General features: G+C 41.5%; 216 protein-coding genes, 9 tRNA genes, 1 pseudogene, 1 riboswitch and 1 other annotated feature (2 of these 228 cut by a window edge). Of the genes and pseudogenes, 204 read left to right on the forward strand and 22 right to left on the reverse strand.

Annotated elements, in window-relative coordinates; all coding sequences use genetic code 11:
- The 27 genes from ACZ47Z_RS05775 to ACZ47Z_RS05905 all read left to right on the forward strand — a co-directional run.
- Positions 1 to 305, forward strand: the end of a protein-coding gene (locus ACZ47Z_RS05775) for a CD1107 family mobile element protein (RefSeq protein ID WP_330576773.1). The gene continues 1,126 nt to the left of window position 1, outside the view; only the last 305 of its 1,431 coding nucleotides appear in the window; its start codon lies off the left edge, out of view; the stop codon is at positions 303 to 305.
- Positions 306 to 2,378, forward strand: coding sequence for a DNA topoisomerase 3 (locus tag ACZ47Z_RS05780; protein WP_464525962.1), 2,073 nt, complete (start codon positions 306 to 308; stop codon positions 2,376 to 2,378).
- A gap of 69 nt (positions 2,379 to 2,447) precedes the next feature.
- Positions 2,448 to 8,744, forward strand: coding sequence for a SpaA isopeptide-forming pilin-related protein (locus ACZ47Z_RS05785; protein WP_464525963.1), 6,297 nt, complete (start codon positions 2,448 to 2,450; stop codon positions 8,742 to 8,744).
- A gap of 88 nt (positions 8,745 to 8,832) precedes the next feature.
- Positions 8,833 to 8,973, forward strand: a complete 141-nt coding sequence (locus tag ACZ47Z_RS05790) for a hypothetical protein (RefSeq protein ID WP_005344203.1) — start codon at positions 8,833 to 8,835, stop codon at positions 8,971 to 8,973.
- 6 nt (positions 8,974 to 8,979) lie between these two features.
- Positions 8,980 to 10,056 (forward strand): DUF5688 family protein, encoded by a 1,077-nt coding sequence (locus tag ACZ47Z_RS05795; protein WP_044921502.1) that lies wholly within the window; start codon positions 8,980 to 8,982, stop codon positions 10,054 to 10,056.
- A 68-nt stretch (positions 10,057 to 10,124) separates the two neighbouring features.
- On the forward strand, positions 10,125 to 17,807 hold the full coding sequence (locus ACZ47Z_RS05800) for a DEAD/DEAH box helicase family protein (protein WP_464525964.1): 7,683 nt from the start codon (positions 10,125 to 10,127) through the stop codon (positions 17,805 to 17,807).
- Between the two features lie 81 nt (positions 17,808 to 17,888).
- Complete coding sequence (locus tag ACZ47Z_RS05805) at positions 17,889 to 20,627, forward strand: YodL domain-containing protein (protein WP_464525965.1); 2,739 nt, start codon at positions 17,889 to 17,891, stop codon at positions 20,625 to 20,627.
- A gap of 731 nt (positions 20,628 to 21,358) precedes the next feature.
- Positions 21,359 to 21,434, forward strand: a riboswitch (cyclic di-GMP riboswitch).
- Positions 21,435 to 21,827: 393 nt separating this feature from the next.
- Positions 21,828 to 22,067: a helix-turn-helix domain-containing protein gene (locus tag ACZ47Z_RS05810; RefSeq protein WP_008688092.1), complete on the forward strand. Its 240-nt coding sequence runs from the start codon at positions 21,828 to 21,830 to the stop codon at positions 22,065 to 22,067.
- Between the two features lie 88 nt (positions 22,068 to 22,155).
- Positions 22,156 to 22,893: a LytR/AlgR family response regulator transcription factor gene (locus ACZ47Z_RS05815; RefSeq protein ID WP_044921505.1), complete on the forward strand. Its 738-nt coding sequence runs from the start codon at positions 22,156 to 22,158 to the stop codon at positions 22,891 to 22,893.
- Positions 22,890 to 24,185 (forward strand): sensor histidine kinase, encoded by a 1,296-nt coding sequence (locus ACZ47Z_RS05820; RefSeq protein ID WP_005344219.1) that lies wholly within the window; start codon positions 22,890 to 22,892, stop codon positions 24,183 to 24,185. Before ACZ47Z_RS05815 ends, ACZ47Z_RS05820 begins: the two co-directional genes overlap by 4 nt.
- Before the next feature lie 101 nt (positions 24,186 to 24,286).
- Entirely contained in the window at positions 24,287 to 24,445 is a 159-nt protein-coding gene (locus ACZ47Z_RS05825; RefSeq protein WP_005344225.1) for a cyclic lactone autoinducer peptide, read from the forward strand.
- Positions 24,445 to 25,029 (forward strand): accessory gene regulator ArgB-like protein, encoded by a 585-nt coding sequence (locus ACZ47Z_RS05830; protein WP_005344227.1) that lies wholly within the window; start codon positions 24,445 to 24,447, stop codon positions 25,027 to 25,029. Before ACZ47Z_RS05825 ends, ACZ47Z_RS05830 begins: the two co-directional genes overlap by 1 nt.
- Positions 25,030 to 25,126: 97 nt before the next feature.
- Positions 25,127 to 25,873 (forward strand): thioesterase II family protein, encoded by a 747-nt coding sequence (locus ACZ47Z_RS05835; RefSeq protein ID WP_005344230.1) that lies wholly within the window; start codon positions 25,127 to 25,129, stop codon positions 25,871 to 25,873.
- Positions 25,863 to 26,561 (forward strand): 4'-phosphopantetheinyl transferase family protein, encoded by a 699-nt coding sequence (locus ACZ47Z_RS05840; RefSeq protein WP_005344231.1) that lies wholly within the window; start codon positions 25,863 to 25,865, stop codon positions 26,559 to 26,561. Before ACZ47Z_RS05835 ends, ACZ47Z_RS05840 begins: the two co-directional genes overlap by 11 nt.
- Positions 26,551 to 28,140: a (2,3-dihydroxybenzoyl)adenylate synthase gene (locus ACZ47Z_RS05845; RefSeq protein ID WP_005344232.1), complete on the forward strand. Its 1,590-nt coding sequence runs from the start codon at positions 26,551 to 26,553 to the stop codon at positions 28,138 to 28,140. Before ACZ47Z_RS05840 ends, ACZ47Z_RS05845 begins: the two co-directional genes overlap by 11 nt.
- A gap of 14 nt (positions 28,141 to 28,154) precedes the next feature.
- Positions 28,155 to 32,696, forward strand: coding sequence for a non-ribosomal peptide synthetase (locus ACZ47Z_RS05850; protein WP_242858380.1), 4,542 nt, complete (start codon positions 28,155 to 28,157; stop codon positions 32,694 to 32,696).
- A 124-nt stretch (positions 32,697 to 32,820) separates the two neighbouring features.
- Positions 32,821 to 35,031, forward strand: coding sequence for a bifunctional Gfo/Idh/MocA family oxidoreductase/class I SAM-dependent methyltransferase (locus ACZ47Z_RS05855; protein WP_219715607.1), 2,211 nt, complete (start codon positions 32,821 to 32,823; stop codon positions 35,029 to 35,031).
- A 6-nt stretch (positions 35,032 to 35,037) separates the two neighbouring features.
- Positions 35,038 to 39,309 (forward strand): amino acid adenylation domain-containing protein, encoded by a 4,272-nt coding sequence (locus tag ACZ47Z_RS05860; RefSeq protein WP_464525966.1) that lies wholly within the window; start codon positions 35,038 to 35,040, stop codon positions 39,307 to 39,309.
- A gap of 124 nt (positions 39,310 to 39,433) precedes the next feature.
- The gene (locus ACZ47Z_RS05865; RefSeq protein WP_227233629.1) at positions 39,434 to 39,652 is read left to right on the forward strand and encodes an IS66 family transposase; all 219 of its coding nucleotides are present in this window, start codon (positions 39,434 to 39,436) and stop codon (positions 39,650 to 39,652) included.
- A 184-nt stretch (positions 39,653 to 39,836) separates the two neighbouring features.
- A complete protein-coding gene (locus ACZ47Z_RS05870) occupies positions 39,837 to 40,808 on the forward strand; it encodes a helix-turn-helix domain-containing protein (RefSeq protein ID WP_044921512.1) in 972 nt (323 codons plus the stop codon).
- Between the two features lie 147 nt (positions 40,809 to 40,955).
- Positions 40,956 to 41,897 carry an ABC transporter permease gene (locus tag ACZ47Z_RS05875; RefSeq protein WP_294418101.1) on the forward strand — a complete coding sequence of 314 codons (942 nt, stop codon included), beginning with the start codon at positions 40,956 to 40,958 and terminating at the stop codon, positions 41,895 to 41,897.
- Positions 41,898 to 42,698 (forward strand): ABC transporter permease, encoded by an 801-nt coding sequence (locus ACZ47Z_RS05880; RefSeq protein WP_005344245.1) that lies wholly within the window; start codon positions 41,898 to 41,900, stop codon positions 42,696 to 42,698.
- Entirely contained in the window at positions 42,698 to 43,489 is a 792-nt protein-coding gene (locus tag ACZ47Z_RS05885) for an ATP-binding cassette domain-containing protein (protein ID WP_005344247.1), read from the forward strand. Before ACZ47Z_RS05880 ends, ACZ47Z_RS05885 begins: the two co-directional genes overlap by 1 nt.
- A complete protein-coding gene (locus ACZ47Z_RS05890; RefSeq protein WP_049940617.1) occupies positions 43,474 to 44,205 on the forward strand; it encodes an ATP-binding cassette domain-containing protein in 732 nt (243 codons plus the stop codon). Before ACZ47Z_RS05885 ends, ACZ47Z_RS05890 begins: the two co-directional genes overlap by 16 nt.
- A 1-nt stretch (position 44,206) precedes the next feature.
- Entirely contained in the window at positions 44,207 to 45,820 is a 1,614-nt protein-coding gene (locus ACZ47Z_RS05895) for a nickel ABC transporter substrate-binding protein (protein ID WP_005344256.1), read from the forward strand.
- Positions 45,821 to 45,951: 131 nt separating this feature from the next.
- A complete protein-coding gene (locus ACZ47Z_RS05900) occupies positions 45,952 to 47,691 on the forward strand; it encodes an ABC transporter ATP-binding protein (protein ID WP_055182646.1) in 1,740 nt (579 codons plus the stop codon).
- An 11-nt stretch (positions 47,692 to 47,702) separates the two neighbouring features.
- Positions 47,703 to 49,433, forward strand: a complete 1,731-nt coding sequence (locus ACZ47Z_RS05905; protein WP_005344260.1) for an ABC transporter ATP-binding protein — start codon at positions 47,703 to 47,705, stop codon at positions 49,431 to 49,433.
- A gap of 175 nt (positions 49,434 to 49,608) precedes the next feature.
- Here the strand turns inward: ACZ47Z_RS05905 and ACZ47Z_RS05910 are convergent, their stop codons facing one another.
- Positions 49,609 to 50,988: a relaxase/mobilization nuclease domain-containing protein gene (locus ACZ47Z_RS05910; RefSeq protein ID WP_055182644.1), complete on the reverse strand. Its 1,380-nt coding sequence runs from the start codon at positions 50,986 to 50,988 to the stop codon at positions 49,609 to 49,611.
- Entirely contained in the window at positions 50,955 to 51,278 is a 324-nt protein-coding gene (locus ACZ47Z_RS05915; protein ID WP_005344262.1) for a MobC family plasmid mobilization relaxosome protein, read from the reverse strand. The genes ACZ47Z_RS05910 and ACZ47Z_RS05915 overlap by 34 nt, the downstream gene beginning before the upstream one ends.
- Before the next feature lie 249 nt (positions 51,279 to 51,527).
- On the opposite strand from ACZ47Z_RS05915, the gene ACZ47Z_RS05920 reads away from it, so the two are divergent.
- Both ACZ47Z_RS05920 and ACZ47Z_RS05925 read left to right on the forward strand, forming a co-directional pair.
- Positions 51,528 to 51,902, forward strand: a complete 375-nt coding sequence (locus tag ACZ47Z_RS05920) for an MmcQ/YjbR family DNA-binding protein (RefSeq protein WP_054752903.1) — start codon at positions 51,528 to 51,530, stop codon at positions 51,900 to 51,902.
- The gene (locus ACZ47Z_RS05925) at positions 51,899 to 52,333 is read left to right on the forward strand and encodes a flavodoxin family protein (RefSeq protein WP_054752901.1); all 435 of its coding nucleotides are present in this window, start codon (positions 51,899 to 51,901) and stop codon (positions 52,331 to 52,333) included. The genes ACZ47Z_RS05920 and ACZ47Z_RS05925 overlap by 4 nt, the downstream gene beginning before the upstream one ends.
- Before the next feature lie 58 nt (positions 52,334 to 52,391).
- Here the strand turns inward: ACZ47Z_RS05925 and ACZ47Z_RS05930 are convergent, their stop codons facing one another.
- The gene (locus tag ACZ47Z_RS05930; RefSeq protein ID WP_005344265.1) at positions 52,392 to 52,592 is read right to left on the reverse strand and encodes a helix-turn-helix transcriptional regulator; all 201 of its coding nucleotides are present in this window, start codon (positions 52,590 to 52,592) and stop codon (positions 52,392 to 52,394) included.
- A 56-nt stretch (positions 52,593 to 52,648) separates the two neighbouring features.
- On the reverse strand, positions 52,649 to 53,380 hold the full coding sequence (locus ACZ47Z_RS05935; protein ID WP_055180588.1) for a helix-turn-helix domain-containing protein: 732 nt from the start codon (positions 53,378 to 53,380) through the stop codon (positions 52,649 to 52,651).
- Between the two features lie 194 nt (positions 53,381 to 53,574).
- On the opposite strand from ACZ47Z_RS05935, the gene dinB reads away from it, so the two are divergent.
- From dinB to ACZ47Z_RS05960, 5 genes are all read left to right on the forward strand, one after another.
- Complete coding sequence (gene dinB / locus ACZ47Z_RS05940) at positions 53,575 to 54,822, forward strand: DNA polymerase IV (protein ID WP_054752898.1); 1,248 nt, start codon at positions 53,575 to 53,577, stop codon at positions 54,820 to 54,822.
- Between the two features lie 14 nt (positions 54,823 to 54,836).
- Positions 54,837 to 55,049 (forward strand): LexA family protein, encoded by a 213-nt coding sequence (locus ACZ47Z_RS05945; protein WP_005344268.1) that lies wholly within the window; start codon positions 54,837 to 54,839, stop codon positions 55,047 to 55,049.
- Positions 55,050 to 55,061: 12 nt separating this feature from the next.
- On the forward strand, positions 55,062 to 55,301 hold the full coding sequence (locus ACZ47Z_RS05950; protein WP_005344271.1) for a hypothetical protein: 240 nt from the start codon (positions 55,062 to 55,064) through the stop codon (positions 55,299 to 55,301).
- A gap of 250 nt (positions 55,302 to 55,551) precedes the next feature.
- A complete protein-coding gene (locus tag ACZ47Z_RS05955; protein WP_008688147.1) occupies positions 55,552 to 56,124 on the forward strand; it encodes an ArpU family phage packaging/lysis transcriptional regulator in 573 nt (190 codons plus the stop codon).
- 9 nt (positions 56,125 to 56,133) lie between these two features.
- A complete protein-coding gene (locus tag ACZ47Z_RS05960; protein ID WP_008688148.1) occupies positions 56,134 to 56,505 on the forward strand; it encodes a hypothetical protein in 372 nt (123 codons plus the stop codon).
- Positions 56,506 to 56,581: 76 nt separating this feature from the next.
- Here the strand turns inward: ACZ47Z_RS05960 and ACZ47Z_RS05965 are convergent, their stop codons facing one another.
- On the reverse strand, positions 56,582 to 56,788 hold the full coding sequence (locus ACZ47Z_RS05965) for a DUF6219 family protein (RefSeq protein ID WP_054752894.1): 207 nt from the start codon (positions 56,786 to 56,788) through the stop codon (positions 56,582 to 56,584).
- Between the two features lie 179 nt (positions 56,789 to 56,967).
- Here ACZ47Z_RS05965 and ACZ47Z_RS05970 point away from each other — a divergent pair, with 179 nt between their 5' ends.
- The 10 genes and pseudogenes from ACZ47Z_RS05970 (at position 56,968) to ACZ47Z_RS06015 (ending at position 63,319) form a co-directional block, all read left to right on the forward strand.
- Positions 56,968 to 57,285 (forward strand): helix-turn-helix domain-containing protein, encoded by a 318-nt coding sequence (locus ACZ47Z_RS05970; RefSeq protein ID WP_008688152.1) that lies wholly within the window; start codon positions 56,968 to 56,970, stop codon positions 57,283 to 57,285.
- A 150-nt stretch (positions 57,286 to 57,435) separates the two neighbouring features.
- The gene (locus ACZ47Z_RS05975) at positions 57,436 to 57,648 is read left to right on the forward strand and encodes a sporulation initiation factor Spo0A C-terminal domain-containing protein (RefSeq protein ID WP_054335624.1); all 213 of its coding nucleotides are present in this window, start codon (positions 57,436 to 57,438) and stop codon (positions 57,646 to 57,648) included.
- A gap of 7 nt (positions 57,649 to 57,655) precedes the next feature.
- On the forward strand, positions 57,656 to 58,087 hold the full coding sequence (locus ACZ47Z_RS05980) for a hypothetical protein (protein WP_129699912.1): 432 nt from the start codon (positions 57,656 to 57,658) through the stop codon (positions 58,085 to 58,087).
- 326 nt (positions 58,088 to 58,413) lie between these two features.
- Complete coding sequence (locus ACZ47Z_RS05985; protein WP_207211646.1) at positions 58,414 to 58,887, forward strand: sigma factor-like helix-turn-helix DNA-binding protein; 474 nt, start codon at positions 58,414 to 58,416, stop codon at positions 58,885 to 58,887.
- A 572-nt stretch (positions 58,888 to 59,459) separates the two neighbouring features.
- Positions 59,460 to 59,825 carry a type II toxin-antitoxin system PemK/MazF family toxin gene (locus ACZ47Z_RS05990; protein ID WP_054752883.1) on the forward strand — a complete coding sequence of 122 codons (366 nt, stop codon included), beginning with the start codon at positions 59,460 to 59,462 and terminating at the stop codon, positions 59,823 to 59,825.
- 136 nt (positions 59,826 to 59,961) lie between these two features.
- Positions 59,962 to 60,141, forward strand: a complete 180-nt coding sequence (locus tag ACZ47Z_RS05995) for a hypothetical protein (RefSeq protein WP_129699908.1) — start codon at positions 59,962 to 59,964, stop codon at positions 60,139 to 60,141.
- Positions 60,142 to 60,218: 77 nt separating this feature from the next.
- A complete protein-coding gene (locus ACZ47Z_RS06000; protein WP_008688170.1) occupies positions 60,219 to 61,631 on the forward strand; it encodes a recombinase family protein in 1,413 nt (470 codons plus the stop codon).
- A gap of 121 nt (positions 61,632 to 61,752) precedes the next feature.
- Positions 61,753 to 62,259: pseudogene (locus tag ACZ47Z_RS06005) on the forward strand (sigma-70 family RNA polymerase sigma factor); the annotation flags it as partial.
- Between the two features lie 128 nt (positions 62,260 to 62,387).
- Positions 62,388 to 63,056 (forward strand): HAD family hydrolase, encoded by a 669-nt coding sequence (locus ACZ47Z_RS06010; RefSeq protein WP_464525967.1) that lies wholly within the window; start codon positions 62,388 to 62,390, stop codon positions 63,054 to 63,056.
- A complete protein-coding gene (locus ACZ47Z_RS06015; protein ID WP_015528870.1) occupies positions 63,056 to 63,319 on the forward strand; it encodes a hypothetical protein in 264 nt (87 codons plus the stop codon). Before ACZ47Z_RS06010 ends, ACZ47Z_RS06015 begins: the two co-directional genes overlap by 1 nt.
- Positions 63,320 to 63,426: 107 nt before the next feature.
- Here ACZ47Z_RS06015 and ACZ47Z_RS06020 read toward each other — a convergent pair whose 3' ends face one another.
- A complete protein-coding gene (locus ACZ47Z_RS06020; protein ID WP_155492217.1) occupies positions 63,427 to 63,603 on the reverse strand; it encodes a hypothetical protein in 177 nt (58 codons plus the stop codon).
- A 178-nt stretch (positions 63,604 to 63,781) separates the two neighbouring features.
- Here ACZ47Z_RS06020 and pth point away from each other — a divergent pair, with 178 nt between their 5' ends.
- The 3 genes from pth (at position 63,782) to ACZ47Z_RS06035 (ending at position 68,876) form a co-directional block, all read left to right on the forward strand.
- Positions 63,782 to 64,360, forward strand: a complete 579-nt coding sequence (pth, locus tag ACZ47Z_RS06025) for an aminoacyl-tRNA hydrolase (protein WP_226870933.1) — start codon at positions 63,782 to 63,784, stop codon at positions 64,358 to 64,360.
- 2 nt (positions 64,361 to 64,362) lie between these two features.
- A complete protein-coding gene (mfd, locus tag ACZ47Z_RS06030; protein WP_464525968.1) occupies positions 64,363 to 67,710 on the forward strand; it encodes a transcription-repair coupling factor in 3,348 nt (1,115 codons plus the stop codon).
- Between the two features lie 110 nt (positions 67,711 to 67,820).
- Complete coding sequence (locus tag ACZ47Z_RS06035; protein WP_054752875.1) at positions 67,821 to 68,876, forward strand: peptidyl-prolyl cis-trans isomerase; 1,056 nt, start codon at positions 67,821 to 67,823, stop codon at positions 68,874 to 68,876.
- Positions 68,877 to 68,971: 95 nt separating this feature from the next.
- On the opposite strand, the gene ACZ47Z_RS06040 is transcribed toward ACZ47Z_RS06035, so the two are convergent.
- On the reverse strand, positions 68,972 to 69,457 hold the full coding sequence (locus ACZ47Z_RS06040) for a cytidylate kinase-like family protein (protein WP_015528875.1): 486 nt from the start codon (positions 69,455 to 69,457) through the stop codon (positions 68,972 to 68,974).
- 292 nt (positions 69,458 to 69,749) lie between these two features.
- On the opposite strand from ACZ47Z_RS06040, the gene ACZ47Z_RS06045 reads away from it, so the two are divergent.
- From ACZ47Z_RS06045 to ACZ47Z_RS06095, 11 genes are all read left to right on the forward strand, one after another.
- Positions 69,750 to 73,043 (forward strand): DUF5717 family protein, encoded by a 3,294-nt coding sequence (locus tag ACZ47Z_RS06045; RefSeq protein WP_464525969.1) that lies wholly within the window; start codon positions 69,750 to 69,752, stop codon positions 73,041 to 73,043.
- Between the two features lie 15 nt (positions 73,044 to 73,058).
- The gene (locus ACZ47Z_RS06050; RefSeq protein ID WP_117825571.1) at positions 73,059 to 74,342 is read left to right on the forward strand and encodes a DUF5716 family protein; all 1,284 of its coding nucleotides are present in this window, start codon (positions 73,059 to 73,061) and stop codon (positions 74,340 to 74,342) included.
- Positions 74,317 to 75,084: a hypothetical protein gene (locus tag ACZ47Z_RS06055; protein ID WP_015528877.1), complete on the forward strand. Its 768-nt coding sequence runs from the start codon at positions 74,317 to 74,319 to the stop codon at positions 75,082 to 75,084. Before ACZ47Z_RS06050 ends, ACZ47Z_RS06055 begins: the two co-directional genes overlap by 26 nt.
- A gap of 171 nt (positions 75,085 to 75,255) precedes the next feature.
- Positions 75,256 to 76,071 carry a transporter substrate-binding domain-containing protein gene (locus ACZ47Z_RS06060; protein WP_015528878.1) on the forward strand — a complete coding sequence of 272 codons (816 nt, stop codon included), beginning with the start codon at positions 75,256 to 75,258 and terminating at the stop codon, positions 76,069 to 76,071.
- A 23-nt stretch (positions 76,072 to 76,094) separates the two neighbouring features.
- Positions 76,095 to 76,781, forward strand: coding sequence for an amino acid ABC transporter permease (locus ACZ47Z_RS06065; RefSeq protein WP_015528879.1), 687 nt, complete (start codon positions 76,095 to 76,097; stop codon positions 76,779 to 76,781).
- 18 nt (positions 76,782 to 76,799) lie between these two features.
- Positions 76,800 to 77,585 carry an amino acid ABC transporter ATP-binding protein gene (locus ACZ47Z_RS06070; protein WP_054752872.1) on the forward strand — a complete coding sequence of 262 codons (786 nt, stop codon included), beginning with the start codon at positions 76,800 to 76,802 and terminating at the stop codon, positions 77,583 to 77,585.
- A gap of 231 nt (positions 77,586 to 77,816) precedes the next feature.
- On the forward strand, positions 77,817 to 79,253 hold the full coding sequence (purF, locus tag ACZ47Z_RS06075) for an amidophosphoribosyltransferase (RefSeq protein WP_117825566.1): 1,437 nt from the start codon (positions 77,817 to 77,819) through the stop codon (positions 79,251 to 79,253).
- Between the two features lie 74 nt (positions 79,254 to 79,327).
- The gene (purB, locus tag ACZ47Z_RS06080) at positions 79,328 to 80,761 is read left to right on the forward strand and encodes an adenylosuccinate lyase (protein ID WP_015528882.1); all 1,434 of its coding nucleotides are present in this window, start codon (positions 79,328 to 79,330) and stop codon (positions 80,759 to 80,761) included.
- Positions 80,762 to 80,897: 136 nt separating this feature from the next.
- On the forward strand, positions 80,898 to 81,845 hold the full coding sequence (locus tag ACZ47Z_RS06085; protein WP_054752870.1) for a hypothetical protein: 948 nt from the start codon (positions 80,898 to 80,900) through the stop codon (positions 81,843 to 81,845).
- A gap of 96 nt (positions 81,846 to 81,941) precedes the next feature.
- Complete coding sequence (gene gltX / locus ACZ47Z_RS06090; protein ID WP_054752868.1) at positions 81,942 to 83,399, forward strand: glutamate--tRNA ligase; 1,458 nt, start codon at positions 81,942 to 81,944, stop codon at positions 83,397 to 83,399.
- Between the two features lie 20 nt (positions 83,400 to 83,419).
- A complete protein-coding gene (locus ACZ47Z_RS06095; RefSeq protein ID WP_464525970.1) occupies positions 83,420 to 85,249 on the forward strand; it encodes an ATP-dependent helicase in 1,830 nt (609 codons plus the stop codon).
- Between the two features lie 35 nt (positions 85,250 to 85,284).
- On the opposite strand, the gene ACZ47Z_RS06100 is transcribed toward ACZ47Z_RS06095, so the two are convergent.
- Positions 85,285 to 85,602, reverse strand: a complete 318-nt coding sequence (locus ACZ47Z_RS06100) for a DUF1292 domain-containing protein (protein ID WP_054752866.1) — start codon at positions 85,600 to 85,602, stop codon at positions 85,285 to 85,287.
- 185 nt (positions 85,603 to 85,787) lie between these two features.
- Between ACZ47Z_RS06100 and ACZ47Z_RS06105 the strand changes: the two genes are divergently transcribed.
- From ACZ47Z_RS06105 to ACZ47Z_RS06145, 9 genes are all read left to right on the forward strand, one after another.
- Positions 85,788 to 86,789, forward strand: coding sequence for a substrate-binding domain-containing protein (locus ACZ47Z_RS06105; protein WP_464525971.1), 1,002 nt, complete (start codon positions 85,788 to 85,790; stop codon positions 86,787 to 86,789).
- Positions 86,790 to 86,819: 30 nt separating this feature from the next.
- Positions 86,820 to 88,661 carry an alpha-amylase family glycosyl hydrolase gene (locus tag ACZ47Z_RS06110; RefSeq protein WP_117825555.1) on the forward strand — a complete coding sequence of 614 codons (1,842 nt, stop codon included), beginning with the start codon at positions 86,820 to 86,822 and terminating at the stop codon, positions 88,659 to 88,661.
- Positions 88,658 to 89,188, forward strand: coding sequence for a DUF5662 family protein (locus ACZ47Z_RS06115; protein ID WP_464525972.1), 531 nt, complete (start codon positions 88,658 to 88,660; stop codon positions 89,186 to 89,188). Before ACZ47Z_RS06110 ends, ACZ47Z_RS06115 begins: the two co-directional genes overlap by 4 nt.
- A 21-nt stretch (positions 89,189 to 89,209) precedes the next feature.
- Positions 89,210 to 89,851 (forward strand): histidine phosphatase family protein, encoded by a 642-nt coding sequence (locus ACZ47Z_RS06120; RefSeq protein WP_054752862.1) that lies wholly within the window; start codon positions 89,210 to 89,212, stop codon positions 89,849 to 89,851.
- Between the two features lie 292 nt (positions 89,852 to 90,143).
- Positions 90,144 to 91,283, forward strand: coding sequence for a recombinase RecA (recA, locus tag ACZ47Z_RS06125; protein WP_015528892.1), 1,140 nt, complete (start codon positions 90,144 to 90,146; stop codon positions 91,281 to 91,283).
- Complete coding sequence (locus ACZ47Z_RS06130) at positions 91,280 to 91,924, forward strand: regulatory protein RecX (RefSeq protein ID WP_020435792.1); 645 nt, start codon at positions 91,280 to 91,282, stop codon at positions 91,922 to 91,924. Before recA ends, ACZ47Z_RS06130 begins: the two co-directional genes overlap by 4 nt.
- A 238-nt stretch (positions 91,925 to 92,162) precedes the next feature.
- On the forward strand, positions 92,163 to 93,716 hold the full coding sequence (rny, locus tag ACZ47Z_RS06135) for a ribonuclease Y (protein WP_054752991.1): 1,554 nt from the start codon (positions 92,163 to 92,165) through the stop codon (positions 93,714 to 93,716).
- 292 nt (positions 93,717 to 94,008) lie between these two features.
- On the forward strand, positions 94,009 to 94,548 hold the full coding sequence (locus tag ACZ47Z_RS06140; RefSeq protein WP_015528893.1) for an NUDIX hydrolase: 540 nt from the start codon (positions 94,009 to 94,011) through the stop codon (positions 94,546 to 94,548).
- Between the two features lie 123 nt (positions 94,549 to 94,671).
- Positions 94,672 to 95,214 (forward strand): stage II sporulation protein M, encoded by a 543-nt coding sequence (locus ACZ47Z_RS06145; RefSeq protein WP_117890450.1) that lies wholly within the window; start codon positions 94,672 to 94,674, stop codon positions 95,212 to 95,214.
- On the opposite strand, the gene ACZ47Z_RS06150 is transcribed toward ACZ47Z_RS06145, so the two are convergent.
- Positions 95,171 to 96,520, reverse strand: coding sequence for a polysaccharide biosynthesis protein (locus ACZ47Z_RS06150; protein ID WP_117890451.1), 1,350 nt, complete (start codon positions 96,518 to 96,520; stop codon positions 95,171 to 95,173). The genes ACZ47Z_RS06145 and ACZ47Z_RS06150 overlap by 44 nt on opposite strands.
- Positions 96,521 to 96,699: 179 nt before the next feature.
- On the opposite strand from ACZ47Z_RS06150, the gene ACZ47Z_RS06155 reads away from it, so the two are divergent.
- The 13 genes from ACZ47Z_RS06155 to ACZ47Z_RS06215 all read left to right on the forward strand — a co-directional run bounded on the left by ACZ47Z_RS06155 (position 96,700) and on the right by ACZ47Z_RS06215 (position 108,798).
- Complete coding sequence (locus tag ACZ47Z_RS06155) at positions 96,700 to 97,161, forward strand: RrF2 family transcriptional regulator (RefSeq protein WP_054751024.1); 462 nt, start codon at positions 96,700 to 96,702, stop codon at positions 97,159 to 97,161.
- Positions 97,162 to 97,236: 75 nt separating this feature from the next.
- A complete protein-coding gene (gene nifS / locus ACZ47Z_RS06160; RefSeq protein WP_054751025.1) occupies positions 97,237 to 98,427 on the forward strand; it encodes a cysteine desulfurase NifS in 1,191 nt (396 codons plus the stop codon).
- A 73-nt stretch (positions 98,428 to 98,500) separates the two neighbouring features.
- Entirely contained in the window at positions 98,501 to 98,944 is a 444-nt protein-coding gene (nifU, locus tag ACZ47Z_RS06165) for a Fe-S cluster assembly scaffold protein NifU (protein ID WP_054751026.1), read from the forward strand.
- Positions 98,944 to 100,020 (forward strand): tRNA 2-thiouridine(34) synthase MnmA, encoded by a 1,077-nt coding sequence (mnmA, locus tag ACZ47Z_RS06170; RefSeq protein WP_054751027.1) that lies wholly within the window; start codon positions 98,944 to 98,946, stop codon positions 100,018 to 100,020. The genes nifU and mnmA overlap by 1 nt, the downstream gene beginning before the upstream one ends.
- Positions 100,017 to 100,838 (forward strand): histidinol-phosphatase HisJ family protein, encoded by an 822-nt coding sequence (locus tag ACZ47Z_RS06175; protein WP_117828191.1) that lies wholly within the window; start codon positions 100,017 to 100,019, stop codon positions 100,836 to 100,838. The genes mnmA and ACZ47Z_RS06175 overlap by 4 nt, the downstream gene beginning before the upstream one ends.
- 157 nt (positions 100,839 to 100,995) lie before the next feature.
- Positions 100,996 to 102,015: a type I glyceraldehyde-3-phosphate dehydrogenase gene (gene gap, locus ACZ47Z_RS06180; protein ID WP_015528899.1), complete on the forward strand. Its 1,020-nt coding sequence runs from the start codon at positions 100,996 to 100,998 to the stop codon at positions 102,013 to 102,015.
- Between the two features lie 155 nt (positions 102,016 to 102,170).
- Positions 102,171 to 103,370, forward strand: coding sequence for a phosphoglycerate kinase (locus tag ACZ47Z_RS06185; protein WP_054751028.1), 1,200 nt, complete (start codon positions 102,171 to 102,173; stop codon positions 103,368 to 103,370).
- 87 nt (positions 103,371 to 103,457) lie between these two features.
- A complete protein-coding gene (gene tpiA, locus ACZ47Z_RS06190; RefSeq protein WP_015528901.1) occupies positions 103,458 to 104,207 on the forward strand; it encodes a triose-phosphate isomerase in 750 nt (249 codons plus the stop codon).
- 255 nt (positions 104,208 to 104,462) lie between these two features.
- Positions 104,463 to 105,155 carry a 5'-methylthioadenosine/adenosylhomocysteine nucleosidase gene (locus ACZ47Z_RS06195; protein ID WP_015528902.1) on the forward strand — a complete coding sequence of 231 codons (693 nt, stop codon included), beginning with the start codon at positions 104,463 to 104,465 and terminating at the stop codon, positions 105,153 to 105,155.
- Between the two features lie 158 nt (positions 105,156 to 105,313).
- Positions 105,314 to 106,852 (forward strand): 2,3-bisphosphoglycerate-independent phosphoglycerate mutase, encoded by a 1,539-nt coding sequence (gene gpmI / locus ACZ47Z_RS06200; protein WP_020436539.1) that lies wholly within the window; start codon positions 105,314 to 105,316, stop codon positions 106,850 to 106,852.
- A 384-nt stretch (positions 106,853 to 107,236) separates the two neighbouring features.
- A complete protein-coding gene (locus ACZ47Z_RS06205) occupies positions 107,237 to 107,740 on the forward strand; it encodes a GreA/GreB family elongation factor (protein WP_015528904.1) in 504 nt (167 codons plus the stop codon).
- An 18-nt stretch (positions 107,741 to 107,758) separates the two neighbouring features.
- Positions 107,759 to 108,415 carry an HAD family hydrolase gene (locus ACZ47Z_RS06210; protein WP_117890453.1) on the forward strand — a complete coding sequence of 219 codons (657 nt, stop codon included), beginning with the start codon at positions 107,759 to 107,761 and terminating at the stop codon, positions 108,413 to 108,415.
- 143 nt (positions 108,416 to 108,558) lie between these two features.
- The gene (locus ACZ47Z_RS06215) at positions 108,559 to 108,798 is read left to right on the forward strand and encodes a hypothetical protein (protein ID WP_117824978.1); all 240 of its coding nucleotides are present in this window, start codon (positions 108,559 to 108,561) and stop codon (positions 108,796 to 108,798) included.
- Between the two features lie 774 nt (positions 108,799 to 109,572).
- Here ACZ47Z_RS06215 and ACZ47Z_RS06220 read toward each other — a convergent pair.
- Complete coding sequence (locus tag ACZ47Z_RS06220; RefSeq protein ID WP_117824977.1) at positions 109,573 to 113,814, reverse strand: 2-hydroxyacyl-CoA dehydratase; 4,242 nt, start codon at positions 113,812 to 113,814, stop codon at positions 109,573 to 109,575.
- Between the two features lie 329 nt (positions 113,815 to 114,143).
- Here ACZ47Z_RS06220 and ACZ47Z_RS06225 point away from each other — a divergent pair, with 329 nt between their 5' ends.
- The 5 genes from ACZ47Z_RS06225 to ACZ47Z_RS06245 all read left to right on the forward strand — a co-directional run bounded on the left by ACZ47Z_RS06225 (position 114,144) and on the right by ACZ47Z_RS06245 (position 118,928).
- Positions 114,144 to 115,013 carry a hypothetical protein gene (locus ACZ47Z_RS06225; RefSeq protein ID WP_330577936.1) on the forward strand — a complete coding sequence of 290 codons (870 nt, stop codon included), beginning with the start codon at positions 114,144 to 114,146 and terminating at the stop codon, positions 115,011 to 115,013.
- Between the two features lie 165 nt (positions 115,014 to 115,178).
- Positions 115,179 to 116,615: a pyruvate kinase gene (gene pyk / locus ACZ47Z_RS06230; RefSeq protein WP_117890454.1), complete on the forward strand. Its 1,437-nt coding sequence runs from the start codon at positions 115,179 to 115,181 to the stop codon at positions 116,613 to 116,615.
- Positions 116,616 to 116,762: 147 nt separating this feature from the next.
- The gene (locus ACZ47Z_RS06235; RefSeq protein ID WP_020436710.1) at positions 116,763 to 117,479 is read left to right on the forward strand and encodes a TrmB family transcriptional regulator; all 717 of its coding nucleotides are present in this window, start codon (positions 116,763 to 116,765) and stop codon (positions 117,477 to 117,479) included.
- Positions 117,472 to 118,743 (forward strand): diaminopimelate decarboxylase, encoded by a 1,272-nt coding sequence (locus ACZ47Z_RS06240; protein WP_015528911.1) that lies wholly within the window; start codon positions 117,472 to 117,474, stop codon positions 118,741 to 118,743. The genes ACZ47Z_RS06235 and ACZ47Z_RS06240 overlap by 8 nt, the downstream gene beginning before the upstream one ends.
- 102 nt (positions 118,744 to 118,845) lie before the next feature.
- Positions 118,846 to 118,928 (forward strand) — tRNA-Leu (locus ACZ47Z_RS06245).
- 72 nt (positions 118,929 to 119,000) lie between these two features.
- Here ACZ47Z_RS06245 and ACZ47Z_RS06250 read toward each other — a convergent pair.
- Positions 119,001 to 119,201: a helix-turn-helix domain-containing protein gene (locus tag ACZ47Z_RS06250; protein ID WP_020436712.1), complete on the reverse strand. Its 201-nt coding sequence runs from the start codon at positions 119,199 to 119,201 to the stop codon at positions 119,001 to 119,003.
- A 229-nt stretch (positions 119,202 to 119,430) separates the two neighbouring features.
- On the opposite strand from ACZ47Z_RS06250, the gene ACZ47Z_RS06255 reads away from it, so the two are divergent.
- Positions 119,431 to 119,649, forward strand: a complete 219-nt coding sequence (locus ACZ47Z_RS06255; RefSeq protein ID WP_054751034.1) for a hypothetical protein — start codon at positions 119,431 to 119,433, stop codon at positions 119,647 to 119,649.
- Here ACZ47Z_RS06255 and ACZ47Z_RS06260 read toward each other — a convergent pair.
- Complete coding sequence (locus ACZ47Z_RS06260) at positions 119,646 to 120,275, reverse strand: HAD family hydrolase (RefSeq protein WP_054751035.1); 630 nt, start codon at positions 120,273 to 120,275, stop codon at positions 119,646 to 119,648. The genes ACZ47Z_RS06255 and ACZ47Z_RS06260 overlap by 4 nt on opposite strands.
- A 186-nt stretch (positions 120,276 to 120,461) precedes the next feature.
- Between ACZ47Z_RS06260 and polA the strand changes: the two genes are divergently transcribed.
- From polA to ilvA, 17 genes are all read left to right on the forward strand, one after another.
- Positions 120,462 to 123,077 carry a DNA polymerase I gene (gene polA / locus ACZ47Z_RS06265; RefSeq protein WP_464525973.1) on the forward strand — a complete coding sequence of 872 codons (2,616 nt, stop codon included), beginning with the start codon at positions 120,462 to 120,464 and terminating at the stop codon, positions 123,075 to 123,077.
- Position 123,078: 1 nt separating this feature from the next.
- Positions 123,079 to 123,663, forward strand: a complete 585-nt coding sequence (gene coaE / locus ACZ47Z_RS06270) for a dephospho-CoA kinase (protein WP_015528916.1) — start codon at positions 123,079 to 123,081, stop codon at positions 123,661 to 123,663.
- Positions 123,660 to 124,457, forward strand: a complete 798-nt coding sequence (locus ACZ47Z_RS06275; protein ID WP_117824972.1) for an MBL fold metallo-hydrolase — start codon at positions 123,660 to 123,662, stop codon at positions 124,455 to 124,457. Before coaE ends, ACZ47Z_RS06275 begins: the two co-directional genes overlap by 4 nt.
- A 33-nt stretch (positions 124,458 to 124,490) precedes the next feature.
- Complete coding sequence (locus ACZ47Z_RS06280) at positions 124,491 to 124,763, forward strand: ACT domain-containing protein (RefSeq protein WP_054751036.1); 273 nt, start codon at positions 124,491 to 124,493, stop codon at positions 124,761 to 124,763.
- Positions 124,764 to 124,792: 29 nt separating this feature from the next.
- Positions 124,793 to 126,157 (forward strand): PFL family protein, encoded by a 1,365-nt coding sequence (locus tag ACZ47Z_RS06285; protein ID WP_054751037.1) that lies wholly within the window; start codon positions 124,793 to 124,795, stop codon positions 126,155 to 126,157.
- A 14-nt stretch (positions 126,158 to 126,171) separates the two neighbouring features.
- Complete coding sequence (locus ACZ47Z_RS06290; RefSeq protein WP_117568122.1) at positions 126,172 to 127,029, forward strand: DegV family protein; 858 nt, start codon at positions 126,172 to 126,174, stop codon at positions 127,027 to 127,029.
- A gap of 129 nt (positions 127,030 to 127,158) precedes the next feature.
- Entirely contained in the window at positions 127,159 to 128,445 is a 1,287-nt protein-coding gene (locus ACZ47Z_RS06295; protein ID WP_055144484.1) for a nucleotidyltransferase, read from the forward strand.
- Positions 128,446 to 128,664: 219 nt separating this feature from the next.
- Complete coding sequence (pta, locus tag ACZ47Z_RS06300; protein ID WP_015528922.1) at positions 128,665 to 129,660, forward strand: phosphate acetyltransferase; 996 nt, start codon at positions 128,665 to 128,667, stop codon at positions 129,658 to 129,660.
- A 116-nt stretch (positions 129,661 to 129,776) separates the two neighbouring features.
- Complete coding sequence (locus ACZ47Z_RS06305) at positions 129,777 to 130,973, forward strand: acetate kinase (RefSeq protein ID WP_054751039.1); 1,197 nt, start codon at positions 129,777 to 129,779, stop codon at positions 130,971 to 130,973.
- 241 nt (positions 130,974 to 131,214) lie between these two features.
- Complete coding sequence (locus tag ACZ47Z_RS06310) at positions 131,215 to 131,742, forward strand: YceD family protein (RefSeq protein WP_464525974.1); 528 nt, start codon at positions 131,215 to 131,217, stop codon at positions 131,740 to 131,742.
- A gap of 3 nt (positions 131,743 to 131,745) precedes the next feature.
- Positions 131,746 to 131,925, forward strand: coding sequence for a 50S ribosomal protein L32 (gene rpmF / locus ACZ47Z_RS06315; protein ID WP_015528925.1), 180 nt, complete (start codon positions 131,746 to 131,748; stop codon positions 131,923 to 131,925).
- Between the two features lie 134 nt (positions 131,926 to 132,059).
- The gene (gene plsX / locus ACZ47Z_RS06320) at positions 132,060 to 133,103 is read left to right on the forward strand and encodes a phosphate acyltransferase PlsX (protein WP_015528926.1); all 1,044 of its coding nucleotides are present in this window, start codon (positions 132,060 to 132,062) and stop codon (positions 133,101 to 133,103) included.
- 18 nt (positions 133,104 to 133,121) lie between these two features.
- On the forward strand, positions 133,122 to 133,361 hold the full coding sequence (gene acpP, locus ACZ47Z_RS06325; RefSeq protein WP_015528927.1) for an acyl carrier protein: 240 nt from the start codon (positions 133,122 to 133,124) through the stop codon (positions 133,359 to 133,361).
- A gap of 66 nt (positions 133,362 to 133,427) precedes the next feature.
- The gene (gene rnc, locus ACZ47Z_RS06330; protein WP_020436721.1) at positions 133,428 to 134,114 is read left to right on the forward strand and encodes a ribonuclease III; all 687 of its coding nucleotides are present in this window, start codon (positions 133,428 to 133,430) and stop codon (positions 134,112 to 134,114) included.
- A gap of 10 nt (positions 134,115 to 134,124) precedes the next feature.
- Positions 134,125 to 137,685, forward strand: a complete 3,561-nt coding sequence (smc, locus tag ACZ47Z_RS06335) for a chromosome segregation protein SMC (protein WP_464525975.1) — start codon at positions 134,125 to 134,127, stop codon at positions 137,683 to 137,685.
- A gap of 47 nt (positions 137,686 to 137,732) precedes the next feature.
- The gene (ftsY, locus tag ACZ47Z_RS06340; RefSeq protein WP_054751042.1) at positions 137,733 to 138,674 is read left to right on the forward strand and encodes a signal recognition particle-docking protein FtsY; all 942 of its coding nucleotides are present in this window, start codon (positions 137,733 to 137,735) and stop codon (positions 138,672 to 138,674) included.
- Positions 138,671 to 139,885 carry a threonine ammonia-lyase gene (ilvA, locus tag ACZ47Z_RS06345; protein WP_054751043.1) on the forward strand — a complete coding sequence of 405 codons (1,215 nt, stop codon included), beginning with the start codon at positions 138,671 to 138,673 and terminating at the stop codon, positions 139,883 to 139,885. The genes ftsY and ilvA overlap by 4 nt, the downstream gene beginning before the upstream one ends.
- A gap of 269 nt (positions 139,886 to 140,154) precedes the next feature.
- Here ilvA and galT read toward each other — a convergent pair whose 3' ends face one another.
- Both galT and ACZ47Z_RS06355 read right to left on the reverse strand, forming a co-directional pair.
- On the reverse strand, positions 140,155 to 141,645 hold the full coding sequence (galT, locus tag ACZ47Z_RS06350) for a UDP-glucose--hexose-1-phosphate uridylyltransferase (RefSeq protein ID WP_464525976.1): 1,491 nt from the start codon (positions 141,643 to 141,645) through the stop codon (positions 140,155 to 140,157).
- A 92-nt stretch (positions 141,646 to 141,737) separates the two neighbouring features.
- Positions 141,738 to 142,907, reverse strand: coding sequence for a galactokinase (locus tag ACZ47Z_RS06355; protein ID WP_020436725.1), 1,170 nt, complete (start codon positions 142,905 to 142,907; stop codon positions 141,738 to 141,740).
- A 262-nt stretch (positions 142,908 to 143,169) separates the two neighbouring features.
- On the opposite strand from ACZ47Z_RS06355, the gene ACZ47Z_RS06360 reads away from it, so the two are divergent.
- The 3 genes from ACZ47Z_RS06360 to ACZ47Z_RS06370 all read left to right on the forward strand — a co-directional run bounded on the left by ACZ47Z_RS06360 (position 143,170) and on the right by ACZ47Z_RS06370 (position 146,136).
- Complete coding sequence (locus ACZ47Z_RS06360; protein ID WP_020436726.1) at positions 143,170 to 144,015, forward strand: AraC family transcriptional regulator; 846 nt, start codon at positions 143,170 to 143,172, stop codon at positions 144,013 to 144,015.
- A gap of 157 nt (positions 144,016 to 144,172) precedes the next feature.
- Positions 144,173 to 144,784 (forward strand): polysaccharide deacetylase family protein, encoded by a 612-nt coding sequence (locus ACZ47Z_RS06365; protein WP_226865754.1) that lies wholly within the window; start codon positions 144,173 to 144,175, stop codon positions 144,782 to 144,784.
- Positions 144,785 to 144,819: 35 nt separating this feature from the next.
- The gene (locus ACZ47Z_RS06370) at positions 144,820 to 146,136 is read left to right on the forward strand and encodes a replication-associated recombination protein A (RefSeq protein ID WP_226865753.1); all 1,317 of its coding nucleotides are present in this window, start codon (positions 144,820 to 144,822) and stop codon (positions 146,134 to 146,136) included.
- Here ACZ47Z_RS06370 and ACZ47Z_RS06375 read toward each other — a convergent pair.
- Genes ACZ47Z_RS06375 through ACZ47Z_RS06385 form a run of 3 tightly spaced genes read right to left on the reverse strand, consistent with a single transcriptional unit; the run spans position 146,113 to position 148,715 of the window.
- On the reverse strand, positions 146,113 to 146,625 hold the full coding sequence (locus ACZ47Z_RS06375; protein ID WP_015528937.1) for a DUF4364 family protein: 513 nt from the start codon (positions 146,623 to 146,625) through the stop codon (positions 146,113 to 146,115). The genes ACZ47Z_RS06370 and ACZ47Z_RS06375 overlap by 24 nt on opposite strands.
- Positions 146,618 to 147,565, reverse strand: coding sequence for a tRNA modification radical SAM protein MnmL/YtqA (gene mnmL, locus ACZ47Z_RS06380; protein ID WP_464525977.1), 948 nt, complete (start codon positions 147,563 to 147,565; stop codon positions 146,618 to 146,620). The genes ACZ47Z_RS06375 and mnmL overlap by 8 nt, the downstream gene beginning before the upstream one ends.
- 1 nt (position 147,566) lies before the next feature.
- On the reverse strand, positions 147,567 to 148,715 hold the full coding sequence (locus ACZ47Z_RS06385) for an NAD(P)-dependent malic enzyme (RefSeq protein ID WP_015528939.1): 1,149 nt from the start codon (positions 148,713 to 148,715) through the stop codon (positions 147,567 to 147,569).
- A 264-nt stretch (positions 148,716 to 148,979) separates the two neighbouring features.
- Between ACZ47Z_RS06385 and rho the strand changes: the two genes are divergently transcribed.
- The 13 genes from rho to glyA all read left to right on the forward strand — a co-directional run bounded on the left by rho (position 148,980) and on the right by glyA (position 164,806).
- A complete protein-coding gene (gene rho / locus ACZ47Z_RS06390) occupies positions 148,980 to 150,320 on the forward strand; it encodes a transcription termination factor Rho (RefSeq protein ID WP_015528940.1) in 1,341 nt (446 codons plus the stop codon).
- Between the two features lie 91 nt (positions 150,321 to 150,411).
- Positions 150,412 to 150,612 (forward strand): 50S ribosomal protein L31, encoded by a 201-nt coding sequence (rpmE, locus tag ACZ47Z_RS06395; RefSeq protein ID WP_005609529.1) that lies wholly within the window; start codon positions 150,412 to 150,414, stop codon positions 150,610 to 150,612.
- A 63-nt stretch (positions 150,613 to 150,675) separates the two neighbouring features.
- Entirely contained in the window at positions 150,676 to 151,596 is a 921-nt protein-coding gene (locus ACZ47Z_RS06400) for a DUF1385 domain-containing protein (protein WP_015528941.1), read from the forward strand.
- Positions 151,593 to 152,531, forward strand: coding sequence for a peptide chain release factor N(5)-glutamine methyltransferase (gene prmC / locus ACZ47Z_RS06405; RefSeq protein WP_464525978.1), 939 nt, complete (start codon positions 151,593 to 151,595; stop codon positions 152,529 to 152,531). The genes ACZ47Z_RS06400 and prmC overlap by 4 nt, the downstream gene beginning before the upstream one ends.
- 40 nt (positions 152,532 to 152,571) lie before the next feature.
- Positions 152,572 to 153,642, forward strand: a complete 1,071-nt coding sequence (gene prfA, locus ACZ47Z_RS06410; protein WP_020436731.1) for a peptide chain release factor 1 — start codon at positions 152,572 to 152,574, stop codon at positions 153,640 to 153,642.
- 7 nt (positions 153,643 to 153,649) lie between these two features.
- A complete protein-coding gene (locus tag ACZ47Z_RS06415) occupies positions 153,650 to 154,555 on the forward strand; it encodes a DUF2156 domain-containing protein (RefSeq protein WP_464525979.1) in 906 nt (301 codons plus the stop codon).
- Positions 154,552 to 155,739, forward strand: a complete 1,188-nt coding sequence (locus ACZ47Z_RS06420) for a pyridoxal phosphate-dependent aminotransferase (protein WP_054751048.1) — start codon at positions 154,552 to 154,554, stop codon at positions 155,737 to 155,739. The genes ACZ47Z_RS06415 and ACZ47Z_RS06420 overlap by 4 nt, the downstream gene beginning before the upstream one ends.
- Positions 155,740 to 155,749: 10 nt before the next feature.
- Positions 155,750 to 156,817, forward strand: a complete 1,068-nt coding sequence (gene hisC, locus ACZ47Z_RS06425) for a histidinol-phosphate transaminase (protein WP_464525980.1) — start codon at positions 155,750 to 155,752, stop codon at positions 156,815 to 156,817.
- Positions 156,818 to 156,821: 4 nt separating this feature from the next.
- Positions 156,822 to 157,331 (forward strand): COG2426 family protein, encoded by a 510-nt coding sequence (locus tag ACZ47Z_RS06430; RefSeq protein ID WP_015528947.1) that lies wholly within the window; start codon positions 156,822 to 156,824, stop codon positions 157,329 to 157,331.
- Between the two features lie 27 nt (positions 157,332 to 157,358).
- Positions 157,359 to 157,814: a hypothetical protein gene (locus ACZ47Z_RS06435; RefSeq protein ID WP_054751049.1), complete on the forward strand. Its 456-nt coding sequence runs from the start codon at positions 157,359 to 157,361 to the stop codon at positions 157,812 to 157,814.
- Between the two features lie 69 nt (positions 157,815 to 157,883).
- A complete protein-coding gene (gene ispG / locus ACZ47Z_RS06440) occupies positions 157,884 to 158,939 on the forward strand; it encodes a flavodoxin-dependent (E)-4-hydroxy-3-methylbut-2-enyl-diphosphate synthase (protein ID WP_055145277.1) in 1,056 nt (351 codons plus the stop codon).
- A complete protein-coding gene (locus tag ACZ47Z_RS06445; protein ID WP_226875759.1) occupies positions 158,927 to 163,486 on the forward strand; it encodes a PolC-type DNA polymerase III in 4,560 nt (1,519 codons plus the stop codon). Before ispG ends, ACZ47Z_RS06445 begins: the two co-directional genes overlap by 13 nt.
- Positions 163,487 to 163,570: 84 nt before the next feature.
- Complete coding sequence (gene glyA / locus ACZ47Z_RS06450; protein WP_015528949.1) at positions 163,571 to 164,806, forward strand: serine hydroxymethyltransferase; 1,236 nt, start codon at positions 163,571 to 163,573, stop codon at positions 164,804 to 164,806.
- A gap of 174 nt (positions 164,807 to 164,980) precedes the next feature.
- Here the strand turns inward: glyA and ACZ47Z_RS06455 are convergent, their stop codons facing one another.
- A complete protein-coding gene (locus ACZ47Z_RS06455; protein ID WP_015528950.1) occupies positions 164,981 to 165,178 on the reverse strand; it encodes a cold-shock protein in 198 nt (65 codons plus the stop codon).
- Between the two features lie 384 nt (positions 165,179 to 165,562).
- On the opposite strand from ACZ47Z_RS06455, the gene ptsP reads away from it, so the two are divergent.
- The 4 genes from ptsP (at position 165,563) to ACZ47Z_RS06475 (ending at position 171,413) form a co-directional block, all read left to right on the forward strand.
- Entirely contained in the window at positions 165,563 to 167,185 is a 1,623-nt protein-coding gene (gene ptsP, locus ACZ47Z_RS06460) for a phosphoenolpyruvate--protein phosphotransferase (protein ID WP_015528951.1), read from the forward strand.
- A gap of 378 nt (positions 167,186 to 167,563) precedes the next feature.
- A complete protein-coding gene (locus ACZ47Z_RS06465) occupies positions 167,564 to 168,013 on the forward strand; it encodes an NfeD family protein (protein ID WP_464525981.1) in 450 nt (149 codons plus the stop codon).
- Entirely contained in the window at positions 168,010 to 168,969 is a 960-nt protein-coding gene (locus ACZ47Z_RS06470) for an SPFH domain-containing protein (protein ID WP_015528952.1), read from the forward strand. Before ACZ47Z_RS06465 ends, ACZ47Z_RS06470 begins: the two co-directional genes overlap by 4 nt.
- Positions 168,970 to 169,055: 86 nt before the next feature.
- Complete coding sequence (locus tag ACZ47Z_RS06475) at positions 169,056 to 171,413, forward strand: ATP-dependent DNA helicase (RefSeq protein WP_464525982.1); 2,358 nt, start codon at positions 169,056 to 169,058, stop codon at positions 171,411 to 171,413.
- A gap of 153 nt (positions 171,414 to 171,566) precedes the next feature.
- On the opposite strand, the gene ACZ47Z_RS06480 is transcribed toward ACZ47Z_RS06475, so the two are convergent.
- The gene (locus ACZ47Z_RS06480; RefSeq protein WP_054751053.1) at positions 171,567 to 172,451 is read right to left on the reverse strand and encodes a LysR family transcriptional regulator; all 885 of its coding nucleotides are present in this window, start codon (positions 172,449 to 172,451) and stop codon (positions 171,567 to 171,569) included.
- 217 nt (positions 172,452 to 172,668) lie between these two features.
- Here ACZ47Z_RS06480 and ACZ47Z_RS06485 point away from each other — a divergent pair, with 217 nt between their 5' ends.
- The 50 genes from ACZ47Z_RS06485 to ACZ47Z_RS06730 all read left to right on the forward strand — a co-directional run bounded on the left by ACZ47Z_RS06485 (position 172,669) and on the right by ACZ47Z_RS06730 (position 208,777).
- Positions 172,669 to 176,424: a phosphoribosylformylglycinamidine synthase gene (locus ACZ47Z_RS06485; protein WP_054751054.1), complete on the forward strand. Its 3,756-nt coding sequence runs from the start codon at positions 172,669 to 172,671 to the stop codon at positions 176,422 to 176,424.
- 162 nt (positions 176,425 to 176,586) lie between these two features.
- The gene (locus tag ACZ47Z_RS06490) at positions 176,587 to 176,778 is read left to right on the forward strand and encodes a helix-turn-helix domain-containing protein (RefSeq protein ID WP_022400551.1); all 192 of its coding nucleotides are present in this window, start codon (positions 176,587 to 176,589) and stop codon (positions 176,776 to 176,778) included.
- Between the two features lie 29 nt (positions 176,779 to 176,807).
- On the forward strand, positions 176,808 to 177,197 hold the full coding sequence (locus ACZ47Z_RS06495) for a hypothetical protein (RefSeq protein ID WP_118709193.1): 390 nt from the start codon (positions 176,808 to 176,810) through the stop codon (positions 177,195 to 177,197).
- 19 nt (positions 177,198 to 177,216) lie between these two features.
- Positions 177,217 to 177,290 (forward strand) — tRNA-Ile (locus ACZ47Z_RS06500).
- 189 nt (positions 177,291 to 177,479) lie between these two features.
- Entirely contained in the window at positions 177,480 to 177,851 is a 372-nt protein-coding gene (locus ACZ47Z_RS06505; RefSeq protein WP_054751056.1) for a hypothetical protein, read from the forward strand.
- Positions 177,814 to 178,137, forward strand: a complete 324-nt coding sequence (locus ACZ47Z_RS06510) for a long-chain fatty acid--CoA ligase (RefSeq protein WP_464526048.1) — start codon at positions 177,814 to 177,816, stop codon at positions 178,135 to 178,137. Before ACZ47Z_RS06505 ends, ACZ47Z_RS06510 begins: the two co-directional genes overlap by 38 nt.
- Before the next feature lie 11 nt (positions 178,138 to 178,148).
- Positions 178,149 to 178,343: a hypothetical protein gene (locus ACZ47Z_RS06515; RefSeq protein WP_464525983.1), complete on the forward strand. Its 195-nt coding sequence runs from the start codon at positions 178,149 to 178,151 to the stop codon at positions 178,341 to 178,343.
- A complete protein-coding gene (locus ACZ47Z_RS06520) occupies positions 178,340 to 178,651 on the forward strand; it encodes a hypothetical protein (RefSeq protein WP_156734503.1) in 312 nt (103 codons plus the stop codon). The genes ACZ47Z_RS06515 and ACZ47Z_RS06520 overlap by 4 nt, the downstream gene beginning before the upstream one ends.
- Before the next feature lie 18 nt (positions 178,652 to 178,669).
- A complete protein-coding gene (locus ACZ47Z_RS06525) occupies positions 178,670 to 179,842 on the forward strand; it encodes a hypothetical protein (RefSeq protein ID WP_464525984.1) in 1,173 nt (390 codons plus the stop codon).
- A gap of 51 nt (positions 179,843 to 179,893) precedes the next feature.
- A complete protein-coding gene (locus ACZ47Z_RS06530) occupies positions 179,894 to 180,562 on the forward strand; it encodes a single-stranded DNA-binding protein (RefSeq protein WP_464525985.1) in 669 nt (222 codons plus the stop codon).
- A gap of 5 nt (positions 180,563 to 180,567) precedes the next feature.
- Positions 180,568 to 180,885 carry a hypothetical protein gene (locus ACZ47Z_RS06535; RefSeq protein ID WP_118316665.1) on the forward strand — a complete coding sequence of 106 codons (318 nt, stop codon included), beginning with the start codon at positions 180,568 to 180,570 and terminating at the stop codon, positions 180,883 to 180,885.
- Positions 180,882 to 181,208: a hypothetical protein gene (locus ACZ47Z_RS06540; protein ID WP_054751062.1), complete on the forward strand. Its 327-nt coding sequence runs from the start codon at positions 180,882 to 180,884 to the stop codon at positions 181,206 to 181,208. The genes ACZ47Z_RS06535 and ACZ47Z_RS06540 overlap by 4 nt, the downstream gene beginning before the upstream one ends.
- Before the next feature lie 177 nt (positions 181,209 to 181,385).
- A complete protein-coding gene (locus ACZ47Z_RS06545) occupies positions 181,386 to 182,141 on the forward strand; it encodes a rolling circle replication-associated protein (RefSeq protein WP_118316666.1) in 756 nt (251 codons plus the stop codon).
- Positions 182,138 to 182,281: a hypothetical protein gene (locus tag ACZ47Z_RS06550; protein WP_157050355.1), complete on the forward strand. Its 144-nt coding sequence runs from the start codon at positions 182,138 to 182,140 to the stop codon at positions 182,279 to 182,281. The genes ACZ47Z_RS06545 and ACZ47Z_RS06550 overlap by 4 nt, the downstream gene beginning before the upstream one ends.
- A gap of 113 nt (positions 182,282 to 182,394) precedes the next feature.
- Complete coding sequence (locus tag ACZ47Z_RS06555) at positions 182,395 to 182,808, forward strand: VRR-NUC domain-containing protein (protein ID WP_118316667.1); 414 nt, start codon at positions 182,395 to 182,397, stop codon at positions 182,806 to 182,808.
- Between the two features lie 19 nt (positions 182,809 to 182,827).
- A complete protein-coding gene (locus ACZ47Z_RS06560) occupies positions 182,828 to 183,616 on the forward strand; it encodes a ParA family protein (protein WP_118316668.1) in 789 nt (262 codons plus the stop codon).
- 6 nt (positions 183,617 to 183,622) lie between these two features.
- The gene (locus ACZ47Z_RS06565) at positions 183,623 to 184,915 is read left to right on the forward strand and encodes a ParB/RepB/Spo0J family partition protein (protein WP_118316669.1); all 1,293 of its coding nucleotides are present in this window, start codon (positions 183,623 to 183,625) and stop codon (positions 184,913 to 184,915) included.
- Positions 184,902 to 185,285, forward strand: coding sequence for a hypothetical protein (locus tag ACZ47Z_RS06570; RefSeq protein ID WP_054751063.1), 384 nt, complete (start codon positions 184,902 to 184,904; stop codon positions 185,283 to 185,285). The genes ACZ47Z_RS06565 and ACZ47Z_RS06570 overlap by 14 nt, the downstream gene beginning before the upstream one ends.
- On the forward strand, positions 185,254 to 185,544 hold the full coding sequence (locus ACZ47Z_RS06575) for a hypothetical protein (RefSeq protein ID WP_464525986.1): 291 nt from the start codon (positions 185,254 to 185,256) through the stop codon (positions 185,542 to 185,544). Before ACZ47Z_RS06570 ends, ACZ47Z_RS06575 begins: the two co-directional genes overlap by 32 nt.
- Positions 185,534 to 185,878, forward strand: a complete 345-nt coding sequence (locus ACZ47Z_RS06580; RefSeq protein WP_464525987.1) for a hypothetical protein — start codon at positions 185,534 to 185,536, stop codon at positions 185,876 to 185,878. The genes ACZ47Z_RS06575 and ACZ47Z_RS06580 overlap by 11 nt, the downstream gene beginning before the upstream one ends.
- Positions 185,879 to 186,085: 207 nt before the next feature.
- Complete coding sequence (locus ACZ47Z_RS06585) at positions 186,086 to 186,400, forward strand: HNH endonuclease (RefSeq protein WP_118316671.1); 315 nt, start codon at positions 186,086 to 186,088, stop codon at positions 186,398 to 186,400.
- A gap of 85 nt (positions 186,401 to 186,485) precedes the next feature.
- A complete protein-coding gene (locus ACZ47Z_RS06590; protein ID WP_071144346.1) occupies positions 186,486 to 186,839 on the forward strand; it encodes a hypothetical protein in 354 nt (117 codons plus the stop codon).
- 5 nt (positions 186,840 to 186,844) lie between these two features.
- Positions 186,845 to 188,497, forward strand: a complete 1,653-nt coding sequence (locus tag ACZ47Z_RS06595) for a terminase large subunit (protein ID WP_118316672.1) — start codon at positions 186,845 to 186,847, stop codon at positions 188,495 to 188,497.
- A gap of 17 nt (positions 188,498 to 188,514) precedes the next feature.
- Positions 188,515 to 189,774 (forward strand): phage portal protein, encoded by a 1,260-nt coding sequence (locus ACZ47Z_RS06600; protein WP_464525988.1) that lies wholly within the window; start codon positions 188,515 to 188,517, stop codon positions 189,772 to 189,774.
- Entirely contained in the window at positions 189,764 to 190,363 is a 600-nt protein-coding gene (locus tag ACZ47Z_RS06605; protein ID WP_054751067.1) for an HK97 family phage prohead protease, read from the forward strand. The genes ACZ47Z_RS06600 and ACZ47Z_RS06605 overlap by 11 nt, the downstream gene beginning before the upstream one ends.
- 30 nt (positions 190,364 to 190,393) lie before the next feature.
- Positions 190,394 to 191,632, forward strand: coding sequence for a phage major capsid protein (locus ACZ47Z_RS06610; RefSeq protein WP_118316674.1), 1,239 nt, complete (start codon positions 190,394 to 190,396; stop codon positions 191,630 to 191,632).
- A gap of 17 nt (positions 191,633 to 191,649) precedes the next feature.
- On the forward strand, positions 191,650 to 192,036 hold the full coding sequence (locus ACZ47Z_RS06615) for an SAP domain-containing protein (protein WP_464525989.1): 387 nt from the start codon (positions 191,650 to 191,652) through the stop codon (positions 192,034 to 192,036).
- A 10-nt stretch (positions 192,037 to 192,046) separates the two neighbouring features.
- Positions 192,047 to 192,334, forward strand: coding sequence for a phage head-tail connector protein (locus ACZ47Z_RS06620; protein ID WP_054751069.1), 288 nt, complete (start codon positions 192,047 to 192,049; stop codon positions 192,332 to 192,334).
- A gap of 1 nt (position 192,335) precedes the next feature.
- Positions 192,336 to 192,614, forward strand: coding sequence for a phage head closure protein (locus ACZ47Z_RS06625; protein ID WP_071144339.1), 279 nt, complete (start codon positions 192,336 to 192,338; stop codon positions 192,612 to 192,614).
- The gene (locus ACZ47Z_RS06630; RefSeq protein ID WP_207741977.1) at positions 192,611 to 192,991 is read left to right on the forward strand and encodes an HK97 gp10 family phage protein; all 381 of its coding nucleotides are present in this window, start codon (positions 192,611 to 192,613) and stop codon (positions 192,989 to 192,991) included. Before ACZ47Z_RS06625 ends, ACZ47Z_RS06630 begins: the two co-directional genes overlap by 4 nt.
- Positions 192,988 to 193,338: a hypothetical protein gene (locus tag ACZ47Z_RS06635; RefSeq protein WP_054751072.1), complete on the forward strand. Its 351-nt coding sequence runs from the start codon at positions 192,988 to 192,990 to the stop codon at positions 193,336 to 193,338. Before ACZ47Z_RS06630 ends, ACZ47Z_RS06635 begins: the two co-directional genes overlap by 4 nt.
- 4 nt (positions 193,339 to 193,342) lie before the next feature.
- Positions 193,343 to 193,882 carry a hypothetical protein gene (locus ACZ47Z_RS06640; protein ID WP_118709189.1) on the forward strand — a complete coding sequence of 180 codons (540 nt, stop codon included), beginning with the start codon at positions 193,343 to 193,345 and terminating at the stop codon, positions 193,880 to 193,882.
- Positions 193,883 to 193,930: 48 nt separating this feature from the next.
- Positions 193,931 to 194,263, forward strand: a complete 333-nt coding sequence (locus ACZ47Z_RS06645) for a hypothetical protein (protein WP_054751073.1) — start codon at positions 193,931 to 193,933, stop codon at positions 194,261 to 194,263.
- A gap of 38 nt (positions 194,264 to 194,301) precedes the next feature.
- Positions 194,302 to 194,541 (forward strand): hypothetical protein, encoded by a 240-nt coding sequence (locus tag ACZ47Z_RS06650; protein WP_330587261.1) that lies wholly within the window; start codon positions 194,302 to 194,304, stop codon positions 194,539 to 194,541.
- Between the two features lies 1 nt (position 194,542).
- A complete protein-coding gene (locus tag ACZ47Z_RS06655) occupies positions 194,543 to 197,443 on the forward strand; it encodes a phage tail tape measure protein (protein ID WP_464525990.1) in 2,901 nt (966 codons plus the stop codon).
- Positions 197,436 to 198,200: a hypothetical protein gene (locus ACZ47Z_RS06660; RefSeq protein WP_118316680.1), complete on the forward strand. Its 765-nt coding sequence runs from the start codon at positions 197,436 to 197,438 to the stop codon at positions 198,198 to 198,200. The genes ACZ47Z_RS06655 and ACZ47Z_RS06660 overlap by 8 nt, the downstream gene beginning before the upstream one ends.
- The gene (locus tag ACZ47Z_RS06665; RefSeq protein ID WP_464525991.1) at positions 198,197 to 201,397 is read left to right on the forward strand and encodes a phage tail spike protein; all 3,201 of its coding nucleotides are present in this window, start codon (positions 198,197 to 198,199) and stop codon (positions 201,395 to 201,397) included. Before ACZ47Z_RS06660 ends, ACZ47Z_RS06665 begins: the two co-directional genes overlap by 4 nt.
- 11 nt (positions 201,398 to 201,408) lie before the next feature.
- Positions 201,409 to 201,564 (forward strand): hypothetical protein, encoded by a 156-nt coding sequence (locus ACZ47Z_RS06670; protein WP_022400544.1) that lies wholly within the window; start codon positions 201,409 to 201,411, stop codon positions 201,562 to 201,564.
- A gap of 13 nt (positions 201,565 to 201,577) precedes the next feature.
- The gene (locus ACZ47Z_RS06675; RefSeq protein WP_022400543.1) at positions 201,578 to 201,844 is read left to right on the forward strand and encodes a hypothetical protein; all 267 of its coding nucleotides are present in this window, start codon (positions 201,578 to 201,580) and stop codon (positions 201,842 to 201,844) included.
- Positions 201,845 to 201,847: 3 nt separating this feature from the next.
- On the forward strand, positions 201,848 to 202,849 hold the full coding sequence (locus ACZ47Z_RS06680; RefSeq protein ID WP_464525992.1) for a BppU family phage baseplate upper protein: 1,002 nt from the start codon (positions 201,848 to 201,850) through the stop codon (positions 202,847 to 202,849).
- Between the two features lie 10 nt (positions 202,850 to 202,859).
- Positions 202,860 to 204,137: a hypothetical protein gene (locus ACZ47Z_RS06685; RefSeq protein ID WP_464525993.1), complete on the forward strand. Its 1,278-nt coding sequence runs from the start codon at positions 202,860 to 202,862 to the stop codon at positions 204,135 to 204,137.
- 381 nt (positions 204,138 to 204,518) lie between these two features.
- Positions 204,519 to 205,682, forward strand: coding sequence for a reverse transcriptase domain-containing protein (locus tag ACZ47Z_RS06690; protein ID WP_464525994.1), 1,164 nt, complete (start codon positions 204,519 to 204,521; stop codon positions 205,680 to 205,682).
- A gap of 25 nt (positions 205,683 to 205,707) precedes the next feature.
- Entirely contained in the window at positions 205,708 to 205,905 is a 198-nt protein-coding gene (locus ACZ47Z_RS06695) for a hypothetical protein (protein WP_054751087.1), read from the forward strand.
- 15 nt (positions 205,906 to 205,920) lie between these two features.
- Complete coding sequence (locus ACZ47Z_RS06700) at positions 205,921 to 206,070, forward strand: XkdX family protein (RefSeq protein ID WP_083382825.1); 150 nt, start codon at positions 205,921 to 205,923, stop codon at positions 206,068 to 206,070.
- A gap of 16 nt (positions 206,071 to 206,086) precedes the next feature.
- Positions 206,087 to 206,443, forward strand: a complete 357-nt coding sequence (locus tag ACZ47Z_RS06705; protein WP_054751088.1) for a hypothetical protein — start codon at positions 206,087 to 206,089, stop codon at positions 206,441 to 206,443.
- Between the two features lie 6 nt (positions 206,444 to 206,449).
- Positions 206,450 to 206,773: a hypothetical protein gene (locus tag ACZ47Z_RS06710; RefSeq protein ID WP_022400539.1), complete on the forward strand. Its 324-nt coding sequence runs from the start codon at positions 206,450 to 206,452 to the stop codon at positions 206,771 to 206,773.
- A 21-nt stretch (positions 206,774 to 206,794) separates the two neighbouring features.
- The gene (locus ACZ47Z_RS06715) at positions 206,795 to 207,121 is read left to right on the forward strand and encodes a hypothetical protein (protein ID WP_464525995.1); all 327 of its coding nucleotides are present in this window, start codon (positions 206,795 to 206,797) and stop codon (positions 207,119 to 207,121) included.
- Between the two features lie 5 nt (positions 207,122 to 207,126).
- Positions 207,127 to 207,477 (forward strand): hypothetical protein, encoded by a 351-nt coding sequence (locus ACZ47Z_RS06720; protein ID WP_054751091.1) that lies wholly within the window; start codon positions 207,127 to 207,129, stop codon positions 207,475 to 207,477.
- 21 nt (positions 207,478 to 207,498) lie between these two features.
- On the forward strand, positions 207,499 to 208,593 hold the full coding sequence (locus ACZ47Z_RS06725; protein WP_464525996.1) for an endolysin-like domain-containing protein: 1,095 nt from the start codon (positions 207,499 to 207,501) through the stop codon (positions 208,591 to 208,593).
- 1 nt (position 208,594) lies between these two features.
- A complete protein-coding gene (locus ACZ47Z_RS06730; RefSeq protein ID WP_054751093.1) occupies positions 208,595 to 208,777 on the forward strand; it encodes a hypothetical protein in 183 nt (60 codons plus the stop codon).
- Positions 208,778 to 208,814: 37 nt separating this feature from the next.
- On the opposite strand, the gene ACZ47Z_RS06735 is transcribed toward ACZ47Z_RS06730, so the two are convergent.
- Complete coding sequence (locus tag ACZ47Z_RS06735) at positions 208,815 to 209,798, reverse strand: exonuclease domain-containing protein (RefSeq protein ID WP_158581136.1); 984 nt, start codon at positions 209,796 to 209,798, stop codon at positions 208,815 to 208,817.
- Positions 209,799 to 209,923: 125 nt separating this feature from the next.
- Between ACZ47Z_RS06735 and ACZ47Z_RS06740 the strand changes: the two genes are divergently transcribed.
- The 26 genes from ACZ47Z_RS06740 (at position 209,924) to pdxR (ending at position 225,989) form a co-directional block, all read left to right on the forward strand.
- A complete protein-coding gene (locus ACZ47Z_RS06740) occupies positions 209,924 to 210,175 on the forward strand; it encodes a helix-turn-helix domain-containing protein (RefSeq protein WP_464525997.1) in 252 nt (83 codons plus the stop codon).
- A gap of 124 nt (positions 210,176 to 210,299) precedes the next feature.
- Positions 210,300 to 210,431: a hypothetical protein gene (locus ACZ47Z_RS06745; protein ID WP_268874316.1), complete on the forward strand. Its 132-nt coding sequence runs from the start codon at positions 210,300 to 210,302 to the stop codon at positions 210,429 to 210,431.
- Positions 210,432 to 210,550: 119 nt separating this feature from the next.
- On the forward strand, positions 210,551 to 210,832 hold the full coding sequence (locus ACZ47Z_RS06750) for a hypothetical protein (protein WP_054751096.1): 282 nt from the start codon (positions 210,551 to 210,553) through the stop codon (positions 210,830 to 210,832).
- On the forward strand, positions 210,822 to 211,010 hold the full coding sequence (locus tag ACZ47Z_RS06755) for a helix-turn-helix domain-containing protein (RefSeq protein WP_243037918.1): 189 nt from the start codon (positions 210,822 to 210,824) through the stop codon (positions 211,008 to 211,010). The genes ACZ47Z_RS06750 and ACZ47Z_RS06755 overlap by 11 nt, the downstream gene beginning before the upstream one ends.
- 67 nt (positions 211,011 to 211,077) lie before the next feature.
- Positions 211,078 to 212,130, forward strand: coding sequence for an IS30 family transposase (locus tag ACZ47Z_RS06760; protein WP_464525998.1), 1,053 nt, complete (start codon positions 211,078 to 211,080; stop codon positions 212,128 to 212,130).
- A 267-nt stretch (positions 212,131 to 212,397) separates the two neighbouring features.
- Positions 212,398 to 212,470: transfer RNA gene (locus ACZ47Z_RS06765), tRNA-Val, on the forward strand.
- 15 nt (positions 212,471 to 212,485) lie between these two features.
- Positions 212,486 to 212,559 (forward strand) — tRNA-Met (locus tag ACZ47Z_RS06770).
- A 7-nt stretch (positions 212,560 to 212,566) separates the two neighbouring features.
- Positions 212,567 to 212,639, forward strand: a tRNA-Val gene (locus ACZ47Z_RS06775).
- 16 nt (positions 212,640 to 212,655) lie between these two features.
- Positions 212,656 to 212,729 (forward strand) — tRNA-Met (locus ACZ47Z_RS06780).
- A gap of 7 nt (positions 212,730 to 212,736) precedes the next feature.
- Positions 212,737 to 212,809, forward strand: a tRNA-Val gene (locus ACZ47Z_RS06785).
- A gap of 16 nt (positions 212,810 to 212,825) precedes the next feature.
- Positions 212,826 to 212,899 (forward strand) — tRNA-Met (locus ACZ47Z_RS06790).
- Positions 212,900 to 213,101: 202 nt separating this feature from the next.
- On the forward strand, positions 213,102 to 213,815 hold the full coding sequence (locus ACZ47Z_RS06795; RefSeq protein ID WP_054751099.1) for a hypothetical protein: 714 nt from the start codon (positions 213,102 to 213,104) through the stop codon (positions 213,813 to 213,815).
- Between the two features lie 2 nt (positions 213,816 to 213,817).
- Positions 213,818 to 214,357 carry a 2-C-methyl-D-erythritol 2,4-cyclodiphosphate synthase gene (ispF, locus tag ACZ47Z_RS06800; protein ID WP_015528957.1) on the forward strand — a complete coding sequence of 180 codons (540 nt, stop codon included), beginning with the start codon at positions 213,818 to 213,820 and terminating at the stop codon, positions 214,355 to 214,357.
- Between the two features lies 1 nt (position 214,358).
- Complete coding sequence (locus ACZ47Z_RS06805; protein ID WP_464525999.1) at positions 214,359 to 215,549, forward strand: GNAT family N-acetyltransferase; 1,191 nt, start codon at positions 214,359 to 214,361, stop codon at positions 215,547 to 215,549.
- A 109-nt stretch (positions 215,550 to 215,658) separates the two neighbouring features.
- Positions 215,659 to 215,880: a binding site (T-box leader), on the forward strand.
- Between the two features lie 120 nt (positions 215,881 to 216,000).
- Positions 216,001 to 216,696, forward strand: a complete 696-nt coding sequence (epsC, locus tag ACZ47Z_RS06810; protein WP_015528958.1) for a serine O-acetyltransferase EpsC — start codon at positions 216,001 to 216,003, stop codon at positions 216,694 to 216,696.
- The gene (gene cysS, locus ACZ47Z_RS06815) at positions 216,683 to 218,089 is read left to right on the forward strand and encodes a cysteine--tRNA ligase (protein WP_015528959.1); all 1,407 of its coding nucleotides are present in this window, start codon (positions 216,683 to 216,685) and stop codon (positions 218,087 to 218,089) included. Before epsC ends, cysS begins: the two co-directional genes overlap by 14 nt.
- Positions 218,074 to 218,550 carry a Mini-ribonuclease 3 gene (locus ACZ47Z_RS06820; RefSeq protein WP_015528960.1) on the forward strand — a complete coding sequence of 159 codons (477 nt, stop codon included), beginning with the start codon at positions 218,074 to 218,076 and terminating at the stop codon, positions 218,548 to 218,550. The genes cysS and ACZ47Z_RS06820 overlap by 16 nt, the downstream gene beginning before the upstream one ends.
- The gene (rlmB, locus tag ACZ47Z_RS06825) at positions 218,537 to 219,301 is read left to right on the forward strand and encodes a 23S rRNA (guanosine(2251)-2'-O)-methyltransferase RlmB (RefSeq protein ID WP_015528961.1); all 765 of its coding nucleotides are present in this window, start codon (positions 218,537 to 218,539) and stop codon (positions 219,299 to 219,301) included. The genes ACZ47Z_RS06820 and rlmB overlap by 14 nt, the downstream gene beginning before the upstream one ends.
- Positions 219,302 to 219,346: 45 nt before the next feature.
- A complete protein-coding gene (locus ACZ47Z_RS06830; protein WP_117891165.1) occupies positions 219,347 to 219,958 on the forward strand; it encodes a sigma-70 family RNA polymerase sigma factor in 612 nt (203 codons plus the stop codon).
- 13 nt (positions 219,959 to 219,971) lie between these two features.
- Positions 219,972 to 220,814 carry a lysostaphin resistance A-like protein gene (locus ACZ47Z_RS06835; RefSeq protein ID WP_464526000.1) on the forward strand — a complete coding sequence of 281 codons (843 nt, stop codon included), beginning with the start codon at positions 219,972 to 219,974 and terminating at the stop codon, positions 220,812 to 220,814.
- 4 nt (positions 220,815 to 220,818) lie between these two features.
- Complete coding sequence (gene dtd / locus ACZ47Z_RS06840; protein ID WP_015528964.1) at positions 220,819 to 221,265, forward strand: D-aminoacyl-tRNA deacylase; 447 nt, start codon at positions 220,819 to 220,821, stop codon at positions 221,263 to 221,265.
- 59 nt (positions 221,266 to 221,324) lie between these two features.
- Positions 221,325 to 221,397: transfer RNA gene (locus ACZ47Z_RS06845), tRNA-Thr, on the forward strand.
- Between the two features lie 225 nt (positions 221,398 to 221,622).
- The gene (locus ACZ47Z_RS06850; RefSeq protein ID WP_117539631.1) at positions 221,623 to 221,979 is read left to right on the forward strand and encodes a hypothetical protein; all 357 of its coding nucleotides are present in this window, start codon (positions 221,623 to 221,625) and stop codon (positions 221,977 to 221,979) included.
- 24 nt (positions 221,980 to 222,003) lie between these two features.
- Entirely contained in the window at positions 222,004 to 222,696 is a 693-nt protein-coding gene (locus ACZ47Z_RS06855; RefSeq protein WP_464526001.1) for an NUDIX domain-containing protein, read from the forward strand.
- A gap of 135 nt (positions 222,697 to 222,831) precedes the next feature.
- Positions 222,832 to 224,502, forward strand: coding sequence for a glutamine--tRNA ligase/YqeY domain fusion protein (locus ACZ47Z_RS06860; protein ID WP_117824945.1), 1,671 nt, complete (start codon positions 222,832 to 222,834; stop codon positions 224,500 to 224,502).
- An 83-nt stretch (positions 224,503 to 224,585) separates the two neighbouring features.
- A complete protein-coding gene (pdxR, locus tag ACZ47Z_RS06865) occupies positions 224,586 to 225,989 on the forward strand; it encodes a MocR-like pyridoxine biosynthesis transcription factor PdxR (RefSeq protein WP_464526002.1) in 1,404 nt (467 codons plus the stop codon).
- A 93-nt stretch (positions 225,990 to 226,082) separates the two neighbouring features.
- On the opposite strand, the gene ACZ47Z_RS06870 is transcribed toward pdxR, so the two are convergent.
- Positions 226,083 to 226,415 (reverse strand): hypothetical protein, encoded by a 333-nt coding sequence (locus ACZ47Z_RS06870; RefSeq protein WP_054751107.1) that lies wholly within the window; start codon positions 226,413 to 226,415, stop codon positions 226,083 to 226,085.
- Between the two features lie 253 nt (positions 226,416 to 226,668).
- Between ACZ47Z_RS06870 and ACZ47Z_RS06875 the strand changes: the two genes are divergently transcribed.
- Entirely contained in the window at positions 226,669 to 227,949 is a 1,281-nt protein-coding gene (locus tag ACZ47Z_RS06875) for an adenylosuccinate synthase (RefSeq protein ID WP_117891159.1), read from the forward strand.
- Between the two features lie 225 nt (positions 227,950 to 228,174).
- The gene (locus ACZ47Z_RS06880) at positions 228,175 to 228,330 is read left to right on the forward strand and encodes a hypothetical protein (protein WP_020436986.1); all 156 of its coding nucleotides are present in this window, start codon (positions 228,175 to 228,177) and stop codon (positions 228,328 to 228,330) included.
- On the opposite strand, the gene ACZ47Z_RS06885 is transcribed toward ACZ47Z_RS06880, so the two are convergent.
- A complete protein-coding gene (locus ACZ47Z_RS06885) occupies positions 228,321 to 228,542 on the reverse strand; it encodes a hypothetical protein (protein WP_020436987.1) in 222 nt (73 codons plus the stop codon). The two genes, ACZ47Z_RS06880 and ACZ47Z_RS06885, sit on opposite strands and share 10 nt — an antisense overlap.
- 134 nt (positions 228,543 to 228,676) lie before the next feature.
- Between ACZ47Z_RS06885 and ACZ47Z_RS06890 the strand changes: the two genes are divergently transcribed.
- From ACZ47Z_RS06890 to ACZ47Z_RS06900, 3 genes are all read left to right on the forward strand, one after another.
- On the forward strand, positions 228,677 to 229,192 hold the full coding sequence (locus ACZ47Z_RS06890) for an SEC-C metal-binding domain-containing protein (RefSeq protein WP_015529015.1): 516 nt from the start codon (positions 228,677 to 228,679) through the stop codon (positions 229,190 to 229,192).
- Between the two features lie 128 nt (positions 229,193 to 229,320).
- Positions 229,321 to 229,650 carry a DUF1540 domain-containing protein gene (locus ACZ47Z_RS06895; RefSeq protein ID WP_015529016.1) on the forward strand — a complete coding sequence of 110 codons (330 nt, stop codon included), beginning with the start codon at positions 229,321 to 229,323 and terminating at the stop codon, positions 229,648 to 229,650.
- A gap of 151 nt (positions 229,651 to 229,801) precedes the next feature.
- A protein-coding gene (locus tag ACZ47Z_RS06900; protein ID WP_055156173.1) for an AI-2E family transporter crosses the window boundary here: on the forward strand, positions 229,802 to 230,686 show its 5' portion. It continues 519 nt past the right edge of the window; only the first 885 of its 1,404 coding nucleotides appear in the window; the start codon lies at positions 229,802 to 229,804; the stop codon falls past the right edge of the window.

The raw sequence follows: 230,686 nt of genomic DNA on the forward strand, positions 1-230,686 counted from the left end.
ATAAGGTAGAGGATGATATTCAGATGCCTGAAGATAAAAGTCCATTTGGAACGTATCTTTTGATTGCACTGGTTGCAGTCGGAGCTGCGGCAGGAGGATATTACTTCAAAGTCTATAAACCAAAACATGAATATGATGACGAGGATGAGATGGAAGAGGATGAAGATGAATCCGAAGATTCAGAGTCAGAAAAACGGGAAGTAGATGATGCAGATGAGCAGGAAGAAAGTACAGAACCGGAAATCCTGAGAGATGAAGATTTTGACGATAATGTGCTGGAAGATGAAGAAGAGGAGCAGGAGTAAATGAAATTAGTGATTGCAGAAAAGCCATCGGTTGCGATGGCACTGGCTTCCGTTCTTGGAGCCAGAACAAGAAAAGATGGCTACGTGGAGGGAAACGGTTATATCGTTTCCTGGTGCGTAGGACATCTGGTGGGATTATGCGATGCATCGGAATACGATGAAAAATATAAAAAATGGAGATATGAGGATCTGCCGATTGTGCCGGAATGTTGGAAACACAAGATTTTGGAGGGCACAAAGAAGCAGTTCGGAATCTTAAAGAAACTGATGAGAGATTCCAAAGTAGATGAGGTAATCTGTGCTACTGATGCAGGACGTGAAGGTGAGTTAATCTTTCGTTTGGTATATGAGCAGGCAGGATGCAAAAAGCCGATGAAGCGGCTCTGGATCTCATCTATGGAAGAACAGGCAATTAAAGATGGATTTGCGTCATTAAAAGACGGTTCGTGTTATGACAGTCTCTATCAGTCAGCACTTTGCAGGGCAAAGGCAGACTGGTTGGTGGGAATCAATGCGAGCCGTCTTTTTTCCGTTCTGTATAACCAGAATCTGAAAGTCGGAAGAGTGCAGACACCAACACTTGCCATGATCGTGAATCGAAATCAGAAGATCAAGGAATTTACCAAAGAAAAATATTATATGGCTCATATCAAGTTTGATGATATGGATGCAGTTACAGAGCATTTTCAGAAAAAAGAGGATGCAGATAAAGTGGCTGCGGACTGCATGGAGCGGATGTGCGAAGTGGAAAAGGATGATGTGAAAGAGAAAACAGTCCGCCCTCCGAAGCTTTATGATCTGACCACCCTGCAGAGGGAAGCAAACAGAATATTTGGCTATACCGCTCAACAGACATTGGATGCCGTGCAAGAGATGTATGAGCAGAAGCTTGTCACTTATCCGAGAACAGACAGCCAGTATCTGACAGATGAGATGGGAGAAAGCACAGAAACTCTGATTCAGATGTTACTTGGGGAAATGCCTTATGCTGAAAGCCTGGAATATCAGCCGGACGTGAGTAAGGTATTAAATTCAAAGAAAGTATCTGATCACCATGCGATTATCCCGACCATGGAAGTAGCAAAGGCAGATATAGGTAAACTGAAAGAACGAAACTGCAAGATTTTGTACCTGATCAGTGCCAGGGTACTGACAGCAACCGCAGATCCTTATATTTATGAGAGTCATAAAAGCCAGATTACCTGTAATTATCATACGTTTTATCTCACGGCAAAGAAAACAAAGCAGGAAGGATTCAAGGCAATCGAAAATAAAATGAAACAGTTCTTTGGCGTAAAGAGTGAGAAAGAAGAGCCGGAGCTGGATATCTGGGCAGGCAAGCATTATGGTCCCTGTGATTCTTTTGTATCGGAGCATTTTACACAGCCACCGAAACAGTACACAGAAGATACCCTGCTTTCTGCGATGGAACGTGCAGGGAATGAAGAAATGACCGAAGATACAGAAAAGAAAGGACTAGGTACTCCAGCAACAAGGGCAGCAATCATTGAAAAACTGATTAAGTCTGGTTTTGTGAAAAGGGAAAAGAAAAATCTGGTGCCGACAGATGATGGCAATGTGCTGATTACGGTTCTGCCGGATGAGATTAAATCTCCGAAGATGACAGCAGAGTGGGAAATGGCATTGAATCACATTGCCCAGAATACAGAGACAGCAGATGAATTCCTAAATGGGATTACAGAGCTGATGCAGGAACTGGTTGCCAGATATCAGGGTATTTCAGAAGAAAAGAAAGAGCAGTTTCAGGGAAAAGCAAAAGGAGAAGTCATTGGCAAATGTCCCCGTTGTGGAGCTGATGTCAGGGAAGGAAAAGTAAACTTTTACTGTTCTGATCGGAACTGTGCTTTTACCTTGTGGAAGAATGATAAATTCCTTGCAAGCCAGGGAAAAAAGATGGATAAGGCGGCAGCAAAGAAGTTCCTGTCTAAAGGAAAAATCCATTATAAAGATCTGGTATCCAGAAAAACAGGGAGACAGTATGAAGCAACTGTGGAAATGGTTGATCCCGGCGAGGGGAATGTGCAGTTCAATCTGATTTTCCCACAACGATAAGTAGTGTATGGCAGGCAGTCTAAGGACTGTCTGTTTTCATACAAATATTATGAAAGAGAGGACCTTAGCATGAAGAAAAAAGGTAATTTTAGAAAAGTAGTATCTGGCTTGCTGGCAGGCATGACAATGCTTAGTACCGTGTTGTCTCCGATGACTGCATATGCAGCGGAGATTCAGCCAGAGGAAAAACCGCCACTTTATGAGGAAGTGAAAGACCTTCTGGATGAAGATGAGGTGGTGACTGCCAAAGATTATGAAATCGAAACAGGCAGTGTATTTGATGTGAAATCAGACTACACAGGACTGGAAATCAAGGATGCTGACAAGGTTAAAGTCACATTCGAGGAAGCAAAGAACGACAAGGATGAGGATTTTACGACAGATCATGCGGACACTTACAAAGCGGTCTATTATGTGGAACCGGTAAATCAGGAGCATCCGAAGTATCAGATCAGCCGAAAGCTGATTGTGCGTGAGAAAGAAACAGAAGTGCAGACAGAAACTGCAGGGAGTGAAGCGGTAACCGAATCCGAAACAGCTGGCAGTGAACAGCAGACAGAAGAAGCGGAGGATTCCGAAGCAGACTCGGAGATTACCGATATTGATGCTGATGAATTTGATGATTTAGTAGAGCAGGCACAGAATCAGGATACCTATGATGAAGAATCAGGGTTAGAGCTTCACGATGTTTTGGAACAGGCAGGAGACGAAGGGGTGGATCTTGATTCTATGGAAGAGGGAGAGATTGCAACATTTGAAGCAGTTTCGGCTTATTCAGCAAGAACTACACAGCAGGTAACGATTGAAAAAGGACCTCTGTATAGATATGCAGATTATAATCTTGGAACCTATCTGACAGAGCCGTACTATATCAGCTACGGAAGCGTCAGAGCAACTGCGTATTGTGTACAGCCAGCAAAACCAGGACCAGGATCTGGAAATTATACAATCACAAAGATCGGGGACAATCAGGCGTTAGCAAAAGTGTGTTATTACGGTACAGATGCCGCAGGGAGCGAAAGTTTTTTTGCGAATAAACACACGGATTTCTCAGAAGGAAAAAGATTCATCATTATTCACATGGCTGCATCGTATGCCAATGGAAGCAGTGATGCATTCTATGGAACAAATGCTACAGGCGAGGCTTTGGCAAAAGAACTCTATAATTATTGTGTGAATAAGCCGGAAATACCAGATGTAGCGATGTCATTTTCAAAACCGAATGTAAAAGCTTATGTAGATGGAAATGTTCAGAGAACGGAGAACATTAAGTTCAATGCATCTTCCCAGCAGAAAATTACAATGGACTTACCAAAGGGTGTAAAGCTCCATAATGTATCTACTGGAAATGTAAGTGCGGCAGGTGCAAGCGTAACAATTGGAGGAGGAACTACGTTTTATCTTTCAGCACCTCTGACACAGACAAAAGATGTAAGTGCTACTTTTTCTGCAAAAATGAAGGGTAGTATTACAAAAGATTATTCAGCATATAAACTGACTACGAATGCAAGTGTTCAGGATCTGGCATTTGTGTTTGGAGAAGGTGTCGCTGATGAAAAATATGTAAGCTTAAAGGTGTCCTGGATTGAACAGGCTACGATCGAAATCGTAAAGAAAGACGATACAGCGGATGTCAATCTTGCAGGTGCAGTATTCGGTGTATACAGCGATGAGGCTTGTACAAAGCTGATCACTCAGATGCCGGCAACAGATAAGAATGGAAAATCTTCTGTTACGATCATCAAGACACAGGATACCGTTTATCTGAAAGAGATCACAGCACCACAGGGATATGTAGTAAATGCAACGGCAACAAATGTAAAACTGGTAGCAAGTAAGACTTCCTCTGTGACTGTAGAAAATAAAGAACAGCTTGCAGAGCTTACCATTTACAAAGAAGGACAGGTTCTTACCGGAGCAGATGTCAGTGAAAATGGAACGGTATTCCAGTATGAAAACCGCAGACAGAAAAATGCAGTGTATAACGTGTATGCCGGGGCAGATATCGTAACTGCTTATGGCACAAAAGTGTACAGCAAAGGTGACCTGGTAAAAGATAATCTGACTACGGGAGAGAATGGTTCTGTTACACTGAAGAACCTGCATCTTGGAAGCTATGTGGTGAAAGAAGCAAAAGCACCGGACAATTTCTATAACGGCAGCGAAGAAAAGCCAGTGACTCTGACTTATGCCGGACAGAATAAAGAAGTTGTATTTGCAGATGTGACTTTTAACAACGAAAGACAGAAAGCAGATGTTTCCGTAGTAAAACAGGATAAAGATACAAAGAAACCACTGAATGGCGGTATTTTTGCTCTGTATGCATTCGATGATATTAGAAATGCAGACGGAACCGTTGTTGTGAAAAAAGGAACACTGATTGAGAAAGCAACTACTGGAGCAGATGGAACTGCAAAATTCACAGCAGATCTTCCGATTGGATATTCCTATTCCGTAAAAGAAGATCAGGCGCCGGAAGGCTATGTAAGAAATACAGAAGATGTGTATACGTTCAAGTTTTCTTACACCAATGATAAAGAAGCAACCGTATTATTTGCCCATACCTTCAGCAATGACCGTGTGACAGCAAAGATCAATTTATTCAAAGTTGATAAAGAAACAGGAAAAGCAGTATCACAGGGAGATGCCACACTGAAAGGTGCAGTTTATGGTCTGTATGCCCGTGAAGATATCGTGCATCCGGACGGAGCAACCGGAACTATTTATAAAGCAGGAGAACAGGTAGCATCTCTTACAACAGATGACAAAGGACAGTCTTCTGTAAAAGGTTTATATCTTGGCAAATATTATGTCAAAGAGATCACACCGCCGACCGGATACCTGGCAGATACAGAAGAGCATGATCTTGTGTGCAGTTATGAAGGAGATATGACAGCAGAAGTAAAAAGAGAGTGCACTTCCAGTGAGCAGGTCATCAAACAGCCATTTCAGATCATCAAAGCAGCCAACAATGGAAAGACCGATGCAGATCTGTTATTCGGAGCCGGATTTACAGTTTATCTGAAATCTTCTCTTACAAAGAAAGCAGATGGAAGCTATGATTTTGATTCTGCCAAACCAGTAGTGAGTGGAGAAAATGGAGCAACTGAGATTTTCACAGATGAAAAAGGGTATGCCTGCAGTATTCCATTACCATTTGGAAGCTATATCGTGCGTGAAACTACAACACCGCACAATTACAAGCCAGTCGATGATTTTGAAGTGAATATCACAGAACATCATCCAAACGAGCCACAGATCTGGCGAGTGCTTCTGGATGAAGAGTTTAAGGCAAAACTGAAAATCGTGAAAAAAGACGATGAAACAAAGAAATCTGTATTGATTGCCGGAACAGAATTTAAGGTATATGACCTGGACAACAAGAAGTATGTGGAGCAGGTAACAACTTACCCAGTGACAACTACTCACAAGTCTTATTTTACGGACAGCCAGGGATATCTGATCATGCCGAAGAATCTGAAGATCGGACATTACCGGATTGAGGAAGTCAACGCACCGGAAGGGTACACAATCAATAAGAACTATGTAGAGATTGCGGTGGATGCAAACACAGCATACCAGATGGATTCTGAGAGCGGAGATGCCATTATTACGGTAGACTACGAGAACCATCCGGTAAAAGGAAAGCTGACGATCTATAAAAAAGGTGAGATGCTGACCGGATTTAAAAAGGATTTTGTTTATGAAGAAAGATACCTGAAGGGTGCATCATTTCATGTCTATGCAGCTGAAAATATCTATACACCGGATTATCAGAAAGATGAAAACGGAAACAGACAGCTGATCTATGCAAAAGATGCACTGGTAACAACGGTAACGACCGGGGAAGACGGAAAAGCAGTTGCTGATAACCTGCCGCTTGGTTCTTACTATGTGGTAGAAAAGACTGCACCGGAAGGATTCGTCCTGAACCATGACAGATCGGATGTCTCATTTGTCTATGCGGATCAGGATACACCTGTGATCGAACAGGAAGTGACTGTTGGTGATGACCGACAGAAAATTGCGATCCAGGTAGAAAAACAGGATGCAGAAAATGGTGCAACCGTAGCAGGAGCTGTCTTTGGCATCTATAACACAGAAGATCTGAAGAATGAGAAAGGTGAGATCATTGTAAAGGCAGATACACTTCTGCAGGAAATGACTTCTGATAACGATGGTCTTGCAGCATGTACGCTGGATCTGCCACTTGGACAGTATTATGTGAAAGAGTTAAAAGCACCGGCGGGATTTGTATCCTCTGATGAAGTTCTGAATCTGGATGCTTCTTACCAGGGACAGGATGTGAAGACAGTAAAACTGAAAACAGTGAAAAAGAACCAGCCAACAACCGTAGAAGTCACAAAATCTGATGTAACAACAGGTGTGGAATTGGATGGGGCAAAACTCACCGTTCTCGATAAAGAAGGAAATGTTGTGGACCAGTGGACTTCTGTAAAAGATCAGCCACATGTGATCAAACGACTGACAGTTGGTGAGGAATACACCCTTCGTGAGGAAATGGCACCTTATGGATATCTGAAAGCAATGGATGTGAAGTTCACGCTGAAAGATACAGCCGAGATTCAGAAAGTAGAGATGAAAGATGAAGTTCCGACAGGACTTCTGATCATCAACAAAAATGGAGAGTTTTTGGATAAAGTGACACTTCTGGACCATGTAAAAGGTACTGTGGAGCATCTCTTTGAATATGTAACCGGAAGTCTTACAGATGTAACTTTCGATGTATTTGCTGCGGAAAATATCAAAGCGGCAGATGGTGTCAGCGAAGATTATTTCAAAGCAGATGAAAAAGTGGGAACTATTACTACAGATTCCAATGGCATTGCACAGATGGGAGATCTCCCGGCTGGAAAATACTATGTGAAGGAAGTAAAAACAGCCCATGGTTATGTGCTGGATAAAGAGCCGAAATATGTTGACCTTTCCTACCGTGATCAGGACACACCAGTCATCACTTATGATGAAAAATGGCAGAATGCCCGTCAGAAAGTAAAGGTTACGGTTGTGAAGAAAGAAAAAGATACAGACCGTGTCCTTGCAGGTGGTGTCTTCGGTCTTTATACCAGTGAAGATATCAAAAATGCAAAGGGCGAGGTACTCCTTGAGAAAGACAGTCTGATCGAGCAGCGAGTAACGGATGAAAAAGGACAGATTACTTTTACGGCAGATCTTCCGGTAGATGGAAAATACTATGTGAAAGAAATCTTTGCGCCGGACGGATTTGTTACAACAGAAGAAGTACAGGAATTTACCTTTGAATATGCCGGAGAAGACCAGGCAGAAGTAAGCTACGACTTTACTTTTGAAAATCAGCCAACCACAGTGGAGCTGTCCAAAACAGACCTGACAACAGGTAAAGAACTTCCAGGTGCACACCTGAAAGTAACGGATTCAGATGGCAATACAGTAGATGAATGGACTTCTACGGAAGAATCCCATGTGATCAAAGAACTGGTTGTTGGTAAGAAATACACCATGACAGAGACAAAACCGGCAGATGGATATGTCACTGCAGAAAGTATTGCTTTCACAGTAGAGAATACAGCAGAGGTTCAGAAGCATGAGATGAAAGACGATGTGACAAAAGTGCAGATCAGTAAGACTGATATCACAGGAGAAACTGAGATTCCAGGTGCGAAACTGACGATTCTCGATAAGGATGATCAGGTAGTAGAGAGCTGGACTTCCACAGAGGAAGCGCACTATATCGAAAAACTGCCAATCGGTAAATATACCTTACGTGAAGAGCAGGCACCGAAAGGATATCTTCTGACAGCCGATGTGACATTTGAGGTGAAAGATAACGGAGAAATCCAGAAAGTGGCTATGAAAGATGATACTGCCAAGGGAAAAGTGATTCTCAATAAGACAGATAAATCGTCAGGAGAACCACTGAAAGGGGTAGAATTTGAACTTCGTGACAGCAAAGGAAAAGTTCTGGAAACCTTAAAGACAGATGCTGCCGGTCATGCAGAAAGTAAGCTGTATGAGATTGCCACATTTAAGAACGGCAAATATGATACCGCTATCAAGTATTATCTGGTGGAAACAAAGACACTGGACGGATACACACTGGATCAGACCAAGCATGAAGTGACATTTGCCTATTCAGATGACAGTACACCGGTTGTGGAAGTTACCTTTAATCTGACAAATGAGAAACCGGAAGTTCCAGAAACACCGAACACACCGGATACACCACAGTCCCATGAAGAGACAAAGGTATCAAACGCACCGAAAACAGGTGACAGCACGAATATCTGGCTGCCAATCCTGCTTCTTGTAATCTCCACAGGAGGTATGGCAGGACTTTATATCAGCCGGAAAAGGAAAAGCAAATAAGGAAACTAAAACCAACGGTTATGATTGGGAGCTTCTATGTGAGGCTCCCTTTTTCATACAAAAAAATCACAGAAAGGAACAGAAAACTATGATGAAAGCAATGGAAAAAAGACAGGAAGCACGAAAAAACCAGGAGAAAACTTTAAAGAGAATGATGGCTTATCAGAAGAAAGCCGAGCAGATGGTCAGCAGAAAAAGAATGAACCATCACATGATCAGAAAGGGGTAAAAGCGTATGATGAACAGAAAAGAATTTTATGAATATGTCAAAGACAATGTAAAGGAGTATCTGCCAGAGTCTTATAAGGACGCAGAAATTAAACTTCAGGAAGTTGAAAAGAATAACGGATTGAAGTTGACTGGTATCACGATTCCAAACGGAGATCAGAGAATCGTACCGACAGTCTATCTGGATTCCCTCTACCAGGAATATATCCATGGAAAAGATGTAGATTCTTGTGTTGGTGATGTAGCTGATATGCGTATTGAGGCACAGGGAAAAGCAGAATTTTTTGATATGGGAGTTCCGGATATTCTGGATTATGAAAAGATGAAAGACAAATTACAGATGAGAATTTGTGATAAGGAATGGAATACCGATCTTCTTGCAGATAAAGTAGTCACAGAACACGGAGATTTTGCAGCTTATTATGCAGTAAATCTGGAGGAAAATGGAGAAGGGATCAGCAGTATTCCGGTAACTGTTTCTCTGATGAACGAGTGGGGAGTATCTGCCGAACAGATTCAAGCGGATGCGATGGTGGCAGACCGAAAACGTGGTGTCACACTTATGGATATGAATGAGATTATCAAATCTATGATTTTTGGTGAAGAACCAGAAAACCTGCTGAATGAAAAAATGGATATGGAAGCCATGGAAAACCCAATGTTCTGTCTGACAAACAAAGCTAAGATGAATGGAGCTTCCCTGTTACTGCAGGAAGATATTCGTAAACAGATTGGGGAATGCCTGGGAAGTGATTACTTTGTCATCCCATCTTCCGTTCATGAAGTGTTGATTCTCCCTGATAACGGAATTTTTCAGGTTCCAGAATTAAATGCGATGGTACAGGAAGTCAATGAGACACAGGTGGAAAGACAGGAACAGCTTTCTGATAAGGTTCAGTTCTGTGATAAAAAGACCGCAGTAATGGAAAATGCTGAGCGTAGGGAAGCACGTCTGGAAAAAGAAAAAGCAGAAGTAAAAGGTGGAATCCATGGAAGATTGGAGAAAGCCAAGGCAGAGATCAAGGCAAAAGAGGCAGACAAAGTGCCAAAGAATAAGTCAAAAGAGCTTGCCACAGCATTATAAAGAGAAACAACGATGATATTAAGGGGACTGTGCCAAGCAGTCCCTGATTTTATGAAAAGGAGTAGCACATGGCAAATAAATTATATGCAATGGAACAGCTAACGGAAGAGGTGGCAAAAGATGTAGCTGCCAGTCCGCAGGAATGGATGCGGTTCCTAAACACTGCATCCAGACTGTACAAATACACTTTTCCAGAACAGCTTTTAATTTATGCACAGCGACCGGAAGCAACTGCCGTAGCATCCATGGAAATCTGGAATCAGAAGATGTACCGCTGGATCAAAAAGGGATCCAAGGGGATTGCCTTGATTGACAATACTTCCGGATCGAAAACAAAACTTCGGTATGTATTTGATGTGCAGGACACTTATAAAGTGCGGAATCTGGGAAAAGATCCTCAGTTATGGAATCTTCCGGTGAAAGGAGAACAGCTGGTTGCAGATTATCTGCAGGAACAGTTATCACTGGAAGATACAGAAGGAGGACTTGCTGAAAGTCTGCATCAGGCAGCGAAGGAGAGTATGCAGGAATGGCTTCCAGATGCATTGGAAGAACTGAGACTGGACGTAACAGGGACATTTTTGGAAGAACTGGACGAACAGAATCAGGAAGTCGAATTTCGGGAACTGATGACCAATAGTGTCTGGTATGTATTACTAAACCGGTGTGGGCTGGATGTACAGGAATATCTGGATGCAGAGGATTTTCGGCATATTACGGACTTCAATCAGCTAAAAGTATTAGGACATCTGGGAAGTGCAGTCAACGAGATCAGCAGACCAGTTCTGATGCAGATCGGACGATATGTTCTGAATGATCTGGAAAATGACCTGAAAACGGTTGCAAAAGAAAAAGAAGTAGCTTATAATGAATTTAACACGTTAATTCGTGAAAGTAATACAGATAACACAGAAGATAGAGAAGAAAAAAAGGAGGAAACAGACTATGAGAGAGATCAGTTACAGCCAGAACGGAGAGTATCAGATTCCAGATATCAGCCTGGAAGAGACGAGAGGAACCATCGGCAAGTACGGAATGATGCGGAAAGAGTATCTGAGAAATCACAAGGTAGCCAGGTTCAACATTCTGACACTGCAGAACCGTCTGGACAGTCATCTGATGGAGATCGACAGTCAGGCAAGACAGAGAGTAGACAACCTGATGAACGAACTTCTGGAGAAAGATCCGGCACCGGACAAGATGGCAGACACAATGGCGTGGACCAGACACATGAACCAGATCAAAGCACAGGCAGAGGAACTGGTGATTCAGGAGATTATTTACAGTTAAGCCTGTTCCCAACAGAAGAGGAACAGTTAGGGGAAATAAGGAAAGCGGCAGCTGCATTAGAACAGCCAGCCGCTTTTCTTATTTCTGATGAAGTGGTAGACGATATTCTCCGAACAGGAAGCGGACAGAAAAATACGCTGTTTCACATTACTGCAAGATTGATTGAGGGTCTGGACAATGAAGAAATGCAAAGCTTCCTGAAAGATGAATATAGAACTGGAGGAAAAGGATTTACCATAGATGGTCAGAAAATCAGTATCTGGTACGACAACGATGGTATCCGTATCCGGAGAGGTGATTCTGCAAGAAGAAACTTTGACCGTATCGTTACGTGGGAAGAATCCGCTGACAGAATCCGAGATATGTATGAGGAGGGAAATTACGTTGATAATCTTATCTCCAATAATGCTATCGAGCAGGAACAGAAAGAAATGACAGATCTTCTGGCACTCCATTTCCGTGATACGAGCAGAAACAGAGAAGAGCAGTTGTCTTATTCTGATTGGCAGGACGTAGTGGGGGCGGCTTGGACAGATCCGGAGGAAGCAGCTGCGACAGCCTATCGTTTTGAATGGCTTCAGGAAGATATGGAAAAGAATCCAGAAGATTATCATCGCTGGGAAATACAGCATAATCCTGAATATTTCCAACGTTATAAAGATCTCCAGAGGGAGCGTTCCTGGGTGGATCAACAGTTTAAAGTAGAGCGACCGGCTCTATCCTTTATCACACAGGATGAAATTGATGCAGTGTTAAGAAGAGGCGGTATTACTGTTGGAGGACGGAATCGAATTTATGAGTATTTCATGGAACACCATGATATGAAAGATGCAGCTGAGTTCTTGAAAAATGAATATGGAACAGGTGGTTCTGCACCCGGAATACCAGGAGCAGATGCTTCTGATGCATCCCACGATGCAAAAGGATTAAAGCTTGCTAAAGGGAAGATTGGCAGTCCAGAGGTAGAAGTTTTATTAAAGTGGAATAAGGTTGCAGAACGTGTTCGCCAGTTAATCCGCACAGATGATTATTTGTCACCGGAAGAAATGGAAAAGTACGAAGAGCGTCAGGAAGCACAAAGACTGGCAGACCTGGAAGAAGCACAGCAGATGTTAGGAGAACAGCTGGAGCAGGATACTTTGACAGCAGAAGATATAACTGATTTGCGATTAGTTGATTCAGAATATATGTCCGGTACCAGAACAAAAATCTATGATTTTGATTGCAAAGTTAAGGGAGAAGAAAATCGACTTCAATACACATTAGAATATCATGATGATGGAGAAGGTTTCACGATTCATACGGAAAAAGATGATATTTGGGATCGAATGTCAACACAAGAATTGGAACGTCTGGATGTAAAACTCGGACAAGAAGTACTTTATTATCATTATCACAACAAAACAGTAAATGCGGATACCTTAGATAAATTACGGGAAATCAGGGAAGAAATCATGGAGGAAGAGTCTTCCTATTTTACTGCGATTTCTCAACGTGTCTGGACAGATTATGATAAAAAAGAAAAAGAACTGTCGGGAGAAGTTGAGGTATCGGAAGAAAAAGAATCATTGGAAGAGATTAACGGAATAGCAGAACTGATTCCAGCAACGAACTTCCATATCACAGATGATGAACTTGGACAGGGAACACCGAAGGAGAAATTCCGAGCCAATATTATGGCTATTCAGCTGTTAAAAAAATGTGAGGATGAGAACCGCAATGCGACACCAGAGGAACAGGAAATCTTATCCAGGTACGTCGGCTGGGGAGGTCTTGCAGATGCATTTGATGAGACAAAATCTGCATGGGAGACAGAATATCTGGAATTAAAGACCGTCCTTACACCGGAAGAATATGCTGCATCCAGAGCTTCCACATTAAATGCTCATTTTACACAGCCGATTGTGATTGAAAGTATGTATCAGGTGTTGGAGAATCTGGGATTTACAAAGGGAAATATCCTGGAGCCATCTATGGGAGTCGGGAACTTCTTTGGAAAGCTTCCGGAGAATCTAAACCAGTCCAAACTCTATGGAGTGGAACTGGACAGCATCAGTGGTAGAATTGCTAAACTTCTCTATCCAGATGCCAATATCCAGATCAAAGGCTTTGAGAAGACGGATTATCCAAATGATTTCTTTGACGTGGCAATCGGAAATGTGCCATTCGGTGCATATAAGGTCAATGACCGTCAGTATGACCGCTATAATTTCATGATTCATGATTATTTTCTTGCCAAAACGATAGATCAGTTACGTCCAGGTGGAGTGGCTGCGTTGATCACAACAAAGGGAACCATGGACAAGGCATCACCGGAAGTCCGGAAATATTTGGCAGAGCGTGCAGACTTGCTGGGGGCAATCCGACTGCCGAACACAGCTTTTAAGGCAAATGCAGGAACAGAAGTCAGTGCTGATATTTTGTTTTTCCAGAAGCGTGAGAGTTTCACAAAAGAGATGCCAGACTGGGTGAATTTGGAGAGTGATGCAAATGGGATTACCATTAACAAGTATTTTGTTCAGCATCCGGGAATGATTCTTGGTGAGATGAAAGAAGTGTCCGGTCCGTATGGTATGGAAACAACCTGTGCTCCAATGGAAGGAGCTGTTCTGGAATTACAGTTACAAGAAGCTGTAAAACACATCAAGGGAAGCATGGTACCGGCAGTAGATGTGGAGACAGAACTGGATGAGATGCCAGAGAGTATTCCGGCAGATCCAAATGTCCGAAATTACAGCTATACGGTGGTAGATGATCAGGTATATTACCGTGTCAATTCTTTGATGAATCAGGTGAAAATGCCAGCCGCCACTGCAGAACGTGTGAAAGGCATGGTTGTAATCCGTGATACTGTTCGTGAGCTGATCTCCATGCAGATGCAAGAATTTGTCACAGACGAAGAAATCCAGAAACAGCAGAAAAAACTGAATCAGGTGTATGATACCTACACAGCAAAGTATGGAGTTATTGGAAGTAATGCTAACAAACGTGCATTTTCTGATGACTCTTCTTATTGTCTGCTGTGTTCCCTGGAAGACTTGAATGAAGATGGAACATTGAAGCGGAAAGCGGACATGTTTACCAAACGAACCATTAAAAAGGCGGTCGCTGTGACAAGTGTGGAGACAGCCACAGAAGCACTTGCTCTGTCCCTAAATGAAAAGGCTAAAGTAGATCTCCCATATATGGCACAGTTGACCGGAAAGACCGAAGAGAAAATCACAGAAGAGCTGGTTGGAGTTATCTTCAAAAATCCACTGACAGACCAGTGGGAAAGTGGAGATGAATATCTGTCCGGAAATGTTAGGGATAAATTAAATACAGCGAGAACTTTTGCAGAGAATCATCCAGAATTCACACCGAATGTCCGTGCATTGGAGGCAGTTCAGCCGAGAGATCTGGAAGCATCGGAGATTGAAGTGCGTATTGGAGCCACCTGGATTGAACCTTCGGATTATCAGGAGTTTATGGTGGAACTGCTTCATACGCCGAGGTATCTTGCGCAGAAGGAAATACAGGTAAAATTCTCTGAGGTAAATGGTGAGTGGAGGATTACAGGAAAGAACGCCGACAGTCCAAGAAATGCGTTTGCCTATGCAACGTATGGAACGGAGAGAGCAAATGCCTACCGGATTCTGGAAGATACCTTGAATCTAAAAGATGTTAGAATCTATGATAAAGTCGTAAATGACAATGGGGATGAAGTGCGAGTTTTGAATAAAAAAGAAACTATATTGGCATCACAAAAGCAGGATGCTTTGAAGGCTGCATTCCAAGATTGGATTTTTAAGGATCAGCAGAGGAGAGAAAGACTGGTAAGCGTGTACAATGAACGTTTTAATAGTATCCGTCCCCGTGAATACGATGGAAGTCATCTGACTTTCCCAGGAATGAATCCGGAAATAGAACTTCGACCGCATCAGAAAAATGCAGTCGCACATCAGCTATATGGTGATAATGTGCTTCTTGCTCATGTGGTAGGTGCTGGGAAGACCTACGAAATGGTAGCGGCGGCAATGGAGAGCAAACGTCTGGGATTATCTCAGAAAAATCTTTTTGTAGTTCCGAACCATCTGACAGAGCAGTGGGGAGCTGAGTTCCTACAGCTATATCCAGGGGCGAACATTCTGGTAGCAACCAAAAAAGATTTTGAACCGGCAAACCGGAAAAAGTTCTGTGCCAGGATCGCTATGGGAAACTATGATGCCATTATTATCGGTCATTCTCAGTTTGAGCGTATTCCAATCTCTGATGAGAAACAAGAAGCCATGCTTCAGAGGCAGATTGATGATCTGGAAATGGCAATCCAGAGTGCAAGATATGAACAGGATGGTGGACGTTATACCGTCAAACAGATTGAAAAGACAAGAAAAACACTGCAGACAAGGCTGGAGAAACTGAATCAGAAAGAGAAAAAAGATCAGGTAGTTACTTTTGAAGAACTGGGAGTGGATCACTTGTATGTAGATGAAGCACACAGCTATAAAAATGCGTTTCTTTATACAAAAATGAGAAACGTAGCCGGGATTGCACAGAACGAAGCACAGAAATCCGCAGATATGTTCAATAAATGTCAGTATCTGGATGAGATTACCGGAGGAAAAGGCATTACCTTTGCTACGGGCACACCGATCAGCAATAGTATGACGGAATTATATGTTATGCAGCGGTATCTGCAGAACAGCAAATTACAAAATATGGGACTTGGACTGTTTGATTCCTGGGCCTCCACCTTTGGCGAGGTAGTCACGAGCATTGAGCTTGCACCGGAAGGAACAGGCTACCGTGCAAAATCAAGATTTGCAAGATTTTATAATATTCCGGAACTGATGAATATGTTTAAGGAGATTGCAGATATCAAGACTTCCGATCAGTTAAAACTTCCTGTGCCGGAAGCAGAATATGAAACAGTGGTGCTGAAACCAACTGAACAGCAGAAAGAAATCGTAGAAAGTCTGGGGGAACGTGCAGAAGTTGTCAGAAACGGAGGGGTAGATGCTTCGGTTGATAATATGCTGAAAATCACCAATGATGGAAGAAAATTAGCATTGGATCAGCGTTTGGTGAACGAATTATTGCCAGATAATCCAGAAAGCAAAATATCAGTCTGTGCAGAGAAAAGCTATGAGATCTGGAAAGACACAGCAGCACAGAAATCGGCACAGCTGATTTTTTGTGACTTGAGCACACCGAAAGGTGATGGCAGTTTCAATGTTTATGACGACTTGAAGCAGAAACTGATGGAAAAAGGTGTACCGGAAAAAGAGATTGCATTCATTCATGATGCAAATACAGAAGCAAAGAAGACGGAGTTGTTTGGAAAAGTGAAATCCGGGCAGGTTCGTTTTTTGATTGGTTCGACAGCAAAGATGGGTGCCGGGACCAACGTGCAGGATCGTCTGATTGCGTTGCACCATCTGGATATTGGCTGGAAACCATCTGACTTGGAACAGAGGGAAGGGCGTATTATCCGCCAGGGAAATCATAATAAAAAGGTTCATATCTTCCGATATGTAACAGAATCCACATTCGACAGCTACATGTGGCAGCTGATCGAGAATAAGCAGAAATTCATTTCTCAGATTATGACCAGCAAAGCACCTGTGCGAAGCTGTGAAGATGTGGACGAAGCGGCACTTTCCTATGCAGAGGTCAAAGCTCTTGCAACCGGAAATCCAGCAGTAAAAGAGAAGATGGCATTGGATGTTGATGTGGCAAAATTAAAACTTTTAAAAGCCAACCACATGAATAACCAGTACCGCCTGGAAGATGATATTGCAAGAAATTTTCCACAACAGATTGCAAAACTGACAGAAATCATTGACAGCTACAAGGCAGACATCGCTCATTACTCAGAGCATAAAATCACAGATCCAGAGCAGTTTACTATGGAGATTGGTGGCAAAGAGTTCACAGAAAAGAAAGAGGCAGGAGCAGCACTTCTGGCGGTATGTAAAGATATTAAAGCTGTAGATGCTGCGATGGATATCGGAAACTATCAGGGATTCAATATGAGGATTCAGTTTGATGGATGGAGTAAAGAATTTATTCTATCTGTCAAACATGAGTCTGTCTCGAAAGTTCATCTTGGAGCAGATGCACTTGGAAATATTACTCGTATCAACAATCTGTTGGACAGTTATCCAGAGAAGCTTTCAGAAGCACAACAAAGACTGGAAACAGTATATGAACAGCTTGCAAATGCAAAAGAAGAGGTTGGAAAGCCATTTCCAAAAGAAGAGGAGTTGAACCAGAAACTGGAGCGACTGTCAGAATTAAATGCATTGCTCAATATGGATGAACGGGAAGATGCAGAAGCAGAGGTGTTCGAATCAGATGAGAAAGAAGAAAGACCGACACGTGGTTCTATCCATGAAAAACTGCAGATTTATAAAGAAAAGAGTCAGCGGGAAAGTGAAACTGGCAAGGATAACAGAAAACGGGACTTCGGTCTGGAATAAGTAAACAGGAAAGATGGCATAATCTGGCAGAAAGAATGTTCTGTGGGTTATGCCATCTTTCAGAATACAGGAGGAACTTATATGGCGAGAAATATGATAACAGGAAAAGAGACGCAGAAAATGCAGGAATATACGCAGGAACGTATCGCCCAGGCAGAGCGTAGAGATATAGAATTTTCAACAGATGTAAAAGAACAGCTTTTTGAATATGCGAATCTGATCGGCGAGGAAGAAAAAGTTAGGATTCTGGTAAGAAATCTGGCAGATGCAGTGAGTCAGGCAGATCAAGAAGGTGTAGAGGATTTGCTAGATGACGCAAGAATGGATATTCAGGAACTTCCAGATCCAACCATAGGTAAGCTGGAATTACATGACTATGGATATATGGAAGAAGATATGGTGCCACTTAGAAAAGAAGCAGCTTTGGATTATCACAGAATGGGTTCTAAGATTTATTGTCTTGGCAGTGATGGCAGTAAAGGTGAATATGCGAGTAAAGAAATGATACAGGCACATGACGGTTTGTTTGGAATGGAATTGCAGATGTGGGAACGGATAAAGGATAACAACCTAGATTATGCAGAAGAAAATTTAGGAGCATTTCAGGAGCCTATGAGTGTCATTGAGCAGGAAGAAGCACTGAAATTATACGATGCCGGAGCAGATATCTATCTGATCACTAATTTTTCATCACCGATGTATGTCACAGAACGCATGGAAATTGAACGAGGACCGGAACATTATCAGATGTCTATGACAGAACTGGAGCGTTTCCGCAGTCTGGAATGGGAAATGCAGAAATATCCACAGATTCAGTCTTTGAAAGAAGCAAACCTGTTGTTAGGAACAAGAAGGACATTTGGAATTTATCAGATCCGGGATGATTCACCGGGCGAAAACTATGCATTTATGAATATGAGTTTTATTGAAAGTCATGGTATGCAGATAAAAAAAGAAGATTATAAACTGGTCTATGTTGGTGAATTATCAGGAAATATGTCACTGGATGATATTTTTGAAAGGTTCAACATTGACAGACCGGAAGACTTCCGTGGTCACTCCCTGTCTGTCAGTGATATCGTAGTTCTGAATGACGGGGAAAAGGTAACTGCCCATTTTGTAGACAGTATCAGTTTTGAACAGATGGATTCTTTCCTGAATCTGGAAGAACAGGTTCTTAATGAACTGGCATATGAGGTAGGAGAACGGTATTTTGCTATTCAGGGAACAGAAGAAGGATATGATTATTCCTTTTACGATGAAGATTTCCGCTTGATAGATGGTGGCGTTTATGAGAATGATGAAATTTCTATTGAAGAAGCGGCAGAGGAACTTCTGGAAGACGAAGGCTGGAATGGAGAACGCATCCGTGGAGATTATGATCGGTTGATGGAGAAAGTAGAAGAAATGGATGAGGTTGTAATGGCAGAGATTCAGAAAAGCCAGGGCGAATATAAGCCTTTGGCAAAGGTGGAGGAACTGGAAGAAGCAAATTATAACATGATTGATAACGTCCTTAACAATATGCCACCGAAGAAAGAACCATATCTGGAATACTTTGCGGCAGAATGCGATGAGTTCCATGATATGGGAGCGTATGAAAAAAGTACCGATGCTAATCAGATTGCTGCAGTCTATGAAAAATATAGGGAGAATCCAAAAACAGCGTATCTGGGATGCTCGATGGGAATTATTTATCATGATCCGGAAGACAGTTACTATGATGAAGCTGAATTTGCAATTGTAAAAGGAAATACTGTGTTTGGAAATCTGATGGATGATGTTCGGTTTTATGGGGAACTTGCATTGGTACGGGAAGGAATTGAGAAAATTCATGAAGCATTACCTGACTATAAGTACGTTCCGATGCGGGATGTTCGAGAAGCAATGTATCCAGAGAAGATGACCACAGAACAGTTAGTAGAGGCACTGGATGAGATTGCAGAAGCGTTTGATCCATATGAGTATCGGGATAATGTGGAGCCGGGAGAAAATACGGTACAGGAAGTAATGCTGGATTTGCGAAGTGGAAATATTCATTACTATGTTTCTTACTTGAAAGATATTGTAGACGAAGAATGCGACTTGTCTGTTCGTGCAGGTGTATTGATTGAAAGGCTAAAAGCCTATGAACCGGAACTTCCAAAAGATATGCAACCAATGGTGTATGTGAATTATTGTGAGAAAAGTGAACTGGGGAATCCAAGATGCCAGAAGTTATCTGATTTGGATTCCAAAACCATAGAACAGGACAAAGTCTGGTATGCTGATCGTGATCCAAAGACTAACGAACCAAAAACGACAGCACAGATGTTTTTTACAGTATATTATGCTGAGAAGGGCGACAAGATGCTGCATCATTTTCAAGGTAAGATAGATATTGGTACCGGAAACGGCGGTATCATCAGTCAGTTAAAGATGCAGAATGAAATGAAATTGACAGATGAAAGCTGGATCAGCTACCAGCAAGGAAAAGGCAATGAAGAGTATCAGAAGTATATGGAAGATCTGACAGATATGCAGAATCATGTACTGCCGTATCTGCAGAGCTTTTGCAGCCTGGAAGAAAAAGGTGTGAAGGAGAGACGAGAACAGCAGGTAGCAGAGAAAAATGAGAGCAGAGAAGCTGTGCCAAGAACTGGCGGTGAAGCAAATATAGCAGTTAAGGATGCGGGGAAAGCTGAAAGAAAGGAAATAACAGGAAAAGAGAAGAAACCGTCGATCCATGAACGCTTGGAAATCAATAAGAGAATCATCCAGGAAAAACAGGGAAAAGATGAGCCGGAGAGAGGAGCTGATTTGAGTGTAAGGATGGTGTAGTATAAGATAGAATGGAGTCGGAGGTCACAGATAACAATGTGGCTTTCGGCTTTTTGTTTTGAATGATTATGCTTCAAACTTTTATGTGATAAACGTAACTTGCTGTGATATTATAAAAATGATATAAGCGAAAATGACTTTTGCGGAAAGGAAAGTATCTTTATTTTTTTATGTGTATGCTTCCTATTGTGGAAATGAATACTTGCAAAGTTGATAACTAATATTTTTCTGCTATTACAGGTGCAATAAGAACATGTAATAGCGGAAATGAGGAATAGTTACTTGTAGATAGAGAAGTATATTGCGGATAAAATAACATCTCTATGTGAAAAGCGTGATATCAGTAAATGCAGATTATCGCAACTGTCGGGAATTTCCCAGTCGTCACTGGGAAGAATCATGGCGCAGGAAAACCTGCCGTCGCTGATCACACTTGAAAAATATGTACAGCTTTGGGCGTGACATTATCGTAGTTTTTTCAGGAAGATAATTCAGAGAATCTGACAGAAAAACAGAAAGAAGTTCTAGGAATATGGAACGATCTGAGTACAAATGAGCAGGAAACAGTAATGTCAATGCTGCGTGGACTTCGGAAGTAGAAGAACAGTTCGGGTATATGTATCGGCTGTTCTTTTTTGTTTTTCGGGCGTTAAAACGATAAATTTTTCTTGTGTATAGTTGAGCGTTAAAGTATAATAAAATCAATTTTTTGCATAAGATTAGAGCTATAATAAGGAAATCGGCAAACCAGATGAAAGTCTGGGACGCAAAGCTACAGGGCCTGTAAAATGGCAGCCAGATGCATAAAATGAGGTGCACTGTCTGTTTGGCAGTGTTTTTTTACGGTGTTATTTCATAGACGTAACAATAATGATTTTATCAGGAAAGAATGAGAAAAATAAAAGTATGAAAAAGGCAAAACGATGACTGGCAACAGTGGGAAAGAAGAACGGAGGCTCCGGCCCGGCACATTGGAAAATAAAAAATATGGAAAATAGTATGATAAGTGAAAAGCCCTGCGCAGGACCGGATGTGTTCTCGTGGGGCTTTTCTGCGTCTGATAAAGACAGGTTTTTTGCGGATTTCTCTAAAAACAGGAAAACTGTCAAAAAATATCATACATAGATCAAAAAGACTATATATGGGCGACCTTTTAAAGACGGTTTATATAAAATAGAAGAAAAAAAGGTGGTTGATTCCGTGGATATAAAAACAGCGGTCATATATCGGTTAAACGATCTGATTAAGCAGAAAGATATCACAGTGAATGAAGCGGCGGTGCGCTCAGGCGTCCCGCCTTCAACACTGAAAAATATTTTGTATGGACAAAGCAGGAATGCTGGCGTAGTTACAATTAAAAAGATATGCGATGGATTGGATATTACAATACAGGAATTTTTTGAAGATCCCATCTTCGCAGATTTGGAACCGGAGTTATAGGAACAGGCAAATAATCTTAGGATTCAGATTCTGCAAGATGGTTTTTTTATGGGAAAGGGTTAGAAGAAACTAACACTGGAGGATGAATATGTGTAAAATAGCAATTTGCGACGATGATAAAGAATACAGGGAGAAAATAAAGACGGTCATAAAAACGGAAGGGATTCTGTCTTCGAATGAGATACGGTTTTATGAATATGAATCAGGAAAAGAATTATTGGAAGATGCGGATATTTTGCATGATCTGATTTTTATGGATATGCGTATGCCTGGATTGGATGGAAATAAAACAGTACTGAAGCTGAGGGAATATAATGAAGCAGCGATATTGGTGTTCTGCTCCGGCTGTTTTGAACCGACTCCTGACAGCATTAATGTTGGACAACCGTTCCGGTACATCATGAAGGATCTGCATGACAGAAGTCTGAAAAAGGAAATACCTATGATTTTATTAAAAGTGAAATTGTGCTGTGGAGATTCTTCCGTGACAGTTACATCGGCGGGAAGGATAATGCGCATCCATACGGAAGACATTTTATATATCTGTCTGGCGAAAAGGGGCTGTACGATATACATTGCCAGACAGGGAAAGATAGAAGAGATGCATTGCAAGGAATCTTTAAGTGATCTGTATGAGTGTCTGGCCGGAAGGGGATTTGAGTATGCACACAACAGCTATATTGTGAATTTGGCAAAAGTGGAAGGATTGGAAAAGAACGTTGCGTTGCTGTCGTTTGGAATCCAGTTGAATGTTTCGAGGTCGAGAAAAGGACAGTTTGCCGACGCACTGATAACATTTCTTGGGGAAAGGAACGGCATGGTATGATAATAAGAGATTATTTGATTTGTCTTCTTCAGATGTATCTGTTGGAGGACTTGGAAAAGAACATACTCCCATACAGAAGAGAAAGATTCTGGGAAAAATTTCTCGTATATTGTATCGCAGCACTGGCAATGTTCGGAACCAACCGCCTGGAATCCTCAATACTTAATATGGTAATGATTCCGGTAATCTATATGATCGCGTCTATGGTTGTGTTCCGGGGAAATATATGGAAGAAGCTGGTTACGGTATGCTGCTATTATGTGCTGGCAATTATTCCCGAATTTCTCTTTGCGGCACTTACGAATGCATATGGCGTGACTGGTGCGTCCGAGGGCTTCAGGACTGAAACAGAAAAGACATTAGCACTCCTGCTGATGAGTACCATGACATTTCTGTTTATTAAATGCATTAATCAGGTAACAAGGAAAAGGGATTATCTGACGATTGAAAATAAAACATTTACAGTGCTGCTCATGCTGCCAACCGCAACGATCGTTATGTTAGGATGTATGTTTTATTCGCACACTTCTTTTGAAGGAATGAACAGGGTCATGGTTCCGGTAGGAGCTTCGCTTCTGTTAATGACGAATATCTTCATTTTCACAGTATTTGACAGGTTTGTAGAAAAATCAGAAGAAGTGAAGAAGATGGACCGGCTATACCAGAAAAGCAGGGCGGAGATTGCCAATCTGCAGTATATGAATAAGGTTAATGAGGATAACAGAGCATTCTTACACGATATAAATAAATTTATCTGTACAGTAGCCGGCTTGATAGAAGAAGGAGAGAATCAAGAGGTTAAGGACATCATGGAACATTTAGGCGTCCGGATTCAGAATCTTCAAAAAAGTGTATATTGTGAGCATCCGATCTTGAACAGCATCCTATGTGAAAGAAAATTTCTTGCAGAATCTAAGGATATATCCTATAGGATTACCCTGGGTAATGATCTCAGACTGGATTTTCTGGAAGAGTTGGATTTGATCTCGATCGTAGGGAATCTTTTGGATAACGCACTGGAAGCGGCAGAAAAGACAGAAGATGGCAGATATGTGGAATGCAGGATGTATATGGGAAATGCGGGGCATTTCCTTGTCATGGAATTTTGCAATGGGTATGTCGTCCCTCTGTTAAAGGACAAGGACAGGTACATAAGCACCAAAAGAGACGCGGACAGTCACGGGATCGGACTGCACACGGTTGGAAAACTGGTTAAAAAGTATGCGGGAATTATGCGAGTGGAGGCAGGAGAACGGGAGTTCTCTGTTAAGCTGATCTTTACAATCAAATAAGGACGTGCAAAAATCGCCCAAAAAGTTACCGTTTTTGCCGCGGTAATTGAAAAGAGGGCGATTTTTGTGTAAACTTTCGGAAAAAAGGAGGCTTTGTAACTATGAAAAAAATAATCAGAAAAAACCTGGGAATCAAACTGCTTGGAGCTGTAAACTGTCTTGCACTCTGCTTGACGGCGTATACGGCAAATCTGGCGTGCAACTGGCTGTACTATCAGGAAGATGAGCCGGAAGAAGTTAAGAAAATGAGGAAATTCTAGTGTGGAAAAAAATGGCTGGTCGGCTTTTTGAACTACAAAGCAGGAATGGGATTCTTGAAGAGAAAGACCGCAGGCTGTATGAATATGCTTACGGCGTACTGCTGGGCAGGGTGGTAATATACCTTATCATCGTCATACTTGGCATCATAACGGGGAATTGGATGGAGATGATAGTCTTTTTATTGCCCTTTACTGTTTTAAGGCAGTATGCCGGAGGGATTCATTTGGAAAAGGCAGGGGGCTGCATGGCTGTTTCCGGTATCCTTGTCCTTCTATGCAGTCTGTATCTGGCGTCTGCTCCGGCTGTAATATGGCAAATGCGGATCATATGGTTTGTCGCGGTTGGCGTTATATTTATCATGGCGCCGGTAGATGCCAGCAGCAAGAAGTTGGATGCGAAAGAGAAAAAAGTTTATGGGATGCGCGCGAGGGTAATTTTAGTTATTGAATGCGCGATAGCAGGTGTTTTTTCTGTGATTGGATATTCCCTGATCGTAAACGGGATTATGGTAGCGCATATTGTTTTGGCGTCTGGTTTAATATTAGGATGGACCAAAATTTTTTTTGATAAAGAGTTAGAGTGAACTAATCCATGATAGGAATAAGAAATACCTGGGAAAAGCGTATTGCAAAAGGATGATAAACAGAACAAAAAGAACATGATACAAGAGGAATATAAAAGTGAATTTGAAATTGATAAAAAATACAGAAAATATCAACAAAGAGAAAATAACCTTGTTCTGCCTGCCGTTTGCAGGAGGCGGCGCGTCTGCTTATAATCAGTGGGCGAAAAAGATGCAGGGAAAAGTAACGGTATGTCCAGTCCAGCTTCCGGGAAGGGAAGAACGGATCATGGAGAAACCGTATATAGATATGCCGGTTATGTTAGATGATCTGGAAGAGGCTGTAAGAGAGGTTGTGGACGGACCGTATGCCTTATGGGGACACAGTATGGGCGGGAAGATCTCCTATGAGCTGGAAAAGCGATTGGAGGCAGAGGGATATAGAGCGAAATACCTGTTTATTTCCGGCAGCCGGATTCCCAGCATTCCGGAACCGAAGCCAATCTATCATCTTCCGGATGAAGCGTTTAAGAGGGAACTGGGAAGATTTGAAGGGACGCCAAAAGAGATACTAGAGAATCAGGAATTGTTGGATTTCTTTCTGCCTATGCTGCGGGCGGATTTTACCATGGATGAAACGTATTATGATAAAGCGGGAGTAGTGCTGCATACACCTATCTCTGCATTTGGCGGAGAAAAGGACGGTGAAGCGGATGAGAGTGCAATCTGTGAATGGGGAAAGTATACGGATAATGATTTTGACTACCGAATATTTCCGGGAGGGCATTTTTATCTGCGGGATTACGAAGACGAAGTAATAAGTGAGGTTGAGAGACGGCTTCAGGGAATGAAAAATGGAGGTTAAACGATGCGGGGAGAAGGAATTTCTGTCAGCAGACAAACTTCGTATCCGTGAAAATGAGATACATATATGGTGCATCTGTTGGCCGGAAATGACAGATTTCTGGAAGAATCATGAATATATCCTGAGTGAGCAGGAGTCGGAGCAAGCCGGAAAGTTCCGCTTTCCTGAAGACAGGATGCGTTATATTGCCGGGAAACTTATCGTGCGAATTCTCTTGAAAAGATACTTAGATGTGGAAACAGTTGATTTTTCTGTCAATGAACTGGGTAAGCCTTATCATAAAGAAATCGCAGGAAAGCAGACAGTCAATTTTAATATTTCGCATTCGGGGGAATTCATACTGGAGGGATTCGCTGTCGGAATGGATATCGGAGTGGATGTGCAGGAAATGGCAGGATGCCCGGATTACAGGGAGATAGCCGGGAATTTCTATACGGCAGAAGAAGCGGAAGATGTAATAAATGAGGGACCGGAACTGTTTTTCCAGTATTGGGCGGCGAAAGAAGCGTATGTAAAAGCGATCGGTATTGGATTGGGAAGAGGAATGGATTTCTTCTCTGTCAGAAACGGGGAAATTACAGAAAAAGGCAGGAAAGGCCAGGGATGGCATTTGTATCCAGTAAAGATTGAGGGATATGCTGCGTATGTGGCGGCGCATAAGAAAGGAGACAAATCAAATGAGTTATAAGAAGGATATGAGCAAATACGAGCATCTGGAAGGATGGGAACGATGCGGCTTTGGAGAGCAGCTTGATAAGTGGGCGGAAAAATATGGAGAAAGAACTGCGGTCACGGACAGCGAAGACGAGATCAGTTATATGGAATTAAAGCAAAAAGCAGATTGTCTTGCGGCAGCTTTTCTGCGTAAAGGGATTTTAAAGGGAGACAAAGTGCTTGTGCAGCTTCCGAATAGGATTTCTTTTGTGATCGTGTTTTTTGCGCTTTCCAAGATTGGGGCGGTGCCAATCATGATGCTGCCGGCCCACAGGGAGGCGGAACTGGAAGGAATTATTGAACTGGCAAAGCCGGCCGCTTATATTGTGGTGGAGAAATATCTGGGATTTTCATATGTGCCGATGGCAAATGCGATGAAAGAGAAATATTCATGTATCCGGCATATATTTGTAGATAGCGAATCCGGGGATATCAGTGGAATGATTGCGGAAACGTGTGGAGAAAATGGAGCATTTCCGGCTGTGGATGGGTATGAAACGGCGGTGCTTTTGCTGTCCGGCGGGACGACAGGGGTTCCGAAACTAATTCCGCGCACCCATACGGATTATATGTATAATGCCCGCATGTCCGCGAAGAGATGCCGCTTGGATAGCAGTGACGTTTATCTGGCGTCTCTTCCGGTAGCTCATAATTTCCCATTATGCTGCCCGGGGCTTTTAGGCACGCTGGACGTGGGAGGAAAAGTTGTGCTTGCGTCTGCGACCAGCCCAGATGATATCCTTGACGCAATTACAGAGGAAGGTGTCACGATAACGGCATTGGTTCCTGCTATGGTTACTGTGTGCATGGAAATGCTGGAATGGGATGAAGATTATGATATATCCAGCCTGCGGATTTTGCAGGTGGGCGGCGCAATGCTGGAAGATTCCCTTGCGGATAAGATCATTGAAGAATGGCCGTGTAAACTGATGCAGGTATTTGGTACGGCGGAGGGGCTACTGTCCTTTACTAGCCCGGAGGATGAAGGTTCCCTGATCGCAAGATGTCAGGGAACTCCGGTGTCTCCTGCGGATGAAGTGAAGATTGTGGATGAAGAAGATAAGGCCGTACCGGAAGGAGTTTTTGGGGAATTATTATCCAGAGGCCCGTATACGATTGATGGTTATTATATGGCGGAGGAAGCAAATAAAAAGAGCTTTACGCCGGACGGGTTTTACCGGACGGGCGATAAAGCTATGTGGACGAAAGACAGAAGGTTACGTTTGGGCGGGAGAATCAAAGAGCAGATTAACCGCGCCGGAGAAAAGATCATGCCTTCAGAGATTGAAGCTTACCTTTGCAGGCATTCGAAAATCAAAGAGGCAGCCGTTGTCGGCGTTCCGGATGAAACCCTTGGAAACCGGATATGTGCATTCCTTGTGACCGATGATGAAGCCGGGATCGATTTGCAGGAAATCCACAGGTTCCTGCGGGAAATAGGCGTTGCGGCGTATAAAATGCCGGATCAGATAGAACGGGTAGAGACATGGCCGCTGACCAGCGTAGGAAAAATAGATAAGAAAGCATTAGAACGGATGGCGCAGGAAAAATAGAAGGAGACAGAATCATGGAATATATAGAGATAAAGGAACAGATCAAACAAAAGCTGCCGGTAGCCAGAGATTTGGGGGATTCCGAAAATCTGCTGGAGCTTGGGCTTTCATCCCTGACGATCATGCGTCTGGTAAACCAGTGGAGAAAACAGGGGGTTAAGGTTTCATTCGGTTCATTGATGGAAAATCCTACCCTTGAAGGCTGGTGGGCGCTGATCCAGCGCAGCATGAAGAAAAAAGCGGGCAAAAAACGGGCGCAAAAATCTAAGATAACGCCGGAAAAGGATATGAAACAGCCGTTTCCTTTAACAGACGTACAGTATGCATATTGGGTTGGCAGGGATGAAGAACAGGCTCTTGGAGGAATAGACTGTCATGCGTATTTAGAGTTTGATGGGGGAAATATAGATCCGGAGCGTCTGGAAAAAGCATGGAATGTGCTGCAGTATCATCATCCCATGCTGCGTGCCTGCTTTTTGGAAGATGGGACACAGAAAATCCTGGATAAGCCGTATTGTGAAAAAATAAAGGTTCATGATTTTTCACGGATGTCATCTGAGGAAGCAGAGGCAATGGCAGTATCTGTCAGAGAACGTTTATCCCATCGGAAGCTAAAGATCGAGGAAGGCGAAGTGGCAGGAATAGAGCTTACGCTTTTTCCTGAAAATAGGGCACGCATGCACGTGGATATGGCACTTTTGGTTGCCGATGTACAGAGTTTGCAGATCTTATTGAGGGATTTGGCGGCTGCCTATCGCGGAGAAAGCCTTCCGGCAGAATCAAAAGGGTGGAATTTTGCTTCTTATCTGGAACGGCAGAAAGAGGAAGATAAGGAAGAGAGAAACAATGCAGAAGGATACTGGAAAAAACGCTTGGAGCATTTGCCGAAAGGGCCAGGCTTGCCACTGGCAAAACGGCCGCAGGAAGTGACAAAGACTGTATTCAACCGCAGGATTGTAAGGATTGGCAAGGAAGAGTGGGCTCATCTGCAAGTACGGGCAAAGGAATACCAGACAACTCCGGCAATGGTTCTTCTTACTGCATATGCAACGGTTTTGGAACGGTGGAGCAGGAATCATCGTTTCCTTATTAATATTCCATTTTTTAACCGGAAAACAGAGCAGCAGGGATTGGAAGACGTGATAGCAGATTTCACTACACTGTTATTGCTGGAGATTGACTGCGAAGGGAATCCGACGTTTGCAGAATTGCTAGACAGGATTCAGAAGCAGCTCCATGAGGATATGAAGTATACGGCATATTCCGGCGTGCAAGTCCAGAGAGACCTTGCACAGATGTATGGAGACGCATCGGCAGTGGCGCCGGTTGTTTTTGCCTGCAATCTGGGAACGCCGTTGGTAAATGATACGTTCCGGAAAGAACTGGGGCAGTTTTCCTATATGATTTCCCAAACGCCGCAGGTGTGGAATGACTTCCAGAGTTATGAAGATGAAAATGGCGTACAGCTTACATGGGACAGCGTGGATAAGTTATTCCCGGAGAATATGATCCCGGATATGCTGGAGTGTTTTGAGAATCTTCTGCATGAATTGGGAAAGAAGGACTGGAATCAGCGATTTGATGTGCTTCCTGAAAAAAGAAAAAGAGAAATTGAAGATACAGCGCGTACAAGAGTGCCGGAGCGTGTGGAATGCCTGCATTGGGCTGTTATGAACCATGCGGAAGTTTGCCCGGAAGATATTGCGCTTATTGATGCGGGAAGCGGAAGATCGGTTTCCTATGGGGAATTAAAAGCACGGGCGACAGCAGTGGCGGCAGGGATTTCAGAAAAGGATATTAAGGGAGTCCCGGTTGCACTTACCCTGCCGCGCGGGATAGAACAGATCGAGACGGCATTAGGAATTTTGCTTTCCGGAAATTCATACCTTCCGGTCAGCTTAAGCCAGCCTAAAGATCGGAGAGCGTTAATCCATGAGAAGACGGGAGTCCGCTATGTGGTCACGAATCGGGAATTATCCGAAAAACTGGACTGGCCGGAAGGTACGGAAATCCTTGTGATGGAAGGTATGGAAGAGGGACAGGAAAATGTGAGACTGCCAGAGGTGTCGCCGAAGGACAGCGCCTATATCATCATGACGTCAGGCTCTACAGGTGTTCCGAAGGGTGTAGAGATTGCGCATGAAAGCGCATGGAATACGGTTCAGGATATTAATGAAAAGTACCATGTGACAAGTGCAGATCGGGCGCTGGCTGTATCAGCTATGGATTTTGACCTGTCGGTATATGATGTTTTTGGAATTCTAGGCGCAGGAGGAACATTGGTATTGCTTCCAGAGCAGGAGAGAAGGAATGCGGATTACTGGCTGGAACAAGTGTTGAAATATCAGATTACCGTTTGGAATTCAGTGCCGGTGCTTCTGGATATGCTTTTGATACGGGCGGAATCCATGAAACAGAAACTGCCGATCAGGGCGGTTATGCTTTCCGGAGATTGGATTGGGATGGATCTCCCGCAGAGGGTTGCGGCATGGACAGAGGATTGCCAGTTTGTCGCTATGGGAGGAGCTACAGAGGCAAGTATCTGGTCCAATTATCAGAATGTTACCCTGCCGATGCCGAAAAACTGGAAATCTATTCCTTATGGAAAGCCACTCAGATATCAGGCATATCGTGTTGTGGATGAGTATGGAAGGGATTGCCCTTACTGGGCAGAAGGCGAACTCTGGATTGGCGGTTTTGGTGTAGCAAAAGGATATAGGGGAGATTCTGCGCTTACGGGGCAGAAATTTATCACAGATCAGTATGGAAGATGGTATCGGACCGGTGATCTCGGAAGAATCTGGGATGATGAGACAATTGAATTTTTGGGAAGAAAAGACCATCAGGTAAAGATCCGTGGACACAGGATTGAATTGGGAGAAATTGAACATGCTATTCAGGAGTTTCCGGGTGTGGCTCATGCAGTTGTTGATACAGTTAGTGATGGTCATGGCAATAAAACGCTGGCTGCTTATATCGGAGCGCCGCTGCAGGAAGATTCTAAAGTTACAACGTATTTGTACGGCACAGATATCTTTGGCGGGGGCTGGAAAGAACTGAAGGATGATGTCAGCAATTGGCAGATGCAGCAGGAACGGAAGACAGCATACAAAAATTTCCTTGCCTATGCAGACCAGAGATGTGTACAGCTTATGCTGGAGACACTCATAGAGTTAGGCGTTTTTGTATCAGAGAAGGAAGTTCTTTCGCAGAAGGAAATTTTTGAAAAAGGGAGCATTACGGAAACACAGAAGAATACTGTGGCAAGATGGTTGGAAATTTTAAAGAAGGAAGGAATCCTGAGAGAAGAGGACGGCAGACTATCGCGTACCGGGAAGGAAGTAGCTGTACCGGAAAAAGCTGGAGATGCGGAAACGTATTTTAAGAAACTGAAGCCGTATCTGAAGCATATGGTTACTGGGAATGAAGTTCCGCTGGATGTATTTTATCAGAAAGATTCGGCGCTGGCTCCGAATATGTTGCTTCGGAGGATTCCGGGTTACGAGGAGACCGTGGAAAGACTGGTGCAGGAATTAAAACTTCTGATAGAAGGGCGCAGGAAAGAACCACTCCAGATTATAGAGATTGGGACAAGGGATGCTGCAATTACAAGACAGATTTTAAATGTGCTGGAAGATGTAAGTGTGGCGTATACATATGTGGATTCTTCAAAATATTTTCTGCAGGAAGCGGAGAAAGAGCTTGCGGGATATGAAAGAGTCGAGTTTGAAATGCTGAATCTGGAAGAAAGCATGGACAAGCAGCAGATGGCTCTGCATAGTTATGACGTCGTGATATCGGTAAATGCTTTGCATAGAAATATTGACGCTGTGGATGCGGTAAAGAAAGTAGCGGAATTACTGAAGCCAAATGGGATATTGTTAATGACAGATCTTGTGGTAAGGACATATCTTCAGGAGCTTACAGCAACTTTTTTGGAAAATGGTTTCGCAGATATTCGGGACAAGAGAAAAGAAGCGGGGATGGTTACCCCAGATTGTCTGCTGTGGAGAGAATGCTTATCAGAGGCAGGATTAGGCCAGGACATTGTTGTAACAGAAGAATATGGGAGATGTATATGCTGCAGTAGGCAGCAGGCATCTGTCTTGTCCTATTATGATGGAGCACTTAGGGAATATCTGTCGGAAAAGCTGCCGGAGTATATGGTTCCCCAAAACTATCATTTTATGGCACAGCTTCCAACATTGTCCAATGGAAAGATTAACCGGAAAAAATTACGGGAAGATTTTAAAGAAGAAACTTCGGTTATCAGATTTTCAAAAGCAGTAACGGAGACAGAAGAAAAACTTTTGGATATTTGGAAACGAATGTTTGGTTATGAAAATTTAGGGACTGAAGATAATTATTTTGTTTTAGGTGGTGATTCATTAATAGCAACCAAATTGATTTCAGATATTCAGAAAGAATTTGGCTGTAAAATTATGATTAGTGATATTTTTGAAAATGTTACGATAAAATTATTGGCTCAAAAGATAGATTTAGTAAGACAAAATGTCATTATGGAAGATATCGAGATGGAGTGTGGAGAAATTTAACATTGTCAAATCTGTTTTTTAGTATATTTCATAATGAAAAATAGCTCGCATTTTTAGGGGCAAATTACGAGTATTAGATATTGAGGAGTGTAACTTGTCCCTATTTTATTGAGAAGGTGAGAAAATGAGAAAATTAAAGTCACTTGTATGTGGTAGTAAGTTTGGACAATTTTATATAGATGCTATTAGTAAGATGAAAGAGTGCGTGGAATTCATAGGCATTTTTTCTAATGGAAGTGAACGATCAAGGCTATGTGCTGAAAAATATAATGTTAATTTATATACATCGATAGATAAAATCCCAGAGGATATAGACATTGTATTTATTGCTGTCAGAACGGGTGTAATGGGAGGTGATGGAAGTGAACTGGCATTAAAATTTTTGTCTAAAGGTATTCATGTATTCATTGAACAGCCTATTCATATAGACGAGATGAAAAAATGTGTAAAATGTTCAATTGAGAAGGGGGTATTTTTTCATGTAGCAAATTTTTATAAGTACATGGACACTGTTCATAAATACATTGAGTGCTCTAAAGGGCTGTTGAGGAAAAATGAAATATTGTCAATAGAATGTGCTTGTGCTAATCAAGTTATATATAGTCTACTGGACAATATTTTGAGAATTTTCAGGGAAAAGGCAAGATTTTCGATTGAAAATTTTTGGATACAAAATCAAGATTTTTTTATTGCTTCAGGTAGTATTAACGATATACCGTTGAGTATTAAAGTATATAATTCTGTAAATACAGTCGATTCTGATAGTTATTGCTATTATTTACAACAGATAAATATTTATACATCGGAAGGAATGCTTTTCATGGTTGATGTTAATGGACCGATTATTTGGAAACCGCAATTTCGAGCTGCTCATGACTTATTTATCAAGAAGGGGGATGAATTAGATCAGAAGATATTTGACAGTAAAATGTACTGGTATGAGTCAGAAAGTGAGTTGAGCTATAAAGATATTTTTTGCAAAAAATGGATAGATGCTATAAAAAAAGAAATTAAAGAATTTATAGATAATATTTATTTTGAAAAAATGACGGAATATCGTCGGAAAATTCAAAGTGAAATTGTAATTCCCAGTATATGGGGGCTTATAACTCAAAAGATTGGCTACCCAAGATTGTATCAAAATGCAAATCATGCAGTTGATTTAAATAACTATGTTTTAGATTTTTTTGAAGAAAAAAACACCTTTTTAAATGATTCACTAGAAATCAAAAAAACTGCAAACAATATTGACTTTTATTTGGAACCAGATATTACATATGGTTATGTTGAAGAAGCAAAACATATAATGAATATCGCATGTTTGGAGTCTATTTCATACAAACTGTACGAGGCGACTGGGGAGAAGGAGAATATATCAATAACAGAAATTGTAAGTTGCTTAAAGGTGGCAGATTCAAATATGCATATTTTACAAAGGTGGCTTAATGCTTTAAGTGAAAATGGATATATAGAATGTAATGCTGGGAAAATTAAATGGAAAAAGAAAAATACAAGTATATGTGAGAAAGACAATTGGAAAATTGTGTCTGATAAGTGGGTTGGAAAATTATCAGGAGAACATGTCATTAATTATTATTTAAAACATATTGAAAAAATGGAAGCTTTGTTATCAGGAGAAATGAATGCTGCGTTATTATTGTTTCCGGAAGGAACAATAGAGTTAGCTAATTGTTTCTATAGAGAAAATTTAATGGAAAAATATCTTGCATATTGTATAGAAAAGATTCTTTCATTCGCTATAGAACATACTAAAAAAGATAAAATTAGGATATTAGAATTGGGAGCAGGAACAGGAGCAACAACAGACAGAATATTAAAGGTTCTTGAAAATTCAACTAAAAAAATAGCATATATTTATTCTGATATTACAAAATATTTTCTCAATTTTGCTGCTCAAAAGTACCAGGGAAAAGAAGAATTAGAGTATAAGGTGATAAATATTGATTCTAACTTAAGTGACCAGGGAATTGCTGAAGAGAGTGTGGACATTGTCATAGCTGCTGGAATGATGAATAATGCTGTCAATACGGATTATTCTATGAGACAAATCATATGCAGCTTAGTACATGGCGGTATTGCTCTTATTGCTGAGCCAGTGGGAGAGAATTATGAGTTAATGTTATCACAATCATTTATGATGAGCCGGCCAACAGATGCAAGGGAAGTATGTAATGAAACTTTTTTGAAAATGGAGGAATGGAAAGAAGTTTTTTGGGGTTGCGGAATAAGTGAAAGAGAGTTAGTGGTAGTGCCAAGTGATACTAGTCCATTAGCACCATTAAATCAAAAGTTATTTATTATAAGGAAGGAATAATACGCTATGGATGCAAATAATTTAAAAAAGGCTTTTGAACTTTTTGTAAAATTGCAGGATAAGAAAGTAAAACTTAGTAATGTTGATGGAAAAATAAAATATAGAGCGCCGTCAGGAATTATGACAAATGAAGTCATAGAGGAAATAAGAAAATGTAAAAATGAACTTCTGACAATTATTAATTGTACCGAGCATCCAGAAAAACTATGGAAAGGAAAGCAAGGAGACAGTTTTCCATTAACAGATGTACAGTCTGCGTATTTGATTGGAAGAAAAAATATTTTTCAATATGGAAATGCAGCGTGCCACATTTATATGGAGGTTGAGTATTCTGAATTGGATTCTCAGCGTGTAGAGGAAGTGTGGAATATTCTAATTAATCGACATCCTATGCTGCGAGTAATCTTTAGTGATACAGGAATTCAAAAAATTTTAAGAGATACTCCTTGGTATACGTTGTATACAAATCGCAACATAACATATACGCAAGAAACTTTGCAAACTGAATTAGGACATAAAATATATGATGCTTCAAAATGGCCTATGTTTGATATAGGGTGTGTATCTGGTCACAATAAGGCTATTCTGGGTATTTCTATCGATTTTATGATAGCGGATTGGGCAAGCATATGGATATTAATAGACGAATTTGAAAAGTTATATCAAAATCCAACGGCTTCATTACCTAGAATTGAATACAATTTTAGTGATTATATATACTGTGAAAAAGTAAAGAAGTATACACCAAAATATTTTTCTGATCGTGAATATTGGATAGAACGCTTAGCTGAGTTTCCTGAAAAACCGGATCTCCCTATTATTAATGCTGTTGAGAATATTGATAAAAATGTTATATTTAAAAGATACAAATTTGTTGTTGAAAAAAACAAGTGGAAAACTATACAATTGATTTCTAGTAAGATGGGATTGACAAGTTCTGCTGTTATTTTATCTGCATACGCTATGGTTATTTCAAAATGGAGTACCAACAAAAAATTTGTTATGAATTTAACGACTTTAAATAGAAACAGTTATGAAAGCAAAGTAAATAATATTGTTGGGGATTTTACTTCAATAAATTTGTTGGCAGTTGATTTCTCAATTCAGAAGAGTTTTAGAGAATACGTGAAACAAATTCAGCAACAATTATTAACAGATATGGAACATAAGTTTTTTTCTGGTGTTGAAGTATTACGTGAATTGTCTCAAGGCAAAGAGAATATTATCATGCCATATGTATTTACTAGTGGAATTGGAGTGATCCGGAATACTAAGAAAGAAGGTTACCATGGTAAATATTATCAAAATGGTATTTCTCAAACTCCACAGGTGTTTATTGATTGTCAAGTGTTTGATCAGGACGATGAGTTATTAATAAATTGGGATGTGCGAGAAGGAATTTTTTTGCCTGAGGTTATAGATGAAATGTTTTTAATGTTTCAAGATTTAATTTGCAATTTTTTGATTGACGCAGAAAATTGGAATGTAGAAAAGGTGACTGCTATATTAAATAAAAACATTAAAATTAGTAAGAAAAAATATGATTTGCCGAGTGGCTTGTTGTATTCTTCTATTTTGGAAATGGCAGAATTATGTCCCGAAAAAGAAGCAGTTCAAGATGAAAATGAAATATGGTCTTTCAGTAAATTAGTAAGAAAAAGCTGGTTCGTTCAAAATAAACTTCAACAGGAAGGGTGCATTCCAGGAGATCTTGTGGGGATTTTTATGCCAAAATCAAACTATCAAATAGCAAGTGTTCTTGGCGTTTTAATGAACGGATGCACATATGTACCGATAGATATTCAACAACCTAAGAAACGCATAAATGAAATTATTGAACAGGCGGGAATAAAATATGTTTTGATAAGTAGTTGTAGCAAGATAGAGTTAATGTTTTTAGATGTTAAGTACATTTATGCAGACAAACAAAACAATGAAATAATTACAAAACAAATTCCGCAAGTCCCCAATAGCAGCATAGCGTATGTTATTTTTACATCTGGGAGTACGGGAAAACCTAAGGGGGTTGCTATTTCTCATTTGTCTGCATTGAATACAATATATTATGTAAATAAAATGCTGAATATTTCCACTAATGATATAGTTTTTGGAGTATCTCGATTAAGTTTTGACTTATCAGTTTATGACATATTTGGAATTTTGTCGGCAGGAGGAAAATTGTTCTTACCTGATGAAAACAGAATTGCAGATCCTTCTTATTTATTTGAGACGATAGTGAAACAAAAAATTACTGTATGGAATTCTGTTCCAGCCATAATGCAGATGATTCTGGAATACAGAGAAAATGAAAAAAGAACGGAACAGTTTAATATAAGGTGCTCATTGCTGTCTGGTGATTGGATACCGCTCACTTTGCCAGAAAGATTAATCTCTGCTTGTATGGAAAAAACACGGGTAATTAGTTTAGGTGGAGCAACAGAAGCAGCAATTTGGTCAATATATTATGAATATGAATACCTTTTTGATGAATGGAAAAGTATACCATATGGAAAAGCTCTTCCAAATCAAGAAGTTTATGTATTGGATAGTAAAAAAGAAATATGCCCGTTGGGTGCTGTTGGAGATATTTTCATTTCTGGTATAGGATTGGCAAAAGGGTATTTAAATGAACCGCTACTAACCGAGAAAGCATTTATTATGGTAAATGGAGAAAGAATGTATGATACAGGTGATAAAGGAAAATATTTAGAAGATGGAAATATTGAATTTTTAGGTCGGCGTGATACTCAAGTAAAATTGAATGGATTTAGGGTTGAGTTAGGAGAAATCGAGGCTAATATAGAAAAAATTAAATCCGTTAAATATGCTGCAGTTTTGTGTAGAGAAAAGGGACGAGAAAAAAGAGTAATTGCATATGTTGAACCGCAGCCATCTGAATTTACGGAAGATTTTAGCCTATATGTATTAAATGAGTTAAAACGAATGCTTCCGGCATATATGATTCCATACAATATACGTGTAATGAAATTGCCATTAACATCTAATGGTAAAATTGACAGAAAATATCTTAAAAATATAGAAATTGTAGAGGACAAAAAAGAGGCAGATACGAAAAACACAATAAATAGTGATTCATCTACTTATTTTCCGATAAAAGAGATATGGTGTAAATTGCTACAGAGAAGCGATATTAGACCAGATTCGGATTTGCGTAGTTTTGGAGCAGATTCTTTGATTATGGCACAAGCAGTTGGAAAAATACGGAATTTTTTAAAAGAAAGTGGGAGTCAATGTGATGTACCGTTTGATATATTGCTGAAACAGACGATTAATTCCCCGACTTTGAGTGAGATAGTTTCATACATAGATCAAATTATTTTAAAAAAAGAAGTGAATAGCAGATATGAAGATGCTGAGGTAAATGAGGAAGAACTTGGCAAGCTAAAAATTCATAAAAAAGGGAAAGAAGATAAATTAGTTGTGATTTTCCACGCTGGCTTGGGATCGATTGATGAATTTTTACCATTTATACAAGGTCTATGTAATGAAGAAAAGGGGACTATTGTTAGTATAGCATTAAATAATGTAAAGCAATATTTAGATTTTTATGCAGGGCATTTATATGAGAGTGTTGCTGATAAATATACAAAAATTATACTTGACTTAGGCTATGATAAAATACAACTTATTGGACATTGTGTTGGCGGAATGATAGCTTTTGAGGTTGCAAAAAATATGATGGATAAGGGAGTTGATGTTATTGATGTCTCTCTGATTGATAGTATACCAGGGAAATATAGTATTGAGGATGAGGTAGTAATGGAACTAATGTTTTTACCTATGGTAAATATAACGTATCCTGTGTTGGCGGAATATCAATTAAATGAGCGGGAATTATATGAATATATGGATGAGAAATTTGGAAAATATACAGGAATAGAACAGAAATCTAAAAATAAAGTAGAAGAATACATAAATGGTCTTCGGGAGATTGAGAAAGAGGAAAGAATAAGACTGTATATAAACAGTGTATCGAAAAATATGCCAATTCAAATGTTTGTCTATTTATTTGATATATTCAAACAAAGTACAAATGGAGCTATATATAAACCTATACCATATTTAGGTGATATTCGTTTATTTATAGCAGAAGATACAGAGAAAATTGTATTCCATCGAAGTGAAGAAGTTATAAATTTTTGGAGAGAAAATTGCATTGGTGATGTTACTGTTATTATGATTCCTGGAAATCATCTTACATGTTTTACTGATGTAAACAATATTCAGAAGTTAGTAAATAAGATTACAGAGAAATAGTATCCGAAATAATTAGGTGAATCAATACAATAAGGAGAATGATTACTCCGATTTCTTCGGAGCCACTTGTCCGGACTTATATGCTAACACCAGATACAACCTGTACCTACGCATGGACAAACTGATGAAAAACCATCTCATGTTCCTGCATGACAGAAGGGTTCCGACAAGTAATAATGAAGCCGAGAGACAGCTTCGCAACTATAAAAGAAAGCAAAAGCAGGTCGTGTCCTTCCGGAGTAACCAAAGCCACGATTATCTCTGTAAAAGCATGAGCATGCTGGTTGTGATGCGACAAAATGAAAGTAACCTCTTTGATAGAGTATCCAGGATTCTGGATTAAGAAGAGCCAGTGGTTTTGACTGATTACAGTTTACACCACCGGCTTTTCTTAATCAAGTTCGCACCTGAACAGTAACATAAACAACACGCATACTTCAAAATTCAAAAAACATCCATGGACTGCGGCCATGAAAATATGCTATACTAACTGTGGTTTACTTATGCTAATCAGGGAGAAAATACAAATGAGCGAACAGCAATTTACAGACTTTTTTGACCCGGAAATTCAAAAAATTGTCAGCGAAGATGGCTGCTCCATTTACAGAATGAAAAATGTAACTGGGGAGGGTGTTATCACTCGCTATGAAATTCTTCCGGGTATTGAATTATTCTATAATGATTTTCACATGAGCGATGGACAGAATCAAAACAAGCTTCCGCACTCTGATGTACTTGAAATCAATCATTGCCGGGAGGGACGTTTTGAATGCGAATTTGCTAATGGAGATTATCAGTATGTCGGTGCTGGCGATCTTGCAATTAACCGCCTGACAAACGAAACTACATCAACTTACTTTCCGTTGTCGCATTATCACGGCATTTCTATTACCATTGATCTGCCTACGGCAGATCAAACTATGAAGCGGATAGAAAGTGTGATTGGAGGTCTGAATATAGATGTCTTTTCGATTGCAGATAAGTTTTGCAAGAATGATACCTGCATTGTATTAAGAACTCAAAGCGAAATTGAACATATTTTTTCGGAACTTTATCGGGTGGAGCCTCGGATGATCGCTTACTATTTAAAAGTGAAAGTGTTGGAATTGCTGATGTTTCTGAATCAGGTTTCGCTTCAGGATTACCAGGAAGAACGAAGATATTTTGCAAGAAATCAAGTACAAACAATAAAGAAAATGCAGGAATATATGACAGCTGATCTTCGCAACCATTATACTTTGCAGGAGTTATCAGAAAAATTTGAAATTCCTCTTACCTCAATGAAGGTTTGCTTCAAGGGCGTTTATGGGTGTTCTATTTATGCTTATATGAAATCCTATCGTATGCAGGCTGCCACGATCTTGCTTCGGGATACTTCTGACAGCATAACAGAAATTGCGGCTAAAATGGGATACGATAATCCAAGTAAATTTTCCGAAGTATTCAAAAAGGAATTTGGAGAACTGCCTTCCGAGTTCCGAAAAAAGTTGTCCAAATAGAGGATGTTTGGTCTTTTTAGAGTGGCGGCAAAATACCAGATACAATATACTATCATCTGTACTAGCAGATGATTTAAGAGCGTCGTGCAGACGCTCTTTTTTTTGAATAGAGGTTAGATTGTTCTAACCCGCGAAGGAGTCGGTATTATGAAACGGGATATGAGAAAATATATCCTACGGAAACTGGTTGAGCTGATATTTACTTTATTGTTTGTAACTCTACTGTCTTTCTTGCTGATGAGACTGTCATCCGTTGATCCAGCCACAGCTTATGCAAAGAGGATGATCGGAAACCCCACAGCGGAACAGATTGAAAAGATTCGGATTCAGTTGGGGTTTGATAAACCATTGCTTGTCCAGTATGGCCGTTGGGTATGGGACTTACTGCATTTTGATTTAGGCGTTTCTTTGGCAAATGGACATGATGTTTGGACGGATATTGCCACAGCCTTTCCGAAAACGCTTGGAATTGTAGCTCTGGCATCTATCTTTCAGGTTGTTTTCATTGTAATCGTTAGTTGTATTGCCTTTTTACTTCCCTGGAAACTTCCGAAAAAGGCAGTCAGGCTTTTGTGCATTTTGGGTGTGTCCATACCCTCTTTCTATTTGGCAACCGTTTATCTGGATTATTTTGCTGTTCAAAAGTCATTAATTTCTGTGGCAGGAAATACAACCCTACTCAGCTACATATCTCCGGCAATCTGCATTGGCGTATTCGGGGCTTCTTTCTATACGCCGCTTCTGATGGATGCTCTGGAGCATGAAAGCAACGAGGATTACGCATTTTATGCCCGTTGCCGTGGGCTTTCGGAAAAAAGGCTTTTGCTGTGCCATTTTATTCCGCGGGCAGCGATGGGTTTAGTTCCAAACTTTTTACAAAGCATTGGTTTGGCACTGGCTAACGCAACGGTGATTGAATCCATTTTTTCAATTCCGGGATTTGGTTATCTGATTGTAAACCATGTGCTTGATCGCGATACTCCCATGATACACGCCGAGGTGTTTTTTCTGGCGCTGGCGATTGCTCTTTGCAACATTGCCGCTGACTTGGTGCAGTGGGCAATCGGGCGTAAAAAGGGGGTGGCGTAAATGAAAACGAAGCGTTTTCGAAAATGGTGTGCGATTTTCATTCCAACCCTTGTGATTATTTTCTTTTTTGCCGGATTTTTATTTGCACCCAACGATCCAATGAAATCAAACTTGTTGGAGAGATATGCTGATCCCAGCGCAGAATATCCGTTTGGTACGGATGCTTTAGGGCACTGCATTCTGTCACGGATTCTTTATGGTGGCTGGACAACGCTGGGGATTGTATTAGGAGGCTCTCTTATTGTTTTTCTGCTTGGCACTGTTATCGGAATGGTGACAAGCCGGGCCATTATGAAAGAAAATGCACTTATTGATGGCCTGATTAACGCTGTTACAGCCATTCCCCCGATTGCGTATTTAATTGTGTTTATTGGAGCCTGGGGCAGCGGAGCGAAAACTACTCTTGTCGCGCTCACTGTGTCTTACATTTTGAGATACATAAAACTGGTTCGTACCCGTACCGACATGGAAATGGGAAAAGCTTATGTCATGTGTGCAATCGCTTCCGGCGCTTCAAAGCTCAGAATCATGCTGATTCATATTTTCCCGAATTTGATTGCCGAAATGATTCGCTTTCTGTGCCTTTCCTGTGCGGATATGATTTTGGCTATTACCGGATTTTCCTTTATTGGATTAGGGCTTGGTGATAATGTAGTAGATTGGGGAAGTATGATTTTAGACGCAAGGGGTGCTTTGGTTCTTCACCCGACCATGATTCTCTATCCAATAGGGGCGGTAATTTTATCGACACTCTGCTTTAACGTCATTGGCAGGCAGTTGACAACGAAGGAGGCAGAGTGATGTTAAAAATTGAACAGTTAGATGTCAAGGAACGGTCAGGCCGCTACCTTCTGAAAGACATATCTATGGAAATTCCTGCAGGCCATGTGATTGGACTTACAGGTAAAAGCGGCTCTGGAAAAACAACTTTGCTGCGGAGCATTTTGGGGATGCTTCACACAAGCTGTCATATTGATGCCGGGAAAATTTTGTTGGACGATATAGATTTATCACATCTTTCCCGCAAGTCACATCGTGAGCTTTGTGGGAAGAAGCTTGGATTTATCCCCCAGAACCCTATGACGGCTTTTGACAGCCGATTAAAAATCGGTTATCAGATGCGGGAAACCTTTGTCAATCGTTTGCATTTGAATACAAGTGAAGCAACTGACCTGGCGAAAGAGAAACTGGTTTCCGTAAATCTAAAAGACACGGATCGGATTTTGGGTGCGTATCCGTCTGAACTATCAGGCGGAATGCTACAACGAGTAGCTGCGGCAATCTTATTGGGAATGTCGCCGGATTATGTTTTAGCCGATGAACCAACCGCTGCATTGGATGAAGAAAACAGGGATTTATTGCTTCTCATCATGCAGGAGCAAATGAAGGACAAAGGCATATTATTTGTATCCCATGATGTGGCCGCACTTAAAAACTTATGTCAGAACGTTTATGTTCTGGGAGCCGGAAAAATTATTGAGCATGGAACGATGGATAAACTCTTGTCAAGTCCGCAGACAGACTGGATGAAACAATTTTCCGCGTTGAGCCATAGGGAAAGTCGGGGTGAATGGAAATGGGAGAAATTGTAATCCAGAATGTAAATCAGGTATATCATAATGTGAACCAGGGAGATTTTAATGCGCTTTCGGACATCAACCTCCACCTTTGTAAAGGTGAAAGTCTTGCTATTGAGGGAGAAAGCGGATCGGGAAAAAGCACGCTGGCAAGACTTCTGATCGGCATTGAGAAACCAACTTCTGGCAAAATATTACTGGATGGTGAAGATATAACCTGTTGGAATTATCGAACATGGAAACAGCACCGTAAAAAAATACAGGCTGTTTTTCAGGATTCTTCCGGCACTTTAAATCCTGCCAGGTCTGCATACGCAAATGTAGAAGAAGCACTGGTGAACTTAACTGATAAGAAAAGAGCCGAAAGAAAAAAACATATTTTAGATTTGATGGATGCCGTACACATGGATTATGGGCTTTTGGAAACGCCTGTCCGTCAGCTTTCGGGCGGCGAACAGAGGCGGCTCTCTTTGCTTCGGGCGATTGCCGTGGAACCTGATTACTTAATCATGGATGAAGTGACCAGCGGGCTTGACCTGATTTCGGCGGATGCCGTACTTACTTTAGTAGAGAACTTTGTGAAGCTATCCGGCAGCTCCTGCATTTTCATTACGCATAGCAGAAAGGACGCAATGCGTATTGCAAATCGGATTATCATCATGCGGGAGGGACGGATCGCCGAGCAAGGCTATCTAATAGATCAATTATCAAACCAGAAAGGACAAGGATAACATGAAACAGATTTACAAGAAACTTCTCGCCGCTGTATTGGGCGTGAGTATGCTTTTGTCTATGGTCGGCTGTGGTCAGAATGATACCTCCGATCAGACGCAGACTGGCGGTGAAAACGAAGCGAAGGTACTGACGATCGTCACGGCTAAGGAATTGGACAGCCTTACGACACTGACCATGAACAAGGAAAACAATATTGCCTGTGGCCTGGTCTATGAGACTTTAGTCGCCTATGAGGACGGGGAAATTGTTCCCGAACTGGCCGAGGAATGGGGATGGGATGAGACAAATACTGTCCTTACCTTTAAGCTCCGTCAGGATGTTGCTTTTACAGATGGAGCCGCTTTTAATGCGGAAAGCGTAAAGGAAATTCTGGACTTTGACCGTTCCAACCCTAATTTTAGCGGTATCAAGGGCATTTACAACATTGAAAGCGTAGAGGTTGTTGACGAATACACGGTGGCCGTTCATTATGCTGCCCCTTGCTTCTCTTATATCAATGACTTCTGCTTCCAGAATGTTGCTGGTATGATGTCCCCGAATGTGTTTGAAGCTGAAAACTTCCAGACATTCACAGATGTTGTCGGCACTGGTCCATACATCCGCGAAGAAATGATTTCCGGTGACTGCACCCGTTTTGTCAGAAATGAAAACTATTGGGGCGAAGCTCCTTACTATGATGAAGTTGTCATAAAGTATATCCCGGAGGCATCTTCCAGACTTCAGGCATTACAGACTGGTGAGGTTGACCTGATTTACGGTGCTGACCTTCTCAGCTATGATGACTATAATCAGGCTCTTTCTCTGGATGGGATCGAGGGCGCAATCAATGATGGAAATACCCTGACCCGGAACCTGGTTCTGAATGCGTCCAGCGAAATTTTGAGCGATCTTAAGGTTCGCCAGGCGATTGCATACGCTGTCAATAAGGAAGAAATCACCAAGGGCCTGACCTATGGATACGAAACTCCGGCCACCAGCCTGTTTGCACCCGGAGCGCCCTACACAGACATTACTTATAACAGCACATGGAGCTATGATCTGGATAAAGCAAATGCACTTCTGGATGAAGCTGGATGGGTGATGAATGAAAGCACTGGTATCCGTGAAAAAGATGGACAGCAGCTTTCCCTGAATTACACCTATTGGACTGATCTTTCTCTTGCACAGGACATGGCTCTTGCAATTAAGACCCAGCTTGCAGAGGTTGGTATTGACGTAACCACTACCGGCCAGGATCAGATGACCTGGTGGACCGAAGGCGTTGCAGGAAATTATGACATTACAACATGGAATACAGAAGGGTCTTATACTGAACCGCACAAGTTCCTGCAGGAATCCCTCGGTGCTGATCCTCATGCTATTTCCTTGCAGGCACTTGAGGATTTCCAGAGCTATTCGGATGCGGTAAATGCGTTCTCCACCTCTGCTGATCCCGAAGTGGTTCAGAGTGCGATTGCTACTGCACTGAATGTTTCCAACGACAATGTGATTGACCTTCCGATCTCCTATTCTAAGGATCTGGTTGTATATAATTCCTCCAAAATCGCCGGATATACTTTCTCCAGCGTGCCACAGTTCTTTGAGATCGATAACGTACAGCCTGCGGAATAAATATAATCCAATGTCTAAATGGAGTGTTTAACGCCCTATCAGAGTGGCAGAAAATAGCCGAATAGATATAATAGAGGTTGGTTAGAAGTGTTTAACCAATCTCTATTTTTATGAAAAGGAGCGTATGTGAAATGGACAAGAAAGATAATCCCATGTCCAGACTGATGGAACTTGCCGCTCCATATAAGGGTGAATATGTTCTTTCAGTGATTTTGGCAATCCTGGGTGTTGCCGCCGGATTGCTGCCGTTTTTTGCAGTTTCAAAAATTGTGATTCTCTTGATGGATGGAGAGACATCTGTGTCCGTCTATATGGAGTGGTGTCTGATTGCGGGAATTGGTTTCCTTGGGAAAGTATGCTTTGCAAATTTCTCTACTTTAGTTTCCCATACGGCCACTTTCGCAACTCTGGCGGAGATCCGCCTGAAACTAGCAGATAAACTTACCAGGGTTCCGATGGGCTATATGATTAACACCCCATCGGGAGAATTAAAAAATGTCTTGGTAGATCGTGTGGAGGGAATGGAAACGACCCTTGCGCATTTAGTACCGGAGCTGACAGCGAATCTCTGTATTCCGATTTGTATTCTGATTTACCTACTGTTTTTGGATTGGAGAATGGCGCTGGCTGCATTGATTACCCTGCCGATTGGTATGTTGTGCTATAAGGGAATGGCAAATGGATATGAAGAAAAATTCCAGGGTCTTATTATGCGCATGCGTAAAATGACCAGCACTGTGGTTGAGTATATCGGCGGAATAGAAGTCATTAAGGCGTTTAATCAGTCTGCTAATTCTTACCAGAAATATTCAGATGCCGTTGAAGATAATGCGGCCTATGCTGTGAACTGGATGAAAAGCGTGCAGCTTTACAAATCCATGCTTGTTACAATCTGGCCCAGTGTGTTAGTGTGTGTTCTTCCTATTGGCTGTGTCCTGTACCGGAACGGGAGCCTGAGCGTTCCGGCATTTGTTACCTGTATCGTGCTGTCATTGGGTATTATCACACCAATTTTAAATGCCATGAACTTTACGGACAGCATTTCTCAAATGAAATCAGTAGTCGGGGAATTGTGCGCCGTATTGGATGAAAAAGAACTGGATCGCCCGGAAACGCCGGTGTCTATTCATTCTTCCAATATTGTGTTAGAAAACGTCAGCTTTTCGTATGAAAGCGAAAAGCCATTGCTAAAAAATATCAACCTTTCTATTCCAGAAAACAGCATTACCGCTTTTGTCGGTCCCAGTGGCGGCGGCAAGTCTACCATTACGAAGCTGATTGCGGGATTTTGGGATGTAACAAACGGAACTGTCAAGTTAGACGGAACAGATATTCGCAAAATTCCGTTGTCACAGCTTATGGATAATATCGCTTATATTTCACAGGACAACTATCTTTTTGACGAAACTGTTTTAGAAAATATCCGTATGGGAAAACCATCCGCAACGGATGAAGAAGTATATCAGGCTGCCAGAGATTGTGGCTGCTATGATTTCATTCTGAATCTGGAAAATGGATTCCATACAGTTGTCGGAGGTGCAGGAGGTCACTTGTCGGGCGGTGAGCGCCAGAGAATTGCGATTGCCCGCGCTGTACTGAAAAATGCGCCGATTGTTATTCTTGACGAGGCAACCGCTTACATTGACGCCGAGAATGAAGCCTTAATTCAAGAGGCAATGGCAAAAGTGATTGCCGGGAAAACCGTTCTGATGATTGCGCACCGTCTTTCTACGATTACCGATGCAGATAAAATTGTTGTCATAAAAGATGGGCAGATTATTGACGAAGGAACACATGAAAACTTATTGACTTCCTGTACGCTCTATCAGGAAATGTGGAAAGCGCACATGGACACAAAAGATGTGGCGTAGGAGGTGCGAAGATGATAAAGACATTAAGCAAGATTTATCAGTTTTCAGGGAAAATGCAGGGGACAATGAAAAAAGCTATCCTTTTTTCTGTCCTGCACTCCCTTTTTGATATGATGTCCTTTGGAGCATTAGCCATGGTTTTTTCGGGTTTAACAGACGGTTTTACTACGTCTATGATCTGGATGATATTTGGAATCACCCTGGCAAGTATGCTGCTTAAAATTTATTGCAGCTACATTTCAGATTTTGGCAAGGTGCAAATTGGATATTTTATGTGCGCGGAGAAACGGATTCATATTGGAGATCGCATGAAATATATGCCGATGGGGTATTTCAACGATCACAATTTGGGGAATTTGACTTCTGTCGTCACTACGACTATGGGCGATATTGAAAATAATGCGTCCATGGTGCTAACCAACATATTAGGCGGCTATATCCATGCAGCGATTATTACTATTGTTATGCTCTGTATCGACTGGCGGATCGGACTGACGATTTTGTGCGGGATTCTGCTTTTTACATGGTGCATCGGCCGGTTACAGAAAAAATCGGAAACGGTTTCGCCACAAAGACAGCAGGCCCAGGAGACTCTCGTTTCTAATGTACTGGAATACGTTCAAGGGATGCTGATTGTAAAATCCTTTAATCTCGGTCAAAATTCCAATAGCAAAATGAGACAGGCAATTCTGGACAGCAAGGATAAAAATCTGAAATTAGAGCGTACATTCGTCCCTTACAATATGCTGCAACAAATCATTCTCTACGGAACAAGTATTCTTGTTATAGTGGAGGGGTTGTACTTTTACCTGAATGGAACGATGGCGCTTTCCATTTGCCTGCTTATGACAGTAGCATCATTTATGCTCTTTAGTCAGCTTCAGTCGGCGGGGAATACTTCCTCTCTCCTGCGGTTACTGGATGTTTCGATTGACAAGGTAAACGAAATTGATAACACGCCCGTTATGGACGAGCATGGTAAACCTATTAATCCCCCAAATTATAATATTGTTTTTGATGATGTTTCTTTTTCCTATGGAGAACACAAGATTCTGGATCATGTGAGCCTCTCTATTCCCGAAAAAACCGTAACGGCTATTGTTGGTCCGTCCGGTGCCGGAAAAAGTACGCTTTGTAACCTAATCGCTCGATTCTGGGATGTTGACGATGGAAAAATTACAATCGGCGGTATAGATGTTCGAGATTACACACTGGACAGTCTGCTCACCAATATCAGTGAGGTATTCCAGAAGGTATATCTTTTTGCTGATACCATAGAAAATAATATCAAATTCGGCAATCCAGCGGCTTCCCATAACGAAGTTGTAAAAGCAGCTCAAAAGGCGTGCTGCCATGATTTTATTATGAGTCTGCCTGATGGCTACGACACCGTTATTGGTGAGGGAGGCGCTACATTGTCCGGTGGTGAAAAACAACGGATTTCGATTGCCAGAGCAATCTTGAAAGACGCTCCTATCATCATTTTAGACGAAGCTACATCAAGTGTTGATCCAGAGAATGAAAATCTTCTGATGGGCGCTATTTCAGAGCTGACGAAGAATAAAACGGTTATTATGATAGCTCATCGGCTAAAAACAGTCAGAAATGCGGATCAGATTTTTGTATTGTCAGGTGGTCACATTGTTCAGACAGGCAAACATGAGGATTTGATAAGGCAGCCTGGTATTTATGCAGATTTCATTGGTATTCGTAAGAAAGCGATTGGATGGAAATTGAGATAAGAGCTCCTACTTCCAGAGTAGTACGGACAGTTCGCTTCTCTATATAGACCATTGCAGGGAGGGACAGATCGAAAATGTTATACATTTGGTTATGTGCCACATTATACATTAAGAAAAAATGAGATTGGAACTTTGGGAAGAGTCAGAAGAAGATGAATGAGGGCACAAAGTGCCCTCATTCATCTCTCGAGATAGGTACTGATTCTCGTTTTGTCTGAAGTGAATCGGATTTTACATTTGGAGTATACATCAAAGCAATGAAATTCTGCTGGATGATATCTAGTGTCTTCTGTTTTTTCTGTAATTCCTGTTTTTCGCGGACAGTAGCTGCCTGTTCAGATTCAAGATTTTCAATCCGTTTCTGGATTTTATTAGAGCTTGGGATTTTGGTAACACCGAGATCCTGAAGCTCTTTTTTTAGTGAATCGTGGAGCTGGTATTCTGCCTGATGCTTGGTTCGGTATGCTTTTGGATTTTTAGCAGATCTGCAATCTTCAATCACTTTACGGCAAAGCCGGTAAGAATCACAGTGTTTCTGAATGATTTTCTGTGTGCTCAGCTCACTGTTGATTTGCGTTATTCTCTGCTCAGCCGCTTTAACAGAAGCATTAACATCAGAAAGATGCTGCTGGAAATCTTCATAATTCAGTAGGTTATTTTCGGAAAGATAGTTGAAGGTGCGGGCCGCCTCTTTCAAATTATTGAGCTTTGCCCATCGTTCAAATCCTTCTCGATTGCCGGTTGTAACATACGTGGAGATATTGATATACAGGCGGGCTTCTCTGGACAGATGCTTTGGAGCTTTTACTTTGCTACGATTTTTTGCCAGGCGGATGCGAACATTTTCTTCGGAATAATAGCTTCCGAGAGATTTCATATAAGTGAAGTTTTTCTGCTCTGGTGCACGGAAGGACAGGTGCTTTCCTTGGCGGATTTCATATCCGGCTAACTGCATCTTTTGCAGAAATTCCTCATAGTTGATGGAAGCCCAGATTGCCTTATCAACCGCAACACGTAGCTTGGCTTTCCAACTGGTGCCACGATGATATTCCATGTTCTCTTTATAGCTTTTGCCTTTTTCTCCGATTGGCATACTGGTGGTAAGTCCGTTTTCATGGCAGATACGATTACTGATCCGGCAGAGTTTATGGTAGCTCCGCTTATTGGAAACATACTTGTGATGATCAACAAAGCTTGCAGCGTTGAAGATGATGTGATTGTGAATATGATTTTTGTCAACGTGGGTGCTGATCACATACTCATATTTTCCTTTTAGTACTTCATCTGCGAATTGCTGTCCTAAGCGATGGGCGGTTTCGGCATCAACTTCTCCAGGTTTGAACGACTGGATCAGATGAAATGCCAGGTTATCACCTTTATCCATTCCATTCTTTTTTGCCATTTCTCTAGTCATAGAAAATTCAAGATCTGCAGTTTCCGGGGAACAGCCAAAACTGGAAACTAACAGTTTTTCTTCTGTTTTATCTGGATTTGTGATGTAGTCCAGAGCTTTCTTGTCTGTTACTTTAATGGGGAAGATCTTAAGATACGCCATAATTCTTTCACCATCTCTTTCAATTCTTGCATTTCTTCCGGATATAGATCTCCGGTGGTATTTACCTTTTTTGCAATCTGGTTGATATTTACACCAATCTTGTGCATTTCCTCATACTGTTTCTTCAGTGGAGTGGTATCTGTGTTGACGATGTAACCGTCGATTGCCATTTTGCGAAGATAAGCTCCCATGTTTTTGGTCTTTGATTCAATCATCTTTCTACGGATAAGCTTCCGTTCTTCTTCTGTGACATAGAAATGGATTTCTTTGCTTCTCTTTCTTTCAGCCATTGGCGTGTTCTCCTTTCTGAGAAGGTAGTAGTATCGTTGCTTTCAGCTTTTTTCAATTTAGGGCAGGGTTCCCTAAATTGGGATTTCCCGGAAGTGTATCCTCACTTCCTGTCCTTGCTGTTTTACCCCTCTATTAGTTAAAGTCAGGAGAACCGGAAAAATGCAAAAGAATTTGGCAGGTAGTATGGGATACGAAAATGTGGTATGATTATGGGCAGGATATCAGAAAAATCAGGAGTTGAATAGATTGTGAAGAAAGAAGAAATTTTTGAATATGTGCAGAAACAGTATGGCACAATGCCGGAATATTTATGGAGTAAACTATCGGACAGTGCAGTACTTCGACATAAAAATGGGAAATGGTATGCAGTGATCATGACGGTTGAAAAATCGAAACTGGGATTAGAGGGAAATGATCTGGTTGAAATCATGGATGTAAAGTGCGATCCAGAAATGACCAGCATGATTATTCAGACTTATGGATTTTTACCAGGATACCATATGAATAAACAGCACTGGGTCACGATTTTACTGGATGGTTCAGTCAGTGAAGCGAAGATATTGGACTTTTTGGATATGAGCTATGACCTGATTGACGGAGCAGACAGAAAGGAAGAAAAATGAGAACAGCGATAGTATACGCATTTGTGCATCATGGAAATACAGAAAAATTAGTAAAGAGGATCGCAGAAGAATGTCAGGTGGATTTGATTGATGCTGTGAAACAGCCAGATGCAGACCTGAGCAGTTATGATATGATTGGGTTTGCATCAGGAATCTATTTTTCAAAGTTTCATCAGTCGATATTGGAATTTGCAGAGAAGAATCTACCGGACGACAAAAAGATATTTCTGATCTGTACTTATGGCGGGAGTGCTAATTATAAAACCATAGAGCAGATTTTGGATAAAAGACATGCCAGTGTGGTTGGAAAATTTGGCTGTAAAGGGTATGACACATTCGGACCATTTAAACTGGTTGGAGGTATTGCTAAAGACCATCCGAATGAAGAAGATATGAAAAACGCAGCGGACTTCGTAAAAGGATTACACTGATTTTTGAGTAAAAGGAAAACCGGGGATTTTACTCCTCGGTTTTCTGGCAGTTGTGTTTCTAGTCTTCAACCTGAAAAATATCTTCTACAGGCACTTTCAGGTAATGTGCCAGCCGGATTGCAATCTCAAGAGAGGGATTACGTTCTCCACGTTCGATGCGGCCTATAGTCTGGCTGCAGGAACCTATGGCTTCAGCCAAATCTGCTTGAATGAGATTCCGTTCTTCACGAATATCTTTTAGTGTATTATTGATTGCCATTCAATCACTTCCTTTGCTTATTGTTATCAGCAGGATCATGAACCTGCTGTTGAAATCTAATGAAATCCCGGAATTTCTGCACCTTTGCATTTCCCGATTACTTTTCCAAAAATCTTAAAAGAGTCAGATTCCAAAACCTGGATAGGACGATATTTTTGATTTAAAGAAATCAGATAAACACCATCTGGCTCATCGTGTAATTCCTTGATGTAAGTATTGCCGTTGAGATAGAAGATTCCAATTTCACCATTAGCAAGAGAATCTTTTTTCTGAATCCATGCAACATCGTCTGTATGATAAAGTGGCTCCATACTGTCACCGGAAATCCGTACACCAAAGTCAGTCTGCTCAGGAGCAAGGTATCCTACATCATAGGTTTCTTTTACAGAATCCTCCAGGTAATTTCCAGTACCAGCAGAAACTGGTTCCCAGGTAATTTCTACAGGATGATGGAATGGGATAATTTTTGCAGACAGTGGAGAAAACTTTTTAGAAGCTTTCAAAATATCAGCAAATTCAATCAATTTATTTCTGCCTTCTTCATTCAATCCACTCATAATGTTATATGGGTTTTCTCCAAAGAAGGATTCATATATATCTTCGATATCAAGTAACTGGCAAAGTGTCAGGAAAACATGTAAAGCTGGTTCTCGTGCATTGGTCTCCCATTTGGAGAGTGCTTTTGTAGTGACCTGAATACCTTCCTGAGAAAGCAGGTCTACAAGATATGATTGAGAGTATCCTTTCTTTTTTCTATTTTCTGCTAATATTTCCCCGAAATCACGCATTTGTTCGCCTCATTTCTATTTGAATTTTCTATATGCATTATACCGTATGTTAGAAATAAAATCAACAACAATCTCCAAAATGGAGAAAATACAACCAAGATGTTACTTGACTATCTCCGGAATGTCGATATATACTAAACATACAAAAATTGATAAGACATCATGTTGAAGGAAACAGCTGGGAGGTAAAAAGTTTGAGTGAGCGTGTGATCCTGCATAGTGATATGAACTGTTTTTATGCCAGTGTAGAAATGCTGCAGCATCCGGAATTTGCCGGAATGCCGCTGGCAGTCGGTGGCGATCCGGAAGCCAGACATGGGATTGTGCTGACAGCAAATTATATTGCAAAGCAAAAAGGTGTAAAGACCGGAATGGCATTATGGCAGGCAAAACAGATTTGTCCGAAAATCATATTTGTACCACCACGGATGGATTTGTATTTGAGATTTTCAAAGATGGCAAGAGAAATCTATTCGGAGTATACGGACAAGATCGAGCCATATGGAATTGATGAAGCCTGGCTGGATGTATCGGACAGCAGAAATCTGAAAGGAAGCGGAATGACGATTGCAAGAGAAATCAGCCATCGGATTAAATACGAATTGGGTGTAACGGTAAGTATTGGAATTTCCTGGAATAAGATTTATGCGAAACTTGGTTCAGATTATAAAAAGCCGGATGCAATCACAGAGTTTAATCGAGAAAATTATAAAGACAGGATATGGCAGCTTCCAGCGTCAGATTTGCTTTATGTCGGAAGACAGACAAATAAGAAATTGCAAAAACTTGGAATCCGGACAATCGGGCAACTTGCGGAATCAGACGAAAAGTTGTTAGAGAGTCATTTTGGAAAAATAGGAAATGTATTATGGGCTTTCGCAAATGGCTGGGATGAAGATCCGGTTTGCAAGGAAGGATATGAAGCACCAGTAAAGTCGATAGGTAATAGCACTACAACACCGAGAGATCTGGAAAATGATCTGGATGTATGGATCATTCAAATAGCATTGGCAGAAAGTGTAGCTGCACGATTGCGGAAACATGGATTTAAATGCAAAACAGTAGAAATTACAGTTCGAGATAATGGATTGTATAGTTTTTCCAGACAGATACATTTACGACAGCCAACGAATATTACAAACGAGATTGTAACTGCAGCATTTCAGCTATTTAAAGATAATTACAAATGGGAATATCCCATTAGAAGCCTGGGAATCCGAGCTGCGGATCTTGTGTTAGATGATATTCCCGTGCAGTTGGATTTATTTGGAAATCAGGAGAAAAAGGAAAAGTTAGAGAAGCTGGATCGTACTGTAGATGAGATCAGACGACGGTTTGGTTATTTCAGTATACAGCGAGCGGCAATGTATCAGGATAAAGTCTTATCCCACTTAGACGCTGGTACGCACACGATCCATCCACACAGTTATTTTCATGGGTAATTGGAGGAATAGATTTGAAAAAAGCATTAACCAGAAAACAGAAAGAAAGTTATCAATGTATTTTGGATTATACGAAGGAGCATGGATATCCGCCGACAGTACGGGAATTTGGAAAATTGATCGGGGTGAAATCAACATCATCAGCATTTTCCAGAATCAAGCAGTTGGAGTTAAATGGATATATCCGCAGAATCCCGGCATCGCCAAGAGCAATTGAGATTTTATAGTGAGGTGTCGGCATGAACAAAGTATATGTAGATGTAGTAGCAGAGTTTCGTAAAGACGGACAGCTGGTTCCCATATTTTTTACATGGGAGGATGGAAGAAAGTATAGCATTGACAGAATTTTGAAAATCGAGCGATGCGCCAGCAGAAAGGCAGGCGGTGTAGGAATGATGTACACCTGTATGATACAGGGGCAGGAAAGCCACTTGTTTTACGAAGTGGATAAATGGTTTATGGAGAGAAAAACAGCATAAGGAGAGATTGGTATAGACGATATTATTTGGATTATTAACCGGCAGGGATAGTCACTTTCCCTTTATATTCCTGCAGGTTTTACATAAGAAGAGGGATTCCGGTCAGCAAAGGCAGCTCCCACAATGCCTTTTGGATATCCGCTTCTGCAAGTTATAGTAAGTAATTGCTTCCCATCAAAATCATGGGGAAAGCGAACTGGTCTGAAAGACCGCCAGTTAGTGTGATGATGATAAGGAGATTTTGAAACTGATGACAGACAGAGATTATGCAATTAAATCAATGAAAGAAATTACCTTCCAGATGGCAAGTCATGCACAGGATTATCTGGAAGTTACAATCGAAAGACATTATACTGATATTAAAGAATTGATGACAAGCTATCAGAAATTGATTTTGGAAAATCAGATTGTGTTAGAAGAACTGGATATGGAATGCCAGGAGAAAATCAATGAAGACATGGCATATGCATTGAGTTATCTGAGCATTTATAACAACCAGCTGAATGTGCCAAAGATGCACCGGGAGATGAATAATCTGATGATTATTTATGGATTGTCGGACATGATCTATCGGGGAATGACTTTAGTGAAGTTCTATGCACCGAATGGTGTGATGCTCAGTGAAATCCTTCATTCCTGTTTTTGCAGTCATTATAATAAGACAGATGTGGAAGTACAGCAGGAGTTAGGAATAGGCAGGACTTCTTTTTATAAAATGAAGAAGCAGGCACTTGGGTATTTAGGATTTTATTTTTATGAGATCGTGGTACCGCAGGCAAAGGATAAAAGATTTAAACCGTCACTGGGCGTTGAGGAAGAGTAGGTGAGTAATATGAGATACGAAGATTCGATGAAAGGTGTAGCTGATCAGATAATCAAAGAACAGCAGCGAGCCAGTAAAATTAAAAACAATCCAGAAGAGTTCCATTGGCATGACGAATATGCAACGTTGAATTTCTTTCGGTTTATCTGCAAAAATATCGGTAACTTGGGAAATGGAGAAATTGAAAAAATGGTCACACGCTTAAAGAGCATAGATCAGAAAGCAGTGGAAAACCATGTGAATGGTGCTGTTTGGGCATTTGATTATGATAAGATGTTCTGTGTATTGATGGAAAATGAAATTTGCCGAAAGGTGTGTGAAAAGAATAAATATAATAGTTGGACGAAGCTGATTGGACAGTATTGTATTTCAATGGCTTAAAGATAAAGAAAGTTGCTGGAGAGAAAAAATATTCTCCAGCAACTTTGTCTTTGATGAATAAAGGTCAATTTTTCATTTAACTATTCTCACTATTATTTGATTCAGTGATTTTTTTCTTCTTTGGAGAAACCAGTTTGTGACCGGAATAAATGGACATGCCCATACAAAGCAATGAAGAATAGGCAAAATATTTATGTGCAGTCATAGATTTTCTGATTCCAGAATAAATGCATCCCAACATACAGAAAAGTGCTCCGAGGGACCAGTATTTATGCGATTTCATGATTTAATACCTCCTTTGATTTAACTGATTCTATCATAACGCTTTTTTACGAATATGCAAAGAAAATCTTGAAATATAGTTCTATAGAATTAGAACTTGGTTTTGCGATTCTGTATATTTAAGATATCCACAAGTATACTAAATTCAGAACGATTATTCGTTCTGGAGGAGGTGTTACGATGGATTTGAAAGCAGTAGGGCAGCGAATCAAATCAGCACGAGAAGCAAAAAATCTCACGCAAGAGGAACTGGCTGCATTAGTAAATTTAAGCCCGACGCATGTGAGTGTAATAGAGAGAGGTTTGAAAGTTACAAAATTGGATACCTTTGTTGCAATTGCAAATGCATTAGATGTTTCTGCAGATACTCTTTTGATTGATGTTGTGGCACATTCAGTTACAGGTGTTACCAATGAGCTGACAGAGAAAATAGAAAAACTTCCGATCAAAGAGCAGAAAAAAATTATCAAAGTAATCCATACATTATTGGAAGAGTAATATGACAAACTGGGAAGAGCAAGTAGCTCTTCTTTTTTTGACCTTTTATTCAGCTTTAAGTTGTAAAGTGTCTTTTCATGACAATAGAAATATGCTAAATTAGTTCTATAGAACAAGGCATAATTCTATTTGTATATTGGAGGAAAATGAATGAGAGAGAAAACTATTTATGAGAAGATTGCAGAAAAGTACAACACAACACCAGAAGAAGTACGCAGAGAAATGCAGATAGCCATAGATGCAGGCTTTGATAATCCTGATCCAGCTGTGCAGGAAAAATGGAAGAAAATGACACTTAAAGGAGACAGACCCACACCGGAAGAAGTAATCAATTACGCAGTAAAACAATTAAAAGGAAATTAATGAAAATATGAAGAAAAAGATAATTGCAGTGATAACAGGAGCAGTGATCTTGATAATTGCTGCAGGACGTATTTATTGGAAACCTGAATCCGGTCATAAGAGAGGTGAACCGGATGTAGTAGGAACATTTTCCATAAATCGGGATGAAAATTTAACTGTGGTCGCTAACCGAGAAAATATCGAGGATAGAGAAGCGTTTGCAAGAGAACTTTTGCAGATGTACAAGGATGATTCTTTTCATTCGACAAAATTCTCTACAGACAGGGGATATGCGACGAGCCTTGATATGAACATCTATTTATGGAAAGAGGATATTGAAGACGGGGAATCGGTAATGACAGCCGAATACAGACCTGTAGAATATGGAAAGGACTATGATGTTGTCAATAATCCTGATAAATTTCAACTATATATAGATGGAAAAGAAGTAGAAGAATAACACGGTGAACTTTTTACACTGAAATATGTACGATTCTAATAATGACATGAACTTATGGGAACGTATTGCGGATACTTTGTGAACTTTATCCTGATACAATGATTATGCTGATGAAAGAGGGCATAGATAACTGAATACAAGAAAGAGACGAAAGCCTCAGTAGTTAAGAAAAAACTACTGGGGCTTTTTTTTGTGCCTGAATTTTTCAGCCAATAACTGCCGGTATGTCCCGGCAGGATAAAGGCGGAGCAGGCATGATCCTAAACAGAGGTCCGCCTTCTGGATTTGAAACGAGCAACAAGATTTCAAATTCAGGAGGAACGGATATGTATATTGAACACCCATATTTTTATGACGGAAAGTACTACGCAAATATTGATGGAGAAATGATCGAGATTACAAGAGAAGTTGCGTATGCGATGAACAATTTTTACAGAAGTAGCAAGGCAAAAAAAGTTGAGATTAAGAACGAACTGGGGGAAGTCGTGGATAAGATGCTGCGGGAGGTCCCTTACAGTGGACAGTCCATTGATGGGGAAGGATTCATGATTGAAGATTTCCCGGATCTGAATTGTGACGTGGAGCACAGTGTACTGACGAAAATGGAACAGCAGGATATTCATAGAGTGATCGATCAGCTGAATACCGAGGAACGCATGATTATTTACGGCATTTTCTTTGAAAACAAGACACAGACACAGATGGCAGAGATTATGGGGATTTCCAGACAGGTATTAGCTTACAAGCTGAAAACGATCCTTAATAAAATGCGTGAAATGTATATGAAAAAAATTTTTTAAAAAATTTCGGAAATTTTTTGCATCTGCCGAAGTCATTTGACTTTAGTAATTAGAGGAGCTTTAAGGACTCCCTAAAATGCACCATGATAACTGAATATCCAATAATAACTGACGTGACATTTCATACAGTGAGCACGAGGAAGATGCCGCTATAGGATTATAAGACGTAAGAAACTATTTAGAGTCAATAATGCTGCGAAAAAGCACTGACCAAAGCCAGTCGGCAGGCTGGTGATGCGATGACATGTGTGAGATGCGATACACTTGCAGACCCTGAGAAGTCTGTAACTGGTAAACCTATGAACTGCCAGAGCCTGGAAACGAGAGTTTTTGGGTTGTGGTCCGGAGTATAGCATCCGGGCAGGTTATTATTCCCTTCCTGCAGATGCAGGAGTAACGATTCGGGGTATCGAGGATAAATAGAATCGAGCGAGCACTGTTTAATAATCAAATTGGCTATAGAGGTTATGTGGCAGAGCTTTCCATCTTGGAAAGGAACTCTGCCGTATTCTTGTGGAGCCAATATAGCGCTATGAATGCTTTACAAATTAAAAAGATTGGAGAGATGACAAGTGACGATTCGAAGAGGAGATATCTTATGGGCGGATCTCGGTATGTTCCCGACAACTTCGGTTCAGGGTGGAGTAAGACCGGTGATCGTAGTAAGTAACAACAAAGCCAATACATACAGTTCAGTCATTACAGTAGTTCCGCTGACATCAAGAATATATAAGAAGCGGTATTTACCAACACATGTATTTATCAGTAAATACGATATGACAGGGATCCGAAAAGGAAGCCTGGCATTGGCTGAACAGGTTATGAGCATTTCTACAAAATGCATTATTGAGAAATGCGGAAGAGTAAATAAGTGGAGTTTGGATCGGGTACTGAAAGCAGTACAGATTCAAATGGGAATGAACGAAAGCGGGAAATGATATTCCTGCTTTCGACAATTCAACAGAAAACGACGTCATAAAATGTAGATAACACAAAAGAATGACAATACAGGACGAGCGGTTCTGGTGATTTTTTAGAGACGATTGAATATGATTTATAAAGGGAGGGATTGCGATGGCATTAAAAATTGTAAGAAGATATGATGCAAATGGTAATGTGATCGAAGATAAAGATTTAGAAAGATTCAAATTAGATTCCCCGGTAGTTCGTCAGATCTTATATCAGATGAATAAAGAGATGGGAGCAGTTGATAATATTAAAGTCGATGCAGCTGAAAGAAGAAGTTTCATATAACATACTTAGACAAATAAAATAAGTTGAAATTTTTCTGGAAGGATGGTATAGTATACGTGAGAGGAGGAAAGAGCGAGGTGAGAAACATAAGAATTGGAAAGAATACCTCAAATAATAAAAAAACAGGATTGTATATCAGAGTTTCTACAAATTTTCAGTTTGAAGAAGGATATTCAGTAGGTGCTCAGACAGAGAAGCTTGAAAAGTATTGTAATTATCAGGAGATTGATAATTATGATCTGTATATTGACGGTGGCTATTCAGGAAGCAATCTGAATCGTCCGGAGATGAAACGTCTTATTAAAGAAATTCAAGAGGGCAAAGTGGAATCAGTTGTAGTTGTTAAACTTGATCGTTTGTCCAGAAGTCAGAAAGATACGATTTATCTTCTGGAAGATGTGTTTGAAGCAAATGATGTTGGATTTATTTCTTTAAATGAGAACTTTGATACAACAACACCATATGGAAAAGCAATGGTAGGTATCTTATCTGTATTTGCTCAGTATGAACGTGAAAATATTCGTGAACGTACACAGATGGGAATTACAGAGAGAATCAAAACCGGAAAATGGAGAGGGACGAAACCACCATTTGGTTATGACTATAATAACGGTGATGACGTTCTTGTGCCAAATAAAGATGCAGAAACAGTCAGAAAGATTTTTGAATTATATAAGGAAGGCTATTCCACGTATGCACTGGCAAAGATGTTCGATTTAAAAGGAGACAAACAAGTGTCCGATATGTTATCCAGAGTGACATACATTGGAAAGCTCAAATATAATAAGGAAATCGTTGATGGTCTTCACGAGCCGATAGTTGATAAAAAACTGTTTGATGAAGTTCAGGAATTGCGAAAAACAAGAACGAGAGCAACTTCTCATAAATCACAGTATTTACTTACTGGGTTAATATATTGTGGATTATGTGGGGCAAAGATGCGTTATCAAAAATGGAGCGGTGGAAGAGTGATGATTTACTGTTACTCATTAGACCATAGTAAACCGCACCTGGTTAAGAATCCAAATTGCCAGAATGGAAAATTGGATGCAGCTGAAGTTGAAGAAGTTGTTGTTAGTGATATGCTGAAATTATCAAAGGAGTATGAGGTAATCGAGGAAAAATCAGAACAGCAAAATCAAAAAGGATTTGAAGCTATGAACCAGAGAAAATCAGTTCTTGAAGGTAAGCTGAAATCCCTGTATAATTTATATGCGTCCGATACCAATAATAGTGTCCTGCTGGAGACGATTGGTGAGATCAATAAAGAACTGGAAAATCTGAATACACAGATAGAACAGTACACATTAAAGAACACCAGAGCTAAAGATATGACAGCAAGAGCTAAAGCATTCAAAAGTGTTGCTGACAGCTGGGAGTTCATGTCTTTCAATGAAAGACAGAAGACTGTACGTGAATATATCAAAAAGATCAAAATATCGAATGATTATGTTGAAATTGAGTATAATGATCTTTTGACACTACAGTAAATTACATTTCTATAGTTAATACATCGCAAGGGGATATATCTTCTTGCGTGTGAAATTTCATATATCTTATTCAAGATAATTACCCTATTGGATAAAGGAAATTTCAAAATTTCCACTATAATACATTATCCCTATGATCATAGGAGAAATCCGTCGGTATCTGCGAGATAACAGTTCCCTTCGCGTGAGCCGCTCATTGCGTGATATAGCTTATAAAGTAATTTATACAAGAGAAGGTTATATCCGAAAAAATATGAAAGAACCCAGCATTCAGGAAATCGCAGAAGAGATTGGACTTTCAAAAGAAGAAGTAGTTTATGCACTGGATGCAGTACAGACACCAATGAGTCTTCAGGAACCGGTGTATAATGATGGTGGCGATGCACTGTATGTGATGGATCAGGTCAGTGATAAGAAGAACAGAGAAGAAAACTGGGTGGAAGAGTTGTCTTTAGAGGCTGCGATGGAACGGCTGAATGAAAGAGAGAGACGGCTGATCCGCTTACGATTTTTTGAAGGAAAGACGCAGATGGAAGTTTCGGAACAGATTGGAATTTCGCAGGCACAGGTGAGCCGTTTAGAGAAAAATGCTTTAAAAACAATGAGACAATATCTTCTTGGAAAATAGAGAGAAAGTATTGAAATTTTTATGACTTCATACTATGATAAGTGGGAAGAAAATGTTACGGAAAGTAACAGAAAAGAGCAGATATGGTTATGGTGTAATGTAACCAATGATAAAGTATGGAGGCAGCTATGATAAAGGCTTGTATTTTTGATCTGGATGGAACGTTGACAAACACATTGGATTCACTGGAATATTCAGTCAATGAGACGATGAAAGAGATTGGAATGCCACAGATCACAAAGGAACAGTGCCGGCAGTTCGTTGGAGATGGGGCGAAGGTTCTGCTTGAACGGACATTAAAGGCAGGCGGGGATACACAACTGTGTCATCTTGAAGAGGCGGTGGAAGCGTATGCCAGGATATTTGATGCAAATTGTATGTATAAGGTTGCTCCATACGAAGGAATTCCACAGATGTTGCAGCAGTTGAAAGAGAGTGGTATCAAACTTGCAGTTTTATCAAACAAGCCAGACAGGCAGGCTGTCCATGTGGTTGAAGAAGTATTTGGGAAAGCACTTTTTGACCATGTACAGGGACAGAAGGATGGAGTTCCTAAGAAACCGGATCCGACGGCCGCGTTGACGATTGCCAGTTCATTTGGGGTTTTGCCGGAAGAAGCAGCATACATCGGAGATTCAGAAGTGGATCTTGCAACAGGGCACACGGCAAGGATGCAGACAATTCTTGTGTCCTGGGGATTCCGTGGAAGAGAAGCTCTTTTAGAGGACGGAGCTGAATGTATTGTTGATTCAGCGGAAGAGATACGAAAGATTGTTAAGAAACAGGAGGAGAAGTAATGGGAGAGTACAATGAAGAGTGTCTGAAGACTTTTTTGGAGAAGCAGGAGCAGCTTTTTGATGAACCGGTAGCAGAGACCCTTGAGGCAGCAGAAGCTTTTCTGGAGGACTGTATGGCAGTTGTTGTAGAATCTCTGGCTGAAGTAAGAGAATACTTTGAAGAGAATGGCATGGATGTAGACGGGATGTCAGAGGAAGAATTAGAAGAGGCTTCTGAAGTATTTGCACTGCCGGATGGTACTTATCTAATTGTAGAAGGATAAGCAGAATTAAAATAGTAGTGATTGTGAAAAAGCAATTGAAAAGCCACAGAAAGGATGGACTGTGGCTTTTTTGCTGTATAAACCCGGCAAGCAGCATTTTTGAGTGCTTATGAAGAAATGTTAGTTTCAGCAATGCAACATTGAGGATCAGATTCAGGAGACGGTTCTTTTGGATGGAACATAAGAATCAGAAGAAGAATCAAAAGAATGCCAAGAGCAGCAAAAATAATAGTATAGATGATCTCTTTCATATGAAGGACAATGATTTTAGTTTTTGATTTCATGAGTATCCCCCTTTTTATACAATTTATGAATTTACAGAGCAAATATGCATGACAAATATTCACACATGCGGTAAAATAAAGATTGCTGTTTGCAAGAGGAAGTTATATGACAACAAGCCCGTGTTGCTTACAGTGGGAAGAAGAGGATGGAGAACGCATTTAGGAAAGGAAGAAGAAGATGTATATTATAGCAGGATTAGGTAATCCGACGAAAGAATACGAAGGAACAAGACACAATGTCGGATTTGATGTTATAGATCGACTTTCTGAGAGATATAATATAGATGTAACTATGGAGAAGCATCGAGCTTTGATTGGAAAGGGTATGATTGCAGGACAGAAGGTGATTTTGGTAAAACCGCAGACTTATATGAACCTTAGTGGCGAGAGTATCCGAAGTGTGATTGACTATTATAAAGTGGATCCTGAGAAGGAACTGATCGTGATTTATGATGATATCAGTCTTGGGGTAGGACAATTAAGAATTCGTGCAAAAGGCAGTGCAGGTGGGCATAATGGAATAAAAAATATTATTGCACATCTTGGCGGACAGGTTTTTCCTAGAATAAAAGTAGGAGTTGGAGAAAAACCACCGAAGTATGATCTTGCAGATTATGTTTTAGGACATTTTTCTAAAACGGAACAGGAACTGATGAGCGAAGGTTATGATAATGCGGTAAAAGCGGTGGAACTGATCGTGAGTGACCAGATGAGCGAAGCGATGAACGAATATAATCGTAAAAAGAAGGACGAGTAGAGATGCAGGCTTTTTTAGAACCATTAAAAGAACTGGCTGATTATCAGGAGATTGTCAGTTCGAGAAGAAAGAAAACGGGTTTCCTGCAAATCGCAGGATGTGTGAATTCACAGAAGATACATCTCGCGAAAGCACTGAGCGATGGCTTTGAGTACAGAGTCATCGTTTTTTCCAGTGAAGAAAAAGCAAAACAGGCTTATGAAGAATGGCGTGTACTGGAGGAAAATGTATGGTTTTATCCGGCAAGAGATCTTTTGTTTTATCATGCAGATATTAAGGGCGCATTTTTGACAGGGAAACGTATGGAAGTATTGCGTGCGATTGTAGAGAAGAAAGGACGGGAAGCAATTACTGTAGTTACAACAATGGACGCATTTCTGGATGGGCTTCCATCGAAAGAAGAACTGTATGGGAACAGGATTAAGATTCATGCAGAAGAGGCGCTGGATTTTCAGAAATTACAGGAAAACCTTTCGATATTAGGATATGAAAGGGAAAACCAGGTTGAAAGTCCGGGACAATTTGCAGTCAGAGGTGGGATTCTGGATGTATTTCCACTGACAGAGGAGAATCCGGTTCGAATTGAATTATGGGGAGATGAAGTTGATTCTATTAGAAGTTTTGATGTGGAAAGTCAGAGGTCGACAGAGAATTTACAGGAAATAGAAATCTATCCGGCAACTGAGAACTGGAAGCAGATGGAAACGGAAAGCTTTTTGGCATATTTTCCGGTAAAGGAGACAATCTTGTTTTTGGATGAACCGGTACGTCTTCAAGAATCTGCAGAAATCGTAGAAAAAGAGTACTTTCACAGCTTGGAGAGCAGAGAAGAAGCAGGTATCGAGGCAGATGAGATTCCGATTCAGGTAGAACAGACAGATCATACGATTGGAAAGATGAACAAGTATTATGGAATTGCATTTACCATGTTGGAATCAAAATGTGGAATGTTTAAAGTAAGGTCTGTCTACAGTCTGCAGGTTAAAACTGTCAATCCGTATAATAGCAGCTTTGAGCTCCTGACACGAGATCTGAAGAAACTGAAAAGAACAGGGTATCGCGTGATTCTTGTTTCGGGCTCAAGAACAAGAGCAAAACGTCTTGCAGAAGATCTGAGAGATTATGATCTGAGCAGTTTTTACAGTGAAGAGATGGAACGGCAGGTGAATCCGGGAGAGATTATGGTAACCTGTGGTTATATTTCAGAGGGATACGAGTATCCAATGTTAAAGTTTACGGTCATCTCGGAATCTGATATTTTTGGTAAGAAAAAGAAAAAAAAGAAAAGAAAAACTTATGAAGGAAAAAAAATCCAGGAATTTGCCGAACTTAAACCGGGAGACTATGTGGTACATGAGAATCACGGACTTGGAATTTATCAGGGGATTGAGAAAGTCGAAGTAGATACTGTTACTCGGGATTATATGAAAATTTCCTATGCGGACGGAGGAATTCTATATATACCGGCAACACAGATGGATCTGATCCAGAAATACGCAGGAGCAGATGCAAAGCCACCAAAATTGAATAAGCTTGGTACACCTCAGTGGAAAAAAACAAAAGGACAGGTAAAAAAAGCGGTTCAGTTAATCGCAAAAGATCTTGTAAAACTCTACGCAACGCGCCAGCAGACAGAAGGTTATGTTTATGGACCGGATACGGTCTGGCAGAGAGAGTTTGAGGAGATGTTTCCATTTGAAGAGACAGAGGATCAGCTTCGTGCAATTGAAGATACAAAGAAAGATATGGAAAGTACGAAGATTATGGATCGTCTGATCTGCGGAGATGTAGGGTATGGTAAGACTGAAATTGCGATAAGAGCAGCTTTTAAGGCAGTGCAGGAAGGAAAACAGGTTGTTTATCTTGTACCTACAACGATTCTTGCGCAGCAACACTATAATACATTTATACAAAGGTTTAAAGATTTTCCGGTGCGTGTTGACTTGATGAGCCGTTTTCGGACGCAGGCGCAGCAGAAAAAAACAGTAGAGGATTTGAAAAAAGGTCTGGTTGATATCGTGATCGGAACACACAGAGTGCTTTCAAAGGATGTTGGATATAAAGATTTAGGACTTCTGATCATAGATGAAGAACAACGTTTTGGTGTGACGCATAAGGAAAAAATTAAAAAATTAAGAGAAAATATAGACGTGCTGACGCTGACAGCAACGCCAATCCCAAGAACACTTCATATGAGTTTGATCGGAATTCGCGATATGAGTGTGCTTGAGGAAGCACCGATGGATCGTATGCCAATACAGACGTATGTAATGGAATACAATGATGAGATGGTACGTGAAGCTATTGAGCGTGAACTCGCCAGAGGTGGACAGGTCTATTATGTGTATAACAGAGTGGAAAATATTGCAGATGTGGCACTTCGTGTGCAGAAACTGGTGCCGGATGCAAGGGTATCTTACGCACATGGACAGATGAATGAACATCAGTTGGAAGATATTATGTATGATTTTATCAATGGTGATATTGATGTGCTTGTATCGACAACAATTATTGAAACAGGACTGGACATTGCGAATGCTAATACGATGATTATACAAGATGCAGATAGATTTGGACTGTCACAGTTATATCAGTTGCGAGGAAGAGTTGGGAGATCCAATCGAATGGCATATGCATTTCTGCTGTATCAGAGGGATAAGATGCTTAAAGAAGTTGCAGAGAAGAGGCTGGCTGCAATTCGTGAATTTACAGATCTTGGATCGGGATTCAAGATCGCAATGCGTGATCTTGAGATCCGAGGTGCGGGAAATCTTTTAGGAGAGTCGCAAAGTGGTCATATGGCAGCAGTTGGATATGACTTGTACTGCAAGATGCTTAATGAGGCTGTCAGTCAGTTGAAAGGTGAAAAAGAAGAAGCAGACTACGCTACAACGATTGATCTTGATATAGATGCATTTATTCCGGAATCTTACATTAAAAACGAGTATCAAAAATTGGATATTTATAAGAGAATTGCCACAATTGAAACAGAAGAAGAGATGGATGATATGACAGAAGAACTGATTGATCGTTTTGGAGATCTTCCGAAAAAAGTACAGCAGCTTCTTCATATTGCAGCACTTAAGAGTCTTGCGCATTCTGCATATATTACAGCGATAGAACAAAAGGGAAAAGACTACAAATTTATCTTATATGAAAAAGCAAATCTGGATCCGGCAAAAATTCCGGCACTTTTAAAGAAATATGGAAATAATATGATTTTCAAAGCAGAAGCAGTCCCGTATTTCCTTTATCAAAAGAAAGGGAGAAGTGGAAAAGAGAAAGGGGAAAATGTTCTGCAGATGCTAAGAGAAATTATAGAGAGTATTCGCGAACTTCGATTAGATTAGGGAAGTTGAGGAGATTCTGTGTTTGGGGTTGTGATAGAACAAAAAACACGATATAATGAGCGGTAGTATGGCTGCGTAAGTAAATACGTAAAAAGAGGAGGATTTACCAGATGGTACGTTTGGCAAAAAGGCTGGCAGTGCTTGCAGTGGCAGGCACATTGACAGCAACATCTTTGACAGGATGCGGAACAATAAATACAGATGAGACAGTTGCAACAGTCGGTGATGAGAAGATTACACTTGGAGTCGCGAATTTTTACGCAAGATTGCAGCAGGCTCAGTATGAAACCTACTATGCGAGTATGATGGGAACAACAGCAGAAGAGATGTGGGCAAAGGAAGCATCAGGCGATCAGACATATGAGGAGCAGACAAAGAAGAGTATTCTTGAGAATCTGGAGAATATGTATCTTGTTTCACAGCATGTATCTGACTATGATGTTGCACTGACAGAGGAAGAGCAGCAGGCGATTAAAGATGCAGCAGCAAAATTCGGTGAAGATAATTCGGATGATGTGAAGAAAGTGGTATCAGGAGATGAGGAGGAAGTGGCTAAAGTTCTCGAACTGATGACAATTTCGAATAAGATGGAAGCGGCAATGGAAGCTGGTGTGGATGAGAATGTATCAGATGAAGATGCAGCACAGAAGAGTATGCAATATCTCTTATTCTCATATACAACAACAGATGATTCGGGAGAATCCCAGACATTATCAGATGATGAGAAAGAAGCCTTGAAGACGACCGCACAGGCATTTGATGATCGGTTAAAGGGTGGAGAAGATATGGAGACTGTTGCATCAGCAGCAGGACTTACAGCCCAGACAGCTACATTTGATTCTGAAAGTACAAGCCCGGATAAGGATCTGATCGCAGCAGCAGATGCATTGACAAATGAAGGTGATGTTACAGATATTATAGAGACAGAGAATGGAATTTATATTGCAAAGCTTACAAGTCTTTTGGACAGAGAGGCAACAGACAGTAAAAAAGAAAGTATTGTAAGTGAGAGAAAAAAGGAACAGTATGATTCACTTCTGGAGCAGTGGAAAAAGGATACAAAAATCAAAGAAGAGAAAAAAGTATGGAAGAAGATCAGTTTTGAAAAACAGGGTGTAACAATTAAAACGTCAGATACATCAGATACTTCAGACAGCCAGAATTAAAAAAACAGGGACAAAAACTTTGTGAAGACCAACAAGTTTTTGTCCCTGTTATATTTACACGAGCAACGAGCCAAAGTCCGTGCTTTCACGAAAAATTAAATGTATTCCAGTTTTTCGAAATAATGCATTAAGATATCAGCACAGTTTTCAACACCAAGTTCGGAAGTGTCAAGAATCATGTGATAATCATTCACATCTCCCCAGGTCTTGCCGGTGTGTTCATAATAATAAGCAGCACGCTCTTCATCCGTATGCTCCACCTTTTCTTTTGCGGCATCATGATCAAGATTTTCTTTTTTCATGATTCTCTGAATGCGGTCCTCTTTGGCAGCACTCACATAGATGTTTAATACATTCATCCGGTCTTTCAGAATATCTGAGGCGCATCGTCCGAGAATAATGCAAGGGTTTTCAGCCAGTTTCCGGATTGCTTCAGCTTCACTTTCATATTTGTGATCAGAGAGCTTTTCTTCTATATAGGCCTTGTCATAGACCGGAATATCAAGTCGTTTCGAAAGCTCTTCAGCAATAATGCTGGCTCCGGTACCGAAACGACGACTCATAGTAATTACTAATTTCATAATGAAGTCCTCCTTTGTAGAAATAACATTCAGATGAATTTTATTATAGCACGTTCTGTTTGATTTGTCTCGGTTTTACTTACTTGTATCCAATGATGGGAAGCTGCCGGTAAAAATGTATCCATTTTTCAGGGAAAATAAAGAAGGAATTTTAATGAAAAAATGGATGTAAAACTTTATACAATCCCCCATTGCAAGATCATGTATACTAATGATATAATTTATAGTAGCGTTTTTGGCAGTTGCCAGAAGCAAACTTATGGATGATTAAAAATTTGAGTAGGTGACGGATTTGAAGAATAAGATCAAACGTTTTGCAAAGGGGGATTTTCACATCCCGCAGCCGGAAATTATTTTTCCTGAGACTCACATTACGATGCGTGTCGGAGAAGGAGAAAAATATGAGGGAAGCTTTTCTCTGCAGAATGAAGGGGAAGGGACAATACGTGGACTTGTATATCCTTCTTCCTATCGTGTACAGTGCGCAGAGCAGGGTTTTGATGGAAATCCGGTAAATATTTATTATACATACGATGGAAGAGGACTTGTGCCGGGACATGTTGAACATGGGAAATTTACGATTGTATGTAATGGTGGAGAGTATGATATTGCATTTACTGCAATTATTGAGAAACCATTTGTTATGACTCGATACGGAAAGGTTCAGAGCCTGGAAGATTTTAAGAAGCTTACATATCGTGATGCAGCTGAGGCAGTGAAGTTATTCCGGTCCAGAGATTTCTTTGAAATTCTCAAATATGAAGATACGAGGATCAAGGCGCTTTATAATAATATGCGTAAATGGGAACTGGATCAGCACGCCCTTGAAGAATTCCTGGTAGGGTGCAAGCAGAAAGAGAAGATTTTTCTTACATTGGAAGAAGAAAGCCGTGCTTTTATTTCTCTTGTAGAAGACAGAAAAGAGACTTTTACTGTGAAGAAAAATACCTGGGGATATCTGGAGATTGATGTAAGAACAGAAGGCGATTTCCTTTCTGTTGAGCACAGACATCTGACGACAGACGAATTTATAGGTAATGCCTATCGTCTGGAATATGGTATTTCTATGGACAAGCTTCACAGAGGAAGTAACTTTGGAAGGATTATTCTGGAAACTCCATATGAAACATTGAGTTATGAGGTCGTAGTGGAAAAGGATATTTGCAGAGATGAGGAACATCGTGCAAATGAAAAGGAATTTAATGTAATTCTGAAAGATTATCTGAAATATGAAGGTGACAAGATGTCACTGGAAGATTGGACAGAGACTTCTATTAAGAAAATTTCACATCTTCGCGAGGTAGATGAACGTAATGAATTTTACCTTCTTGCCCAGGCACATATCTGCATTTTGGGTAATCGGATGGATGAGGCAAAATGGCTTTTAGAATCTTATAACTACAATCGTTTTGCAATCGGTAAGGATGTTGAATTGAGTTCCTATTACCTTTATCTGACGACAAAGCTGAGTAATGATTCGATTGGGCAGAGAAGGGTCGCAGAAGAACTTTCACGTTCTTTTATGAAGCATCCGGACAGCTGGCGGATTCTTTGTATGCTGATTGAGGTTGATTCGGAATATAAAATCTACAGTGAAAGACTGAATGTGCTTGAGAAGCAGTTTATGGAGTATAAGTCTCACAGCTTATGGTTCTATCTTCAGGCATTCCGTTGTTTTAAAGAGAAGAGCTCATCTCTTAAAAAACTCGGACAGTTTGAAGTACAGGTTCTGCTTTTTGGCGTGAAATATAAACTGATGACGAAGGAACTTGCATTATATACAGCAAACCTGGCAAGTCAGATGAAGAATTTTGATAAACATCTGTATAATGTACTTGTGAAGTGTTATGAGATGTATGATGAAGCGATGATATTGACTTCTATCTGTACATTGCTTATAAAAGGCAGCAGAACAGAACACATCTATTTCCATTGGTATGAGAAAGCGGTAGACGCAGAGTTGAAGATCGCGCAGCTTTACGAATATTATATGGCGGCTGCGAGACCGGAAGAATTTCATAAGCCGCTTCCTCGTTCGGTATATTTGTATTTTATGCATGGAAATTCTCTGGATTATAAGAAATGCGCATTTTTGTATGCAAATCTGATTACTTATGAAGATGAGACAAGTGAGATTTATGCGCACTACAGGGATGAGATGGAAGAATTCACATGGAATCAGTTGGAGAAGAGAAATATAGATGAAGATCTGCGGATTATTTATAAGCGATTCCTTGTAGAGACAGACATGAGTCAGGACAGAATCCGCGCTCTTTATGATGTGTGTCACGCATATTGGATTACAACAAAGGTTCCGAATATGAAATTTATTCATGTAATCGCAGCTGATGGAACAATTACACAGAAGGCAGCATATACAGAGAATGGAGCCAGAGTATTTCTGTATGCAAAGACGGATCGCATTGTATGGGAAGCAAAAGATGGAAGACATTATACAGATTCTATCCCATATGAGAGTAAACGTCTGTTTTATGAACTTAGATATATGGATATCTGCAGAAAATATGCAAATAGCCTGAACCGAAGCAAAGCGTTTGAAGAAGAGGAAGAGCTGACACTGGAAATCGTAAAGGAAAAGGGTCTGGAAAATTTCCCGGAGGATGAGATCCAGGTACTGTGCAGCAAGATGATTCGTGAGACAAATTATGAGAATGATGATTTCCTGACCTATGTTTGTTATGATTTATTTAAGAAAAAACAGTATGATAAAGTGATTCTTACGTATTTGGCAAACTTCTACTGTGGAGCAACACAGGAGATGAAGGAATTGTGGAAAGTTGCCAGAGAGTATGAAGTCCATACACACAAACTGGCAGAACGGATCATTACACAGATGCTCTTTTCAGAGGAATTATTCCAGGAGACAAAAGTATTTGAAGCTTATTATGATGAAGGTGCATACTTCCGGCTCCAGCAGGCTTATCTGGCATATGTCTCCAGAGAATATGTTGTAGAAGCACGTAAGATAGAGAAATCTATAATTGATATTATCTGCAGGGAAGCAGAGAAGGGTGAGGCAACAATCGATATTTGTATGATTGCTGTTTTGAAATATTATTCGGATCAAGAGTATGAAACAATCCTTAAGAAGACGCTGAAAAAGTTTATGCAGGAACTTTGTGGCAAACAGATTTATTTCCCATTTTTCCTTAAGTATGATAAGGAGTGGCTGATTGAATTCCAGTTGTGGGATAAGACACTGGTAGAATACAAGGGCCAGAAGGATAGCCGTGTTATGTTGTATTATCAGTTGCAGAAAGGTGGAAACGGAGATTCTGATTATGCAACAGAACTTCTGACACCAATGTATGAGAATTTGTATGTGAAGAAGTTTGTGTTGTTCTCGCATGAACGACTGATCTATTATTTTAAAGAAACAATTGACGGAAATTCTTACAGAAGTGAGAAAAAGATCTGCCAGCATACGGTTGAAAAAGGTGAACCGGGCAGATATGGAAGGCTCAATGACATTATTCTGGAAGAAGATCCGGAAGAACGAGAGAAGAAGATGAAGCAGTATGCACTGGAAGATGCGGTTGCATCACATATGTTCATACAGTATTAAGGAGGAAATCTTTTCATGGGACAGGGAAGTATAATTGGATATGAGATAAATGAAAAGACATGCCAGATCAGTTTTTATAATGATAAAGAGATGGAACCTCAGACACTGGAAGTTGACTCAGATAATTTCCAGATTCCTTTGATTATTGGAAAACTAAGAGACACATGGGCATATGGAAAAGAGGCAAAACGTCTTGCAACACTGAAAGAAGGATTTACTGTTGCCCGTCTGCTTTCGAGAAGTCTTGCAAATGAGAAAATTGAATTTGGTGATGAGACATATGATGCAGTATGGCTGCTTTCACAGTTTATCCAGATGTCTTTACAGTCATTTCCTAAAATTGATGGAATTGTGTTCAGCGTACCGGTTCTTACAGAAGAACTGGCACAGATGCTTCGAAGGATCGCAGTTCGCATGAATATTGATAAAAGACATATCTTTATTCAGGATTATAAAGAGAGTTTTTGTAATTATCTCTTCTATCAGCCGAAAGAACTGTGGCAGTATGATGCAGCATTGTTCTGCTGTGACCGTAATGAGATCAAAGCATATATGCTGCGCAGACTGAAGCCGGGACTTGGTGGTGGAAAGACTACATTTGTTACGGTTGATGAAGTTGCAAATGCACATATGAAAGAACTGGCGCTTGTTTATCCGGTTTTGAACGAGGATAAAGCAAAAGAAGCCGATGCGATGTTCTGTAAATTTATACAGAGCGTGTTTGATAAGAGGATTGTTTCTTCCGTATTCCTGACAGGAGAAGGGTTCGAAAATAACTGGTATCCGAAGTCATTGCGGGTGCTTTGCAATGGAAGAAGAGCATTTATCGGAAATAATCTGTACAGCAAAGGAGCTTGCTATACTGCATACAGAAAATTGTATATGCATATAGAGAATCCGGTTTATCTATCGGAGACTAAGCTGACAGATCAGATTACAGTCAATATGCGTGTGGATGGTCAGGAAATGTGGTATCCGCTTGTTTCCTGGGGTGCACACTGGTATGAGTCGAATAATCAGTGGGAAGTGATCCTTGAAGAGGGTGATGATATAGAATTCCATATCGAGTCACTGGTTCAGGGAACGGTTAAGACCGAAAAAATCTCTTTGGAGAGACTTCCGAAGAGAGCAGAGTATTCGATAAGACTTCAGATAGAAACGATGTTTCTGGATGAAAAAACCTGCAAGATTACAGTACGTGATGTCGGATTTGGAGATTTCTTCCTACCGACGGATTTCCGTGAGGAAAAGGTGATACATTTAGGAGGTAATGATGGGAAATTTAATTCTTTGTCATGACAGACACGCGGCACATCCTTATGAGATTTCCAGGATCCATTGCAGGATCTTTACGATAGAAGAATTGTGTTACTATCTGTGTAATAATTTATATTTGATCGATTATACGATCATGAATGAACCGCTTTGCACCTGGCTGGAAGAAGAGATTGGGATGAAAGAACTGGCAGAGCAGCTTCGAGATTTGATGCGTATGCGTGGATCTGTCGAGAATTTTGTTCTTACAATCCTGAAAGCTTCAAAGATCTATAAAGAATCGGAAATGATCCGTATCCAGAATGTTTTGGAACATCTGAAAAATCAGAAGGATGTAGAGCGTAAGAAGTATAAAGGCGATAATCTTCTTGAAAGCGGTGAGATTGAAGAAGCGATCATCGTTTATCAGGAAATCCTGAATCAGGAAAAAGATGAGAGTGTAGATGAAAAATTCTATGGAAAGATCTATGCATGTCTTGGAGCGGCATATGGACGATTGTTCCTTTATCAGGAAGCGGCCAAAATGTATGACAGAGCCTACCAGATCTGCGAAGATAAGGAATTACTAAAACCATATCTGTATGCGTCTTATAAGTATATGTCGCTGGAAGAATTTCACATTTTGCTTACAAAGCACAGTGAATATCAGGAAGTGAATGCACAGATGAGAAGCGAGATGGACGAAGTGAAGCAGAATCTTCAGATTGAGCCAAATGAAGTACTTTTGGAGAAGTGGAAGAGGAAACATAGAAGAAATCATACATAATACAGACTTTTTATGCAGCTGTTCACAGAATCTATGAGCAGCTGCATTGTTTACTGTTTTGGGGTTTGACATATATTGTATGCTATGGTAGAATACAACGGTAACTTTACCGTAGTACAGTGACTCATTGGTAGAGAATAAAAGCCAAACTCGATGATGGAGGGTATTATTATGAAAAGAAAAGTATTAAGTGTGTTATTATGTGCAGGACTTGCAGTTTCTATGTTAGCAGGATGTGGTTCAGACTCTTCTAATGCGAATAAGAAAGCGGAATCAACAGGGAGTGATCTTGAATATGTGAAAGACAAAGGGACACTCGTGGTCGGTGTTACTGACTTTGAACCAATGGATTATAAAGATGATAATGGTGAGTGGGTCGGATTTGATGCAGACATGGCGAAAGCATTTGCAGAGAGTATAGGTGTTGAAGCTGAGTTTGTAGAGATTGACTGGGATAATAAAGAGCTTGAGCTTGATGGAAAGTCAATCGACTGCGTATGGAATGGTATGACACTGATTGATGAAGTGAAGAGTTCTATGGAATGCACAGATGCTTATATGAATAACGCGCAGGTTGTAGTTGTACCGGCTGACAAAGCAGATAAGTATCAGGATGAGGAAAGTGTGAAAGATTTAACTTTTGCAGTAGAAGCAGGAAGTGCAGGGGAAGATCAGGTTGAAAGAATTGGTGCACAGTATACAGCCGTTTCATCACAGGCAGATGCACTGATGGAGGTTGCTTCCGGAAACTCAGATGCAGCTGCAATTGATGCTTTGATGGCAGCAGCTATGATCGGAGAAGGAACAGGTTATGCAGATCTTACTTACACAATAAGTCTGAACAATGAGGAGTATGGCGTTGGATTCCGTAAAGGATCTGATCTTGCAGCAGCTCTGAACGATTACTTTAAAAAGAGTATGGAAGATGGATCAATGAAGAAATGTGCTGAGACTTATAAAGTACAGGCTGCATTGATCGAAAAATAAATTTAGGATGGAGCTTTAATAAAATGGAACTTATTATGGAACAATTTCCAATCGTTATTCACTCACTGAATGTGGGATTTTTACAGACGCTGAAGCTGTTTTTTGCAACCCTTCTCGGTGCAATTCCATTGGGACTGGTTATTGCATTTGGATCAATGTCACATTTTAAACCGTTGAGTTATATCACGAATATCATTGTCTGGATCGTGCGAGGCACACCGCTTATGATTCAGATGCTGATCATTTATTATTTCCCGGGACTGGTCTTAGGAAACCCAATTTGGGGTGGCGGTGAAAGCGGAAGATTTCTTGCAGCTTCGGTTGCATTTATCTTTAACTATGCATGCTATTTCTCGGTAATTTACCGCGGAGGAATCCAGGGTATCCCACAGGGACAGACGGAGGCCGGACTTGTTCTTGGAATGACAAAGCATCAGATCTTCTTTAAGGTTAAGCTGCTTCAGATGGTGAAGAGAATTGTTCCACCGATGTCAAATGAGATCATTACGCTTGTAAAAGATACTTCTCTTGCACGAATCATTGCACTGCAGGAGATTATCTGGGCAGGACAGGCGTTCCTGAAAGGTTCTCAGGGAATCTCAGGTGCGATCTGGCCGATGTTCTTTACAGCTTTTTATTATCTGATCTTCAATGGTATTCTGACAGTCCTTCTTGGAAAGCTTGAGAAGAAGCTGGAATATTTTAATTAAATGGGGAGGAAGAGATAAATGGCAATACTTGAAGTAGAACATATTAATAAAACATTTGGACGGACAGAAGTATTGAAAGATATCAGCTTTTCGTTGGAACGTGGACAGGTACTTTCCTTGATTGGTTCCTCGGGAAGTGGAAAGACAACACTTCTGCGCTGTCTGAATTTTCTGGAGACACCGGATAAAGGTGTGATCCGTGTAAATGATGAATTATTGTTTGATGCTGCAAATCCTGTAACAAAACAGGAAAGTGAGATCCGTAAGAAAAGATTACATTTTGGACTTGTATTCCAGTCTTTTAATCTGTTCCCGCAGTATACAGCACTTGGGAATGTAATGCTGGCGAAGGAACTACTTGCAAAAAGTCAGCCTGATTATAAGGCGCGCAAGAAAGAGATACACGCAGAGATTGAAGCAGAAGCAAAGCGCCTCTTAGATCAGATGGGACTTTCAGAGCGTATGAATAACTATCCGCATCAACTTTCCGGAGGACAGTGTCAGCGTGTGGCGATTGCCCGTGCACTTGCACTCAGTCCGGATATTCTGTGCTTTGACGAGCCGACTTCAGCGCTGGATCCGGAGCTTACAGGTGAAGTGCTGAAGGTAATCAAAGGACTTGCGGATCAGAATACTACGATGATCATCGTAACGCATGAGATGGCATTTGCAAGAGATGTATCGGACAAAGTTCTGTTTATGGATGACGGTAAGATACTTGAGCAGGGAACACCTGAGGAAGTGTTTGAGAATCCAAAAGAAGAGCGTACCCGTCAATTTTTGTCTCGTTATACGAATGGATAGTGATTTTGTAAATACTGACAAAAAACGAAGGCGGTAATAAGATACGAAGAATAAAAACAACGAATATATTAGAAATGCTAATATATCAAGCGCGAATAAAATAATGAGCAGGAAGAAATACAAGGCGGGGGGAATGTTGATTTTCACTCTGCCTTATATTATAATCGGTTTTGTATGATACAGAAATCATGATAAAAACTAGCAGGAACTAGGTAAGGAGCATAAACTGACATGAGTGAATTTGAAAAAGCAGTGACGGGACTTGGGGAAGAATGCGGTGTTTTTGGTGCTTATGATGTGGATGGACAGGATGTGGCTGCATCAGTCTATTATGGCTTGTTTGCTCTGCAGCATAGAGGTCAGGAGAGCTGCGGTATTGCAGTGACAGACACTTATGGGAAGAGAAACGTTCTTTCAAAGAAAGGACTTGGCCATGTAGATGACGTGTTTAACGAAGAGGGACTTTCAGAATTGAAAGGAAATCTTGGAGTAGGACATGTGAGATATTCAACAGCAGGCGGAACACGTGTAGAGAATGCAATGCCACTTGTTATAAACTATGTAAAGGGAACACTTGCGATTGCACATAACGGAAATTTAGTAAATGCGATCGAGCTGAGAGAAAAACTCAGCCAGACGGGTGCTATTTTCCAGACAACAATAGACTCTGAGGTGATCGCATATCTTATTGCGAGAGAACGTCTTCATACACCGACAGCAGAAGAGGCTGTGAAGTGTGCGATGCAGAAGATCAAGGGAGCGTACGCACTTGTCGTTAGCAGCCCGAGAAAAATGATTGGCGCAAGGGATCCGTTTGGACTCAAGCCACTGTGCATCGGAAAACGTGACAATACATATTTCCTTGCTTCTGAGAGCTGTGCAATCGCAGCTGTAGACGGTGAGTTTGTAAGAGATGTTCTTCCGGGAGAAATCGTAACAATTACAAGAAAACATGGAATCCAGTCAGATACGAGTATGGTGATCGATTCGGAAAAACAGGCAAGATGTATTTTTGAGTATATTTATTTTGCAAGAACAGACAGTACAATCGATGGTGTAGGTGTATACCATTCCAGAATTCTGGCAGGAAAAGCACTTGCGGAATCTTATCCGGTAGACGCTGATCTTGTTGTAGGAGTTCCGGACTCCGGTCTGGTAGCAGCGAAAGGATATTCTGAGCAGTCAGGAATTCCGTATGGAATGGCATTTCACAAGAATAGCTATGTGGGAAGAACATTTATCAAACCGAAACAAAGCGAACGTGTTTCCAGTGTAAAAATCAAACTGAATGTGATTCCGGAAGTTGTAAAGGGAAAACGAATCGTAATGGTAGATGATTCCATCGTGCGTGGAACAACTTGTGCAAATATCATTAAGATGCTGAAAAAAGCCGGAGCAAAAGAGGTACATGTACGTATCAGTTCTCCACCGTTCTTACATCCATGCTTCTTTGGAACGGATGTTCCGTCAAATGAGCAGCTGATCGCACATACTCACACACAGGAGGAGATCCGTCAGCTGATTGGAGCAGACTCTCTTGGATACATGGAGATTGAGAAACTGAAAGACATGGTTGGAGATCTTAAGTATTGCGATGCCTGCTTTACAGGAAAGTATCCGATGGAAGTTCCGAAAGAGGATATCAGTCAGGCATTTGAACAAAATTGATTTTGAAGACTCAGTTTATGTGTTATAATAGATGAACAGTTACGATAAAGATATGAAACAAGGAGAAAAGAATTATGAGTAATGATCGTTATGTAAGCCCGCTTTCAGAGCGTTATGCAAGCCGCGAGATGCAGTATATCTTCTCACCGGACAAAAAGTTCAGAACATGGAGAAGACTTTGGATCGCACTGGCAGAGACTGAGAAGGAGCTTGGACTCAACATCACGGATGAGCAGATCGAAGAGATGAAGAGCCATGCGGATGATATTAACTTTGAGGTGGCAAAGGAACGTGAGAAGGTTGTACGTCATGATGTTATGTCTCATGTTTATGCATATGGTGTTCAGTGTCCGAAAGCAAAAGGAATCATCCATCTTGGAGCTACATCCTGTTATGTAGGAGATAATACAGATATTATTATTATGGCAGAAGCACTGAAACTGGTTCGCACAAAGCTTGTGAATGTAATTGCAGAGCTTGCGAAGTTCGCAGAGGAGCAGAAGAACCAGCCTACACTTGCTTTTACACATTTCCAGCCGGCACAGCCGACAACTGTTGGAAAGAGAGCAACTCTTTGGATGCAGGAGTTTGAAATGGATCTTGAGGATCTGGAATATGTACTTGGAAGCCTGAAACTGCTTGGATCTAAAGGAACAACAGGAACACAGGCAAGTTTCCTTGAACTGTTTGACGGAGATCAGGAGACAATTGACAAGATCGATCCAATGATCGCTGAGAAGATGGGATTTAAGGCATGTTATCCGGTATCCGGACAGACTTATTCAAGAAAAGTAGACACAAGAGTACTGAATGTACTGGCAGGAATTGCTGCAAGTGCTCACAAATTCTCTAATGATATCCGTCTGCTCCAGCATTTGAAAGAAATTGAAGAACCATTTGAGAAGACACAGATCGGATCTTCAGCAATGGCTTATAAGAGAAACCCGATGAGAAGTGAGAGAATTGCTTCCCTTTCAAGATATGTGATGATCGATGCACTTAATCCGGCAATCACATCTGCAACACAGTGGTTTGAGAGAACACTTGATGATTCCGCTAACAAGCGTCTGAGTGTTCCGGAAGGATTCCTTGCAATCGACGGAATACTTGATCTTTGTCTGAACGTTGTAGACGGACTGGTTGTATACCCGAAAGTAATCGAGAAGCGTCTGATGTCCGAACTTCCATTCATGGCAACAGAGAATATTATGATGGATGCTGTTAAAGCCGGTGGAGACCGTCAGGAGCTGCACGAAAGAATCCGTGAGCTTTCTATGGAAGCAGGAAGAAATGTAAAAGAGAAGGGACTTGACAATAACCTTCTTGAACTGATCGCAGCAGATCCGGCATTCAACCTGACTTTAGAGGATCTTCAGAAGACAATGAAACCGGAGAAATATGTTGGACGTGCAAGTGAGCAGGTAGATGCTTATCTTAAAAATGTGATCCGTCCACTGCTTGAAAAGAATAAAGAGATCCTTGGCGTGAAGGCTGAAATTAACGTATAGAATCCTTGGAATCTATCAGGACAAAGCGGAAAAATCAAAGGGATGTTGCATTTGGTTGCAGCATCCTTTTTTCTTTGATAAACTAAAATTATTTCGTATATTAAAATATGGGGGAAAGAGAAAGGAATAAGAGAACATGGATATAGGACTGAATTGGAATGAATGGCATCAGGAAGCGGCGAGAAAACCATATGTCAGAGTGGGAGTGACTTTATTAAGTGGTGCGCTGATTCTGATGCCTGCACAGGAAATTGTTTCATTATATTTGGAAAAGAATCTGATTTCCGAAATAGAGGTCTGTGCGACACCAGAGGATATAAATGTGTCAGGAAATGATCTGCCGGAAAAAGTAACAATAGAAGCTATCCAGACAGATGTTAACCAAGCAGATGTTATCCAGGTAGCAGCTGTTCCGGCAGAAATCTTAGTGGAAGAACCTATGGTAGAAGAAATTGTGGTGGAAGAACCAGTAGTAGAAGAGATTGTGGCAGAAAAACCAGGTGTGAAAAGAGATACAACTATAAATGTTGCAAGTGAACCGGTAATTACAAATCCTGATTCAATAGAAAATGTAAAAAATGAAAATGAGGATGAAGAAGGGTCGATAGCAGTGGGAAATACAGATACCGGATATCTTATTAATGCGGAAGGTATGATCTGTGGACTTTCAGGAGACAAAGAAGTGATAAAGGATGGAGTATTGTACTTTCCTGAAGAAGGATGTTCCGGAATTGCGAGAGGAGCACTGTCGGGTCTTGGTTCTGCTGTAGAAGAGATTGAAATTCCTGCTAATATAACAAATATTCAGCCAGGAGCGTTTGTGGGGCTGAGTAATCTGGGATGGATAGAAGCAGATGCAGCAAATCCAGCCTATGTTACGGTAGATGGTGTACTTTACACGGCAGATGGCACAGTTCTTCTTGCATTTCCGGCAGCGTGGACAGGAACCTTTCAGGTGCCGGAAAGTGTGAAAAGTTTTGCGGAAAGTGCATTTGATGGAACAAATCTGGAATGTATTGATGCAAGATCCTGTACACTTGAACAGGCGGGAAGTATTCCTGAAACGGTGAAACTTTTGGAGTAAAAGAAAAACATTGATTTTGTTTGTTGAAGAATTTGGGGACTTGCGCTATAATATGACGAGATTGAACAATAACAAACAGGAATTGGAGAAGATAGAATGAGTAAGAAAGTAAGAACAAGATTTGCACCAAGCCCGACAGGAAGAATGCATGTGGGTAACTTAAGAACAGCACTATACGCGTATCTGATCGCAAAGCATGAAGGGGGAGATTTCCTCCTTCGTGTAGAGGATACAGACCAGGAACGTTTTGTGGAAGGTGCACTTGATATCATTTACAGAACAATGGAGAAAACAGGTCTCATCCATGATGAGGGACCGGATAAAGATGGCGGATATGGACCGTATGTACAGAGTGAGCGTAATGCATCAGGACTTTATCTTAAATATGCAAAGCAGCTTGTAGAGCAGGGAGATGCTTATTACTGTTTCTGTGACAAAGAGCGTCTGGAGTCTTTAAAGACACAGGTTTCCGAAGGTGGAGTAGAGATTTCTGTTTATGATAAGCACTGCTTAAGTCTGAGCAAGGAAGAAGTAGAGGCGAATTTGGCAGCAGGTAAGCCATGGGTTATCCGTCTGAATGTACCGAATGAAGGTGAGACAACATTCCATGATGAGATCTACGGAGATATCACAGTTCCGAATGCAGAGCTTGACGATATGATCCTGATCAAATCTGATGGATTCCCGACATATAATTTTGCAAACGTAATTGACGATCATCTGATGGAGATTTCACATGTTGTTCGTGGAAATGAGTACTTATCTTCAGCACCGAAGTATAACCGCCTTTATGAGGCGTTTGGCTGGGAAGTACCGGTTTATGTACACTGTCCACTGATCACAGATGAGAATCATAAGAAATTGAGCAAGAGATGTGGACATTCTTCTTATGAAGATCTGATCGAGCAGGGATATGTTTCAGAGGCAGTTGTGAATTATGTTGCACTGCTCGGATGGTGCCCGACAGACAACAGAGAAATCTTCTCACTGGAAGAGCTTGTTGAGGCATTTGATTATCATCATATGAGTAAATCTCCGGCTGTGTTTGATACAGTGAAATTAAAATGGATGAACGGAGAATATCTCAAGGCAATGGATTTTGATAAGTTCTATGCACTTGCAGAGCCATACCTGAAAGAGGCAGTAACAAAGGACTATGATCTGAAGAAGATTGCAGCACTCGTGAAGACAAGAATTGAGATTCTTCCGGAGATCAAAGAGCAGGTTGATTTCTTTGAAGAACTTCCGGATTATGATATCGCGCTTTATACACATAAGAAGATGAAGACAGATGCGGAGAAGTCACTCGCACTTCTGAATGAGGTACTTCCGGTTCTCGAAGCACAGGATGACTTTAGCAATGATGCATTGTTTGAGACATTGAAAGCATTTGCAACAGAAAAAGGATACAAAGTAGGTTATGTAATGTGGCCGCTTCGTACAGCAGTTTCCGGAAAACAGAATACTCCGGGTGGAGCAACAGAACTGATGGAAGTACTCGGAAAAGATGAATCTCTTAGAAGAATCCGTCTTGGAATCGAGAAACTTCAGTAAGGACAGCGAAAAGAGGTAGAATGGGATTTAATGAAGCACAGACGCAGGCGATCCAGCACACAGACGGCCCATGTCTTGTACTGGCAGGCCCGGGATCGGGGAAGACGCTTACGATTGTAAACAGAGTAAAATACCTTATAGAGAAACAGAAAGTAAGACCAGAAGAAATTCTGGTCGTTACTTTTACAAGATTTGCAGCGGCGGAGATGAAATCCCGCTTCTGTTTGGTTATGGGCAAAAGAGATCTTCCGGTTACAGTAGGCACATTTCATGGAATCTATTATGGAATCCTGAAATGGGCTTACCGGATGAATCAGGAAAATATTCTTTCAGAGACAGAAAAATATCAGATTTTACGTGGCGTGATTAACAAGGAAAGAATGGAGATCTTTGATGAAGAAGATTTTATTCAGGATATTGCGGCAGAAATTGGAAAAGTGAAGAATAATCGGATTCCGCTGGAAGAATTTGTATCAGAAAAGTGTAGTGCGGATGCTTTTCGCAATATTTACCGTAATTATGAACAGCATAGAAAAGAACTGAAAAAGATTGATTTTGATGATATGCTGGTACTTTGTTATGAATTGTTCCGGTCAAGACCAGATGTACTTGCACAGTGGCAGAAGAAATTCAGATACGTTTTGATTGATGAATTTCAGGATATTAATCGAATTCAGTATGATGTGATCCGCATGCTGGCACAGCCGGAAAATAATTTGTTCGTAGTAGGGGATGACGATCAGGCAATCTACGGATTTCGTGGAGCTGATTCAGAATTGATGCTTGGATTTGGAAAAGATTTCCCTAATGCAAAACAAATTCTGTTGGGAATGAATTACCGTTCGACAGCAAATATCGTACAGAATTCTTTGAAACTGATTGAAAATAATGTGGAGAGATACAGTAAAAAACTGGAAGCAAACCGTGAAGGCGGTTCCTGCCTTCATATTCAGGAAGTGAAAGATCCGGTGGAAGAGGCAGAGTATGTTCTTGAAGAGATACAGAAATGTAAGGAGAATGGCATAAAAGAAGAGGAGATTGCGATTCTGTTCAGGGTTCATACAGATGCGAGAGCAGTGGTAGAAGCAATGGTGGAACGGAAGATCCCGTTTCAGATGAAAGAGCATCTTCCGAATATCTATGAACACTTTATCGCAAAGGATATTATGGCATATTTCCGGCTGGCAACAGGAAAGCGGCGCAGACAGGATTTCTTACAGGTGATGAACCGGCCAAAGCGATATCTTGGAAGAGACAGCGTGTCAGGAAGTCAGGTTTCTTTTGAAGACATGCGGAAGTTCTATTGTGATAAAGACTGGATGATCGACCGGATTGATCAGTTTGAGTGGGATGTTAAGATGCTTATGAAGATGGCTCCATATGCGGCAATCCAGTATATCAGAAAAAGGATTGGTTATGACGATTTTCTGAAAGAGTATGCATTTACACATCAGATAAACAGATCTGATCTGAATGAAGTACTGGCAGAGATCGAAGAGGCGGCGAAAGCATTTTCAAGTGTTGAAGAATGGTTTGCACATGTAGAAGAATATACGGAGACTTTGAAAGTGAAGGAAAAGGAAAGAAACAGACCACGTCCGGGTGTCCGGCTGATGACGATACATGCTTCTAAAGGACTGGAATTCAAGCAGGTATTTCTGATTGCGGCGAATGAAGGAAGGATTCCGTATCAGAAGGCAAAGACAGACAAGGAGATCGAAGAAGAGAGAAGATTATTCTATGTGGCAATGACAAGGGCAAAAGATTTTCTGAAGATCTGTTATGTGAAAATAAAAAACGGGAAAGAAGTTACTCCTTCCCGTTTTGTAGACGAACTATTGAAAAGCTGACCGGATGTCAGTCACTTTGCTGACATCCTCAAGACTTAGTCCTCCAGGTCATCTAATGCATCAAGATCGATATCGCCGAAATCCTGTGTATCCAGCCATTCGTTGAATATAGCGGAAACACGGTCGAACTCTTCATCTTCTTCGATGTTCTCAAGTCCAGGTTCTTCCTCTTCTCCGTTATCAATGAAACGATACAGATAGATCTGACCGTCTGTGTTATCACCGTTTTCGTCCAGTGGAAGAAGTGCGATATACTCCTTTTCATCTGCTTTAAAAATATTGAGAACAGCGCATTCAAGTTCCTCATTATTCTCCAGTGTCAAAGTGACTGTGAGGGATTCGTTTTCGTTCATAATCTTCTCCTTTGAATCTGTGTTGTATTTCATTCCGTATTGACCAGCCAGGTGCTCAAAACGAGAATGATCAGCTATCTTGATGGTAACAAAAAGGGGAGAAAAAAGCAAGATAAGATTGACTTTCGGGTTAAACAAGGTAGAATAAAAGTGTTACTGATAGAAGTGAAAGGATAATAGACAATATGAAGAAAAGATGGATACTGTGTACAGTGGCAGTTGTGTGTATAGCGGCAGCACTGCTTGGATGTGGGAAGAAAAATGTTGGAACACCGGAAGATAATGCAGTAGTAGAAGAGGATGATAAGAAAAATGATAATACAGGGGAAGGTGGCAGACTGTTTGGATTTAGTGGGATTGATATGTCGAATCCTTTTTATGACACATTGAAAAATTCTGTCCAGACAGCATTAGAGGCTCAAGGTGACCGTCTGATGGTTCGTGATCCGGCATCAGATGCTGATTTGCAGAATGAACAGATTCGGGAGTTGATCAACGAAGGGGTACAGGCAGTATTTCTTTGTCCGGTAGATTGGGAGAAAATCACTCCCGCACTTGAAGCCTTAAAAGAGGCAGATATTCCGGTGATCAATCTTGATACAGAAGTAAAAGAGACAAGCCTTGTATCTGCATTTGTAGGGTCAGATAATGAGAATGCGGGATATGTGTGCGGGCAGGATCTTCTGGTCCAGAAACCAGATGGCGGCAAAATTGTGATTGTGGAAAGCCCTGGGGTGAACTCAGTGAATGAGAGAATTACCGGATTTGAAGAGGCTATAACAAACAGTGGGTTTGAAGTGGTAAAGAGAATTGAAGCATTGGGAGACAGCAGCAATGTGAAGGACGAGATGACACAGGTTCTGAGCGAAAACAGCGAGATTGATGCTGTAATGTGTGGCAGTGATCCGATGGCAGAACAGGTAATGGCGGCGATCACAGAAGCGCAGAGAACAAATATCTGTGTGTACAGTGTGGATGGTTCCCCGGCGACAAAAACAGCACTGATGAATGGCACTGGAGGAATGACCGGAATTGGAGCACAGTCCCCAATCAATATGGGAAAGACAGCAGTAAAGGTAGCGACAGCATTACTGGCAGACAAGGATTACGAGAAGGAAAATTATGAGGAAACTTTCTTTATAAATCGTGATAATGTTGAAATGTACGGAACAGATGGATGGCAGTAATTTATTGATTGCTCAAGAAAGGGGTTAACTATGAGGAAGATAAAGGGGAGTCCGCAGCCATTTGGAGTGGATATCAAAGGCAAAAATATAAATTTTGCCGTTCAGGTAGCAAAAGGGAAGACATGTGAACTTTTACTGTATAAGAGAGGGAAAGAAGTTCCGGAATATCAGTTTGATATGCCGGAGGAAGAAGGCGTTGGAGAAGTACGTTTCTTATCTGTTGAAGGTCTGAAAGCAGATCGATATGAATACAATTTTCTGATTGATGGGAAAGTATGTGTGGATCCATATGTAAAAGAACTTGCAGGAAAAGAGAAGTTTGGTGTAGAACGGAAACTTCAGGAACATCAGATCCGTGGGAAAATTGTTTCAATGGAGGACTATGACTGGCAGGAGGATCAGCGTCTACATCTTCCATGGGAAGATGTAGTGGCTTATGGTTTGCATGTGCGTGGATTTACAAAACATTCTTCTTCGAAAGTGGTGCATAAGGGAACATTCCAGGGGGTTGTTGAAAAACTGGATTATTTAAAAGAACTTGGAGTCAACCAGATTCAGTGTATGCCGGTCTATGAATTTGAAGAGTGCGGAAAAACAAAAGTGAACTATTGGGGATATGGTAAAGGTTTTTATTTTGCCCCTAAAAAAGCCTATGCATATGGGAAAAGTGCAGTTCGTGAGTTGAAAGATATGGTGCGAGCATGTCATAGTCAGGGCATAGAAGTTGTACTGGAGATGCCATTTGTTCCGGGAATATCAGCAAATTATGTAACGGAATGTCTACGCTTTTATATGCTGGAGTATCATGTGGATGGATTTGTTCTGAATCCTTATAACGTACCGTGGGAGCAGCTGATAGAAGATCCGTTTTTGAAAGATATCAAGCTGATGCAGAAAGATGATGGTTTCCAGAATGTAATGCGTCGCTTCTTAAAAGGTGACGAGAATATGGTCAATGATGTCATCTGGGCATTGAAAAATCGTTCATCGGAAAATGGAAAATGCAATTATATTACAACACAGACAGGATTTACGTTATGGGATTTAGTGTCTTATGATTGTAAACATAACGAAGAAAACGGTGAGAAGAACCTGGATGGACCAGATTATAATTACAGTTGGAACTGCGGAGCTGAAGGACCGAGCAGAAAACGCGCAGTTGTCAATCTTAGAAAGAATCAGGTGAAGAATGCATTAGAACTCCTGTTGACGGCTCAGGGAACTCCATGCCTCCTTGCAGGAGATGAATTCTGTAATTCGCAGAGAGGAAATAACAATGCATATTGTCAGGATAACGAGACAGGATGGGTGAACTGGACACAGTTGAAGAAAGATGACTGGCTGTTTCAGTATACAAAGAAACTAATCGGGCTGAGAAAAGAACATCGTTGTCTCCACCAGAGTACAGCACTATCCGGAATGGATACCACGAGATGTGGCATACCGGACGTATCCTACCATGGAGAAAATGCATGGCAGGTAAAAGCAGAAGTTTCCAGCCGTCAGTTAGGTGTCTTGTATTCAGGAACGAAAGAAGGGGAGTTCCCTTGTTTTATAGCATATAATATGCATTGGCTGCCGCATCACTTCGCAATACCATCGATTGGAAAGAACGTAGAATGGTATCTTGTTATGACTACAAAAGATGGCGTGCTTTGTGAAGCGAAAAAGCTGGAAAATCAGAAAGATGTATTACTGGAAGAACGTAGCGTAGCAATTCTGGTTGGACGCAGGATAGAGGAAAAGAAGAGTCGTTCAGAAAAGAAATCGATTCATACAGCTAAGACGCAGAATGTAAATAAAATAGAAAAACGGCAGGGAGCAGAAGAACTTTGTAAAGAAGAACAGCCGGCCAGAGAGGGAAAAGTATGAAGGCATTTGCACATTTTTGTACCATAACAAAACACAAAAAATTGGTTTTAAAAGAGTGTTTTCGTGTTGGGTTGTACAAACAGGGACTGCTCCATGATATGTCAAAATACAGTTGGACAGAATTCCGTGTGGGATGCAGATACTATCAGGGGACAAGAAGCCCTAATAATGCCGAATGGGAAGAAAAGGGGTATTCTTCCGCATGGCTCCACCACAAAGGCAGGAACAAACACCATTATGAATACTGGATTGATTATAGTCTGGAGGGACCGAACCTTCTGGCGGGAATGAAGATGCCGGTGAGATATGTAGTAGAGATGTTTCTTGACCGCATTGCAGCAAGTAAAGTGTATCTCGGGGATGCATATACCTCTGATGCACCGCTTGCTTATTATGAAAACGGGCGTGCAGATGAGCTGATGCATAAAGATACAAGAGAATTATTAGAAAAACTGCTTCATATGCTTGCAGAAGAAGGCGAGGAAACTACTTACAGATATATCAGGAGAGAAGTATTAAAAAGATAAGAAGAGGGAGTGTAGGCAGCAGTGAGGCTATATATTGTGCGTCATGGAGAGACGGATTGGAACAAGAAAAAACTGGTACAGGGACGAAAGGATATTCCCTTAAATGAATATGGGCGTCATCTTGCCCTGGAAACTTCTTATGGGATGAGACAATACCAGATTGATCTGGCTTATACAAGTCCCTTACGGCGTGCAAAAGAAACGGCAGAGATTCTTCTTGAAGGACGCAACATTCCGCTTTATGAAGATCAGAGAATCCAGGAAATTTCTTTTGGCTCGTATGAGGGAATGTCTTGTGTAGATAAGACGAAAGAAGAGAATCTTGCATTCCAGAAATTCTTTCAGGATACGGGAAATTATATTCCGCCGGAAGATGCTGAAAGTGTAGAACAACTTTATGAAAGAACCGGAGATTTCTTAAAGAGTCTTGAAGAGAGTAAGAAGCTGAAGGATAAGAATCTTTTGATTTCTACTCATGGTGCTGCGATGACAGCAATGCTGAACAGGATGAGAGGCAGTCTTTCAGTAGAGCATTTCTGGAAAAATGAAGTACCGCCAAATTGTTCTGTTACGATTGCGGAACTTGAAGGCAGTGGATTCAAAATTATCCAGGAAGGAATTATCTTTTATAAAGAAGAAGTGAAACACTGGAAAGCAGTGTAGTATAAAAGGCAGAATGTAAGTGCTGTGGTACTTGCATTCTGCCTTTCCTTATGCTATTCTTTAGTTGTCTGGCCGGCAGATCCTTAAGCCGGCAATGATTCACATGAACTTCAATTCTTCTGTTTCAGGAAGAGGATTCCATGGTATATCGTATTATTGCAACAAAATTAAGGGGAAGAATTATTGTTGACATTTTGAAAGAAGTATAATAAAATCTATTCATAGACGAACAACTGTTCGAAAAAGAGAGAATGGGTTTTATACACTAAGAGAGATAGAGAAGGAGAAAATTATGGCAGGCAAAGAGAGTGTTACAAAGCTGGCAAATAACGAAGAGAAGAAGAAAGCACTGGATGCAGCGATCGCAAAGCTGGAGAAAGATTTTGGTAAGGGTGCAGTGATGCGGCTGGGAGAATCAGGGGCACATGTAGCTGTAGAGACAGTTCCTACTGGATGTCTGAGTCTTGATCTGGCACTTGGACTTGGCGGTGTGCCAAAGGGACGTGTGATCGAGGTTTATGGTCCTGAATCAAGTGGTAAGACAACTGTCGCACTTCATATGATTTCTGAGGTTCAGAAGAGAGGCGGAATTGCCGGATTTATCGATGCAGAGCATGCACTGGATCCTGTATACGCAAAGAATATCGGAGTAGATATTGATGAACTCTATATTTCACAGCCTGACAGTGGAGATCAGGCCCTTGAAATTGCAGAAACAATGGTACGTTCAGGGGCGATTGATATTATTGTCATTGACTCTGTAGCTGCACTTGTTCCAAAGCAGGAGATCGAAGGGGATATGGGAGACAGTCATGTTGGTCTGCAGGCAAGATTGATGTCGCAGGCATTGAGAAAACTGACACCGGTTATCAGCAAGTCAAACTGTATTGTGATCTTTATTAACCAGTTACGTGAGAAAGTTGGAGTAATGTTTGGAAATCCAGAGACAACGACAGGAGGACGTGCGCTGAAATTCTATGCATCTGTGCGTATGGATGTCAGAAGAATCGAGACCTTAAAGCAGAGTGGAGAGATGGTAGGAAACCGTACAAGAATCCGTATTGTGAAGAATAAGATTGCTCCGCCGTTCAAAGAAGCGGAATTTGATATTATGTTTGGAAAAGGTATTTCCCGTGCAGGAGATATTCTTGATCTCGCAACCAATATTGATCTTGTGAAGAAGAGCGGTGCGTGGTATGCATATGAGGGAGAGAAGATTGGCCAGGGAAGAGAGAATGCAAAGGCATATCTGGAATCACATCCGGAAGTGATGGAGACACTGGATCAGAAGGTGAGAGCACATTATGCATTATCCGGATCAGAAGAAGCAGAGAATGAGCTTCCAGATGCTGAGAAGAAGACAGGGGCATCAAGTGATCTGAAGCTGACACCGGCTTCTAAAGTGGCTGATGAGGCAGAAAAGAAAGAATGATTGTTACTGGGATAGAAGAGCAGACAAAGACGAAGTTTAAAGTATATCTGGATGGAACATTTGCATTTGTGCTTTATAAAGGTGAGTTGAAGCGTTTTGGTATAAAGCAGGGAGAAGATCTCGCGCAGGAAAATTATGAAAAGATTCAGAATGAGGTACTGTTGAAACGCGCAAAGAAGAGAGCAATGCATTTGCTGGAGGATATGGATCGTACTGAGTCTGCATTAAGGGAAAAACTGAAGGCGGGACAATATCCGGAGAATGCAATCAGCGGAGCAATTGAATATGTGAGATCTTTTGGATATCTGGATGATGCAAGATATGCGGAAAATTTTGTTATGAGTCGCAAAGATACTAAAAGCAAACGGGAAATTAAGGCACTGCTGTCGCAGAAGGGAGTTTCTGATGATTTGATCTGTCTGGCTTTTGAACAGTGCTATAGTGAAGATTCTGAGGAAGAGGCAATCCGAAGGATACTGCGAAAAAAGAAGGTTGATCCGGAAAGAATGGAAGAGCAGGAATATCAAAAGATATTAGGATATCTTGCGCGAAAAGGATTTCGTTATGAGGTGATCCGCCATGTTATATCAGATTATGATAAACAGAGTAACTGTACACTCCCGTGTCAATCACTTCGCTGATTGACACGGAGGATGTGTGTTTTGACTTGAATGCATCTCGCCCCATCGCCAAAGGCGATTTAAAATGGCGAGATGCGTTGCTGGTCGCACATTGTGTGAACAGTAACCCGGGTTGTGTCATGTGATACAAAATAATAATTACAATGCTTGACATTGTTGTTGAAACAGTATAAAATTTAAGTGTTGTATTTGAGTAATATGTACAATGAAAATCGAATAAGGAGGTGCTCCTGTGCAGATAAGTCTAGGTTTATTTATAGGCGTTGCCGTGGCCCTCGCGTTGATAGTCGGAATCATTACTCACTTTGTTACAGTTTCCAATCTGAGAAAGAATGCGGAAAGCAAGATTGGGAATGCAGAAGCAAAAGCAAGAGAAATCATTGACGATGCTGTAAAGACTGCAGAGACGACGAAGAAGGAATCTCTTTTGGAAGTAAAGGAAGAGTCCATCAGGACAAAGAATGAACTTGAGAAAGAGACGAAAGAAAGAAGAGCGGAGTTACAGCGTTATGAGAAGCGTGTACTCGCGAAGGAAGAATCGGTCGACAAACGGTCAGATGTACTGGAACATCGTGAGAACAAACTGACAGCGAAGGAAGAACATCTTCGCCAGCGTGAAGCCAAAGTAGAAGAACTTAGCCAGAAACGTGTGCAGGAACTGGAACGAATCTCAGGACTTACCTCCGAACAGGCAAAAGAATATCTGTTAAAAACTGTTGAAGATGACGTCAAGCATGACACAGCCAAGATGGTCAGAGAACTGGAAACTCAGGCAAAGGAAGAGGCTGACAAGAAAGCAAAAGAGTATGTTGTGAATGCAATTCAGAGATGTGCAGCAGATCATGTTGCAGAGACTACAATTTCTGTAGTTCAGCTTCCAAGTGATGAGATGAAAGGAAGAATTATCGGTAGAGAAGGAAGAAATATCAGAACACTGGAAACATTAACCGGTGTGGAACTGATTATTGATGATACTCCGGAAGCGGTTGTATTATCAGGGTTTGACCCAATCCGCCGAGAAGTTGCAAGAATTGCACTTGAGCGTCTGATTGTGGATGGACGTATTCATCCGGCAAGAATTGAGGAGATGGTTGAAAAAGCTCAGAAAGAAGTGGATACAATGATCCGCGAGGAAGGAGAAGCTGCGGCTCTTGACGTTGGAGTTACAGGAATTCATCCGGAGTTGATCCGTCTTCTTGGACGTATGAAGTTCAGAACAAGCTATGGACAGAATGCATTGAAGCATTCAATCGAAGTAGCTCAGTTATCAGGTCTCATTGCAGGAGAAATCGGACTGGATGTCAGACTTGCAAAACGTGCAGGACTTCTTCATGATATTGGTAAATCAATTGATCATGATGTAGAAGGATCACATATTCAGATTGGTTCAGATCTTTGTAGAAAATACAAAGAATCAGCAACCATTATTAATGCTGTGGAGGCACATCATGGTGATGTGGAGCCGCAGAGTCTAATTGCTTGTGTTGTTCAGGCAGCGGATACTATTTCAGCTGCAAGACCGGGAGCAAGAAGAGAAACCATCGAGACATATACAAACAGATTGAAACAGTTAGAAGATATTACCAACCAGTTTAAAGGTGTAGATAAGTCTTTTGCCATTCAGGCAGGTAGAGAGATTCGTGTTATGGTAGTTCCGGAGCAGGTATCTGACGATGATATGGTGCTTTTAGCAAGGGATATTGCAAAACAGATTGAGTTTGAATTAGAATATCCTGGACAGATTAAAGTAAATGTTATTCGTGAGTCACGAGCAACAGATTACGCAAAATAAGAGAATCATAACAGAAGATGAAAGTTGGCCCTTGTCGAAAGACAGGGGCTTTTAGTTTACTGAGAAAGCTATTACAGGTAAGCGTAAAATTCTTGTTACTGTTCACTCCCGTGTCAATCACTACGCTGATTGACACGGAGGATGCGTGTTTTGACTTGAATGCATCTCGCCCCATCGCCAAAGGCGATTTAAAATGGCGAGATGCGTTGCTGGTCGCACATCGTGTGAACAGTAACAAAGTCTTTGATATAGAATGCATACGGTGATGTAAGGTAAAAGAAGGGAGAACGGAATGAGCGAGAAGATTAAAAGAATTAACAGAGAATTGAAATTTAAAGGAAAGATTCTTGATTTTTATCAGGACACGATAGAAGTGGACGGGGATCATACCGTAGTATGGGATTTTATAGGTCATAAAGGAGCAGCAGCGGTAGTTCCGGTTACAGCAGATGGTAAGATTTTGATGGTGAGACAGTATAGAAATGCGCTGGATCGATATACATTGGAGATTCCGGCAGGAGCACTTGATGAAGTGGGAGAACCTGGTATAGAGTGTGCTTCCCGTGAATTAGAGGAAGAGACAGGGTATCGCAGCGAGAATCTGGAGTGGCTGATCACTTTACGGACAACAGTAGCATTTTGTAACGAACGGATTGAAGTTTATGTGGCACATGATCTGATACCGTCAAAACAGCATTTGGATGAAGATGAATTTATTGAACTTGGCGCTTATACAATAGAAGAATTGAAGGAAAAGATCTTTTCAGGTGAGATTGAAGATGCGAAGACAGTTTCTTCTTTGATGGCTTATGCTGTAAAGTATGGAAAATGATTGAATGCCGACAATAAGTAGCATCGCTGCCGCATGAGAAAAACCAGACACTCATATAATGGTGTGGAAGATTGAGGATAAAAATATATCCGCAGAACATTTTATAGGGTGGGAGGAATACTGGTGAAGGCATTTCGTACAGGACATTACTTTCTGGCTCTGTTTTTTACAGGCTTTTTGACAGGAATCTTGATTGTCAATTATATATGGGGAGAACAGCTGAGCCTGATCGGAACTTTTACAGAAGTTTATCTTATGAGATTAAAGAATGAGAAGATATCTTTTCAACAGTACATTTGGTATTTGATTCAGGTACGGGGAATTTTTTTCCTGATGCTGTTTTTGGCGATGGGAATCCGGATCAGAAAAATTGTGGCAGCGTTTTTTCTTCTGTGGACCGGGATGTCAGGAGGAATTTTACTGTCAGAGGCAGTGGCAGAATTAGGAATGAAGGGAAGTATTCTTTGTGTGGCAGGACTATTTCCACAGTTCCTTTTTTATGTTCCGGCAGTTCTTGTGCTTTTGCGCTTTTGTTGGAACTATCCACAGAATCAGTGGAACAGGCAAAAAACGTTCTTTGTATGCGGTTTGTTTTTGATTGGGATTTTTTCAGAATCCTGTCTTAATCCGTGGCTGATTCAAAAGATTGTAAATATTCTTTTTTGATTTCGTGGGAAAGTGTGAGTAATGCAACGAGGCAGACAGTTGATTGACTGATGAAAAGTCCCCATAGGTATCCTGTGATTCCATAGTGCGGGATTCCGAAATATACACTAAGAATGCGGATGGATAATCCAAGAAGATTGATCATCAGCGTCAGGGCTGTAAGTCCCAGTCCATTGATTGCACTGAGAAGAGCGGAACTTGTGTACAGGAAAGGGCAGATCCAGGCAAGCGTTATGATGAAATTGCCGGCTAAAGTACTGTGAAACAGGAAGTTTCCGAGGAAAGATCCAGTAAGAAGAAAGAAGACAGAACACAGAAGACCAAGGGAGAAACATCCTCCGGCAGCCTTTTTTATAAGGAGAAATGTCTCTTTTGAAGAGTTTTCAGCTTGCTTTTGTGCGACTGCTGGAATTAAAAGCAGGCTGACTGAGTTAGTGAGTGCACAGGGAAAAAGGATACATGGTAATGCCATTCCGGTCAGTACTCCATAAATACTGAGAGCTTCGGAAGCGCTGTGAGATGCAAGCTCAAGGCAGACAGGGATTGAAGCTGCTTCAATTCCCTGCAAGAATGTAATTGCTGTGCGATTAACTGTCAATGGAACAGAGAGGCGTAGCAATTCAGAACAAGATTTTGAGATAGAAAGAATATATGGAGAATCGGCATCAAAACCCTTCTTCTTCAGTGAAAAAAGCGAGTAGCCTGCTGCTGCAAGTTCTCCGAAAATAATACCTGATACAGCCAATGGAATCTCAGGGTGAACTCCACGGTGTATAAAAATAAAATATAAAACAAAAACAGAAGAAATTCGAACAAATTGCTCGATTAACTGTGAAATAGCCGGGACAGAGGTTCTTTGCAGACCATAGTGATAACCACAGATACAACTGTGGACAGAAGCCGCTGGAAGTGCAAGAACGATCAGATATAATAGTGTTGCACATCTTGGATCTCCAAGAAAACGATTTGAAAGAAAAACGGAATTCTTCTGTACCAGAAAAGTACAAATCAGAGAAATCAGAACAGAAAGAATCAGACCTGTCTGGAAAATCAACTTTCCGTCCTGCGTTCGGCCAAGGGAGTGAAAGCGAGAGACACTTCTGGAAATGGCAGTTTCAAGACCTGAAGTACTCAAAGACAGGCAGAGTGCGTAGAAAGGGAAAATTAACTGATAAAGTCCGACCTGTTCTTCTCCAAAGGTATGGCTTAAGAAAATACGGAAAAAGAATCCGAGAATGCGGCTTACAAGACCGGCAGATGTGAGAATCAGTGTTCCTTTAATCAAAGAATGTTTTTTTCTAAACATAATACCCTCATGTCAAGATGATTGCTGCCACGTGCAACGCGGACAGTAACCAGAAATGAACTTATTTTTAAACAACATATTCAAGAAACATCCTTGACAGAACGTAAGACTGGTGATATCCTACAAAAGGAAACCCTAGCATAATACTAGGAAAAGGAAAAGAAAAAGAAGGTGAAGATGTGAAACTGTCAACAAAGGGGAAATACGGATTGCGTGCCTTGATCGATCTGGCCCAATACAGTGAAGATTCTCCGGTTTCCATCACAAGTATTGCAAGACGTCAGGATATTTCAGAACGATATCTGGAACAATTGATGTCGAAGCTGAAAAAAGCAGGATTTGTCAAGAGTATCCGAGGTGCAAATGGTGGATATGTCTTAGCAAAGGAAGCAAAAGATATTTCTGTAGGAGATGTGCTTCGTGCACTGGAAGGAAATCTTGAACCAGTAGAATGCGCCGGACTTGATCCGGAAGGAGAATGCAAAGGTGCGGACAGCTGTGTGACAAAGTATGTGTGGAAACGAATCAATGATAGTATTAACCAGACAGTAGATGAAATCTGGCTGAACCAACTGGTGACAGAAAGTAAATGTCTTGGACATACAGACAATCATTTGGATTATACAAAGTGTAAAAACTGAAAAGAATCATTGTCTACAATTATTTGTGAACAGTAAGAAAACAAAGTAGATAAAATAAAAGTGAGGTAACAGGTAATGGGAAAATTAATTTATCTTGATAATGCAGCAACAACAAAGACAGCACCGGAAGTTGTGGATGCGATGCTCCCATATTTTACAGAGCATTTTGGCAACCCATCCAGTGTTTATGGTTTTGCGGCTGCGAATAAAGAAGTGATCACAAAACAGAGAGAAATCATAGCAAAAGCACTTGGTGCGAAGACAGAGGAGATTTATTTCACAGCTGGTGGTTCTGAATCTGATAACTGGGCGCTGAAAGCTACAGCTGAGGCTTATGAATCAAAGGGAAAACATATCATTACAACAAAGATTGAACATCATGCAATCCTTCATACAGGAGAATATCTCCAGAAGAGAGGATATGAAGTGACTTATCTGGATGTAGATGAGAATGGTATTGTCAGTCCGGAAGCTGTTGAAGCAGCGATCCGTCCGGATACAATTCTGGTCAGCGTAATGTTTGCAAACAATGAGATCGGAAGTATTCAGCCAATCAAAGAAATCGGAGAGATTGCACACAAACATGGAGTACTTTTCCATACAGATGCTGTCCAGGCGTTTGGTCAGGTACCGATCAATGTAGATGAGATGAATATTGATATGCTCAGTTCCAGTGGACATAAACTGAACGGACCAAAGGGAATCGGTTTCCTTTATATCAGAAAAGGTGTGAAGATCCGCTCCTTCGTCCATGGTGGAGCACAGGAGAGAAAGCGCCGTGCAGGAACAGAGAATGTACCTGGAATCGTTGGACTTGGAAAAGCAGTTGAACTTGCAATGGCTTCTATGGATCAGAGAATGAAACAGGAGACAGAACTCCGCGATTATGCAATCTCCAGAATTGAGAAAGAGATTCCATATTGCAGACTGAACGGAGACCGTGTGAAACGTCTTCCGAATAACATTAACTTCAGCTTCCAGTTTGTAGAGGGTGAATCCCTCCTGATCATGCTGGATATGAAAGGAATCTGTGCATCCAGTGGTTCAGCTTGTACATCAGGCTCTCTGGATCCATCCCATGTCCTTCTTGCAATCGGACTGCCGCATGAGATCGCACATGGTTCCCTTCGTATGACACTTGGAGCTGATATAACAAAAGAAGATATCGACTATACAGTAGATCAGCTTAAAGAGATTGTTGCACATCTGCGCAGTATGTCTCCACTCTACGAAGATTTTATAAAAAAGCAGCAGAAGAATGCATAAGCCAGAATGACTTAAAAGAAAAATACAAACTAATTTTTGAATAAAAAGATAAACAAAATGGAGGAATTATATAATGTATACAGAAAAGGTAATGGATCATTTTCAGCATCCAAGAAATGTAGGAGAGATTGAGAACGCCAGCGGTGTAGGAACAGTTGGAAATGCAAAATGTGGAGATATCATGAGAATCTATCTTGACATTGATGACAACCAGATCATCCGCGATGTGAAATTCAAAACATTCGGATGTGGAGCAGCTGTTGCAACTTCCAGTATGGCAACAGAGATGGTTAAAGGGAAAAGCATTCAGGAAGCAATGGAAGTAACAAACAAAGCCGTTATGGAAGCTCTTGACGGACTTCCACCGGTAAAAGTTCACTGCTCTCTGCTTGCAGAAGAGGCAATCCATGCAGCACTCTGGGATTATGCAGAGAAACATGGGATTAAGATTGAAGGCCTGAAGAAACCAAAGTCAGATATTCACGAAGGTGAAGAAGCAGAGGAAGAGGAATATTAATGAGCAAAGGCAAAGTTGTTGTAGGTATGTCCGGAGGAGTTGACTCCTCTGTGGCAGCCTGGCTTTTAAAAGAACAAGGCTATGATGTGATCGGTGTGACAATGCAGATTTGGCAGGATGAGGAAAATGAAGTTCAAGAAGAAAACGGCGGCTGTTGTGGGCTCAGTGCGGTAGACGATGCAAGACGTGTTGCATCGTCTATTGGTATTCCGTATTATGTGATGAATTTTAAACAGGAATTCCAGAAAAATGTAATTGATTACTTTACAAAAGAATACCTGAACGGAAGAACACCTAATCCATGTATTGCCTGTAACCGCTATGTGAAATGGGAAGCTCTTTTGCAGAGAAGTCTTTCAATTGGAGCAGATTATATTGCAACAGGACATTATGCAAGGATTGATAAGCTCCCGAACGGAAGATATGCAATCCGCAGATCTGCAACGCTTGCGAAAGACCAGACTTATGCACTTTATAATCTGACACAGGAACAGCTGGAACATACATTGATGCCGGTTGGAAATTATTCAAAAGATCAGATCCGTGAGATGGCAGAAAAAATCGGACTGCAGGTGGCAAATAAACCGGATAGTCAGGATATCTGTTTTGTTCCGGATGGAGACTATGCATCTTTTATTGAAGAAAACGCAGATGCTCCGATTCGTCAGGGAAATTTCGTGACACCGGATGGGAAGATCCTTGGAAAACACAAAGGAATCATTCATTATACAGTAGGACAGCGTAAAGGACTTGGGCTTGCATTAGGGTATCCTGCATTTGTACTGGAGATACGTCCGGAGACAGATGAAGTTGTAATCGGAACGTATGAAGAATCATTGACGCATACACTGCGTGCCAATGAGTTGAATTTTATGAGCGTGGAAGATCTTACAGAACCGAAGCGTGTGTTTGCAAAGATTCGTTATAACCACAAAGGAGCCTGGTGTACCGTGGAGAAGACAGGAGAAGATGAGATTACCTGTATATTCGATGAACCAATCCGTGCAGTAACACCGGGACAGGCAGTTGTTCTGTATGATGGAGAATATGTATTAGGAGGCGGCACAATATTATGATAAGATGTGATGCCCACATGCATACAAGGTTTTCTGAGGATAGTGATGCATCCGTACATTCTATGCTTGATGCAGCAATAGAAAGGGGAATGGAAGCAGTCTGTATTACAGATCATCTGGATAAAGATTTCCCGCAGACTCCGGATTTTCCGGCAGGAGCATTTCTGTTTGATCTGGGAAACTATTTTCAGAGGTTGACACAGTTAAAAGAAGAATATCAGAAGAAACTGGAAGTCCGAATCGGTGTAGAGATCGGACTTCAGCCGCATCTGGGGGAATATTACCGGAATCTGACAGAGAAATATCCATTTGATTTTGTGATAGGATCAGTGCATCTGATTCATGGACAGGATCCGTATTATAGAACTTTTTTTGAAGGTCGAAGTGATGAGGAAGCTTATCAGGAAGCTTTTCAGGTGACGATAGAGAATTTGAAAAAGGTAAATTCTTTTGACAGCCTGGGACATCTGGACTACGTTGTCCGTTATGGAACGCATCAGGCGGAGGAATATTCCTATAAAAAGTATGCGGAAGAGATCGACGAAATTCTGAAAATTCTGATTGCACAGGGAAAAGGACTTGAGATGAATATGGCCGGGATGAAGTATGGGCTTGTATTTCCGAACCCACATCCGGATGTGATCAGAAGATATAGAGAACTCGGTGGTGAAATTGTCACAATTGGTGCAGATGCACACCGTCCGGAACATGTCGCTTTTGACTTTGACAAGGCTGGCGAGATACTTATAAGCTGTGGTTTTAGTTATTATGCAGAATTTAAGGGGCGGAAACCGATATTTAAGAGAATTGTTCCATAAAAATCGAATTATATGGATTTAAGGGTTGAATTTTTGTTTCTGTTTTAGTACAATGAATCTAGTTGATGAATATTTAACAATTATCGCTTTGTTAAATTCATCGCCATGGCTGGAGATACAGTCATAAATTTTTTAAACTTTTTAGGAGGAATTAATCATGGCAGTAAAAGTAGCGATTAATGGTTTTGGACGTATCGGACGTCTTGCTTTCAGACAGATGTTCGGAGCAGAAGGATATGAGGTAGTAGCAATCAACGACCTTACATCTCCTAAGATGCTTGCTCACTTATTAAAATATGACTCAACTCAGGGAACATACGCTCTTGCAGATACAGTAGAGGCAGGAGAGGATTCCATCACAGTTGACGGAAAAGAGATCAAGATCTACGCAAAAGCTAACGCAGCTGAGCTTCCTTGGGGAGAAATCGGTGTTGACGTTGTTCTGGAGTGTACAGGATTCTACACATCCAAAGCAAAAGCTCAGGCTCACATCGATGCAGGTGCTAAGAAAGTAGTTATTTCTGCTCCAGCTGGAAATGACCTTCCGACAATCGTTTACAATGTAAACCACGAGACACTTTCAAAAGATGAGAACATCATCTCTGCAGCTTCTTGTACAACAAACTGCCTGGCTCCGATGGCAAAAGCTCTTAACGACCTTGCAGCAATCAAGTCCGGTATCATGTGTACAATCCACGCTTACACAGGAGATCAGATGACACTTGATGGACCGCAGAGAAAAGGTGATCTTAGAAGATCTCGTGCAGCTGCAGTTAACATCGTACCAAACAGCACAGGTGCTGCTAAAGCAATCGGTCTTGTTATCCCAGAACTGAACGGAAAACTTATCGGATCTGCTCAGCGTGTTCCTACACCAACAGGTTCTACAACAATCCTTACAGCAGTAGTTGACGGAGAAGTTACAGTTGATCAGATCAACGAGGCTATGAAGGCTGCTTCCAACGAGTCCTTTGGATACAACACAGATCAGATCGTATCCAGCGATATCGTAGGAATGAGATATGGTTCACTGTTTGATGCTACTCAGACAATGGCTCTTCCAGTTGGCGATGGTACAACAGAGGTTCAGGTTGTTTCATGGTATGACAACGAGAACTCTTACACAAGCCAGATGGTAAGAACAATCAAATACTTTGGAAAACTTCTTGAGGCTTAATTCTTTTTGAGGAATTAGAATCTCAGAGATTTATCTGAATTATTGACTCACAATGGGGTCCGGTCTTATTGTAGGACCGGACCCCATTTTCTTTGTGCAGAACAGATTCTGCACGTGAAAGTGACAGGAAATAGAAATACAGGAGGCTATGAAAAATGGCAGCACTTAATAAAAAATCCGTAGATGATATCAATGTAAAAGGAAAAAGAGTTCTTGTAAGATGTGACTTCAACGTACCGCTTCAGGATGGAAAGATCACAGATGAGAACCGTATCGTGGCAGCTCTTCCTACAATCAAGAAGCTGATCGCTGATGGTGGCAAAGTAATTCTTTGCTCCCATCTTGGAAAACCGAAGGGAGAGCCGAAACCGGAACTTTCACTTGCACCGGTAGCAGTAAGACTTTCCGAGCTCCTTGGACAGGAAGTAAAATTTGCAGCTGATCCGGAAGTTGTAGGACCGAACGCAAAAGCAGCTGTTGAAGCTATGAAAGATGGAGATGTTATCCTTCTTGAAAATACACGTTACAGAGCAGAAGAGACAAAGAATGGTGAAGCATTCAGCAAAGACCTTGCTTCTCTTTGCGATGTATTTGTAAACGATGCATTCGGAACAGCTCATAGAGCACACTGCTCTAACGTAGGTGTTACACAGTTTGTTGACACAGCAGTTGTTGGATATCTTATGCAGAAAGAAATCGATTTCCTTGGAAACGCAGTAGAGAATCCGGAAAGACCATTCGTTGCAATCCTTGGAGGATCTAAAGTATCCAGTAAGATTTCCGTAATCAACAACCTTCTTGACAAAGTTGACACACTGATCATTGGTGGCGGAATGTGCTATACATTTACAAAAGCTCAGGGCGGTAATGTAGGAAATTCCCTTCTTGAGGAAGATTACTTACAGTATGCACTTGACATGGTTAAGAAAGCAGAGGAGAAAGGTGTTAAACTTCTTCTTCCAGTAGATGCTGTTGCAGCAGATGCTTTCTCTAACGATGCAAATACAAAAGTTGTAGCTCAGAACGAGATCCCGGACGGATGGATGGGTCTTGATATCGGACCTAAGACAGCTGAGATGTTCGCTGATGCTGTTAAATCTGCGAAGACAGTTGTATGGAACGGACCAATGGGATGCTTCGAGATGCCAAAATTCGCTGATGGAACAAAGGCAGTCGCAGAAGCACTTGCCAACACAGATGCTGTAACAATCATCGGTGGTGGAGATTCTGCAGCAGCTGTTAACCAGCTTGGATATGGTGACAAGATGACACATATCTCTACAGGTGGTGGAGCTTCTCTTGAATTCCTCGAAGGAAAAGAACTTCCGGGAGTAGCGGCAGCTAACGATAAATAATAAGAATCTGTAATTACAGATCAGAAGAAACCCGTGTTGTTACATTTTACACGGGTTCTGAATATAAAATTCAAGGAGATAAGAACAATGGCAAGAAAGAAAATTATTGCAGGAAACTGGAAAATGAACAAAACTCCAAGCGAGGCAGTTGCACTTGTAGAAGAGTTAAAACCACTCGTAGCTAACGAAGACGTAGATGTCGTATTCTGCGTACCTGCTATCGATATCGTACCAGTTGTAGAGGCTGCAAAAGGAACAAACATCCAGGTAGGAGCTGAGAACATGTACTTCGAGGAGAGTGGAGCTTACACAGGTGAGATTTCCCCGAATATGCTTGTAGATGCAGGTGTTAAATATGTAGTTCTCGGACATTCTGAGAGAAGAGAGTACTTCGGTGAGACAAACGAAGATGTAAATAAGAAAATCCTGAAAGCATTTGAGCATGGTATTACACCAATCATGTGCTGCGGAGAGACTCTTCAGCAGAGAGAGCAGGGCGTGACAATGGACTTCATCCGTCAGCAGGTTAAGGTTGGATTCCAGGGTGTTACAGCAGACCAGGCTAAGACAGCAGTTATCGCTTATGAGCCAATCTGGGCGATCGGAACAGGTAAGACAGCTACAACAGAGCAGGCTGAAGAAGTTTGTGCAGGAATCCGTGCATGCATTGCTGAAGTATATGATGAAGCTACAGCAGAAGCAATCCGTATCCAGTACGGCGGATCTGTAAACGCAGCTACAGCTCCAGAACTGTTTGCACAGGCTGACATCGATGGAGGTCTTGTAGGTGGAGCTTCCCTTAAGGCTGACTTCGGAAAGATCGTTAACTACAAATAATAAGATCTAAGGCTGTTTCATTATAACAGATAATTAAGAAAGGTCATCTGGTCAGAAAGATATTTATATTGCCGGGCACAGGTAGTGCAGACAGTAGCGATATAGATAGCAATTCTGACAGGATGGCCTTTTTTCTTGACTTTGAAAATCATTTGAGTGTATCATAGAGGAGATTGATAAAATAATGTAACAGCTTAATGAAGAAAATAAAGCAATTAAGAAAAGGGAATATAAAAGATAGGAGATTAAGAAGCTATGGTAGGAATTATCGGAGCGATGGAAGAAGAAGTCCGTGAGCTGATCGAGGATATGACAGAATGCGAGATGCAGGAAAAGGCATCCATGAAATTTTATAAAGGTCAGCTTTATGGAAAAGAAGCAGTTGTTGTACAGAGCGGAATCGGTAAAGTGAACGCTGGAATCTGTACACAGATCCTTATAGACTTTTATCAGGTGGATCAGCTGATCAATACAGGTGTAGCCGGTTCTCTGGATGCAGAGATCAATATCGGAGATATTGTTGTATCTACAGATGCAGTAGAGCATGATATGGATGTCAGTGCATTGGGAGATCCTGTCGGACAGGTGCCGCGTATGGATGTATTTGCATTTCCGGCAGATAAAGAACTTGTGAGAAAAGCAGTGGAAGCAAATAAAAAGGCGAATTCAGATATTCGTACATTTACAGGAAGAGTTGCAAGCGGAGACCAGTTTATTTCTGAAAAAGAAGTAAAAGAACGTATTGTTAATAATTTTGGTGCGAAATGTGCTGAGATGGAAGGAGCAGCAATTGCTCACGGTGCATATTTGAATCATGTTCCATGTGTGATCATTCGTGCAATCTCAGATAAGGCAGATGGAAGTGCACAGGTGGATTATCCTACATTTGAGAAACAGGCGATTGTTCATGGTGTAAAGCTGATGAAAGAATTGCTTCCGACATTATAAGATTTTTAATGTAGTGATTTTTACATGAATTCAGGCGAAAATCTGCTTATTTTCGGATATATTTGACCAGAGCTCTGACTTGCAAAATTGTGCTAAAACTAGTACAATAAAGCGTAGAGTTAAAAAATAGACAATCTTAATGCAAAGGAGATATTGAGATGAGCAAAAAACCAACCGTATTGATGATTTTAGATGGATATGGATTAAGAGATAAGACAGAGGGTAATGCAGTAGCACTTGCGAATACTCCTGTTATGGATAAACTGATGGCAGAGTATCCGTTTGTAAAAGGAAATGCAAGCGGACTTTCTGTAGGTCTTCCGGATGGACAGATGGGTAACTCAGAAGTAGGACATATGAATATGGGTGCCGGACGTATCATTTATCAGGAACTTACAAAGATCACAAAGTCTATCGAAGACGGAGATTTCTTTGAGAACAAAGCTCTTCTTGCAGCTTGTGAGAATGTAAAGAAGAACGATTCTGCACTTCACCTGATGGGACTTGTATCTGACGGAGGAGTTCATAGTCATATTACTCATATTTATGGAATTCTTGAGCTCGCCAAGAGACAGGGAATCGAGAAAGTATATGTTCATTGTTTCCTTGACGGCCGTGATACACCACCGGCATCAGGTAAAGAGTATGTAGAGCAGCTTGAAGCAAAGATGAAAGAGATTGGTGTAGGTGAAGTTGCATCTGTATCCGGACGTTACTATGCAATGGATCGTGATAACCGTTGGGATCGTGTGGAGAAAGCTTACAAAGCATTAGTTGCAGGAGAAGGCAATACAGCAGAATCCGCAACAGCAGGAATCCAGGCTTCCTACGATGAAGATGTAACAGACGAGTTCGTAGTACCATTTGTTGTAACAAAAGACGGTGCTGCAACAGCTACAATTAAAGAAAATGATTCTGTTGTATTCTTCAACTTCCGTCCTGACAGAGCAAGAGAGCTCACAAGAACATTCTGTGATGACAGCTTTGACGGATTTGAAAGAGGAGACAGAGTGAAGACTACATTCGTATGCTTCACAGAGTATGATGCGACAATCGAGAATAAGATGGTTGCATTCGTAAAAGAATCTATTACGAATACATTTGGACAGTTCCTTGCAGATAACGGACTGAAACAGGCTCGTATTGCAGAGACAGAGAAATATGCTCACGTAACATTCTTCTTCAATGGTGGAGTAGAAGAGCCGAATGAGGGAGAGGACAGAATCCTTGTGAAATCCCCTAAGGTTGCTACTTATGACCTGAAACCGGAGATGAGCGCTTACGAAGTATGTGACAAGCTTGTTGGAGCGATCAAGTCTGAAAACTATGATGTGATCGTGATCAACTTTGCAAACCCTGACATGGTAGGACATACAGGTGTTCAGGAAGCTGCGATCAAGGCTGTAGAAGCAGTTGACGAGTGTGTAGGAAAGGCTGTAGAGGCTCTGAAAGAAGTAGACGGACAGATGTTCATCTGCGCTGACCACGGAAATGCAGAGCAGCTGATCGACGAGGAGACAGGTGAGCCATTCACAGCTCATACAACAAATCCGGTACCGTTTATCCTTGTAAATGCTGATCCGGCTTACAAATTAAGAGAAGGCGGATGCCTGGCAGACATCGCTCCGACACTGATCGAGCTGATGGGAATGCAGCAGCCGGCTGAGATGACAGGAAAATCTCTGTTAGTGAAATAATTCATAAGTGTTGAATTTGGATTCAGGCAACTTGAATGATTCTTTCAAGAGAAAAGAATCTAGACGAAAATTGCGTGGATTAAGATAGAAGTGAAAAGGGAAAGCTATTGACTGCGATAACAACAGTGCTTGTTTTAGTTTATCGTAATTGATAGCTTTCCTTTTCCCTATAGATTACTGTTCAAAGTAGTTGTACACAGTAATTTCTATGGCTCGTTACTGTTCACTCCCGTGTCAATCACTCCGCTGATTGACACGGAGGATGCGTGTTTTGACTTGAATGCATCTCGCCCCATCGCCAAAGGCGATTTAAAATGGCGAGATGCGTTGCTGGTCGCACATCGTGTGAACAGTAACTATAGTTCAGAGAGGAAAGGAAAAGTCATGCGTGAAAGATTGACAAAAAATGATGTAGAAAAGATTCAGGCAGAGATTGAGCATCGAAAATTAGTAGAACGTAAAGAATTGATCGAAGCAGTGAAAGAAGCAAGATCTCATGGAGACTTGAGTGAGAACTTCGAATATCACGCAGCAAAAAAAGCGAAGAATCAGAACGAAAGTCGTATTCGATATCTGGAAAGAATGCTCAAGACAGCTGAGATTGTGGAAGATCATTCGAAAGAGGATGAAATTGGCCTGAATAATACCGTAGAACTTTATTGCGAAGATGATGATGAAGTCGAAACATATCGTATAGTGACATCTGTAAGAGGAAGCTCTTTGAATGGATTGGTCAGTATAGAATCACCAATCGGAAAAGCCCTGCTCGGACATAAAGAAGGCGAGAGAGTCTATATTAAAGTGAACGATGATTTCGGCTATTATGTGGTGATCCGTAAAGTGATTAAAACAGAAAGTGAAGAGGATGATCAGATTAGAAAATTTTAACAGAGTGAGGAATTGGAAATGAAAACAACAACTGTACTGTTTGACCTGGACGGAACACTCACAGATTCAGGTCCGGGAATTATGAATTCTGTAAAATATGCGCTGGAGAAGGTGGGAGAACCGATACCTGACGTAGATGAATTACGTAAATTTATTGGACCACCGCTGAAGGGTCAGTTTATGGAACACTGTGGAATTGATGAAGAAAAAGCAGCAGAGATGGTTACTCTTTATCGAGAATATTTCACAGTGACAGGTATTTTTGAAAACAGTGTGTATGATGGCGTAGAAGAGATGCTCAAGACATTGAAACAAGCGGGAATCAAGATTGCGATGGCGACATCCAAGCCGGAAAAATTTGCTAAAATCATCGCAGATCACTTTGGACTGGCTCAATATTTTGATGTGATCGGCGGGGCATGTATGGATGAGACACGTACAGAAAAACAAGATGTTATCCGTTATGTCTTGGAACAGTGCGAAGAGAAAGAACTAGATAAAATCGTAATGGTCGGAGATCGTTCTTATGACATACTAGGAGGCCATGCGGAAGGGCTGAAAGTGATCGGTGTTCTGTATGGATACGGAGACTTAAAAGAACTCTCAGAGGCAGGTGCAGACGCTCTGGCAACAACACCACAGGAAGTAGCCGAACTGGTTCTGGAAACAGAATAAAGTAAATCGATTTAACAATAGTTTGATTTATTTTACATAGATTTAGCATTGGAAGAAAATGAGACTTTACAAAAACCCTATATACTAAGAATTGTCAAAAGGAAAAACACTTAGACATTTTTAGTAGAAAGAGGGTAATTTTTATGTATGGAAAACTTTGGAGTTTTGTAAATCATTATATAGATGCAGATCATGCACTTGCAGTATATCTGCCAATTTTAATTGTAGGATGGACAATCATAGGAACACTGTTTGGATTAGGAGTATGTTCTGCAATCAGGATAGATCTGATACAGAGTCTGGCAGATATCCTCTGTGCAGGAGGATACGCAGGAATTTTCCTGGGACTTTTCGGGGGAATCCTTTACTTGTATCAGAAATAAAATTTAGCGTAGAGATTCTTATTTGAGTATCGGACGAAAACTGAAAATATGATTTTGGAGAGTCGATTGTTAGAAGAACGATACAGGAACGCTGACTCAGGGTTATGCACGCTGTTCATACTAGGAAAAACAATAGACTGCTAAAAGCAAAGAAAGGATTGACAAACTCGCTGCTGCTCAAACAGCTGTCAATCCTTTCTTTAACGCAATCTGTTGTTTTTCAAGTATGAGCAAGCATGCTCCACATTCGTCTTCGCCCCTGTATCATTCTTCTAACATGAAACTTCTCGAAGTTCATATTTTCTGTTTTCTGTTTACTGAAAAAGATAGACTTCTACGCTAAATTTTATTGAAAAATACGTTGGAAGCCAGTATATTGTCTTGTTGACATTTTGCTAAATAACTTATGTAAATTTCCATCTGCTACGTTTTGGTTTTAAGTAGAGTTCTTCTTTCGAGAAAGTAGAAATCTGATATCGCTGAAAACTTACCGATAGACAAACATCGAGGGTTTGATTCAGGTGACTGTTCTGTGTGCTTGGAAAGACTTAAAAAACGAAAGATTACGTTGAAGCAATGTGAGGCAGCTGTCTGAAGCGGCAGCGAGTTTGCCGAGCATTGCTTTGTTTTTAGTAATCTCTCGTTTTTCTTAGTCTTTCCTGTATACAGAACCCGGAGCCTGCATCAAACCCTCGATGTCTGTCTATTCGAATAAACTTTATATGCGATATCTGATTTCGTCCGAACTCGAAAAAGAATCCCTACGATAAATCTTTATTTCTCCAGATTTTTAAACGCCGTCGACAGCATCAGTTTAATACGATTCAACTGATTTACTTCACTTGCGCCCGGATCGAAGTCGATTGCTACGATGTTGGATTCAGGGTGTCTGCGGCGGAGTTCTTTGATAACTCCCTTACCTACAACATGGTTTGGCAGGCAGGCGAATGGCTGGGTGCAGACAATATTTCCGGCACCGCTGTGAATGAGTTCGAGCATCTCACCGGTCAGGAACCATCCTTCACCAGTCTGGTTTCCGAGAGATACGATCTCTGAAGCCATTTTTGCAAGATCTTCAATGTGAGCCGGCGGATCAAAGTGTTTACTTTCTGCAAATGCTTTGGAAGCCGGAGCACGGAACCATTCCAGAGCTTTGATTCCAAGATTTCCTGCTGTTGCTTTGGTCTTCTTCATTCCCAGATGGGAAACTTTGAAGTTCTGATTGTAGAAGCAGTAGAGCAGGAAGTCGAGAAGATCCGGAACAACTGCTTCGGCGCCTTCACTTTCCAGAAGCTCTGCCAGATGATTGTTGGCAGCCGGAAGGAATTTAACAAGGATTTCTCCAACGATTCCAACACGAGGTTTCTTAATGTCGAGTGTCTCTATATTATCAAAATCATTGATGATATCTTTACAAAGCTTCTTAAATCTCTTACGGGATGGATATCCTTCGGACACAAACTTCTTAACAACTTCAGCCCATTTGCGGTGAATCTTATCTGTAGTTCCCGGTACGGCCTCATAAGGGCGCATACGGTAAACACATTTCATAAAGATATCTCCGAATACTGCTGCGTAGATTCCGCGGAGAACCAGTGCAGGAGAAAGCTTGAATCCAGGATTATCTTCCAGTCCACTTAAGTTAAGTGAGATAACCGGAATATGCTCCATGCCGGCTTTCTTAAGTGCACGACGGATAAATCCGATATAGTTCGAAGCACGGCAGCCACCACCAGTCTGTGTGATGATAACAGCTGTATGATTCAAGTCATATTTTCCGGATAACAGTGCATCCATGATCTGACCGACAACGATCAGAGAAGGGTAGCAGGCATCGTTATTTACATATTTTAATCCCATATCGACAGCCTGTTTGTTATCGTTAGGAAGAACATCGATGTTGTATCCGGCAGCGCGGAAAGCAGGCTCAAGCAGTTCAAAATGAACCGGAGACATCTGCGGACAGAGAATTGTATAATCCTTACGCATTTCTTTTGTAAATGTAACCTTTTCGATAGAAGCCGGACGAATGGTACGTTTTTCCTGTTTCTTTTCACGCACACGGATTGCGGCGAGAAGAGAGCGTACACGGATTCTTGCAGCTCCAAGATTATTTACTTCATCAATCTTCAAAGTTGTGTAGATCTTATCTGAATTTGTAAGGATCTCAGCAACCTGATCTGTTGTAACAGCATCCAGTCCACATCCGAAGGAGTTGAGCTGAATCAGATCAAGATTCTCCGTTGTCTTTACATAATTTGCGGCAGCATACAGTCTGGAGTGGTACATCCACTGATCCATAACATTCAGAGGGTGCTCTGCCGGATTCAAATGAGAGACAGAGTCTTCTGTAAGGACTGCAATATTGTAGGATGTAATGAGTTCAGGCAGACCATGATTTACCTCCGGATCGATATGGTATGGACGACCAGCAAGTACGATACCGCGGTTTCCTGTTTCATTTAAGAAACGGATTGTTTCTTCCCCTTTATTTCTCATATCCTGACGACAGGCAGCAAGTTCATTCCATGCGTCATGGACTGCTGACTTGATTTCGCTTTCGGAAAGAGAGAACTTCTTACTTAATTCTTCTACAAGACGATAAGAAATCGTCTCTTCACTTTCAAAATTCAAGAATGGATGGATAAAATCAACTTCTCCGTTGACGATCGGGTCCATGTTATTCTTGATGTTTTCCGGATAAGAAGTAACGATCGGACAGTTGTAGTGATTATCAGAATCAGCAAATTCTTTCCGCTCATACGGGATTGAAGGATAGAAAATGTGTTTCACTCCCTGATTGATCAGCCACTGTACATGTCCGTGCGCCAGTTTCGCCGGATAACACTCGGATTCACTTGGAATAGATTCAATACCAAGTTCATAAACCTTTCTTGTGGAAGCTGGTGACAGAACAACACGGAATCCAAGTTTTGTAAAAAATGTGAACCAGAACGGATAGTTTTCGTACATATTCAACACACGAGGAATACCGATTAATCCGTGTTTTGCCTCTTCTTCGGAAAGCGGTTCATAATCAAAATAGCGATGCAATTTATATTCAAATAAATTCGGCATCTGATTTTTTGATTTCTCTTTTCCAAGTCCGCGCTCACAGCGATTTCCTGTGATGAATTTACGTCCACCACTGAAATGGTTGATCGTCAGACGGCAGTTGTTTGTACATCCACGACATTTTGTCATTGTTGTGGAGTATTCAAGGGAACGGATGTCATCAATGGAAAGCATTGTTGTGCCTTCGCAGTCAACATAACGTTCTCGGGCAATCAGAGCTGCACCGAATGCACCCATGATTCCGGCAATGTCCGGGCGGATCGCTTCACAGTTCGCGATTTTCTCAAAGCTTCGAAGAACTGCATTATTATAGAAGGTACCTCCCTGAACAACAATATGATTACCAAGTTCAGATGCATCAGATACTTTGATTACCTTGAACAGAGCGTTCTTGATAACGGAATAAGCGAGTCCGGCTGAAATATCAGCAACAGAAGCACCCTCTTTCTGGGCCTGTTTTACTTTGGAGTTCATAAATACTGTACAGCGTGTTCCGAGATCGATTGGGTTCTGTGCATAAAGTGCTTCGTGAGCAAAATCCTCTACCGAATAATTCAGAGATTTTGCAAATGTCTCAATGAAAGAACCGCATCCGGAAGAGCAGGCTTCGTTCAGCTGAACACTGTCGACAGTCTGATTTTTGATTTTGATACATTTCATATCCTGACCGCCAATGTCCAGAATACAGTCTACATCCGGCTCAAAGAAGGATGCTGCATAATAATGAGAAACAGTCTCAACTTCTCCTTCATCAAGCATCAGAGCAGCTTTGATCAGTGCTTCGCCGTATCCTGTGGAACAGGAATGAACAATCTCTACACCCTCAGGGAGTTGATCGTAAATATCTTTGATTGCTGTGATTGTTGTACCAAGCGGATCCCCGTCGTTGTTGTGATAGAAGGAATAAAGAAGTGTTCCGTCTTCACCAACGAGAGCCGCTTTTGTAGTTGTTGAACCGGCATCGATTCCAAGAAATGCTTTTCCTTTGTATGAGGCAAGATCTTTTACCGGTACCTGATGCTTTGCATGGCGGGAAATGAATTCCTCGTAATCAGCAGTTGTTGCAAACAGTGGATCCAGACGTTCCACTTCAAAATCCATTTGGATTTTATTTTCGAGACGATTCTGCATATCACGCAGTTCCATCGGAGTATCTTTTTTGGAATTCAGTGCGGAACCAATCGCAGCAAACAAATGTGAGTGATTTGGTGCGATAATATGTTCATCATCCAGTTTTAATGTGCGGATGAATGCTTCTCTTAATTCTGAGAGGAAATGAAGTGGACCTCCTAAAAATGCAACATGACCACGGATCGGTTTTCCACAGGCAAGACCACTGATGGTCTGATTCACAACAGCCTGGAAAATGGATGCGGCAAGGTCTTCCTTAGCGGCACCATCATTGATCAGTGGCTGGATATCTGTTTTTGCAAATACACCGCAGCGTGCAGCAATCGAGTATAATGCTTTGTAATTCTTTGCATATTCGTTCAGTCCGGAAGCATCTGTCTGAAGGAGAGAAGCCATCTGGTCGATGAAAGAACCTGTACCACCGGCACAGACACCATTCATACGCTGTTCTACATTTCCACCCTCAAAATAAATGATCTTCGCATCTTCTCCACCAAGCTCAATTGCTACATCTGTCTGAGGAGCGTAATCCTGTAGTGCAGTGGAGACTGCAATTACCTCCTGGACAAATGGAACACCGAGATGTTTGGCAAGTGTCAGACCACCGCTTCCTGTGATGACAGGAGAAACCTGGATTGGTCCAAGCTTATAAAGCGCACGGCCGAGCAGATCGGAAAGCGTCTCCTGGATATTAGCGAAATGGCGCTCATAATCAGAGAAGAGGACTTCATTTTCATCATTAAGAATTGCAATTTTTACTGTTGTGGAACCAATGTCGATTCCTAAAGTATGTAGATTTTTTGCGTTCATAATTAATATCCCCAATCTTTTGTAATTCAGTTAATTTGTCAAATTTATATGAGTTACTACCTATTAAATGCGTTTGTTAGCTCGCAATAAATAACATTATACGACAAGATTCTCAAAAAGACAATGGTCATTGTAGTGTAGTAAGTGTGAAGAAATGAGCTGCAATATGGCAAAATGTCTAAGTAGAAAGGAAAGGAAAATATCATATTCTTGTTAAAAGTGTATTAATATAAAAACAATCGTTTGACAAAACAAGTCTTCCCTTGTACAATTACTGCTATACAAAGATGTGATGAGTGCTGGCCACACGTAGTGGACAGTAATATAAAATGAAAATAGAAGGAGGATACGAGTTGAACTGGCTTGATAAATTAGAAAAAAAATTAGGTCGTTTTGCAATACCGAATCTTACGGTGTATCTGCTGGCCGGGTATGTGATAGGTTTCGCTATTTATTATTTAGCACCGGGACTTTTAGGATGGCTTACACTGGAACCGGCATATATTTTAAGAGGACAGGTCTGGAGGATTATTTCCTGGGTATTGATTCCACCGACAGGAAGTTTGATTTCTTTACTGTTTCTAGTATTATTGTACTACTCCCTTGGCTCAGCCCTTGAGAGAACATGGGGAACATTCCGTTATAATGTATACATTTTTTCAGGAATACTTTTTACAGTGATCGCAGTATTCATACTGTATGGTGTGTTTTATCTTATCTATGGAATTGAACTTCCGCTTTCAAGTATCGGATTGATCAGCACCAACTATATTACAATGTCTATCTTTTTGGCATTTGCTTCCATCTATCCGGATATGGAAGTTTTACTCTATTTTATTTTACCGATTAAGATGAAATGGATGGCTTTCGTATATGCGGCAATGGCACTGTACTATTTCTTTACAGGAAGTCTCGCAACGAAAGTTGCGATTGCGGCATCCTTATTGAACTTTGTTATCTTTTTCCTGTCCAGCAGGAATATGAAGCGTTTCAGTCCGAAAGAGCAGGCGAGAAAAGCAAAGTTTAAACAGCAGACGAGACCACATATGACTTATGCGAATGGGGCAAGACACCGTTGTGCAGTCTGCGGACGTACAGAACTTGATGATCCGACATTGGAGTTCCGTTTCTGTTCAAAATGTAATGGAAACTATGAGTATTGCCAGGATCATTTATTTACACATGAACATGTAAAGTAGAAAATGAGAATTGTGTAACGCATATTTCTCATAGTTTACCGGAGATGAGGTATGGCAGTGCAGTGTATCAGATCAGAGTTGCAGCCGAAAGTGATACAGTGCAGCTTCGCTCCAGGTGTATAGGAACTTTAAGGTTATATTTTTTAAAGGAGAGATTGACTTAGTATGAAAAAAACAAAAGTAGTATGTACGATGGGACCAAACACAAATGATAGAGAACTGATGAGAAAACTCATCCAGAATGGCATGGATGTAGCTCGTTTCAACTTCTCTCATGGTGACCACGAAGAGCAGAAGGGGCGTATGGATATGCTCAAAGAACTTCGTGAGGAAGAACATGCAACAACAGCAATTCTTCTGGATACAAAGGGACCGGAGATCCGTACAGGTATTCTGAAAGACGGAAAGAAGATTAAGCTTGAAACAGGGAAGACCTTTACACTTACTACAGAAGATATTGTTGGAGATGAGAATAAAGTATCTATCACATATAAGGGACTTGCAGAAGATGTAAGTGAAGGAAAGATTATTCTGATTGATGACGGTCTGATCGGACTGAAAGTAATCGGAAAAACAGACAAAGAAATTCATTGTGAGATCATCAACGGTGGTGAACTCGGAGAGAAAAAGGGCGTTAATGTACCGGGAGTACCGGTAAGACTTCCGGCAATCACTGAGAAAGATAAAGAAGATATTAAATTCGGAGCAGAGCAGGGAATTGATTTTATCGCTGCATCTTTCGTAAGAAATGCAGAGTGTATTCTTGAGATCAAGGCATATCTGAAGTCTCTCGGAGCTCCTTACATTCCGATCATCGCAAAGATTGAGAATGAAGAAGGAATCAGCAATATCGATGAGATCATTCGTGCAGCAGATGGTATCATGGTTGCCCGTGGAGACCTCGGAGTTGAGATTCCGGCAGAGGAACTTCCATATCTTCAGAAGATGATGATCCAGAAATGTAACGATCAGTTCAAGACAGTTATCACGGCAACACAGATGCTTGATTCTATGATGCGTAATCCACGTCCGACAAGAGCTGAGGTAACAGACGTTGCGAACGCCGTATATGACGGAACAGATGCTGTAATGCTTTCCGGAGAGACAGCACAGGGTAAATACCCACTTGAGGCACTTCAGATGATGGTTCATATCATTGAGCAGACAGAGAAACATCTGGATTACGATAGCATGCTTGAGAAAGAGCATGGTCATTTAAGAGGCGGAGTATCCAGTGCAATCGGATATTCATCTGTACTGGCAGCAGCAAACTTGAATGCAAAATGTATCATCACACCGTCTGTATCAGGAGCAACTTCAAGAGTGGTATCCAACTTAAGACCAAGACAGGAGATCCTTGGTGTAACTCCGAACGAGAGAACATTGAGAAGAATGTCTATCTACTGGGGTGTAAGACCGCTGAAGTCTCTTGAAGTTGATACAACAGAAGATATCTGTGAGAATGCGATTGAACTGGCACAGGTAAAACAGTATGTTGAGCCGGGAGATGTTGTAGTTATCACAGCTGGAATTCCTTCAACAAATGTAAGCAAAGAGAGAAGCTTTACAAGTAATATGATGAGAATTGTGACAGTAGATTAAATTAGAAAAACTTTTAATAAGAGCCAGAACAGTTACCGTGCGTGGTGCCTGTTCTGGCTCTTATTAAATACAATCAATATATTGACATCCAACAATCAATGCTGTATAGTGTTCCTGTAAAGAACTACTAATCAGAGGGGTGGTGCTATGGACGAAAGTAAAGCAATTGAATATCTGATGCATTTTGGAATGTCCCGGCAGGAAGCAACTGTTTATCTTCGGCTGATCGAAGCAGGAAAGCAGACGGGGTATGAGATTGCGAGAGATACAGGAATCTCAAGGTCGAATGTGTATGCATCACTGGCAGCTCTGGTTGAGAAAGGGGCTGCATATCTGGTAGAAGAGGATGCCAAGCGATATATTCCGGTTCATGTTCAGGAGTTCTGTGGTAACAGAATCCGCAGAATGGAAGAAGAACAGAAGTGGTTGGATATGAATCTTACGGGAGAACAGAAAGAAGAAGAAGGATATGTTACGATCGATGGTCAGGAACATATTTCAGATAAGATCCATAATCTTCTGGCTAATGTGGAAGAAAGAGTGTATTGTTCCTGTTCCGGTGTCTGTCTGGAACAGTTGAAAGGACAGTTAAAGGAACTGACAGAAAAAGGAAAAAAGGTAGTTCTTGTGACAGATCATCCATTTGAACTTTCAGGGGCGATCATTTATGTGACGAAAGAAAAAGGAAATCAGATTGGTCTGATCACAGATTCTAAATATGTACTTTCAGGTGAATATGGACAGGAGAGCAGAAACACCTGTGTCTATTCCGGACAAAGAAATTTCGTTACGCTGTTTAAAACAGCACTTGCGAATGAGATAGAATTAATCAAAATACGCGAAGGAGAAAATGAAAATGAGTAAGAAACCATTTGTGACAAAAGAACAGGTTGAAGAGATTGTAAAAACATATCCGACTCCGTTCCATCTTTATGATGAGAAAGGAATCCGCGAGAATGCAAAAGCATTAAAGGAAGCATTTGCATGGAATCCGGGATATAAAGAGTATTTTGCTGTAAAGGCAACTCCGAATCCGTTCCTTTTACAGATCTTGAAAGAGTATGGATGCGGTTGTGACTGCTCCTCTTATACAGAACTGCTTATGTCAGATGCAGTTGGAATTGATGGTCATGATATTATGTTTTCCTCTAATGATACACCAGAGGAAGATTTTAAACTTGCTGATAAACTTGGAGCAATCATCAATCTGGATGATATTACACATATTGACTTCCTTGAGAAGACAATCGGACATATTCCGGAGACAATCAGCTGTCGTTATAATCCGGGCGGAATATTCAAGATCAGTAATGATATTATGGATAATCCGGGAGATTCAAAGTATGGAATGACAACAGAGCAGATCACAGAAGCATTTAAGACACTGAAGGCAAAAGGCGCAAAAGAATTCGGTATTCATGCATTCCTTGCCAGCAATACAGTGACAAATGATTATTATCCAATGCTTGCAAAAGTTCTTTTTGAACAGGCAGTACGTCTTCAGAAAGAAACAGGAGTACATATTAAGTTTATTAATCTTTCTGGTGGTATTGGAATTCCTTACACACCGGATCAGGAACCGAATGATATCCGTGTGATCGGAGAGGGTGTCCGCAAGGTTTATGAAGAAGTACTTGTTCCGGCAGGAATGGGAGATGTTGCAATCTACACAGAGCTTGGCCGCTTTATGATGGGACCTTATGGCTGCCTTGTGACAAAAGCAATCCATGAGAAGAATACTTATAAGAACTACATCGGAGTAGATGCGTGTGCTGTTAACCTGATGCGCCCGGCAATGTATGGAGCATATCATCATATTACTGTTCTTGGAAAAGAAGACGCACCGTGCGATCACAAATATGATGTAACAGGTTCTCTGTGTGAAAATAATGATAAGTTTGCAATTGACAGAATGCTTCCGGAAGTTGATATGGGAGATTACCTTGTAATCCATGATACGGGTGCACATGGTTTCTCTATGGGATATAACTATAATGGTAAATTGAAATCAGCAGAACTTCTTTTAAAAGAAGATGGAAGTGTACAGATGATTCGCCGTGCGGAGACACCGAAAGACTATTTTGCAACATTTGATTGTTTTGAGGTTGGAAAGAAACTTTGCAAATAAAAAACAAATAAAATCATAAAAAAATAGTTGAAAAATGTGACCGGATATGGTAACATAAAAAAGCTGATTCGGACAAGAAGATTTTCTTGTCCGACAGAATAAGCCGCTGTGGCGGAATTGGCAGACGCACTTGACTCAAAATCAAGCGGTTAGTAGCCGTGCCGGTTCGAGTCCGGCCAGCGGCATCGAACGTAATCTCTGAACATCTTACAGATTCAATGTTTGCAAGATGTCCAGAGATTTTTCATTTTGTAAGTTCACTTTTTTCCACGTCCAACGAGATAATCAATTGAGACTGTATAATAATCAGCAAGTTTGATGAAGACATCAATAGGAACGTTGATTTTTCCAAGTTCATATTTAGAATATGTAGTCTGTTTGATGTTGAGATATGCAGCAACTTCTTTCTGCGTTTTATCATTATCTTCTCGCAAATTTCGTATGTTTTCGAATTTCATAATCCCATCCTCGTACCTTAAATCCGGTGTGCGAACTTAACCGGAAACAAGCTATTGTTCACAGTATCCAGTGAACAATAATCTGATATCTTTTGTATTTTTGGATTATTATATAAAAGTCCTGACACGACTATTGAAATATAGTCGTACTACGACTATAATTGATAAAAACATGAAAAATGTGCGAGAAATGAGACAGTATAAGAACTAAGGGGGATGGGAGAAAGTGATGAATAAAGAAAAAATAGATGATATGGATTATTATGAAAAGTATCTGTTGAATGCAACGAAAGAAGAAAGAGATTGCTATATAAAAGAACATCCCGATTTCATGAACGAATATCCGGTATCGTATGAACATCGGGAACTGCTTCAGGATAAGATTTATCGCGGATTGATGCGTAAAATCCGCGATTATGAAAAAAGTAAACAGAAGCGGAGATGTTAATCAAGCTCTCTTAAAATGGTTTTTAATTCTGAAAAAGAATGTATCGTCGGGTAATCTTCCTTAACATCTCCAAGACCATATTCAGCAAAGATAAAAGGGATACCGGCTTTTTTGCAGGAATCAGCATCTCCCTGGGTATCTCCGACATAGACAGGGGATGTCAGATTATTTTTCTCCATTAATTTCAGAATCGTCTGGTCTTTGGAAGTCTGCGTCTGGCCAAAACAAAGGAAATCTTTGATATATGGTTCCATGCCTGCGCCTTTCATCATAACTTCAATATATCCGCACTGGCAATTGCTTACAATAAAAAGAGGATATTCCAGAGCCAGCTCTTTGAGTGTGTCCATAACACCTTCGTAGTAAACACCGGGATGTGTTTCAAGATAGCGGTTTTCATAATCAAAACAGATATCCATCAGTTTTCTTCGAGAGTCCGTGTCGAGATCGGGAAAAACTCCGGCAGCAATTTCGTCCATTGTCTTTCCAAACAGTCCCTGAAGAATTTCGCGGTTTAAGTTTGGCTCAAGATCAGAGTTCTCTTTTATTGCAAGATTCCAGGATTCGGCTACAACTTCAACAGAATCCCAAAGTGTTCCATCTACATCAAATATAATTCCATCCATAATAATTCTCCTGATAGTATTTTTGAAAATATTGTTTACAAAATATTGGAGTCAAAAGGTTACTGTTCACTCCCTAAATTATGATACCATAAAATGAACCTTTAAAAAAGAAGTTAATTAGTGTATACTTTAATAATGGTTAAAATGAAATGCAACAAAAAGCAAGAGATAATAGGAGAGAATCTGATGAGAGATAAAATCGTACTGATCGATGGACACAGTATATTGAACCGGGCGTTTTATGGAGTTCCGGATCTGACGAATTCGGAAGGACTGCATACGAACGCAGTTTATGGATTCCTGAATATTATGTTTAAGATATTAGATGAAGAGAAGCCGGAATATCTGACAGTTACATTTGATGTGCATGCGCCGACATTTCGCCATGAGATGTTTGCAGATTATAAGGGCACGAGAAAGCCGATGGCAGAGGAACTGCGTCAGCAGGTGCCTGTGATCAAGGACGTTCTGCGTGCGATGCATATAGAAGTGATTGAAAAGGCCGGACTTGAGGCGGATGATCTTTTGGGAACCTTGTCTCATCGTTGTGAGGAGAAAGGAATGGATGTTTCCATCATTTCCGGAGACCGTGATACGCTTCAGCTTGCGACAGAGCATATTAAGATCCGCATCCCAAAGACGAAGCAGGGGAAGACGGAAGTAGAAGATTATTATGCGGCAGATGTGCAGGAACGCTATGGAGTAACACCGAAGGAATTTATTGATGTAAAGGCTTTGATGGGTGATACTGCTGATAATATCCCTGGTGTTCCGGGAGTTGGCGAAAAGACAGCGACAAAGATTATTCAGCAGTACCAGACGATTGAAAATGCGTACGAGCATGTTGATGAGCTGAAACCACCAAGAGCAAGCAAGAATCTGAAAGAATTCTGGGAACAGGCACAGCTTAGTAAGACTCTTGCGACGATTAAACTGGATGCAGATATTACCTTTGAACTTGAAAATGCCAGACATGAGAATCCTTATACAAAAGAAGCTCATGAATTATTCCAAAGACTGGAGTTTAAAAATCTGCTTGGAAGATTTGATGTAGAAGCGTCAGTGAATGATGTGGAAAAATATTTTCGTGAGGTAACAGGAAAAGAAGAAATTGAGAAAGTCTTTAAAGAGGCGGAGAAAGCAGAAACCGTTGGTGCGGCATTTTCCAAAGATGCTGGAAATGTTCTCCCATTGTTTGCGCATGCTTCAGGATACGGAAGGATTTCTCTTTGCTATGAAGCAGAAAAGATTGTTACGATTCCTTGTGATATGGATGCTGATTTTGAATATCTGACAGGAAAGTTGTCTCACCTTGCAAAAAGTGTGAAACGTTTTTCAATGTGTGGATTGAAAGAATATCTGGAATGGCTGCCGGAACTTACAAGTGAGAACGGATTTGATGCAATCGTAGCAGCATATCTTCTGAATCCTCTGAAAAATGATTACAATGCAGAAGATGTGGCAAGAGAACATTTGAATCTTTTAATTGATGAAAAACTTGATGAGGGTACAAAATCATGTTATGAGGCATATACAGCTTATGCCTGTGTCCCGGTTCTTGAGAAGAAACTGGAAGAGAATGGAATGTTCCGTTTGTTTAATGAAATTGAAATGCCATTAGTATTTACATTGTATGATATGGAACAGGCCGGTGTTAAGGTTGAAGGTGAAGAGCTGAAGCGTTACGGAGAAGAGCTTGGAGCAAGAATCGTTGAGCTGGAAAAAGAGATTTATGAAATGGCAGGGGAAGAGTTTAATATCAATTCTCCAAAACAACTTGGCGTGATTCTTTTTGAAAAACTGGAAATGCCTCATGCAAAGAAGACAAAGACCGGGTATTCTACAGCAGCGGATGTGTTAGATAAACTTGCACCGGAATATCCTATCGTAGCAAAGATTCTGGAGTATCGTCAGCTTGCAAAACTGAAGTCAACATATGCAGACGGACTTGCAAATTATATAGGGATGGATGGAAGAATCCACAGTAAATTCAATCAGACGATCACGGCAACCGGACGTATCAGCAGTACAGAACCGAATCTGCAGAATATACCGGTTCGTATGGAGCTTGGACGTCTGATCCGTAAAGTATTTGTACCAAAAGAAGGCTGTGTCTTTGTGGATGCGGATTATTCTCAGATCGAGCTTCGTATTCTGGCGCATTGTTCCGGTGACGAACAGCTGATCCAGGCATATCGTGAAGCGAGAGATATTCACCGAATGACAGCTTCCCAGGTATTCCATGTACCATTTGATGAAGTGACAGATCTGCAGAGAAGAAATGCAAAAGCAGTTAATTTCGGCATTGTGTATGGAATCAGTTCTTTTGGACTGAGCCAGGATCTGAGTATTTCGAGAAAAGAGGCGGCACAGTATATCGAGCATTATTTTGAATCCTACCCGGGAATTAAGACATTTCTTGATAAATGTGTGAGTGATGCGAAAGAAAAAGGATATGTAGAGACTTTATATGGAAGAAGAAGACCGATGCCGGAATTAAAATCCAGCAATTTTATGCAGAGAAGTTTTGGAGAGCGTGTGGCAATGAATGCACCGATCCAGGGAACTGCTGCAGATATTATTAAAATAGCAATGATTCATGTAAATGAAGAACTGAAGAAGAGAAATCTGAAATCACGGATGATCCTTCAGGTGCATGATGAACTTTTGATCGAAGCAGATGAAACAGAATTAGAAGAAGTACAGCAGATCCTTCAGGATAAGATGGAACACGCAGCAGAATTGTTAGTTCCGCTTAGCGTAGATATGCATACAGGGAAGAACTGGTATGAGGCAAAATAAGATGAAAGTAATTGGAATCACGGGTGGAGTTGGCTCCGGAAAAAGTGAAGTTTTAAAATTTCTTGAACAGGAGTACGGTGCGGTAGTCTGCCAGATGGATGAAGTTGCAAAGCAGATCCAGAAGAAAGGGACACAGGCGTTTTCGAGAATCGTACAGGAATTTGGTGAACAGATTGTCGGAAACAATGGTGAACTGGATCGCATGAAACTTGGAAGCTGCGTATTTGCAGATGAGAAGAAATTACAAAGATTGAATGATATTGTGCATCCGGAAGTGCTGGAATGGGTTCGGAAAGATATCTTGAAGAAAAAAGAAGAGTGTTGTTCTTATTATATTGTAGAAGCAGCACTTCTTCCAGAAGTAGGAAAGGAACTGTGTGATGAATTATGGTATATTTACACAGATGAAGCGGTTCGGAGAGAACGACTGAAAAGTTCCAGACATTATACGGATGAAAAGATCACCAGAATGATTGCTTCACAACCGGTAGAAGAAGTATTTCGAAAGGCATGCACAGTTGTAATTGATAATAGTGGAGACTTTGAAGCAACAAAGAGACAAATAGGAGATAGATTGAACAAATGAGAATGTGCAGTATTGCAAGCGGCAGCAGTGGAAACTGTATCTATGTAGGAAGTGATAATTCCCATCTTCTGATTGATACGGGGATTAGTAAGAAACGAATTGAAGAAGGTCTGAATAAGTTGGAAATTAAAGGGGACGAACTCGATGGGATTCTGATCACACATGAACATTCGGATCATATTAAGGGACTTGGTGTGTTCAGCAGAAAGTACGAGATCCCAATTTATGCGACGCCGGGAACGATTGCAGGAATCAAAGAGTCTTCCAGTCTTGGAAAGATGCCGGAAGGACTTTTACATCCGATTAAGGCAGATCACCCATTTCAGCTTGGTGAACTGGACGTACACCCATTTGCCATTTCTCATGATGCAAATGAACCGTCAGGGTATCGTATTGAACAAGGCGGGAAGTCCGTAGCAGTTGCAACAGATCTTGGAAAATATGATGATTATACAGTGGAGAATCTGAAAAATCTGGATGCGATCCTTCTGGAAGCAAACCATGATATCCATATGCTGGAAGTCGGAGGATATCCATATTATCTGAAGCAGAGAATTCTTGGCGATCGCGGTCATTTATCAAATGAATTGTCAGGACAGCTTCTTTGTGATATACTACATGATAATCTGAAACACATCATGCTTGGTCATCTGAGCAAGGAGAACAATTACGCAAGACTTGCTTATGAGACAGTGAAGCTGGAAGTTACGCTTGCAGATAATGAATATAAAGGGGAAGACCTGAATATGTTCGTTGCAAGCCGGGAATCAGTTTCGGATATTATTAATGTATAAAATTGAGTGAATCAAAGCGGAGGTACAGAAAGAATGAAGAAATGTATTGTCACAGTACTTGGAGAAGACACAGTAGGAATTATTGCAAAAGTATGTACATATCTTGCGGAAAATGAAATCAATATTCTTGATATTTCACAGACAATTATTCAGGGATATTTCAACATGATGATGATCGTAGATGTTGCGAAACTGAAGAAAGATTTCAAAGAAGTTTGTGATGAGATGGATGTACTTGGCAAAGAGATCGGTGTAACAATTCATTGTCAGAGAGAAGAGATTTTTGAGAAAATGCACCGTCTGTAAGAAGTCGGAGATAAGGTGAGGATAGGACTATGATTAATATGTATGAAGTATCAGAAACCAATAAGATGATCGAAAGCGAGAACCTTGATGTCCGCACGATCACTCTTGGAATCAGTCTGTTGGACTGTGTGGATTCTGATCTGGATGAACTGAACCGTAAGATTTATGAGAAGATTACAACAGTTGCAAAAGATCTTGTATCTACAGGAAAAGACATTGAGAAAGAATTCGGAATTCCGATCGTAAATAAGAGAATTTCAATTACACCTGTATCGCTTGTTGGAGCAGCAGCGTGTAAGACTCCGGAAGATTATGTGACAATCGCACGTACACTTGACCGCGCAGCGGAAAAAGTAGGTGTAAACTTCATTGGCGGATACTCCGCGCTTGTGTCGAAAGGAATGACACCAAGTGAAGAGAATCTGATCCGTTCAATCCCGCAGGCACTGGCCGAGACAGAGAGAATCTGTAGTTCCGTCAATGTGGGATCAACAAAGACAGGTATCAATATGGATGCAGTCCGTCTGTGCGGACAGATTGTGAAAGAAGCGGCAGAGGCAACGAAAGACAGAGACTCTCTTGGTTGTGCAAAGCTTGTTATTCTTTGCAATGCACCGGATGATAACCCGTTTATGGCAGGTGCATTCCTCGGTGTGACTGAGGCAGATACGATTATTAATGTAGGTGTCAGCGGACCGGGAGTTGTAAAGAAAGCGATTGAAAAAGCACGTGGAAAAGGTTTTGAAGAGCTCTGTGAAACAATTAAGAAAACGGCGTTTAAGATTACACGAGTAGGACAGCTTGTTGCAGGAGAGGCTTCTGAACGTCTTGGAATTCCATTTGGAATCATTGATCTTTCTCTTGCACCGACTCCGGCAGTTGGAGATAGTATTGCAGAGATTCTGGAGGAAATCGGACTGGAGCGCGTGGGTGCACCTGGAACAACAGCAGCACTTGCAATGCTCAATGACCAGGTGAAGAAGGGCGGCGTTATGGCATCTTCTTATGTGGGTGGACTCAGCGGTGCATTTATTCCGGTCAGTGAAGATCAGGGAATGATCGATGCAGTAAATGCAGGCTCTCTTACACTTGAGAAGTTAGAGGCAATGACATGTGTATGCTCTGTAGGACTTGATATGATCGCAATTCCTGGAAAGACATCAGCAGCGACAATCTCAGGAATCATTGCAGATGAGATGGCAATTGGTATGGTCAATCAAAAGACAACAGCAGTGCGCCTGATTCCGGTTATCGGTAAAGACGTTGGAGACGTGGCAGAATTTGGTGGACTGTTAGGTTATGCACCGATTATGCCGGTGAATGAATTTGGATGTGATGCGTTTATCAACAGACAGGGACGTATTCCGGCTCCAATTCATAGTTTTAAGAATTAATAGGGAGAAATTTGATGAGTAAAGTTGCAATTGTAACGGATAGTAATAGCGGTATAACACAGGAACGTGGAAAAGAACTTGGGATTTTTGTCCTTCCGATGCCATTTTTTATTGATGGAGAACTTTATCTGGAGGATATCACACTTTCCCAGAGTGAGTTTTATGAAAAGCTCGGAGCAGATTCTGATATTTCAACATCACAGCCATCCCCGGGAGAGGTCATGGATCTCTGGGATAAAGTTCTGGAAGAATATGATGAGCTTGTATGTATTCCGATGTCCAGTGGTTTGAGCAGCACATGTGCAACAGCTATTACTCTTGCAGCTGAATATGACGGACGTGTTCAGGTGGTTGATAATCAGAGAATTTCAGTTACACAGGAGCAGTCTGTTCTGGATGCAATGAATCTGCGTGAAGAAGGAAAGAGTGCAGCAGAGATCAAAGAAATACTGGAGAAAGAAAAACTTCAGGCAAGTATTTATATTACGGTGGATACTTTAAAATACCTGAAAAAAGGTGGAAGAATCACACCGGCAGCGGCGGCAATCGGAACGGTGCTGAACTTAAAGCCTGTTCTTCAGATCCAGGGAGAAAAGCTGGATGCATTTTCTAAAGCAAGAGGCTGGAAAACAGCGAAGAAGACAATGCTCAATGCAATAGAGAAAGATCTGAATGGACGCTTTGCCGATGTTAAGGATCAGATGGTTCTTGGCATGGCTTACACATGCAGTAAAGAAGAAGCACAGGAGTGGAAAGCAGAGATCGAAGAAAGATTTCCGGGATATGAGATTATGGAAGGATCATTGTCATTGAGTGTGGCCTGCCATATTGGTCCGGGGGCACTGGCGATTACTTGCATGAAGAGATTGTAAACTGGTAACTGTGACGAAATGCGTAGCATTTTGGAAGTTGGCTCTGAACAGTTACATAATCTGTATTGGTGAGAGGTGGTACTGTTCACACGTGGTGTGAGCAGTACTCTGCTTTTTTAGGAGAATATTATGAAAATAGTTGGTCTTATTACAGAATATAATCCATTTCACAATGGACATCTTTATCATATTAAAGAATCTTTGCGTGTAACCGGTGCAGATGCAGCCGTTGTTGTTATGAGTGGTGACTATGTGCAGCGGGGAACACCTGCAATCATGCCTAAAAGGATACGTGCAGAGATGGCACTGATGTGTGGTGCTGGAGCTGTCTTTGAACTTCCGGTCTGTTATGCGACGGGATCTGCGGAGCTTTTTGCACTTGGATCCGTATCTCTTTTAGAGTCTCTTGGAATTGTTGATTCTATCTGTTTTGGCAGTGAATGTAATGATCTCCCAATCTTGGAACAGCTTGCAGAACTACTTCTTGAAGAACCTGAAGCCTACCAGATTCTGTTGAAAGATTATCTGAAACAAGGGATGTCTTTTCCACGCGCCAGACAGGAAGCAATTCTTTCTTATACAGAAGATCCTCGGTTTGCAGAGATTTTAAGAAATCCGAACAATATTTTGGGGATTGAATATTTGAAAGCAATCAAAAAACTTGGAAGCAGGATGGAACCTTATACGATTGCAAGGCGTGGTGCACAGTATCATGATGAAGAACTGGACAGTGATTACAGTTCCGCTACGGCAATTCGTTCACTGCTTGCTTATTCAAGTTCATCTTTCAATACAGAACCAGTAGAAGGAAATTACGATGAGCTTTCGTTTTCGGGAATACTGTCAGAGTTGGAAAACCAGGTTCCAAAATGTTGTCTGGAACTTTTGAAGGATTATCATAAAGTACAGTATCCGATTTCACAGAATGATTTTTCTCTGATTTTGAAATATAAACTATTAAATAAACAGCCAGAAAGTCTGGTTCGATATGTGGATGTCTCTCCGGAGATTGCATCCAGAATTGCGAATCAGTTAAACAACTTTTTTAATTATAAACAGTTCTGTGATTTGTTAAAAACACGAGAACTTACGCAGACCCGAGTTAACCGGGCATTGCTTCATATTATGCTTGGAACGAAAAAGGCAAATGTGGAAGAATATATTGACAATGGCTATCATATGTATGCACGTCTGCTTGGTTTTCGAAAAGACAATGCAAAGCTTTTGACAGCTATGTCAAAGGAAAGCAGTCTTCCGGTTTTGACGAAAATGTCTGAAATTGACGATCTTCCGGAACTTGGTCAGAAAATGCTCAGACATGATATGCTTGCTTCAAATCTGTATACCTCAGTGGTGACGGATAAGTTTAAGACGGCGTTTCAGAATGAATATAAGCAAGGGGTTTTGAAGGTGTAAATTTTAATAAGAGCCAGAACAGTTGTCGTGAGAGGTGACTGTTCTGGCTCGTAATGTTCTTGGAAAAAAACAATGTTTGATAAAATTGTAACAATCTCACAAATATCCTATTACAAAGTTCGGATTGTATTTGAAAATGCACATAAAATGACTTGTATACAAAAAACGATTGAGTTATAATAGGACTAAGTGAGATAAAAAGAAAGGTGGCATTAAATCATGGGATTTATTGATGAAATCAAAGCAAGAGCGAAAGCTTGCAAAAAGACAATCGTTCTTCCGGAGACAGAGGACGAAAGAACTTACAAAGCAGCAGAGACAGTACTGAAAGAAGGACTCGCTGATCTGGTGCTTGTAGGAAGCAAAGAGGAGATTGAGAAGAACAAAGGTACATACGACATCTCCGGTGCAACAATCGTAGATCCTGCAACAGATGCAAGAACAGAAGGATATATTGCAAAACTTGTTGAGTTAAGACAGAAAAAGGGAATGACTCCTGAGCAGGCAAAAGAACTGCTTCTTAGTAACTACTTATACTATGGTGTAATGATGGTTAAGATGGGTGATGCAGACGGAATGGTATCCGGAGCATGCCACTCTACAGCAGATACACTTCGTCCATGCCTTCAGATCCTGAAGACAAAACCGGGAACAAAGCTCGTATCCGCATTCTTCCTTATGGTAGTACCGAACTGCGACATGGGAGCAAACGGAACATTTATCTTTGCTGATGCAGGACTTGAGCAGAATCCAGATCCGGAGAAACTTGCGAACATCGCTATTTCATCCGCAGATTCTTTCAAACTGCTTGTTGAGAAAGAGCCAGTTGTTGCTATGCTTTCTCACTCAACAAAGGGAAGTGCTAAGCATGCAGATGTAGATAAAGTTGTTGAGGCAACAAAGATCGCTCAGGAACTCGCACCAGAGCTTGCTCTTGACGGAGAACTTCAGCTTGATGCAGCTATCGTTCCATCCGTCGGGGAATCTAAAGCACCGGGAAGCAAGGTTGCAGGACATGCTAACGTACTTGTATTCCCAGACCTTGATGCTGGTAATATTGGATACAAACTTGTTCAGAGACTTGCTAAAGCAGAAGCTTACGGTCCTCTGACACAGGGAATCGCCGCTCCGGTTAACGACCTTTCCCGTGGATGCAGCGCTGAAGATATCGTAGGCGTTGTAGCTATCACAGCTGTACAGGCACAGGCTGAATAATTGTAATTGTTTACAGATTTTTTAAAATAGTTACGGGTAATCAAAAGAAACAAAGAGGGTAGTGTGAGCTGCCCTCGGATAATAATAATAAGGTTTTTTCAGGAGGAAAAAAGAAAATGAACGTATTAGTAATCAACTGCGGAAGCTCATCTCTGAAATTCCAGCTGATCAACGCTGAGACAGAGAATGTACTTGCAAAAGGACTTTGTGAGAGAATTGGAATCGACGGACGTCTGACATATCAGCCGGCTGGCGGAGAGAAAGAGAAATCTGATCTGGCTATGCCAACTCATACAGAAGCAATTCAGTTTGTAATTGATGCTCTGACAAATGAGAAGACAGGAGTTGTTAAGAGCCTTGATGAGATCGGAGCAGTTGGACACCGTCTCGTACATGGTGGAGAGAAGTTTGCTTCATCTGTAGTAATCACAGACGAAGTAAAAAAAGCAGTAGAAGAGTGTAATGATCTTGCACCGCTTCATAACCCGGCAAACTTGATCGGTGTTGCAGCATGTGAGAAACTGATGCCAGGAACACCTATGGTTGCAGTATTTGATACAGCTTTCCATCAGACAATGCCGGAGAAGGCTTATATGTATGGACTTCCATATGAGTACTATGAGAAATACAAAGTAAGACGTTACGGTTTCCACGGAACAAGCCACAGCTTCGTATCTAAGAGAGCAGCAGAAGTAATGGGAAAATCTTACGATGAAGTAAAGACAATTGTATGCCACCTCGGAAATGGATCCAGTGTAAGTGCTGTTCTTAACGGAAAATGTGTAGATACTTCTATGGGACTTACTCCACTTGAAGGACTTGTAATGGGAACACGTTCAGGTGATATCGATCCTGCAATCATGGAGTTCATTGCTAAGAAAGAGAACCTTGACATTGAAGGTGTTATGGAAGTACTGAACAAAAAGTCTGGTGTATTTGGAATTTCAGGCGGACTTTCAAGTGACTTCCGTGACCTGACAGACGCTATGAATGCCGGAGATAAGAAAGCTAAGATCGCTATGGATGTATTCTCATACAGAGTAGCAAAATACATCGGATCTTACGCTGCAGCTATGAATGGTGTAGATGACATCGTATTTACAGCTGGTATCGGTGAGAACGATGATTATGTAAGGGAAGAAGTATGTAAATACCTTGGATACCTTGGAGTAGACTTCGATTCAGAAGCGAATGCAGGACTCAGAGGAAAAGAAGCTGAGCTTACAAAAGAAGGATCAAAGGTTAAAGTATTTGTTATTCCTACAAACGAAGAGCTTGCAATCGCCCGTGAGACATTAGCGCTTGTAAAATAATTGAAGAAATCTTAATTTGAGAAAGTGTATACGATAGTGATCTATAAAGATTATATCGTATATGAGCGCAGGACTGAGGTGCCAAGAGAGCAGTTCAGTCCTGCTTTTGCGCATAGAAGAAACAAAAATGTATCCAATACATTTTGCTCTTCATAATATTTTTAATAGAAATTATAAATATCTGTTGACAAACATTTTTTCCATGATATAATAGTTTAGGTATGAATAGGAGAAATACATTATGTTGATTAACCTATCAGACGTTTTGTCAGACCAGCATAAGACGGTTGAAGAAACTGTGCGGCTGGAGATGGAAGAGATCCGGTTACAATCCGGAACCTACCCCATTATCAGCAAGGAGCCGGTTCATGTTAAAGTAGAGCATATAAGGGGAAAAGAACTGCTCATCACAGCTGAGACCAGATTGAGTGTCATGATTCCATGTGACCGTTGTCTGGAGGATGTGAAACGGGAGTTTGAACTGAATTGTGTGAAACATGTGGACGTAGGCCTCTCCGACGCAGAACTGACAGAGGAGCTGGATGAATCAAACTTTATTGACGGATATCATCTTGACGTGGACAAACTGCTCTTTCATGAGATTTTGTCGAGCTGGCCGACGAAAGTACTTTGCAGGGAAGACTGCAAGGGATTATGCAATGTATGCAGTCAGAATTTAAATACGGGGTCTTGTAACTGTGAAGATACAGGGCTTGATCCGAGAATGTCAGTTGTCCGTGACTTATTTAAGAATTTTAAGGAGGTGTAACCTATGTCAATCTGTCCAAAGAATAAATCTTCAAAAGCAAGAAGAGATAAAAGAAGAGCTAACTGGAAGATGAGCGCACCGAATCTGGTGAAATGCAGCAAGTGCGGCGAGCTTATGATGCCACACCGTGTATGTAAGGCGTGTGGATCTTACAACAAGCGCGAGATCGTTTCAGTTGACTAATGATCAATAAGATATTGAGTGTACTGCGAACAGAACACTTGAAGGCGTAAAAACTTTGTGTTTTACGCCTTTTTTTATTGATTTTTATACTGATATCCAGTAGAATAATTTCAGTAGCGCAAGGAGGAAATGATATGTCAGAGATTACAAGGGTTGCTCTTGATGCCATGGGTGGAGACAATGCACCAAGAGAGATGGTAAAAGGTGCCGTAGAGGCAGTGCGGAAGAGAAAAGATATCAAGGTACTGCTGACAGGTAAGGAAGATGTGATTCGCAAGGAACTCTCCGCTTATACGTATCCTGAGGAGCAGATTGAGATTGTGAATGCTACAGAGGTTATTGAGACGGCAGAACCTCCGGTGAAAGCAATCCGTGGTAAGAAAGATTCATCCATTGTTGTTGCGATGAAGATGGTGAAGAAAGGGGAAGCAGATGCTTTTGTATCTGCAGGAAGTTCAGGAGCTGTTCTTGTTGGAGGACAGGTTCTTGTAGGCAGGATCAAAGGTGTTGAAAGACCACCGCTTGCACCACTGATTCCTACATTAAAAGGTGTTTCACTTTTGATCGATTGTGGAGCTAATGTAGACGCACGCCCATCTCACCTGGTACAGTTTGCAAAGATGGGATCCATTTATATGGAAAGCGTTATGGGAAAGAAGAATCCGACAGTTGGTATCGTGAATATCGGTGCTGAAGAAGAGAAGGGAAATGCGCTGGTGAAAGAGACATTCCCACTGTTAAAAGAATGTCCTGACATTAATTTCATTGGAAGTGTTGAGGCACGAGATATTCCTTACGGAGCAGCAGATGTCATTGTCTGTGAAGCATTTGCAGGTAATATTATTCTGAAGCTTTATGAGGGTGTTGCAGGAGCACTGCTTAAGAAAGTGAAGAAAGGAATGCTTTCTTCTTTGCGTAGTAAGATAGGGGCACTGCTTGTGAAACCTGCTTTAAAGGGCGTACTGAAAGATTTTGATACAAGTGAGTATGGCGGCGCACCGCTTCTTGGCCTGAACGGACTTGTAGTAAAGACACATGGAAGTTCAAAGTCAAAGGAGGTATGCAACTCAATCATTCAGTGTGTTGCATTTAAGGAGCAGAAGATCAATGAGAAGATAAAAGAGGCAATTCAACAGGAGACCCTGGAAGAAAAGAAAGAAGAGAAAGAAGTCGAATAAGACAGGAGGAGTTTTACAATGACAGAATTTGAAAAACTGCAGGCAATTATTGCGGACGTACTTAATGTTTCACCGGAGACAATCACACCGGATACTACATTCGTAGATGATCTTGGAGCTGACTCTCTGGATATTTTCCAGATCATTATGGGAATTGAAGAAGATTTTGACATCGAGATCGATAACGAAGAGGCAGAGAAGATCACAACAGTGCAGGATGCTGTTGATCAGATCCAGAAAAAGAAGGCTAATGAATAATCAGATAGTGAGATGAAAAAGCCCGTTTGGGCTTTTTCGTTTATTAACACGAAGGAGGCCATTTAAATGGACAGAGTAAAAGAACTGGAACAAAAGATCGGATATGTGTTTAAAGACAAAAGCCTGATCGAACGTGCATTGATGCATAGTTCTTATACAAATGAGAAACATTTGAAGAAATATGAGTGTAATGAACGCCTGGAGTTCCTTGGAGATGCAGTATTGGAATTGGTATCAAGTGCTTATTTATTTAATGAATTTCCAAAGGTATCTGAGGGAGAACTGACAAAGACACGTGCAAGTATGGTATGTGAACCGTCTCTGGCAATGTGTGCAAGAGATATCGGACTTGGAGATTACTTGCTTCTTGGAAAAGGAGAAGAGGCGACCGGTGGAAGAAAAAGAGATTCTATCACATCTGATGCGATGGAAGCATTAATCGGTGCTATCTATCTCGACGGTGGTTTTACTAATGCAAAAGAGTTTATCCATCATTTTATTTTGACAGATTTAGAGGATAAAAAACTCTTTTATGATAGTAAAACGATCTTACAGGAGATCGTGCAGGCGAATATGACGGGGAATGTAAGTTATGAACTGATTGATGAACAGGGACCGGATCATAATAAGATTTTTGAAGTGGAAGCAAGAATCGGGGGAAAAGCCTGGGGACGTGGAAAAGGAAGCTCGAAGAAGTCAGCAGAACAGCAGGCAGCTTATGAGGCAATTCTGAATCTCAGAAAGAAAAAGTAAAGAGGACTTTATGTATTTAAAGAGTATAGAAGTGCAGGGATTCAAATCTTTTGCCAATAAGATTAAATTTGAATTTCATAACGGAATTACAGGTATTGTAGGACCGAATGGAAGTGGTAAGAGTAATGTCGCTGACGCCGTCCGCTGGGTTCTTGGAGAGCAGAGAGTGAAGCAGCTGCGTGGAGGCACCATGCAGGATGTGATTTTCTCGGGAACCGAGAACCGGAAGCCGCTTAGTTATGCTTCGGTTGCAATCACATTGGATAATTCAGATCATAAACTTCCGGTAGAGTACGAAGAAGTCACTGTTACACGTAAATTGTACAGATCCGGAGAGAGTGAGTATCTGATCAATGGTTCAGCCTGCAGACTGAAAGATATCAATGAGATGTTCTATGATACAGGTATCGGTAAAGAAGGCTATTCGATTATCGGTCAGGGACAGATTGATAAGATCTTAAGCGGTAAGCCGGAAGAGAGAAGAGAACTTTTTGATGAGGCCGCCGGAATTGTAAAATATAAGAGAAGAAAGTCCCTTTCTTTGAAAAAGCTGGAGGATGAACGGCAGAATCTTACCCGTGTGAATGATATTCTTGCAGAGCTTGAGAAACAGATCGGTCCCTTGGAAAGACAGTCAGAGACAGCCAGAATCTATCTGAAGATGAAAGAAGAATTAAAAACATATGACATTAATATGTTTTTGCTGGAGGAAGAGCGGCTGCAGGAGCGTATTCGTGAAGTCGGTGGGAAATATGAGATTGCTTCTCAGGAGATGCAGGAATCAAATGCCCGTTATGAGAAGATGAAAGCAGAATACGAGGCAATCGAGGAAGAAGTAGATCAGATTGATCTTGCAATTGAAACTGCGAAGAACCAGATGAATGAGACGAATCTTTTAAAGCAACAGCTGGAAGGCCAGATCAATGTCCTGAAAGAGCAGATTAATACAGCCCGTATGAGTGATGAGCATTATGATCATCGCCTGAGTACGATCGTCAGTGAGATAGATACAAGGCAGCAGCAGAAAAGAGAGCTTGAAGAAGAGAAGAAAAGAATTTCAGAACAGTTAGAATCAGCCAGTGGACAGGATACGGAAGCACAGCAGAGTTTAATTGAGATTCAGTCAAAGATTGCAGAACACAGTACTGAAATTGAGCAGAAGAAGCAGGAGATCATGGATCTGCTTGGAAATCGTGCTTCAACAAAAGCTAAGATTCAGCATTTTGATACGACGAAAGAACAGATTCAGACACGGAAGGCTGTCGTTTCCAGAAATATTCTTGAGATTTCGACGGTAGCAGAAGGACAGAACAACAGACTTAAGAAGTATGAAGAAGAACTTGGTCAGATCCGTGAGCGCATTCAAACCTATAAGGATAAGATTTCCCTGAACGAACAGGAACTTGGCAAGCTTCAGAATGAGCTGAAAGAGAAGCAGGAAAAGTTACGGATCGGACAGACCGCTTATCACAGAGAGTCTTCCCGTCTGGAGTCATTAAAGAATATTACAGAGCGCTATGACGGATATGGTAACAGTATCCGAAAGGTAATGTCGAATAAAGAACGTGAGAAAGGTCTGATTGGTGTTGTAGCGGATATCATTAAGGTCGATAAGGAATATGAGATCGCTATTGAGACAGCACTTGGAGGAAGTATTCAGAATATTGTTACAGATAATGAAGATACAGCCAAGCGTATGATTGATTTCCTTAAGCGTAATAAATTCGGAAGGGCAACATTTCTTCCGCTGACAAGTATGCATGGTGGCGGAGGAATCAGGAATCCGGACGCACTCAAAGAACCGGGAGTGATCGGACTTGCGAATACATTGATCCATGTGGAATCAAGATTTGACGGACTGGCAGATCAGCTGCTTGGGCGTACGATCGTAGTAGACCACATCGATCACGGAATCGCAATTGCGAGAAAATACCGCCAGTCTCTGCGTCTGGTCACACTGGAAGGTGACCTGATCAATCCGGGCGGATCCATGACAGGTGGTGCATTTAAGAATTCAAGTAATCTGCTGAGCAGACGCCGCGAAATCGAAGAATTCGAAAAGACGGTTGATATGCTCAAGGCTGACATGGATGTGCTGGAAAAAGAAGTTACAGAGGCGAAGAACCGTCGTGCAGCATGCTACAATGTGATTGATGAAGTACAGGAACATTTAAGAGAAGAATCAGTGCTGGAGAATACTGCACGAATGAATGTTGCACAGGTACAGAGAGAACAGTTAGAATCGAAACAGCGTTACGAAGGATTTCTGAAAGAACAGAAAGCATTGCTTCAGGAGCTGGATGAAATCAATGAGAATGAAGATTCTATCCAGATGGAACTTGAGACATCAGAGAAGTTGGAAAAAGAACTGAACGAACAGATTGAAGCTTTGCAGATGCAGTTGGAGAAAGAAAGAGAGGATGAGGCTGTCCAGATGAAACAGTCTGAGGAAGTCCATCTCTCACTGGCAGGCCTGGATCAGCAGAAAACCTTTATTGTAGAAAATATTTCCCGTATAGATGAGGAAATCACCAGATATGAAAAAGAGCAGGAAGAACTTGCCGAAAATCGAGGAGATGTATCTGAGGAAATTCTGCAAAAAGAAAATGAAATCGAAGGACTCAGGAAAACGATTGAAGATTCAAAAGAACTTTTTACAGAGATTGGTGAAGAGATTAAAGTACAGAGTAAAAAACGCGAAGAACTGAATCAGAAGCACAGAGATTTCTTACGACAGAGAGAAGAACTTGCAAAGCATGTGTCAGATCTTGATAAAGAATGTTTCCGTCTGAACAGCCAGAAAGAAGGCTATGAGGAAGCGTCAGAGAAGCAGATGAATTATATGTGGGAAGAGTATGAACTCACTTACAATCACGCGAAAGAACTTCGTAATGAGACACTGACAGATCTGGCATTGATGAAGAAAAAAATCCAGGAGCTTAAGAATGAGATCCGAAAGCTTGGTTCGGTCAATGTCAATGCAATTGAGGATTACAAAAATGTATCTGAGCGTTATACATTCTTAAAAGGTCAGCATGATGATCTTGTAGAGGCAGAAGCATCTCTTGAACAGATTATCGAAGAATTGGATATGGCGATGCGCAAGCAGTTTACAGAACAGTTTGCAAGAATTGCGACAGAGTTCAATGATGTATTCCGTCAGCTTTTTGGAGGCGGAAAGGGATCATTAGAATTACAGGAGGATGTGGATATTCTTGAGGCAGGAATACGCATCATCGCACAGCCGCCAGGAAAGAAACTGCAGAATATGATGCAGCTTTCAGGTGGAGAGAAGGCGCTGACTGCAATTGCATTACTATTTGCAATCCAGAATCTGAAGCCATCTCCGTTCTGTCTCCTTGATGAGATTGAAGCGGCACTGGATGACAACAATGTAGATCGTTATGCGAAATATTTACATAAGCTGACAAAATATACACAGTTCATTGTCATTACCCACAGACGTGGTACAATGGCAGCAGCAGACCGGTTGTATGGAATTACCATGCAGGAAAAAGGAGTATCTACACTTGTTTCTGTGGATCTGTTGGAAGATGATCTGGAAAAATAAACCTGTTTTTATTGTAAACAGGGTATTAAGAGAACAGGAGGCTGAAAATGGGAGAAGAAAAAAAGGGATTTTTTAAACGACTTGTATCCGGTCTGACAAAGACAAGAGATAATATTGTGTCCGGTATGGACAGTATTTTCCATGGATTTTCAAAGATTGATGATGACTTTTATGAAGAACTGGAAGAAACTCTGATCATGGGAGATCTTGGTGTCAGAGCAACAATGGACATCATTGAAGATTTAAAGGTTAAAGTAAAAGAGCAACATATCAAGGAACCGATTGAATGTAGACAGCTTGTGATCGACAGTATTCGTGAACAGATGGATGTCGGAGAGACAGCATACGAATTTGAAAATCGTCAGAGTGTGGTTTTCGTGATCGGAGTAAATGGTGTTGGCAAAACAACAACGATTGGTAAACTTGCAGGAAAGCTGAAAGCACAGAATAAGAAAGTGATCCTTGCGGCAGCGGACACATTCCGTGCGGCTGCAGGAGAGCAGTTAAGAGAATGGTCCAACCGTGCCGGTGTTGAGATGATCGGCGGTCAGGAAGGCGCAGATCCGGCATCAGTTGTATATGATGCGGTTGCTGCTGCGAAAGCGAGAAGGGCAGATGTACTTCTGTGCGATACAGCAGGAAGACTTCACAATAAGAAGAACCTGATGGAAGAGCTTAAGAAGATCAATCGTGTGATTGACAGAGAGTACCCGGATGCGTTTCGTGAGACGCTGGTTGTGCTGGATGCAACGACAGGACAGAATGCACTTGCCCAGGCAAAGGAATTCAATGAAGTAACAGATATAACAGGAATTGTTCTGACAAAGATGGATGGAACAGCCAAAGGAGGAATTGCAGTAGCAATCCAGTCTGAACTTGGTATCCCGGTAAAATATATCGGTGTAGGAGAAACAATTGATGACTTGCAGAAATTTGACTCAGAGGAGTTCGTAAACGCGTTGTTTTACAGAGAGGAAGAAAGACCATGATGACATTAGAGAAATTTGAAGAAGCTAGCGAACTGGTAAAAAAGGTAACAAATCCTACAAAACTCATTTACAGTGAATACTTAAGTGCACAGACAGGAGCAAAGGTTTATTTAAAACCGGAAAATATGCAGCACACAGGAGCTTATAAGATCCGTGGTGCATATTACAAGATCAGCACACTGACAGACGAAGAAAGAAGCCGTGGACTGATCACAGCATCAGCAGGAAATCATGCACAGGGCGTTGCATTTGCAGCAAAACAGTTTGGATGCAAAGCTACGATTGTTATGCCTACAGTTACACCGCTGATCAAAGTAAACCGCACAAAAAGCTTTGGAGCAGACGTAGTACTTCATGGTGATGTTTATGATGATGCTTACGCATATGCATGTAAACTTGCAGAAGAGAACGGATATACATTCGTTCATCCGTTTAATGACCTTGATGTTGCTACAGGTCAGGGAACAATCGCAATGGAGATCGTTCAGGAACTCCCGACTGTAGATTATATCCTTGCACCAATCGGTGGAGGCGGACTGATCACAGGTGTTTCCACACTTGCCAAGATGCTGAATCCAAAGATCAAAGTAGTTGGTGTAGAGCCGTCAGAGGCAGCCAGTATGACAGCCGCTCTGAAAGCAGGAGAGCCGGTAGAACTTCCTTCTGCAAATACCATCGCAGACGGAACAGCTGTAAAAGAAGTTGGAGATAAGATCCTCCCATATGTGAAAGAAAATGTAGATGAAGTACTTCTTGTAGAAGATGATGAATTGATCGGTGCATTCCTTGATATGGTAGAGAATCATAAGATGATCGTAGAAAATTCAGGACTTCTTTCCGTAGCTGCATTAAAGCAGATGGACATCAAAGGAAAGAAAGTAGTCTGTGTATTAAGTGGTGGAAATATGGATGTTATCACAATGTCCTCGATCGTCCAGCACGGATTGATCCAGAGAGACCGTATCTTCTCCGTATCCGTACTCCTTCCGGATAAGCCGGGTGAACTCGCACGTGTGGCGCAGACAGTCGCAGACGTACAGGGTAACATCATTAAGCTGGAGCATAACCAGTTTGTAAGCACAAACAGAAACGCAGCAGTAGAGCTTCGTATCACAATGGAAGCATTCGGAACAGATCATAAGAAAAAGATTCTGGATACACTTGATAAGGCTGGATTCAGACCAAAACTGATCAGTGCGAAGCTGTACTAATTGGTATTAAACAGCCTATAGAATGGTGTCGCAAGGCCAGCCCTGCTATTACCACGAGCACCGGCCCGCTTTACCTCATCCCTTTGCAGAATCTGTTAGAAAAAGCCAGACACGAATCACACACGGTGAGTGCTCTGGCTTTTTCGTTACAGATTGTCAAAGGGATGAGGTAAAGCGGGCCGGTGTCCAATGCAATACAGTGGCCCCCTCACGACCTTTACTATTAAAAGTTTTTGTTTCGATTGTTGACCGAATCCAAGTTCAACAAATTACAACACCCCTATAAAACGATGGAATGCCTCCAGTCCTTTTTCATTACACTTATAAACTCCGGCATCTTCGAGTACTTCGCAGAATACTTTTCCGACTTCCTGCTGAAGGATCTCTTCAACATTCTCCTCTGTGATGGATGTGTAATTCGGAAGGAATTCATCTACCCAGTCAGCGTGTTTTGTAATCTGTTCATTGCTGCGGATATCTTTTCCTGTCAAGATGTAATCTTTCAGAAGTTCCATCTCTCCTTTTAATCTTGCAGGGAGAACAGCAAGTCCCATTACTTCGATAAGACCGATGTTTTCTTTCTTAATATGGTGCAGTTTAGCATGTGGATGGTAGACACCAAGCGGATGTTCTTCTGTGGTGATATTATTTCTCAATGTCAGGTCGAGTTCGTAGAGATCTCCACGCTTTCTTGCAATCGGTGTGATCGTGTTGTGCGGTGTACCGTCTGTCTCAGCGAAGATGAAAGCATCTTCATCTGTATAAGATCTCCATGCATTTAAAATGTGTTCAGCCAGATCAATCAGAGGTTTTACTTCTTTGCTCTGAAGACGGATAACAGACAGAGGCCATTTTACGATACCGGCAGTTACATCTTCGTAACCTTTCACAGTGAAGTGTTCAATGATCGGAGCTTTAGCCATTGCGAAAGTATAATTTCCACCCTGGAAATGATCGTGGCTTAAGATAGAACCGCCAACGATCGGAAGGTCTGCATTGGATCCCAGGAAGTAGTGTGGGAAAAGTTTGATGAAATCAAAAAGCTTTTCGAAAGCATTGCGGTCGATCTTCATTGGAACATGCTGTCCGTTGAATACGATGCAGTGCTCGTTATAGTATACATAAGGGGAGTACTGGAATCCCCAAGGGTTATCCTGAATTGTGATCGGGATGATTCTGTGGTTCTCACGAGCCGGATGATCAAGGCGTCCTGCATATCCTTCGTTTTCCATACAGAGCTGACATTTTGGATAGGAAGAGGATTTTGCTTTTCCTGCTGCTGCAATCGCTTTTGGATCTTTCTCTGGTTTGGAAAGATTGATTGTAATGTCAAGAGTGCCGTATTTTGTGTCAACCGTCCATTTGCGATCCTTAGCAATACGGTATCTGCGGATATAATCACTGTCCTGGCTTAATTTGTAATAATAATCAGTAGCTGTCTCCGGAGAAACTTTGTATTTTTCCCAGAAAGTCTGCTGGATCTGTGATGGGCGTGGCATCAGGGTATTCATCAGTTTTGTGTCAAATAAATCACGGTAGCCGATGCTGTTTTCAATGATTCCGCGTTCTGCGGCGATATCTAAAAGTTCTGCAAGAATGTCTTCCAGAACAAGATTGTTCAGATCACAGTCAACATCTTCATAGTTATCTTCGTGGAATAGATCCAGAAGAAGATTCGTTGTATAAATTCTTTCGGATTCCGGAGTGATTCCGGTATTGATTCCGTACTGTACTAATTTTTTGATCGCATCATAAAGCATATGTCAAGGACCTCCTTAAATTAGGGAATGCCAATGGCATTCCTATAACAAAATATACGTTATTTCATATCTGATCTCAGTAGAGACGAGTATTAGTCGAGACGAGAAGCACCGTCTCCGATATCTACTGTGTAGAACTCGGCTTCATGTCCTACTTTTTCAAGATATGTTTTTCCGATTGTTTCGATAAATGTATCTATGGATTCATCTTTTACGATGCTGACTGTGCAACCGCCAAATCCGCCGCCTGTGATACGGGAACCAAGAACACCAGGAATCTTCCATGCAAGGTCTACAAGGATATCAATCTCTTCACAGGATACATCATAATCATCACGCAGTGAAATGTGAGACTGATTCATTAATTTTCCGAAGCTTTCAATGTCTCCAGCTTTCAGTGCTGTAACAGCATCGATTGTACGCTGGTTTTCGTATACAGCATGTTTTGCACGCTGTAACTGGATCTCATCTTTGATCAAGGATTTGTGTGCTTCGAATTCTTCAGGAGTAAGATCGCCAAGTGCCTGAATGTCAAGTTCGCTCTGAAGTGCTTTCAGTGCAGCAGCACATTCGTTTCTTCTGTCGTTATAAGCAGAATCAACAAGACTATGCTTTACTTTACTGTTTGTGATTACAATCTTGGCACCATCAAGAACGCAAGGTGCATATTCGTAGCTTAAATCACTTGTGTCAAGGAAAATTGCGTGGTCTTTTTTACCCATGGCAACAGCAAACTGATCCATGATACCACAGTTGCATCCATTGAAGTTATTCTCAGAATACTGGCCGATCAGTGCAAGATCTGTCATGGAAAGATCTTTGATCTCGAACAGGTCTGTCAGGATCACACCAGTGAGAACTTCAAGGGAAGCAGAAGAGGAAAGTCCGGAACCGTTCGGGATATTTCCCCAGATTACCATATCAAAACCACTTGTGATTGTATGTCCTTTTTCTTTGAATGCCCAGACTATACCAAGCGGATAGTTTGCCCAGTTGTATTCTTTTTTATTTGTCAGATCATCAAGAGATGCTTCTACAACACCAAAGGAGTCCAGATTCATGGAATAAAGATGGATCTTGTTATCCTCTCTTTTGCGTGCGGCACCGTAAGTACCAAGTGTCAGTGCACATGGAAATACATGTCCACCGTTATAATCTGTGTGTTCACCAATCAGATTCACGCGTCCAGGAGAAAAGTAAAAACGAGCTCCTTCGGAATCACCAAAAAGTTCTGCAAACATATCAAACAATTTTTTCTTCATCATTATTTACCTCCATTTAAAGTAATCGTATCGATCTGATTTATTTATATTTATTATAGCGTTAACGAGTGGAAACGTCTATAAAAAATACGTGCTGTGGTATGTAATAATGTTGCATTAAAAAGACGAGGTGTTATAATAATGATGATGAGGATTGCGGGAATTGCATAGCAATGGAGCAATCCGGTTACAGCAGTGAGTGGCAAAATTTTTTTTTGGCACTCACATCATAGATCACAGGATACGGGAAAGGAGCCGGAAGATGGCAGAGACTTACAAACATTCGTATAAGTCAGGAGAAATTCTGATGACTTCGCTGTCTGTATATAACACGGGATATCAAATGTGTGAAGCAGGATATCAGTGGGGACCCGGAGTCAGGGATCATTATTGTATCCATCATATTTTGTCAGGAACAGGATACTATACAGTTGGAGAAAAGACATGGAAATTAGAAGCCGGAGATACTTTTATCTTATATCCGGGCGTGGAAGTAAAGTATTATGCCGATCAGCAGGAGCCATGGGAATATGCCTGGGCAGGATTCATGGGGACGGATGCGGCATCGATCATTCGAAATACAGGTTTTTTGAAAGAACGTCCTTTTTTAAAAAGAGGAAATGTGCCGGATGACCAGATTCGGAATGGATTGGAACAGATTTATAATGCAAAGGGCAATGGGTATGAAGAAGCGGTTGCCATGACAGGAGCACTTTACAGTCTTCTGTCAGTCTTTATGCACTATCATGAAGGGGAAGATCAGGAAAGAGATGCAAAGCTTTTGTATGTAGAAAAGGCAGAAAACTATATAGAAACCAATTATTCTTATCCCGTGACGGTGGAAGATATTGCAGACTATGTAGGAATCAGCAGAAGTCATCTGTTCCGCTCTTTTCAGACCTATATGAATTGTTCGCCAAAAGAATATCTGACAGAATATAGAATCCAGCAGGCTTGCCGTCTGTTGAAAGAGACGGGGCTGTCGGTTTCGGCGATTGCATATTCTGTTGGTTTTGAGAATAATCTTTATTTTTCGAAGGCATTCCGGAAAGTGAAGAAGACAAGTCCGACGGAATACAGAGAAAAGCATAGAAAAAAGAAGGAATGATGCCGAGGTGCAGGACATAAGAATAGAGTAAGAATGTCAAAGGCGGGAAGCTGTCATGATGTCTGGAAAAAGATGGGGTTATGTAGTACAGTTTTTCTGTCTTCTGGTGTTTTTGGGTATGTCCCCATTTCTGATAAAGATGGATGGGAGAAAAACAATGAGCGTTTCATCTGATTCAGTGCGAAGTCAGAATGTATCAGATGAGGTAAAACCAGTTGTTGCGCTTACATTTGATGACGGGCCAAATGCATCCTCGACCCCGATTCTACTGGATGGATTGAAGGAACGTAAAGTGCGGGCAACCTTTTTCCTGATCGGCGAAAATGTAGAAAAAGACGAGAATGAAAAAATTGTGAAAAGAATGTATGAGGAAGGTCATTTGATCGGAAATCATACTTATACGCATTGCAATCTGTCAAAGCTGGAAACGGGAGAAGCAAAGAAAGAACTAGAACAGACAGATACAGTGATTGAAAAGATAACGGGAAAACAACCGGTGTTCGTAAGAGCGCCTTACGGGGAACTCCCGGTGGACAGCGAACAAGATCTGAACAGAATATATATCGGATGGACGGTGGATCCGCTGGACTGGATGACCGAAGATACAGGGGCGGTTGTAAAAACAGTTGTGGAAGAGATAAATCCGGGAGATGTTATTTTATTACATGATTGTTATCCTTCTTCTGTGCAGGCAGCTATACGGATTGTAGATCTGCTGCAGGGAAAAGGCTATGAGTTTGTGACAGTGGATCATCTGATTATGGATTGAAGATGTGAATATAAGATTGAAAACAGGAGAGAAAGATGGATTTATTTGATTATATGAGAGAGACAAATAAAGAGAAGGAATCCCCGCTTGCATCCAGGATGCGTCCGGTGACACTGGATGAAGTAGTGGGACAGAAGCATATCATAGGAAAAGATAAATTGCTTTACCGGGCAATTAAGGCAGATAAGCTGAGTTCTTTGATTTTTTACGGACCTCCGGGAACAGGAAAGACAACACTGGCAAAGGTGATCGCACATACAACCAGCGCAGAGTTCAAACAGATCAATGCGACAGTTGCCGGAAAGAAAGATATGGAAGAAGTAGTGAAAGAAGCAAAAGATCTGCAGGGAATGTATGGAAAAAAGACGATTCTTTTTATTGATGAAATTCATCGCTTTAATAAAGGGCAGCAGGATTATCTGCTTCCATTTGTGGAAGATGGAACGTTGATCCTGATTGGCGCAACAACGGAGAATCCTTATTTTGAGGTAAATGGAGCTTTGATTTCGAGATCAAGTATTTTTGAATTGCATCCATTGGAGAAGACAGATATTAAGGAACTGCTTCTCCGTGCAGTGAATGATACTGAGAAAGGTCTTGGAAGCTTTCATGCAGTGATAGAAGATGATGCACTTGAATTTTTGGCAGATGTGTCAGGTGGAGATGCAAGAAACGCACTGAATGCGATTGAACTGGGTGTACTGACAACGGACAGAAGCGAAGATGGACAAATTCATATTACTCTGGATGTTGCGTCAGAATGTATCCAGAAACGAGTGGTGAATTATGACAAAAAAGGAGATAACCATTACGATATTATCTCTGCATTTATTAAGAGCATGCGCGGCTCAGACCCGGATGCAGCGGTCTTTTATCTTGCAAAGATGTTGTATGCAGGAGAAGATGTGAAGTTTATAGCGAGAAGAATTATGATCTGTGCATCTGAAGATGTTGGAAATGCGGATCCGATGGCACTTACTGTTGCGGTTGCGGCTGCACAGGCAGTTGAGCGGATCGGAATGCCGGAATCTCAGATCATTCTTTCACAGGCGGTGACTTATGTGGCATCTGCGCCAAAGAGTAATTCTGCCGTTAATGCAATATTTGCAGCGAATGATGCAGTACGGAACAATAAAACAACGGTTCCGACACACCTTCAGGATGCACATTATAAAGGTGCACAGAAATTAGGACACGGAATAGGATATAAGTACGCACATGATTATCCAAATCATTATGTGGATCAGCAGTATCTTCCGGATGAAATAAAAGACGCCAGGTTCTATGAACCCGGCGACCTTGGTTATGAGAAACAGATCAAGGAGCGTTTACAGAAGCTGCGAGAGCAGTAAAGCGTAAATCTCCTGATTCTTTCGATTCCAGTTATTTACAATGGCTTCTGCCTCAGTCTGAGTTGGCACAGTGAGTGTCATATCAATGAGGTGGGAGCCATTTTCTAAAATCTGGCATTTTACTTCATATTCATGGTTTGTATTCAGATAGTAATCTGATTTAACAGAAACCTCTTCTTTCAGATCATATTTTTTCTCATTGATAAAATTATCAATTTCCTGACGAATCTCAGGAGAAATTTTATTTCTGAAATAGTTGATCGTAGCAGCTCCTTCTTCTGTGAGATTATAAAGCGTACGATTATGTGTCAGCTCAATTTTCAGAAGCCCGGAATCCGTTAATTCTGCAAGTGCAGACTGAAGACGAAAATAAGTTGTATACCCTTTATCCAGAATGAATTCTGATATCTGGGAAGTTGTAAGCGGAAAATCGACTCTATCCAACATGTACAACACGATCAGTTTATATAATGTAAATGTTTCAGCCATAATACTCCTTTCCCTGGTACAAGTCATGATCTTTCATATATTTGTGAATCTGATTTAAAACAGTTCGTTTTGCGCCTGTCCACAGAGGTGCGATCAAGAGATCCTTCGGTCCGTCACCGGTCAGTCGGTGAATGACGATTTCCGGACGCAAATGCTGGATACATTCAGTGAGCAGACGGATGTATTCGTCCGCATCCGGGATATGGAAAGCAGGACCGGTATAAGCAGGATCTAAAAGACATTTCTGATATTCAACTGCAAGATCAGTTCCTTTCAAAATGTGGAGAAGCTGCAACTTGATTCCGTCAATATTTGAATGATTCAAATATTCGATTGTTTCAAGCATCATTTCGTGAGTCTCTCCGGGCAGAAATAAAATGACATGTACGATAACAGTCAGATTCCGGCGTTTCAGTTCATGCACAGCAGTATCAAATACCTCTAAAGGATAGCCTCTGCGAATGTATCTGGCGGATTCTGGGTGAATGGTTTGAAGACCAAGTTCAACCCAGACGGGCTTGATCTGATTCAATTCATCTAAAAGTTCCAGAACATCAGAATCTAAACAGTCAGGGCGGGTTGCGATTGCAAGTACTTTCACATCGGGGTCCTCAATTGCTTCTGTAAAAACTTTCCGCAAATATTCTATGGGGGCATAGGTGCTCGTAAAGGCCTGGAAATATGCGATATAAGCATGCACCGGACGCTTTCTGGCAAGAATGGCTTTCCCTTCTGCAAGCTGTTCTGTAATCGTTTTGCAGGCAGAACCGGCAAAATCTCCAGAACCCATACCACTGCAGAAAATACAGCCACCATATCCGATCTTACCATCACGGTTCGGACAAGTCATACCACCGTTCAATGCAATGCGATATACTTTCTCTCCAAACTGGGATTTCAATGCATAGTCAAGAGAGTGGTAGCGCTTCTCTCCCCACATATTAGATTAAATCCTTAATTGCTTTGCTTACTGTGTCTGCTACACGAGGATCAAAGGCTTCCGGAAGAATGTTGTTTTCATTCAATTCTTCTTCCGGAACAAGACCTGCGATTGCATTGGCAGCGGCAAGTTTCATTTCTTCTGTAATCTGTGTGGCACGTCCTTCTAATGCACCTTTGAAAATACCAGGGAATGCAACAACATTGTTTACCTGGTTCGGGAAGTCAGAACGTCCTGTTCCGACAACTTTGGCACCTGCTTCTTTTGCAAGGTCAGGCATGATCTCCGGTACAGGGTTCGCCATGGCGAACAGAATCGCATCCTTATTCATGGAAGCAACCATCTCTTTAGAAACAATATTCGGAGCAGAAACACCAACGAAAATATCAGCACCTTTTAATGCATCGGCAAGTGTTCCTGTGCGTTCTTCCAGATTTGTAACTTCAGTCATCTGCTGCTGCATCCAGTTCAGGTTCGGTGAGTTCTTGGAAATGATTCCGTTGATGTCACACATTGTAATATGAGGGAAACCATAAGTGAGAAGCAGCTTTGTGATAGCAACTCCGGCAGATCCGGCTCCATTCACTACAACACGGCAATCTTCCTTTTTCTTTCCAGTTACTTTCAGGGCATTGATGATTCCGGCGAGGACAACGATAGCTGTTCCGTGCTGGTCATCATGGAAAACCGGAATGTTCAGAAGTTCTTTCAGGCGTGTTTCGATTTCGAAACAGCGTGGAGCTGAAATATCTTCCAGGTTGATTCCACCGAAAGCCGGTGCGATGTTGACTACAGATTTAATGATCTCTTCTGTGTCCTGTGTATCCAGACAGATCGGAACTGCATTGACACCACCGAATTCCTTGAACAGGACCGCTTTTCCCTCCATAACCGGCATAGCAGCAAGTGCACCGATGTTTCCAAGACCAAGAACAGCGCTTCCGTCAGATACAACAGCAACTGTATTGGCTTTCATAGTGTATTTATATGCGGCTTCAGGATCCTGTGCGATCACCTTGCAAGGCTCAGCAACACCCGGAGTATAAGCGATGGCAAGATCTTCTCTTGAGTTGACATGCGCTTTGGCAGTTGTCTCTATCTTACCATTCCATTCTTCATGCATTTTTAAAGCTTTTTCATTGTTTGTCATGATTTTATACCTCTCTGATTTGATTGAATTAATGATACCACTGAAAAAGGAAACACGCAAGTACAGGAAAATAGAGAAAAGTTCAAAAAGTTCTTTCTTTTTAGAAAAATATACTGTATAATAACACCATATTTAAAGCAAATTTCCATTAAAGTCGAATCAGACTTGTATTCCCGAAGTATGAATGAATAATCCAGTATGTGAAAAGGGCACATGTGAAGTGGATTGAAAGAACAAATTTACCTGAAAAGAAAGGAAAAGAATATGACACGAGAAAAATATGAATCATTGCCGCTGGCAACATTGAAAGAACTTGCAAAAGCAAGAAAGATGAGAGGTGTTTCTACATTAAAGAAAGGCGATCTGATCGATGCAATGCTTGAGCTGGATGAGCAGGAAGAGCAGAAAGAGGCAGCAGAAGAAGCGAGAGAAGAAGTAAAAGAAGAGAAAAAAGAAGAGACAGATATTGAACAGTTGGACAGTGGTTTTACAGCAAACGGAATCCTTGAGGTACTTCAGGATGGATATGGATTCATTCGTTCTGACAATTATCTTCCGGGAGATGGAGATGTCTATGTTGCGCCTTCCCAGATTCGCAGATTCGGACTTAAAACAGGCGATATCCTGACAGGAAATACAAGAGTTAAGACGCAGGGAGAAAAGTTCAGTGCACTTCTTTATGTGTCTACGATCAATGGACTGCGCCCGGCAGAGGCAATGAAGAGAAAGAACTTTGAAGACCTGACTCCGATTTTTCCGAATCAGAGAATCCGTCTGGAGAATCCGGGCTGTACAACAGCAATGCGTATTGTTGATCTTGTTTCCCCTATTGGAAAGGGACAGAGAGGTATGATTGTATCTCCACCGAAAGCAGGAAAAACTACATTATTAAAAGAAGTTGCATTATCTGTACAGAAGACAGAACCGAATATGCATCTTCTGATTCTGTTGATCGATGAACGTCCGGAAGAGGTGACTGATATTCGTGAGGCAATTGAAGGTCCGAATGTAGAGGTGATTCATTCTACATTTGATGAACTTCCGGAGCATCACAAACGAGTATCAGAAATGGTTATCTCAAGAGCAAAACGTCTGGTAGAGCATGGAAAAGACGTTATGATTCTTCTTGACAGCATCACAAGACTTTCAAGAGCATATAACCTGATCGTTCCACCATCAGGAAGAACACTTTCCGGTGGTCTTGATCCGGCAGCACTTTACAGTCCAAAGCGTTTCTTCGGAGCAGCAAGAAATATGAGAGAAGGTGGAAGCCTTACGATTCTTGCAACAGCACTGGTTGATACAGGAAGCAAGATGGATGATGTTGTTTATGAAGAATTTAAGGGGACAGGTAACATGGAACTGATGCTTGACAGAAAGCTTCAGGAGAAAAGAGTGTTCCCGGCAATTGATATTCCAAAATCAGGAACAAGAAGAGAAGATCTTCTTCTTACAAAGGAAGAACAGGATGCAGTTTATATTATGAGAAAAGCAATGAACGGCATGAAATCAGAAGAGGCAGTGGACAATCTTTTGAATATGTTTTCCCGTACAAAAACAAACGAAGAGCTTGTTCAGCAGATCATCCGTCAGAAATTTATCTAAAAAGGTATTGCATTATTAAAAAATGTGTGATACAATTAGAAAGCTGTTTAGAGAAAATAATAAGTAATTTAAAAATAGAGAGGTGAAAATCATGCGCGAAGGTATCCATCCTAATTATTATCAGGCAACTGTAACATGCAACTGTGGAAACACATTTGTTACAGGATCTACAAAGGAGAACATCCACGTAGAAATCTGCTCCAAGTGTCATCCATTCTACACAGGTCAGCAGAAAGCAACACAGGCTCGTGGCCGTGTTGATAAGTTCAATAAGAAATACGGTATTAAATAAGAAATACGAAGTGATGAGGGCTGAGGTGGAAATCTCAGTCCTCTTTGTGTTTAGGAGAAATATATGAAATCATCGAATATAGGCGGCCAGGCAGTGCTGGAAGGCATTATGATGAAGAATCGGGAAACGTATTCCGTTGCCGTCCGGAAACCAGATGGAGAGATTGAAGTTGATATTCAGGAATATAAAGGAGTTCTCCCATGGAAGGCACCGCAAAAGATTCCTTTCATTCGGGGGATTTTTAATTTTGTGGATTCTCTTGTGCTGGGAATGAAGACATTGACTTATTCTGCAAGTTTTTTTGAAGACGAGGAAGAAGAAATTCTTACAGAAGATGAGGCAAGAAAGCAGGAGAAGAAGGAAAAACTGATCATGAATCTGACAGTTGTGGTTTCTGTCTTAATTGCGGTTGGTATTTTTATGGTTCTTCCGTATTATCTGAGTAGTATTATAGAAAAGCATACCTCTTCACATCTTGTAATGACTGTTTTAGAAGGTGTGATCCGCGTTGCTATTTTCCTGATTTATATTGTTCTGATTTCTAGAACAAAGGATATTAAGAGAACATTTATGTATCACGGGGCAGAGCATAAATGTATTAATTGCATCGAACATGGATTGGAATTAAATGTAGAAAATGTACGGAAGAGTTCCAAACAACATAAGAGATGTGGAACGAGCTTTCTTTTCTTTGTCATGATCGTAAGCATTATTGTCTGCTTTTTTATTACGGCAAAGTCCCAGATTGTGAGAGTACTTCTTCGGATCGCCCTGCTTCCGTTGATTGCAGGAATCTCTTATGAATTGATCCGTCTGGCAGGAAACAGTGATCATCCGGTAATCAATGTACTTAGTAAACCGGGACTCTGGGTTCAGAATCTGACAACAAAGGAACCGGATGACAGTATGATCGAGGTTGGGATCAAAGCAGTGGAAGCAGTGTTTGACTGGAAGACATGGCAGGAGGAGAACCTGAAGCAATGAGAACAGAATCAGACAAGAGGACAGTGTATAAAACAGATTGCAGCGATTCAATAAGTTTGAAAAATGCATATAAAGAAGGAAAAGAAATTCTTGCGAAAGCAGGAATTACAGAGGCAGATCTGGATGCGTGGTATCTGTTGGAATTTGTGACAGGGATTACGAAAGCTCGCTATTATATGGATCCGGATCAGAGCATGGATCCGGAAGCATGGAAAAAGTATAAAGAATATCTTGAAAAAAGAAGAAATCATATTCCATTGCAGCATATTACAGGAAGTCAGGAATTTATGGGGCTTGAATTTCTGGTGAATGAACATGTGCTGATTCCAAGACAAGATACAGAAGTGCTTGTGGAAGAGGCACTGGAGATAATGAAACAAGAGATATTCAGATCAAAAGGTTGTTTGCAACTGTTGGATATGTGTACCGGGTCAGGATGTATTCTTCTGAGCGTAATGCATTATGCAGAACAAGAGGGTATATTTATAGAAGGAACAGGTGTTGACTTTTCGGAGCAGGCTCTTATGGTAGCGCAGAAAAATGAAAAACATTTGAGAAGCACGAAAAAGGATGAGAAAGGAAAAGTGAACTGGATTTTGAGTGATCTTTTTGAAAATGTCAGTGAAACCTATGATATGATCTTATCAAACCCACCTTACATCAGAACAGCAGAAATTGAGAAGCTTCAAGACGAAGTGAAACTTCACGATCCATTCAGTGCATTGGATGGGAAAGAAGACGGATTGTATTTCTACCGGAAGATTGTTACTGATGCAAAACAATTCCTGAAAACAGGAGGAATACTTGCTTTTGAGATTGGATATGACCAGGGCAAAGAAGTTTCTGATCTTATGAAAAAAGCAGGATATGACAAGGTGTTCGTAAAAAAGGACCTGGCAGGACTTGACCGCATCGTCTGTGGCGTGTACTATTAAAAAGATAAAGAAGATAAAAAATAGAAGAGGATATAGAACTATGTTTGACAGATTAGAGGATTTGGTAATTCGTTACCAGGAAGTAATGGGTGAACTTCAGGAGCCGGATGTGGCGAATGATCCGGAACGTTTCCGTAAGCTGATGAAAGAGCAGAGTGATCTTGCACCAATCGTTGAAGCTTATCAGGAATATAAGAACTGTAAGCAGAATGTAGAAGAGAGTCTGATGATCCTGGAAGAAGAATCAGATGAAGAGATGCGTGAGCTTGCAAAAGAAGAGTTGAATGAATCTAAAGCCAGAATTGAAGAATTGGAGCAGGAACTTAAGATTCTTCTTCTTCCGAAGGATCCGAATGATGATAAGAACGTTATCGTTGAGATCCGTGCCGGTGCAGGTGGAGATGAGGCTGCACTTTTTGCGGCAGAAATTTATCGTATGTATGTGCATTATGCAGACAGCCGCAGATGGAAGACAGAGATGATCTCTCTGAATGAGAATGGAATCGGCGGATTTAAAGAGTGTGTATTCATGATCACAGGACAGGGAGCATATTCCCGTATGAAGTACGAAAGTGGAGTACATCGTGTACAGCGTGTGCCGGAGACAGAAAGTGGCGGAAGAATTCATACTTCAACAATTACTGTAGCCGTAATGCCTGAGGCAGAAGAAGTTGATGTTGTAATCGATGAGAAGGATATCCGTATCGATGTAATGCGTGCATCAGGAAACGGTGGACAGTGTGTCAATACAACGGACTCTGCTGTACGACTGACTCATTACCCGACCGGAATCGTGATCTACAGCCAGACAGAGAAATCACAGCTGCAGAATAAAGAGAAGGCATTCCGACTGCTTCGTTCCAAACTGTATGACCTGGAGCTTGAGAAGAAACAGGCTTCTGAGGCAGCAGAGAGAAGAAGCCAGATCGGTACAGGAGACCGTTCTGAAAAGATCAGAACATATAACTTCCCACAGGGAAGAGTAACAGATCACAGAATCAAGCTGACACTTCATAAACTGGATAGCATTCTGAATGGTGATCTGGATGAAGTGATCGACAGCCTGATTGCAGCGGATCAGACAGCGAAGCTTGCAAAGATGGAGGAGTAGTACAAGAATGATACCGGAATTCAAACGACCGGAACTGGAAGACAAAGAACTGATTGACTATTATTTTGCACAGGCTCCAAGCAGAAGCTGCGAGAGAACATTTGCGAATGTATATCTCTGGTCCAGACAGTATAAAGTGAAATATGCAATCCTTCATAATGCACTTGTATTTCGTGATGAAGGAGATGGACATACTTATGCTTACCCTGTAGGAAAGCCGGAAGCCGTCAAAGCTGCATTGGAAGAATTGATGAAGATCTGCGAGGATGAAGACTGTGAATTCGGTCTTTACTGTGTGACACCGGAGAATTTTTCACAGATGGAAGAGTGGTATCCGGGACAATTCCGGATTGAATATGACAGAGATCAGGCAGATTACATCTATGAGACGGAGAAGCTTGTAACACTTGCAGGAAAGAAGCTTCACGGAAAGCGAAACCATATTAATAAGTTTAAGCAGCTTTATCCGGACTGGTCTTACGAATCACTCAGTGATGAGAATGTAGAAGCGTGCTTTCAGATGGCTCTGAAGTGGAGAAATTCGAATGGATGTAATGATGATCCTGAGAAGAACGCAGAGATGTGCGTTTCATTGAATTCCCTCCGTTTATACAAAGAACTCGGCTTTAAAGGCGGAGTGTTGAGAAATGGCGAAAAAATTGTTGCTTTTACAGTAGGGGAAGAACTGTGCAAGGATACATTTGTTGTTCATATTGAGAAAGCATTTGCAGATGTACAGGGAGCATACCCTATGATTAATCAGCAGTTTGTTGAACATGAATGTATGGATTACACTTATGTGAACAGAGAAGATGATGCCGGGGAAGAAGGACTCCGTAAGGCAAAATTATCTTATCGTCCGGCTTTTTTGGAAGAGAAAGGGTTTGTGACAAGAATAGGAGGACAGCAATGATTTCAAAAAAAATGGAAAACATGGTAGCGAACAGTTCTGCAATCCGTGCGATGTTTGAAGAGGGCAACCGTCTTGCAGCAAAATACGGAGCAGAGAATGTATTTGACTTCAGTTTGGGAAATCCGAATGTTCCGGCACCGGAAGCGGTAAAGAAAGCAATGATCGAGATCCTTTCCGAAGAGGATCCGATCGTGCTTCACGGTTATACGAACAGCAATGCAGGTTATGAGGATGTGAGACAGGCAGTTGCTGATTCCTTAAATGAACGCTTTGGAACAGACTTCGCTTCCCGCAATATTACGATGACAGTCGGAGCAGCAGGAGGTCTTAATGTGATTTTGAAATCACTGCTGAATCCAGGTGATGAAGTTGTTGTGTTTGCTCCTTATTTTGGAGAATACAGAAGCTATACGGATAATTATGACGGTGTGATCGTAGAGATATCTCCGGATACAGAGACATTCCAGCCAAAGCTTGATGAGTTTGAGAAAAAGCTGTCGCCAAAGACAAAGGCAGTCATCGTTAATACGCCGAATAATCCGACAGGTGTTGTTTATTCCGAAGGGACGATCCAGAAGCTGGCAGCGATTCTTGAGAAGAAACAGAAAGAATTTGGAACAGAGATTTATCTGATCTCAGATGAACCATACAGAGAACTTGCATATGACGGAGTGGAAGTTCCATATCTCACAAAGTATTATGCAAATACAGTTGTAGGATATTCTTTCAGTAAATCACTTTCTCTTCCGGGAGAACGTATCGGTTATCTTGTAATTCCGGATGAAGTGGCAGACAGTGAGAAACTGAACGCCGCAGCTAACGTTGCAACGAGAATTCTTGGATTTGTCAATGCACCGACACTGCAGCAGAAAGTGGTGAAGGCATGTCTGAATGAGAAGACAGATATTTCATATTATGACAGAAACAGAGAGACTCTTTATAATGGATTGAAAGAACTTGGATTTGAGTGCATCAAACCGGAAGGAGCATTTTATCTCTTTGTAAAATCACCGGTTGCAGATGAAAAAGAATTTTGTAATACCGCGAAGAAATACAATATTCTGATCGTTCCGGGAAGCTCTTTTGGATGTCCCGGATATGTCAGAATGGCGTATTGTGTAGCATATGAAACAATTGTAAATGCACTTCCAAAATTTGCGGAGCTTGCGAGAGAGTATAGATAGAGGTAGTACCATGGCTGTAAGAGAAGAACTTTTGAGAAATATACGTAGCGTAGAACCATATGTACCGGGCGAGCAGCCACAGCATAAGGTTGTGAAACTGAATACAAATGAGAATCCATATCCACCGGCACCGGGGGTGGAACGTGTTCTGAAAGAGATGGACACAGACCGTTTTCGACTGTATCCAGATCCAACTGCGGACGAACTCGTTGGAAGTCTCGCAGATTATTATGGTGTAGGGAAAGACCAGGTCTTTGTAGGAGTTGGATCTGATGATGTGATTTCGATGTGTTTCCTCACATTTTTCAATTCAGATCTTCCAATTCTTTTCCCGGATATTACATATTCATTTTATAAAGTCTGGGCAGAATTGTATCGGATTCCATATCATTGTCCAAAGCTTGATGAAAGCTTTAAGATTGTGAAAGAGGATTATTATGCTGAAAACGGCGGAATTATTTTCCCGAATCCAAATGCGCCGACAGCAATTTATGAAGATCTTGAATTTGTAGAAGATATCTTAAAGCAGAACAGGAATTCTATCGTGATCGTAGATGAGGCGTATATTGATTTTGCGGGAAGATCTGCGATGGAACTGATCGATAAATATGATAATCTTATTGTGACACAGACTTTCTCAAAGGCAAGAAGTATGGCTGGTATGCGAATCGGATATGCAATCTCGAATCCAGATCTGATCCGCTGCCTGAATGATGTGAAATATTCTTTTAACTCTTACACGATGAATCAGACAGCTCTTGCCTGTGGTGTGGAAGCGGTTGAAGACAAAGCATATTTTGAAGAAGGAGTTCGTAAAATAGTTGAAACAAGAGAATGGGCAAAAGAAGAGCTCAGGAAACTTGGTTTTGTTTTCCCGGATGCAAAGGCGAATTTTATTTTTGCAAGACATCCAGAGGTTGATGCGAATGAACTTTTCCAGGCTTTGAAAGAGAATAATATCTTTGTCAGACATTGGAATGCACCACGAATCGATCAGTATCTGAGAATTACAATTGGTACAAGAGAAGAGATGGCGACGCTTTTTGATTTTTTGAGAACATATATAAAGGAGAAATAACTGAATGAGTGAAGCTTTGATCAACTGGTTTATGGTGACACTGGGCGGAAAGGTCGGTAAGGAATTTATTCTTTTCCTGATCTCAATGGTTCCGATTCTGGAATTGCGTGGAGGACTGCTTGCAGCAGGACCGGCATTTTTGAATGTGGAACTTGCAAAAGCAGTACCTATCTGTGTGATTGGAAATCTTGTTCCAATTCCATTCATCCTTTTACTGATCACAAAGATCTTTGACTGGATGAAAGGAACGAAGCGTTTGAAGCCGATGGTGGAGAAGCTGGAGAAGAAGGCAATGAGTAAAAGTGACAAGATAGAGAAATATGAATTCTGGGGTCTTGTACTTTTTGTTGGAATTCCTCTTCCTGGAACAGGAGCGTGGACAGGATCACTGATCGCAGCTCTGCTTGGAATCCGCTTTAGAAAAGCTTTTCCGGCAGTTGTTGTTGGTGTCTGCCTCGCAGCATTTATTATGTCAGTCATTTCCTATGGAATTATTGGCGGTATTTTTGGATAAGATAAATATGCAAAGGAAGTGATTCTTATGTTACTGAAAGATAATGAAGAAAAGAGAAATATAGCCTGGAGAACAGTTATGACGGTTACTTCAGTTCTGATCATTCTGATCGTTGTTTTTTTCGCTGTGAAGCTTTTTACTTCCAATCCTCTGACAGGAAATTGGGAGAACACAGATGATGGAATGAAGCTGACGATCAAGAATAACGGAACAATGGATATTGTGCAGGCTTTGGACGAGAGTACAGTCAGCGTTCCTGTTGATTATACAATTGATATGGAACATAAGCGTTTTGCAATTCATGTGAACGAAGAAAAGATAGCAAAACAGGCTGAAAAAACAAAAGACTGTTCCAAACAGGAGCTTCAGGATATTGCGGATGTGATGGAAGGAACTTACGAATACAGCGTGGAACAGAACGTACTGACACTGACTGATTCAGAATATGGAAGTCAGAAGACATTTGAAAAAAGTGGAAAGTAAACGGTGATTCTGCCTCAGCAGATGACACAGAAAGAACTTGCAGAGCAGTGGAAACAGGGGGTACAGATCATGTACAGAAATCAGACGAAAGAAGTAAGAATTGGGGATGTTGTGATTGGGGGAGACCATCCGATAGCAATCCAGTCTATGACAAATACAAGGACAGAAGATGTAGAAGCCACAGTGGAGCAGATCCTGCGTCTGGAAAAAGCAGGATGTGAGATCATCCGCTGTACAGTTCCGACAATGGAGGCTGCAAAAGCAATCAAAGAGATTAAAAAACAGATTCATATTCCGCTTGTTGCAGACATTCATTTTGATTATAAGATGGCAATCGCAGCAATTGAGAATGGAGCTGATAAGATTCGTATCAATCCGGGGAATATCGGTGCAAAAGAACGGGTACAGGCAGTAGTAGACAAAGCGAAAGAGTATAATGTTCCAATCCGTGTCGGTGTAAACAGTGGTTCTCTTGAGAAGCATCTGCTTGAGAAATATGGTGGTGTTACTGCAGAAGGGATCGTGGAGAGTGCGCTGGATAAAGTTCATCTGATCGAGTCTATGGGCTATGACAACCTTGTTGTCAGCATTAAATCTTCTGATGTTCTGATGTGTGTAAAGGCGCATGAGCTGATCGCTAAGGAATGCCCATATCCGCTTCATGTTGGAATTACAGAGTCTGGAACTGTATATTCAGGAAATGTGAAATCTTCTGTAGGACTTGGAATCATTCTTCATGAGGGAATCGGTAATACAATCCGTGTTTCCCTGACAGGAGATCCAGTAGAAGAGATTCGTACAGCAAAACTGATTCTTAAGACACTTGGACTTCGCAAGGGAGGTATTGAAGTTGTATCCTGTCCGACTTGTGGAAGAACAAGAATTGATCTGATCAAGCTTGCAAACCAGGTAGAAGAGATGGTAGCAGACATTCCGCTTGATATTAAAGTTGCAGTTATGGGATGTGTTGTAAACGGACCTGGAGAGGCAAAAGAAGCCGATATCGGAATTGCAGGAGGTATCGGGGAAGGACTTTTGATCAAGAAGGGTGAGATCATCAAGAAGGTAAAGGAAGAAGAACTTCTTGATACTTTAAGACAGGAGTTATTGAATTGGAACAAATAAAGAATGAAAAAACATTTTTTCATGTATTTCCCACATTGAAAGTAGAAGAGGAATTTAAAGTCCTCTTTGCTGATGTGGAAGTTAAGAAAATCACGACTAATTCCGGTCGTGATTTTCTGCATGTACATTTAAAGAGTCATCATCTGATCCCAAAGAAGAAAATATGGCAGATGGAGCAGCGGATCAAAGAGCAGCTCTTTGGAACATCTTCTGTAAAACTTCAGATTCTGGAAGAGTATGAGCTGTCTGAGCTTTATACACCGGAAGCGGTGATGGAAGAGTACAAGGAGAGTTTGATTCTTGAACTGAAAGAAATCAGTGTCCTTGCTGCAAACATGTTTTCACAGGCAGAAGTGAACTATGAAGAGGGAAATGTCGTCCGTCTGGAGCTTCTTGATACGATTGTTTCCGAAGGAAGAAAAGAAGAAATCATGAATCTGCTGGACGATGTATTCAGGAATCGTTTTCATATGAATGTTGATATCCGGGTTACATATAAAGAAAACGAGGGTCAGGGAAGCAGAGAATATGACGAGCAGAGGATTCAGCAGGAAATTAATGCAATCTTTGAACGGCGCGCGAAACAGAGAGGCGAATATGAGGAGCGAAAGTCTGCTGTGGAGGCAAAGAAGAAGTCATCCGAATCAGGAAGCTCGTCTTCCGGAGAAAAGAAAGCAGAGACTTCAGGAAAATCTTCTTCAGGAAATGCATCCGTTTCGGGCGGAAAGAAAGAGTTCAAAAAGAAGGAATTCCGCAAGAAGGATTATGTGCGTCCGGTGAAGATCGGAGACGATCCGAACCTGATCTACGGAAAGAATTTTGAAGATGAGCCAATCAAATTGGAACAGGTTGTTTCTGAGATGGGTGAGATCACAATTCATGGTAAGATTATCAATTTTGATACACGGGAGATCAGAAATGAGAAGACAATCATTATCTTTGCTGTGACTGATTTTACGGATACAATCACGATCAAGATGTTTGCTAGAAATGATCAGTTACCGGAGATTCTCGGAGATTTGAAGAAAGGTGCTTTCGTTAAAATCAAAGGCGTGACGACAATTGATAAATTCGATGGTGAACTGACAATCGGTTCAATTACCGGAATCAAGAAGATTGGAGACTTTACGGTCTCAAGGCAAGATCTCAATCCAACGAAACGTGTAGAACTTCATTGCCATACAAAGATGAGCGATATGGATGGAGTTTCTGAAGTGACAGATATCGTCCGCAGAGCACATGACTGGGGACACCCGGCGATTGCAATTACAGATCATGGTGTAGCCCAGGCGTTCCCGGTTGCAAATCACTATATTGAGACATTGGATAAAGATGATCCGTTTAAAGTTCTATATGGTGTGGAAGGCTATGTGGTCGATGACTTAACTGAGATTGCAGTTAATGCAAAAGATCAGACATTGGATGATACCTATATTGTTTTTGATATCGAGACAACAGGATTCAGTTCTATCCGTGACAGAATTATTGAGATTGGAGCTGTGAAGGTTGAGAATGGGCAGATTGTAGACAAGTTCAGTACCTTTGTAAATCCGGAACGCCCGATTCCTTTCGAAATCACAAACCTGACAAGTATTACAGATGAGATGGTGCTGGATGCTCCGACAATCGAGGTTGTGCTGCCACAGTTTCTCGAATTTATTGGTGAGGGCGCATTGGTTGCGCATAACGCAGGATTTGATGTTGGGTTTATCGAACAGAATTGTCGTGTGCTTGGTCTGGAACAGGAATTCACAGCTGTTGATACAGTGGCTCTTGCACGTGTGCTGCTTCCGACCCTTTCGAAATATAAATTGAATCTGGTTGCAAAAGCACTTGGAATTTCATTAGAAAATCATCATCGTGCGGTTGATGATGCAGGGGCAACAGCAGAAATTTTTGTAAAATTTGTTGAAATGCTCAAAGATCAGCACATCATGAACTTAAAAGAAATGAACAAGTTTGGGGATCGTAATGTTAATGCAATCCGTAAGATGCCGACACATCATATTATTTTGATCGCACAGAATGATATTGGAAGATATAATCTGTATCAGCTGATCACGGCATCTCATATGACATATTATGCAAGAAGACCGAGAATTCCGAAAAGTCTGATCAATGAACACAGAGAAGGAATCATCATTGGAAGTGCCTGTGAGGCAGGAGAATTATACCGTGCGGTTCTTGAAAAACAGTCTGCACAGCAGATTGCGAGACTGGCAGATTTCTATGATTATTATGAAATCCAGCCAATTGGAAATGATATGTTTATGCTCGAAGATGAGAAAACGCCGAATATCAATACAGAGGAAGATCTGCGTAACGTAAACCGGGAGATTGTTGAACTTGGAGAGAAATTCGGTAAGCCGGTTGTAGCAACCTGTGACGTTCATTTCCTTGATCCGGAGGATGAAGTTTATCGCCGGATCATCATGGCAGGAAAAGGATTCAAAGACGCAGATAATCAGGCACCGCTGTTCCTTCGCACAACAGATGAAATGTTGGAGGAGTTTGCATATCTTGGTTCTGCGAAGGCGAGAGAAGTTGTTATAGAAAATCCACAGAAGATCGCACGTATGGTAGAGAAAATCTCACCGGTAAACCCAAACAAGTGTCCTCCGGTAATCGCGGATTCCGATCAGGAGCTTCGAGATATCTGTTATCGTAAAGCACATGAAATGTATGGAGAAGATCTTCCGGTACAGGTGTCTTCCAGACTTGAGAAAGAGCTGAACTCTATTATTTCCAACGGCTATGCCGTTATGTATATCATTGCACAGAAACTGGTATGGAAGTCCAATGCGGATGGGTATCTTGTTGGTTCCCGTGGATCAGTAGGTTCGTCTTTTGTTGCGACGATGTCCGGAATCACGGAGGTTAATCCGCTAAGCCCTCACTATTACTGCGAAAAATGTCATTACAGTGATTTTGAGTCTGAAGAGGTTCGTGCATTTGCCGGAGGCTGTGGTTACGACATGCCGGATAGAAATTGTCCTGTGTGCGGAGAAAAACTGGTCAAGGCCGGGTTTGATATTCCGTTTGAAACATTCCTTGGTTTCAAGGGAGATAAAGAGCCGGATATTGACCTGAACTTCTCCGGAGATTACCAGGCGAAGGCTCATAAATATACAGAGGTTCTCTTTGGTGAGGGTCATACATTCAAAGCCGGAACGATCGGTACGCTGGCAGATAAGACAGCATATGGATTTGTGAAAAACTATTATGAAGAACGTGGTCAGAGAAAGCGTGGCTGTGAGATTGAACGAATTACAGAAGGATGTACCGGAATCCGGCGAAGTACCGGACAGCATCCGGGAGGAATCGTAGTACTTCCGCACGGACACAGCATCAATGAGTTTACACCGGTGCAGCATCCGGCCAACGATATGGAATGTGGCATTACAACGACACATTTTGATTACCATTCCATTGACCATAACCTTTTGAAACTTGATATTCTCGGACATGATGATCCTACGATGATTCGTACATTGGAAGACTATATCACCTCCGATGCAATGGAAAATGAATATAATGAGGAGCATCCTTTCGTTGCAACGGATATTCCGCTGGATGACAAGAAAGTAATCGAACTATTCCATGGCACAGAAATTCTCGGAATCAAACCGGAAGACATCGACGGCTGTAAGCTTGGATGTCTTGGAATCCCGGAGTTCGGTACGGATTTCGTTATTCAGATGGTGCAGGATACAAAACCTCAGACGTTATCAGATTTGATCCGAATTTCCGGTCTGTCACATGGAACGAACGTGTGGCTCGGAAATGCACAGGAACTTGTAAAATCCGGAAAAGCAACCATTTCTACGGCAATCTGTACCCGTGACGATATCATGATCTATCTGATCAACAAAGGAGTGGAAAGTGCACTGGCCTTTACAATTATGGAGAGTGTGCGTAAAGGAAAAGGATTGAAACCGGAGTGGGAAGAAGCGATGAAAGCTCAGGATGTACCGGACTGGTATATATGGTCCTGTAAGAAGATCAGCTACATGTTCCCAAAGGCTCATGCGGCAGCCTATGTTATGATGGCTTATCGTATCGCTTACTGTAAGATCAATTATCCGCTTGCTTATTATGGAGCATATTTTGGAATCCGTGCGGATGCATTTTCTTATGCGATCATGTGTCAGGGCAAGGATAAACTGAATTATTACATGAAAGACTATAAAAAGCGAAGTGATACCCTGACGAAAAAAGAACAGGATGTCATGAAAGATATGAAAATCGTTCAGGAAATGTATGCAAGAGGTCTGGAGTTTATGCCGATTGATATTTACCGGGCGAAGGCGAAGATGTTTCAGATCATTGACGGAAAACTGATGCCGTCTCTTGCCAGCATCGAAGGAATGGGAGATAAGGCGGCGGAAGCTGTGGAAGAAGCTTCAAAAGACGGTCCATATCTCTCACTGGATGATTTCCGTCAGAGGACAAAAGTAAGTAAGACAGTGATCGATCTGATGGCAGAACTGGGATTATTTGGGAATCTTCCACAGAGTAATCAGCTTTCCTTGTTTGATTTTTCGTAGGAAATGCGCTAGACGGATGTAAAGTGCTGTGCTATAATGACTACAACGCTTTGACGTGGTAAAGCTTTAATGGAGGAAGAGATAATGTACGATTTCGATGAGATTATGAACACAGACCCAGAGATAGCAGATGCAATAAAAGCAGAGATGGAGAGACAGAACTCCCATATCGAGCTGATCGCCTCTGAGAACTGGGTGAGCAAAGCAGTCATGGCAGCTATGGGAAGCCCTCTGACTAATAAGTATGCAGAAGGATATCCGGGAAAGAGATATTATGGCGGATGTCAGTGTGTAGATGTAGTAGAAGACCTTGCAAGAGAAAGAGCAAAGAAACTGTTTGGATGTGAGTATGTTAATGTGCAGCCACATTCAGGAGCACAGGCGAACATGGCAGTTATGTTTGCCATGCTTGAGCCGGGAGATAAGATCATGGGGATGAACCTTGATCATGGCGGACATCTGACACACGGTTCACCGGTTAATATGTCCGGTAAATATTTTGATGTAGCACATTACGGAGTGAATGCAGACGGCGTGATCGATTATGATGAAGTGCTTCGCATTGCGAAGGAACATAAACCGAAACTGATCGTTGCAGGAGCAAGTGCTTATGCAAGAACGATTGATTTCAAGCGTTTCCGTGAGATCGCAGATGAGGTGGGAGCATATCTGATGGTAGATATCGCACACATCGCAGGACTTGTTGCTACAGGACTTCATCCAAGTCCGATTCCGTATGCGCATGTGACAACAACAACAACACATAAGACACTCCGTGGACCAAGAGGTGGAATGATCATGTGCAGCGAAGAGATGAATAAAAAATTCAATTTCAACAAAGCTGTATTCCCGGGAATTCAGGGAGGTCCGCTGATGCATGTGATCGCCGGTAAGGCAGTTTGCTTCAAGGAAGCACTTGAGCCTGAGTATAAAACATATATGGAGCAGGTTGTTAAAAATGCGAAAGCACTCTGTAACGGTTTGAAAGCACGCGGAGTTAAGATTGTTTCGGGAGATACAGATAACCATCTGATGCTTGTAGACCTGTCGGGAACAGAGACAAGCGGAAAAGAGCTGGAGAAGCGTCTTGATGATGCTCATGTAACAGCGAACAAGAATACAATTCCGAATGATCCTCGTTCACCGTTTGTAACAAGTGGTGTAAGACTTGGAACACCGGCGGTTACAACACGTGGAATGAAGGAAGATGATATGGATAAGATCGCAGAGATTATTGCAATGGTAATCGAAAGTGAAGAGAATGTAGAGAAAGCAAAAGCAATGGTTGCTGAGCTGACTGCAAAATATCCACTTTGTTAATAAAATAATTATATCCGGCAAAACTGCATTTCTCGTGTAAGCATAATGTAGATTGCCGGGGTGTGCAACAAAAAAAGAGCTTAAAAAAGCTCTTTTTTGTTAATCGAATTTCTGTATTACTTTTAAAAATTAAATACGGTCTATTTATTAATTAAAAGGTACATAAAGTCTTGATTAAAGTTTCACTACGTTAACAGCCTGAGGTCCTTTAGCGCCTTCTGTTACTTCGAACTCAACAGCCTGGCCCTCTTCGAGAGATTTGAATCCATCCATTACAAGTCCTGAATAATGAACAAAAATGTCATTGCCTTCAGCGTCAGAGATAAATCCGTAACCCTTCTGGTTATTAAACCATTTTACTGTACCTGTCATTGTGTTGCCCTCCATTAAAAGAATATAAGTTGTTAAATCATCACAGTTTACAATGCGCTGAAAACTGTAATATTGTGTCAGTATAAATTCATATTGACACTTTGTCTATTGTAGCATGTTTAACAAAGAAAGTCAAATGTAATCTTTTTTGATTTGTAGAAAAATGACAAAAACATGTGAAGTGACGTAAAATCGATTTCAACAATTTGTAAATACCATTTAGCATATCGGATTTATAAGATTGGTGAAAAATAGAAGTGCGAGGAAAGATTATTTTACGAATGGATTGGAAAAATAAAGGATGTCGATTGAAAAAAGAATTGAAGTATTATATAATTTAACCAATGTCTATGAAATATTTTATTTCAAGGAGGATTTGTGTATATGATAACGATTGAAGGAAAAAGCGTATTTGGTGGAGTATCCATTGGAAAGCTGATGTTCTATAAGAGAAACGAAAAGGTGATCAGAAGAACACATGTAGATGATGTGGATGCAGAATGGAAGAGATTCGAAGAGGCTAAGAATACAGCAATCGACCAGCTGAAAGTTCTCTACGACAAAGCCATTGAAGATGTAGGTGAGGCCAACGCCATGATCTTTGAGATTCACCAGATGATGCTTGATGATCTGGATTATCTGGAATCTATTGAAGGAATTATCCGTACACAAAGTGTAAATGCAGAGTATGCTGTTTCGACAACAGCTGATAACTTTGCACAGATGTTTGCATCTATGGATGATGCATATATGCAGGGACGTGCAGCAGACGTGAAGGACGTTTCCGAGCGTGTACTTGATATTCTCTGCGGAGTGAGCAACGGAACACGTGAGATGACAGAACCTTGTATTGTTGCTGCGGATGATCTCGCACCAAGTGAGACAGTACAGCTTGATAAAGAGAAGGTACTTGGATTTGCCACAATGTATGGTTCTTCTAACTCTCATACAGCGATCCTTGCAAGAACAATGAATATTCCGGCTGTAATCGGAATGGGAGAAGCTCTTAATCCGAAATATGACGGAGAGATGGCTATCATTGATGGATTTACAGGAACACTCTATGTGGATCCGGATGAAGAGACACTTGCAAAGATGCAGGAGAAGCGTGCGAAAGACCTTGAGCAGAAAGAACTTCTGAATCAGCTTAAAGGAAAAGAGAATGTGACAAAGAGCGGACAGAAGATCAATGTCTATGCGAACATTGGTAACGTATCTGATCTTGGTGCAGTACTTAAGAATGATGCAGGCGGAGTAGGTCTGTTCAGAAGTGAGTTCCTTTATCTTGAGAACAGTACTTATCCGACAGAAGAACAGCAGTTTGCAGCTTACAAACAGGTTGTAGAAAGCATGGCAGGAAAGAAAGTGATCATTCGTACACTTGATATCGGAGCAGACAAGCAGGTTGATTATTTCAATCTTGCAAAAGAAGAGAACCCGGCACTTGGATACAGAGCAATCCGTATCTGCCTGACAAGACCAGAGATCTTCAAGACTCAGCTTCGTGCACTTTACCGTGCATCCGTATATGGAAATCTTTCCATCATGTTCCCAATGATCATTTCTGTAAAAGAAGTTCGTAAGATCAAAGAGATCATCGAAGAAGTGAAGGCAGAGTTGAGAGAAGAAGGACTTCCATTTAAGGAAGACGTAGAACTTGGTATTATGATCGAGACACCGGCATCAGTTATGATGAGCCGCGAACTTGCGAAAGAAGTTGATTTCTTCAGTGTTGGAACAAATGACCTGACACAGTATACACTGGCAATTGACCGTCAGAACCTTGCGCTTGATGAGTTCTATGATCCACATCATCCGGCAGTGCTTGCTATGATCAAGATGGCAGCAGATAATGCACACGCAGAAGGAAAATGGATCGGAATCTGTGGAGAACTTGGAGCGGACCTTGAACTGACAGAAGAGTTCCTGAAGATGGGACTGGACGAGCTGTCTGTATCTCCGGCGATGGTACTGCCGCTGAGAAAGAAGATTCGCGAGTGTGAGTAATTTGTGTTTTTGAGGGGATTCGTATGGGGAATGAGCACTTTATAGAATGGTCGCAAGACCAGTCCTGCTATTACCACGAGCACCGGCTCGCTCTACCTCATCCCTTTGAAAGTATGTAACGTAAGAGCCAGAACAGTTACCGTGTGTGGTGCCTGTCTGGCTCTTACGTTACATACTGAACAAAGTGTATTCGGAACGCTCCTGCCTTACATGTGCCCATGGCAACAGCAGAACTGTTCTCGCTTACACTTTCAAAGAGGGGGACTCATTTCAAGAGGAGGAATCCACTCAGAAATACAGAATTGAAAGTAGGAAAGAAAACGGATACTTATCGACTAGGATAATCAGTGTATTTAAAAATGAAAGGGGGCGGATTTTTTGGAGAGGGAGATTTTTTTGTGGCTGGGGCTTATGGTGGTGTTTTTGATTATTGAGCTTGCCACGGTTGGTCTGACTTCAATCTGGTTTTCGGGCGGTGCGCTAGCGGCGTTATTAGTTTCGCTTGCCGGAGCGGGAATGGTGATACAGATTGCTGTATTCGTAGTTATTTCAGCAGTGCTTGTGATCTTTACCAGGCCTTTTGCAGCAAAGTATATCAATGTACATCATGTAAAGACGAATTGTGATGAATTGATCGGAAGTGTTGTTAAGGTAACAGAGACGGTTGATAATTTTGCACAGACCGGTACTGCAATTGCGCAGGGAAAGGAATGGACTGCAAGGTGCAAGTCAGACAAGGACAGAATTGAGAAAGATTCGCTTGCCAAAGTAACAGCAATTTCCGGAGTAAAACTGATTTTAGAGAAATGTAAGGAGGATGAGCTATGATATTTGGACTTATTATTTGGATGATCATTATTATGATCGTGGTGTGGCTTCTTGTGTCGAATATCCGTATTGTTCCGCAGGCGCATGCGTATGTTGTAGAGCGACTTGGCGGATACAAGGAGACATGGGGCGTTGGATTACATTTTAAGGTGCCGATTCTTGACCGTGTGGCAAAAAGAGTTTCCTTGAAAGAACAGGTTGTTGATTTTGAACCACAGGCAGTGATCACGAAGGATAATGTTACCATGCAGATCGATACGGTTGTATTCTATCAGATCACTGACCCGAAGAAGTATGCATACGGAGTAGAAAGTCCGATTGCGGCAATCGAGAATCTGACAGCAACAACACTCCGTAATATCATCGGAGATCTGGAATTAGATGAGACACTGACTTCCCGTGAGACGATCAACTCCAAGATGCGTACGATCCTTGATATTGCAACAGATGAGTGGGGAATCAAGGTGAACCGTGTCGAGCTGAAGAATATCATGCCACCGAAGGCAATCCAGGATGCGATGGAGAAGCAGATGAAAGCAGAGCGTGAACGCCGTGAAGCAATCCTGCGTGCAGAAGGAGAGAAGAAGTCTACGATTCTTGTTGCAGAAGGAGAAAAGGAATCTGTGATCCTGGAGGCAGAGGCATCTAAGCAGGCAGCAATCCTGAAAGCAGAAGCTGAAAAACAGAAACGGATCAAAGAAGCAGAGGGACAGGCAGAAGCGATCCGTTCTGTACAGAAGGCTACAGCAGAAGGTATCGAGTATATTAAGAATGCCGGAGCAGATGATGTTGTTCTTACACTAAAGAGTCTGGAGGCATTTGCCAAGGCGGCAGACGGAAAAGCGACGAAGATCATCATTCCTTCAGAGATTCAGGGAATTGCAGGACTTACGAAAACAATCGCAGAAGTTGCCCGTACAGAAACAAGCGTTGCAAAAGAAAAAGAAGTAAAGTAAAATAAAAGATGTATTTCAGCGTGCCAATCTGTCAAAAGATTGGCACAATGTGTTTTACAACGATAATATTTTGGAGTGCAAATGAAATGGAAACAGAGAAAATCATCAGGTTATCGGTTCGGAATCTGGTTGAATTCATATTAAAAGAAGGTGACATTGATAACAGGATTTCAGGTACGCTGGATAAAGATGCGATGCTGATGGGAGGACGCCTTCACCGAAAGATCCAGCGTATGATGGGCTCAAACTATCAGGCAGAAGTTTCCTTAAAACTGCAGCTTCCGTGTGAGGGATTCCAATTAAAACTGGAAGGACGTGCGGATGGAATTCTCCTTGAATCAGAAAAAACAATAATAGATGAGATCAAAGGCGTCGTGCGTTCCCTTGATCGAGTGGAGCGTCCTGTGCCGGTTCATCTTGCTCAGGCAAAATGTTACGCATATATTTATGCCAGACAGCAGGGATTAAAGCAGATCAGTGTTCAGATGACCTATTGTAATCTTGATACTGAAGATGTGAAAAGATTTCGGGAAGAGCATACATTTGAAGAATTAGAAAAATGGTTTCTTGATCTGGTTCATCAGTATGAACGTTGGGCAAAACTGCAGATTGAGTGGGAAAAGAGAAGAGATGCTTCGATTCATCAGACCGAATTTCCATTCGCATATAGAGAAGGGCAGTTTGACCTGGCAGCTTCCGTATATCGTACAATTTATCACAAAAAGAAATTATTTATCCAGGCCTCAACAGGAACCGGAAAGACGATGGCAGTATTGTATCCGGCGGTGAAAGCAATCGGAGAAGGATTGGGGGATAAAATATTCTATCTGACAGCAAAGACGATCACAAGAACCGTGGCGGAGCAGGCATTTTCTATTCTTGAAGAAAAGGGTCTTGCCTTTCGTTCAATTACATTGACTGCGAAAGAGAAGATCTGCTTTTGCGAGGAGACAGAATGCAATCCGGATGCTTGTCCTTATGCGAAAGGTCATTTTGACCGGGTGAATGATGCAGTTTATGACATGTTGGAAAAGCAAAAGAAGCTGACACGGGAATCAATTGAAAGACAGGCAGAAGATTTTCATGTATGTCCGTTTGAACTATCTCTTGATCTGTCAGAATGGGCGGATGGGGTGATCTGTGATTATAATTATGTGTTCGATCCGACGGCGCATTTGAAACGATTTTTTGCAGACAATGTCAGCGGAGATTATTTGTTTCTGATCGATGAAGCACACAACCTCGTGGAACGTGGACGGGAAATGTACAGTGCTTCCATCTATAAAGAAGACATTCTCGAGGTGAAAAAACTGATGAAGGACCGAGATAAAAAACTTGTGAAGAGTCTGGAATCTGTCAATAAACTGATGCTTGAGATGAAACGCGAGTGCGAGAATTATCGGTTGGTGGAAAGTGTTTCTCCATTTGCAGTAAAACTGATGAATCTTCTGACTCAAATGGAAAGATATCTTGAAGAAGAGCGGAATGCAGGAAATGCAGAGCAGCCGGATGCATTTATGGAACTCTTTTTCCAGGTGAGGCAGTTTTTGGAAATTCATGAACTGTTGGATGAAAATTATATACAGTATACAGAACTGGAAGGAAGCGGAAGGTTTAAAGTGAAGTTGTTCTGTGTGAATCCGGCACAAAACCTGAATCATTATTTGAGCCAGGGCAATTCTACGATCTTTTTCTCGGCAACATTGCTTCCAATCGATTACTATAAACAATTACTATCTGTTGAGAAGGATGATTATGCAGTCTATGCTGAATCTAAGTTCCCACAGGAGAATAGGAAAATTCTGATCGGAAGTGAAGCAAGCACAAAATATACACAAAGAGGCACAGAAATGTATCGCAAAATTGCCGATTATCTGAGAAACACAGTGGATGGGAAGAATGGAAACTACATTGCATTTTTTCCTTCCTATCAGTTTATGGAGGATGTTTTGGAAGAGTTTGAAAAACTGGCATCCGGAGTAGAACTGGTAATTCAATCGCAATTTATGTCAGAAAATCAGAGAGAAGAATTCTTGGAAATGTTTGAAGAAGAAAGAGATCATCCGATGCTTGGATTTTGTGTGATGGGTGGTGTATTTTCAGAAGGGATCGATCTTACACATGATAGACTGATTGGAGTGATCGTTGTCGGAACAGGAATTCCACAGGTGTGCAATGACAGAGAAATCGTGAAAAATTATTTTGACCAGAGAGGGATGCGAGGATTTGATTATGCGTACCTTTATCCCGGAATGAATAAAGTACTTCAGTCCGCAGGAAGAGTGATCCGCACCGAAGATGACAAAGGAATTATTCTTCTGCTTGATGATCGTTTTCAGAATCGACAGTATCAGCAGCTATTTCCGAGGGAGTGGAAGGAATACGAAGTGTGTGGGCGGAAAGAGATAAAAGAAAAGATGGAAGAATTCTGGGAGAATCGATAAATGAAAAATGAGAATCGTTATTGGATAAAGAAGAAGTGATTCAAGAATATTTGTAACTGTTCAGAGCCAGACGAAATTTCATAAAACAGGTATAAAATGCTTGCATTTTAAGGCTGATTTTAAAATTCTGCTTGGCTCCGAACAGTACAAAATTTACTGCTCTTCAAAATAGTTCAAAAATTCCTGTGCAGGCTTAGCCAGAGGAAGCTGCTCGTTGTAAGCAATCACAAGAGAACGCTCCGGCATCTCTTCTTCCATATCCAGCTTGAAGATACCATCATTGTTCTCAGAAAGACAATAATCCGGAATGAATGCGATTCCAAGCCCAATTCTTGCAAGATCGATCAGAAGATCATTGCTTGTAAGTTCGATCTCAGGAACCAGGTCAAGCTGATGCTGCTGGAACAGGCGATGAAGAAACTCGTTTGTCGTACTGTTCTTATCCAGCATCAGGATCGGATAGTGGAGCAGATCGGCAAGTATAAGTTTCTTTTCCCTTAATTCAGGATAATTGTTTCCGGCAATGAAAACATCATGGAAATTTTTGATCTTCATAGAGGCAGAAAGATTGTTGAGCGCTGCGTTCGGATAATTGACAACAATCAAATCCACCAGTCCATTCTTTAAAAGCTCTGTACATCTTAAAGAAGTCTGGTTGATAACTTTAATATGTACATTCGGGAAAGTCTTATGGAATTTCTCAAGGTATGGAACAAGGAAATATCTGCAGATCGTGTCACTTGCACCGATGCGGATCTGCCCACCGGTAGAAGCGGCATCTAAAAGCTGAGCCTCACCTTTCTGGATCAGATTCATGGCCGGTTCAATGTGGCGCAGGAGAATCTCTCCTTCCGGTGTGAGCTGGACTTTCTTTGTGCTTCGGATAAAAAGCGTCTGATCCAGTTTTCGTTCGAGTGTTTTGATCGACTGGCTGACAGCAGACTGTGAAATAAACAGCTGCTTGGATGCCTCTGAGAAATTCAATGTGGTGGCGACGTGATAAAATACTTTGTATAATTCGTAGTTTATATCCATCATTTTATTAGACCTCCTAATAAATATTCATCTTATTATAAGATAAATAAAGGGAAAATACAACCAAATAAAGAAAAACTGTTATAATTAGCGGTGCTTATCAGATTGTTTAATTTTATTAATTATACTAATGAAGAAAACTATGGTAGGATAAAAACAGATAATGTAATGAAGGTAGTATCGTGCTTTGAGCACGTAATACAGAAAGAGGAGATTATATATGAGTAATGTAAAGCGCGTATATGTAGAAAAGAAACCGGAGTTTGCTGTTGCGGCGAAGGGCCTCAGACATGAGATCCGTCATTATCTTGGACTTCAGGATGTGACAAATGTACGAGTTCTGATTCGTTACGACGCAGAGAATATTTCAGAAGAAACATTTGAAAAGGCATGCAATGGTGTATTCGCAGAGCCACCGGTAGATTTCCTTTATAAAGAAGAATTCCCGAAAAATGAAACAGATAAATGTTTTTCCGTAGAGTTCCTTCCGGGACAGTTCGACCAGAGAGCGGATTCCGCAGAGCAGTGTATCCGTTTTATTAAAGAAGATGAGACTCCTGTAATCCGTACAGCAGTTACATATGTAATTGAAGGCGGAGTTTCAGACGAAGAACTGCAGGCAATTAAGAATCACTGCATCAACCCGGTAGATTCCAGAGAAGCTGCAGCAGAGAAACCGGAGACACTGGTGACAGTATTTGATGAGCCGGCAGATGTAAAGATTTTTGACGGTTTTAAAGATATGCCGGAAGCAGAATTGAAAGAGTTATATGATTCTCTTGGATTGGCAATGACATTTAAAGATTTCCTGCATATCCAGAACTATTATGCAGGAGAAGAGCACAGAGATCCGACGATGACAGAGATCCGTGTGCTTGATACATACTGGTCAGACCACTGCCGTCATACAACATTCTCTACAGAATTGAAAGATGTGAAGTTTGACGAAGGTGACTACAAAGAGACAATCGAAGCAACATATAAAGAGTATCTGAAAGATCACAGCGAGATTTTCAAAGGAAGAGAAGATAAATTTGTCTGCCTGATGGATCTTGCTCTGATGGCTATGCGCCGTCTGAAAAAGGAAGGAAAACTTGCAGATCAGGAAGAGTCTGATGAGATCAATGCATGTAGTATCGTAGTTCCGATCAAGGTTGACGGAGTAGAAGAAGAGTGGCTGATCAACTTCAAGAATGAGACACATAACCATCCGACAGAGATCGAACCATTTGGTGGAGCTGCAACATGTCTTGGAGGAGCAATCCGTGATCCACTGTCAGGACGTACTTATGTATACCAGGCAATGCGTGTGACAGGTGCCGCTGATCCGACAGTATCAGCAGATGCAACTCTGAAAGGAAAACTTCCTCAGAAGAAACTTGTTCGTGAGGCGGCTCATGGATATAGCTCATATGGTAACCAGATCGGTCTGGCTACAGGACTTGTAAAAGAGATTTATCATCCGGATTACGTTGCAAAACGTATGGAGATCGGTGCTGTACTTGGAGCTGCTCCAAGACGTGCGGTTATCCGTGAGAATTCTGATCCTGGAGATATCATCATCCTTCTCGGTGGACGTACAGGCCGTGACGGCTGTGGTGGAGCAACAGGTTCATCTAAGGTTCATACAGAAGAGTCTATCGAGACTTGTGGAGCAGAAGTTCAGAAAGGAAATGCACCGACAGAGCGTAAGATCCAGAGATTATTCCGTAGAGAAGAAGTCAGCCATCTGATCAAGAAATGTAATGACTTTGGTGCAGGCGGTGTATCTGTAGCAATTGGAGAACTTGCAGACGGACTTCGCGTTGAACTTGATAAAGTACCGAAGAAATATGCAGGACTTGACGGAACAGAAATCGCAATCTCTGAGTCTCAGGAGAGAATGGCAGTTGTTGTAGACCCGAAAGATGTAGATGAATTCATGGGATACGCGAAGGAAGAAAACTTAGAGGCAACAGTTGCAGCAGTAGTAACAGAGGAGCCAAGACTCGTTCTTGTATGGAGAGGAAAAGAGATTGTCAACCTTTCCCGTGCATTCCTTGATACAAACGGTGCTCATCAGGAGACAAATGTTGAGGTTGAGATTCCTTCTAAGAAGGACAGTCTTTTTGTAAAGAAAGAAGTAGGAGATGTAAAAGAGACATGGCTTTCTATGCTTTCTGATCTCAATGTATGCTCTCAGAAAGGACTTGTTGAGATGTTCGACGGTTCTATCGGAGCAGGATCTGTATTTATGCCACATGGTGGAAAATACCAGATGACAGAGACACAGGCAATGGTAGCGAAAGTACCTGTTTTGAACGGAACAACAGACAGTGTATCTATGATGAGTTACGGATTTGATCCATATCTGTCAAGCTGGAGCCCATACCACGGAGCTGTTTATGCAGTGACAGAGTCAATTGCTAAGATCGTGGCAGCAGGTGGAGATTATAGAAAAATCCGCTTCACATTCCAGGAGTATTTCCGTAGAATGACAGAAGATCCAAAGAGATGGAGCCAGCCATTTGCAGCACTTCTTGGTGCTTATGCAGCACAGATTGGTTTTGGACTTCCGTCTATCGGAGGAAAAGACAGTATGTCAGGAACATTCCAGGATATTGACGTACCTCCGACACTTGTATCCTTTGCTGTTGATATGGCTCTTGAGCAGGATATTATTACACCTGAACTTAAGAAAGCTGGAAATAAACTTATATGGCTCAAGATCGAAAGAGACGAGAATGATCTTCCGGTTTACGATGCAGTAATGGATCAGTACGGTAAATTCATGGGAGATATCCAGAGCGGAAAAATTGTATCTGCATATGCACTGGATCGTCATGGAGTTGCAGCAGCAGTCAGCAAGATGGCATTTGGTAACCGTAAGGGTGCCAAAATCGAGCACAATGTAGATAAGAGAGATCTGTTTGCTCCTGCATTTGGAGATATTATCGCAGAGGTTGAAGACGGAAAGGTTGGAGAACTCGCAATCACTTATACAGAAATCGGTGAAGTAACAGAAGAGCCTGTACTTGCTTACGGTGATGTGAAGATCGCACTTGCAGACGCACAGGATGCATGGACAGGAACACTTGAGAAAGTATTTGCTACAAAATCAGCAGCAGATTCTGATGCCAAGGTTGAAGAGAAGCTCTTCAATACATCCGATATTCATATTTGCAGCCATAAGATCGGACAGCCAACAGTATTTATTCCGGTATTCCCTGGAACGAACTGTGAGTATGACAGTGCCCGTGCATTTGAGAGAGCAGGCGCTAAGGTTATTACAAAAGTATTCCGTAACCTTGATGCAGAAGACATCCGTGGATCAGTAGACGAGTTTGAGAAAGCAATCGGACAGGCTCAGATGATCATGTTCCCAGGTGGATTCAGTGCCGGTGATGAGCCGGATGGTTCAGCTAAATTCTTTGCAACTGCATTCCAGAATGCGAAGATCAAAGAAGCTGTTGAAAAACTTCTGAATGAGAGAGACGGACTTGCACTTGGTATCTGTAACGGATTCCAGGCTCTGATTAAGCTCGGACTTGTACCATACGGAAAAATCGTTGGACAGACAGATGATGCTCCGACACTGACATACAATACAATCGGACGTCATATCTCTAAGATGGTTTATACAAAGGTTGTTACAAACAAATCCCCATGGCTTCAGGGAGCACAGCTTGGTGGAGTTTATACAAACCCGGCATCTCATGGTGAAGGAAGATTTGTTGCAAGCGAAGAGTGGCTTGATAAGCTGTTCGCTAACGGACAGGTGGCAACACAGTACTGTGATCCGGAAGGAAATATCAGCATGAACGAAGAGTGGAACGTGAACGGATCTTACCGTGCAATCGAAGGTATCACAAGCCCGGATGGACGTGTCCTTGGTAAGATGGCTCACTCTGAGAGACGCGGAGATCATGTTGCTATTAACATTTATGGAGAGCAGGATCTGAAGATTTTTGAATCAGGTGTAAAATACTTTAAATAAAATATAAAATAAAAGATAAGTTTTAGAATGAAATTCGACAAAGGGAATTAAAAAAATTCTCTTGCCGAATTTCTTTTTATATATGGCAAGAAAAGAAAAGCGTGCAAGAGTGTAAAAAGCTCTTGCACGCTTATTTTATTTCAAGAGAAAGGAGCGGGAACGGTGGCAAGAAAATACAAAAGATTGCGCTATGAAGATAGGCAAGTAATAGAGGAAATGAGCCGGGCGGGCAGCAGGGTGGTGGATATTGCAACTACTTTAGGAGTACACCGGGATACGATTTATAAGGAGTACGCCCGCTGCGGAGCAACGCCGGATACATACAGCGCAGAAAAAGCACAGGAAACTTTATAAATCAAAATAACAAAAGAGAGGCAAAGAACATGAAGAAAGTAGATTTTAACAAATTACAGGCAGGGGACTTAGTGAAAGTACCACGCACACAGTTTGCACCTATGCGTAGTGGTTGGAACGGCTGGCTATTCAGCGAGGCAGTAGTGATAAGAAAGGGAGTAGGGAGAAAAAGCAAAAAGAATGTAGCTGTAGTGGAAATGAGAATACCAGCAGGGAAGAACAACTACGGAACTATAGAGGCTACATTTTACGCAGAGAATATTTTTGAAACGCCAGCAGTGGAAAACGCAAGAAACATTTTGAAGAATTACGAAATAAAGGACACAGAGAGTTTTTACAAATTCATTGAGCGGGACGATGTAACGGGCTGTGATTGGATAAGGTTTTTAATAGAAAAAGGCTTTTTGTTTAATGAATAAGCGGCAATGAGCCGCACGAGTGCCGTTAGTTCAGTTGGTTAGAGCAACCGCCTCATAAGCGGTAAGTCATGGGTTCAAGTCCCATACGGCGCATTGAAAGCAGGAACGTGGCAACCTGCGACAGCGTGGCAGCAGGCGAACAACTACACGCTGGGTGCTGTGAATTTGGAGCAGTGGGCACGCCAGCTAGAGAGCGTGTGGACGGTCAACAGGTTTTAGGCAACTTTTTAATGTGAAAAGGGGCAACACAGCATACGAAGCCACTACAGGAGCGTGGGCAATATGAGAATAAGAGCACCGCCGGGAAGAGAGGAAAGTATGGAACGCACAAAAGATTTTTATAACGGCATGAATTATGCAAAAAAACAATTACAGCAACGGGAACATGAAAGACGCAGAAGAAAAAGATATTTCATTAAGCAGAAATTATGCGGGATTGCGACATTTGCGGTGTTGGTAATTGCAACACTGTTTGCACCTCTTTTGGATTTGGATATTATCACGATTTCAGCATTTTTCATGCCGATAGCATTATCACTTACCTTTAGCAAGGAAATGTGGATAATGGACACTTATTATTGGGAAGTAAAAGAAAGAGAGGAAAAACGTGAGCAGCATGTACATAAGAAGCCAAGACAGAGAAAAGCTGTATAGGTTGGGTGGAAATTACGCATGTGTGGAGTATGGAAGTGCAACAGAAAGAGCCAAAAAGGGGCAAGAACCAAAAGAAACACACAGTATTTTTATTTCTGACGGAGTGTTAGAAGAAATAGGAACATACGAAACAAAAGAGCGGTGTTTAGAGATTATAGACGAAATACAGAAAGTAAGCGTTTCTTATTTATATTCAGAGGGTAGCCCCGGATTTTTAAAGGGTGCGCCAGCATTTCCACCATTTGCAGCGGAAATACCAAGAATATACGAAATGCCAGAGAAATAGGAGAAAAAGCAATGAAAATTAAAATTGTACAGCATGTACCAACAAAGCCAAGCCCGGAAGTAGGCAAGGTATACGAGGTAACAAAAATAAACAAGAGAAGCAACAGGCAAGGCGGCACAGTATATTTTGTAATGTGTGAGGGCGTAGAGGTGGGCGTGCTTGAAAGAGAAATGAGGATTGTAGAGGATGGGGCTGTAGAAGAATGACATTAGAGCAATTCATAGAGCCAATACACAACATAACAAGAATACGCATTGTTAAAGGCAAGGGCAGCAGGTACGAAACCAGTGAGGCAGACGTATACATAGGCTGGCTGGGAATATTGCGGGAAGATAAAAGTCAGATCAGTAAAGAAATATGGCAGGCAGAGATAAAGGATTTTGCAGTAGTGCCGGATATTCGGCATAAGGACTGGCAAAAGCTGGGGTTAATGAAACCATTAGAGCCGGGAGAACACCCGCAGTATAAATTTAGTGATTTGACAATGACACTGTATTACACATTTTGCATATAAGAAACGAGGTAAAAAAGTATGAGTGAAGCAATGGCAGCAGTAGAAAGAGCTGTACGGTTTGGAATTAAGATTAACAAAAACGAAGAGGACAGCAACAAGCGGGTAACGTACCTGTATGATGCCGTAGGTATGATACCTGCGGTAATGGATTTTGTAGAGGGTGCATTTAATTATGGTAGCTGGGGCAATGTGGAATTTGTAAAGAACAACTACCCTTGCATGGTTAAATTTGACGGCACAGAGGATTACAGATTAAACCCGGACAATTACGAACTGAAAGAGGACGGGACAAAGAGCAATATTACAGATATTTATTATGCGGGTAATGCAATGGCTGCATTTAAGGGCGGCTGGCTGTGCCAGTACGAAACAGCTACAGACGAATATATCATTTGGAGCAATGTAAAATTTGATGATTCATACAACGCATACCACAGAACAGGAAAAGACGGCACATTAAATGCCGGATTCTACAGACACATTTATACGCCGTCACTGGTTGGCAATGCAGCCCGTAGCCTTAGTGGTTGTCAGACTATCGGAAATATGACAGCGGAGCAGGAAAACGAGGCTTGCAAGGCAAACGGCGATAAGTGGGCTATGAGTTCATGGTGGGAATGGAATTACATTATTTGCCTGTTAAAGATTATGGCAAAAACAGACGATTTGCAGACAGCCTACGGAACAGGAAACAGCAGAACCGGGCAGCCAGCGAATACAGGTACATTAAACGGCAAAGGGCAGTTTTATGGTGCATCTGATTTTAGAATACAAGTTAAGGTATTCCATACAGAGGCATTATGGGGCGATAAATGGGAGCGTTTAACAAAGCTGATCTGTGCAGACGGAATTGTAAAAGTATTGCCGTATGGAGAGCCGAACTTTACGGGACAGGGATATACAGACGCATACCGCTATATGTGGAATGATTGGCGTTATGGCTATGTAGATAAAACCGTAATGACACCATACGGACGCTTGCCAATCTCATTTAATGGGACAAGCCATAAATATGCAGCAGACGGCGGGGCAGTAGATACAGAAATTGTGGCTGTGCCTCTTGTGGGCGGCTACTGCAACGACGGGCTGGGTTGCGGGGCTTGCGTGTCCTTGAACAACACCGCTGGCTATGCGAACTGGTACATTGCGCCCGGTCTTTCTTGTGAAATGCCTGCGGCTGCGGAGCAGTAAAGGGGGAACGGGGGATTTTTCCCCCGCACCCGGAAAGGAGAACATACAAAAATGAACAATGAAAATTTTGCCGGAATTATGGGAACGGTAAAGCAGGCAGAGGTAACAAGCGGGGTATGCGGATACGACACAGAAAACCGCTATGCAGTGCTGCGGGTATGTGTACCGAGAAAAAGCGGGGCAGAGGATACGGTAATTGTAGCTGCAAAAATAAAGGAAAATGAAAACATAGACGCAGAAGCAATAGCAAGAAATATGGTGGTTGGCAGAGATATTATGGCAACGGGCATTTTGCAGAAAGCCATGAACGCAGAAAGCGGGCATACGGCTGTTTTTATCCTTGCAGATCACGTTGTAACAGTAGGGTTCCCGGAATATCAGAACGGCGTGCAATTAACAGCGGAAATTGTGAATAACCCGGAAGTAAGAGAAACACCAAGGGGAAAACATATAGCAGATGTAATGCTGAAAGTGGAAAACTGCATACAGGGTGGAAACGTACATATCCCATGTATTTTCTGGCAGGAGAACGCCAGCGAGATTGCAAAGTACAAAAGAGGCACGATTGTAAAAATCACTGGCAGATTACAGAGCCGGGAGTATGTGAAAAAGTATTACGGCGATAATAACACAGAATCAGAAGAGAAAAGAACCACTTTCGAGGTATCAGTAGAAAAGATGCAGGTATGGTGGCAGCCGGAAACAGTAGAAAGGAATTAGACACAATGAAAAGCAGAATCATTTTAAACAGAGAACGCACAGCAAAGGCACAGGAAATATCAATACCGATACATGGAAAAGGCGGGGAGCTAGGCATAAAGGCAGTTACTGGGCTAGTGGGGTTGATTGAAACATTGAAAGATTGCGGTACATGTCAAGAGGTACAATCTGTATTTGATGCTATCTGTGGATATAACGCATGTTGTATTAGATGTGAGTTTATTGACGAAAAGGGCGCAGATGAACTTATGGAGTTGGTAAGTATGCTTGCTGGGCAGGAAATGGCAAGATGTAAGAATAGTTGCGGGAAAGGCACAGAATGAAATTTGCATGGACGGAAAAGGATAAAGAGCGGTTTTTTAAGAGAGCCGAAAGGCAATTAAAAGCCGCTGGCATTGATTTTGTGCAGGTAGACCGGGAACAGATAGGTGTAAAAGAGTGGAATGCAGAGAAGCAGACCGCAGGCGCAGTTTATGTATGGCTGACATCATACCCGTATAACCATTTCAGCACAAGGAAACGTGGATTATTAAAAAGGTTGGGAAATTGGGAATGTACAGACCATTTCAAGAAAGGCGGGAGCAAACCAATATATATGCACTCACGCCTTATTTACACCTCATACAGAGAGGAAAAGAAACAATGAAAAGAGAAAGCCCCTACGGTACTGGAATACCATAGGGGCAAAGCTATAAGCCTTAACAATTTGTCTAACAAAAGTATAAATGGCGTATGGCGAAAAGTCAAGGAAATTGCAGGCACAGAGCCTGCCTTTACCACTTGATAAAAGTATTAACTATCCGACAAAAGAGAGGTAAAACATATGCCGTATGTAGAGAGAGTTACAAGAGCAGGAAAGACGATAGAGGTAGAGCGTTACTTTACCAGCAGATACAAAAAGCCGGGCATAAAAAGAGGGGATAAAGTAAAGCCAACCAAGGAAGAGCAGAAAAAGGTTAATACCAGAGCGGCAGAGAGAAAATTACGATTACTGTTAAATGCCAATTTTGGGTATGGAGATTATCACTTAGAACTGGACTACATACGGAAAAAGGGACAGCCGGATAGAAGCAGGGAGCAGATGCGTAAGGACATGGATATTTTTTTACGGGAGTTACGCAAAGAGTGCAAAAAGGCAGGCATAGAGCTTAAATATGTGCATGTTATGGAGATTGGTAAAAGAGGGGCACGCCACCACCATTTAGTTATCAACAAGATTGATACAGAGATTTTACAACGATGCTGGTACAAAGCGTATGAGGGACACAATAGGGTAAAGGTATTCCCGTTAGACGATTCTGGAAATTACGCAAAGCTGGCAAGCTATTTTATCAAGTACACAGATACGCACAGGACAGAGGCAGACGGGGCATTACAGGGCAAGCGTTGGAATTGCAGCAAAAACCTTGTAAGACCAGAGCCAGAAATAAGAATAATTTCAGATCGTGCATGGTTCAAATCAGAGCCAACAGCGATAAAAGGTTACTACGTGGACAAAGACAGCGTGAGCAAAGGCGTACATAGCCCGGAATACTACGGATACGGGTACATGAGGTACACGCTGGTAAAACTGGAATGAAAGGGGTTGATAGTTTGATTGTGATAGCTGCGATTGCAATATTTATGGCAGGCGTGGTTGCGGGCATGGTGTTAATGGCACTTGCAGCCGCTGCTAAAAGAAACAATGAGCGGATAGAGAGGGCAGAAAAACATGATTGACAAAATTATTTACTGGTTATTCCAACCGGGGAAAGATTGCAAGCATTGTTGCCTGCGGTGTGAGTATTACGATTTATGCCGTTCAGAAGTAAAACGAGGAAAGGAGCGAAAGAATGAGAAATTTTAGGCTTGACGATGAAAGCGGACATCAAGAGGCATTATTTGAGTGGGCAGCGTACCACATGGACTGTATGCCGGAACTTGAATATATGCACCATATCCCAAACGGGGGAAAGCGAGATAAACGGACAGCGGTAGCACTGAAAAGGCAGGGTGTAAAAGCTGGTGTGCCGGATATCTGTTTACCAGTGGCAAGAAACGGATATCATGGGTTGTACATCGAACTGAAAGCAGGCAAAAACAAGGCTACAAAGAACCAAGAAAAGTGGCAAGTATTTTTGAACGACCAAGGGTATTATGCAGTGATCTGTTACGGGTGGCGTGAGGCGGCAAAAGTGATTGAAGAATATTTATTAAAAGCCGACAACGACAAAGCGGCAGCAGTATTACAGGAAATGGGAAAATAAGCACGAAAGAGGTAAAAGTATGAGAGTGATTAGCGTTTTAAATTTAAAAGGCGGCGTGGCAAAAACATTTACGGCAGCAAACGTAGCATATGAGCTTTACAGGAGAGGTTACAGAGTATTGCTAATTGATAACGATAAACAGGGCAATTTAAGCAAAGCGTACAGCAGATACGATGCAGAGAATATAGCACCAGTTACAAAGTTACTGGCTGGGGACTGGTGCAACGTAGACGAACTGATACAGCATACAGACTATGAGGGCATCGACATTGTAACAGCGAATATGTCATTGTTTGGGGCTACATGGAATTTAACCAAAGAGGACAGCGAAAACCAGATTGAAAGATACAAAACACTGGTATATGCCAAAGTACAGTATTACGGAGATTGCACCGTATACGGCAAATACGATTACTGCATCATTGATAACCCGCCAGATATCGGGCTGAATGTTGTAAATGCGCTGGCGATTACGGACGAGGTAATAGTACCTGTAAAGGTGGACGAGGACGCATTAGAGGGGCTGGATATCGTGACAGAGCAGATAGAGGACGCAAAAGCATTTAATCCGGCATTAAAGTTGGCTGGCGTATTGATTACGTCATACCAAAACACAGACGGAGAGGCAGCAGGCGTAGAGTGGCTGGAACAGAACACAGATTTTAATATTTTGGGCATTATCAGATATTCCAAGAAAGTAGCAGAAAACACATTTTTGCGAAAGCCCATTTATGAGTACAGCCCATGTTGTGCAGCAGCGCAGGGATACAAGAAATTTGTAACGGCATACACAGGAAAAGCGAGGTAAAAAGATATGGCAAAGTTTGGCATTAACGATATTCTGAACGCAAAGACAAAGGCAGCCGGGCAGCAGGCACAGGGATACAAAGAAATCTATTTAAGCCCGTATGAGGTAAAGGCAGCCGAAGAGAACACGCACCAGAAGTTAGAGGGCATAGAAGAACTGGCAGACAGCTTTTTACACGTAGGGCAGGAGCAGCCAACGGTTTTGGCAAGGGTAAACGGAGAATACCGCATAATTGACGGGCACAGACGTAACGAAGCAAACAAGCTGAATTTGGAGCGGGGGCATAAAGAGTATGAAAAAGTGCTTTTCCGCTCAAAGGATATGAGCGAGGCTATGTATGAGTTATCGTTGCTGGCTGGCAATGGATACACGCAGGAGCTGACGGCATACGAAAAAACGAGATTGGTAGAAAGAACCAAGGCGGCACTTATCCGGGCAAAGAAAGAGGACGGATTAGAGATTAAAGGGAAAATGCGTGATCTGATAGCCTCAATGCTGAACGAAAGCAGCACAAACGTAGCACGTATGGAAAGTATCAACAACAATGCAACGCCGGAAATCAAAGAGCAGTTAAAAAGCGGTAGTATTGGGGTAACGGCAGCGTATGAGGCTGCGAAGTTGTCAGAGGCAGAGCAAAAGGAAATTGCGGAGCGGGCAGCAGCCGGGAAAGAGATACGGGCAAATGAAATTGCACAGAAAGTTGCGGAAAAGAAAGCAGCAGAAAAAGCAGATAAGCCGGAAGAACCAAGACCGGGGGACGATTACGAAATAGCACACCCGGAGAGCATTACATCGTTGTGCTATTCATGCCTGTATTATTCAGACTGCAATGTAAAAACGGGGACGTGTCAGAAGTGCGACAAGTACAAGAATAAGGCAGAGGCAGAAAAAACGGACGAACAGCGGTATAGCGAAGAGCAGGACAGAATAGACCGAGAAACAAAAGCGAAGCTGCGGCAGCAGGCAGAAAATGAAAAAATGGAGCATTTGCCAAGCGATACAGAAAAACAGCCAAAGCTACACAGAATAAGATTAGCAAAAATGTCTTTTGAAGATGTGGCAAGCGGTAAAAAGCCGTTTGAGCTGCGGAAGAATGACGAGGGATTTAAACAGGGCGATATTTTAGAAATGGCAGAATACACGAACGGAGAGGAAACGGGAAGAATCATAAAGGCAGAGGTAACGTATATGTTACAGGAATATGCAGGACTTGCAGAGGGGTACTGCATCATGGCAATTAAGGTAATGGGTATTGTGTCCGAAACGGACACCAAGGGAGTAAAGCATGATAGAGGATAAAATAAAACAGGAATATGAATGGCAGCATAGAGAAATGGGACAACCTGCGCTGGATGAATTGTTTAATAAAATCAATGAGGCGTTGGGAATAGAGTTGTGGATATGGCAAAAAACGTATATGGCAATGGGCGTTTACAGACAGATAGGAGCAACAACAGCGGAATGCTTACGGACGCTGCTTTTTGGTAAAACAACACCATTGGATTACTCAAGACCGCCAAGAAGTAAGAGGGAACATTGCGAACGGGAACAGTTAAGGGAAATATATCAAAAACTTAATGAGGCAGGGATACAGACAAGACAGGTATTTTGGAACAGAGAAGAAAAGGAGCAATGGCATGAATCACAGACAGTGGAAAAAGAATTATAAAAAGCGATATGGTTATAATCCACCTGCATATATGGACAAGCGAAAGAGAAGAAAGGCAAGGGCGCAGCAGTCCTTGCCTTGTGCTGGTATATCGGTGGAGCAGATAACACAGGCAATGGCAACATTTACAGAGGCAGTATTTACCGCAGCAGGAAATATATGTGATGCGCTGGCACAGATGTTTAGCAGGCAGGCACAGGCATTTAATGTTGCGGCAGAAAAATATAAAGACAGTGAGGCAGGGGCGCATGGGGAATAACAAAGAGATGCAGAGGCAGCAGTATAACAGAACAGTGGCAATGTTGAAACAGTACAGAGATGCACAATTCTTTATACAGCACACAGCGGACGAAGAAAGCAGACAGAGAACAAAAGAGGCAGTACAGCATATTACGGCGGCACTGGAAGAGGTACAGCGGCGCAGGCAGCAGGCAGAGAGAGAGGAAGAGTACACAGCATTACGCATGTATTACATGCAGGGATATACATACGAGCAGATCGAGAAAGAATTAAACACAGGGAAAGATACACCAAGACGCTGGATTACAGCAGCAGTAAAGGAGCTGGCAGTTATGATTTATGGGATTGAGTAAAGCTGTGCGGAATAGCTACACAAATTTTGCGGTATATTTGCACAAATCCTGCGGTGGACAGGGAAACGGTGCGGGCGGTATAATACAACTGTTAAGGACGCACGAAAGAACTTAAATGTTTTTTCGTGCGTCCTTTTGTTTTTCATCATACTTTTACCTCCTGCCCAACGCATGAAACCTAGGGCGTTGGGTAAAGAAAGAGGCAACATGAAAGAGTGGGCAGAATGGTTTTATAAATCTAAAGAGTGGACGCAGACAAGAGACGCATACATGGTTGCACAGCATTACTTGTGTGAACGCTGCGGAGAGCCAGCAAAGATTGTGCATCACAAGATATGGCTGACACCAAAGAACATACACGAGCAGAACATTACGTTATGCTGGGACAACTTAGAGGCATTGTGTCAGGACTGCCACAACAAAGAGCATCATGCAAAAAACGTGCGTGCAAAACGATATGCGTTTACGGCTGACGGCGAACTAATCCCCCCCATTCAGAAAAATATTTTTCGCTCACGATAGACCGAGGGGTAACCCTAATTTTACTCTGCAAGGTCGCACATGCGTGGTGTAGAGGGGGTGGGGTGTATCGAAAGGGGTAAAAGAAATGGCAGCACGAAAGGAAAAGAGCAAAGAAGCCAAGATAAAGAGTGAAAAGACAAGATTAAAAGGGATTTTCAAGGACTTAGACGAAAATAAAAAGAAGTTGGTAACGCCGCTGATAGAAAAGGCTGCTTTTATGTCGATAGAACTTGATGAATTGCAGAACGTGATAGAGGAAACGGGCTGGACAAGTGAGTACAAAAACGGAGAGAACCAGTACGGGACGAAGAAAAGCCCGGAAGCAGAAACATACATAGCATTATCAAAGAATTATGCGGCTATCATCAAGCAATTAACAGAGCTTGTACCTGCGGCAAAACGTAAGCAAAGCAAGCTGGCAGCCCTTAGAGAAGAATAGGGCAAATGCCATATAAAAATTATATCTATGAGTACTACGCAAAGATAAGCAGCGGCGAGATCATCGTAGGAAAATGGATTAAAAAAATATTTGAAATCATCATAAACGGGCTACAAACGCAGGAGTATTTTTTTAATGCCAAGGCAGCCAATAAAGCTATAAAATTCATAGAAACATTTTGCCACCATAGCAAGGGACGTAATGATTTAATCACGCTGGAATTATGGCAAAAAGCTATAGTTTCCACCATTTTTGGCATACAAGATGCAGAAAAAATACGTGTTTTTCGTGAAATTTTTATTGTTATCGGACGAAAAAACGGCAAAAGTTTGTTTGCATCTGCGCTAATCGCATACATGGCTTATTTAGAGCCGGAGTATGGACAGGAAATATACTGTTTAGCGCCCAAATTAGACCAAGCAGCCCTTGTATATGACGGATTCTATCAAATGGTACAGGCAGAGGAAGAGTTGGAAGAGCTGGCGAAAAAACGGCGTAGCGATATCTATATTGCAGAGAGCAATACAGTTATCAAACCGATTGCATTTAATGCTAAAAAGTCGGACGGTTTCAACCCGCAGCTTGTTGTATGTGATGAAATGGCGGCATGGAGCGGGGACGCTGGATTAAAGCAGTATGAGGTTATGAAATCTGCTTTAGGCGCACGTAAACAGCCGATGATTTTAAGCATAAGTACAGCCGGATATATCAACGATAGTATCTATGATGAGTTAATGAAGCGTAGTACAAGTTTCTTAAAGGGAAACAGCAAAGAACGCAGACTATTACCATTTTTGTACATGATTGATGATGTGGAAAAATGGAACGATATAGAAGAACTGAAAAAAGCAAACCCGAATATGGGTGTATCAGTAAAAGAGAGTTTCTTTATTGATGAAATTGCAGTAGCAGAGGGCAGTTTAAGTAAAAAGGCAGAGTTCCTTACAAAGTACTGCAATATCAAACAGAACAGCTCTATTGCATGGCTGGAATATCAGACCGTGGAAAAAGCAGAAGTATTAAAAACACTGGAAGATTTTAGAGAGTGCTATGCAGTGGGCGGTATAGATTTGAGCCAAACAACAGACTTGACAGCCGCAAGCGTGGTTATAGAGAAAGAGGGCGTATTATACGCATTTACACAATTCTTTATGCCGAAAAACAGGCTTGAAACCTTGCAGGCAGCAGATGGAGTACCGTATGACATTTTTGTTAAGAAAGGCATTATTACTTTATCCGGGGACAATTACGTTAATTACAAAGACGTATTTAGCTGGTATGTATGGTTGCTGGAAACATACGGCATAAGGGTTTTGAAAATCGGATATGACAGGTACAGCGCACAGTACCTTGTGGACGATTTGAAAAATTACGGATTCCACACAGATGATGTTTACCAAGGCGAAAACCTCACACCTGTAATACGGGAGTTTGAGGGAATTGTTAAAGACGGCGATTTTAAAATTGTAAACAATAAATTGCTACAGTCGCATTTCTTAAATGTGGCATTAAAGCACAACATGGAAACAAGGAAGTTCCGCCCGATAAAGATAGAACAGCGGGCGCATATAGATGGTTTTGTATCTGTCATAGACGCAATGACGGTAAGACAGAAATACCACGAAGAGGTAGGGGAATTACTGAAAAACGCCGCATAGAAAGGAGAGTAAACGGTATGAGATTTTTAGATTATCTTTTTCATGGCAAAGAATTAAAAGCCATAGGAAATTATTTTAAAATGCTGAACGGCTACAGTCCGACATTTACCAGCTTTAGCGGCGGTGTATATGAAATGGATTTGACAAGGACAGCGGTAAACAATTTTGCCACTCATTGCAGCAAATTAAAGCCGGAGATTGAGGGCAGTGCCCTTAAAACATTGGAAAAGACATTACAGCATAAGCCAAATTATTTTATGGACACAACAAAATTTATTAAGCGTCTGGCAACGTATGTGGCTGTAGAGCATACAGCGTTCATTATTCCGATAGAGGACGAATACGGGCGTTTATGCGGCTGGTATCCATTGCGTGCCGAACGCTGCGAGGTAATAGAGTGCGAGGGGCAGTTATATTTGCGATACCTGTTTGCAAATGGCAGCTATGGGGCTATTGAGTTTGAGCGTGTGGGGATTATGACAGATTTTGAATATAAAGACGATCTGTTTGGAGAGGATAACAGCACGCTTGCACCCACAATGCAGTTGATACATACGCAAAACGAGGGAATCATAAACGCAGTAAAAAACTCTGCAAACATCCGATTTTTAGCAAAAGTTGCAAACATGCTGAAACCAGAGGATATAAAGAAAGAGCGCAAGCGTTTTACAGAGGACAATTTAAGCGCAGACAATGATAGCGGAATGATTATTTATGATAATAAATTTTCCGACTTGAAGCAGGTAGAGAGTAAACCGTATACACCTAACGCATTGCAGATGCAGCACATACAGGAAAATGTTTGTACACATTTTGGTACGAACATGGATATTTTGCAGAACAAATTTGACGAGAATACATGGAACGCCTATTACGAGGGGAAAATAGAGCCTTTTGCAATTCAATTATCTTTAGTGATGACAAACATGAGCTTTACAGAAAGAGAGCGGGCGTGTGGAAATGCTATTTTCTTTTCTGCAAACCGTTTGCAATATGCCAGCAATGCTACAAAGTTGAGCGTAAGCACGCAGCTATTTGACAGGGCATTACTAAACAGAAATGGCGTAATGGATATATGGAATATGGCGCATGTTGAGGACGGAGAAAAATATTATATCCGCAAAGAGTATACAGAGGTAAGCGAACTGCAAAAAGGCAATGAGCCACAAGTAGTTATACAGCAAGTCCCACAGGCAGGGGAACAGAACCTACAACCAGAAACGGGAGAAACACAAGACGGACAAACAGAGAAAGAGGGTGTTAATAATGCCAGTTAAAAAAGAACGGGAATACAGAACGCTGGTAACACCACTCACTGCCCAAGTTGCGAGCGATAAGCGCATAAATACAGAATGTTATGTAGAGGGATACGCCACTACATTTAACGTACCGTATCTTTTATATGAATTTGAGGACGGTACAAAGATTTACGAAAGAATTGACGCACACGCACTGGATAATGCAGATATGAGTGACGTTATAATGCAGTACGACCATACAGGCAGGGTATTTGCCAGACAGTCCAACAAAACATTGATTTTAGAGCCAGATGCGAAAGGCTTATTTGTGGCAGCAGATTTAAGTAAAACAGATTTGGCAAGGGGATTGTATCAGGACATTGACGCAGGCATGATAACAAAAATGTCATGGGCGTTTACCGTAGCAGAGGAAAGCTACGACAGGGAAACACACACAAGAACGATTCTAAAAATCAAAAAAGTTTATGATGTATCAGCCGTAAGTATTCCGGCAAATAACGATACTGAAATAAGTGCCCGTAATTTTGCAAATAGGAGTTATGAGCAGGAAAAGCAGGAGTTGCTTAAAAGGCGGGCTATGATACTAAAGATTAAGGCGAGCTTATAAAAGCGAAAATGAAAAGGAGAAAAACAGAGCATGAGATTAAAAGAAATTGAGGCAAGATTAGCAGAAATCAGAGAAGAGCTGAACACCAGAGCGGCAGAGCTTACAGACGAAGAAATGACAGCACTTGAAGCAGAGGTAACAGCATTACAGGAAGAAAGAACCTCTTTGCAGGCGGCAGCAGAAAAACGCAAAAATTTACTTGCAAGAATTGCTGCGGGAGAGCCTACAGGCGGAGCAGGCACAGAACCTACGACATTCAGAAACTTTGCAGGAGCAGGCGGAACGGGTGCGGCAGCAACAGAGCCAGAGGATAAGTACGACACTGTAGCATACAGAAAAGCATTTATGAATTATGTGTGCAGGGGCGTGGTTATTCCGCAGGAGTATAGAGCAGCAGAAAATACTACGACAGCAGACAGCGGCGCAGTAATTCCAACCTCTATTATGAATGAGATTATTACAAAGCTGGAAAGCTACGGCAGCATTTACGCAAAAGTACGCAAGATTAACGTACAGGGCGGTGTATCCATTCCGATTGCAGATTTAAAACCTACGGCACACTGGATTGCAGAGGAAAAGAGCAGCGATGACCAGAAAGCATCTGCAAAAACTTCTGTAACATTCAACTATTACGGCTTAGAGTGCAAAATTTCACAGAGCATTTTAGCCAATGTTGTTACTCTGAAAATGTTTACTGATCTGTTTGTACCTATGGCAACAGAGGCAATGGTAAAGGCTATTGAGATTGCAATTTTCAATGGTACAGGAGAGGGGCAGCCGCTGGGTGTCACAAAGGACAGCCGGGTAACAACGGTTGTTACGCTGACACAGGAAGAGTATGAGAGCTGGAACGGCTGGCACAAAGTAAAAGGGAAAATGAAAAAGGCGTACAGAAACGGCAGTTTTGTTATGAATCAGTCCACGTTTGATACAGGCATTGACGGCATGGAAGATAAGAACGGGCAGCCGATCGGACGTACAAATTATGGAGTGAACGGAGAGGAAACATACCGTTTCATGGGCAAGAACGTGGAAACCGTAGAGGACGATGTATTACCGAGCTGGGACGATGCAAACGAGGGCGATGTAATTGCGGTATTTATGAGTTTCTCTGATTACGTTATCAATACCAACATGGAAATGCAGGTAGTGAAGTGGACAGACCACGATAACAACAAAATCAAAAACAAGTGCTTAATGGTTGTGGACGGCAAGGTAGCCGATGCAAACGGCATTATCTTAGTGAAAAAGGGCGTTAGGCAGGTATAAGGAAAGAGAGGCACAATATGGCACATTTTGATGTAAAAGAGCTTGAAAAGCGGAAAAAGGAAGATTTACAGAAACTTGCAAATGAGCTGGGGTTGAGTGACAGCGGAACGAAAGAAGAGCTTGCAAAGAGAATTGCGGCAGTAGATGCAGAAGAGCCGGAAGAGGGAGAAACGCAGCAGGGAGAGCCGCAGCAGCCGGAAGTACCGGGAGAAGCAGAACAGGAAACGCCAAAGCCGGAAGTGTCCGAAACGGACACAGAAAAAGACGGTGTGAGAGTAACGGTTATTGAAACCTACAAAGATAAACAGGCGCAGCAGACATTTAGACCGGGCAAAGAATTTGTTGTAACAGCAGAACGTGCAGAGGTTTTAGTGGCAGCAGGAGTGGCGAAAATCACAAAGTAGAGGCGGTTTTATGGAAACAATATTAACAGATACCATAAAAAGCAGCATGAGGATTTTAAGCAAATCCGCAGTGATTGAACAGGACATAAACAACAGTATTGCAGCCTGCAAGTTGGATTTACAGCTTGCAGGCGTGGTAAATATCAATGAAAACGATGCGCTTATTATTAGAGCCGTTACGTTGTTTGTAAAAGCAGAGTTTAATTACCAAAATGCAGCAGACAGATACAGGCAGAGCTATGAGGCGTTGAAAATGTCACTGTGTCTTGCCGGAGATTACAACACAAAAGAGGGATAAGATGCAGGAAGAAATTACGTTATGCGAGCAGATCAATGACAGCGAGGTAGAGAAAACTATTATTTTCTGTGACGTTGAGAGCATTACGCAAAGCGAGTTTGAGGCAGTGGGGCAAAAGGACATAAAGCCGCAATACAAGTTTGTGGTATGGAGTTTTGAGTACAGCAATCAAACAGAAATTGAGTACAACGGGCAGAGGCTGACGGTATACCGAACATACAAACGGAAGAACGAAGAAAAGACAGAATTGTATGCAGAAAAGCGGGTGGGCAGACGTTGAGTAAAGAAGTAGATATAAAAGACCTTGCAACAGAGATTGCAGCCGGGCTTACGGAATACGACCAGAACGTAGCGGACGAAATAAAAACGATAGTTGATGATGTGGCACAAGAGGGTGTGGACGAACTGAAACAGAGCAGCCCAAAGCTGACAGGCAGTTATAGAAGAGGTTGGAGAAAAAAACAGACCTATGCAGATACCCGCACCAAAAGGAATACAGTGTTTAATAAAACAGATTATCAACTTACGCACTTACTGGAATACGGACACGCAAGTAGAAACGGCGGGCGTGTAAATCCGAGGGTACATATTAAGCCTGTAGAGGAAAAAATGGTAACAGAATTGCAGGAACGTATAGAAAAGGTGGTGCAGCAGTGAGGTTAGAAATAATAATTGACAGGGCAAAAGCAACGGGGCTGCCACTTGCAAAAGATGCGTTCCGGGAAACGAAAGAAAACCCGTTACCAGTGCCGCCATATCTTGTGTATATCGTACCACAGGTAGTTGGGCGTGGAAGTGATGAAAGAATTTTGTTACATGAGATACACGCAGCACTGGAACTGTACACAGACAAAGTGGCAGACGGCAGTTTAGAGAAAGAAATTGAAGAGAAAGTGTTATTTGATGTGGATTACACAAAGTACCAAGATACGATTGAAAGTGAGGATATGGTACAGACCGCATACGAATTTACAATTTACGAGAAAGTGAGAAAGAAAGGATAAGGATATGGATAGCGAAAGAATTATTTTGGGCAGTGGAAAGCTGTATTGCATGGTTTTTACTGGGGAAATCCCGGAAGATACAGCGATTGAAACAGATGCAAACCAGCTTGCACATATCAAGGGCGGCGCATCGTTGGAGTATACCGCAGAAACATATACGGCAAAGGACGATTTGGGCGTTGTACAGAAAACGGTTTTAACCAGTGAAGATGTGACATTAAAGGCAGGGTTGCTTACATGGTGCGCAAAGACACTTGAAAAATTGTGTGCAACAGCGAGAGTAACCGAAACAGCCAAAAAGAGAACTGTAAAAATCGGTGGAATCAAAAACCAGAACAATAAAAAATACCTCATTAGATTCTTACACGAAGATAGTGAGGACGGCAATATCAGAGTAACGATTGTGGGAAGAAATGAGGCAGGCTTTAGCTTTACATTTGCCAAAGATGCAGAAAGCACAATCGAGCCGCAGTTTAAGGCGCACCCGTTGGATAAAGACGGCACATTATTGATTTTTGACGAGGATATCGTTACAGAAGTGTAAAGAAAAAGCTGCGGGGCACTTCCCGCAGCTAAAAAAGGAGAGTAAAGCATGGCGAACAAAAGCTTTAATTTTGGAAAAATGAAACGCAGTTTTTATACAACGACACTGAAAGACGGCAAAGTAGTAATTGTAAACATGCCAAAGAAAAGCACATTTGAAAAGATGCAGGAAATCAGTGATCTGGACGAAGAGGAAGTGGACGGCAAAGAAGTATATAAAACAATGTTGTCACTTATGGCTGAAATCTTATCTAACAATAAAAACGGGGAGCGGATTACAGCAGAGTATTTGGAAAGCGAAGAGTACGACATTGAGGAAATCGTGGCATACATTAACGATTATGGCGATTTTGTCAATTCGATTAAGAATAACCCAAATTAAAAATGCCGTATTATCCGGGCGGCGGCAGCGGGGACAAGGTGCATTATAGATTAAATACAAAAGGGGAAAAGCTGGTAATTGACTATCTGAACATCACAATATTTGATGTGCAGGAAATGCCAATAGATTTGTATTTATATTTTATGCGAGAGGCAAATATACATAAGCTCATGCAGACGAAAGAGGGCAGAGAGTACTTAGATAATTGCTGGAGAATGGAACAGACAAAGCCGGATAGGAAGAAACTGCGGGAAAAGATGCGGAAAGGAGAGCGGTAGCATGGCAGCAGGAAATATTAAAGGCATTACCATAGAAATTGGCGGCGATACTACCAAACTGTCCAAAGCACTTTCTGGGGTAAACAGCTCATGCAGTTCTTTACAGAAAGAATTGAGGGAAGTAGACAAGCTATTAAAACTAGATCCCTCAAATACAGAACTTTTGGCACAAAAGCAAAAGATTCTGAAAGAAGCTATAGGCAGCACAAAAGAAAAGCTGGATACGCTGAAAGAAGCGGAAAAACAGGTACAGGAACAGTTTGAAAACGGCGAGGTAAGCGAGGAACAGTACAGGGCACTGCAAAGAGAAATTGCATCAACGGAAATCAAACTGGGAGATTTGGAGCAGCAGGCGCAGGAAAGCAACAAAGAGCTTGAGGGCGTGGCAGATGCAGCGGACGATACCGCAGAAAAAGTAAGCAAGATTGATGCAGCAGCAAATGCACTGGACACTGTGAGCAATAAAGCAGGAGCAGCAGCAAAAGCATTAGCCCCGTTGTCCGCAGGAGCGGCAGCAGTGGGGGCTGCATCGTATGCAGCGGCAATGAACATAGATAACGGCTATGACATTGTAATAACAAAAACAGGCGCAACAGGCGAAGCACTGGAAAGTCTGCAAGGCAGCATGGAAAATATATTTACAAATTTACCGATTGACGCAGAAACAGCAGGTACGGCAATCGGAGAAGTAAATACACGTTTCCAGCTCACAGGGGAAGAACTTGAAAAACTGTCACAGCAGTTTATAGAGTTTTCCGAAATCAATGATACAGACCTCAATACATCAATAGATAATGTTGATACGATTTTAAATAAATTCAATGTTGATGCATCACAGGCAGGCAATGTACTGGGACTTTTGACAAAGACAGGACAGGACACCGGGTTATCAATGGATACATTGGAAAATTCGTTGATGCAGAACGGCAGCACCCTAAAAGAAATGGGGTTAGGGATTACAGAAAGTGTAAATTTACTGGCAGCATTTGAAAATAACGGTGTAGATGCAACAACAGCAATGGCAGGCTTGAAAAAGTCTGTTAAGAATTATACCGCAGAGGGATTAAGTACAAATGAAGCACTGCAAAAGACGATTGACAGAATCAAAAACGCCAGCACAGAAACAGAGGCGCTATCTATAGCACAGGAAACGTTTGGCTCTAAAGGTTTTGCGGAAATGGCGCAGGCTATCCGAGAGGGTAAGTTGAGCTTAGACGATTTGGGCGCATCGTTGGACGATTACGGGAACGTAGTACAGGATACCTATGAGGCAACATTAGACCCATGGGACGAAGCGAAAACAACGCTGAATAATCTGAAACTTGCGGGCAGTGATTTGGCAGGCACAGCATTATCAGCATTGAAGCCTGCCATTGAAAAAGTAACAAGTGCAGTAAAGAACTTTACGGACTGGTTTAGAAACTTGTCAGATGGGCAGAAAGAAACGATTGCTATTATTCTGGCAGTTGTGGCAGCTTTAGCCCCGGCATTATTGATTATAAGCAAGGTGGCGGGGGCGATATCGAGCATAATAAACGTATGCAAGATGTTAAAGCCTGCGATTGCAGCAGTAAATGCAGTAATGGCAGCGAATCCCGTAATGATAGTAGTGATAGCAATAGCTGCATTGGTGGCGGCGTTGGTTGTCTTATATAACAAGTGTGAATGGTTTAGAGAGATAGTTGACGGTATTTTTTCTGCAATCAAAGATTTTGTGGGAAATGCCATTGATGCAATCAAAGAATTTATAAGCGCAGTATGGGACAAAATACAGGAGATATGGGGATTTATACAGCCGTACATAGAAATGATATGGGGCGTAATTCAGCAGATCATGGCAGATATTGCACAGATTTTTAGCAACACATGGGAGATCATAAAAGCAGTGTGGGATTTGGTAGCACCGTATTTTATGATTTTGTGGGAAGCAATAAAAACTGTATTTTCTGTAGTTGGCGAAGTGCTAAGCGGCTTCTTTTCGGTTGCGTGGGAGCTGATTAAAACCGTTTGGGACGTTGCGGTAATGTACTTTACTACAATTTGGGAAAATATCAAAATTGTATTTTCTGTAGTAGCGGAAGTGCTAGGGGCGTTCTTTAGTACGGCGTGGGAAGTCATAAAGGCAGTATGGGACGTTGTAGTAGCGTATTTCCAAGCGGTATGGAACGGTATTAAAACAATCTTTTCAGTAGTAAAAGATGTATTAACGGGGAATTTCAGTGACGCATGGAACGGAATTAAAAGCATTTGGGCTGGTTTTGCTAATTTTTTCAGCACAGCATGGAACAGTGTAAAAACAATATTCAGTGCAGTAGGAAATTTCTTTAGGACAACATTTAGTGCAGCGTGGGAGGCTGTAAAACAGGTATTTGCAAACTGGGGCAGCTTTTTCAGCGGCTTATGGGACAGAATCAAAAGCACGTTTTCTAATTTGGGCACTGCAATATCAAATGCAATCAGCGGGGCAGTACGTGCCGGAATCAACGGAGTAATAAGCACGATTGAAAGAACTATTAACAGTGCAATAGGGCTGATTAACGGGGCAATCGGTTTAATCAATAAGATACCGGGCGTAAACATAGGCGGGCTGGGATATTTAAGCCTGCCAAGGCTGGCACATGGTGGTGTATTACAGAATGGTGCGGCAATGGTTGCAGAGGCGGGACCAGAGTTAATACAAATGGTAAACGGTCAGACGATTGTAACACCATTGACACCAACGGCGAGAAATACCGCAATGGATACCGTAAACGGTAAACAGGGCGGCAGTACAACAAATGAAATTCAATTGAAAATTGAGAATTTTTACAACAACAGGGAACAGGACATAAGAGAACTTACAGAGGAAATATTGGAAATTGCAGACCAAATAAAAGAAAGGGAAGAGGCGGCATATGCTTAGTGAATATTTTGAAAGTGCAAATAGCTTTACCTATAACGGCATAAATTCGTTGGATATGGGGTTATTTATTACAGGGCAGAGTGCCGCCGATTCAGCAGCAGAGCCGGAGATTGAAACCGTAGAAGTGCCAGCAAAGGGCATATTGATACAGGACAATAGAATAGACACGCTGGACAATCAGAGATTTAAAGATTACGAGCAGAAATATACATGCTGTGTAGATGCGACACAGGGCAGGAGCTTAGAAGAACTGGCACACAGCATTTATATGTGGCTGTATGCGCCGGGAATAGAGTATAGCAGGCTGTACGACACTTACAATACAGAACGCTATAGGCTGGCGTATATAAACAGTAATGCCAGCGTGTCAGAACTGGCAAAGCGGTTACTGGGAGAGATAGAAATAACATTCATGTGCAAAGCATATGAAAGGCGGCTGAATGGGGATAAGACAATAACCCTAACGAAAGCAGCAACCATATACAACACAGAGGGATTTACGGCAACGCCGTATATAAAAATAACGGGAAATGGTGGTATTACGCTGTATATCAATAACCGGGCACATACCTTTAAAGATGTGAACGAATATATTGAGATTGATGGCGAAATAATGAACGCATACAAAGGCGATTTGCTACAAAACAGTAAAATGGTTACTACTCTTTTCCCAAAGCTGGCAGCAGGAGCAAATAACATAAGCTGGGCTGGCAATGTTACAAAAGTGGAAATTATACCGAGGTGGTGCAGACTTTGATACCGATTCTATATGATGCCTTAGAAAAAGATTTTACGACAAATGGAATAGGGTTTTTAACAGATGCGGTAAGCTGCATTGTAACCGAGGAAAGAAACGGAATATATGAGCTTGCGTTGACGTATCCGACAAAAGGACATTTGGCGAAATACTTAGAGAATGACGCAATCATAAAAGCAAAGGCGAATGATGAAGATAACCCGCAGCTTTTCCGTATTTACAACCATACGAAAGCTGTAGGAGAAAATACAACATGGTACGGGGAACATATCAGTTATGAACTGAACGGCAACCCGGTAGACTGTTTTACAGTAAGTGAGGTAAACGGAGAACGGGCATTACATGAGTTGCTGGACGCAGCGATATTGCCACATGAGTTTACCTGTGCAAGTGATATTACCACAACCAACAGCACCAGTATAGACGGGGCTGTAAGCGTCAGAAACGCTATGGGCGGCACAGAGGGCAGCTTATTGGACGTATGGGGTGGAGAATATCACTACGACAATTACAGAGTAGAGCTTTTAAAAGCAAGGGGCGTAGACAATGGCGTAACGATTGAGTACGGCAAGAATCTGATAGATGCAAAGCAGGAAAAGAATATTGCAGATGTTGTAACGGTAATTTTCCCATATGCGAAATATACCGCAGAGGGAGCGGAGCAGAAAACATACATAACATTGCCGGAAAAGGTATTACAGCATGAGAATGCAAACAAATATGCAACGCTGCGGTGTGAGATTGTAGACTTTTCCGGGGAATGGGAAAGCGGAACAATAATTACTACTGACATGCTGCGAGCAAAGGCAAAAGAGTATTTGGGCAAATTAAGCACAGAGCCAAAAGTAAATATTACCTTGTCTTTTGCATCGTTGAAGAAAACCAAAGATTATAAAAATATAAAGGCTTTTGAGAGTGTAAAGCTGTGCGATATTGTTACGGTTAAAATCTTGCCGCTTGATATCAACGTAAAAGCAAAGATTACGAAAGTAAAATATGACAGCATAAAAGAACGTTACGAATCGCTTGAAATTGGAGCAGCCCGCACGAATCTGACTAAAACCATTACTGCGGCACAGAAAGAGGCGCAGGAGCTGATAGTAAAGAACCAGACAAGAGCGGAGCAAATCAAAAAGCAGATTGAGAACACCATTAAAAATGTGACTGCGGCAATCACTGGCAACAGCGGCGGGTATGTAGTATTGCACCCGGAAAAGAACCCGCAGGAAATATTTATACTGGATACGCCGGATATGTCCAAGGCTAAAAATGTATGGCGTTGGAATCTTGCCGGACTGGGGCATAGTAGCACAGGTGTAAACGGAGAATTTACAACAGCAATTACCGCAGACGGTCAGATAGTAGCAAACTTTATTACAGCCGGGGAATTAACCGGGGCTATCTTAAAAGCCGGAACAGTGTACGCAGAGGCATTAGATGTAGAGTACAGGAATAAAGTAACCAAACATGCAACAGATGCAGCAGAGGCGGCATTAAGCAGTGCAAAGCAGTATGCGAATGGATTACAGGAAAGTACCAACAAAGAAATTCAAGATGTAAACGATGCTATTTCAAATATCAATAATGAACTGGAAACAACAGTAGCAGACGGGATTATTACGGAATCTGAAAAAGCTGCAATCCAGAAAATGTTGCAGATCATTGTGAAAGAAAAAGAAGAGGCAGACGCAAAACACGAAGAATTATTTGACAATGATTATGTGCCGCCTGCGGAATTGAACGCAATGCATAAAGCATGGCTTGCTGTGTTCGGAACGGCAAACACAGCCAAATATAATGTGCTGGTTGCGGCAATCAATGATGTTGTAAATTCCGAAACAAAAGAAGAAATTGAAAAAAATATGGAAACGTACAGAACTGCATACAGTGAGTATGGCAGTGCGGTTACGGAGTACCAGACAGCCGTAGCTATTGCGATAGAGGCAGCAGCAAATGCATATGCAGCAGATAAAGCAAACAGCGTAGGCGAAACCGTCACAAAGGAAATGACGGCAAAAATTGAAAGTACAGCATCAGAAATCACATTGCTGTGCAAAACCATTGAAGAGTACAACATGCACAATTATGTTGCGGGTGGCGATTTTAAAGGCGGTTTTACCGATGAGTGGTATACGAGCAGCGAAAACAACGCAGTTATTACAGACAGCACACTGGGAATATGTGCGAAGATTTTAAAAACTTCCAGTACATCATCATACATACGGTGCAAGATTGGAGTATTGCCAGCCGGAACGTACAGGGTACGGTATAAGGCGGCAACTGCAAGCGGATACGAAAGCACTGCAAGGATACAGTGCAGCTTTTATACCTATCAGACAACCGCAGCCGGATTGCTGAAAAGCACAGAATGGACAACCATAGAAAGAGAAGTGACATTACCAGAAAGCACGAGCACAAGATATTTATATCTGTATGCCTACGTGCAAGGGGCAACAGTATATGTAAAAGATGTAGAAGTACTGGGGCAGATGTCGGTATACACAGAAGCACAGTTAAAAATAAACAGTGATTCTATTACGCAGGAAGTTAAAAGAGCCAAGGGTATAGAGGAAGAATTAAGAGCCTCTATTAAAGTGAATGCCGACAGTATCACAAGCTGTGTAACAAAGGGAAATGTGAGTAGTTACATTACGCAGTATTACAACAATGTCATTGTTGCATTTAACAATAACTCAAAATATGTGCAAATTAGCGCAGGAGAAATTGCAGTATATGATAATGGAGTAAGTGCATCAAAAAAACGTGCAGCGTTCGACCAAAACGGCAATCATTTTTACAGAGATAACTACTATGTGGGGAAAATTGGTACAAATCAATGGACAAGTAACAATGCACACAAAGGACTTGTATTTGATTTAGAGCCGCAGGGTAAGTATATGGCATGGGCACAAAGGGCAACCGAGAGTGCAAGCGGATACACAACGATTTTATGTTACTCAAGGGCAAACAGTATATATACAAACGCTGGTTTAAATTTAGGCTGCAATATGTATGGCAACGGCTGGATACTGGACAATGTAGACCTGCGGAACTGTAGCGCAAATGGTTATACAACTTTTACAGGGACATTACCAGTTGTATTGGAAATACATAAAACAGACAATAACGGCGGTATTGGTTGGACATATGGAAACGTGTATATAAAGAATGGCTTAATAACAAGTATTCCACAATAAAGGAGCAGGACATGGAAAAAGAACAGGTTGAAATTACAGAAGAGGCAACACCGTTGCCGCTTGAATTAAATAAAGCACCAGCACCATTACAGGAAGAGGAAAACAAAGCAAAGACGGATACATTTAATTTTACAGAGGCAGTATTGCTTGCAATGAATGAAGAATAAAGGAGAGTGCGCAATGAGCAAAGAACAGGAAGAAATGCAGCAGGCAACAGAGGAACATATAGAGCAGCCGTTACCAGATGAACCAAAAGAGGAACAGAGTGAGCCAATGGGAATACTTACAAGCCGAGCGCATGAAGATATGACATTAGCAATTTTACAAGTACAGGCAGCCTATGGACTGCCAGCATATTTAACAGATCTGATTGTAACGGCAGTGCTTGCGGATATCCGGGGCTGTGCAAATAAGGATTTGCTTAATACATTGAGCAGAAAGGAGTAGCACATGGCGTTACAGAATGTACAGAGAATACAGATTGAGCTTGACGGCAGCGCACCTTTTGAGTATGTCGTGGCAAAAGCTGGGGAAAAAGAAAGCCGGATAGTGGAAGTTACACTGTTGGAGAATAAGAAAGAGTTTACCATACCAGCCGGGACAACAGCAAAAATTAAGTATTACAAGCCAGACGGCAAATTTGTATTGAACAATGCCACAATCAGCGGGAATGTTATTACAGTGACATATACAGAGCAGATGCTGGCAGTTTCCGGCACTGGGCGTGGGGAAATTGTTTTATACAACGGAACAGCCGTATTACGAAGCGCAACGTATTACACGAAGATTACACCAACGGTGTACAAGGAAAATGGGCTGATAAGTGATAATGAGTTTTTGGATATGGCAGAAAGCATTATTGCAATGAATCAGCAGACAGATAAGGCAATAAATGCAACCAAGAGTGCAGAACAGGCAGCAGCAGATGCCAATACAGCAACAGCAGCAGCCAATAGCGCAGCAAAAGCGGGAAATGCAGCGGCTACAGCCGGAAATAATGCAGCAAAGGCAGCGAATGATGCAGCAGAGGCGGCAAATAATGCAGCAAACAGTGTAGCACAGACAAAGAAAGATGCAACAGCGGCAGCAGAAGCCGCCAACAGTGCAGCCAAGGCAGCAAACGAAGCGACCACAGCAGCCAATAGTGCAGCGAAAGCGGGAAATGCAGCAGCCGCAGCCGGGAACAGCGCAGCCAAGGCAGCGAATGATGCAGCAGCAGCGGCAAATGAAGCCAAAGCCAATACAGTAACAGCAACACGGAACGCACAGACAGCAACCAGCGAGGCGAACACAAAGGCAGCAGCCGCCAATAATGCAGCCGTAGCGGCAAATAAAGCGGCGGCAGCCTGTGAGAATATGGCAAAGGGAATTAACAGTATGACGGACAGCACAACGGGCATTACCTACACAATAGGGATTAACGGCGGCATGGTGTATTTAGAATCAGTATAAGGAGCAGAGCATGGCAAGAATTTATTTAGCGGATAAAGAAACATTGGACAGTACGCACGCAAATACAAATGCAATTCTGGCAGCATTAGAGGAAAGCGGCGGGGAACATAAGAAAGCGGTACGTTATGGTATCAAAATCAGCAAGAGCGACAGCGGAAAGAAAAGCCGGGTAACGTACCTATATGACGCTGTAGGCATGACCCCTGCGGCGATGAACTATACAGACGGTGTTTTTAACTATGGTAGCTGGGGCAATGTGGAATTTGTAAAGAATAACTACCCTTGCATGGTTAAGTTTGACGGTACAGAGGACTACAAGTTACTGGCAACAGATTACTCATTAAAGGCAGACGGAACAACGGCAAGCGATGTGGCAAACGTGGATTATGCGGGTAATGCAATGGCAGCATTTAAGGGCGGCTGGCTGTGCCAGTACGAAACGGCTACAGACGAATACATCATTTGGAGTAATGTAAAATACGATGACGGGTACAACGCATACCACAGAACAGCACCAGACGGAGTTATCAGAGAGGGATTCTACCGCAGAATCTACACACCTGCATTATTAAATAATGTAGCAAGGTCATTAAGTGGGCAGCAGCCAATGGCAAGCAAAAATGCAACGCAGGAACGTACATACATTAAAGCAAACGGCGATGTATGGGAGCATACAAGCTGGTGGGAATGGAATTATATTATTGCACTGTTAAAGATTATGGCAAAATCAGAGGATTTACAGGAAGCATACGGCAATGGAAACATGAGCGGTTATGTGAATGATTCAACGAAGTATTACGGAGTACTTGCCACAGGTAGTATGGACGATAAAGGGCAGTTTTACGGATATAATGCCGGAAATAAACAGATTAAGGTATTCCATACAGAGGCAATGTGGGGCGATCAGTGGGAGCGTATCTGTCAAATGGTTTGTGATAAAGGCGTTGTGAAAGTGCAGCCATATGGAGATTGTAATTTAACTGGTGCAGGATTTGAAAAAGTGCTAGATTTTGCAGATTACGGAGTAAGTGGTAGCGTTGGCGGCTACATGAAAGATACCGTTATGACGAAAGCGGGACGTTTCCCGGTAACATATACAGGCAGCAGCTCAACATATCTGTGTGATTACTTTTGGTTGAATACAGGCATTGTGGCTGTGCCTCTTGTGGGCGGCAGCTGCAACTACGGGCTGAATTGCGGGGCTTACGTGCGCTTGACCAACGCCGCTGGCAATGCGAACTGGACCATTGCGCCCGGTCTTTCTTGCAAAATGCCTAATGCTGCGTAAGCAGTAAAGGGGGAACGGGGGATTTCTCCCCGCAGGAAAGTACAACATACGAAAAATTAACGGTAGAGAGAATATAATAGGGGATTTCCGGGGCGTGGCTGTGCCTCTTGTGGGCGGCAACTGCAACAACGGGCTGAATTGCGGGGCTTACGTGAACTTGAACAACACCGCTGGCAATGCGAACTGGAACATTGCGCCCGGTCATTCTTATCAAATTATGGAAGATTAACCAAATGCCCCGGAAATTCCTACACCGCTGGCGGTTGAAATACCGCTGAAAGTGAAAATACAGCCGCAAAAGGTGCAGTATGGTAGCCGGGGCGAAGCCCTTAGTTGCATAGCGTGGCGAACTACTGCAAGGCGATAAGAAAGAGAATAAGAATGATTAGTTTTAACGGCGTAAGCGAACAACTGTATATACCAGAAGAACAAATAAAAGATATATACAATGCATCAAAAGGAAAGAGCAAGAAAGAACAGGCGCAGATAGTAAAAGCGAATGTAGAACACTACAGAAAAGAGCTGGATAAAAGATTAAAGAACAATACATTTGCACCGAAAAGACATAAAACAAAAATCATACAGGAAAATTCCTGCAAGAAAACACGAAAGATAGTAAAGCCACAATATATGTATGAGCAAATGGCGCACCATTCCGTAATGCGGGTATTTGTGCCGATTGCAATGAGAGGCATGTATTACCATGTGTACGGGAGTATACCGGGAAAAGGTGTACACAGAGGAAAAAGAACTGTAGAACGGTGGATAAGAGAGGATAGCAGAAACTGCAAGTACATATATAAGCTGGATATACGGCATTTCTTTGAGAGTGTGCCGCACAGAAGATTAAAGAAAGCACTAAAACGGAAAATCAGAGATAGAGAGTTACTAAAGAAATTATTTATTATCATAGACAGCCATAAACCGGGGTTGCCGTTAGGCTATTACCCGTCACAGTGGTTCGGTAATTTTTATTTGCAGCCACTAGATCACTTTATCATGGAGCAGTTACATGTAAAGCATTACATACGGTATATGGACGATATGGTTATATTCGGAAACAATAAAAAGGAACTGCATAAAGCAAGGCTGCAAATTGAGAAATTCATAACGGAAGAGCTGGGATTACAAATAAAGAAAAACTGGCAGGTATTCCGTTTTGACTATGTAGACAGAAAAGGCAAGCGCAGAGGCAGACCGTTGGATTTTATGGGGTTCAAATTTTATAGAGACAGAACAACGATGCGAAAGAGCATATTACAGGGCATACGTGGCAAGGTCAACCGGGTAAAGCGAAAAGAAAAGATTACGTGGGTAGATGCAGGTAGTTTACTTTCTAGGCTGGGCTGGATTTGGCATAGTGACACTTACGCATATTACGAAAGATACATAAAACCATATGTAAAAGTGAAAGTGCTAAAAACGCTGGTTTCAAAGCACGCAAGAAAGGAGAATGAACGCAATGGAATGGTACGCAGCAGAAAGCACCGCAGAAGAGAAACCAAAAGAGCTGGATATAACAAGCAGCCCGCACCTTGTATATAAGAGGCGCAATATTGAAAAAGTACCCATGAGTAATGAAAATGAGGAAAGCATGGCAGGAGAAAAGTGGGTATATGAAGAATGTATGCAGGATAAAGAAGAGTATGAGAGCCAGCAGGCAGAGTTATTAAGCCCAACTACAGAGGCAATCATGCAGGAAATTTCCGCATTGCAGATGCAGCAGACAGAAACGCAGATCACACTTGAAATGTTAATGGAGCAGTAGAAAGGTGGTACAGACATGTACGAAGAACTGAAAAAAAAATACGATAAAGGCTATATCACAAAGGCAACATTAAAAGGCTGGGTACGCATTGAGCGTAAGGTAAAGGGCAGAGGGATTACAGAGGAACAGTACGAGCAGATTACAGGCGAAAAATACGAGGCATAGGAGAAACACAGAGAAAATGGTAGAACAGGTAATAACTTACATTACGGCAAACTGGGTAGCATGGTTATTTGCCGGAGCGTATGCAATTCTTATTGCACTTTATAAAAAAGAGAAACAGCAGCATAAGGAAGAAAGAGAAGAAAACAAGGCAGTGCGTGAGGGATTGCAGGCACTTTTGCGGCAGCAAATCATAGATATTTGCCTAAAGTATGAGGAACGCAAAGAAGCCCCGGCATGGGCAAAGCAGGCTGAAACATCAGCATATAAAGCTTATGAAAAGCTGGGCGGCAATGATGTAGCACACGCAATGCATGAAAGATTTATGCAACTGCCATTATCAGACGGTAATTTAGAAACAGAAAGGATACATTAGCAGTAAATGACATATCGCAGGAGAAAGCGGCGTAGAAGAGTGACACCACAGGCGGCGGTAAGCTGGCTGTGGGAGTTCAGTAAAAAAGTGGTGTGGACGGTAACACTCTTATACATTGTGTCGTTTGTGTTCGCAATGGTTTTATGTTGGCGAGAGCTACAGTTCATAGGAAACACAGCGGCAATAACAACACTGATTACAGAATCAAACGAAACATTCCGGGTAGTTGTTGGTGGATATCTGATTAAAGCAGGAATAGAAAACGCCTGCAAGATTGTTACCAGTAAGCAAACGCCGCAGGAAGAAACAGACGATAACGCAGAGGGGTAAGGTGGTAATATGGGCTTTATCATGGAAAATATCAGAGTTATAGGAATTGTGTACCTTATAGGTGCAATCATTACTTTTATTGGTTTATTTGCTTTTTTTATGTGGGCGGCAAAGGCAGATGACAAGGAACAGGAATTATACCCGGAATATCCGATAGAAGATGAAAACGAACCATTCAGCTTGTACATAACGGTTGTATTTATTATTTCCATTATGACGGCAATTATATGGTGGGGCGTACCGCTTTTGTTGGGTGGGTTGCTTCTTTATGACAAGATAACGCAGGAGTACCCGCAGTTAATGGGTGGCATGAATGACACAGAAGAAAAAGAAAACGGAAAGGAATAGAGAAAATGGAAAAAGTACTTTTTTATGTAGCGGCAGCATTGATTGCTGTAATGGTTTTGACACTGTGGGTAAATATTATTGTGGCAATCACAAAAAAGGTTGTTGCGTGGGACAAGTTCCCGGTGCAGGTGTGGGTAATGATTGTAGCCATTGCCTCTACATTGATTACCGTAGCAGCATTTGCACAGTATTTTAATATTGCAATGTTGTGGTATTACTGGGTAGCAGCTATTGCGCTGGGCTTTTTGGTATGCTATGCGGCAATGTTTGGATATGACAACCTTTATAAGCAAATCATGGAAACTGTACAAAAGATAAGGGAACTACTGGCAGGAATCACAAAAGACGCTGAATAGAAAGAATGAGGATAAAACTATATGAGCGTATTGATTGGACACGCAAGCATCAGCGAGAACGGAACTATTAACGGAAAAAAGGGAGATCAGACGGGAAAAGAGGTATGTGTAAGAAACTTTTATAGTAAACCATGGGATTTTATGGCAATCCACCCGGACGCAAACGTAAGAGAGAAGCACGCAAAAGCGGTAGAGGCAGGCTGTGCAAATAACAATATCGGATACGGACAGGGCGATAGAAACACGCTGAACACAGAGGCAAAGAAAGTAAATTATGATTTGTCAAAAGTAGGGCTGTGCAATACGGACTGTAGCGAGTTTCAGAACGTGTGCGCCGTTGCATCTGGCGCAGCAGGCGTAACGCATGGCAGTAATGGGTGGACTACAGCAACCATGCGTAACGCATTAAAGGCTGCGGGCTACAAAATCATTACAGACAGTGCATTTCTGAAAAATGAAAATTACTGTGTAAGAGGTGCAATCTATGTAAAAGAAAGCTCACACACCGTATGCGGACTGACAAATGAAACATACGCAGCACAGACGCTTGCAAAAGCAGGGATTGGGGGATACGCCGGAAATAACAACTATTCTGGCAAAGGAATTGGTACAGCGGTTGCAAAATGCGATATGAACATCAGAAGCGTAGCAGAAGTAAAGAGCAATACTGTATACAGTTCGATTAAAGCGGGCACAAAAGTAGAAGTGCTGGAGGTGTTGGCAAATGGCTGGTATAAGATTGTATGGGCGGGCGCATCTTGCGGCTATGCTTATACATCGAATACAAACAATAAGTATTATACATATACCGCCAACAGCAAAAACAACAGTACCAGCACCAGCGGCAGCAGTGGATTAAAGCAGACGCAGAAACCAGAATCAGCGTTGTGTTTTGATAAGACGCTGGCGGGTGCATATGTTGTTACAGCGGACAAATTGCACATGAGAGCAGGAGCAGGAAAAACAAAAGCGGACTATGGAACTATCGCAGAGGGTGGCAAAGTACATTGTTACGGATATTACAACAAAGAAAAGGGGACAGGTGCAAAATGGCTGTATGTTGCCTGCGGAAACGTAACGGGATACTGCCATAGCGATTATCTGAAAAGAGCATAATATGGACGCACAAACAGCGGGCAGAGTTTTGGCGGCGTTGGTAATATGTAGCGGGCACAATAAAGGCTGTGACGAGTGCCCGGCATACGATGTAGAAGCCACAGGAGAAGCACAGCAGAAACGATGCAATGAATTATTGAGCGATAGCAATATTGAAAAAGCATTAGAAACAATGAGAGGATAAAAGAAAGGGTAGCGGTGTGAGCCGTTACCCTTTTTGCCTACTGATTTAAAACCAGATCATAAAATACGTTTTCAGATAAAATCTGTATGTCCTTGCCTTTTAAAATAAGTGATTCAGCCTTTTTCTGTTTATTGCTTTTACCGTCTTTTATGAGACTGCAAAAATCATTATTGCCGAGAATTAAATAATTTGTTTTGGCTGTGACGTTATCCCCGCACTGCCCGCCGAGGTTTACCACAAGTTGCATGGCATCTTTACGCTGCATCTTTTCTAATGTGCCAGTGAATACACAGAGCTTGCCGTAAAGCGGGTGGCTGATATCAAAATTATCTGTAGTTGCCGTAATATCTTTTGCGTGTAGTTGGTGGCTGGAATAAGAAGCCTTAAAGCCGTCAAAGTCCCCATATTGTGAAACCGCATCAGAAAGCAAGGATTGATAGCAGGCGTTGCAGGCTTCACAATCAGCATAGGAGCGGTGCGCCGGGGAAGAAACTTTATAATGGGCGGCAACCGTTTCTAGTTTGTGGTTTTTCAGTTCCGGCAGCAGTTTCCTTGCAAAGCGCATTACATCAACAAAGGAATTGGTAAAATCAATGCTGTGCGTATCCTGCAATACGTCATAAATAAAATTGATATCGAAATTTACGTTATAGCCTACAAGGATATCAGAACCGACAAAATCATAGAAAGATTTAATTGCATCGGAAATGGCGGGAGCATCAGCAACCAGATCGTTTGTTATCCCGGTCAGTTCGGTTATAAAGCTGTCAATAGGTTCGGTGGGTTTAACAAGAGTAGTAAAAGAATCAACTAAAGAACCGTTTGAGTAGCGCAGTGCGGATAGTTCGATGATTTCACAATAACGGGAGTCCAGCCCGGTTGTTTCAATGTCAATTACCGTATAAGTATCTGGTGCGGCAATGAGGCTGCGCCCTTTATTTGGGCGGCTGGGTTTTTCTGATTTATCAGACGTAGTAACAAAAGGTTTCCCGTTTTCATCAATACCGATAGAAATGAACATAGTAAATACCCTCTTTCGTTTGAAAATTATAGTCATGCTGACCTTTAACACAATTATGCTTTTGAAATGTGGTAAAGTCAAGAAAAATTCTGATTATTAACACAAATACGATAGGGGCGTACTGAATGAAAATATACGCATACAAAGGGAAAGATAATTTATGTGGAGAACGCATAAGATTGGCAAGAGCGAAAAACAGAATTACACAAAGTGATTTAGCAACACGTATGCAGGTAGCTGGGGTTACAATAGAAAGAGATTCAATAAGCCGGATAGAACGGGGCACAAGAATTGTAACAGATTACGAATTGAAAATATTTTCTAAAGCGTTGGGCGTGAGCATGGAATGGTTGACAGACGAAAGCGGGACACTGTAACAATAGTTATGGTGTTTTTCTTTATAAAAAAATACACCCAATGAGTAAAAAAATAATTGACAAATGTACTCAATGGGTATATAATATAATTGTAGCAAGGGAACAGCGGGAAAGGAGTTAAAAAATGGAGAACGAAGAAATGAGCAAAGCCGATTTAATAGCAATGTTGGTATCAATTAGAGAAGTAGCAAGAACAAACGGGGAAACACATACAGTAGAACATATAGAAAAAATTCTTGAAGAAGTAAGAAAATAAAATAGAATAAAATAAAGGGAACACACGAGGGGCGGATACCTAAACAATCCTGCTAACCGCCCCAAGTGCTTAATTAGATTATAGCAGGAAAAAAATAAAAGGCAAGAGGTGTAAATGAAATGAAAGCAGTAAAGGGATACACAAAAAATGATTATATTGCAATCTGCCAAGAGGAAGATGGTGGAGAAAGTTTTAATTTCAAATCAATGAACGAAGCTGTTAAATATTTTGTGAAATTTATGCCGGGTTCTTTAAAAAAAGAAGCTATTGCAAGAATTAAGAATGATACAAATTGTGATTGGGTTTTCTTTGAAGATGGAAGCGTTATTTTTAGATACTACGGAAAAGGATATAATGAAACAATTATAAATGAAATGAGAGAAAATGGATATGGAGCGTAAGGAAACAGACAAAATGACGGTTGAAGAGGCACGCAAACAGCAGGGCATGAGCAGGCGCGAGGTATCGGAATGGTTAGAGATACCATATAGAACGCTGACAAACTGGGAGAATGGGGTACGGAGTTGCCCGCATTATATTGAAAAGCTGATAGTAGAAAAAATATTGCAGGGCAAATAACGAAAAGCACACAGAGAGCCGCAGGACAACAACGCCTGCGGCTTGTTTTACGAAAGAGGGCGGGAACATGGCAAATCAAAAGGGTAGCAGACAATTAAAGCACAATGATAGAATCAGATTAGAAGCCTTGTACAATGCAGGGCATAAGGTTGTGGAGATCGCAGAAATTTTGCATGTACACCGCAGTACAATTTATAACGAGCTGAAGCGTGGACAATATGAACATTTGAACAGTGATTATACAAGAGAAATGAGATACAGCGCAGACCTTGCACAACGGAAGTATGAGGAAAATTTAAAAGTGCGAGGAACGCAATTAAAGATAGGAAATGATATTAAGCTGGCAAATTACATAGAGGACAAAATAATAAATGAAGATTACAGCCCGGACGCAATCATAGGGGAACTGACAGCAGAGGGACGCTGGGGAGAATTTCAAACCAGAATATGCACCACTACGGTATACAACTATATTGATAAGGGAATCTTTTTAAAAGTAACAAATAAGGACTTGCCAGTAAAGAAGAAGAAAAAACGCAAGTATAATAAGGTAAAGAAACAGAAAAGGGCAGAAGCAGGGGAAAGCATAGAGAATAGACCAGAAGCAATAAACAACCGGGAAGAGTTCGGACATTGGGAAATGGACAGCGTAATAGGACAGCGTGGAAAATCGAAAAATACATTGCTGACACTCACAGAGCGAAAGACACGAGCAGAAATTATTTTTAAATTGCCGGATCACAGCGCAGAGGCGGTAGTGGCAGCAGTTGACAGATTAGAGAATCGCTGGGGAGAAATGTTTAAGACGGTATTTAAGAGCATCACAGTAGACAACGGCACAGAGTTTGCATATTGTGCAGAGTTGGAGCGTTCAGCGATAGGAGAGGGGAAAAGAACCAAAATGTATTATTGCCACCCGTACAGTAGTTGGGAGCGTGGTACAAACGAGGTAACAAATAAAATGGTACGCCGCCGAGTTCCAAAGGGCACAAATTTTGACGGACGGACAGAGGAAGAAATACAGGCAGTAGAAGAGTGGATAAATAAGTATCCTAGGCGCATACATGGGTATAAATCAGCAGGGCAGTTATTTGATGAAGAACTTAAAAGAATCAGCTAATCTAATAAAAGGGCATAACGGCTGGCTGGAAACGGTACAGCCTTATTGGATTGCTTATAAAAAGAACCGTAGAAACAGAATATACAATAAAAGCACATATGTTTTGTACAAAATGCCGATATTGAAATTTTGTCGAAAAAAAGGTTGAAATTTTTAAAATATAAAATAAAATAAAAAAGTTGTTGACATCTGATAGGTGTTAAGTATATAATAATCAAGTCGGTTGCGACAAAGCGTAAGTGGAAGCCGCAGCCGACATATGAATATGGGATCTTAGCTCAGCTGGGAGAGCATCTGCCTTACAAGCAGAGGGTCACAGGTTCGAGCCCTGTAGGTCCCATATCTAATTAAATATGGCGGGATAGCTCAGTTGGCTAGAGCACACGGTTCATACCCGTGGTGTCGCTGGTTCAAATCCAGTTCCCGCTACTTATATGGGATCTTAGCTCAGCTGGGAGAGCATCTGCCTTACAAGCAGAGGGTCACAGGTTCGAGCCCTGTAGGTCCCATATACTAACTAAATATGGCGGGATAGCTCAGTTGGCTAGAGCACACGGTTCATACCCGTGGTGTCGCTGGTTCAAATCCAGTTCCCGCTACTTATATGGGATCTTAGCTCAGCTGGGAGAGCATCTGCCTTACAAGCAGAGGGTCACAGGTTCGAGCCCTGTAGGTCCCATATACTAATTAAATATGGCGGGATAGCTCAGTTGGCTAGAGCACACGGTTCATACCCGTGGTGTCGCTGGTTCAAATCCAGTTCCCGCTACTATAACGAAGACTGCGTGCTTAAGAAATTAGTACGCAGTCTTTTTACGCAAATTTACTGGTTACTGCTTATATCAAGCAAAGAAATAATAGTATTAAGGAGCAACTTGTGGTAATATAACAGATAATGATATAGAAAAAAGTTGTTGTCTTTCGTTTATATTTTAAAACGTGGCCAATAACAGAAATACGGAGGAAACAAGATGAATAAAAAAAGCGGATATGCGCTCAGAATAGTACTTGGAGGTTATCTTACCTACCTGGGTATCAGAATCTTAAGTGAGATGATCCAGCAGCGTCCTAGCAATATGACACTTATGTCAGTACTGGCAGTTGTATTTATCCTGGTTGGAGTTGCTTATGCAGGGAATGCCATCTGCAAAACGTTTGAAATTGATATCAAAAAGCAGATTGCGAAGATGATAGCAAAGAGAAAAGCGGAGCAGAAACGAAAAGCAGAAGAAGCGGCAGCGGCGAAGGAAATGTCACAGGTAACAGAGAGCACAACGACAGAAGTATCGGAAGACGAAAAAGTATCAGACAATACAATGCCGACAATGCTTTCAGAAGAAGACAGGAAGAAGCTGGAAGACGCAGTGTCTAAGGCAGATTCCGAGGAAAAAACAATGCAAGACAGCAAGGCTGAAGCTATAGAAAAAACAGCAGATTCAGATTCAACAGAAAACGAAGCAGCGGAAAAAACAGTATCAGAAGAAAAAGTAGAATCGGTAGAAAAACCGGTGACTACAACAGAATCAGAGGAAACACCGGACGAAGAAATAAAAGCTGAAGAAACAGCGACTGAAGAAACATCAGTTCAGGAAGAACTGACAGACACAAGAGTGGTAGATATTTTTGCAGAACTGAATGAAGAACCTGTTTCAGAAGATGCTGAAAATGATTTTGAGGAGAAATAATTATGCGTGTAGGTATGGGATATGATGTTCATAAGTTAGTTGAAGGAAGAAAACTGATCCTGGGTGGAGTTGAGATTCCTTACGAGAAAGGTCTCTTAGGACATTCGGATGCAGACGTTATGCTGCATGCAGTGATGGATGCACTTCTCGGGGCAGCAGCACTTGGAGACATTGGCCTTCATTTTCCGGATACAGATCCGAAATATAAGGGTGCATCCAGTATAAAACTGCTTGAGCACGTAGGCGGACTTTTGGAAGAAAATGGTTATGTGATCGAGAATATTGATGCAACGATCATTGCGCAGCGTCCAAAGATGCGTCCGCATATTGATCAGATGCGGGAAAACATGGCGAAAGCGCTTAAAATTGACGTTGATCAGATCAATGTAAAGGCTACAACAGAAGAGGGTCTTGGCTTTACCGGAAGTGGCGAAGGAATCTCATCCCAGGCGATCTGTGCGATTGAAAAATTTACGAATTACAGTAGCGTGGATGTGATGGAGAAGCCTGCAGGATGTGGTGGATGCTGTGCGGGAAAATAAGATGAAGATTCGAAAGCTGGACCAATCAGAGCATGGGAAAACCCGGAGCTTGTGGGAACAGGTATTTTCAGAAGACAGTCAGGAATTTGTTGATTATTACTATTATATCAAGACAAAAGACAATACGATTTATGTAATAGAGGAAGACGATGAGATACGTGCGATGCTGCAGCTGAACCCTTATCAGGTAAAGTTACAGGAAAGTGTCGTTCCATCGGATTATATCGTGGGAGTTGCCACGCAGGCAGAATATAGAGGCAGAGGATATATGAGAAATCTTCTGATTCATGCATTACAGGATCAGTATTCACAGAAGATGCCATTTACCTTCCTGATGCCGGCGGCAGAAGCAATCTATTATCCTTATGATTTCCGATTTGTTTATGAACAGAAACAAATCGAGCTTGATGAAGCATTTTTTTCTGCAAGAAAAGAATATAAAAATGATGAATATAGAAATATATCACAAGAGCGGATTGTAGACCGTGATGCAAGATTTATGGATGCAGGGAAGATGGCGGCATTTGTTGAAGAGAATTTTTCGGATTGCTGGAATGTTGTTGCTTTAAGAAATGCACAATATTATCAGACACAGATTCTCGAACAACAGAGCGAGTTTGGCGGGATGCGGCTTGTCTTTGAAGAAGAGAAGCTGGTCTGTATCTATGCATATGCGAAAGAAGAGGGGCTCGAGATCAGGGAACCACTTTATTTGGAAGGGAAAGAAGATCTCTTCTGGGCGTCGGTGGATGGTCTTAGAGAACCGGAAGAAAAGGTTTCGGTTTATGGGTTTAAGGAAGCACCTGACTGGCCAGATGATGAAACGTCTGCATATAAAGAAAAACCGCTTATTATGATCAGAATCGTTCATTTACAGGAACTATTTTCTGAAATGAAAATCCCGTCAGAACGTGAGATCCATTGCTCTTTTGCGGTGATCGATCCGATTCTTCATAAGAATAGCAGGATCTGGAAACTCAGTAGCTCAAAAGGAGAAGAAAGCCTGAGCGTGTCTGAAACGGAAGATTCACAGGGAGTACTTTCCATTGCAGCATTGACGGAAATATTGTTTGGATACAAAACTCCTGAAGAAATACGTGCAGAGGAAAACGTAATTCTTACAGAAGAGCTAGAGGAAGAACTGAGGAAACTTCAGAACCTCTGTCCAATATTTTTGAATGAGATTGTCTGAATAAAATGTTAAAATGCAGTTGATCGGCAGAGATAATAGTTGACAAAAAATGATTTTTTGCATAAGATAATAGAGATGTTGAAAACAATAAATATTGGTAATAGAATTGAGAAAGACAAAGAACGGGAAGAGTAACAGAGATTTGGACTCATAGAGAGAAGGTGTCACCGGCTGAAAGCACCTTTGAGAGAAGAAACTGTGAAGTGCCCCCGGGAGTCGATCCTGTGAATGGAGTAGCAGGGTACGTCAGGCACACGTTACGTGCGTGAAAGTGAAAGAAGTTATACTTCTTTTATTAGAGTGGAACCGCGGATAGAACTTCGTCTCTAGATTGAGACGAAGTTTTTTGTATATTAGGAAAGTCTCTTTCCTAATATATAAAAAACGCTCCGCTCAGGATGCGCACTGCGGCGTACTAAGTGCATTCTTGAATCAGAAAGGAACGATAAATATGGGAATGATATCTTATGTCAAACAGGAGATAGAGGTGATCCGAGAGCGAGATCCTGCGATCAAATCAAACATGGAAGTATTTTTGTACCCAAGCTTTAAAGTAATCTTAAGCTACAGAGTGGCGCATAAGCTTTACCTGAAAAAGCATTATTTCTGGGCACGCTGGATTTCTCAGAGAGCAGCGCGTAAGACAGGGATTGAGATCCATCCGGGTGCAACAATTGGAAAGGGACTTTTTATCGATCATGGAACAGGTGTGATCATCGGAGAAACTACGATCATCGGAGATAATGTAACACTGTATCAGGGGGTTACGCTTGGCGGTACCGGAAAAGAACAGGGAAAACGTCATCCAACGTTGAAAGATAATGTTATGGTGAGCGCCGGCGCAAAGATTCTGGGTTCTTTTACAATCGGAGAAAATTCTAAGATCGGAGCTGGTTCTGTAGTACTTGAAGAGGTTCCACCGAACTGTACAGTTGTCGGTGTGCCGGGACGAATCGTCCGCATGGACAACAAGAAAGTCCCAAGAAGTGATATGGATCAGGTACATTTACCGGACCCGGTACTTACAGATATTCGAGAACTGCAGGAAGAGAATATAAAACTTCACAAACGTTTGGAATCTATGATAAAATATATGCGATGTGTGGAGAAAGAAAATAAGGAGAGTAAGAACGATGAAGATTTATAATACAATGTCAAAAAGAAAAGAAGAGTTTGTTCCTTTAGAGGAAGGAAAAGTAAAGATGTATGTATGCGGTCCGACTGTATATAATTACATCCATATTGGAAATGCAAGACCAATGATCGTGTTTGATACTGTCCGCAGATATTTTGAATACAAGAATTATGATGTGAATTATGTATCTAACTTTACGGATGTCGATGACAAGATCATTAAGAAAGCAAACGAAGAAGGCGTTACAGCAGAAGAAATCTCACAGCGTTACATTGCAGAGTGCAAGAAAGATATGGACGGCATGAATATTGAGCCGGCAACAAAGAATCCGCTTGCAACAGAAGAGATTGACGGTATGATCAGCATGATTGAGACACTGATTGAGAAAGGCTACGCATACGAGAAGAACGGAACTGTATATTACCGTACAAGAAAGTTCAAAGATTATGGTAAATTATCCCATAAGAACCTTGATGATCTTCAGTCAGGCGGACGTACCCTTCTTGTAAGCGGTGAGGATGAGAAAGAAGATTCTCTGGATTTTGTTCTCTGGAAGCCGAAAAAAGAAGGCGAGCCTGCATGGGTTTCTCCATGGGGTGAGGGACGTCCGGGATGGCACATTGAGTGTTCAGAGATGTCCAAGAAATATCTTGGTGAGCAGATCGATATTCATGCAGGTGGGGAAGACCTGATCTTTCCACATCATGAAAATGAAATTGCGCAGAGTGAAGCAGCGAACGGAAAAGAGTTCTCCAGATACTGGATGCATAACGGGTTCCTGAACATTGATAACCGTAAGATGTCCAAGTCTCTTGGAAATTTCTTCACAGTTCGCGAGATCAGTGAGAAGTATGACCTTCAGGTACTTCGTTTCTTCATGTTAAGCGCACATTACAGAAGTCCACTGAACTTCAGCGCTGAATTGATGGAAGCAGCAAAGAGCGGACTTGAGAGAATCATTACAGCAGCTGATCGTCTGAAATTCCTTATGGGAAGCGCGAAGACAGAAGATATGGCAGAGACAGAAGCAGAGAAGTTTGCAAAGTCAGCAGAATATGTTGGAAACTTTGAGAGCGCTATGGATGATGACTTCAATACAGCAGATGCGATCGCAGCAGTATTTGATCTTGTAAAATTCATTAATACGATGACAGACGAAGACAGTTCCAAAGAGTATCTTGAGAATCTGTTTGACCGTCTGGTAAGACTGACAGAAGTACTTGGAATTATTGTTGATAAAGAAGATGAGATTCTTGATTCTGACATTGAAGCATTGATCGCTGAGCGTCAGGCAGCAAGAAAAGAGAAAAACTTTGCAAGAGCAGATGAGATCAGAGATGAGCTTCTTGCGAAAGGTATCGTTCTGAAAGATACAAGAGAAGGAGTACAATGGAAAAGAGCATAACAGCAGGTTTAGAAGAGTATATCCGGACAATTCCCGGTATGAAAGAGATTGATGCAAAGCAGTGTTCCCCACTGGTTCTTGCTTATGTGGGAGACTGTGTTTATGATCTGATCATTAAGACGATGGTGGTCGGCCGTGGAAACAGGCCGGTCCACCGTCTCCATGAAGAGACAAGCCAGTATGTGCAGGCATCAGCACAGTCCTTTATGATGCGTTCCATGCAGGAGCATCTGAATGAGGAAGAACATGGAGTTTACCGGAGAGGAAGAAATGCACGATCTGTGTCTCCGGCAAAGAATCAGTCAATTACAGATTACAGAAGAGCGACAGGTTTTGAGGCATTGATCGGACATTTATATCTGACAGGTCAGTATGAACGACTGACAGAGCTTGTAAGTATCGGACTTGAAAGCATTGAAAAAGAGATAAAGGAAAAAGGAGCAGAACATGCAGGAAAATAGAGAACAGGGAACAGAGACATTTGTAATTGAAGGAAGAAATGCCGTACTGGAAGCATTTCGTTCCGGACGTACGATTGACAAGATTTATGTTCTTGACGGATGCCAGGACGGACCGGTAAGAACAATTGTACGTGAAGCGAAAAAACACGGATCTCTGATCAATTTTGTGACAAAAGAAAGACTTTCCCAGCTCTCAGAGACAGGGAAACATCAGGGCGTGATCGCGCATGCGGCAGCATATGAATATTCTACGATCGACGATATGCTTAAGCTGGCAGAAGAGAGAGGCGAAGCTCCGTTTCTGATTCTTTTAGACAATATTGAAGATCCGCACAATCTTGGCGCGATCATTCGTACAGCGAACCTTGCAGGTGCACACGGAGTCATTATTCCAAAGAGAAGAGCAGTTGGTCTGACAGCGACAGTTGCGAAGACATCTGCCGGAGCTTTGAATTATACACCGGTCGCAAAGGTGACGAATCTTGTGAAGACAATGGAAGAACTCAAGGAAAAAGGACTCTGGTTTGTATGTGCTGATATGGATGGCGAGCAGATGTATGACCTGAACCTGACAGGACCGATCGGTCTTGTGATCGGAAATGAAGGTGAGGGCGTTGGCCGCCTTGTGAAAGAAAACTGTGATTTCGTTGCAGGAATTCCAATGAAAGGTCAGATTAATTCTCTGAATGCATCTGTGGCAGCAGGCGTTCTTGCTTATGAGATCGTAAGACAGAGGATTTCGCAGAAATAAATATGAGTATTGCTCGAAAAAAGAGTGATAACAGGTGATAATCGGATGAGTAAGTATGACAGAATGACAGATGAGCAGCTTTTATGTGATTACAAAAATGGAAATCAGGAGATTATGGATTACCTGATGGTGAAATATAAATCCATGGTAAGGAAGAAAGCGCGTGCAATGTATCTGTTGGGTGGAGAGAACGAGGATCTGATCCAGGAAGGAATGATCGGTCTGATCAAAGCAGTGAGGGATTTTGATGTAACGCAGAAAACATCATTTTCAAGTTTTGCAGAACTTTGTGTCTCCAGACAGATGTACTCGGCAATTGAGGCATCAAATCGAAAAAAGCATCTGCCTTTGAATTCTTATGTTTCGTTATATGAAGACAGTGAAGAGGTAGGAGAGGGGAGAAGTCTTCCTTTGATTGACACGATAGAATCATCGAAGGAGAATGATCCGGAAGTTCTCTATTTTGGAAAAGAATATACAGAAGCTTTTGCGGAGCAGCTCAAAGAATTGCTCAGTCCATTAGAAAATCATGTTCTTTATCTGCACTTGATGGGAACGGATTATCGGACGATTGCGGAATTACTTGGAAAGAGTCCGAAGTCAGTGGACAATGCACTTCAGAGGATCAAGACAAAAGCACAAAAGATTCTGCCGTAAAGGAGAAATACGGATGAAGAAAAAATACAATTACTTTTTGGCACTTGCAGTCTTTCTGGTGATCATGATCTGCTTTAACAAATTCGGATACATCATTTCTTATCTGGCCGCAATTGGCGGGCCTCTGGTTATGGGAAACAATGGAACAATGGTGGTTTATGAGTTCCTGATGAGTCATTTGAATCTGGTATCGGCAATTTTGTACCTTATGGTTCTGCCTATTCCTGCTTTATGGTATTATCTTGCTTTTCAGCTGCGTGAAGGAGGAATCCGTGCAATCCCAGGCAAATGCAGAAGAGTCGGATGGGACGGATGCGTTTTAATCGCGCTGTTTACTTTTGGCATGATACACGTGACCAGTATTATACTGGCAATTGTAGCACGGTCACTTCCGGATGCGATGGATAATTATCAGAATCTGATAGAAAATTCCGGCCTGACAGAATACTCGCTGATGTGGGTTTTCAGTACATTGATTCTTCCACCTCTTGTGGAAGAAATGATTTTCCGGGGTTTGATCCAGAAATATCTTGAACGTGCCGGAATGCATTGGATCCTGGCGAATGTTGTACAGGCGGTTCTGTTTGGAGTGTTCCATCAAAATCTCGTACAGGGAATTTATGCGGCACTTTTGGGGTTTGCACTTGGATTTGTGGCGCAGCGCTATAACACCCTGGCGGCATCCATGCTGATGCACATGTTCTATAATCTGATGGGAACGCTGATCGTAGATCTTGAGAGCAGATTCCTTCCGGCAATAGTAATGGGAATGATTATCCTGATCAGTATTCCGATGACAGTGAGTGCTGTGACGTTGATTTGTCTGACAACAAATAATAAAAAAACAGAGGTTTGAAAAGATGAGATTTGTAATACAAAGAGTAACAGAGGCATCTGTTACGATTGATGGTGAGATATCCGGAAAGATTGGAAAAGGGTATCTTGTTTTGATTGGAGTAGCAGATACAGACACAAAAGAGATTGCAGACAAAATGATACGAAAAATGATCGGACTTCGTATTTTTGAAGATGAACAGGGAAAAACAAACCTTTCGCTTGCTGATGTGGACGGAGGTCTTCTTCTGGTTTCACAGTTTACGTTATATGCAAACTGTAAGAGAGGAAACAGACCAAGCTTTATTGAAGCAGGAAAACCGGATATGGCGAATGAGATGTATGAATATATCATTGAAAAATGCAGGGAATCAGTGGATGAAGTACAGACCGGAGAGTTTGGAGCTGATATGAAGGTTCAGCTGCTCAATGACGGGCCATTTACCATTTTGCTGGATTCAGATCAGCTTTAACTTGACAATCAAACTCAAGTAGTGTATATTTAATTTTGCGTTCTGCTGGAACGCAATAAGCTGTCTTGGCGCAGTCGGTAGCGCGTCGCCTTGGTAAGGCGGAGGTCGGGGGTTCAAGTCCCCTAGACAGCTTTGAATCTTTCCCCGGAAACGCCCGTAAGTGCGGTGTTTTCGGGGTTTTTCTTTTGTGAAAATTCCAATCCGTAGGAATTTTACAGACTTTCCTATGGACTTACAGGCTTGAAAGAAAAAAGCAATTCCTTGTTGAAGATTCTTTCACTTGTCATAAAATATGTTATACTGAAGTTAATTGAAGTGGTGGTTCAAGGTGACGGGTTCTGCAGAAGGGGAAGCCGTATGAGCGAAAAGAATTATGAAACAAGTGAATTAAAAGAACTGAAAGATGCGTTACAGACGTTTACAGAGTTTGTATGGGAGATGGAAGAATATCTGCCGGAATTTTATCATTTTTTTGATGCGATGAGGCAGAACATTGAGATTTTTCTTCAGGTTGGCGAAGAGGATGAAGAACAGATTCATGAGATTTTGGAACGGGATTGGGAGAAAGCACATGCACCGCTTGTGGGAGTACAGTGTTATGATTTTCAAGAATCACATCCAGAGGCAGAAGCAGGAACTTGTGTTTATTTTGCGAATCTTTTGACAGAAATCGGTCGTTTTTTTGAACCGATGAGTATGTTGGGAGTGTTTTGAAAGAAGTGAAAAGGAGGAACGGATATGGCATCGTTTTTAGAAGACATCACACCATTTTATGGGACAGGAGAACGGAATGGGAAAGGACAGACACTGGAAGAATTTCTGGAAGAATATGATCCATATCGATATAAAAATCCGTGTTGTACAACAGACACAGTTGTTTTCTCTTATAAAGATGAACAGGCACTGAAAGAGGGACGATTAAAGGTGCTTTTGGTTAAGAGAGGAAATCATCCCAGTATTGGGTGTTGGGCTCTTCCGGGAGGATTTGTAAATTTGCGGGAGAATCTGGAGGATACAGCAAGACGGGAACTGCAGGAAGAGACCGGAGTCAGCGGACTTCCGGTGGAACAGTTTGCCTGTTATGGAGATTATCAGAGAGATCCGAGAGCGAGGATCATTACAAGTGCGTATCTTTCTATTGTAAAGGAGTCGGATGTAAGTGTGGAGGCCGGAGATGATGCGGCAGATGCGGCGTGGTTTGAGATAGAGATGGAACCGGAGACAGTATATGAAGAAGATGGATGGGAAAAGACGGAATATCATCTGACAATTCAAAATCAGAATCAGAAGAGAAATGCGGTTATCCTGAAAAAGGAGCGGACAGGATTGGTCAGAGAAAAATACTATGTTGTAAAAGAAGGTGGAGGAATTGCAGTGGATCATGCAGCGATTCTGGCACAGGCTTATGAATTATTAAAAGGCAGATTGTAAGCGGAAAAAGAATCTCTTGTGGTTGTCCTTTTTATGTGATAAGATATTGAGCATGAAAACCTGTAGGATAAATCACACTTCCGAAGGAATGTGACAGATCATCCGGATGGTACTTATGGTTAGTAGGAGGAAGATATGGAGAACGAAACAGTTTCAAAGAATTTTATTGAACAGGAGATAGATAAGGATCTGGCAGAAGGAGTTTACGATCATGTATGCACCCGTTTCCCACCGGAGCCGAATGGATACCTTCATATTGGTCATGCGAAGTCTATCCTTTTGAACTATGGACTGGCAGAGAAGTATAATGGTGAATTCCATATGAGATTTGATGATACGAACCCGACAAAGGAGAAGACAGAATTTGTTGAGTCTATCAAAGAGGATATTAAGTGGCTGGGCGCTGACTGGAAGGATCATCTTTATTTTGCATCCGATTATTTTGATCAGATGTATGAGTGCGCTGTGAAGCTGATCAAGAAAGGAAAAGCATTCGTCTGTGATCTTACAGCAGAACAGATGCGTGAATATAGAGGAACACTTACAGAACCAGGAAAAGAAAGTCCATATAGAAATCGTTCTGTAGAGGAGAACCTTGAGCTTTTTGAGAATATGCGTGCCGGAAAGTATGCAGACGGAGAGAAAGTGCTTCGTGCAAAAATTGATATGGCATCACCGAATATCAATATGCGTGACCCGATCATTTATCGTGTTGCCCGCATGACACATCACAATACAGGGGATAAGTGGTGTATTTATCCGATGTATGATTTCGCTCATCCGATCGAGGATGCAATCGAGGGAATCACACATTCCATCTGTACACTTGAGTTTGAAGATCACAGACCTCTTTATGACTGGGTTGTAAAAGAATGTGAATTCGAGAACCCACCGCGTCAGATTGAGTTCGCAAAACTGTATCTTACGAATGTTGTAACAGGAAAGCGTTATATTAAGAAGCTCGTAGAAGATAAGATTGTTGATGGCTGGGATGATCCAAGACTGGTTTCTATTGCAGCGCTCAGAAGAAGAGGATTTACACCGGAGTCAATCAAGATGTTTATTGATATGTGTGGTATTTCAAAGAGCCAGAGCTCTGTTGATTATGCGATGCTTGAGTACTGTATCCGTGAAGATCTGAAGATGAAGCGTTCCCGTATGATGGCTGTACTTGATCCGATCAAGCTTGTGATTGATAACTATCCGGAAGGAGAAGTTGAATATCTGGATGTTGCGAATAATCTGGAGAACGAAGAACTCGGACAGCGTAAAGTTCCGTTCTGTCGTGAACTTTACATCGAGAGAGACGACTTCATGGAAGAACCGCCAAAGAAATATTTCCGCTTGTTCCCAGGGAATGAAGTTCGTCTGATGCACGCATATTTTGTGAAATGTGAAAGCTTTGTAAAGGATGAGAATGGTAACGTGACAGAAGTTCACTGTACTTATGATCCTGAGACAAAGGCTGGAAGTGGATTTACAGGACGTAAGGTGAAAGGAACAATTCATTGGGTTCCGGCACCATATGCACAGAAAGCAGAAGTAAGACTGTATGAGAACCTTGTAGATGAAGAGAAGGGTGTATACAATAAAGAGGATGGTTCTCTGAACCTGAATCCAAATTCTCTGAAGATTATCAAAGATGCTTATGTGGAGCCAAGCTTTGCAGATGCGAAAGCTTATGATAGCTTCCAGTTTGTAAGAAACGGATTTTTCTGTATCGATGCAAAGGATTCTACACCGGAGAATCTGGTATTTAACCGTATTGTTTCTCTGAAGAGTTCTTTCAAACTGCCGAAGAAATAAAAAACGGACTGCCGTGATCACAATGAGAAATTGTTCACGGCAGTTTTTCATAGTTATAGGTGTGATGCAGAGGGAGAACAAGAATGTATGAATTGACAATGAGTTTGAATCCAAAATCAAAAACTCCGCTGTATGAACAGATTTATGAATTTATCAAGGAAGAGATTCAGAATAACGTAATACAGAGTGGAGAGCGGCTTCCATCTACAAGAGCATTGAGTAAGCATCTGGTAGTGAGCAGGAGTACAGTAGAACTTGCATATGAACAGCTCCTGTCGGAAGGGTATGTGGAGGCAATCCCATGCAAAGGATATTTTGTCGCAAAGATCGAAGGCATATATCAGCTTCAGAAGAGACCGGAGATCAAAGTTGAACCGATTTCTTCAGGAGTGACAGAATACGCGTATGATTTCACTCCGAACGGTGTGGATCTCAACAGTTTTCCGTATAATGTCTGGAGAAAATTATCCAAAGAATGCCTGATAGATGATAAGGCAGAGATGTTCCGATTGGGGAATCCTCAAGGGGAATATGGGCTTCGGAATGTAATCAGCAGTTATTTGCATCAGGCAAGAGGAATACACTGTCATCCGGATCAGATCATTATTGGAGCAGGAAGTGATTATTTGCTTATGCTTTTAACGACAGTGATTGGAAATTGTCATAAAGTTGCGCTGGAAAACCCAACCTATGGACAGGCCTATCGTTTGTTTGAACGATTAAGCTATAAAGTCTGTACTGTTGATATGGATCAAAGCGGGATGCGGATTGATGAATTAGAGAAATCAGGGGCGGATATTGCATTTGTCATGCCGTCTCATCAGTATCCACTTGGATGTGTTATGCCGATACAAAGAAGAATGGAACTTTTGAAATGGGCAGATGGGGCAGAAGGCAGATATATTATTGAAGATGATTACGATAGTGAATTTCGATATAAAGGAAAGCCGATTCCGGCACTGCAGGGAAGTGATAGCAATGGGAAAGTGATTTATACAGGTACCTTTTCTAAATCACTGGCACCGTCTATTCGAATGAGCTATATGGTGCTTCCGGAACATATTTTGAAAATTTATCAGGAAAAATGCAGATTCATCAGTTCTACTGTCTCCAAGGTGGATCAGATGATTCTTCAGAAATTTATGGAAGAAGGCTATTATGAGCGACATCTGAATAAAACACGCGCATTATATAAGAACAGGCATGATGTTCTGATCAGCAGCCTTCGGAAGATGAAAGAGATTCTGGAAATTTCCGGAGAAAATGCAGGTGTTCACCTGTTGTTGCATTTTAAAACGGATGATTCCGAAAAGGATTTGATTGAAAAAGCAGCGAAACAAAGTGTCAGAGTTTATGGCTTATCAGAGTATTGTGTAAAAGATAATGAAGACAGTACAGGAAAAGCGGTGATTCTGTTAGGTTATGCAAACATGAATGAGGAGAGAATCCGTGCAGCAGTTCAACTACTCTGTAAGGCATGGAAATAGATGATAGAAAAACAGGCTGTATTTTAATAAAAAAGAGAAGCGGATCGTTCAATTTTATTAAGTGTAAGATTGAACCATCCGCTTTCTTTTTTATTATTCGTTTTCAGCAATCGTATCATCTGATTCATCAGAAACTGCTGGTTGTGTTTCTGCTTCAGAAGAGTCAGCGCTGTCAACATCAGATTTTTCAGTTAAATCATCTGGTCGGGCTGCCTGCAAAGATACATAAGATCTTTCCTGTGTTGGTTCAAGATCCTGATCCAGATCAAATGTATCGGAATCCGTTTCTTCTTTATTACTATCGGTGCTATCTGCTTTTATATCAGAGGATGTACTCTTTGATTTTTTGATCAGACGAACAGCAAGAAGTCCGATTGCAGTACCAACAGTGCCAAGTCCAACTATCCATTTGATTAATTTTTTCAATTCTATAGTCTCCCTTCTATTAAACTAAATTTCATACTGATAAACAGTTTGCTCTCAGGGGAAAACCGCCTGATTTACTTTCCATTGTAATACTTTTATCGCAGAAATACAATATTTCTGACATTTAAATAAAAAAATGCGAAATAACGTTTTACAACCCTGCAAAAGTATAGTATAATTCTTAAGGCGGTAATGGTTATAAGTACCGCTGATTAATATTATTTACAAGCAAACATACGCAGGAGGGTTTGAAATGGTAAAAGCAGTAGTTGGTGCAAACTGGGGCGATGAAGGAAAAGGTAAGATCACAGACATGCTCGCCAGAGAGGCAGATATCATCGTTCGTTTTCAGGGTGGTGCGAATGCAGGCCATACAATTGTGAATGATTACGGAAAATTTGCGCTGCATACACTGCCATCAGGTGTGTTCTATGGACATACGACCAGCATCATTGGTAATGGTGTCGCACTGGATGTGCCGCGTCTTTTCGCAGAGGTACAGTCTATAGTAGAAAAAGGCGTTCCGATGCCGAAGATTCTTGTATCCGACAGAGCACAGATGGTAATGTCTTATCACAAGAATTTTGACGCATATGAAGAAGAGAGACTCGGAGGAAAATCTTTCGGTTCCACAAAGTCAGGAATTGCTCCGTTCTATTCAGATAAGTATGCAAAGATCGGTTTTCAGGTTAGTGAGCTGTTTGATGATGAACTTTTGAAGGAGAAGGTTGTGCGCGTGGCAGAGCAGAAGAATGTACTGCTTGAGCATTTATACCACAAACCACTGATTAATCCTGATGAGTTATATAACGAACTGATGGAATATAAGAAAATGGTAGAGCCGTTTGTAGCTAATGTATCTCTTTATCTTCACGAGGCAATCAAAGAAGGAAAGACAGTTCTTCTTGAAGGACAGTTAGGATCCATGAAAGATCCGGATCACGGAATTTATCCAATGGTTACATCTTCCTCAACACTTGCAGGATACGGTGCGGTCGGAGCAGGAATCCCACCATACGAGATCAAGCAGATCGTTACAGTATGTAAAGCATACTCAAGTGCAGTAGGAGCCGGAGCTTTCGTAAGCGAGATCTTTGGGGAGGAAGCAGACGAGCTTAGAAGACGTGGTGGTGACGGCGGAGAGTTCGGCGCTACAACAGGACGTCCAAGAAGAATGGGATGGTTTGACTGTGTTGCATCCAAATATGGCTGCAGAATGCAGGGAACAACAGATGTAGCATTTACAGTACTCGATGTACTTGGATATCTGGATGAGATTCCGGTGTGTGTTGGTTATGAGATCAATGGAGAAGTTACTAAAGAATTCCCGGTAACACATCTTCTTGAGAAGGCAAAACCGGTTTACAAAGTTCTTCCGGGATGGAAAGAAGACATTCGTGGAATCAAGAACTACGAAGATCTTCCGGAAAACTGCCGTAAATACATTGAATTCATTGAGAAAGAGATCGAGTATCCGATCACAATGATCAGTAACGGACCAGGAAGAGACGATATTATTTATCGTAATAAATAATGAAACAGAAATACAGGACAGGAAGTGAAAGCTTACCGTCCTGTATTTTTTATATATTAGGAAAGTTCTTTCCTAATATATAAAAACGCTCCGCTAGGGATGCGCACTGCGGCGTACAATGTAGTTGTTGCTCCGCGTGGAATCTGCACGGAAAACAAAAAGATAGTAATAAATCAGAAAGTTCCTCATATAATATATAGCTGAGAAAAAAGAAGGAGGAATTCGATGGAACAGAACAGCAATGAAAAAGACAGAGAAAATTTATCCATGGAAGAATATCTGAAGAGGAGACAGGCAGTAAAAACCCGGGAAACAGCTTCGCATGTCGCCCGGGGAGTAGATTCTGTCAGTGCATTACTGACTGCAGTATTTTATTTATGATCAGAATTGTCTTTTGAATCATCTTTCAACAGTCGTGTGACCAGCAACAATCCATAGAGAATAACAGGAACGAAAATGGTTGCAGCGATAGATGCTTTGAGAAGATCAGAAGCAACAGGTGAATCAATCAGTGCAAAAATCAGTGTGCACAAATACATTGCGATAAGAATAAAAACCCCTAACAGTGCAGAAATACGTTTCAGTTTTTTCATGTGACCAGTCCTTTCATACGCCAATATAGTAATAGTAACAGTATATATCAAATAATTGTTTACGGCAAATAAAATTTGTTATATAATAAAAGGGCGATTGAATTCGAAGTTTAAAGATAAAGGAGCAATATACAATGAGTGAGAAATGTTTATTAGACCAGTGGCGTGATATGGCCTATGACCGTAATCTTCCGAAAGATCAGCTGGAGAAGTTCTGGGGAACATACTTTACAATCGAAAGAGAGATTTACGAGCAGCTGCTCGAGAACCCGGATGAAGAAGTGAAGGGAACAGTGAAAGAGCTTGCTGAGAAATATGGACAGGATGTCATGACAATGGTCGGATTCCTTGATGGAATCAATGACAGTCTGAAGACAGCAAACCCGATCGAGACAATGGAAGAAGATACAGTTGTAAGTCTTGCATTTGATAAAGAACTTCTTTACAAGAACATGATCGATGCAAAAGCTGACTGGTTGTATGGACTCCCACAGTGGGATAAGATCTTTGATGCAGAGACAAAGAAACGTCTGTATCGTGAGCAGAAACAGTCTGGTACAGTTCGCAAAGCGAAAAAGATCGGAAGAAATGATCCATGTCCGTGCGGAAGTGGAAAGAAATATAAATTCTGCTGTGGAAAGAACGCATAAGAATCAGATTACTGGCGGTATGTATTGAGAGATACATACCGTTTTGTGTTTTTGGATATAAGTGTATATATTTAAAAGAAAGGGACATACTGATATTGTTCTAATAAGATTAAGAGGAGGAAATCAGTATGCCAGAATTAAGCTGTACCGTACAGACATGTGTACACAATTATCAGTATCTTTGCGAACTGGATAAGATCCAGGTGGGAGGAAACAGTGCGAAGAATGCGAAGGAGACCTGTTGCGATAGCTTTGAAGAAAGAAGAGAGGGAAGTTATAGCAATAAGACGGATTCGATGAAGTCTGTTTCAGATTGCTCAGACGTTGACTGCCAGGCGAAAGATTGCAGATATAATGAAGAGTGCAAATGTCACGCAGGGAAAATCAGTGTAGAAGGCGGTGACGCCTGCCACAGCAGTGGGACAGAATGTGCAACATTTGATTGTTGCTGTAATTGAGTATCAGATAAAAGTATAAAATCGTGATAAATAGAAAGAGATTTGGAAGAGAGGATCTTCTGAATCTCTTTTTTCTACTGTTGACTCTATTATTGCAACCGCGTTATAATCGTAATATGTATATTTAACAGAAGAAAGGAAATGATCGTACATGAGTGAATATCGACAGGATGAGCATACGACAGCGAAAGAGGCGTCAAAGACTCATACAGATCAAAGTTATAGGCACAATTCGTGGGAAGAGCATGAAAAAAGAAGGTATAGCTTCAAAGAACAGGCCATAAAAAGTATGACGTTGTTCTTCGTAGTTGCGACATGTATCTTATTTTATTTTGCACTTTTGAGATTGGGACAGATTTCATCTGTATTTAAGCAGTTTTTAACAGTGGCAAAACCTATTATTTATGGACTGGCAATTGCATATTTGCTGAATCCGATTGTGAAGTGGATAGACCGTCGGATGATTCCGCTTTTGGAGAAACATTGTCCCAAATTAAAGAAGAAAAAACAGATATCAAGAGGAGTTGGAATCTTCGTATCTGTCATCTTAATGTTGGCATTGATTACTACACTTCTCAATATGATGATTCCGGAGTTATATGGAAGTATCCGCGACATGATTTTCACTGTGCCGAGTCAGATGAACCGGTTTATCCATGAATTCAGTAAGATGCATTCTTCTGATTCAACAGTTGGAAAGATGTTGGCGAGCATAGTTGAAGAAGCAAGTGATTTTGTTCAGAACTGGATGAAGACAGATTTGATGGAGAAAGTGAATCTGTGGATGACACAGCTTACTGTGGGAATGATTCAGATGGTTCGTGAAGTCTTTAATTTTATTATTGGAATCATTGTCTCTATTTATGTTTTGTTTAGCAAAGAGAAGTTCCAGAAACAGACAAAGAAGCTGATCTACGCGGTATTTCGTCCGGGACAGGCCAACATGATTCTTCAGATTGGAGGAAAAAGTAATGAGATCTTCGGTGGATTTATTATCGGAAAGATTATTGATTCTCTGATTATCGGAGTAATCTGT

This window comes from Mediterraneibacter faecis (assembly GCF_055383675.1).

Coding starts and splice junctions, on each gene's coding strand:
- ACZ47Z_RS06605 (WP_054751067.1), top strand. CDS start 189,764: ATGCCAGTTAAAAAAGAACGGGAATACAGAACGCTGGTAACACCACTC.
- ACZ47Z_RS05965 (WP_054752894.1), bottom strand. CDS start 56,788: ATGAAATCGCATAAATACTGGTCCCTCGGAGCACTTTTCTGTATGTTG.
- ACZ47Z_RS06895 (WP_015529016.1), top strand. CDS start 229,321: ATGCCAGAATTAAGCTGTACCGTACAGACATGTGTACACAATTATCAG.
- ACZ47Z_RS05980 (WP_129699912.1), top strand. CDS start 57,656: ATGAAGAAAAAGATAATTGCAGTGATAACAGGAGCAGTGATCTTGATA.
- ACZ47Z_RS06795 (WP_054751099.1), top strand. CDS start 213,102: ATGAATAAAAAAAGCGGATATGCGCTCAGAATAGTACTTGGAGGTTAT.
- ACZ47Z_RS06220 (WP_117824977.1), bottom strand. CDS start 113,814: ATGAACGCAAAAAATCTACATACTTTAGGAATCGACATTGGTTCCACA.
- ACZ47Z_RS06310 (WP_464525974.1), top strand. CDS start 131,215: ATGTTGATTAACCTATCAGACGTTTTGTCAGACCAGCATAAGACGGTT.
- ACZ47Z_RS06530 (WP_464525985.1), top strand. CDS start 179,894: ATGAACAATGAAAATTTTGCCGGAATTATGGGAACGGTAAAGCAGGCA.
- ACZ47Z_RS06130 (WP_020435792.1), top strand. CDS start 91,280: ATGATTGTTACTGGGATAGAAGAGCAGACAAAGACGAAGTTTAAAGTA.
- ACZ47Z_RS06675 (WP_022400543.1), top strand. CDS start 201,578: ATGAGCAAAGAACAGGAAGAAATGCAGCAGGCAACAGAGGAACATATA.
- ACZ47Z_RS06115 (WP_464525972.1), top strand. CDS start 88,658: ATGAAGGCATTTGCACATTTTTGTACCATAACAAAACACAAAAAATTG.
- ACZ47Z_RS06685 (WP_464525993.1), top strand. CDS start 202,860: ATGGCAAGAATTTATTTAGCGGATAAAGAAACATTGGACAGTACGCAC.
- ACZ47Z_RS06695 (WP_054751087.1), top strand. CDS start 205,708: ATGAGTAATGAAAATGAGGAAAGCATGGCAGGAGAAAAGTGGGTATAT.
- ACZ47Z_RS06710 (WP_022400539.1), top strand. CDS start 206,450: ATGACATATCGCAGGAGAAAGCGGCGTAGAAGAGTGACACCACAGGCG.
- rho (WP_015528940.1), top strand. CDS start 148,980: ATGACACGAGAAAAATATGAATCATTGCCGCTGGCAACATTGAAAGAA.
- rnc (WP_020436721.1), top strand. CDS start 133,428: ATGGACAGAGTAAAAGAACTGGAACAAAAGATCGGATATGTGTTTAAA.
- ACZ47Z_RS06420 (WP_054751048.1), top strand. CDS start 154,552: ATGATTTCAAAAAAAATGGAAAACATGGTAGCGAACAGTTCTGCAATC.
- ACZ47Z_RS06655 (WP_464525990.1), top strand. CDS start 194,543: ATGGCAGCAGGAAATATTAAAGGCATTACCATAGAAATTGGCGGCGAT.
- coaE (WP_015528916.1), top strand. CDS start 123,079: ATGAAAGTAATTGGAATCACGGGTGGAGTTGGCTCCGGAAAAAGTGAA.
- ACZ47Z_RS06455 (WP_015528950.1), bottom strand. CDS start 165,178: ATGACAGGTACAGTAAAATGGTTTAATAACCAGAAGGGTTACGGATTT.
- ACZ47Z_RS05845 (WP_005344232.1), top strand. CDS start 26,551: ATGAGTTATAAGAAGGATATGAGCAAATACGAGCATCTGGAAGGATGG.
- ACZ47Z_RS06520 (WP_156734503.1), top strand. CDS start 178,340: ATGACATTAGAGCAATTCATAGAGCCAATACACAACATAACAAGAATA.
- ACZ47Z_RS06670 (WP_022400544.1), top strand. CDS start 201,409: ATGGAAAAAGAACAGGTTGAAATTACAGAAGAGGCAACACCGTTGCCG.
- ACZ47Z_RS06110 (WP_117825555.1), top strand. CDS start 86,820: ATGAGGAAGATAAAGGGGAGTCCGCAGCCATTTGGAGTGGATATCAAA.
- ACZ47Z_RS06085 (WP_054752870.1), top strand. CDS start 80,898: ATGGATATAGGACTGAATTGGAATGAATGGCATCAGGAAGCGGCGAGA.
- ACZ47Z_RS06705 (WP_054751088.1), top strand. CDS start 206,087: ATGGTAGAACAGGTAATAACTTACATTACGGCAAACTGGGTAGCATGG.
- ACZ47Z_RS06735 (WP_158581136.1), bottom strand. CDS start 209,798: ATGTTCATTTCTATCGGTATTGATGAAAACGGGAAACCTTTTGTTACT.
- nifS (WP_054751025.1), top strand. CDS start 97,237: ATGGGAAAATTAATTTATCTTGATAATGCAGCAACAACAAAGACAGCA.
- smc (WP_464525975.1), top strand. CDS start 134,125: ATGTATTTAAAGAGTATAGAAGTGCAGGGATTCAAATCTTTTGCCAAT.
- ACZ47Z_RS06525 (WP_464525984.1), top strand. CDS start 178,670: ATGAGTGAAGCAATGGCAGCAGTAGAAAGAGCTGTACGGTTTGGAATT.
- ACZ47Z_RS06360 (WP_020436726.1), top strand. CDS start 143,170: ATGGCAGAGACTTACAAACATTCGTATAAGTCAGGAGAAATTCTGATG.
- ACZ47Z_RS05950 (WP_005344271.1), top strand. CDS start 55,062: ATGAACAAAGTATATGTAGATGTAGTAGCAGAGTTTCGTAAAGACGGA.
- ACZ47Z_RS05780 (WP_464525962.1), top strand. CDS start 306: ATGAAATTAGTGATTGCAGAAAAGCCATCGGTTGCGATGGCACTGGCT.
- ACZ47Z_RS06640 (WP_118709189.1), top strand. CDS start 193,343: ATGGATAGCGAAAGAATTATTTTGGGCAGTGGAAAGCTGTATTGCATG.
- ACZ47Z_RS06580 (WP_464525987.1), top strand. CDS start 185,534: ATGGGGAATAACAAAGAGATGCAGAGGCAGCAGTATAACAGAACAGTG.
- ACZ47Z_RS06205 (WP_015528904.1), top strand. CDS start 107,237: ATGCGTGAAAGATTGACAAAAAATGATGTAGAAAAGATTCAGGCAGAG.
- ACZ47Z_RS05850 (WP_242858380.1), top strand. CDS start 28,155: ATGGAATATATAGAGATAAAGGAACAGATCAAACAAAAGCTGCCGGTA.
- ACZ47Z_RS06295 (WP_055144484.1), top strand. CDS start 127,159: ATGAAAATAGTTGGTCTTATTACAGAATATAATCCATTTCACAATGGA.
- ACZ47Z_RS06430 (WP_015528947.1), top strand. CDS start 156,822: ATGAGTGAAGCTTTGATCAACTGGTTTATGGTGACACTGGGCGGAAAG.
- nifU (WP_054751026.1), top strand. CDS start 98,501: ATGTATACAGAAAAGGTAATGGATCATTTTCAGCATCCAAGAAATGTA.
- ACZ47Z_RS05900 (WP_055182646.1), top strand. CDS start 45,952: ATGGACAAGAAAGATAATCCCATGTCCAGACTGATGGAACTTGCCGCT.
- ACZ47Z_RS06240 (WP_015528911.1), top strand. CDS start 117,472: ATGAGTAAGAAACCATTTGTGACAAAAGAACAGGTTGAAGAGATTGTA.
- ACZ47Z_RS05880 (WP_005344245.1), top strand. CDS start 41,898: ATGAAAACGAAGCGTTTTCGAAAATGGTGTGCGATTTTCATTCCAACC.
- ACZ47Z_RS06275 (WP_117824972.1), top strand. CDS start 123,660: ATGAGAATGTGCAGTATTGCAAGCGGCAGCAGTGGAAACTGTATCTAT.
- ACZ47Z_RS06805 (WP_464525999.1), top strand. CDS start 214,359: ATGAAGATTCGAAAGCTGGACCAATCAGAGCATGGGAAAACCCGGAGC.
- ACZ47Z_RS05970 (WP_008688152.1), top strand. CDS start 56,968: ATGGATTTGAAAGCAGTAGGGCAGCGAATCAAATCAGCACGAGAAGCA.
- ACZ47Z_RS06760 (WP_464525998.1), top strand. CDS start 211,078: ATGGCAAATCAAAAGGGTAGCAGACAATTAAAGCACAATGATAGAATC.
- ACZ47Z_RS05935 (WP_055180588.1), bottom strand. CDS start 53,380: ATGCGTGATTTCGGGGAAATATTAGCAGAAAATAGAAAAAAGAAAGGA.
- mfd (WP_464525968.1), top strand. CDS start 64,363: ATGCAGGCTTTTTTAGAACCATTAAAAGAACTGGCTGATTATCAGGAG.
- ACZ47Z_RS06040 (WP_015528875.1), bottom strand. CDS start 69,457: ATGAAATTAGTAATTACTATGAGTCGTCGTTTCGGTACCGGAGCCAGC.
- ACZ47Z_RS06235 (WP_020436710.1), top strand. CDS start 116,763: ATGGACGAAAGTAAAGCAATTGAATATCTGATGCATTTTGGAATGTCC.
- ptsP (WP_015528951.1), top strand. CDS start 165,563: ATGATAACGATTGAAGGAAAAAGCGTATTTGGTGGAGTATCCATTGGA.
- ACZ47Z_RS06255 (WP_054751034.1), top strand. CDS start 119,431: ATGAATAAAGAAAAAATAGATGATATGGATTATTATGAAAAGTATCTG.
- ACZ47Z_RS06435 (WP_054751049.1), top strand. CDS start 157,359: ATGTTACTGAAAGATAATGAAGAAAAGAGAAATATAGCCTGGAGAACA.
- ACZ47Z_RS05995 (WP_129699908.1), top strand. CDS start 59,962: ATGGCATTAAAAATTGTAAGAAGATATGATGCAAATGGTAATGTGATC.
- ACZ47Z_RS05805 (WP_464525965.1), top strand. CDS start 17,889: ATGGCGAGAAATATGATAACAGGAAAAGAGACGCAGAAAATGCAGGAA.
- ACZ47Z_RS06575 (WP_464525986.1), top strand. CDS start 185,254: ATGAATCACAGACAGTGGAAAAAGAATTATAAAAAGCGATATGGTTAT.
- ACZ47Z_RS05915 (WP_005344262.1), bottom strand. CDS start 51,278: ATGGCTGAAAGAAAGAGAAGCAAAGAAATCCATTTCTATGTCACAGAA.
- ACZ47Z_RS06290 (WP_117568122.1), top strand. CDS start 126,172: ATGAGTAAAGTTGCAATTGTAACGGATAGTAATAGCGGTATAACACAG.
- ACZ47Z_RS06850 (WP_117539631.1), top strand. CDS start 221,623: ATGAGCGAAAAGAATTATGAAACAAGTGAATTAAAAGAACTGAAAGAT.
- ACZ47Z_RS06555 (WP_118316667.1), top strand. CDS start 182,395: ATGAGAAATTTTAGGCTTGACGATGAAAGCGGACATCAAGAGGCATTA.
- ACZ47Z_RS06150 (WP_117890451.1), bottom strand. CDS start 96,520: ATGTTTAGAAAAAAACATTCTTTGATTAAAGGAACACTGATTCTCACA.
- ACZ47Z_RS06855 (WP_464526001.1), top strand. CDS start 222,004: ATGGCATCGTTTTTAGAAGACATCACACCATTTTATGGGACAGGAGAA.
- ACZ47Z_RS05865 (WP_227233629.1), top strand. CDS start 39,434: ATGAAAAACCATCTCATGTTCCTGCATGACAGAAGGGTTCCGACAAGT.
- ACZ47Z_RS05960 (WP_008688148.1), top strand. CDS start 56,134: ATGAGATACGAAGATTCGATGAAAGGTGTAGCTGATCAGATAATCAAA.
- ACZ47Z_RS06065 (WP_015528879.1), top strand. CDS start 76,095: ATGGAACTTATTATGGAACAATTTCCAATCGTTATTCACTCACTGAAT.
- ACZ47Z_RS06570 (WP_054751063.1), top strand. CDS start 184,902: ATGATAGAGGATAAAATAAAACAGGAATATGAATGGCAGCATAGAGAA.
- gpmI (WP_020436539.1), top strand. CDS start 105,314: ATGAGCAAAAAACCAACCGTATTGATGATTTTAGATGGATATGGATTA.
- ilvA (WP_054751043.1), top strand. CDS start 138,671: ATGATGACATTAGAGAAATTTGAAGAAGCTAGCGAACTGGTAAAAAAG.
- plsX (WP_015528926.1), top strand. CDS start 132,060: ATGTCAGAGATTACAAGGGTTGCTCTTGATGCCATGGGTGGAGACAAT.
- ACZ47Z_RS06020 (WP_155492217.1), bottom strand. CDS start 63,603: ATGAAATCAAAAACTAAAATCATTGTCCTTCATATGAAAGAGATCATC.
- ACZ47Z_RS05855 (WP_219715607.1), top strand. CDS start 32,821: ATGAGAAAATTAAAGTCACTTGTATGTGGTAGTAAGTTTGGACAATTT.
- ACZ47Z_RS06175 (WP_117828191.1), top strand. CDS start 100,017: ATGATAAGATGTGATGCCCACATGCATACAAGGTTTTCTGAGGATAGT.
- ACZ47Z_RS06185 (WP_054751028.1), top strand. CDS start 102,171: ATGGCAGCACTTAATAAAAAATCCGTAGATGATATCAATGTAAAAGGA.
- ACZ47Z_RS06140 (WP_015528893.1), top strand. CDS start 94,009: ATGAGCGAGAAGATTAAAAGAATTAACAGAGAATTGAAATTTAAAGGA.
- ACZ47Z_RS06745 (WP_268874316.1), top strand. CDS start 210,300: ATGGAGAACGAAGAAATGAGCAAAGCCGATTTAATAGCAATGTTGGTA.
- ACZ47Z_RS05790 (WP_005344203.1), top strand. CDS start 8,833: ATGATGAAAGCAATGGAAAAAAGACAGGAAGCACGAAAAAACCAGGAG.
- prfA (WP_020436731.1), top strand. CDS start 152,572: ATGTTTGACAGATTAGAGGATTTGGTAATTCGTTACCAGGAAGTAATG.
- ACZ47Z_RS05955 (WP_008688147.1), top strand. CDS start 55,552: ATGACAGACAGAGATTATGCAATTAAATCAATGAAAGAAATTACCTTC.
- ACZ47Z_RS06820 (WP_015528960.1), top strand. CDS start 218,074: ATGGAAAAGAGCATAACAGCAGGTTTAGAAGAGTATATCCGGACAATT.
- ACZ47Z_RS05795 (WP_044921502.1), top strand. CDS start 8,980: ATGATGAACAGAAAAGAATTTTATGAATATGTCAAAGACAATGTAAAG.
- ACZ47Z_RS06215 (WP_117824978.1), top strand. CDS start 108,559: ATGTATGGAAAACTTTGGAGTTTTGTAAATCATTATATAGATGCAGAT.
- ACZ47Z_RS06690 (WP_464525994.1), top strand. CDS start 204,519: ATGATTAGTTTTAACGGCGTAAGCGAACAACTGTATATACCAGAAGAA.
- ACZ47Z_RS06615 (WP_464525989.1), top strand. CDS start 191,650: ATGGCACATTTTGATGTAAAAGAGCTTGAAAAGCGGAAAAAGGAAGAT.
- ACZ47Z_RS06880 (WP_020436986.1), top strand. CDS start 228,175: ATGGAACAGAACAGCAATGAAAAAGACAGAGAAAATTTATCCATGGAA.
- ACZ47Z_RS06260 (WP_054751035.1), bottom strand. CDS start 120,275: ATGGATGGAATTATATTTGATGTAGATGGAACACTTTGGGATTCTGTT.
- pyk (WP_117890454.1), top strand. CDS start 115,179: ATGAAAAAAACAAAAGTAGTATGTACGATGGGACCAAACACAAATGAT.
- rpmF (WP_015528925.1), top strand. CDS start 131,746: ATGTCAATCTGTCCAAAGAATAAATCTTCAAAAGCAAGAAGAGATAAA.
- ispG (WP_055145277.1), top strand. CDS start 157,884: ATGTACAGAAATCAGACGAAAGAAGTAAGAATTGGGGATGTTGTGATT.
- prmC (WP_464525978.1), top strand. CDS start 151,593: ATGAGAACAGAATCAGACAAGAGGACAGTGTATAAAACAGATTGCAGC.
- ACZ47Z_RS06055 (WP_015528877.1), top strand. CDS start 74,317: ATGGGAAATTTAATTCTTTGTCATGACAGACACGCGGCACATCCTTAT.
- gap (WP_015528899.1), top strand. CDS start 100,996: ATGGCAGTAAAAGTAGCGATTAATGGTTTTGGACGTATCGGACGTCTT.
- ACZ47Z_RS06015 (WP_015528870.1), top strand. CDS start 63,056: ATGGGAGAGTACAATGAAGAGTGTCTGAAGACTTTTTTGGAGAAGCAG.
- ACZ47Z_RS05825 (WP_005344225.1), top strand. CDS start 24,287: ATGAAAAAAATAATCAGAAAAAACCTGGGAATCAAACTGCTTGGAGCT.
- mnmA (WP_054751027.1), top strand. CDS start 98,944: ATGAGCAAAGGCAAAGTTGTTGTAGGTATGTCCGGAGGAGTTGACTCC.
- ACZ47Z_RS05905 (WP_005344260.1), top strand. CDS start 47,703: ATGATAAAGACATTAAGCAAGATTTATCAGTTTTCAGGGAAAATGCAG.
- ACZ47Z_RS05815 (WP_044921505.1), top strand. CDS start 22,156: ATGTGTAAAATAGCAATTTGCGACGATGATAAAGAATACAGGGAGAAA.
- ACZ47Z_RS06505 (WP_054751056.1), top strand. CDS start 177,480: ATGAGAATAAGAGCACCGCCGGGAAGAGAGGAAAGTATGGAACGCACA.
- ACZ47Z_RS06475 (WP_464525982.1), top strand. CDS start 169,056: ATGGAAACAGAGAAAATCATCAGGTTATCGGTTCGGAATCTGGTTGAA.
- polA (WP_464525973.1), top strand. CDS start 120,462: ATGAGAGATAAAATCGTACTGATCGATGGACACAGTATATTGAACCGG.
- ACZ47Z_RS06610 (WP_118316674.1), top strand. CDS start 190,394: ATGAGATTAAAAGAAATTGAGGCAAGATTAGCAGAAATCAGAGAAGAG.
- ACZ47Z_RS06885 (WP_020436987.1), bottom strand. CDS start 228,542: ATGAAAAAACTGAAACGTATTTCTGCACTGTTAGGGGTTTTTATTCTT.
- ACZ47Z_RS05890 (WP_049940617.1), top strand. CDS start 43,474: ATGGGAGAAATTGTAATCCAGAATGTAAATCAGGTATATCATAATGTG.
- ACZ47Z_RS05860 (WP_464525966.1), top strand. CDS start 35,038: ATGGATGCAAATAATTTAAAAAAGGCTTTTGAACTTTTTGTAAAATTG.
- ACZ47Z_RS06250 (WP_020436712.1), bottom strand. CDS start 119,201: ATGAAATTCGAAAACATACGAAATTTGCGAGAAGATAATGATAAAACG.
- ACZ47Z_RS06535 (WP_118316665.1), top strand. CDS start 180,568: ATGAAAAGCAGAATCATTTTAAACAGAGAACGCACAGCAAAGGCACAG.
- ACZ47Z_RS06540 (WP_054751062.1), top strand. CDS start 180,882: ATGAAATTTGCATGGACGGAAAAGGATAAAGAGCGGTTTTTTAAGAGA.
- ACZ47Z_RS06195 (WP_015528902.1), top strand. CDS start 104,463: ATGGTAGGAATTATCGGAGCGATGGAAGAAGAAGTCCGTGAGCTGATC.
- ACZ47Z_RS06105 (WP_464525971.1), top strand. CDS start 85,788: ATGAAGAAAAGATGGATACTGTGTACAGTGGCAGTTGTGTGTATAGCG.
- ACZ47Z_RS06285 (WP_054751037.1), top strand. CDS start 124,793: ATGATTAATATGTATGAAGTATCAGAAACCAATAAGATGATCGAAAGC.
- ACZ47Z_RS06600 (WP_464525988.1), top strand. CDS start 188,515: ATGAGATTTTTAGATTATCTTTTTCATGGCAAAGAATTAAAAGCCATA.
- ACZ47Z_RS06470 (WP_015528952.1), top strand. CDS start 168,010: ATGATATTTGGACTTATTATTTGGATGATCATTATTATGATCGTGGTG.
- ACZ47Z_RS05875 (WP_294418101.1), top strand. CDS start 40,956: ATGAAACGGGATATGAGAAAATATATCCTACGGAAACTGGTTGAGCTG.
- ACZ47Z_RS06225 (WP_330577936.1), top strand. CDS start 114,144: ATGAAAATAGAAGGAGGATACGAGTTGAACTGGCTTGATAAATTAGAA.
- ACZ47Z_RS06830 (WP_117891165.1), top strand. CDS start 219,347: ATGAGTAAGTATGACAGAATGACAGATGAGCAGCTTTTATGTGATTAC.
- cysS (WP_015528959.1), top strand. CDS start 216,683: ATGAAGATTTATAATACAATGTCAAAAAGAAAAGAAGAGTTTGTTCCT.
- tpiA (WP_015528901.1), top strand. CDS start 103,458: ATGGCAAGAAAGAAAATTATTGCAGGAAACTGGAAAATGAACAAAACT.
- ACZ47Z_RS06480 (WP_054751053.1), bottom strand. CDS start 172,451: ATGATGGATATAAACTACGAATTATACAAAGTATTTTATCACGTCGCC.
- ACZ47Z_RS06210 (WP_117890453.1), top strand. CDS start 107,759: ATGAAAACAACAACTGTACTGTTTGACCTGGACGGAACACTCACAGAT.
- ACZ47Z_RS05985 (WP_207211646.1), top strand. CDS start 58,414: ATGTATATTGAACACCCATATTTTTATGACGGAAAGTACTACGCAAAT.
- ACZ47Z_RS06545 (WP_118316666.1), top strand. CDS start 181,386: ATGCCGTATGTAGAGAGAGTTACAAGAGCAGGAAAGACGATAGAGGTA.
- ACZ47Z_RS06495 (WP_118709193.1), top strand. CDS start 176,808: ATGAAGAAAGTAGATTTTAACAAATTACAGGCAGGGGACTTAGTGAAA.
- ACZ47Z_RS06715 (WP_464525995.1), top strand. CDS start 206,795: ATGGAAAATATCAGAGTTATAGGAATTGTGTACCTTATAGGTGCAATC.
- ACZ47Z_RS06010 (WP_464525967.1), top strand. CDS start 62,388: ATGATAAAGGCTTGTATTTTTGATCTGGATGGAACGTTGACAAACACA.
- hisC (WP_464525980.1), top strand. CDS start 155,750: ATGGCTGTAAGAGAAGAACTTTTGAGAAATATACGTAGCGTAGAACCA.
- ACZ47Z_RS06415 (WP_464525979.1), top strand. CDS start 153,650: ATGATACCGGAATTCAAACGACCGGAACTGGAAGACAAAGAACTGATT.
- ACZ47Z_RS06680 (WP_464525992.1), top strand. CDS start 201,848: ATGGCGTTACAGAATGTACAGAGAATACAGATTGAGCTTGACGGCAGC.
- ACZ47Z_RS06060 (WP_015528878.1), top strand. CDS start 75,256: ATGAAAAGAAAAGTATTAAGTGTGTTATTATGTGCAGGACTTGCAGTT.
- ACZ47Z_RS06725 (WP_464525996.1), top strand. CDS start 207,499: ATGAGCGTATTGATTGGACACGCAAGCATCAGCGAGAACGGAACTATT.
- rlmB (WP_015528961.1), top strand. CDS start 218,537: ATGCAGGAAAATAGAGAACAGGGAACAGAGACATTTGTAATTGAAGGA.
- ACZ47Z_RS06625 (WP_071144339.1), top strand. CDS start 192,336: ATGCAGGAAGAAATTACGTTATGCGAGCAGATCAATGACAGCGAGGTA.
- ACZ47Z_RS06620 (WP_054751069.1), top strand. CDS start 192,047: ATGGAAACAATATTAACAGATACCATAAAAAGCAGCATGAGGATTTTA.
- ACZ47Z_RS06485 (WP_054751054.1), top strand. CDS start 172,669: ATGAGTAATGTAAAGCGCGTATATGTAGAAAAGAAACCGGAGTTTGCT.
- ACZ47Z_RS06860 (WP_117824945.1), top strand. CDS start 222,832: ATGGAGAACGAAACAGTTTCAAAGAATTTTATTGAACAGGAGATAGAT.
- purB (WP_015528882.1), top strand. CDS start 79,328: ATGAGTAATGATCGTTATGTAAGCCCGCTTTCAGAGCGTTATGCAAGC.
- ACZ47Z_RS06355 (WP_020436725.1), bottom strand. CDS start 142,907: ATGAAGAAAAAATTGTTTGATATGTTTGCAGAACTTTTTGGTGATTCC.
- ACZ47Z_RS06370 (WP_226865753.1), top strand. CDS start 144,820: ATGGATTTATTTGATTATATGAGAGAGACAAATAAAGAGAAGGAATCC.
- ACZ47Z_RS06515 (WP_464525983.1), top strand. CDS start 178,149: ATGAAAATTAAAATTGTACAGCATGTACCAACAAAGCCAAGCCCGGAA.
- ACZ47Z_RS05820 (WP_005344219.1), top strand. CDS start 22,890: ATGATAATAAGAGATTATTTGATTTGTCTTCTTCAGATGTATCTGTTG.
- ACZ47Z_RS05840 (WP_005344231.1), top strand. CDS start 25,863: ATGGAGGTTAAACGATGCGGGGAGAAGGAATTTCTGTCAGCAGACAAA.
- ACZ47Z_RS06560 (WP_118316668.1), top strand. CDS start 182,828: ATGAGAGTGATTAGCGTTTTAAATTTAAAAGGCGGCGTGGCAAAAACA.
- ACZ47Z_RS06375 (WP_015528937.1), bottom strand. CDS start 146,625: ATGGCTGAAACATTTACATTATATAAACTGATCGTGTTGTACATGTTG.
- ACZ47Z_RS05930 (WP_005344265.1), bottom strand. CDS start 52,592: ATGGCAATCAATAATACACTAAAAGATATTCGTGAAGAACGGAATCTC.
- ACZ47Z_RS06510 (WP_464526048.1), top strand. CDS start 177,814: ATGTACATAAGAAGCCAAGACAGAGAAAAGCTGTATAGGTTGGGTGGA.
- ACZ47Z_RS06890 (WP_015529015.1), top strand. CDS start 228,677: ATGAGTGAGAAATGTTTATTAGACCAGTGGCGTGATATGGCCTATGAC.
- ACZ47Z_RS06550 (WP_157050355.1), top strand. CDS start 182,138: ATGAAAGGGGTTGATAGTTTGATTGTGATAGCTGCGATTGCAATATTT.
- recA (WP_015528892.1), top strand. CDS start 90,144: ATGGCAGGCAAAGAGAGTGTTACAAAGCTGGCAAATAACGAAGAGAAG.
- ACZ47Z_RS06400 (WP_015528941.1), top strand. CDS start 150,676: ATGAAATCATCGAATATAGGCGGCCAGGCAGTGCTGGAAGGCATTATG.
- pth (WP_226870933.1), top strand. CDS start 63,782: ATGTATATTATAGCAGGATTAGGTAATCCGACGAAAGAATACGAAGGA.
- ACZ47Z_RS05975 (WP_054335624.1), top strand. CDS start 57,436: ATGAGAGAGAAAACTATTTATGAGAAGATTGCAGAAAAGTACAACACA.
- ACZ47Z_RS06720 (WP_054751091.1), top strand. CDS start 207,127: ATGGAAAAAGTACTTTTTTATGTAGCGGCAGCATTGATTGCTGTAATG.
- ACZ47Z_RS06755 (WP_243037918.1), top strand. CDS start 210,822: ATGGAGCGTAAGGAAACAGACAAAATGACGGTTGAAGAGGCACGCAAA.
- ACZ47Z_RS06095 (WP_464525970.1), top strand. CDS start 83,420: ATGGGATTTAATGAAGCACAGACGCAGGCGATCCAGCACACAGACGGC.
- ACZ47Z_RS06305 (WP_054751039.1), top strand. CDS start 129,777: ATGAACGTATTAGTAATCAACTGCGGAAGCTCATCTCTGAAATTCCAG.
- ACZ47Z_RS06595 (WP_118316672.1), top strand. CDS start 186,845: ATGCCATATAAAAATTATATCTATGAGTACTACGCAAAGATAAGCAGC.
- ACZ47Z_RS06280 (WP_054751036.1), top strand. CDS start 124,491: ATGAAGAAATGTATTGTCACAGTACTTGGAGAAGACACAGTAGGAATT.
- ispF (WP_015528957.1), top strand. CDS start 213,818: ATGCGTGTAGGTATGGGATATGATGTTCATAAGTTAGTTGAAGGAAGA.
- ACZ47Z_RS05895 (WP_005344256.1), top strand. CDS start 44,207: ATGAAACAGATTTACAAGAAACTTCTCGCCGCTGTATTGGGCGTGAGT.
- ACZ47Z_RS06100 (WP_054752866.1), bottom strand. CDS start 85,602: ATGAACGAAAACGAATCCCTCACAGTCACTTTGACACTGGAGAATAAT.
- ACZ47Z_RS06050 (WP_117825571.1), top strand. CDS start 73,059: ATGGGACAGGGAAGTATAATTGGATATGAGATAAATGAAAAGACATGC.
- purF (WP_117825566.1), top strand. CDS start 77,817: ATGAGTGAATTTGAAAAAGCAGTGACGGGACTTGGGGAAGAATGCGGT.
- epsC (WP_015528958.1), top strand. CDS start 216,001: ATGGGAATGATATCTTATGTCAAACAGGAGATAGAGGTGATCCGAGAG.
- ACZ47Z_RS06835 (WP_464526000.1), top strand. CDS start 219,972: ATGAAGAAAAAATACAATTACTTTTTGGCACTTGCAGTCTTTCTGGTG.
- ACZ47Z_RS05925 (WP_054752901.1), top strand. CDS start 51,899: ATGAGAACAGCGATAGTATACGCATTTGTGCATCATGGAAATACAGAA.
- dtd (WP_015528964.1), top strand. CDS start 220,819: ATGAGATTTGTAATACAAAGAGTAACAGAGGCATCTGTTACGATTGAT.
- ACZ47Z_RS06645 (WP_054751073.1), top strand. CDS start 193,931: ATGGCGAACAAAAGCTTTAATTTTGGAAAAATGAAACGCAGTTTTTAT.
- rpmE (WP_005609529.1), top strand. CDS start 150,412: ATGCGCGAAGGTATCCATCCTAATTATTATCAGGCAACTGTAACATGC.
- ACZ47Z_RS06700 (WP_083382825.1), top strand. CDS start 205,921: ATGTACGAAGAACTGAAAAAAAAATACGATAAAGGCTATATCACAAAG.
- ACZ47Z_RS06365 (WP_226865754.1), top strand. CDS start 144,173: ATGAGCGTTTCATCTGATTCAGTGCGAAGTCAGAATGTATCAGATGAG.
- ACZ47Z_RS06565 (WP_118316669.1), top strand. CDS start 183,623: ATGGCAAAGTTTGGCATTAACGATATTCTGAACGCAAAGACAAAGGCA.
- ACZ47Z_RS06875 (WP_117891159.1), top strand. CDS start 226,669: ATGGTAAAAGCAGTAGTTGGTGCAAACTGGGGCGATGAAGGAAAAGGT.
- gltX (WP_054752868.1), top strand. CDS start 81,942: ATGAGTAAGAAAGTAAGAACAAGATTTGCACCAAGCCCGACAGGAAGA.
- ACZ47Z_RS05785 (WP_464525963.1), top strand. CDS start 2,448: ATGAAGAAAAAAGGTAATTTTAGAAAAGTAGTATCTGGCTTGCTGGCA.
- ACZ47Z_RS06070 (WP_054752872.1), top strand. CDS start 76,800: ATGGCAATACTTGAAGTAGAACATATTAATAAAACATTTGGACGGACA.
- ACZ47Z_RS06385 (WP_015528939.1), bottom strand. CDS start 148,715: ATGACAAACAATGAAAAAGCTTTAAAAATGCATGAAGAATGGAATGGT.
- ACZ47Z_RS05885 (WP_005344247.1), top strand. CDS start 42,698: ATGTTAAAAATTGAACAGTTAGATGTCAAGGAACGGTCAGGCCGCTAC.
- pdxR (WP_464526002.1), top strand. CDS start 224,586: ATGTATGAATTGACAATGAGTTTGAATCCAAAATCAAAAACTCCGCTG.
- galT (WP_464525976.1), bottom strand. CDS start 141,645: ATGCTTTATGATGCGATCAAAAAATTAGTACAGTACGGAATCAATACC.
- mnmL (WP_464525977.1), bottom strand. CDS start 147,565: ATGTGGGGAGAGAAGCGCTACCACTCTCTTGACTATGCATTGAAATCC.
- acpP (WP_015528927.1), top strand. CDS start 133,122: ATGACAGAATTTGAAAAACTGCAGGCAATTATTGCGGACGTACTTAAT.
- ACZ47Z_RS06740 (WP_464525997.1), top strand. CDS start 209,924: ATGAAAATATACGCATACAAAGGGAAAGATAATTTATGTGGAGAACGC.
- ACZ47Z_RS06035 (WP_054752875.1), top strand. CDS start 67,821: ATGGTACGTTTGGCAAAAAGGCTGGCAGTGCTTGCAGTGGCAGGCACA.
- ACZ47Z_RS05870 (WP_044921512.1), top strand. CDS start 39,837: ATGAGCGAACAGCAATTTACAGACTTTTTTGACCCGGAAATTCAAAAA.
- glyA (WP_015528949.1), top strand. CDS start 163,571: ATGTACGATTTCGATGAGATTATGAACACAGACCCAGAGATAGCAGAT.
- ACZ47Z_RS05910 (WP_055182644.1), bottom strand. CDS start 50,988: ATGGCGTATCTTAAGATCTTCCCCATTAAAGTAACAGACAAGAAAGCT.
- ACZ47Z_RS05800 (WP_464525964.1), top strand. CDS start 10,125: ATGGCAAATAAATTATATGCAATGGAACAGCTAACGGAAGAGGTGGCA.
- ACZ47Z_RS06660 (WP_118316680.1), top strand. CDS start 197,436: ATGCTTAGTGAATATTTTGAAAGTGCAAATAGCTTTACCTATAACGGC.
- ACZ47Z_RS06590 (WP_071144346.1), top strand. CDS start 186,486: ATGGCAGCACGAAAGGAAAAGAGCAAAGAAGCCAAGATAAAGAGTGAA.
- pta (WP_015528922.1), top strand. CDS start 128,665: ATGGGATTTATTGATGAAATCAAAGCAAGAGCGAAAGCTTGCAAAAAG.
- ftsY (WP_054751042.1), top strand. CDS start 137,733: ATGGGAGAAGAAAAAAAGGGATTTTTTAAACGACTTGTATCCGGTCTG.
- ACZ47Z_RS06750 (WP_054751096.1), top strand. CDS start 210,551: ATGAAAGCAGTAAAGGGATACACAAAAAATGATTATATTGCAATCTGC.
- ACZ47Z_RS06730 (WP_054751093.1), top strand. CDS start 208,595: ATGGACGCACAAACAGCGGGCAGAGTTTTGGCGGCGTTGGTAATATGT.
- ACZ47Z_RS06585 (WP_118316671.1), top strand. CDS start 186,086: ATGAAAGAGTGGGCAGAATGGTTTTATAAATCTAAAGAGTGGACGCAG.